The organism is Shimia sp. R10_1, assembly GCF_017744095.1.
Classification (GTDB): Bacteria; Pseudomonadota; Alphaproteobacteria; order Rhodobacterales; family Rhodobacteraceae; genus Shimia.
In genome coordinates this window covers 1-226,682 of the sequence record NZ_JAGHQX010000003.1, presented here as the reverse complement: position 1 = coordinate 226,682, position 226,682 = coordinate 1, and the positions used below count along the sequence as shown (strand labels likewise).

Annotated in this window: 211 protein-coding genes, 7 tRNA genes and 2 riboswitches (1 of these 220 running past the window's edge); of the genes, 114 read left to right on the top strand and 104 right to left on the bottom strand. The window is 57.1% G+C overall.

What is annotated here, in order from left to right:
- On the top strand, nt 1-958 hold the 3' portion of the coding sequence (locus J7413_RS07980; protein ID WP_209097541.1) for a calcium-binding protein. Its footprint begins 23 nt before the window's first position; only the last 958 of its 981 coding nucleotides appear in the window; its start codon lies off the left edge, out of view; the stop codon is at nt 956-958.
- Nucleotides 959-1,046: 88 nt separating this feature from the next.
- Here J7413_RS07980 and J7413_RS07975 read toward each other — a convergent pair whose 3' ends face one another.
- Together J7413_RS07975 and J7413_RS07970 are read right to left on the bottom strand one after the other, a co-directional pair.
- Entirely contained in the window at nt 1,047-1,325 is a 279-nt protein-coding gene (locus J7413_RS07975; protein ID WP_209097540.1) for a hypothetical protein, read from the bottom strand.
- Between the two features lie 3 nt (nt 1,326-1,328).
- On the bottom strand, nt 1,329-2,210 hold the full coding sequence (locus J7413_RS07970) for an SPFH domain-containing protein (protein ID WP_209097539.1): 882 nt from the start codon (nt 2,208-2,210) through the stop codon (nt 1,329-1,331).
- A gap of 134 nt (nt 2,211-2,344) precedes the next feature.
- On the opposite strand from J7413_RS07970, the gene tgt reads away from it, so the two are divergent.
- The 3 genes from tgt (at nt 2,345) to J7413_RS07955 (ending at nt 7,584) form a co-directional block, all read left to right on the top strand.
- On the top strand, nt 2,345-3,475 hold the full coding sequence (tgt, locus tag J7413_RS07965; RefSeq protein ID WP_209097538.1) for a tRNA guanosine(34) transglycosylase Tgt: 1,131 nt from the start codon (nt 2,345-2,347) through the stop codon (nt 3,473-3,475).
- Between the two features lie 299 nt (nt 3,476-3,774).
- Complete coding sequence (gene lon / locus J7413_RS07960) at nt 3,775-6,177, top strand: endopeptidase La (protein ID WP_209097537.1); 2,403 nt, start codon at nt 3,775-3,777, stop codon at nt 6,175-6,177.
- Nucleotides 6,178-6,354: 177 nt separating this feature from the next.
- Nucleotides 6,355-7,584, top strand: a complete 1,230-nt coding sequence (locus tag J7413_RS07955) for a hypothetical protein (RefSeq protein ID WP_209097536.1) — start codon at nt 6,355-6,357, stop codon at nt 7,582-7,584.
- 306 nt (nt 7,585-7,890) lie between these two features.
- Here J7413_RS07955 and J7413_RS07950 read toward each other — a convergent pair whose 3' ends face one another.
- From J7413_RS07950 to phaZ, 3 genes are all read right to left on the bottom strand, one after another.
- The gene (locus tag J7413_RS07950) at nt 7,891-8,148 is read right to left on the bottom strand and encodes a hypothetical protein (protein WP_209097535.1); all 258 of its coding nucleotides are present in this window, start codon (nt 8,146-8,148) and stop codon (nt 7,891-7,893) included.
- Nucleotides 8,149-8,158: 10 nt separating this feature from the next.
- The gene (locus J7413_RS07945) at nt 8,159-11,830 is read right to left on the bottom strand and encodes a vitamin B12-dependent ribonucleotide reductase (RefSeq protein WP_209097534.1); all 3,672 of its coding nucleotides are present in this window, start codon (nt 11,828-11,830) and stop codon (nt 8,159-8,161) included.
- Nucleotides 11,831-12,430: 600 nt separating this feature from the next.
- On the bottom strand, nt 12,431-13,714 hold the full coding sequence (phaZ, locus tag J7413_RS07940) for a polyhydroxyalkanoate depolymerase (protein ID WP_209097533.1): 1,284 nt from the start codon (nt 13,712-13,714) through the stop codon (nt 12,431-12,433).
- 108 nt (nt 13,715-13,822) lie between these two features.
- Here phaZ and phaC point away from each other — a divergent pair, with 108 nt between their 5' ends.
- The 5 genes from phaC (at nt 13,823) to J7413_RS07915 (ending at nt 17,612) form a co-directional block, all read left to right on the top strand.
- Entirely contained in the window at nt 13,823-15,616 is a 1,794-nt protein-coding gene (phaC, locus tag J7413_RS07935) for a class I poly(R)-hydroxyalkanoic acid synthase (protein ID WP_209097532.1), read from the top strand.
- Between the two features lie 148 nt (nt 15,617-15,764).
- On the top strand, nt 15,765-16,211 hold the full coding sequence (locus tag J7413_RS07930) for a phasin family protein (RefSeq protein ID WP_209097531.1): 447 nt from the start codon (nt 15,765-15,767) through the stop codon (nt 16,209-16,211).
- Between the two features lie 135 nt (nt 16,212-16,346).
- Entirely contained in the window at nt 16,347-16,895 is a 549-nt protein-coding gene (phaR, locus tag J7413_RS07925; protein WP_209097530.1) for a polyhydroxyalkanoate synthesis repressor PhaR, read from the top strand.
- Nucleotides 16,896-17,044: 149 nt separating this feature from the next.
- Nucleotides 17,045-17,518 carry an HU family DNA-binding protein gene (locus tag J7413_RS20505; RefSeq protein ID WP_247743399.1) on the top strand — a complete coding sequence of 158 codons (474 nt, stop codon included), beginning with the start codon at nt 17,045-17,047 and terminating at the stop codon, nt 17,516-17,518.
- A gap of 19 nt (nt 17,519-17,537) precedes the next feature.
- A tRNA-Val gene (locus J7413_RS07915) sits at nt 17,538-17,612 on the top strand.
- A gap of 115 nt (nt 17,613-17,727) precedes the next feature.
- On the opposite strand, the gene J7413_RS07910 is transcribed toward J7413_RS07915, so the two are convergent.
- Complete coding sequence (locus J7413_RS07910; protein WP_209097529.1) at nt 17,728-18,855, bottom strand: TauD/TfdA family dioxygenase; 1,128 nt, start codon at nt 18,853-18,855, stop codon at nt 17,728-17,730.
- Nucleotides 18,856-19,341: 486 nt separating this feature from the next.
- Between J7413_RS07910 and J7413_RS07905 the strand changes: the two genes are divergently transcribed.
- Nucleotides 19,342-19,417, top strand: a tRNA-Val gene (locus J7413_RS07905).
- Nucleotides 19,418-19,608: 191 nt separating this feature from the next.
- Here the strand turns inward: J7413_RS07905 and J7413_RS07900 are convergent.
- Nucleotides 19,609-20,232 carry a transmembrane anchor protein gene (locus J7413_RS07900; protein ID WP_209097528.1) on the bottom strand — a complete coding sequence of 208 codons (624 nt, stop codon included), beginning with the start codon at nt 20,230-20,232 and terminating at the stop codon, nt 19,609-19,611.
- Nucleotides 20,233-20,254: 22 nt separating this feature from the next.
- On the bottom strand, nt 20,255-20,899 hold the full coding sequence (locus J7413_RS07895) for a HupE/UreJ family protein (RefSeq protein WP_247743419.1): 645 nt from the start codon (nt 20,897-20,899) through the stop codon (nt 20,255-20,257).
- Between the two features lie 573 nt (nt 20,900-21,472).
- Between J7413_RS07895 and J7413_RS07890 the strand changes: the two genes are divergently transcribed.
- Together J7413_RS07890 and J7413_RS07885 are read left to right on the top strand one after the other, a co-directional pair.
- Nucleotides 21,473-21,730 (top strand): metal-sensing transcriptional repressor, encoded by a 258-nt coding sequence (locus tag J7413_RS07890; RefSeq protein ID WP_209097526.1) that lies wholly within the window; start codon nt 21,473-21,475, stop codon nt 21,728-21,730.
- 7 nt (nt 21,731-21,737) lie between these two features.
- Nucleotides 21,738-23,057, top strand: a complete 1,320-nt coding sequence (locus J7413_RS07885; protein ID WP_209097525.1) for an MFS transporter — start codon at nt 21,738-21,740, stop codon at nt 23,055-23,057.
- 205 nt (nt 23,058-23,262) lie between these two features.
- Here the strand turns inward: J7413_RS07885 and J7413_RS07880 are convergent, their stop codons facing one another.
- Nucleotides 23,263-23,454, bottom strand: a complete 192-nt coding sequence (locus J7413_RS07880; protein ID WP_209097524.1) for a hypothetical protein — start codon at nt 23,452-23,454, stop codon at nt 23,263-23,265.
- A 223-nt stretch (nt 23,455-23,677) separates the two neighbouring features.
- On the opposite strand from J7413_RS07880, the gene J7413_RS07875 reads away from it, so the two are divergent.
- Both J7413_RS07875 and J7413_RS07870 read left to right on the top strand, forming a co-directional pair.
- A tRNA-Asp gene (locus J7413_RS07875) sits at nt 23,678-23,754 on the top strand.
- Nucleotides 23,755-23,820: 66 nt separating this feature from the next.
- Nucleotides 23,821-23,897: transfer RNA gene (locus tag J7413_RS07870), tRNA-Asp, on the top strand.
- 140 nt (nt 23,898-24,037) lie between these two features.
- On the opposite strand, the gene J7413_RS07865 is transcribed toward J7413_RS07870, so the two are convergent.
- Nucleotides 24,038-25,420, bottom strand: a complete 1,383-nt coding sequence (locus J7413_RS07865; protein WP_209097523.1) for a M20/M25/M40 family metallo-hydrolase — start codon at nt 25,418-25,420, stop codon at nt 24,038-24,040.
- 224 nt (nt 25,421-25,644) lie between these two features.
- On the opposite strand from J7413_RS07865, the gene hemA reads away from it, so the two are divergent.
- Nucleotides 25,645-26,868, top strand: a complete 1,224-nt coding sequence (gene hemA, locus J7413_RS07860) for a 5-aminolevulinate synthase (protein WP_209097522.1) — start codon at nt 25,645-25,647, stop codon at nt 26,866-26,868.
- 111 nt (nt 26,869-26,979) lie between these two features.
- Nucleotides 26,980-28,200, top strand: a complete 1,221-nt coding sequence (locus J7413_RS07855) for a helix-turn-helix domain-containing protein (RefSeq protein ID WP_209097521.1) — start codon at nt 26,980-26,982, stop codon at nt 28,198-28,200.
- A gap of 253 nt (nt 28,201-28,453) precedes the next feature.
- Here J7413_RS07855 and J7413_RS07850 read toward each other — a convergent pair whose 3' ends face one another.
- A complete protein-coding gene (locus tag J7413_RS07850) occupies nt 28,454-29,200 on the bottom strand; it encodes a DsbA family protein (RefSeq protein WP_209097520.1) in 747 nt (248 codons plus the stop codon).
- 14 nt (nt 29,201-29,214) lie between these two features.
- On the bottom strand, nt 29,215-30,561 hold the full coding sequence (locus J7413_RS07845; protein ID WP_209097519.1) for a M48 family metalloprotease: 1,347 nt from the start codon (nt 30,559-30,561) through the stop codon (nt 29,215-29,217).
- 41 nt (nt 30,562-30,602) lie between these two features.
- Here J7413_RS07845 and J7413_RS07840 point away from each other — a divergent pair, with 41 nt between their 5' ends.
- The 3 genes from J7413_RS07840 to J7413_RS07830 all read left to right on the top strand — a co-directional run bounded on the left by J7413_RS07840 (nt 30,603) and on the right by J7413_RS07830 (nt 33,946).
- The gene (locus tag J7413_RS07840) at nt 30,603-31,754 is read left to right on the top strand and encodes an aminotransferase class I/II-fold pyridoxal phosphate-dependent enzyme (protein WP_209097518.1); all 1,152 of its coding nucleotides are present in this window, start codon (nt 30,603-30,605) and stop codon (nt 31,752-31,754) included.
- Nucleotides 31,755-31,888: 134 nt separating this feature from the next.
- Nucleotides 31,889-33,379 (top strand): glycerol kinase GlpK, encoded by a 1,491-nt coding sequence (gene glpK, locus J7413_RS07835; RefSeq protein WP_209097517.1) that lies wholly within the window; start codon nt 31,889-31,891, stop codon nt 33,377-33,379.
- A 45-nt stretch (nt 33,380-33,424) separates the two neighbouring features.
- Nucleotides 33,425-33,946: an alkylphosphonate utilization protein gene (locus J7413_RS07830; protein ID WP_209097516.1), complete on the top strand. Its 522-nt coding sequence runs from the start codon at nt 33,425-33,427 to the stop codon at nt 33,944-33,946.
- Nucleotides 33,947-33,955: 9 nt separating this feature from the next.
- Here the strand turns inward: J7413_RS07830 and dtd are convergent, their stop codons facing one another.
- From dtd to metF, 3 genes are all read right to left on the bottom strand, one after another.
- Complete coding sequence (gene dtd, locus J7413_RS07825; RefSeq protein ID WP_209097515.1) at nt 33,956-34,390, bottom strand: D-aminoacyl-tRNA deacylase; 435 nt, start codon at nt 34,388-34,390, stop codon at nt 33,956-33,958.
- A gap of 150 nt (nt 34,391-34,540) precedes the next feature.
- Nucleotides 34,541-35,035, bottom strand: a complete 495-nt coding sequence (locus J7413_RS07820; protein WP_209097514.1) for a PaaI family thioesterase — start codon at nt 35,033-35,035, stop codon at nt 34,541-34,543.
- Nucleotides 35,036-35,104: 69 nt separating this feature from the next.
- Nucleotides 35,105-35,971, bottom strand: a complete 867-nt coding sequence (metF, locus tag J7413_RS07815) for a methylenetetrahydrofolate reductase [NAD(P)H] (RefSeq protein WP_209097513.1) — start codon at nt 35,969-35,971, stop codon at nt 35,105-35,107.
- Nucleotides 35,972-36,069: 98 nt separating this feature from the next.
- On the opposite strand from metF, the gene J7413_RS07810 reads away from it, so the two are divergent.
- Together J7413_RS07810 and J7413_RS07805 are read left to right on the top strand one after the other, a co-directional pair.
- Nucleotides 36,070-36,975: a LysR family transcriptional regulator gene (locus J7413_RS07810; RefSeq protein WP_209097723.1), complete on the top strand. Its 906-nt coding sequence runs from the start codon at nt 36,070-36,072 to the stop codon at nt 36,973-36,975.
- 166 nt (nt 36,976-37,141) lie between these two features.
- Complete coding sequence (locus J7413_RS07805) at nt 37,142-38,176, top strand: Hint domain-containing protein (protein ID WP_209097512.1); 1,035 nt, start codon at nt 37,142-37,144, stop codon at nt 38,174-38,176.
- 164 nt (nt 38,177-38,340) lie between these two features.
- On the opposite strand, the gene J7413_RS07800 is transcribed toward J7413_RS07805, so the two are convergent.
- On the bottom strand, nt 38,341-39,381 hold the full coding sequence (locus J7413_RS07800) for an NADP-dependent oxidoreductase (RefSeq protein ID WP_209097511.1): 1,041 nt from the start codon (nt 39,379-39,381) through the stop codon (nt 38,341-38,343).
- Nucleotides 39,382-39,565: 184 nt separating this feature from the next.
- On the opposite strand from J7413_RS07800, the gene J7413_RS07795 reads away from it, so the two are divergent.
- Nucleotides 39,566-40,357, top strand: a complete 792-nt coding sequence (locus J7413_RS07795) for an inositol monophosphatase family protein (protein WP_209097510.1) — start codon at nt 39,566-39,568, stop codon at nt 40,355-40,357.
- 71 nt (nt 40,358-40,428) lie between these two features.
- Here J7413_RS07795 and J7413_RS07790 read toward each other — a convergent pair whose 3' ends face one another.
- From J7413_RS07790 to putA, 3 genes are read right to left on the bottom strand one after another with little or no spacing between them, the layout of a single operon-like run.
- The gene (locus J7413_RS07790) at nt 40,429-40,809 is read right to left on the bottom strand and encodes a GFA family protein (RefSeq protein WP_209097509.1); all 381 of its coding nucleotides are present in this window, start codon (nt 40,807-40,809) and stop codon (nt 40,429-40,431) included.
- Nucleotides 40,806-41,552, bottom strand: a complete 747-nt coding sequence (locus tag J7413_RS07785) for a rhomboid family intramembrane serine protease (protein ID WP_209097508.1) — start codon at nt 41,550-41,552, stop codon at nt 40,806-40,808. The genes J7413_RS07790 and J7413_RS07785 overlap by 4 nt, the downstream gene beginning before the upstream one ends.
- Before the next feature lie 31 nt (nt 41,553-41,583).
- Nucleotides 41,584-45,009, bottom strand: a complete 3,426-nt coding sequence (gene putA / locus J7413_RS07780) for a bifunctional proline dehydrogenase/L-glutamate gamma-semialdehyde dehydrogenase PutA (protein ID WP_209097507.1) — start codon at nt 45,007-45,009, stop codon at nt 41,584-41,586.
- A 103-nt stretch (nt 45,010-45,112) separates the two neighbouring features.
- Here putA and J7413_RS07775 point away from each other — a divergent pair, with 103 nt between their 5' ends.
- The 3 genes from J7413_RS07775 to J7413_RS07765 all read left to right on the top strand — a co-directional run bounded on the left by J7413_RS07775 (nt 45,113) and on the right by J7413_RS07765 (nt 46,396).
- On the top strand, nt 45,113-45,586 hold the full coding sequence (locus tag J7413_RS07775; protein ID WP_209097506.1) for an Lrp/AsnC ligand binding domain-containing protein: 474 nt from the start codon (nt 45,113-45,115) through the stop codon (nt 45,584-45,586).
- Between the two features lie 250 nt (nt 45,587-45,836).
- Nucleotides 45,837-46,178, top strand: coding sequence for a tetratricopeptide repeat protein (locus J7413_RS20720; RefSeq protein ID WP_348538732.1), 342 nt, complete (start codon nt 45,837-45,839; stop codon nt 46,176-46,178).
- A 131-nt stretch (nt 46,179-46,309) separates the two neighbouring features.
- Nucleotides 46,310-46,396: transfer RNA gene (locus tag J7413_RS07765), tRNA-Leu, on the top strand.
- A gap of 80 nt (nt 46,397-46,476) precedes the next feature.
- Here J7413_RS07765 and J7413_RS07760 read toward each other — a convergent pair.
- From J7413_RS07760 to J7413_RS07750, 3 genes are all read right to left on the bottom strand, one after another.
- Complete coding sequence (locus tag J7413_RS07760; RefSeq protein ID WP_209097504.1) at nt 46,477-46,635, bottom strand: hypothetical protein; 159 nt, start codon at nt 46,633-46,635, stop codon at nt 46,477-46,479.
- A gap of 214 nt (nt 46,636-46,849) precedes the next feature.
- The gene (gene metG, locus J7413_RS07755) at nt 46,850-48,565 is read right to left on the bottom strand and encodes a methionine--tRNA ligase (RefSeq protein WP_209097503.1); all 1,716 of its coding nucleotides are present in this window, start codon (nt 48,563-48,565) and stop codon (nt 46,850-46,852) included.
- A gap of 182 nt (nt 48,566-48,747) precedes the next feature.
- On the bottom strand, nt 48,748-49,995 hold the full coding sequence (locus J7413_RS07750; protein ID WP_209097502.1) for an MFS transporter: 1,248 nt from the start codon (nt 49,993-49,995) through the stop codon (nt 48,748-48,750).
- A 393-nt stretch (nt 49,996-50,388) separates the two neighbouring features.
- Here J7413_RS07750 and J7413_RS07745 point away from each other — a divergent pair, with 393 nt between their 5' ends.
- Nucleotides 50,389-51,135: a hypothetical protein gene (locus J7413_RS07745; RefSeq protein ID WP_209097501.1), complete on the top strand. Its 747-nt coding sequence runs from the start codon at nt 50,389-50,391 to the stop codon at nt 51,133-51,135.
- A gap of 140 nt (nt 51,136-51,275) precedes the next feature.
- Here J7413_RS07745 and J7413_RS07740 read toward each other — a convergent pair whose 3' ends face one another.
- Entirely contained in the window at nt 51,276-52,172 is an 897-nt protein-coding gene (locus J7413_RS07740) for a hydrogen peroxide-inducible genes activator (RefSeq protein ID WP_209097500.1), read from the bottom strand.
- 110 nt (nt 52,173-52,282) lie between these two features.
- On the opposite strand from J7413_RS07740, the gene katG reads away from it, so the two are divergent.
- Nucleotides 52,283-54,466 (top strand): catalase/peroxidase HPI, encoded by a 2,184-nt coding sequence (gene katG / locus J7413_RS07735; RefSeq protein ID WP_209097499.1) that lies wholly within the window; start codon nt 52,283-52,285, stop codon nt 54,464-54,466.
- A gap of 97 nt (nt 54,467-54,563) precedes the next feature.
- Here katG and J7413_RS07730 read toward each other — a convergent pair whose 3' ends face one another.
- From J7413_RS07730 to xylF, 4 genes are all read right to left on the bottom strand, one after another.
- Nucleotides 54,564-55,490 carry an ROK family protein gene (locus tag J7413_RS07730; RefSeq protein ID WP_209097498.1) on the bottom strand — a complete coding sequence of 309 codons (927 nt, stop codon included), beginning with the start codon at nt 55,488-55,490 and terminating at the stop codon, nt 54,564-54,566.
- 51 nt (nt 55,491-55,541) lie between these two features.
- Nucleotides 55,542-56,306, bottom strand: a complete 765-nt coding sequence (locus J7413_RS07725; protein WP_209097497.1) for an ATP-binding cassette domain-containing protein — start codon at nt 56,304-56,306, stop codon at nt 55,542-55,544.
- An 11-nt stretch (nt 56,307-56,317) separates the two neighbouring features.
- Nucleotides 56,318-57,583: a sugar ABC transporter permease gene (locus tag J7413_RS07720; RefSeq protein ID WP_209097496.1), complete on the bottom strand. Its 1,266-nt coding sequence runs from the start codon at nt 57,581-57,583 to the stop codon at nt 56,318-56,320.
- Nucleotides 57,584-57,721: 138 nt separating this feature from the next.
- Nucleotides 57,722-58,735 carry a D-xylose ABC transporter substrate-binding protein gene (xylF, locus tag J7413_RS07715; RefSeq protein ID WP_209097495.1) on the bottom strand — a complete coding sequence of 338 codons (1,014 nt, stop codon included), beginning with the start codon at nt 58,733-58,735 and terminating at the stop codon, nt 57,722-57,724.
- Nucleotides 58,736-58,942: 207 nt separating this feature from the next.
- On the opposite strand from xylF, the gene J7413_RS07710 reads away from it, so the two are divergent.
- Complete coding sequence (locus tag J7413_RS07710) at nt 58,943-60,136, top strand: ROK family transcriptional regulator (protein WP_209097494.1); 1,194 nt, start codon at nt 58,943-58,945, stop codon at nt 60,134-60,136.
- A complete protein-coding gene (locus J7413_RS07705; RefSeq protein ID WP_209097493.1) occupies nt 60,126-61,667 on the top strand; it encodes a CRTAC1 family protein in 1,542 nt (513 codons plus the stop codon). Before J7413_RS07710 ends, J7413_RS07705 begins: the two co-directional genes overlap by 11 nt.
- Before the next feature lie 6 nt (nt 61,668-61,673).
- Here the strand turns inward: J7413_RS07705 and J7413_RS07700 are convergent, their stop codons facing one another.
- From J7413_RS07700 to xylB, 3 genes are all read right to left on the bottom strand, one after another.
- Entirely contained in the window at nt 61,674-62,975 is a 1,302-nt protein-coding gene (locus tag J7413_RS07700) for a cytochrome c peroxidase (RefSeq protein ID WP_209097492.1), read from the bottom strand.
- 81 nt (nt 62,976-63,056) lie between these two features.
- Complete coding sequence (gene xylA / locus J7413_RS07695) at nt 63,057-64,361, bottom strand: xylose isomerase (RefSeq protein WP_209097491.1); 1,305 nt, start codon at nt 64,359-64,361, stop codon at nt 63,057-63,059.
- A complete protein-coding gene (xylB, locus tag J7413_RS07690) occupies nt 64,358-65,812 on the bottom strand; it encodes a xylulokinase (RefSeq protein ID WP_209097490.1) in 1,455 nt (484 codons plus the stop codon). Before xylB ends, xylA begins: the two co-directional genes overlap by 4 nt.
- A gap of 275 nt (nt 65,813-66,087) precedes the next feature.
- Between xylB and J7413_RS07685 the strand changes: the two genes are divergently transcribed.
- The 3 genes from J7413_RS07685 (at nt 66,088) to J7413_RS07675 (ending at nt 69,733) form a co-directional block, all read left to right on the top strand.
- The gene (locus tag J7413_RS07685) at nt 66,088-68,538 is read left to right on the top strand and encodes a heavy metal translocating P-type ATPase (protein WP_209097489.1); all 2,451 of its coding nucleotides are present in this window, start codon (nt 66,088-66,090) and stop codon (nt 68,536-68,538) included.
- Entirely contained in the window at nt 68,535-68,921 is a 387-nt protein-coding gene (gene cueR, locus J7413_RS07680; RefSeq protein WP_209097488.1) for a Cu(I)-responsive transcriptional regulator, read from the top strand. The genes J7413_RS07685 and cueR overlap by 4 nt, the downstream gene beginning before the upstream one ends.
- A gap of 98 nt (nt 68,922-69,019) precedes the next feature.
- The gene (locus tag J7413_RS07675; RefSeq protein ID WP_209097487.1) at nt 69,020-69,733 is read left to right on the top strand and encodes a divalent cation transporter; all 714 of its coding nucleotides are present in this window, start codon (nt 69,020-69,022) and stop codon (nt 69,731-69,733) included.
- Nucleotides 69,734-69,782: 49 nt separating this feature from the next.
- Here the strand turns inward: J7413_RS07675 and J7413_RS07670 are convergent, their stop codons facing one another.
- A complete protein-coding gene (locus tag J7413_RS07670; protein ID WP_209097486.1) occupies nt 69,783-71,348 on the bottom strand; it encodes a 2-isopropylmalate synthase in 1,566 nt (521 codons plus the stop codon).
- Nucleotides 71,349-71,872: 524 nt separating this feature from the next.
- Between J7413_RS07670 and J7413_RS07665 the strand changes: the two genes are divergently transcribed.
- Complete coding sequence (locus tag J7413_RS07665; RefSeq protein ID WP_209097722.1) at nt 71,873-72,535, top strand: SDR family NAD(P)-dependent oxidoreductase; 663 nt, start codon at nt 71,873-71,875, stop codon at nt 72,533-72,535.
- 71 nt (nt 72,536-72,606) lie between these two features.
- Here the strand turns inward: J7413_RS07665 and J7413_RS07660 are convergent, their stop codons facing one another.
- Complete coding sequence (locus J7413_RS07660) at nt 72,607-74,001, bottom strand: 2-isopropylmalate synthase (protein WP_209097485.1); 1,395 nt, start codon at nt 73,999-74,001, stop codon at nt 72,607-72,609.
- Nucleotides 74,002-74,222: 221 nt separating this feature from the next.
- On the opposite strand from J7413_RS07660, the gene J7413_RS07655 reads away from it, so the two are divergent.
- Together J7413_RS07655 and J7413_RS07650 are read left to right on the top strand one after the other, a co-directional pair.
- Complete coding sequence (locus J7413_RS07655) at nt 74,223-75,881, top strand: NAD+ synthase (protein WP_209097484.1); 1,659 nt, start codon at nt 74,223-74,225, stop codon at nt 75,879-75,881.
- A 40-nt stretch (nt 75,882-75,921) separates the two neighbouring features.
- Complete coding sequence (locus J7413_RS07650) at nt 75,922-76,269, top strand: RidA family protein (RefSeq protein WP_209097483.1); 348 nt, start codon at nt 75,922-75,924, stop codon at nt 76,267-76,269.
- 91 nt (nt 76,270-76,360) lie between these two features.
- Here the strand turns inward: J7413_RS07650 and gltX are convergent, their stop codons facing one another.
- Nucleotides 76,361-77,686, bottom strand: coding sequence for a glutamate--tRNA ligase (gene gltX, locus J7413_RS07645; protein WP_209097482.1), 1,326 nt, complete (start codon nt 77,684-77,686; stop codon nt 76,361-76,363).
- 227 nt (nt 77,687-77,913) lie between these two features.
- On the opposite strand from gltX, the gene J7413_RS07640 reads away from it, so the two are divergent.
- Nucleotides 77,914-78,846, top strand: a complete 933-nt coding sequence (locus J7413_RS07640; RefSeq protein ID WP_209097481.1) for an MBL fold metallo-hydrolase — start codon at nt 77,914-77,916, stop codon at nt 78,844-78,846.
- A 56-nt stretch (nt 78,847-78,902) separates the two neighbouring features.
- Here the strand turns inward: J7413_RS07640 and J7413_RS07635 are convergent, their stop codons facing one another.
- A complete protein-coding gene (locus J7413_RS07635) occupies nt 78,903-79,466 on the bottom strand; it encodes a gamma-glutamylcyclotransferase family protein (RefSeq protein ID WP_209097480.1) in 564 nt (187 codons plus the stop codon).
- 106 nt (nt 79,467-79,572) lie between these two features.
- Here J7413_RS07635 and J7413_RS07630 point away from each other — a divergent pair, with 106 nt between their 5' ends.
- From J7413_RS07630 to gcvP, 4 genes are all read left to right on the top strand, one after another.
- Nucleotides 79,573-80,001 carry an Rrf2 family transcriptional regulator gene (locus tag J7413_RS07630; protein ID WP_209097479.1) on the top strand — a complete coding sequence of 143 codons (429 nt, stop codon included), beginning with the start codon at nt 79,573-79,575 and terminating at the stop codon, nt 79,999-80,001.
- 115 nt (nt 80,002-80,116) lie between these two features.
- A riboswitch (glycine riboswitch) is annotated at nt 80,117-80,204 on the top strand.
- Nucleotide 80,205: 1 nt separating this feature from the next.
- Nucleotides 80,206-80,284, top strand: a riboswitch (glycine riboswitch).
- An 85-nt stretch (nt 80,285-80,369) separates the two neighbouring features.
- On the top strand, nt 80,370-81,506 hold the full coding sequence (gcvT, locus tag J7413_RS07625; protein WP_209097478.1) for a glycine cleavage system aminomethyltransferase GcvT: 1,137 nt from the start codon (nt 80,370-80,372) through the stop codon (nt 81,504-81,506).
- Nucleotides 81,507-81,524: 18 nt separating this feature from the next.
- A complete protein-coding gene (gcvH, locus tag J7413_RS07620) occupies nt 81,525-81,884 on the top strand; it encodes a glycine cleavage system protein GcvH (protein ID WP_209097477.1) in 360 nt (119 codons plus the stop codon).
- A 172-nt stretch (nt 81,885-82,056) separates the two neighbouring features.
- Nucleotides 82,057-84,906, top strand: coding sequence for an aminomethyl-transferring glycine dehydrogenase (gcvP, locus tag J7413_RS07615; protein WP_209097721.1), 2,850 nt, complete (start codon nt 82,057-82,059; stop codon nt 84,904-84,906).
- Nucleotides 84,907-84,996: 90 nt separating this feature from the next.
- Here gcvP and J7413_RS07610 read toward each other — a convergent pair whose 3' ends face one another.
- Nucleotides 84,997-87,522, bottom strand: coding sequence for an FtsX-like permease family protein (locus J7413_RS07610; protein ID WP_209097476.1), 2,526 nt, complete (start codon nt 87,520-87,522; stop codon nt 84,997-84,999).
- Complete coding sequence (locus J7413_RS07605) at nt 87,519-88,226, bottom strand: ABC transporter ATP-binding protein (protein WP_209097475.1); 708 nt, start codon at nt 88,224-88,226, stop codon at nt 87,519-87,521. The genes J7413_RS07610 and J7413_RS07605 overlap by 4 nt, the downstream gene beginning before the upstream one ends.
- A gap of 15 nt (nt 88,227-88,241) precedes the next feature.
- Here J7413_RS07605 and J7413_RS07600 point away from each other — a divergent pair, with 15 nt between their 5' ends.
- Complete coding sequence (locus J7413_RS07600; RefSeq protein WP_348538731.1) at nt 88,242-88,907, top strand: arylesterase; 666 nt, start codon at nt 88,242-88,244, stop codon at nt 88,905-88,907.
- 83 nt (nt 88,908-88,990) lie between these two features.
- On the opposite strand, the gene xth is transcribed toward J7413_RS07600, so the two are convergent.
- A complete protein-coding gene (gene xth, locus J7413_RS07595; RefSeq protein WP_209097474.1) occupies nt 88,991-89,770 on the bottom strand; it encodes an exodeoxyribonuclease III in 780 nt (259 codons plus the stop codon).
- Nucleotides 89,771-89,953: 183 nt separating this feature from the next.
- Between xth and J7413_RS07590 the strand changes: the two genes are divergently transcribed.
- The gene (locus J7413_RS07590; protein ID WP_209097473.1) at nt 89,954-90,853 is read left to right on the top strand and encodes a DMT family transporter; all 900 of its coding nucleotides are present in this window, start codon (nt 89,954-89,956) and stop codon (nt 90,851-90,853) included.
- Nucleotides 90,854-90,884: 31 nt separating this feature from the next.
- On the opposite strand, the gene J7413_RS07585 is transcribed toward J7413_RS07590, so the two are convergent.
- Nucleotides 90,885-91,208: an iron-sulfur cluster assembly accessory protein gene (locus J7413_RS07585; RefSeq protein WP_209097472.1), complete on the bottom strand. Its 324-nt coding sequence runs from the start codon at nt 91,206-91,208 to the stop codon at nt 90,885-90,887.
- A 93-nt stretch (nt 91,209-91,301) separates the two neighbouring features.
- Between J7413_RS07585 and J7413_RS07580 the strand changes: the two genes are divergently transcribed.
- The 7 genes from J7413_RS07580 to J7413_RS07550 all read left to right on the top strand — a co-directional run bounded on the left by J7413_RS07580 (nt 91,302) and on the right by J7413_RS07550 (nt 98,164).
- Nucleotides 91,302-92,441: a deoxyguanosinetriphosphate triphosphohydrolase gene (locus J7413_RS07580; protein ID WP_209097471.1), complete on the top strand. Its 1,140-nt coding sequence runs from the start codon at nt 91,302-91,304 to the stop codon at nt 92,439-92,441.
- A 74-nt stretch (nt 92,442-92,515) separates the two neighbouring features.
- Entirely contained in the window at nt 92,516-94,261 is a 1,746-nt protein-coding gene (gene argS / locus J7413_RS07575; protein WP_209097470.1) for an arginine--tRNA ligase, read from the top strand.
- 91 nt (nt 94,262-94,352) lie between these two features.
- The gene (locus tag J7413_RS07570; RefSeq protein WP_209097469.1) at nt 94,353-95,369 is read left to right on the top strand and encodes an SPOR domain-containing protein; all 1,017 of its coding nucleotides are present in this window, start codon (nt 94,353-94,355) and stop codon (nt 95,367-95,369) included.
- Nucleotides 95,366-96,349 (top strand): beta-N-acetylhexosaminidase, encoded by a 984-nt coding sequence (gene nagZ / locus J7413_RS07565; protein WP_209097468.1) that lies wholly within the window; start codon nt 95,366-95,368, stop codon nt 96,347-96,349. The genes J7413_RS07570 and nagZ overlap by 4 nt, the downstream gene beginning before the upstream one ends.
- A gap of 12 nt (nt 96,350-96,361) precedes the next feature.
- Complete coding sequence (locus J7413_RS07560) at nt 96,362-97,174, top strand: ScpA family protein (protein WP_209097467.1); 813 nt, start codon at nt 96,362-96,364, stop codon at nt 97,172-97,174.
- On the top strand, nt 97,167-97,853 hold the full coding sequence (scpB, locus tag J7413_RS07555; protein ID WP_247743397.1) for an SMC-Scp complex subunit ScpB: 687 nt from the start codon (nt 97,167-97,169) through the stop codon (nt 97,851-97,853). Before J7413_RS07560 ends, scpB begins: the two co-directional genes overlap by 8 nt.
- A gap of 86 nt (nt 97,854-97,939) precedes the next feature.
- Nucleotides 97,940-98,164 carry a hypothetical protein gene (locus J7413_RS07550; RefSeq protein WP_209097465.1) on the top strand — a complete coding sequence of 75 codons (225 nt, stop codon included), beginning with the start codon at nt 97,940-97,942 and terminating at the stop codon, nt 98,162-98,164.
- Between the two features lie 31 nt (nt 98,165-98,195).
- On the opposite strand, the gene J7413_RS07545 is transcribed toward J7413_RS07550, so the two are convergent.
- From J7413_RS07545 to J7413_RS07510, 8 genes are all read right to left on the bottom strand, one after another.
- Nucleotides 98,196-99,272: a 2'-deoxycytidine 5'-triphosphate deaminase gene (locus J7413_RS07545; protein WP_209097464.1), complete on the bottom strand. Its 1,077-nt coding sequence runs from the start codon at nt 99,270-99,272 to the stop codon at nt 98,196-98,198.
- A 58-nt stretch (nt 99,273-99,330) separates the two neighbouring features.
- Nucleotides 99,331-99,407 (bottom strand) — tRNA-Pro (locus J7413_RS07540).
- Nucleotides 99,408-99,480: 73 nt separating this feature from the next.
- Nucleotides 99,481-100,809 carry a MerR family transcriptional regulator gene (locus J7413_RS20500; RefSeq protein WP_247743396.1) on the bottom strand — a complete coding sequence of 443 codons (1,329 nt, stop codon included), beginning with the start codon at nt 100,807-100,809 and terminating at the stop codon, nt 99,481-99,483.
- 14 nt (nt 100,810-100,823) lie between these two features.
- Nucleotides 100,824-101,126, bottom strand: a complete 303-nt coding sequence (gene ihfA / locus J7413_RS07530; protein WP_209097463.1) for an integration host factor subunit alpha — start codon at nt 101,124-101,126, stop codon at nt 100,824-100,826.
- Between the two features lie 120 nt (nt 101,127-101,246).
- The gene (locus J7413_RS07525; protein ID WP_209097462.1) at nt 101,247-102,221 is read right to left on the bottom strand and encodes a beta-ketoacyl-ACP synthase III; all 975 of its coding nucleotides are present in this window, start codon (nt 102,219-102,221) and stop codon (nt 101,247-101,249) included.
- Between the two features lie 23 nt (nt 102,222-102,244).
- Nucleotides 102,245-103,333 carry a phosphate acyltransferase PlsX gene (gene plsX, locus J7413_RS07520; protein ID WP_209097461.1) on the bottom strand — a complete coding sequence of 363 codons (1,089 nt, stop codon included), beginning with the start codon at nt 103,331-103,333 and terminating at the stop codon, nt 102,245-102,247.
- 20 nt (nt 103,334-103,353) lie between these two features.
- Complete coding sequence (gene rpmF / locus J7413_RS07515) at nt 103,354-103,560, bottom strand: 50S ribosomal protein L32 (RefSeq protein WP_209097460.1); 207 nt, start codon at nt 103,558-103,560, stop codon at nt 103,354-103,356.
- Between the two features lie 138 nt (nt 103,561-103,698).
- Nucleotides 103,699-104,259: a DUF177 domain-containing protein gene (locus tag J7413_RS07510; protein ID WP_209097459.1), complete on the bottom strand. Its 561-nt coding sequence runs from the start codon at nt 104,257-104,259 to the stop codon at nt 103,699-103,701.
- A 110-nt stretch (nt 104,260-104,369) separates the two neighbouring features.
- On the opposite strand from J7413_RS07510, the gene bamE reads away from it, so the two are divergent.
- The 5 genes from bamE to J7413_RS07485 all read left to right on the top strand — a co-directional run bounded on the left by bamE (nt 104,370) and on the right by J7413_RS07485 (nt 109,727).
- Nucleotides 104,370-104,843: an outer membrane protein assembly factor BamE gene (gene bamE, locus J7413_RS07505; protein WP_209097458.1), complete on the top strand. Its 474-nt coding sequence runs from the start codon at nt 104,370-104,372 to the stop codon at nt 104,841-104,843.
- A gap of 97 nt (nt 104,844-104,940) precedes the next feature.
- Nucleotides 104,941-105,669: a GNAT family N-acetyltransferase gene (locus J7413_RS07500; protein ID WP_209097457.1), complete on the top strand. Its 729-nt coding sequence runs from the start codon at nt 104,941-104,943 to the stop codon at nt 105,667-105,669.
- A gap of 60 nt (nt 105,670-105,729) precedes the next feature.
- Nucleotides 105,730-107,541, top strand: a complete 1,812-nt coding sequence (locus J7413_RS07495) for an ATP-binding cassette domain-containing protein (protein ID WP_209097456.1) — start codon at nt 105,730-105,732, stop codon at nt 107,539-107,541.
- 186 nt (nt 107,542-107,727) lie between these two features.
- Complete coding sequence (locus tag J7413_RS07490) at nt 107,728-109,032, top strand: AAA family ATPase (protein WP_209097455.1); 1,305 nt, start codon at nt 107,728-107,730, stop codon at nt 109,030-109,032.
- Entirely contained in the window at nt 109,029-109,727 is a 699-nt protein-coding gene (locus J7413_RS07485) for an HNH endonuclease (protein ID WP_209097454.1), read from the top strand. The genes J7413_RS07490 and J7413_RS07485 overlap by 4 nt, the downstream gene beginning before the upstream one ends.
- Nucleotides 109,728-109,793: 66 nt before the next feature.
- Here the strand turns inward: J7413_RS07485 and J7413_RS07480 are convergent, their stop codons facing one another.
- Nucleotides 109,794-110,810, bottom strand: coding sequence for a ribose-phosphate pyrophosphokinase (locus J7413_RS07480; RefSeq protein WP_209097453.1), 1,017 nt, complete (start codon nt 110,808-110,810; stop codon nt 109,794-109,796).
- Nucleotides 110,811-110,917: 107 nt separating this feature from the next.
- Here J7413_RS07480 and J7413_RS07475 point away from each other — a divergent pair, with 107 nt between their 5' ends.
- Both J7413_RS07475 and J7413_RS07470 read left to right on the top strand, forming a co-directional pair.
- A complete protein-coding gene (locus J7413_RS07475; protein ID WP_209097452.1) occupies nt 110,918-111,517 on the top strand; it encodes a 2-hydroxychromene-2-carboxylate isomerase in 600 nt (199 codons plus the stop codon).
- Nucleotides 111,518-111,520: 3 nt separating this feature from the next.
- On the top strand, nt 111,521-112,333 hold the full coding sequence (locus tag J7413_RS07470) for an alpha/beta fold hydrolase (RefSeq protein ID WP_209097451.1): 813 nt from the start codon (nt 111,521-111,523) through the stop codon (nt 112,331-112,333).
- A gap of 73 nt (nt 112,334-112,406) precedes the next feature.
- Here J7413_RS07470 and J7413_RS07465 read toward each other — a convergent pair whose 3' ends face one another.
- The gene (locus tag J7413_RS07465) at nt 112,407-112,889 is read right to left on the bottom strand and encodes an ester cyclase (RefSeq protein WP_209097450.1); all 483 of its coding nucleotides are present in this window, start codon (nt 112,887-112,889) and stop codon (nt 112,407-112,409) included.
- Between the two features lie 85 nt (nt 112,890-112,974).
- On the opposite strand from J7413_RS07465, the gene J7413_RS07460 reads away from it, so the two are divergent.
- Nucleotides 112,975-113,334, top strand: a complete 360-nt coding sequence (locus tag J7413_RS07460; protein WP_209097449.1) for a helix-turn-helix domain-containing protein — start codon at nt 112,975-112,977, stop codon at nt 113,332-113,334.
- A 32-nt stretch (nt 113,335-113,366) separates the two neighbouring features.
- Here J7413_RS07460 and J7413_RS07455 read toward each other — a convergent pair whose 3' ends face one another.
- The 10 genes from J7413_RS07455 to J7413_RS07415 all read right to left on the bottom strand — a co-directional run bounded on the left by J7413_RS07455 (nt 113,367) and on the right by J7413_RS07415 (nt 120,118).
- Nucleotides 113,367-113,999, bottom strand: coding sequence for a Fic family protein (locus J7413_RS07455; protein ID WP_209097448.1), 633 nt, complete (start codon nt 113,997-113,999; stop codon nt 113,367-113,369).
- Complete coding sequence (locus J7413_RS07450) at nt 113,992-114,321, bottom strand: hypothetical protein (protein WP_209097447.1); 330 nt, start codon at nt 114,319-114,321, stop codon at nt 113,992-113,994. The genes J7413_RS07455 and J7413_RS07450 overlap by 8 nt, the downstream gene beginning before the upstream one ends.
- 157 nt (nt 114,322-114,478) lie before the next feature.
- A complete protein-coding gene (locus J7413_RS07445) occupies nt 114,479-115,111 on the bottom strand; it encodes an RNA ligase family protein (RefSeq protein WP_247743395.1) in 633 nt (210 codons plus the stop codon).
- A gap of 67 nt (nt 115,112-115,178) precedes the next feature.
- On the bottom strand, nt 115,179-115,304 hold the full coding sequence (locus tag J7413_RS20495; protein ID WP_348538734.1) for a DUF6500 family protein: 126 nt from the start codon (nt 115,302-115,304) through the stop codon (nt 115,179-115,181).
- 54 nt (nt 115,305-115,358) lie between these two features.
- The gene (locus J7413_RS07440; protein WP_209097446.1) at nt 115,359-116,411 is read right to left on the bottom strand and encodes a beta-eliminating lyase-related protein; all 1,053 of its coding nucleotides are present in this window, start codon (nt 116,409-116,411) and stop codon (nt 115,359-115,361) included.
- A complete protein-coding gene (locus J7413_RS07435; protein ID WP_209097445.1) occupies nt 116,411-116,887 on the bottom strand; it encodes a YcgN family cysteine cluster protein in 477 nt (158 codons plus the stop codon). The genes J7413_RS07440 and J7413_RS07435 overlap by 1 nt, the downstream gene beginning before the upstream one ends.
- Nucleotides 116,884-117,816 (bottom strand): bifunctional riboflavin kinase/FAD synthetase, encoded by a 933-nt coding sequence (locus J7413_RS07430; RefSeq protein WP_209097444.1) that lies wholly within the window; start codon nt 117,814-117,816, stop codon nt 116,884-116,886. The genes J7413_RS07435 and J7413_RS07430 overlap by 4 nt, the downstream gene beginning before the upstream one ends.
- Before the next feature lie 162 nt (nt 117,817-117,978).
- On the bottom strand, nt 117,979-118,422 hold the full coding sequence (locus tag J7413_RS07425) for a MaoC family dehydratase (RefSeq protein ID WP_209097443.1): 444 nt from the start codon (nt 118,420-118,422) through the stop codon (nt 117,979-117,981).
- Between the two features lie 110 nt (nt 118,423-118,532).
- Nucleotides 118,533-119,408 (bottom strand): TIGR01459 family HAD-type hydrolase, encoded by an 876-nt coding sequence (locus J7413_RS07420; protein ID WP_209097442.1) that lies wholly within the window; start codon nt 119,406-119,408, stop codon nt 118,533-118,535.
- 80 nt (nt 119,409-119,488) lie between these two features.
- Complete coding sequence (locus J7413_RS07415) at nt 119,489-120,118, bottom strand: hypothetical protein (RefSeq protein ID WP_209097441.1); 630 nt, start codon at nt 120,116-120,118, stop codon at nt 119,489-119,491.
- A gap of 166 nt (nt 120,119-120,284) precedes the next feature.
- Between J7413_RS07415 and J7413_RS07410 the strand changes: the two genes are divergently transcribed.
- Nucleotides 120,285-121,229, top strand: coding sequence for a heparin lyase I family protein (locus J7413_RS07410; RefSeq protein WP_209097440.1), 945 nt, complete (start codon nt 120,285-120,287; stop codon nt 121,227-121,229).
- A gap of 16 nt (nt 121,230-121,245) precedes the next feature.
- Here the strand turns inward: J7413_RS07410 and J7413_RS07405 are convergent, their stop codons facing one another.
- Together J7413_RS07405 and J7413_RS07400 are read right to left on the bottom strand one after the other, a co-directional pair.
- Nucleotides 121,246-122,001 carry an SDR family oxidoreductase gene (locus J7413_RS07405; protein ID WP_209097439.1) on the bottom strand — a complete coding sequence of 252 codons (756 nt, stop codon included), beginning with the start codon at nt 121,999-122,001 and terminating at the stop codon, nt 121,246-121,248.
- Nucleotides 122,002-122,179: 178 nt separating this feature from the next.
- Complete coding sequence (locus J7413_RS07400) at nt 122,180-124,150, bottom strand: TonB-dependent receptor (RefSeq protein ID WP_209097438.1); 1,971 nt, start codon at nt 124,148-124,150, stop codon at nt 122,180-122,182.
- Between the two features lie 221 nt (nt 124,151-124,371).
- Here J7413_RS07400 and J7413_RS20655 point away from each other — a divergent pair, with 221 nt between their 5' ends.
- Nucleotides 124,372-125,268 (top strand): helix-turn-helix transcriptional regulator, encoded by an 897-nt coding sequence (locus J7413_RS20655; protein ID WP_209097437.1) that lies wholly within the window; start codon nt 124,372-124,374, stop codon nt 125,266-125,268.
- Between the two features lie 65 nt (nt 125,269-125,333).
- Here J7413_RS20655 and tyrS read toward each other — a convergent pair whose 3' ends face one another.
- The gene (gene tyrS / locus J7413_RS07390; protein ID WP_209097436.1) at nt 125,334-126,587 is read right to left on the bottom strand and encodes a tyrosine--tRNA ligase; all 1,254 of its coding nucleotides are present in this window, start codon (nt 126,585-126,587) and stop codon (nt 125,334-125,336) included.
- Between the two features lie 188 nt (nt 126,588-126,775).
- Here tyrS and J7413_RS07385 point away from each other — a divergent pair, with 188 nt between their 5' ends.
- Both J7413_RS07385 and J7413_RS07380 read left to right on the top strand, forming a co-directional pair.
- The gene (locus tag J7413_RS07385) at nt 126,776-128,557 is read left to right on the top strand and encodes an alpha/beta fold hydrolase (RefSeq protein WP_209097435.1); all 1,782 of its coding nucleotides are present in this window, start codon (nt 126,776-126,778) and stop codon (nt 128,555-128,557) included.
- A 622-nt stretch (nt 128,558-129,179) separates the two neighbouring features.
- On the top strand, nt 129,180-130,289 hold the full coding sequence (locus J7413_RS07380; RefSeq protein ID WP_209097434.1) for an anhydro-N-acetylmuramic acid kinase: 1,110 nt from the start codon (nt 129,180-129,182) through the stop codon (nt 130,287-130,289).
- Between the two features lie 6 nt (nt 130,290-130,295).
- Here the strand turns inward: J7413_RS07380 and J7413_RS07375 are convergent, their stop codons facing one another.
- From J7413_RS07375 to J7413_RS07355, 5 genes are all read right to left on the bottom strand, one after another.
- Nucleotides 130,296-131,204, bottom strand: a complete 909-nt coding sequence (locus J7413_RS07375; RefSeq protein WP_209097433.1) for a fatty acid desaturase — start codon at nt 131,202-131,204, stop codon at nt 130,296-130,298.
- Nucleotides 131,201-131,626, bottom strand: a complete 426-nt coding sequence (locus tag J7413_RS07370; protein WP_209097432.1) for a cupin domain-containing protein — start codon at nt 131,624-131,626, stop codon at nt 131,201-131,203. The genes J7413_RS07375 and J7413_RS07370 overlap by 4 nt, the downstream gene beginning before the upstream one ends.
- A gap of 131 nt (nt 131,627-131,757) precedes the next feature.
- The gene (gene eno / locus J7413_RS07365) at nt 131,758-133,032 is read right to left on the bottom strand and encodes a phosphopyruvate hydratase (protein WP_209097431.1); all 1,275 of its coding nucleotides are present in this window, start codon (nt 133,030-133,032) and stop codon (nt 131,758-131,760) included.
- A 152-nt stretch (nt 133,033-133,184) separates the two neighbouring features.
- Nucleotides 133,185-134,072, bottom strand: a complete 888-nt coding sequence (locus tag J7413_RS07360; protein WP_209097430.1) for a DMT family transporter — start codon at nt 134,070-134,072, stop codon at nt 133,185-133,187.
- Between the two features lie 136 nt (nt 134,073-134,208).
- Nucleotides 134,209-135,513: an HlyC/CorC family transporter gene (locus J7413_RS07355; RefSeq protein ID WP_209097429.1), complete on the bottom strand. Its 1,305-nt coding sequence runs from the start codon at nt 135,511-135,513 to the stop codon at nt 134,209-134,211.
- A 182-nt stretch (nt 135,514-135,695) separates the two neighbouring features.
- Between J7413_RS07355 and J7413_RS07350 the strand changes: the two genes are divergently transcribed.
- A complete protein-coding gene (locus J7413_RS07350; protein WP_209097428.1) occupies nt 135,696-136,529 on the top strand; it encodes a metallophosphoesterase family protein in 834 nt (277 codons plus the stop codon).
- Here J7413_RS07350 and J7413_RS07345 read toward each other — a convergent pair.
- From J7413_RS07345 to J7413_RS07335, 3 genes are read right to left on the bottom strand one after another with little or no spacing between them, the layout of a single operon-like run.
- Nucleotides 136,445-137,443, bottom strand: a complete 999-nt coding sequence (locus J7413_RS07345; protein ID WP_209097427.1) for a site-specific tyrosine recombinase XerD — start codon at nt 137,441-137,443, stop codon at nt 136,445-136,447. The two genes, J7413_RS07350 and J7413_RS07345, sit on opposite strands and share 85 nt — an antisense overlap.
- A 4-nt stretch (nt 137,444-137,447) precedes the next feature.
- Nucleotides 137,448-138,995, bottom strand: a complete 1,548-nt coding sequence (locus J7413_RS07340) for a hypothetical protein (RefSeq protein WP_247743393.1) — start codon at nt 138,993-138,995, stop codon at nt 137,448-137,450.
- Entirely contained in the window at nt 138,992-139,198 is a 207-nt protein-coding gene (locus tag J7413_RS07335) for a hypothetical protein (protein ID WP_209097736.1), read from the bottom strand. The genes J7413_RS07340 and J7413_RS07335 overlap by 4 nt, the downstream gene beginning before the upstream one ends.
- 65 nt (nt 139,199-139,263) lie before the next feature.
- Between J7413_RS07335 and J7413_RS07330 the strand changes: the two genes are divergently transcribed.
- Nucleotides 139,264-139,815: a shikimate kinase gene (locus J7413_RS07330; RefSeq protein WP_209097426.1), complete on the top strand. Its 552-nt coding sequence runs from the start codon at nt 139,264-139,266 to the stop codon at nt 139,813-139,815.
- Nucleotides 139,815-140,927 (top strand): 3-dehydroquinate synthase, encoded by a 1,113-nt coding sequence (gene aroB, locus J7413_RS07325; protein ID WP_209097425.1) that lies wholly within the window; start codon nt 139,815-139,817, stop codon nt 140,925-140,927. Before J7413_RS07330 ends, aroB begins: the two co-directional genes overlap by 1 nt.
- A 47-nt stretch (nt 140,928-140,974) precedes the next feature.
- Here the strand turns inward: aroB and J7413_RS07320 are convergent, their stop codons facing one another.
- The 4 genes from J7413_RS07320 to J7413_RS07305 form a co-directional block, all read right to left on the bottom strand.
- On the bottom strand, nt 140,975-142,471 hold the full coding sequence (locus J7413_RS07320; RefSeq protein ID WP_348538733.1) for a fasciclin domain-containing protein: 1,497 nt from the start codon (nt 142,469-142,471) through the stop codon (nt 140,975-140,977).
- A gap of 270 nt (nt 142,472-142,741) precedes the next feature.
- A complete protein-coding gene (gene pepT, locus J7413_RS07315) occupies nt 142,742-143,983 on the bottom strand; it encodes a peptidase T (RefSeq protein WP_209097423.1) in 1,242 nt (413 codons plus the stop codon).
- 154 nt (nt 143,984-144,137) lie between these two features.
- Nucleotides 144,138-145,688 carry a peptidoglycan-binding domain-containing protein gene (locus J7413_RS07310; protein ID WP_247743392.1) on the bottom strand — a complete coding sequence of 517 codons (1,551 nt, stop codon included), beginning with the start codon at nt 145,686-145,688 and terminating at the stop codon, nt 144,138-144,140.
- Nucleotides 145,689-146,017: 329 nt separating this feature from the next.
- On the bottom strand, nt 146,018-146,536 hold the full coding sequence (locus J7413_RS07305) for a single-stranded DNA-binding protein (protein WP_209097421.1): 519 nt from the start codon (nt 146,534-146,536) through the stop codon (nt 146,018-146,020).
- A 215-nt stretch (nt 146,537-146,751) separates the two neighbouring features.
- On the opposite strand from J7413_RS07305, the gene J7413_RS07300 reads away from it, so the two are divergent.
- On the top strand, nt 146,752-147,345 hold the full coding sequence (locus tag J7413_RS07300; RefSeq protein WP_209097420.1) for a lytic transglycosylase domain-containing protein: 594 nt from the start codon (nt 146,752-146,754) through the stop codon (nt 147,343-147,345).
- Between the two features lie 3 nt (nt 147,346-147,348).
- Here the strand turns inward: J7413_RS07300 and J7413_RS07295 are convergent, their stop codons facing one another.
- Together J7413_RS07295 and miaA are read right to left on the bottom strand one after the other, a co-directional pair.
- Nucleotides 147,349-148,134, bottom strand: coding sequence for a helix-turn-helix domain-containing protein (locus J7413_RS07295; RefSeq protein ID WP_209097419.1), 786 nt, complete (start codon nt 148,132-148,134; stop codon nt 147,349-147,351).
- 237 nt (nt 148,135-148,371) lie between these two features.
- Nucleotides 148,372-149,256, bottom strand: a complete 885-nt coding sequence (gene miaA, locus J7413_RS07290; protein WP_247743391.1) for a tRNA (adenosine(37)-N6)-dimethylallyltransferase MiaA — start codon at nt 149,254-149,256, stop codon at nt 148,372-148,374.
- Between the two features lie 117 nt (nt 149,257-149,373).
- Between miaA and pyrH the strand changes: the two genes are divergently transcribed.
- Complete coding sequence (gene pyrH, locus J7413_RS07285; protein ID WP_247743390.1) at nt 149,374-150,108, top strand: UMP kinase; 735 nt, start codon at nt 149,374-149,376, stop codon at nt 150,106-150,108.
- A gap of 99 nt (nt 150,109-150,207) precedes the next feature.
- On the opposite strand, the gene J7413_RS07280 is transcribed toward pyrH, so the two are convergent.
- Nucleotides 150,208-151,029: a formate/nitrite transporter family protein gene (locus tag J7413_RS07280; protein WP_209097416.1), complete on the bottom strand. Its 822-nt coding sequence runs from the start codon at nt 151,027-151,029 to the stop codon at nt 150,208-150,210.
- A gap of 240 nt (nt 151,030-151,269) precedes the next feature.
- On the opposite strand from J7413_RS07280, the gene frr reads away from it, so the two are divergent.
- The 11 genes from frr (at nt 151,270) to J7413_RS07225 (ending at nt 162,323) form a co-directional block, all read left to right on the top strand.
- Nucleotides 151,270-151,836, top strand: coding sequence for a ribosome recycling factor (frr, locus tag J7413_RS07275; RefSeq protein ID WP_209097415.1), 567 nt, complete (start codon nt 151,270-151,272; stop codon nt 151,834-151,836).
- A 4-nt stretch (nt 151,837-151,840) separates the two neighbouring features.
- Nucleotides 151,841-152,575 carry an isoprenyl transferase gene (locus J7413_RS07270; RefSeq protein ID WP_209097414.1) on the top strand — a complete coding sequence of 245 codons (735 nt, stop codon included), beginning with the start codon at nt 151,841-151,843 and terminating at the stop codon, nt 152,573-152,575.
- Nucleotides 152,572-153,354 (top strand): phosphatidate cytidylyltransferase, encoded by a 783-nt coding sequence (locus J7413_RS07265; protein ID WP_348538730.1) that lies wholly within the window; start codon nt 152,572-152,574, stop codon nt 153,352-153,354. The genes J7413_RS07270 and J7413_RS07265 overlap by 4 nt, the downstream gene beginning before the upstream one ends.
- A gap of 232 nt (nt 153,355-153,586) precedes the next feature.
- Entirely contained in the window at nt 153,587-154,933 is a 1,347-nt protein-coding gene (rseP, locus tag J7413_RS07260; protein ID WP_209097413.1) for an RIP metalloprotease RseP, read from the top strand.
- Nucleotides 154,934-155,411: 478 nt separating this feature from the next.
- Nucleotides 155,412-157,781, top strand: a complete 2,370-nt coding sequence (gene bamA, locus J7413_RS07255; protein WP_247743389.1) for an outer membrane protein assembly factor BamA — start codon at nt 155,412-155,414, stop codon at nt 157,779-157,781.
- Between the two features lie 6 nt (nt 157,782-157,787).
- Nucleotides 157,788-158,381: an OmpH family outer membrane protein gene (locus J7413_RS07250; protein ID WP_209097412.1), complete on the top strand. Its 594-nt coding sequence runs from the start codon at nt 157,788-157,790 to the stop codon at nt 158,379-158,381.
- Nucleotides 158,382-158,498: 117 nt separating this feature from the next.
- A complete protein-coding gene (gene fabZ, locus J7413_RS07245) occupies nt 158,499-158,963 on the top strand; it encodes a 3-hydroxyacyl-ACP dehydratase FabZ (protein WP_209097411.1) in 465 nt (154 codons plus the stop codon).
- A 5-nt stretch (nt 158,964-158,968) separates the two neighbouring features.
- Entirely contained in the window at nt 158,969-159,766 is a 798-nt protein-coding gene (gene lpxA / locus J7413_RS07240) for an acyl-ACP--UDP-N-acetylglucosamine O-acyltransferase (protein ID WP_209097410.1), read from the top strand.
- 24 nt (nt 159,767-159,790) lie between these two features.
- Nucleotides 159,791-160,591, top strand: coding sequence for a UDP-2,3-diacylglucosamine diphosphatase LpxI (gene lpxI / locus J7413_RS07235; RefSeq protein WP_209097409.1), 801 nt, complete (start codon nt 159,791-159,793; stop codon nt 160,589-160,591).
- Nucleotides 160,591-161,748, top strand: coding sequence for a lipid-A-disaccharide synthase (lpxB, locus tag J7413_RS07230; RefSeq protein ID WP_209097408.1), 1,158 nt, complete (start codon nt 160,591-160,593; stop codon nt 161,746-161,748). The genes lpxI and lpxB overlap by 1 nt, the downstream gene beginning before the upstream one ends.
- Nucleotides 161,745-162,323: a cadmium resistance transporter gene (locus tag J7413_RS07225; RefSeq protein ID WP_209097407.1), complete on the top strand. Its 579-nt coding sequence runs from the start codon at nt 161,745-161,747 to the stop codon at nt 162,321-162,323. The genes lpxB and J7413_RS07225 overlap by 4 nt, the downstream gene beginning before the upstream one ends.
- On the opposite strand, the gene mnmA is transcribed toward J7413_RS07225, so the two are convergent.
- Nucleotides 162,320-163,465 carry a tRNA 2-thiouridine(34) synthase MnmA gene (mnmA, locus tag J7413_RS07220; protein ID WP_209097406.1) on the bottom strand — a complete coding sequence of 382 codons (1,146 nt, stop codon included), beginning with the start codon at nt 163,463-163,465 and terminating at the stop codon, nt 162,320-162,322. The genes J7413_RS07225 and mnmA overlap by 4 nt on opposite strands.
- A gap of 124 nt (nt 163,466-163,589) precedes the next feature.
- Here mnmA and J7413_RS07215 point away from each other — a divergent pair, with 124 nt between their 5' ends.
- From J7413_RS07215 to J7413_RS20650, 5 genes are all read left to right on the top strand, one after another.
- A complete protein-coding gene (locus tag J7413_RS07215; RefSeq protein ID WP_209097405.1) occupies nt 163,590-163,868 on the top strand; it encodes a DUF1153 domain-containing protein in 279 nt (92 codons plus the stop codon).
- A 100-nt stretch (nt 163,869-163,968) separates the two neighbouring features.
- Nucleotides 163,969-164,685 (top strand): response regulator transcription factor CtrA, encoded by a 717-nt coding sequence (locus tag J7413_RS07210; RefSeq protein ID WP_209097404.1) that lies wholly within the window; start codon nt 163,969-163,971, stop codon nt 164,683-164,685.
- A gap of 106 nt (nt 164,686-164,791) precedes the next feature.
- Nucleotides 164,792-167,038, top strand: coding sequence for an NAD-dependent DNA ligase LigA (gene ligA / locus J7413_RS07205; RefSeq protein WP_247743413.1), 2,247 nt, complete (start codon nt 164,792-164,794; stop codon nt 167,036-167,038).
- Nucleotides 167,035-169,125 carry an ATP-dependent DNA helicase RecG gene (recG, locus tag J7413_RS07200; RefSeq protein ID WP_209097402.1) on the top strand — a complete coding sequence of 697 codons (2,091 nt, stop codon included), beginning with the start codon at nt 167,035-167,037 and terminating at the stop codon, nt 169,123-169,125. The genes ligA and recG overlap by 4 nt, the downstream gene beginning before the upstream one ends.
- 107 nt (nt 169,126-169,232) lie before the next feature.
- Nucleotides 169,233-169,355: a hypothetical protein gene (locus J7413_RS20650; protein ID WP_271308124.1), complete on the top strand. Its 123-nt coding sequence runs from the start codon at nt 169,233-169,235 to the stop codon at nt 169,353-169,355.
- Between the two features lie 299 nt (nt 169,356-169,654).
- Here the strand turns inward: J7413_RS20650 and J7413_RS07195 are convergent, their stop codons facing one another.
- Complete coding sequence (locus tag J7413_RS07195; protein WP_209097401.1) at nt 169,655-170,107, bottom strand: iron-sulfur cluster assembly scaffold protein; 453 nt, start codon at nt 170,105-170,107, stop codon at nt 169,655-169,657.
- Nucleotides 170,108-170,174: 67 nt separating this feature from the next.
- On the opposite strand from J7413_RS07195, the gene hisI reads away from it, so the two are divergent.
- Entirely contained in the window at nt 170,175-170,537 is a 363-nt protein-coding gene (gene hisI / locus J7413_RS07190; protein ID WP_209097400.1) for a phosphoribosyl-AMP cyclohydrolase, read from the top strand.
- On the opposite strand, the gene gluQRS is transcribed toward hisI, so the two are convergent.
- The 3 genes from gluQRS to J7413_RS07175 are packed head-to-tail and all read right to left on the bottom strand — an operon-like array spanning nt 170,534 to nt 173,617.
- On the bottom strand, nt 170,534-171,376 hold the full coding sequence (gene gluQRS, locus J7413_RS07185; RefSeq protein WP_209097399.1) for a tRNA glutamyl-Q(34) synthetase GluQRS: 843 nt from the start codon (nt 171,374-171,376) through the stop codon (nt 170,534-170,536). The two genes, hisI and gluQRS, sit on opposite strands and share 4 nt — an antisense overlap.
- 48 nt (nt 171,377-171,424) lie before the next feature.
- Nucleotides 171,425-172,780, bottom strand: a complete 1,356-nt coding sequence (trmFO, locus tag J7413_RS07180; protein WP_209097398.1) for a methylenetetrahydrofolate--tRNA-(uracil(54)-C(5))-methyltransferase (FADH(2)-oxidizing) TrmFO — start codon at nt 172,778-172,780, stop codon at nt 171,425-171,427.
- Between the two features lie 51 nt (nt 172,781-172,831).
- Nucleotides 172,832-173,617, bottom strand: a complete 786-nt coding sequence (locus J7413_RS07175; RefSeq protein WP_209097397.1) for an enoyl-CoA hydratase — start codon at nt 173,615-173,617, stop codon at nt 172,832-172,834.
- Nucleotides 173,618-173,673: 56 nt separating this feature from the next.
- On the opposite strand from J7413_RS07175, the gene J7413_RS07170 reads away from it, so the two are divergent.
- Complete coding sequence (locus J7413_RS07170; RefSeq protein WP_209097396.1) at nt 173,674-174,105, top strand: PaaI family thioesterase; 432 nt, start codon at nt 173,674-173,676, stop codon at nt 174,103-174,105.
- Between the two features lie 51 nt (nt 174,106-174,156).
- Here J7413_RS07170 and J7413_RS07165 read toward each other — a convergent pair whose 3' ends face one another.
- On the bottom strand, nt 174,157-174,387 hold the full coding sequence (locus J7413_RS07165) for a DUF1127 domain-containing protein (protein ID WP_247743388.1): 231 nt from the start codon (nt 174,385-174,387) through the stop codon (nt 174,157-174,159).
- Nucleotides 174,388-174,476: 89 nt separating this feature from the next.
- On the opposite strand from J7413_RS07165, the gene J7413_RS07160 reads away from it, so the two are divergent.
- The 3 genes from J7413_RS07160 (at nt 174,477) to rpsI (ending at nt 176,987) form a co-directional block, all read left to right on the top strand.
- Nucleotides 174,477-175,868, top strand: coding sequence for a PLP-dependent aminotransferase family protein (locus J7413_RS07160; RefSeq protein WP_209097395.1), 1,392 nt, complete (start codon nt 174,477-174,479; stop codon nt 175,866-175,868).
- Nucleotides 175,869-176,036: 168 nt separating this feature from the next.
- The gene (gene rplM / locus J7413_RS07155) at nt 176,037-176,498 is read left to right on the top strand and encodes a 50S ribosomal protein L13 (protein ID WP_209097394.1); all 462 of its coding nucleotides are present in this window, start codon (nt 176,037-176,039) and stop codon (nt 176,496-176,498) included.
- A 3-nt stretch (nt 176,499-176,501) separates the two neighbouring features.
- Entirely contained in the window at nt 176,502-176,987 is a 486-nt protein-coding gene (gene rpsI, locus J7413_RS07150) for a 30S ribosomal protein S9 (RefSeq protein WP_058240297.1), read from the top strand.
- Between the two features lie 144 nt (nt 176,988-177,131).
- Here rpsI and J7413_RS07145 read toward each other — a convergent pair whose 3' ends face one another.
- The 8 genes from J7413_RS07145 to secG form a co-directional block, all read right to left on the bottom strand.
- Complete coding sequence (locus J7413_RS07145) at nt 177,132-177,617, bottom strand: pseudoazurin (protein WP_209097393.1); 486 nt, start codon at nt 177,615-177,617, stop codon at nt 177,132-177,134.
- Nucleotides 177,618-177,903: 286 nt separating this feature from the next.
- Entirely contained in the window at nt 177,904-179,079 is a 1,176-nt protein-coding gene (locus J7413_RS07140) for an alpha/beta hydrolase (protein WP_209097392.1), read from the bottom strand.
- Between the two features lie 80 nt (nt 179,080-179,159).
- Entirely contained in the window at nt 179,160-179,777 is a 618-nt protein-coding gene (locus J7413_RS07135) for a TetR/AcrR family transcriptional regulator (RefSeq protein WP_209097391.1), read from the bottom strand.
- Nucleotides 179,770-180,639, bottom strand: coding sequence for a polyphosphate kinase 2 (gene ppk2, locus J7413_RS07130; RefSeq protein ID WP_209097390.1), 870 nt, complete (start codon nt 180,637-180,639; stop codon nt 179,770-179,772). Before ppk2 ends, J7413_RS07135 begins: the two co-directional genes overlap by 8 nt.
- An 84-nt stretch (nt 180,640-180,723) precedes the next feature.
- On the bottom strand, nt 180,724-181,668 hold the full coding sequence (metA, locus tag J7413_RS07125) for a homoserine O-succinyltransferase (RefSeq protein WP_209097389.1): 945 nt from the start codon (nt 181,666-181,668) through the stop codon (nt 180,724-180,726).
- A 40-nt stretch (nt 181,669-181,708) separates the two neighbouring features.
- Nucleotides 181,709-182,578, bottom strand: coding sequence for an ATPase (locus J7413_RS07120; RefSeq protein ID WP_209097388.1), 870 nt, complete (start codon nt 182,576-182,578; stop codon nt 181,709-181,711).
- A 253-nt stretch (nt 182,579-182,831) separates the two neighbouring features.
- The gene (locus J7413_RS07115; RefSeq protein ID WP_209097387.1) at nt 182,832-184,475 is read right to left on the bottom strand and encodes a CTP synthase; all 1,644 of its coding nucleotides are present in this window, start codon (nt 184,473-184,475) and stop codon (nt 182,832-182,834) included.
- A gap of 240 nt (nt 184,476-184,715) precedes the next feature.
- A complete protein-coding gene (secG, locus tag J7413_RS07110) occupies nt 184,716-185,078 on the bottom strand; it encodes a preprotein translocase subunit SecG (protein ID WP_209097386.1) in 363 nt (120 codons plus the stop codon).
- Nucleotides 185,079-185,263: 185 nt separating this feature from the next.
- Between secG and nthA the strand changes: the two genes are divergently transcribed.
- From nthA to J7413_RS07075, 7 genes are all read left to right on the top strand, one after another.
- Entirely contained in the window at nt 185,264-185,881 is a 618-nt protein-coding gene (gene nthA, locus J7413_RS07105; RefSeq protein ID WP_209097385.1) for a nitrile hydratase subunit alpha, read from the top strand.
- Nucleotides 185,878-186,555 carry a nitrile hydratase subunit beta gene (gene nthB, locus J7413_RS07100; protein ID WP_209097384.1) on the top strand — a complete coding sequence of 226 codons (678 nt, stop codon included), beginning with the start codon at nt 185,878-185,880 and terminating at the stop codon, nt 186,553-186,555. Before nthA ends, nthB begins: the two co-directional genes overlap by 4 nt.
- Nucleotides 186,552-186,893: a nitrile hydratase accessory protein gene (locus J7413_RS07095; protein WP_209097383.1), complete on the top strand. Its 342-nt coding sequence runs from the start codon at nt 186,552-186,554 to the stop codon at nt 186,891-186,893. The genes nthB and J7413_RS07095 overlap by 4 nt, the downstream gene beginning before the upstream one ends.
- A 124-nt stretch (nt 186,894-187,017) precedes the next feature.
- Nucleotides 187,018-188,331: an adenylosuccinate synthase gene (locus tag J7413_RS07090; protein WP_209097382.1), complete on the top strand. Its 1,314-nt coding sequence runs from the start codon at nt 187,018-187,020 to the stop codon at nt 188,329-188,331.
- A 44-nt stretch (nt 188,332-188,375) separates the two neighbouring features.
- Nucleotides 188,376-188,621, top strand: a complete 246-nt coding sequence (locus J7413_RS07085; RefSeq protein ID WP_209097381.1) for a DUF2842 domain-containing protein — start codon at nt 188,376-188,378, stop codon at nt 188,619-188,621.
- A gap of 141 nt (nt 188,622-188,762) precedes the next feature.
- Nucleotides 188,763-189,230, top strand: coding sequence for a DCC1-like thiol-disulfide oxidoreductase family protein (locus tag J7413_RS07080; protein ID WP_209097380.1), 468 nt, complete (start codon nt 188,763-188,765; stop codon nt 189,228-189,230).
- Complete coding sequence (locus J7413_RS07075) at nt 189,227-189,775, top strand: DUF4166 domain-containing protein (protein ID WP_209097379.1); 549 nt, start codon at nt 189,227-189,229, stop codon at nt 189,773-189,775. The genes J7413_RS07080 and J7413_RS07075 overlap by 4 nt, the downstream gene beginning before the upstream one ends.
- A gap of 45 nt (nt 189,776-189,820) precedes the next feature.
- Here the strand turns inward: J7413_RS07075 and J7413_RS07070 are convergent, their stop codons facing one another.
- Nucleotides 189,821-192,190 carry a hypothetical protein gene (locus J7413_RS07070; RefSeq protein ID WP_209097378.1) on the bottom strand — a complete coding sequence of 790 codons (2,370 nt, stop codon included), beginning with the start codon at nt 192,188-192,190 and terminating at the stop codon, nt 189,821-189,823.
- 141 nt (nt 192,191-192,331) lie between these two features.
- On the opposite strand from J7413_RS07070, the gene J7413_RS07065 reads away from it, so the two are divergent.
- Nucleotides 192,332-193,012: a thiamine diphosphokinase gene (locus J7413_RS07065; RefSeq protein ID WP_209097377.1), complete on the top strand. Its 681-nt coding sequence runs from the start codon at nt 192,332-192,334 to the stop codon at nt 193,010-193,012.
- Here the strand turns inward: J7413_RS07065 and J7413_RS07060 are convergent.
- The 7 genes from J7413_RS07060 to J7413_RS07030 all read right to left on the bottom strand — a co-directional run bounded on the left by J7413_RS07060 (nt 192,969) and on the right by J7413_RS07030 (nt 201,629).
- A complete protein-coding gene (locus tag J7413_RS07060) occupies nt 192,969-193,880 on the bottom strand; it encodes a DMT family transporter (RefSeq protein ID WP_209097376.1) in 912 nt (303 codons plus the stop codon). The two genes, J7413_RS07065 and J7413_RS07060, sit on opposite strands and share 44 nt — an antisense overlap.
- 505 nt (nt 193,881-194,385) lie before the next feature.
- On the bottom strand, nt 194,386-196,332 hold the full coding sequence (acs, locus tag J7413_RS07055; protein WP_209097375.1) for an acetate--CoA ligase: 1,947 nt from the start codon (nt 196,330-196,332) through the stop codon (nt 194,386-194,388).
- Between the two features lie 93 nt (nt 196,333-196,425).
- Nucleotides 196,426-197,181 (bottom strand): ABC transporter ATP-binding protein, encoded by a 756-nt coding sequence (locus J7413_RS07050; RefSeq protein ID WP_209097374.1) that lies wholly within the window; start codon nt 197,179-197,181, stop codon nt 196,426-196,428.
- Nucleotides 197,182-197,195: 14 nt separating this feature from the next.
- The gene (locus J7413_RS07045; RefSeq protein WP_209097373.1) at nt 197,196-197,951 is read right to left on the bottom strand and encodes an ABC transporter ATP-binding protein; all 756 of its coding nucleotides are present in this window, start codon (nt 197,949-197,951) and stop codon (nt 197,196-197,198) included.
- 12 nt (nt 197,952-197,963) lie between these two features.
- A complete protein-coding gene (locus J7413_RS07040; protein WP_209097372.1) occupies nt 197,964-199,163 on the bottom strand; it encodes a branched-chain amino acid ABC transporter permease in 1,200 nt (399 codons plus the stop codon).
- A 3-nt stretch (nt 199,164-199,166) separates the two neighbouring features.
- Complete coding sequence (locus J7413_RS07035) at nt 199,167-200,198, bottom strand: branched-chain amino acid ABC transporter permease (protein ID WP_209097371.1); 1,032 nt, start codon at nt 200,196-200,198, stop codon at nt 199,167-199,169.
- 78 nt (nt 200,199-200,276) lie between these two features.
- The gene (locus J7413_RS07030) at nt 200,277-201,629 is read right to left on the bottom strand and encodes a substrate-binding protein (RefSeq protein ID WP_209097370.1); all 1,353 of its coding nucleotides are present in this window, start codon (nt 201,627-201,629) and stop codon (nt 200,277-200,279) included.
- Between the two features lie 228 nt (nt 201,630-201,857).
- On the opposite strand from J7413_RS07030, the gene J7413_RS07025 reads away from it, so the two are divergent.
- The 5 genes from J7413_RS07025 to J7413_RS07005 all read left to right on the top strand — a co-directional run bounded on the left by J7413_RS07025 (nt 201,858) and on the right by J7413_RS07005 (nt 208,091).
- Nucleotides 201,858-203,159: a helix-turn-helix transcriptional regulator gene (locus J7413_RS07025; RefSeq protein WP_209097369.1), complete on the top strand. Its 1,302-nt coding sequence runs from the start codon at nt 201,858-201,860 to the stop codon at nt 203,157-203,159.
- 81 nt (nt 203,160-203,240) lie between these two features.
- Nucleotides 203,241-203,609 carry a response regulator gene (locus tag J7413_RS07020; RefSeq protein ID WP_209097368.1) on the top strand — a complete coding sequence of 123 codons (369 nt, stop codon included), beginning with the start codon at nt 203,241-203,243 and terminating at the stop codon, nt 203,607-203,609.
- A gap of 52 nt (nt 203,610-203,661) precedes the next feature.
- Nucleotides 203,662-203,934 carry a hypothetical protein gene (locus tag J7413_RS07015; protein ID WP_209097367.1) on the top strand — a complete coding sequence of 91 codons (273 nt, stop codon included), beginning with the start codon at nt 203,662-203,664 and terminating at the stop codon, nt 203,932-203,934.
- On the top strand, nt 203,934-206,624 hold the full coding sequence (locus J7413_RS07010) for an ATP-binding protein (protein WP_209097366.1): 2,691 nt from the start codon (nt 203,934-203,936) through the stop codon (nt 206,622-206,624). Before J7413_RS07015 ends, J7413_RS07010 begins: the two co-directional genes overlap by 1 nt.
- Before the next feature lie 96 nt (nt 206,625-206,720).
- The gene (locus J7413_RS07005; RefSeq protein ID WP_209097365.1) at nt 206,721-208,091 is read left to right on the top strand and encodes a FliM/FliN family flagellar motor C-terminal domain-containing protein; all 1,371 of its coding nucleotides are present in this window, start codon (nt 206,721-206,723) and stop codon (nt 208,089-208,091) included.
- Between the two features lie 57 nt (nt 208,092-208,148).
- Here the strand turns inward: J7413_RS07005 and J7413_RS07000 are convergent, their stop codons facing one another.
- The 4 genes from J7413_RS07000 to J7413_RS06985 are packed head-to-tail and all read right to left on the bottom strand — an operon-like array spanning nt 208,149 to nt 210,353.
- The gene (locus J7413_RS07000; RefSeq protein ID WP_209097364.1) at nt 208,149-208,577 is read right to left on the bottom strand and encodes a TIGR01244 family sulfur transferase; all 429 of its coding nucleotides are present in this window, start codon (nt 208,575-208,577) and stop codon (nt 208,149-208,151) included.
- 9 nt (nt 208,578-208,586) lie between these two features.
- On the bottom strand, nt 208,587-209,021 hold the full coding sequence (locus J7413_RS06995) for a DUF6691 family protein (RefSeq protein WP_209097363.1): 435 nt from the start codon (nt 209,019-209,021) through the stop codon (nt 208,587-208,589).
- Nucleotides 209,021-209,458 carry a YeeE/YedE thiosulfate transporter family protein gene (locus tag J7413_RS06990; protein WP_209097362.1) on the bottom strand — a complete coding sequence of 146 codons (438 nt, stop codon included), beginning with the start codon at nt 209,456-209,458 and terminating at the stop codon, nt 209,021-209,023. The genes J7413_RS06995 and J7413_RS06990 overlap by 1 nt, the downstream gene beginning before the upstream one ends.
- Before the next feature lie 31 nt (nt 209,459-209,489).
- The gene (locus J7413_RS06985; protein ID WP_209097361.1) at nt 209,490-210,353 is read right to left on the bottom strand and encodes an MBL fold metallo-hydrolase; all 864 of its coding nucleotides are present in this window, start codon (nt 210,351-210,353) and stop codon (nt 209,490-209,492) included.
- 177 nt (nt 210,354-210,530) lie between these two features.
- Between J7413_RS06985 and J7413_RS06980 the strand changes: the two genes are divergently transcribed.
- Nucleotides 210,531-212,612 (top strand): enoyl-CoA hydratase-related protein, encoded by a 2,082-nt coding sequence (locus J7413_RS06980; protein ID WP_209097360.1) that lies wholly within the window; start codon nt 210,531-210,533, stop codon nt 212,610-212,612.
- Here J7413_RS06980 and J7413_RS06975 read toward each other — a convergent pair.
- Nucleotides 212,609-212,824, bottom strand: a complete 216-nt coding sequence (locus J7413_RS06975; protein ID WP_209063101.1) for a hypothetical protein — start codon at nt 212,822-212,824, stop codon at nt 212,609-212,611. The two genes, J7413_RS06980 and J7413_RS06975, sit on opposite strands and share 4 nt — an antisense overlap.
- 282 nt (nt 212,825-213,106) lie before the next feature.
- Here J7413_RS06975 and J7413_RS06970 point away from each other — a divergent pair, with 282 nt between their 5' ends.
- Nucleotides 213,107-213,370, top strand: coding sequence for a DUF2312 domain-containing protein (locus J7413_RS06970; protein ID WP_209063099.1), 264 nt, complete (start codon nt 213,107-213,109; stop codon nt 213,368-213,370).
- A gap of 84 nt (nt 213,371-213,454) precedes the next feature.
- Here J7413_RS06970 and J7413_RS06965 read toward each other — a convergent pair whose 3' ends face one another.
- Complete coding sequence (locus tag J7413_RS06965; protein WP_209097735.1) at nt 213,455-214,330, bottom strand: hypothetical protein; 876 nt, start codon at nt 214,328-214,330, stop codon at nt 213,455-213,457.
- Nucleotides 214,331-214,470: 140 nt separating this feature from the next.
- On the opposite strand from J7413_RS06965, the gene J7413_RS06960 reads away from it, so the two are divergent.
- From J7413_RS06960 to J7413_RS06910, 12 genes are all read left to right on the top strand, one after another.
- A complete protein-coding gene (locus tag J7413_RS06960; protein WP_247743409.1) occupies nt 214,471-216,123 on the top strand; it encodes an iron ABC transporter permease in 1,653 nt (550 codons plus the stop codon).
- Nucleotides 216,124-216,171: 48 nt separating this feature from the next.
- Nucleotides 216,172-216,247, top strand: a tRNA-Thr gene (locus J7413_RS06955).
- Between the two features lie 102 nt (nt 216,248-216,349).
- Nucleotides 216,350-217,660, top strand: a complete 1,311-nt coding sequence (locus J7413_RS06950; RefSeq protein WP_209097358.1) for a tyrosine-type recombinase/integrase — start codon at nt 216,350-216,352, stop codon at nt 217,658-217,660.
- Nucleotides 217,657-217,911, top strand: a complete 255-nt coding sequence (locus J7413_RS06945) for a hypothetical protein (protein ID WP_209097357.1) — start codon at nt 217,657-217,659, stop codon at nt 217,909-217,911. Before J7413_RS06950 ends, J7413_RS06945 begins: the two co-directional genes overlap by 4 nt.
- A 146-nt stretch (nt 217,912-218,057) precedes the next feature.
- Nucleotides 218,058-219,164 carry a DUF262 domain-containing protein gene (locus tag J7413_RS06940; RefSeq protein ID WP_209097356.1) on the top strand — a complete coding sequence of 369 codons (1,107 nt, stop codon included), beginning with the start codon at nt 218,058-218,060 and terminating at the stop codon, nt 219,162-219,164.
- Between the two features lie 9 nt (nt 219,165-219,173).
- Nucleotides 219,174-219,818 carry an MAE_28990/MAE_18760 family HEPN-like nuclease gene (locus J7413_RS06935; protein WP_247743387.1) on the top strand — a complete coding sequence of 215 codons (645 nt, stop codon included), beginning with the start codon at nt 219,174-219,176 and terminating at the stop codon, nt 219,816-219,818.
- 889 nt (nt 219,819-220,707) lie between these two features.
- Entirely contained in the window at nt 220,708-221,298 is a 591-nt protein-coding gene (locus tag J7413_RS06930; protein WP_209097355.1) for a DUF3102 domain-containing protein, read from the top strand.
- Between the two features lie 1,726 nt (nt 221,299-223,024).
- A complete protein-coding gene (locus J7413_RS06925) occupies nt 223,025-223,246 on the top strand; it encodes a hypothetical protein (RefSeq protein ID WP_209097354.1) in 222 nt (73 codons plus the stop codon).
- Nucleotides 223,247-223,279: 33 nt separating this feature from the next.
- A complete protein-coding gene (gene rnhA, locus J7413_RS06920) occupies nt 223,280-223,735 on the top strand; it encodes a ribonuclease HI (protein WP_209097353.1) in 456 nt (151 codons plus the stop codon).
- Between the two features lie 466 nt (nt 223,736-224,201).
- Complete coding sequence (locus J7413_RS20485; RefSeq protein WP_247743386.1) at nt 224,202-224,672, top strand: Arm DNA-binding domain-containing protein; 471 nt, start codon at nt 224,202-224,204, stop codon at nt 224,670-224,672.
- A 30-nt stretch (nt 224,673-224,702) separates the two neighbouring features.
- Nucleotides 224,703-225,392 (top strand): site-specific integrase, encoded by a 690-nt coding sequence (locus tag J7413_RS20480; protein ID WP_247743385.1) that lies wholly within the window; start codon nt 224,703-224,705, stop codon nt 225,390-225,392.
- A gap of 429 nt (nt 225,393-225,821) precedes the next feature.
- On the top strand, nt 225,822-226,676 hold the full coding sequence (locus tag J7413_RS06910) for a hypothetical protein (RefSeq protein WP_209097352.1): 855 nt from the start codon (nt 225,822-225,824) through the stop codon (nt 226,674-226,676).
- Nucleotides 226,677-226,682 lie beyond the last annotated feature (6 nt).

Sequence of the window (226,682 nt, the reverse complement as noted above, 5' to 3'; positions counted from 1 at the left end):
TTTTGCCAAGAAATTTTATTTCAAGTCTTGGAAAATCAAACAAAATAACGATGACGACAATTGCTACGAATGCGAAGATGGTTCTCCTGCGGAATTGAAAGCCGCTTTTATTGAGGCATCAAACGCATTTCTGGACGATGTGAATTGGTGCAATTTTTACTACAAAAAGCACCAGTTCCTGAAAGAGATTGAGCAGAAGTTCTGCGTCGGACCAGCATTCGAGGATGAAGCGACCAAAGAAGCATTTCTTCAGGAGGTCAAAGACTGTCTGTCGTCAAAATGGTACGTGCTGTGCAACAAAGACGAGTTGCGTGACATGTTGACAGAGAAATTCTGCGATATTGTCGACAACGGTGTCGATCCAACGCTTGATCCTTGCCCGATGGGCCCACCGCCCAACGGCACCGATGTGATCAGTGGGTTGATTACCAATGACGACATCGAAGTGGCTGAAGGCTTTGCTGCCACCATCGCGGGCAACGAAGGCAATGACACCATCGAAGGCGGGGACTACGCAGACTTCATTCTCGGAAACACCGATGAGGATCTGATCTTTGGTGGATGCGGCAACGACACCTTATTTGGTGGCACTGAAAGTGACCGCGTCTTTGGTGATGAGGGCAATGATTCCATAAACGGCGACATCGGGGACGATATTGTCGACGGCGGCATTGGGGATGACATCATTCAGGGTGGCACCGGCAGCGACGAGATGTTTGGCGACGAAGGGGCTGACGCCTTTGTCTTCACCGCCAGATCGCAAGCCGACGCTGCGCTCGATCAGATCATGGACTTTGAAGAGGGCATCGATACCATCAATTTCCGTGGCATCAGCTCTGGTCAGGTGAGCGTTGCACAAAATGGCGCTGACTGCCAAATTCTGATCGACGGCGCTTTGGAAATTATAGTGCTGCAATCCACAGCAGCCTCCGTTGACAGCGCTTTCGTTTTTGAGTGATTGACCGACCGGACCCAAAAATTCTGGACCAAAAAAGGGGCCCTCGGAACGGGGGCCCCTTTTTTATTATCTGCCTTGAAAGCGTTGATTAAGGGTCGTTGATGTCAGTATCAAAGGTTTTCACCTGACCTTTGGGCAGAGCGAACACACGCCTTAGGATCAACCATGCAGCCAGGCTGAGCGCAGCAAAAATCAACAGCAGCATCGGCACCGACAACAGCTTGAGCGGGCCGATCAAAGCAAGGCCGACCACTGCAGCAGCAATTGCAAATCCCAGAAAGACAAAGCCCGGCGCCAACACTTCCAAAATTGCGAGCACAAGCGCAGCTGCAAGCCAGATCCACCATGTCGTCATCAGGTCGGGCATGCTTTATCCTTTCAACAGCTTGAAAGCGTCGCCAAAGGCTTCAATCGCCGCCGCTGGCAAAACGATGGTCTGTTTGCCTTCTCCGTTGCCGAGCGCATTGAGCGATTCCACCTGTTTCAGGGCCACCTGATACTGCGCTGCCTCGATACCATTGTCCTTGATCGCCTGAGCGACAACGCCGGTGGCATAGGCTTCGGCTTCCGCTTCAATCCGGCGTGCTTTGGCGGATTGCTCTGCGGCGTAAAGCTCCGCATCCGCCTGCAGCTCAACAGCGCGCTTTTGCCCCTCAGCTTCTGTCACCTGCGCACGGCGCGCGCGTTCGGCGTTCAGCTGTTGCAGCATGGCATCCCGTGTGGCCTGGTCGAGGTTTACATCGAGGATTTCCGCGCGCGTGACCTCAATCCCCCAGTCATCCACCGCGGTCTCAACGCTGCTTTGGATAGAAGCAATCAGATTGGCACGGTTGGATTGCACTTCGTCCAGATCCATTTTGCCGATCTCGGCGCGCACAATACCGGCCACCGTTGTGGCAATGGCCCCGTCTACATCGCGGATCCGGTAAACCGTCTTTTCTGGTTCCAGAATGCGGTAAAACACCGAGGTATCGATCTGCACCAGCACGTTGTCTTTGGTGATGGCGTCTTGGGTTGCGTTGGGCAGCTGGCGTTCCAGAATGGAGATCTGGTGGCGAACCACGTCCAGAAATGGCACGATAAAGTTGATCCCTGGCCCAAGCACCGAATGCAGGCGGCCAAAGCGTTCGACCACGTGTTTTTCCGACTGCGGCACGATGCGCACGCCTTTCAGAACGACGATGATCAGGAAAATCGCGCCTAGTATCAGGACGATGTTTTGGGAAAGTAAGCTTAGTACCAGCTCTTCCATTGGGTCTATGTTCTCCAAAAAATGCTTGGGTTTCTATGGTTTAGAATATGGGAACTGCAGGGTGTTTTACAACCCAAACACAAGCGCGTAAGGAGGGGGAGAATGCGCGAAATGTTCCCCAATGAAGGTGTGTGATGACAGAGAAAGTCTCGTTCTCGCTTAAGGCTACAGATGGCAAAGCCCGCACAGGTGTGATCGACACGCCGCGTGGTGAAATCCGCACCCCTGCGTTTATGCCTGTGGGCACCGCCGCAACGGTGAAAGCCATGATGCCTGAAAGTGTGCGCGCCACTGGGGCGGATATTTTGCTGGGCAACACCTATCATTTGATGCTGCGCCCCACGGCAGAGCGGATTGACCGTCTCGGAGGTCTGCACAAATTCATGAACTGGGAGCGCCCCATTCTCACTGACAGTGGCGGTTTTCAGGTGATGAGCCTCGCCGGTCTGCGCAAGCTGACGGAGAAGGGGGTCACGTTCAAAAGCCACATCGATGGCTCCAAACACGCGCTGACCCCTGAGCGCTCGATGGAGATTCAGAAACTTTTGGGCAGTGACATTGTGATGTGTTTTGACGAATGCCCAGCTTTGCCGGCGGATCGGGACCGGATTGCTGAAAGTATGCGGCTGTCCATGCGCTGGGCGCAGCGCTCACGCGACGCATTTGGCGATCGGCCGGGCCATGCGCTGTTTGGAATCCAGCAGGGCGGGCTGGAGCAGGACTTCCGCGAAGAGAGTGCTGAAGCCCTTAAAGAGATCGGCTTTGACGGATATGCCGTTGGCGGTCTTGCAGTGGGCGAAGGGCAGGAGGCGATGTTTGGCTGTCTGGACTATGCCCCGGATATGTTGCCGGTGGACAAGCCGCGCTACCTGATGGGCGTGGGCAAACCGGACGACATCGTCGGCGCGGTGAAGCGCGGCATCGACATGATGGATTGCGTGCTGCCGTCCCGCTCTGGCCGCACGGGGCAGGTGTTTACCCGTCACGGCGTGGTGAACATCAAAAACGCGCGTCACGCCGATGATCCGCGCCCACTGGATGAAAACTGCAGCTGCCCTGCCTGCAGCAACTATTCCCGCGCCTACCTGCATCACGTGTTCCGTAGCAACGAGATGATCTCAGGCATGCTGCTGACATGGCACAATCTACATTATTTCCAAGACATCATGCAGGGCATGCGCGATGCCATTGCAGCAGGTACTTTTGCGGCTTGGGAAGCGGCTTTCCATGCCGGGCGCGCGCAAGGTGACATTGAGCCTTTGTAAGCCCAGAAAATGCAAACCGATTGAGCCCTCGCAACCTGCGGGGGCTTTTTGGTTGGGCTTGGCGCTGCTTTGGTAGGAATGTCTATAACTCCCCCCAAAAACCCCGCGAAAAAACGCCTGTAGGGCGCCTTTCCGCCTTGTTCCTCACCTTCTGTAAAGGCATTGTGTGCTCCAACGAACAAAAAGCTGTTGAAAGCAGGGGGCACGCCCCCCAAATCAATAAGCCGAGGAAACGGAAAGTGGCCGGGTGGCTGCCTCATGGAGGGGCCAGTGTCGCTTTGCTAGAACAAGGAATACTTATGCAAGATCCTCTCAACACATCCTACCCCGTTCTGCCGTTGCGCGACATCGTGGTTTTCCCACATATGATCGTGCCGCTGTTCGTGGGCCGGGACAAATCGGTTCGCGCGCTCGAAGAGGTGATGGCCGATAACAAGCAAATTCTGCTCTCCAGTCAGATTGACCCTGCAGAAGACGATCCCAACATCGACGGTATTTATCGCACAGGTGTGCTGGCCAATGTGCTGCAGCTACTGAAGCTCCCCGACGGCACCGTTAAGGTGTTGGTCGAAGGCCAGAGCCGCGTGACAATCACCGACTTCTTGGAAAACGAGGACTTCTTTGAAGCCACCGCTGAGCCACTTGAAGAGCTGCCCGGCGACGCCGCCACCATCGAAGCGCTGCTGCGCTCTGTTGGCGATGAGTTTGAGCGCTATGCCAAGGTTAAAAAGAACATCCCCGAAGAGGCGCTCAGCGCGGTTGAAGAAGCCGCTGAGCCCGCGCGTCTGGCTGATCTTGTGGCGGGGCACCTCGGCATTGAAGTGTCTGAAAAGCAGGAGCTTCTCGAAACCCTGTCTGTGAGCGAACGTCTGGAGAAGGTCTATGGCCTGATGCAGGGCGAGATGAGCGTTCTACAGGTCGAGAAAAAGATCAAAACTCGCGTCAAATCTCAGATGGAGAAGACCCAGCGCGAGTACTATCTGAATGAGCAGATGAAGGCCATTCAGAAGGAGCTGGGCGACGGCGAAGAGGGCGAAGGCGAAATTGCCGAGCTTGAAGAGAAGATCTCCAAAACCAAGCTCTCCAAAGAGGCCAAAGAAAAAGCCGACGCAGAACTCAAGAAGCTCAAGAACATGAGCCCGATGAGCGCCGAGGCCACCGTGGTGCGCAACTATCTGGATTGGATGCTCTCCATTCCATGGAACAAGCGTGGCCGCGTGAAGAAAGATCTCAAGGGCGCGCAAACCGTGCTGGACAAGGATCACTATGGTCTTGAGAAAGTGAAAGAGCGCATTGTCGAGTATCTCGCAGTGCAACAGCGCTCTTCTAAGCTCAAAGGCCCGATCCTCTGCCTTGTTGGCCCTCCAGGTGTGGGTAAAACCTCGCTGGGCAAATCCGTTGCGAAAGCGACGGGTCGCGAGTTCATCCGCATCAGCCTTGGCGGCGTGCGCGATGAAAGCGAGATCCGTGGCCACCGCCGGACTTACATCGGCTCCATGCCGGGCAAGATCATTCAGGCGCTGAAGAAAGCGAAAACCACCAACCCGCTGATCCTGCTCGATGAAATCGACAAGATGGGGCAGGATTTCCGTGGCGATCCGGCCTCTGCGATGCTCGAAGTGCTCGATCCAGAGCAGAACGGCACCTTTGTGGATCACTACCTTGAGGTGGAATACGATCTCTCTAACGTGATGTTCCTGACCACGGCGAACTCCTACAACATGCCGGGCCCGCTTCTGGACCGGATGGAGATTATTTCGCTGGCCGGTTACACCGAGGACGAAAAGCGTGAGATCGCGCGTCAGCACCTGATCGACAAACAGATCAAGAACCACGGCCTGAAAAAGGGCGAGTTCGAAGTCTCTGATGAGGCGCTGCAAGAGGTGATACGCACCTATACCCGCGAAGCGGGCGTGCGGAACCTTGAGCGTGAGCTGGCGAAACTGGCGCGGAAATCCGTTACCAAAATTGTCAAAGGCGAAGAGGAGACCGTTTCGGTCACCGCTGAAAACCTTGATGACTTCTTGGGTGTAAAGAAATACCGCTACGGTCTGGCCGAAGAAGAGCATCAGGTGGGCGTTGTCACCGGTCTGGCCTGGACCAGCGTCGGCGGGGATCTGCTGCACATCGAAGGTCTGAAACTGCCCGGTAAGGGCCGGATGAAAACCACCGGTAAGCTCGGCGATGTGATGAAAGAGTCCATCGATGCAGCAAGCTCTTATGTGCGGTCCATCAGCCCGCAGATTGGTGTGAAGCCAACGGTCTTTGACAAGATCGACATCCACGTGCACGTGCCAGATGGCGCCACGCCCAAGGATGGCCCCTCTGCGGGTCTCGCCATGGTCACTTCGATTGTGTCTGTGCTGACCGGCATCCCTGTGCGCAAAGATATCGCCATGACCGGCGAGGTCTCTCTGCGCGGCAACGCGATGCCGATTGGTGGCCTCAAAGAGAAGCTGCTGGCGGCGCTGCGTGGCGGCATCAAGACGGTGCTCATCCCACAGGAGAACGAGAAAGATCTGGCCGATATTCCTGACAACGTGAAAGACGGTCTGGAAATCATCGCAGTCAAACACGTCTCCGAAGTGCTGAAGCTCGCGCTAACGGAAGAGCCCGAAGCCATTGAGTGGGACGAAGCGGCAGAAGAAGCTGCCGCCGCAGCCCTCAAGAAAGAAGAGGCCGCAAGCGCCCGCGCGCATTAAGCGACCGCAATAGATATTTGAAGGCGCGTCAGGAAACTGGCGCGCCTTTTTGTTGGTCAACTACATTCAATTTTAGGAAAAAACCGAACGATTTTAACAGGGTGTCGGGGGGCTTTGGCCATCCTTCATTAATCATATTCCGGCATCTCAAAGGGGCATTTTACATCAGGAGCCAGAATGGAACCTCAAACACGACTCGGCCTTGCACGGCTGACGAAGATGGCCTTTGACGGAATCGATTTGATGCCGCTGCGGGCAGAGCTGCTCTCCAAGTCCGAGCAGAGCGAAGACACCGATGGCATTTTTATGGACCTTTCGGTGATTGACCAACTCCACGGCAATCAGGAAGAGGGCCTCAAGTGGCAGGCCAAGGCGCTTGAAGGCCACCGCATGTTCTCCATCAACCGCCGTGAAACCGCACAGCCTAAGCTTCTGGTGTTTGCTGAACCCAGCCATGTGGGCGGCAACACGCCCATCGAATTCTTGCTGGAAACCTCCGATTTTGAGATCATCACCTACTATCCAGATCTCACACCCGGCGCACAGAATGTGCTGCCAGAGCATGATGTTGCCTTCTGCGCAGTTCCGACTGATTCCGAGATTGCACAGCCGTTCTTTGAAACTGTGCGCGCTCTGACCGCGCAAAGCGGTGTTCCCACCTTCAATCTGCCTGATGGTGCTGTTGATCTGGATCGCGATGTGCTGGCGCAGATCTTCCCTTTTGTGCGTGGCTTGCGCTTCCCCAAAACCACACGGATCACGCGTGATGCACTGATTTCCGCGCTGGTTGCGGGCGGTGAAGAGGCGGCGCTGTCAGAGGTCGGAGGATACCCGTACATCATTCGCCCGGTTGGTTCTCACGCAGGGCTAGGCCTTGAGAAAGTCGACGACCGCGACGCTCTGGTGGATTATCTGTTGCGCCAGCCATCGCAGGATTTCTTTGTGTCTGAATATGTGGACTATGCGACCGCTACCGATGGTCAGTTCCGTAAGTACCGGATCGTTTTCGTGAACGGCAAAGCTTTCCCCTGCCACATGGCAATCGCCGATCAATGGGATGTGTGGTATCTCAACGCCCACATGGATCAGCATCCTGAAAAGCGTGCAGAAGAAGCCGCGTGGATGGAAGGTTTCGATGCCGATTTTGCACATCGCCACGCCCATGCGTTTGAGGCGCTGACCACCGGGATCGGGCTCAACTACTTTGGCATCGATTGCGCCGAAGACACCGACGGAAATCTGGTGGTGTTTGAGGCCGACAACGCTCTGATCGTGCACGACATGGATTCAGATGCGATTTTCCCGTACAAAAGCAAACACATGCATCGGATCTTCGAGAATTTCGAAGCCATGCTTGCCAAGACGTCCGACATGACTGGTGCAGGGGCAGGGGCCTCAGCACACTGACGAGACCGAAAGCTGAGACACACAGCGCGTCACATTTGTGGCGCGCTTTTTCATGTGCGATGTGCATGTTGCCTGAAGAGCGGCCACGCCGCGCAAAAAAATTGGGGGGCGCGAGGCCCCCCAGTTTCGCCATTCAGGCTCACTCTATGTACCGCTCGATGTTTTTTGCCTGCGGCCTGAATGTCGTCGGAACGAGCGCACCCGCTCCGGGTCTCTCCTCTGTCACCAGACAGCGACAGCGGGGTATTTCGTCGGGGGCAGTGGCCCCCTACCCAGGTCCCCCCGGGATCTCCTTATGCGCCCTGTTTAGGCGCGACGTTGGCTCGCGGCGTACAGCAGCTGTTCCGCGTAACCTGTGTCCGTATCTTGCTGCGACGCGGCGGCTTCGCCACCAAGCAGCTTCTGCTTTGCGCCTTTGCGCACCTCTTTGGCCCATGCGCGCCGAACGGAAATCCGCCCAACCACGGCAATTTCTTCCGTCATCGGTTTTTCAGCCGGGGTGATCTCTCGAACCTGGGCCGTTGCGTCTTCGGATCGAAGGCTTCTGCGCTTCGGTGTCGTCACGGTATTCTCCTTAGCTGCAGCCGCTTGTCGCGCCGCAGGTGTTGCATTTCATGCAGGTGCCGTTGCGCACCAATGTGTAGTTGCCACAGTCGCCGCAGGGGTCGCCCTCATAGCCCTGCATCTTGGCTTTGGATCTTGCGTCCATTGTCAGTGTCGCTACAGAGCCAGAGGCAGGCGCGCTGGATGCCACGTCAGACAGGCCAGCACCAGTGGTTTCCGGTATAAGGGCGTTCAACTTTTGGATAGGGTCCCCCAGGTCTGGCGAGACCCCGCCACCGCCATTCAAAACCACAAGTTCTTGCGGCAAACGTTTGCGCAGATACCCTGTCGAGGAAATCTGTTTGAGCACTTCAAGCGAGCGGTTCGCCGCGCTTTCGCTCAGTTCGGAAACATTGGAAACGCCTTCTTCCTCACCACGGCCCATGTCATCAAAGCTGGTGCCTTCTGGTTTGATATGCGCGAGGTCTGTGCGGTCAAGGTAGGACACAGCCAGCTCACGGAAGATATAATCCAGAATGGAGGTGGCGTTTTTGATGCTGTCATTGCCTTGCACCATGCCCGCAGGCTCAAATTTGGTGAAGGTAAAGGCATCCACAAACTCTTCCAGCGGCACGCCATATTGCAGGCCAACGGACACAGCGATGGCGAAGTTGTTCATCATCGCACGGAAGCCAGCACCTTCTTTGTGCATGTCGATGAAAATCTCACCCAACGCACCGTCCGCATATTCCCCGGTGCGCAGATAGACTTTATGGCCACCCACCACGGCTTTCTGCGTATAGCCCTTGCGGCGCTCAGGCATCTTTTCGCGGCCACGTGCCACTTCTTTGATGACGATTTTCTCGACAATCTTCTCCGCCAGAACCTGTGCCTTTGCAGGCAGAGAGCCTGTTTCCAGAACCTCTGCGGCATCATCATCGTCTTCCACCAGCGCTGCCGCCAGTGGTTGGGACAATTTAGAGCCGTCACGATATAGCGCATTGGCTTTGATGCCGAGCGACCAAGATAGCTCATAGGCCTTCTGACAGTCCTCAATGGTGGCGTCATTGGGCATGTTGATCGTCTTGGAGATCGCGCCGGAAATGAAGCTCTGCGCCGCCGCCATCATGGTGATGTGGCTGTCCACCGACAGGTAGCGCTTGCCCTTCTTGCCGCAGGGATTGGCACAGTCAAAGATCGCGTAATGCTCTTCCTTGAGGTGTGGCGCCCCTTCCAGCGTCATGGTGCCACACACGTGATCGTTGGCCGCCTCAACATCGGCTTTGCTAAAGCCGAGATGCGCCAGCAGCTCAAAGGACGGATCGTTCAATTTCTCCGAAGAGATACCCAGCACATTTGTGCAGAACTCTTCACCCAGGGTCCACTGGTTGAACACAAAGCGGATGTCAAAAGCAGAGCCCAGAGCCGCCTCGATCTTGTTGATCTCATTGGCGGTGAAACCATGCCCGATCAGCGTGGTATGGTTTATGCCCGGCGCATTGCCAATCGTGCCGTGCCCAACCGCATAAGACACGATCTCTTCGATCTGCGCCGAAGAATAGCCCAGCTTTTCCAGCGCCGCCGGCACAGAGCGGTTGATGATCTTGAAGTAACCACCACCCGCGAGCTTTTTGAACTTCACCAGCGCAAAGTCAGGCTCAATTCCGGTGGTGTCGCAATCCATCACCAGCCCAATGGTGCCGGTGGGGGCAATCACAGAGGTCTGCGCGTTGCGATAGCCGAATTTTTCCCCCAGCGTGATCGCCTCGTCCCAGCTCGATTGTGCCAGCGCGACCAGCACTTGGTCTGGGCAGTGCGCCACATCCAGCGCCACAGGTTTCACCGCAAGCCCTTCATAACCTTCGGTTTTGCCATAAGCCGCGCGGCGGTGATTGCGCATCACCCGCAGCATGTGTTGGCTGTTGCGCGCATAGCCGTCAAAGGCGCCCAGCTCACCTGCCATCTCCGCAGAGGTGGCATAGGCCACACCGGTCATCAGCGCCGTCAGCGCGCCGGTCAGCGCTCGGCCTTCGTCACTGTCATAGCTCAGGCCCATGTTCATCAACAGACCGCCGATATTGGCATAGCCAAGGCCCAGCGTGCGGAAATCATAGCTCAGCTGCGCAATTTCCTTGGAAGGGAACTGCGCCATGGTCACAGAGATTTCCAGCGTCACCGTCCACAGGCGGGTGGCATGCATATAGTCCTCTGCCTGAAACTTACCGTCCTTCAGGAAAGTTAGTAGATTCATGGAGGCCAGATTGCAGGCGGTGTCGTCCAGGAACATATATTCAGAGCAGGGGTTGGAGCCGCGAATCTCACCATCTTCTGGGCAGGTGTGCCAGGCGTTCACAGTGTCATGATACTGGATGCCGGGATCGGCACAGGCCCACGCGGCGTGGCCCACATCTTCCCACAGCTTGCGCGCTTTGATGGTTTTGGCAACGGCCCCGTCGGTGCGGCGGATCAGCTCCCAGTCCTCATCGTTCTCAACCGCCTTCAGGAAGGCGTCGGTCACACGGATCGAGTTGTTGGAGTTCTGACCAGCGACCGAGGCATAGGCCTCCGAATCCCAGTCGGTGTCATAGGTTGGGAACTCAATGCTGGCATAGCCCTGCTTGGCATAATCCAACACGCGCTTGATGTACGTCTCCGGGATCATAACGCTTTTCGCGTCACGGATCGCCGCCTTCAGACCTGCGTTGACCTTGCTGTCATAGGCATCAGCCTCCGCGCCATCCCAGGCTTGGATCGCCGCAAAGATCGCGTTGAGCTTCTGCTCATGCATCTTGGAGCCGGCCACGATAGAGGCAACCTTCTGCTCCTCTTTGACCTTCCAGTTGATGTATTCTTCAATATCCGGGTGATCCGCATCCACGATCACCATTTTGGCAGCACGCCGGGTGGTGCCACCAGATTTGATGGCTCCGGCCGCACGATCACCGATTTTCAGGAAACCCATCAGGCCCGACGACTTGCCGCCGCCAGAGAGGGATTCGCCATCTGCGCGCAGCGAAGAAAAGTTGGTGCCGGTGCCAGAGCCGTATTTGAACAGCCGCGCCTCGCGTACCCACAGATCCATAATGCCGCCGTCACCCACCAGATCGTCGGCCACGGACTGAATGAAACAAGCATGTGGTTGCGGATGCTCATAAGCCGATTTGGATTTGGTCAGCTTGCCGCTTTTGTGGTCCACGTAGTAATGGCCCTGGCTTGGCCCATCGATGCCGTAGGCCCAGTGAATACCAGTGTTGAACCACTGCGGAGAGTTTGGCGCGGCGCGCTGGGTGGCCAGCATATAGCGCATTTCATCGTAATAGGCGCGGGCGTCATCTTCTGAGGTGAAGTAGCCGCCTTTCCAGCCCCAATAGGTCCAGGTACCCGCCAGACGGTCAAACACTTGCTTGGCGCTGGTTTCGCCGCCAAGTTGCACGTCTTCATTGGCAGGCACAGAGCGCCACAGAAACTCAGGCACATCCTTCTCACGCACCTTGCGCAGCTTGGTAGGCACGCCGGCTTTGCGGAAATATTTCTGGGCAATCACATCAGAGGCAACTTGAGACCAGCTGGCCGGAACTTCGATGTTCTCAAGTCGGAACACGATGGTGCCGTCAGGGTTACGGATTTCCGATTCGGTGGTCACAAAGTCGAGGTCCGCATATGCGTCCTGTCCGGTCTTGGTGAAGCGCCGTTGAATCTTCATGCCTGCCTCGTTCCCAGTTCCCAAATATCCGCCGCACCCGTCCTGAGTGCGCGCTGCCTGTGCGCCATAAAAACAAACCCTTCAGCCCTCGCAGAGGGTGGCTTCAATCAGGCACAGAGAGAGTGTTCGCACCGCCACACTAAATGTGGTGCCGCTAAAGTTGCCGAAATTGGCATTGATCCCGTCTTGTCCCTGCTGCCATGAGCGCCACTATATCTAGTGTGTTTCTTTGGCTGCTCCCACAAACTGGCGTAAGATAAGGCGATCGGTCAACGACTTTATTTACAAAAAAGTAGGATTTTATCGGTTGACCAAATCGCTGCCACAGGCCGTTTTTACACGTCCTGCGATTCCTCCACAGAAGGTTAATAAGACCTTAACGCAAGGGGGGCTGCTCTAAGATCTTGATAATTCTGCACGAAATTGTGAGTGCGACGTGATCGTCTTGGTTTATGCGCTATATGTAGCGTTGGGCCGTGCAGGGCCGGGCATATTTTGCGTTTTGCTGCGTGCTGCGGCGAGAGGGGTAGTTCTTAACTTAACAAAACAATAAAAGCCACCCGGGGGCGGCTTTCTTGGTCAATAAAGCGGCGCTTTAACTTAGGCTGCCGAGTTGGTGTTGGCCGGTTTGCGCGCAGCTGTCCGCTTGGGGGCGGCTGCATTGGCATCAATGAAGTCGAGAACAAGAGGGCGGATATTGTTGCGCCAGCTTTTGCCCGCAAAGATGCCATAGTGCCCGGCGCCCGGCTCAACATGGCTTGCTTTCTTGCTGTCTGGCAGACCGGTGCACAAATCCAGTGCGGCGACACATTGCCCTGGCGCGGTGATATCGTCCTTCGCACCCTCAACAGTTTTGATGGCAACGGTGGTGATTTTGCCGATATCGACCGTACGTCCGTTCACGACAAACTGATTCTTGGCGATCTCGTTGTTTTTGAAGATTCGCTCCACAGTTGTGAGATAAAACTCTGCGGTCATATCCATCACCGCAAGATACTCATCATAGAACCGGTTGTGAGAATCGTGGTCAGACGCCTCACCGCGCGTCACGCGCAAGATCTGATCGGAAAAGGCTTTGGAGTGGCGCTCTGCGTTCATCGACATGAAGGATTGAAGCTGCAGGAGGCCCGGATACACCATGCGCCCAACGCCCGGATATTTGAAGCCAACCCGCTGGATCATGGTTTCCTTCAGCTGCTCCATGGTCACGCGATGGCCAAAGTCGGTCACCTCGGTCGCGGCGGCTTCCGTATCAATCGGGCCGCCAATCAAAGTCAGGGAGCGGGGCTGCGCCTCCGGATCTTCTTCCGCCAGATAGGCTGTCGCCGCCAGGGTCAGCGGCGCTGGTTGGCACACGGCCACCACATGGGTGTCCGCACCGAGGTGCTTCATAAAATCGACAAGATAAAGCGTGTAGTCTTCAACATCGAATTTCCCCTCGCTCACAGGGATATCGCGCGCGTTATGCCAATCCGTGATGTAGACTTCGCAATCCGCAATCAGGCTTTTAACGGTGGAGCGCAACAGGGTCGCATAGTGCCCCGACATCGGCGCAACCAACAGAACTTTACGTTTCATGGGTTTGCGGCCGGACACCTCAAAATGGATCAGATCCCCAAACGGGCGCTCGATCAGCGTGTTCACATTGACAAGATGGTCCTTGCCATCCTCACAGGTAAAATTGTGAATGCCCCAGTCCGGTTTCACCACCATCCTCTGAAAGGTGCGCTCCGTCACCTGACCCCAGGCCGCCATCCATTGCAGGGCCGGGTTCGGGATCATTGCCATCGTTGGATAAGACGCCATCGCCGAAGCCGTCGCCCCCAACCATTGGTTGGTGTTGCGCATGGTCTCCATAAAGTCATACGTGGCCATGTACCGCATGTGTGTGTTCCTTACCTTGGGGTATCCAGAAAAGTGTTTCCCCATTAGTATTACAGGGGCGGATATCATTATGCTGCGTAGCAGCAAGGTTAAGGCGAATGTATTAATATGACAACAAATGAGATCGAAACGGGCGAAAAATTGGATCGTCTGAATGCCAACCTCGCAAAAGTCGAGGCGTTGTCGCTAAAGCTCGCAGAGGTCATGGCGCGTCATAAGCCCCTGAGAAATGAGCTAAATGCACCTGAGCCTGAGGTCTTTGTGAATGCTGCCACTGCCTATTGGCAGGGCATGATGGAAAACCCCGGGAAAATCCTCGAAAACCAGCTCGATCTGTGGAGTAAGTCGGTCAAAAGCTTCGTGGATGCGCAGAATTTGATCTTAAAGGGCCAGTTTGCTGCACCGCAGGACGATACGCCAACCGACCGTCGATTCTCCCATCATTTTTGGCAGGATCATCCGTACTTCAACATGCTCAAACAGCAGTACATGCGCAACGCGGAGGCCATCAAAATTGCGGTCTCCGAGCTTGAGGGGTTGTCCGCCAAGGACAAACAGCGGATCGACTATTTCTCGCGCCAGATCATCGATATGATGTCGCCTACAAATTTTCTGGGCACCAACCCGGAAGCGTTGGAGCGTGCCGTTGAAACAGAGGGGCAGAGCCTCGTTGATGGTCTGGAAAACCTGATTGCGGATCTGGACGCCAACAATGGCGAACTTCTGGTAAAGCTCGCGGATGAAAGCGCCTTTGAGATTGGCGGCAACATCGCCACGGCGCCGGGCAAGGTGGTCTATCGCAACCGTCTTTTCGAACTTCTGCAGTTTTCCCCCACCACTGATACCGTTTACGAAGTGCCGCTGGTGATTTTTCCGCCGTGGATCAATAAATACTACATTCTCGATCTGAAAGAGCAAAACAGCCTGATCCGGTGGGCGGTGGCGCAGGGCTACACGGTCTTTGTGGTCAGTTGGGTCAACCCGGATCGCAGCTTGGCGGATGTGGGGCTGGATGACTACATCGAGGAAGGCTTTCTGGAGGCAATCGCACAGATTAAAGAGATCTCCGGGCAGCCACAGATCAATGCCGTTGGATACTGCATTGCGGGCACCACCCTGCATTTGACGCTCTCGCTTATGAAAAAACGCGGCGATGACTCACTGAAGTCTGCCACGTTCTTCACGACCCTGACGGACTTTGGCGAGCAGGGCGAATTCACCCCGTTTCTGCAAAACGATTTTATCGACGGTATTGATGAGGAGGTCGCAGAAGAGGGGATCCTGCGCTCTTTTATCATGCAGCGCACCTTCAGCTTCCTGCGCTCCAATGATCTGATCTACACGCCCGCCATCAAAAGCTATATGATGGGAGAGGCGCCTCCGGCCTTTGATCTGCTGTATTGGAACGGCGACGGCTCGGGCCTGCCGGGCAAAATGGCGCACCAATATTTGCGCGACCTGTGCCAATCTAACAAATTTGTGGGTGAGGGCCTCCAGATGTGCGGAGAAACCCTGAAGATTTCAGATGTGGATATTCCCACCTGCTCAGTCACATGTGAAACGGACCACATTGCGCGGTGGAAAGATTGTTATTGCGGCTATCAACAGACCAAAAGCCGCTCAAAGACCTTCATCGTTTCGCAGTCCGGTCATATCGCTGGCATCGTGAACCCGCCCAGCAAAAAGAAATATGGCCACTACACCAACACCAAGCTCAGCTTATCTGCCGATGAGTGGATGGAGCAGGCGACGTTTCATGAGGGGTCGTGGTGGCCGCGTTGGGATGCATGGTTGTCCAAAAAATCAGGCAAGCACATCGAAGCGCGCATGCCCGGTACAGCGTCGCATCCGGCTCTTGGCGACGCACCCGGTGACTACGTGCGCAAAAAAGCGCTGAAATAAAGGCGGTTTGGCAGGTTTTTGCTGCAATGCAGCAGAAAAAACTTGAAATGCTGCATTGCAGCATGCATATTGCTTCCAGAGACTAGACGCACAGCCCACATTCCCTGCTTTCTTACTCGGGCTGTTATTCAATTAAGGAACTGGAACAATGGCCAAAGCAGCACAGGATGTAACTGCAATGTTCAAAGACGTGATGGGCTCTTTCCCTGTCGACACCACAGCTTTTGAAGACGCGTTCAAAAATTCTGCAGCGCTCAATGAAAAGCTGACCGCAGTTGCGCTGGGCGCCGCTGAGAAATCTTCTGAGATTTCTTCCAAGTGGACCAAAGACACCCTGTCCAAACTGGGTGACATGTCTAAAGCCAAAGAAGAGCCAGCTGATTACGCCAAGGCGCTGACTGATTTTGCCTCCGCTCAGGCAGAAGTTGCAGCCGAGAACATGGCGGCTTTTGCCGAAGTGGCAAAAAAAGTTCAGATGGAAACCGTTGAGTTGTTGATGTCTGCGGGCAAGGACGCCACCGAAGAGGCGACTGCAGCTGTCAAAAAAGCCACCTCTGAGGTGACTGCCGCTGCGAAAAAAGCGGCAGCAAAATAAAAACTAAGCAAATTTCGCGCCCCTCCTCCTCCCCGAGGCGCGGTTTGCAAGGGCAGGCTTCAGGCCTGCCCTTTCTTTTTGTTTTGCACTCGCATAGGCTTTTTCTGCACTGCAAAGAAAAATGGGGAGATGGACGTGGGCGAGGACAAGAAACCACTGCTGATCAAACGGTACGCCAGCCGGCGGCTCTACAACACCGAGACCAGCGATTATGTGACATTGGAAGACATCGCCGGTTTCATCCGATCTGGGCGTGAGGTTCAGATTGTCGATCTCAAAAGCGGGGACGACCTGACGCGTCAGTACTTGCTGCAAATCATTGCGGAGCATGAAAGCCGCGGCGAAAACGTACTGCCTTTGAATGTGCTGAATGATTTGGTGCGGGCCTACACCACTCAGGCCACCTCGATGGTGCCGCAATTCTTGCAAACCTCCTTTGACATGCTGCGCGAGGGCCAGGAAAAAGTCATGGAAAGCATGGGGGGCGGCATGAAGATGCCGGGCCTGGAGGCGATGCAGGCGCAGCAAGAAGCCTTCATGAAGGCCATGACCGGCGGCATGGGATGGCCGAGCGGGCCAGCGCAGAGCGCAGATGACACGCGCGAAAGCGCCGAGGGCGAAGAACTCGATGACATCAAGAAACAGCTGGCGGAGCTTCAGGAAAAACTTTCCAAGCTCAAATAAGCGGATCAGCTCCGGTGCCGCAGTCACCGAATCTTTGTGCGCACAGCTTGGGTTGTGCGCATATATTGCGTCTGATTTGCGAATTTTCTGTTGTTTTTGTCATTGATTCGCTACGCTCAAGGCGTCGAGCAGACCAATGAGGAGCCAGTATGGCCAAAGCCACAACAGGAAAAACCAGCCGCAAACCGACCACTGCGCGGGCGAAAACAACCAAAACCAGAGCGCGCGCCACAACCACGCGCAAATCCAGTGCAAGCCTGAAGGACGCAAGCGTTTCTGACGCGGCAAAGACGGCCGAAACCACGTCCCCTACGCCATCCGACACCACAGAAGCGCTCCCAGTCTTGCGCAAGCGAGAGCTGATCGAGGCGGTTGTGATGCGCTCGGGTGTGAAAAAGCGCGATGTAAAGCCAGCTGTGGAGGCCGCACTCGCGATTCTCGGGGAAACGCTTGCCGCGGGGCAGGGGCTCAACCTGCCTGAACTTGGCAAACTCAAGATCCAGAACAGCAAGTCGGTTGATGATGTGCAGGTGGTAAACCTGCGTTTGCGCCGTAAGTTGGCAAGCACAGCGGCACACGATCAAGAAAGCGAAAAAGAGGGGCTTGCAGAGCCTGCTGAGTGAGGATAGAAGCCGCGCTACCGGGTGATTAGCTCAGTGGTAGAGCGCTTCGTTCACATCGAAGATGTCAGGAGTTCAAATCTCTTATCACCCACCATTTACCTCCGTTTCTTGCGCAAGAATCACTTGAAGTTCGTCGCGTAATTACCTGACTTATCACTAAAAATGGCGCTTCTTAAAGCGCCATTTTGTCTTTTTCCGCTGTGCGTGTCTCAGCGCGCCAAAATGCGCAAACGGCTTTCAAACTCACCGCGATCCACATAGCACCCATGCAGGTGTCGCCGCCCCGTATTGGGATCAAACGCAGAGCGCCCATGCAACACACGGCGGTTGTCAAACACAACCATTTCGCCCGCTTTCAGTTTCAGATCTAAGACGTATTTGGGATCACGCGTCATCGCCATAAACATCTGATAGGCACGGTAATAGCGCGCCATCTGCTCCGGGGCGATGTCCAGAAAATCCGCCAGATGCGCATTGAAGCAAATCTCAATCACGTCACCGTTGTCATCGCAGGTGATCACGCGTTTGCGGGCACGAATGTCGGTGGTTTCATCATGAAACCGGAAGGGGATTGAGATGTCACACAAGGCCGCAAACGCATCCGGATCCATAGTCTTCAGATCTTCGGCCACTGCATAGCCATCACAGAACAGCGATTCTCCACCCTCTGCCTCATTGGCGAGACAGTGCAAAAACTGAAAGCCCGGGGGCAGTTCCTGATTTGTCAGATCGGTGTGCAGCGGCAAGGCCACCGGCGTGTAGGCCAGGTTGTTGGGATTCGGTTTTGATTTCACCTCAAACGTCACCCCAAAATTGGTTTCGCGCAGAAAACCAATCCGTTTTGCCACATCCATTCCGGCCTCAGTGCTGTCCGCCAGCCCCTCAATGATGCTCAGGCCATACTGGCGTGTCGCAACCAGCCAATCCTGCAGCGCGGCATCTTCTTGCATGACAGGCCCCGCAAGGGCGCGTGGGATGCCCGCTGCGGACAGATTGCTGCGCCAGGAGATAAAGCCCGTGTCCGCGGCATCGGCCGCACGCTGGCCGGGGCGATGCGCACGCAGCCAGGCCAGATCATACAGGCTATCGCCTTGTTCATCTGCCCAGCTGACTTTGAGATGGGATTCAATCTGTTCGGCGGACTCCGCTTTGATGTCGAGCGCAATCGCCGTGAGATCGGTCAGGCGTTCCTGCGTTTGCGGGTGGAAGCCGGCCGGATCATTCTCGCGCAACCAGATAAAAGGGAAATCGCCAACGGTGTCTTGGTCCCAGGTGAGGCGCACAAGGGTATCTGCCAGTTCAATCTGAACCGGCGCACTTGGAGTCTGAACAGTCATAATGACCTCTTTTTACTGAGTTATGTAAGTATTGAGCTCAGGCAAAAGAGGGCGGAGGCCACCAGTCATATGCCTTTTTGTACGGATGGCCCGGTCTGCGGCCCAGAAGGGCTGGAAAATCGACAGGAGAGTACATGTGTGGCTTGAGTGGCTTCATTAGGGTCTCATCTCTCCCTGACTAAGCCCGCGATTTGGAAACGGTCAAACACAAATGCGACCTGACAAGCGACATGGCTCAGATTCTTTTTCTCTCTCACACCCCCATGCATGGATTTTTTGCAAAGCGGGTGGCGCACAGTCTGTTGTTCAGGTGAATCGCACCTAATTGCGCTTCAAACCGCAGGTTTCATAGATGAGGAGGTGTTGTGGTTTGGGGCGAGGCAGACACTGATTTGACCGGAATTTTTAGAGAAAATCATTTCGGGGCAAAAAAGTTCAAAAATGGGGTTGCATGCCCCCGCAGTATTCTCTAAATCCGCCCTCACCGGGTCGTTAGCTCAGTTGGTAGAGCGCTTCGTTTACACCGAAGATGTCGGGAGTTCGAGCCTCTCACGACCCACCATTCTTCCTTAGAATTGCTCGATTGCTCTACCGTAACTGAACTCAGTTTGAGTTAGGTGCTGCGTCTTTTCCGAGGGTTGAACTCGCAAAACAACCAAAAGGTTTGAAACTTACCGTCAGTGCGGGCGTGGTGCTCCGGTGGCTGTGTGCAAGGCCGCCATGCAAGTTCATAAAGCACAGCGGCCAAGCCATTTAACTCGCGTCTTTGAAGGCCTTGTATTCGCCACGCACTTGCACTGTTATCGTTACGGCTTGTTTGTCGCGATTGCGCCAGAACCAACCATGAGCACCATCAAACTCCGCAAGGATTGTGCCTTCTGATCCGGTTGAGCCGCGCCCTTTTTCGTACGTGACAGATTGACCGGAGCCGTGACCGTGCAAATCAAAGTTTACGCGGCCTCCATCTACAATCATGCGGAATTGTGCGGATTGGCCTTGGGTCATCTCCAGCTTCCATTCTGCGGAAGCGCCGGGCTCTAGAGTAAAGGTCACTTCGTCACGCCAGACCACCGCTTCCTGAGCGTAGGCGGTGCTTACAAAAATGCCGAGAATGTCGTTGAGAAGGTTCGACTGATCGTTGTCGCTGGCGTCGCGTTGTCGATCTTCTTCGGCTTCAGTGGCGAGCTGCGATTTGATCTCGCCCATCTCAGCGAGTCCCAGAAGCCGCCCCACGCGCGTCGGGTCTATCCCGTACTCTGCGGGAAGAACGACAGTGATAAGGATCACCAAAGCGGACGCTGCCGCGATGAATGTAGATGTCAAAAGTTGGGCAGTTGTGGGTAGTTCTTCGAGAGTTGGTTTGTTGGAATTGAACATATACTTGTCTCCTAGTCGCGTTTCAGGCGACGAAAAATCCGGTAATCTGGTAGCCCGCAAGGATGAAGCCAAGCATCATCATGACCACATTTGCGGTGTAGGCTTGTTGCAGGAAGGTTGGCGATCTGCGCCAGTAACCCATGACAATGAGGATCGCTGAGAGTGCCAAGACTTGGCCGATCTCTACGCCGACATTGAATGCTAGCAGGTTGGGCAGCAGCCCCTCGGAGGCGATGTCGTAGTCTAGGATTTTTGTGGCCAGCCCTGTGCCGTGGAACAGACCAAAGATCAGGGTTGCAGCCTTTGTGTTGGGCTGCACCCCAAACCAACGTTGGTAGGCACCAAGATTGTCGAGTGCTTTGTAGACCACGGACAATCCGATAATGGCATCAACGACATAGGCATTTACGCTCCAGCCGAACCAGACGCCCGCAAGCATGGTGGCGGAATGGCCGAAGGCGAAGATGCTGACATAAATGCCGACATCTTTCCTACGGTAGAGGAAGAAAACGACGCCGAGCAGGAACAGTATATGATCATATCCTGTGACCATGTGCTTTGCGCCCAGGTAGGTAAAGGGGATGAGATTTACGCCCCAGATTTCTTGAATGTAGCCCGCGTCGCCTTCGGTGACGTTATGGGCAGCGGCGGTAGATGCATACAGCATCAGCGCAGCACACAATGGTAGGGGGGCGGCCGCGCGGAAGGTGCGCAGGCAGCGCCCACCGGTTTTGGTGGATTGCATTGATATCTCCATGGATGTCCTGAAATTTGTGTCCAAAGACCCTTGTTGGGCCGGGTCAGGTCCGAGGAGGGCGCTCCAGGAGATAGAATGGCGTTGACCAAAGGATTCGCTGCGCTCTGTATCGCGCCGCTTCAGCTTTTAGCGTCCAGTTTTCAGCACGCTGGGGAAGTATGAGCGCCTGTGTGTGATCATGATCTGCGGCATCGTGGCTGTGGCCATGTAGGGCCCACATCGCATCGTCCTGAAAGTCATGTGAGTGACCGTGGCTCTCCATCATTTCAGCGTGATGTTGCAAGGCATCCATGATCTTGGGGAGGTGAGCTGAACTGGGGCTCGCGGCCCAAACCGCGATCGCAATACATACCACCGCCAAAAGCAAAGTGCTTGTGAGGCGTTTGAAAGGCAGTGCTCGTATTTTAGCGGTCGTGGGTTGCGTCATCTTTTGAGGCAGTATGTTGTCTTGCTCTATCCTCCGGGGGAGGTTAAGGATGCTTTATGTCAAAACCACATGTCCACGCAAGTCATCCTAAGATCGCCACTCGGCTGAAACGCGCTGAGGGGCATTTGCGATCTGTGATTTCCATGATTGAAGAAGGCCGCCCTTGCGTCGATGTTGCGCAACAATTGCAGGCCGTGGAGAGTGCGATCCGAAATGCAAAGCAAACTCTGATCCACGATCATATGGATCATTGCATAGACACTGAAAACACCGGCGATCGTGCGGAACTCAAAGCCATCGCTCGCTACCTGTGAGGCCAATATGTTTGAAGTGCTGACGGATAAAACCTATCGCCACCTGTTCTTGGCACAGCTTGTTGCGCTGTTGGGCACTGGGCTTGCGACCGTCGCAATGGGCTTGTTGGCCTTTGATCTCGCAGGTGAAAGTGCCGCGTTGGTGCTGGGCACAGTGTTCACCATCAAGATGGTGGCCTATGTCGGCATTGGCCCGATTGCCGGAGCGTTTGCGGATCGTGTGAATCGCCGGGCTCTGCTTGTGACGCTGGATGTGGTGCGGGGGAGTGCCGCGCTGTGTCTGCCTTTCGTGACAGAGGTCTGGCAGCTCTATGTGCTGATATTCCTTTTGCAGTCCGCATCCGCCGCCTTTACCCCGACATTTCAGGCCACCATTCCAGATGTGTTGCCTGACGAGGCGCGTTACACCCGGGCTTTGTCGCTGTCGCGGCTGGCCTATGATCTTGAAAACATCATCAGCCCTACGCTTGCGGCGCTTTTGCTCGTGGTTCTGAGCTATGACGCGCTGTTCCTTGGCACGGTGGTTGGGTTTGGTGCCTCTGCTCTGTTGCTTGTCTCTGTCGCGTTGCCAAGTCCCAAGGCCGTAGAAGCGCGCGGTGTGTATGATCGTACGACGCGGGGCATTCGCATTTATCTTGCCACGCCGCGTTTGCGTGGTCTGTTGGGGCTCAGCCTCGCAGCCTCAAGCGCAGGCGCGATGGTTCTGGTGAATTCTGTTGCGCTTGTGCGCGGCGATTTGGGCATGTCTGAGAGCGCGCTGGCGTGGACCGTCTTTGGCTTTGGCTTGGGCAGCATGATTGTCGCCTTCACTCTGCCGCGTCTTTTGGATCGCGTGTCGGATCGCTCCGTAATGTTGGCGGGCGGCCTGATCATGGTTGGTGCCCTTTTGGCCATCGCTTTGGTGGTCGTGGTGCGCGGATTGTCTTGGCCGCTGTTGTTTGGCACGTGGCTGTTGATCGGTTTGGGGTATTCTGCGGTGCTCACACCCTCAGGCAGGCTTCTGACCCGGTCATCACATCCCGAGGACCGCCCTGCGGTGTTTGCGGCGCAGTTCGCGCTGTCACATGCCTGTTGGCTGGTCGCGTATCCATTGTCGGGCTGGCTCATGACGGCATTCGGCGCGGTTGCAGCCTTTGTTGTTCTGGCGCTGGTTGCTGCGCTGGGGATCATTGCCGCGCTGCGGGCCTGGCCCTCAGATGAGCCTGAGACGGTCGAACACACGCATGAGAATCTGCCGCTGGATCATCCACACCTGCAGGGCCATCGCAGCCATGCCCATCCGCTGATCATCGATGACGCCCATCCCAAGTGGGCGCAGCGATTCTGATCGTGGAAATTTGGGGTCGGCTTTGGCGGGTCCACTTGTGCTTTCAGTACAAGCATTGTTGCAGCCCATTTTGAGGGCATCACCTGGGTGATCTATTTGACCTATGGCTAGAAGTGCCCGAGCAGGCGTGTTCCGACAAATCAACGGCACAAAAAAAGCGGCCCATGGGGCCGCTTCAATGGTCTCATACGCAAAGGCGTCTGGCTTAGCCAGCAACGATTGGGGCGCAGAGCAGGGCGCCGGTCTCGGTGCTTTGCAGCTCGTAGCCGCCTGGGCAGCTTGCGTCGCCCGCTTTGTCAAAGGTTGGCTGTACATTGATCGGTGCCGGCTCTTCTTGTTGACCACAAGCGGCGAGAGTCAGACCAGCGATGCAAAGGGCAGCGTAAATCGGTTTCATTCTGATTTTCCTTCAAAAGAATTTTGATTGAGTGAGTCCACCTAATCACAAAAACGTGTGCAGGCAAAGCTTACTCAGCGCTGTGCTTAGCCTAAAAATAACGGCTTGGCAGGGGCTTGTGAAATTTCTTCGATTTTCGTGCGGATATCCGCTTGACGCGCCTGAGCGCTCGGCATAAACCCCACCACACGCTGAGGGGCACACGCCAAACAGCGAGCAGCGAGCGGTTGTAGCTCAGTTGGTTAGAGTACCGGCCTGTCACGCCGGGGGTCGCGGGTTCGAGCCCCGTCAACCGCGCCACCGCTGCTAGTCCAGACCTTGGGCGCCTTCGGGCAAAGGGTCATGCCGAAAGGCGAAGATATATGCGCGGTTGTAGCTCAGTTGGTTAGAGTACCGGCCTGTCACGCCGGGGGTCGCGGGTTCGAGCCCCGTCAACCGCGCCACTTCTTCCTCCCCTCAAAAGTTGGTCGATTTGGTCTTTTCAAAGCGCGCATTATCTGCGCCTTTTTGTACCGCCTCTGCTTTGTCACAGAAAAAACGCGCCCGAAGGCGCGTTTCTGATTCTCATCATGATTCGATAGCCTTAGCGGGTCAGAGCCTCGAGGATTCGTGCCCAGGAACGCGTACCTTTGTGAAAGCTCTCCACATCATATTTCTCGTTGGGGGAGTGGATCTGGTCATCGTCGCGGCCAAAGCCGATCAGCATCGAATCCATATCCAGAATCTCTTTGAAATAGCCCGCAATCGGGATCGAGCCGCCACAGCCCACATAGGCGGCCGGGCGGGGCCATTCGTCGCTCAGCGCCGCACGCGCCTTTTCGAAGGCGGGGTCTTCGATCGACATTTGCGACGCACCAGAGCCCTTTTCGGTGCGGTACTCCACGGTGAAACCCTCCGGCAGGTTGCGTTCCAGATAGCTGCGGAACGCCGCGCGGATCTTGTCTGGATCCTGCTGCCCAACCAGTCGGAAAGAGACCTTGGCAGAGGCTTGCGAGGGCAGCACGGTTTTGAAACCATCACCCGTATAGCCGCCCCAGATGCCGTTCACATCACAGGTCGGGCGCGACCAGATCTGTTCCAGCGGTGTGCGGTCCTGTTCCCCTGCTGGCGCTTTCAGTCCCACATCGCCCAAATAGGTGGCATGATCAAAATTCAATCCCTGCCATTGGGCGCGAATGTCATCGGGCAACTCGGGCACGTCATCATAAAACCCTTCCAGGGTCACAGCGCCGGTGTCATCATGCAGCCCTGCGAGGATTTTGTTCAGCACCCGGATCGGGTTCATCGCAATGCCGCCATACATGCCCGAATGCAGATCGCGCGACGGCCCCGTGATGGTGAAATCTTCGCCCAGCAGCCCGCGCAGCATCGTGGTGATCGCGGGCACCGCGCTTTCAAACAGCCCGGTGTCACAGATCAAAGCAATGTCACAGCTAAGCTCCTCGGCATTCTCTTGCAGAAAGGGCACAAGGCTCGGCGACCCTGATTCTTCTTCGCCTTCAAACAGAAAAGTGATCTTGCAGGGCAGGGCGCCATGCTCGGCAATCCAGGCGCGGCATGCCTCTACAAATGTCATCAGCTGGCCCTTGTCATCAGAGGCCCCGCGGGCGCGAATGACTTGGCCAGCATCGGTGTCTTCCAGCGCGGGATCAAACGGGTCGCGATCCCACAGCTCCAGCGGGTCCACCGGCTGCACGTCGTAGTGACCATAAAATAGAATGTGTGGGCTGTCTTCGCTGGGGCCATCGACATGACCAACAACCATGGGGTGCCCCGTGGTTGGGCGTTTTTCTGCTTTGATGCCAAGGCCTTGCAGATCTTTGACCAGCCAATCCGCTGCCGCGTCCACATCCGCATTAAAGGCAGGATCGGTCGAGATGGATTTGATGCGCAGCAGATCAAACAAACGGTCAATCGCCGCAGGCATCTGCGCGTCGATGCGGGCGAGAACAGGATCAAGAGACATAGGAATTCCTTTTCGTTGCACCGCAAAGCGGTGAGATGCGCAAACCGTATCACTGCAATCTCAGCTGTCCAATGGCCCCCGTTTACGCTTTGATCGACATCAAGGTGCTACACTTTGTCAGTCTGCTACCCATTGCCCAAGCGGCTGTTGAGGTTTAGAACAGCTCTAATATTCAGTCATGACCCCAGCAGGTGGAGACATGGCCGGGGAGAAGGAAAGCCACTGTGGATTACACTGCAAAGCTAGATGACGCTCTGAATCGACTGCATGATGAAGGCCGCTATCGCACGTTCATTGATATCGAACGTCAGCAAGGACATTTTCCACACGCAACCTGGACCCGCCCAGATGGCACACAGCGCCCGATCACCGTCTGGTGTGGCAATGACTATCTCGGCATGGGCCAGCATCCTGTCGTGCTTGCAGCAATGCACGAGGCGGTGGATGCCACTGGTGCCGGTTCCGGCGGCACGCGCAACATTTCCGGCACCACAGTGTACCACAAACGCCTTGAGGCAGAGCTTGCGGATCTGCATGGCAAGGACGCTGCGCTGCTGTTCACCAGCGCCTACATCGCAAATGATGCAACTTTAAGCACTTTGCCAAAGTTGTTTCCGGGTCTGATCATCTACTCTGACGAGCTCAACCACGCCTCCATGATCGAGGGCGTGCGCCGCAATGGCGGGGCCAAACGCATCTTCAAGCACAATGATGTGGCGCATCTGCGCAGTCTGCTAGAAGCGGATGACCCCGCAGCGCCTAAGTTGATCGCCTTTGAATCTGTCTACTCTATGGATGGTGATTTTGGACCGATCGAAGAGATCTGCGATCTGGCAGATGAATTTGGCGCGCTGACCTACATTGATGAGGTGCACGCAGTCGGCATGTATGGCCCGCGCGGCGGCGGTGTGACAGAGCGTGACAACCTCGCGCATCGCATCGACATCATCAATGGCACCTTGGCCAAAGCCTATGGTGTGATGGGCGGCTATATCGCGGCATCCGAAAAAATGTGCGATGCGATAAGGTCTTATGCGCCGGGTTTCATCTTCACAACCTCCCTGCCGCCGGCGGTCGCCGCAGGTGCCGCTGCTTCTGTTGCGCATCTGAAAACCGATCAGGCTCTGCGGGAGCGTCACCAGACACAGGCCAAGATTCTCAAACTGCGCCTGAAAGGGCTGGGCTTGCCGATCATTGATCATGGCACCCACATCGTGCCCGTGATTGTTGGCAATCCGGTACACACCAAGGTGCTGTCTGATCACCTGCTCGAAGACTACGGGATCTATGTGCAGCCGATCAATTTCCCAACCGTGCCACGTGGCACAGAGCGTCTGCGTTTCACACCGTCGCCGGTCCATGGCCCCAAAGAGATCGACGCGCTTGTCCATGCTCTGGACGCACTTTGGAGCCACTGTGCGCTGAATCGCGCCGAACTCGCGGGTTAACCGATAGATAACGTTCTCAATGCTACCATATATGGTATAGTGATCCTTAATAAGGGGATCAGCTCGAATCAGGGGAAGAACGAGCTGACGTTGTTAAACGAGGCATGAGGGATGATCGGGCGCAAATCCAAGCGCGATACCGAAGAGGTATTAGAAGGCCCAATGGGCTACGATGACTTTGCTGTAAGTCTCGGTGATATGATGCGCGGCGAGCGGGCCACAATGGGCAAGTCGCTGCTGGATGTTCAAAGGGAACTCCGCATTCGCGCCAGCTATGTGGCAGCCATCGAAAATTGTGACCCCTCGGCTTTCGAAACCCCTGGATTCATTGCCGGATACGTGCGCTCTTATGCGCGCTACCTCGGCTTGGATCCCGAGCAGGCGTTTGATACCTTCTGTGCCGAAAGTGGCTTTAGCACGGCGCATGGCATGTCCGCCGAAGCGTCAGGCGCCCGCAAGGTGGAAAAGGTTCTGCCCTCCGCCTCAAGCGATCCATTCTCTTCTGCCAATGCACCGTTTACCCCTATTCAGGAATCACTGCTGTCGCGGATTGAGCCGCGCGCCATTGGCTCTTCTTTGGTCCTGTTGGCTCTGATTGCCGGGCTTGGCTATGGGGGCTGGTCGGTGCTCAATGAAATTCAGCGCGTCGCGCTTGCCCCTGTGGAGCAAACGCCTGTTGTGCTGAGTGATTTGGACCCTCTGGACAGTGTCGTACCCAACGCACCAACATCGGAGGCGTCTGACGCCCTTCAGACGGCCGAGGTGGGCGCAGGCGTGTTTGCCCCAGCAGAAGTGCTGGACCGTCTCTATCGTCCGCAGGCACTCGATGTCCCTGTGCTGGTCGCGCGTGATGCGCCGATTTCCCAACTCAACCCAGACAACGTTGGCGTCTTCACGCCAGAGATCCCTGCGGTGATTGCCGCGGTTGTCCCTGAAGAAGAGCGCCCGATTCCGATCGTTGTTGAGGATGCGCCGCCAGAAATCGTCGTGATGGCCGTGCGCCCGGCTTGGGTGCGTGTGCGCAGCGCAGATGGCTCTATACTGTTTGAAAAAATCCTGAACGCCGGGGAAGAATACGTGCTCCCCGCTACCGAAGAGGCGCCGATCCTGCGCGCGGGCATGAGTGGTTCGGTTTACTTCAAACTCAACGGTGAGTTCTACGGACCGGCAGGCGAGGGCACCAGTGTTGCCCGCGACCTGCCTCTCGCTATGGACACGCTCAAAGAAGACTTTTCAGTCGCCGATCTGAATGGCGATCCAGAGCTTGCACGCATTGTTGCGTTGGCCGAAGCAGCCACAGACGCCGTGCCAGAGGTGGCCGAGGCAGAGTGATCTCGGTCTTTCTCGACTTGTCTAAGCTCTGACCAGATACATGTCGCAAACCGACCAGAGCGCTGCCCATTCGGCGGCGCTTTTTTCTATGCCGGTCTCAACAATAAAAAGCAGCGCCGAGGCGCTGCTTTGGAGTTTAGAACAGTTTGCGCTTTGAACGAGCTCAGCGGTTCGCCGTTCGGATTATTTCATGAGAGGCGACGCCGGCGAGACCGCGCGATTTTCCGAGAGGAAGGGGCTGTTCGTGTGTGAATCAGCCGCGCTTGCCTTCCACAATCGCCCGCATCGCATCCAGCGGCAGATAGCCGCGCAGCATTTCATCTTGCAGCACAAAGGAGGGTGTGCCGGTGATCTGCATGTCCCGCGCCAGCAGGCGGGTTGTGACGATCTCTTGCGTCACCTCATCGCTGTTCATGTGCTCAAGCAACGGCGCGGCATCAAACCCAAGCCCTTTCGACAAACGTTTGAGGGAGCGTTCGGTCACATCCCCGCGCATTTTGATCAACGCGTCATGGGCCTGTTTGTAGGACTCATCCCCCAGCTTTTGTTTGACCGCGATGGCAAAACGAGAGCTCAGTTCAGAGGCTTCACCAAGGATCGGGTACTCTTTCACGATAAAGCGGATGTTGCCGTCACTCTTGATCAGTTCGGCAACCTCGTCATGGGCTTTGCGGCAATAGCCGCAGCGGTAGTCGATGAATTCAACCAGCGTTATGTCACCCTCTGGGTTGCCGCCCACCCAACTGTAGCCATCCTCAAACAGCCGCTCCGTGTTTGCCGCAACCAGCGCCAGATCATCTTGCTCTTTGTTTTGCGCCTCACGCTCCTGCAGGATCGCGACCGCTTCCATGATCACCTCTGGGTTCTCCAGCAGGTAGTTGCGGATTTCATCACGGAACGCACCGCGCTCCGCGTCTGACATGCTGTCGATGTCAAATGCCATTGCAGAGGTTGCGCTCAGGCCAAGGGCAAGGGCGGTGGGGGCGAATAGGCGTTTCATGCGGGAACTCTCCATCACTTTTTCTTATTGGCACGCTTGGCGGCAGACACGATGTCTTGCGCGCGGCGTGCCGCACTTGAGCCGCGGGGCAGGCGGGTCAGGGCGCGTTGGGCATGTATGTCGGCATCTTTGAGCCGGTTGGCAAGGGCATAGCGTTCCGCCGTCGCCAGAGAGGCCAGTCCGGGCTGACCATTCTGCGCATAGGCAGAGCCCAGATCCCGCAACAGCTTGCCATTGCGAAAATCACGGGAACGGGCGTTTTCCAGGTGTTTCAGAGCTTCTTTGGGGCGATTGACGGTCAAAAGCGCCCGGCCCAGCCCGCCAAGGATCAGCGGGTTGCGCGGCGCAAGCTGCGCGGCTTTGCGATAAGCGTTCACGGCATTTTGAAACTGGCGGCTCTCCAAGAGGATCTGCCCCTTGAGCTCATAATAAAACGCATCGTTGGGGCGCGCGGCAATCGCCTTGTTGATATGGGCAATCGCTTGCGACGTGTTCTGCTGGCGGTGATAGGCCACCGCAAGGCGCATCTGCCGCACATCCTCAGAGCGGCTGTCGCCCGCGCGCTGCAATGTCCATTTGGTCGGGCGCAAAAACGCCGTCAGCTTTGAACGCGCGCGGTCATACCAATACTCCATTTCCGGCTGCGGACGGCTTTTGCCGGTATAAGCCGCCACAAAGCGCTCCATGGCGCGCACGCGGTCCCGCGACAGCGGGTGGGAGCGCATATAAGGGTCCTGACGGGACACATTCAACAGATCCTGCCCCTCAAAGATTTTGTGCACATCCACAGCGCCGGCAGGATCGATGCCAGCGGAGGCCATGTAACGCACAGCGGACTGGTCGGCAGAGGCTTCTTCGGCCCGTGTATGGGCGAGAAATTGCCGAAGGGCTGCGCTTTGCGTGCCCAGTGCCACACCCGCTGCCACATCTCCGCGCCCAGAGGCGGCGGCAGCGGCCAGCGCCAGCGCCAGACCAAGGCCAGCGGTAGAGCGCGCCGAATCAAGATTGGCCTGCCGACGGGTCAGATGCCCATTGGCAATATGGGCCGCCTCATGGGCAATCACCGCCTGTAACATCTCAGGCGTGTCCATTTGCATTATCATGCCCGTGTGAATAAAAATATGTTGTGGATCAACCACAAAGGCATTGAGGCTTTTGTCGTTCACCAAGAGGATTTGCACGTTATTTCCAAGGCCCGCAGCACTCAGAATGGGCGCCGCCATCTTGCGCAGGGCGTGCTCTATGTCCGGGTCCCGGATCAGCGATGCAGCCTGCGCCAGCGGGGTTGTGATAATAAGCGTCAGCAGCGTCACGAGGGCGACGGCATGGGAACGCAAAGCGGTGATTGACGACGCCGTCATTTCGCGGTGAAACCTCATGAGCGACAATAGGGAACAAATTGATGCGGAACTCAAGACGTGGGGCAGTGGATCCCTTCATTGTGATGGATGTGATGGAGGCGGCGCGCCAGGCCGAAGAGGCAGGCCGCCACATCATTCATATGGAGGTGGGCCAACCCGGCACCGCCGCCCCCGCAGCTGCGCGAGATGCTTTGGCCAAACAGATGGATCAGGGGGCGCTTGGCTACACGGTGGCGCTCGGCATCCCAGAGCTGCGGGCGCGCATCGCACAGCTGTATGGCGATTGGTACAATGTGGATCTTGATCCCGGTCGCGTGATTGTCACGCCGGGCTCTTCTGGAGCCTTTTTGCTCGCCTTTTCTGCGCTGTTTGATGCGGGCGAACGTGTCGCCATCGGCGCGCCGGGTTACCCCAGCTATCGCCAGATCCTCAAAGCGCTGAGTCTTGAGCCGCTCGATATCCAGACCGCACCGCAAAACCGCCTGCAACCGGTGCCCGATGATCTGCGCGCCATGAATTTTGAGGGGCTGATGGTGGCCTCGCCTGCCAATCCCACCGGCACTATGCTGAATACCAGTGCCATGGGCGCGCTCATTGATCTCTGTCGCGAAAAAGACGCGGCCTTCATCAGCGATGAAATCTACCACGGCATCGAATATGAGGCCAAAGCCGTCACAGCGCTGGAACTTACCGATGACTGTTATGTCATCAATTCCTTCTCCAAGTACTTCAGCATGACCGGCTGGCGTGTCGGCTGGATGGTGGTGCCTGACGATCATGTGCGCAAGGTCGAGCGGCTGGCGCAAAACATGTTCATCTGTGCCCCGCACGCAAGCCAGGTCGCGGCGCTGGCGGCGATGGATTGCCATGATGAGCTGGAAGCCAATATGGCCGTCTACCGCGCCAATCGCACCATGATGATCGACGGTCTGCCCAAAGCGGGGTTTGCCAAATTTGCCCCACCGGATGGGGCCTTCTACGTCTATGTTGATGTCAGTGACTTCACCAATGACAGCCGCGCCTTTGCACAGGAAATTCTAGAGGACGTAGGCGTCGCGGTGACCCCGGGTCTTGATTTTGATCCAGTGCGCGGCCATCAGACCCTGCGCTTTTCCTATGCGCGCAGCACCGCTGACATCGCCGAAGGTCTGGAGCGTCTCGCGCGGTTCATGCGCGCGCGTGGCCATCTCTGAGGCCGGGCAAAACATGCGGCGCGGCGCCATCTACGAAAAAAATAGTAGATTGAGGGGCCGCGCCCTATCTTCCTGATTGCGGTAACACAATTGGCGTCCTAATGTGCGCGCCAACAACCGTCAGGGAGGCCGTCATGACACACATTCTCGCCATTGATCAGGGCACCACATCCAGCCGCGCGATCGTCTTTGACGGCGACATCCGCCCCGGTGCCAGCGCGCAGGTCGAATTCACCCAGCATTTCCCACAATCTGGCTGGGTGGAGCATGATCCTTCGGATATCTGGAACACTACCATCAGCACCTGCAAAGAGGCGCTCACGTCCGCAGGCATCAGCGCCGCAGATGTGGCCGCCATCGGCATCACCAACCAGCGCGAAACCACGCTCGTTTGGAACAAACACACGGGCGAGGCGGTCTATAACGCCATCGTCTGGCAGGACCGCCGCACGGCCGCCATTTGTGACGAACTGAAAGCCTCAGGCCACGCCGATCTGGTGCAGCGCTCCACTGGCCTGCTGCTCGATCCCTATTTCTCCGGCACCAAGATCAAATGGATCTTGGACACGGTCGAAGGCGCGCGCGCGGCTGCAGAGGCGGGCGATCTGCTCTTTGGCACGGTGGACAGCTACCTGATCTGGAAGCTCACCGGCGGCAAGGTCCATGCGACAGACGCCACCAACGCCGCCCGCACCCTGATCTATGACATCCACCAGGGGGTATGGAGCGCGGAGATTTGCGAGATCCTCGGCATCCCCATGTCCATGCTGCCAGAGGTCAAAGACTGCGCCGCTGATTTTGGGGAAACCGATGCCGAGATCTTTGGCGCGCCCATCCCGATCCGTGGCGTGGCAGGTGATCAACAGGCCGCCACCATCGGACAAGCCTGTTTTGAACCGGGCATGCTCAAATCGACCTATGGCACCGGCTGCTTTGCCCTGCTGAACACCGGCGACACACCGGTAACCTCGCAAAACCGCCTGCTCACCACCGTCGCCTATCAGCTTGATGGCAAGCCCACCTACGCGCTGGAAGGCGCGATCTTCATTGCTGGTGCGGTGGTGCAATGGCTGCGCGACGGCCTTGGCATCATCGAGGATGCCGCCGCCACCTCCGGTCTGGCTGAGGCGGCTGATCCGGGGCAGGAGCTCATCATGGTGCCCGCCTTCACCGGCCTTGGCGCGCCATATTGGAGCCCACAGGCCCGCGGCGCGGTCTTTGGTCTCACCCGTGGCTCCGGTCCGGCGGAATTTTCCCGCGCGGCGTTGGAAAGTGTTGGTTTTCAAACCCGCGACCTGCTCGAAGCGATGCAGGCGGATTTTGACTTCTCAGGCGACACGGTGCTGCGCGTCGATGGCGGCATGACCGCCTCTGACTGGACCATGCAGTTCCTCTCTGACGTGCTGGGTGCGCCGGTCGACCGTCCCGTGGTGGCCGAAAGCACCGCCAAAGGCGTGGCCTGGCTCGCGGGCATGCAGGTCGGCGTTTACCCCGATATGGCAGGCTTTGCCGCCACTTGGGAGAAAGAGCGCGAGTTCACCCCGGCCAAAGATCAGGATTGGCGCGACAGCCGTTACAAAGGCTGGAAGAAGGCGATTGACGCCACGCTGTCTATGACAGAGTAAGCATGGCGCGCGGCTTGCGCGCACCATCACGTCAGGAGGCCCCAAATGTCAGAAACCTGTGTGCTCTGCGGAGCCTCCGAAACGCTTGCGCCGATTGCGGTGGCGCCTGAAGACACCACCGTCTCCCTGTGCGCGACCTGCGCAGAGGGTGTCGCCAAAGGCCCCAAAGACGCGCCCCACTGGCAATGCCTGCATGATGCAATCTGGAGCGAGACCCCTGCGGTGCAGGTCACCGCATGGCGTCTGCTCAATGGCCTGACAGAGGCCCCATGGGCGCGCGACCTGCTAGACATAGCCTATCTCGCCCCAGAGGTTCAGGCTTGGGCAGAGGCCGGTCTTGCCGCAGAGGACACGGTCACCCACCGCGACAGCAACGGCACAGTCCTGGCCGCCGGAGACACGGTGGTGCTGATCAAAGACTTGCCAGTCAAAGGCGCAGGCTTCACCGCCAAACGCGGCACCGCCGTGCGCAATATTTCACTGGTGCCTGACAACGCCGAGCACATCGAAGGCCGCGTCGAAAGCCAGCGCATCGTGATCCTCACGAAATTTGTGAAAAAGAGCTGACGCGCGGCTCTAAATCTCCATCGGAATGGTCACCGGCCCGTCATTGATCAGCGAGACCTTCATATCCGCGCCAAACTGTCCGGTCTCAACCGGCACATAGGCCGCAAGTTCCTTGGCAAAGAGTTCATACAGCCGCTTGCCCTCCTCAGGCACGGCGGCTGTGGAAAACCCAGGCCGGTTGCCGCTGCGGGTGTCGGCCGACAGGGTGAACTGGCTCACCACCAACGCGCTGCCGCCAATATCCACCACCGATTTGTTCATCTTGCCGGCCTCATCCTGAAAAATCCGGCATTTCGCCACTTTGCCTGCGAGCTTGACCACCTGCGCCTCGGTGTCGCCGTCCATCGCACAGACCAGCACCATCACGCCTGCGCCACAGGCCCCGATGACTTCGCCATCCACACGTACCTGCGCCTCGCTCACCCGCTGTATCACTGCCCGCATCTTTTGCTCCTTTGTGGCCCTAGTGTTTCCCCGCGCAAAATGCGCCAGAGGGCAGGGCGCTGCAAGCCGCGCGTCTCATTCTCAAAATATCCCGGGTGAAGTCCCAACTTGCTTGGGACGAGGGCAGCGCCCTCCTTGGCGACGCCGAGGTTAGCGCTTCGGTCCCGCCATCACGATACAGGTGGTGGAGCCGGTGGCATACAGTTTGCCATCTTCAATGCCGCGGATCTCGCCATTGGCAATCCCGGTGGAGCGCCCGGCATGCTGCACCTTGCCCACCGCACGCACCTTCATGCCAACCGGTATCGAGCGCAGAATGTTGATCTTATATTCGAGCGTTGTGTAGATCTGCCCCATCGCCAGCGTGCTCTGCACCGCACAGGCCATGCAGCTGTCCAGCACCGTGCCATACCAGCCGCCATGCACCGTGCGGATCGGGTTCAGCACGCCAAACTCCGGCGTACCTTCAAAGGTCACACTGCCGTGTTCCGCATGTGTCGGAAGAAAGCCCATGGTTGCGCCAATCGGCGCACCGGGCAGTGTGCCATCTATGATCGCCTGCATGAACTCCAAGCCGCTCATCGACAGGATGGTGTCAAAATCCGCCAGCTCGTCCATGGATTGGGCATAGTGGTGTTTGGGCATGGGGCTCTCCTCTGTCCTTCATGGAGAGAGCCTCAAGCCCAATGCTCGCGCAAGAGGCCAAGCCGCCTGTTACGCAACGTTTTGCAGCTTCACGTCGGGCACGACCCCCAGCGCATGACACACATCCCGGGTCAGCTCCGGCCGGTTCAGCGTGTAAAAATGCAGCGCCTCCACACCTTCGTCCATCAGCTCAGAACACATCTCGGTACACACCGCCGTCGCCAGCAAATCCTCGCGGTCATCGCGCACCGCCTTCTCAAACGCATTGGCCAGCCATGCAGGCACCGATGTGCCACAACGCGCGGCAAATTTCTGCACGCCTTTCCAGTTTTCAATGGGCAGCACACCGGGCAGGATCGGCGCGTCAATACCGGCCTTCACACAGGCATCGCGGAACCGCAGAAATGTCTCGCTTTCGAAAAAGAACTGGGTGATCGCCTCATTGGCCCCCGCATCAATCTTGCGCTTAAGCCATTCCACATTGGCGGCCATATCGGCGGCCTCCGGGTGGCTCTCAGGATAGGCGCCCACACGGATGGTGAACTTGCCAGTCGCCGCCAGCGCTTCAATCAGCTCAATGGAGGAAGCAAACCCTTCCGGATGAGGCGCAAAGCCTGCGCTGCCTTTGGCGGGATCGCCCCGTAGTGCCACAATCTCGCGCACACCGGCGGTGGCGAACTCTTCGGCAATGCGCAGGGTCTCTGCCTTTGAGGTATCCACACAGGTCAGATGCGCCGCCACATTCAGACCAGAGGATTTGTGCAATGTCGCCACCGCCTCCCGCGTCAGATCCCGCGTGGTGCCACCGGCGCCATAGGTGACTGACACAAACCGCGGATCCAGCGGTGCCAGTGTTTGCACTGTGTCCCAAAGCCGAAAGGAGGCTTCCAACGACTGCGGCGGAAAGAATTCAAATGAAACTTGAGGCGTGGTCATAACGAGCGTCCTGTATCTTGTGGTTGTCCTCATGTCTCATGCGTGCCATCATTAAGCAAATTCATAATTCTCAAGAAAGTCATGAGCCCAACATGAAGATGCACATCGAGTTCCGCCACCTGCGCACTGTGCGTGCCATCCATGAATGTGGTGGCTTGGCCCGTGCGGCAGATCAGCTCAACATCACGCAATCGGCATTGTCCCATCAGATCAAAGGACTCGAAGAACAGGCCGGGGTCGAGTTGTTTGTGCGCCGTTCCAAACCGATGAAACTTTCCGCTGCGGGCCTGCGCCTGTTGCGTCTTGCCAATCAGGTCTTGCCAGAAGTCGAAAAGCTTGAGGCTGAGTTCAACGGCTTGCGCGATGGCAGCTCAGGCCGCTTGCATATCGCCATCGAATGCCACGCCTGTTTTGAGTGGCTGTTCCCGGTGCTGGAACAGTTCCGCAAGAACTGGCCTGACGTGGATGTGGACATCCGTCCGGGGCTTGCCTTTGATGCAATGCCCGCTTTGCAGAAAGAAGAGGTGGATCTGGTGGTGAGCTCAGATCCCGAAAACCTGCCCGGCGTGTCTTTCAGTCATCTCTTTGATTATGCGCCGGTTTTTGTGGCGTCGTCGCAGCATCCATTGGCGCAGAAACCTTTCGTTGAGGCGACGGACTTTCGTGGCGAGACTCTGATCACTTATCCTGTGGAGCGCACGCGACTTGATGTGTTCTCCCAGCTGCTCATCCCTGCCAAGGTCGAGCCCGCCGCCGTTCGCCAGGCAGAACTCACCGCCGTGATCCTGCTACTTGTGGCCTCCAATCGCGGCGTGTCGGTGCTGCCGGATTGGGTGGTGCGGGAGGTAAAATATTCCTCAGATTATGTCACGCGCCCGCTGACAGAACATGGCCTAACGCGCCAGTTGTTCGCGGCAACGCGAGATGAAGATCTGGCCAAGCCTTATATGCAGGATCTGATCCAGATGGCGGGCAAAGAGGCCCGCAGGCTTCAAGAAACTTAAATATATCTTGAGAATTCACGTTTAGTTTCTGCTTTCAGAATCCCTTGTGGTCATGCAAGGGAAACGATCACGTGTCACTTAACTTTGGGATGGGATCCAAAAGATCAGAGGATGACGGCTTCTCTTGTCGCTCCATTGGTCTCGGCTTGGGTCTCTGTTGTTAGAAATGCCGAGAACATTCAATGCCATTTCGCTTGGCCAGTTTGCAGAGATTGACCCGACTGAGGGAAACAGCGTTGCAGAAAACGCCTCCGAACTCGTTGGGCTGAATTTTGGTGGTCCGGGAAATCCTCTGGTGGATGATTTTGTCGAGATCTCTCCAACCGGTGGCGTGGGCTCTGTCTATGAAATGGACAACATGCAGGGCGATCGCTTTCGTGTTGATGGGGGAACGTCTCAAAAATTCGACGCGGCTGCGGTTTATAACGCCACGGTCACTTTTGCGAATGGCACCACAGGCACGTTTTCCGCCGTGCTCTTTCAGGATGTGAATGGCAACACCTACCTCGCCCCGGAGATCAACGACAATGCCGATCAGGCGTTGTTGGAAACCGGACCAATCCAATCGGTTTCGCTCGACAGCCTGTTGGCCAACAATGCGCTAGGCCTTGCCGCAGATCGACAGAGATGGGATTTTGTGACCTGTTTCGCCGCAGGTACAAATATCATCACCCAACATGGTGAGCGCGCGGTGGAGAGCCTCGTTGCAGGGGATATGGTTCTGACACTGGATCACGGGTTTCAACCTGTGCGCTGGATCGGTCAACGCACTGTGCAGGCCAAGGGCAATCTAGCACCCGTTCGGTTTGCACCGGGTGCGCTGGGCAATGAGGCCCCATTGTTGGTGTCCCCGCATCACCGGATGATGCTGAGAGGCTGGCGCGTGGAAATGCACTTTGGCGAAGCAGAGGCTCTGGTGCCAGCGATCAGCCTGGTGAACGGCAGCAGCATCCGCCAAATTGAGGGTGACGATGTCACCTATGTGCACCTGATGTTTGATTGCCATGAAATTGTATATGGCGGTGGCGTACCCAGCGAGAGCTTCATGCCCGGCGCAGAGGGGCTGAACTCGATGGAGCAGGCCGTACAAGAAGAGATTTTCACCATCTTCCCTGAATTGCGCGATAAGGGGCTCCAGTCTTATGGTCCCGAAGCCCGGCCAGTGTTGCGCGTGCAAGAAGGACGCATGCTGGTTGCCTAGGGCAAGGTGTGCAACGCGCGCAGCCTTAAGATGCGCGAGGGGGTGAAATTGCACCTCCGCAATACCGTTGGGATACCGACGCAATACCGATGCTAAAAACAGGCGGCTTTCAGCGTTAACCAAATGCCGCCTTGCGCAACAGCCACACTGTGCGCTGGTAAGTTTCAGATCAGCTTCACGATCTGTTTTCCCTTGTTGCCGCCGGTCAGCATCGCGCGGAAGGCGGCTGGGGCATTTTCCAGACCTTCGGCAATGTCTTCCTGATAGGCAATCTTGCCCGCCGCCAATTGTGGGCCAACCTCGCGGAGGAACTCACCGTATTTGTCAAAGTGGTTTGAGATGATAAAACCATTCACAGACAAATAGTTAACCAGGATTGTGCGCCAGATGCGAGGCCCGGTAAGCGCTTCCATCGCGGCATCAGCCCCAAGGCCACCTGCATTGTACCAGGCGATCATGCCGCACACAGGAATGCGCCCAAACTGGTTCATCATGGGCAGAACCGCGTCCAGAACCTTGCCGCCCACATTTTCAAAATAGATGTCAATGCCATCCGGGCAATGCGCTTTGAGGGCCTTTCGTAGATCACTGGCGGTGTCATAGGCACGGTGATCGACGCAGGCATCAAAGCCGTAAGTCTCTGTTGCTGTTTGACATTTTTCCGCACCACCCGCGATGCCGACCACCCGCAGCCCATGCAGTTTGGCGATTTGGCCCACCATAGATCCCACCGGTCCCGTGGCCGCCGCAACAACCAGTGTTTCACCCGCTTTTGGGCGTCCATGTTCCATCAGGCCAAACCAGCCTGTGAACCCGGGCATGCCCATCACGCCAAGCGCAGTGGTGATCGGTGCAAGATCTGGGTTAAGCTTTTGTATATCCTCACCTTTTGCCTTGCCATGACTTGCCCAGCCAAACATGCCAAAGGCAAAATCACCCACACTGAAGTTAGGGTGGTTTGACGCGATGACTTCGCCCACCGCACCACCTTCCATGGTGCCCCCAATCGGCACAGGCGCAGCATAGGATTTTGCGTCATCCATCCGCCCACGCATGTAGGGATCAAGCGACATATAGTGGCTGCGCACCAGCACTTCACCGTCGTCAATCTCGGGCAAATCCACTGTTTCTAAACGAAAATTTTCATCTTGTGGCGCGCCAGTCGGGCGGCTGGCCAGCACCATGCGTTGCATCTGTTCGGTCATCTGGGGTGTCCTCCAAAGCTCTGCGGTCAGCTTGCGCCCAGTGCCACGGTCTTGCAAGCCGTGGCCCCAAGCAGACAACTTTCGTGACGCGGCGTTTCAAAAGGGGCTGCTATGCATCCATTGGCCCTTGGCAAAAAGGGTTTGGACGCGTATACGCCCGCTCTGAGCCAAAAGGAGCCGTGCCATGCCGGGCAGCGCAAATCTGAACATCATGATGAAGGCCGCTCGCAAAGCGGGGCGGTCACTGGTCAAAGACTTCCGTGAGGTTGAAAACCTTCAGGTGTCGATGAAAGGGGCAGGGGACTTTGTCAGCCGCGCTGACATCGCTGCCGAAAATATCCTGAAAGAAGAATTGCTTGGCGCGCGTCCAACCTATGGCTGGCTGGCTGAAGAGGGCGGCGAGATTGAGGGCAAAGACCCGACCCGTCGCTGGATTGTTGACCCGCTGGACGGCACCACCAACTTCCTGCACGGCCTGCCACACTGGGCGGTGTCCATCGCTTTGGAACACAAGGGTGAGATCGTTGCGGGCGTGGTGTTTGATGCCGCCAAGGACGAAATGTTTTACGCCGAGCGCGGCGAAGGTGCATGGTTGAATGACAGCCTGCGCCTGCGTGTTTCTGGCCGTCACCGCATGATCGAGTCGATTTTTGCCACTGGCCTGCCATTTGGCGGCCGCGCCGATCTGCCTGAAACGCTTCAGGATTTGGCCCGTTTGCTGCCTGCCACAGCTGGCGTGCGTCGCTTCGGTGCTGCGTCTCTGGATCTCGCCTACGTGGCCGCTGGTCGCTATGAAGGCTACTGGGAGCGTGGCCTGCAGCCATGGGACGTCGCCGCAGGTTTGCTGATCGCGAAAGAGGCCGGTGCGCTTGTTGAGCCCGTGAACCCAGACGGCAACATGGTGGAAGACGGCGAGGCGATTGTGGCCAACGAACCGATCTTTTCTCAGTTCGCGAAAGTCATTCGCAAAGGCTGAACCGCGCAACGTACGCTGCCCTAACGCAGCTCATAGGCGATTGTGAAAGTATTGAACCTGGCCCGATTGGGTCAGGTTTTTTCGTTTTCGTCCGTTTCCAGCGCGAAACTCACGCCATCTACCCACTCAAAGGGGGCGTAGTCAGCAGGGTTCACACCTTCAAGCGCACCGATGTTGACGCCATAAACCTTGGGATTGCTGCGCCGACGATGGTGCGTGTAAATCCCACAATGGCGGCAAAAGTAATGTTGCGCGGTTTGCGTGCCCCATGTGTAGAGGTTGAGGCTCTCTTCGCCTTTGACAACGGTGAGATCTTCCACCGCCACATCCACGTTGGGCGCGGCACGACGGCGGCAAAAGGAACAATCACAAGAGCGCGCTTCGCTCAGATCTTGCGCCAGCGTAACGTGTATTTCGACTGCCCCGCAGTGGCAGCTCAGTTTGTGGCTCATCTGCGCCTCCTGACCCGTGGAACGGATGATTGGCTGAGGCGATAACGGGCCTCAGGATGTGGTGGGTGGCCATGCGTGCGTCTCCAGAAACCGCTTCCTCCAAGACGCAGCCAGACAGGTATCGCAAAAACCGCGCCAATCACAAAACCCCCGGCATGTGCCCAATGGGCGACGCCGCCAGTCTCCGGGTCGCTTAGAACGCCGTTGAACACCTGAAGGCCGAACCAGAAACATAGCATCACCCAGGCCGGAATGGTGATGATACGGAAAATGATGATGAGTATAAGCAGTATGTCTACGCGCGCTTTGGGGAAAAGCAGCAGGTAGCCGCCCATGACCCCGGCAATGGCCCCTGAGGCGCCAACCATCGGGATGATGCTGTCGGGGTCTGCAGCGATCTGCGCAAAGCCCGCACCGAGTCCTGATATAATGTAGAAAATCAGGAATCCCAGATGACCCATTTCATCTTCAAGATTGTCGCCAAAAATCCAAAGAAACAGCATATTGCCAAACAAGTGCATCCAGCCCCCATGCAAAAACATGGAGCTGAAGAGCCCGTGCAGGCGTTGCCCTTCCACGATCGCGGCAGGGATCAGCGCCCAGTCACTAAAAAACTGGGCGAGGCGGTAGTCGTCTCCCATAATGGGCTGATAACTCAGAAAAGTCCCGATGTTGAGGATGAGAAGCCCATAGACAACATAGGGTGTGCGGCCTGACGGATTGTGATCGCGTATTGGAAACATTCCGCCAAGCTGCTGTTATTTTGGGGGGAGGTCAACTGCCCCCGCTCAAAAGTGCCGCGTTACCGCCTGCTGCTGTGGTGTCTACACAAACATGCCGTTCTCCCAGAACCCGTGCCGCATCCGGTTGACCTGTGATCAAGGGAACGATCGGCCCATCGCGTTGTGCCAAAGCCTGCTCCATTGCGCGGCCAGTCTCTGTATCGCCCCACCAGAGCACCCCGGAAAAACCCGTAAGCGCAGTCAATGCCTCGGGTGCCAGTTGACCAGACGCTGCGACTGCACGCCCACCCAGGCGTGTGACCTTTTGAGCCTGCTCTTCCGCAGCCTGTGAGCTTGGCCCAAGGCACAGAACAGGGGCCTTTGCATACGTGGTCAAGCGATTGGATTCGCCCGTGGGGCCCGGCAGAGATGTCGTGACCGCTGAAGCTTGGGCCTGTTCTACGCTCGCTTGGTCCAGTTGCGCCTGAACATGATCGCTTGCCAGATGTGTTTCCCAAGCTTCTCCAGTTTGGCTGATTGGTTTTGCAAACCGCGACAGATAGTGGGGGCCACCCGCCTTGGGGCCAGTGCCTGACAGACCTTCACCGCCAAAGGGTTGGGAACCCACAATCGCGCCGATCTGGTTGCGGTTCACGTAAATATTGCCCGCTTTGATGCGATCAGAGACATGTTGAACGCGGTCGTCGATCCGCGTTTGCAGACCGAAAGTAAGGCCATACCCCGTTGCATTGATGGCATCGATGACCTGATCGAGCTCGTTGGCCTTAAAGGTGGCGACATGCAGAACTGGCCCGAAAATCTCGCGTGTCAGGTCGGAAATGCCCGTCACTTTGATCAAAGTCGGTGCAATGAACGTCCCGGTTTGAGGTGTGGCCAATTGATAGAGCACGCGGTTTTCGGATTGCGCCAATGCAATGTGATCCGCGATGGTTTTATGTGCTGCGGCGTCGATGACAGGGCCACTGTCTGTTGAAAGATTCCAAGGATCTCCGAGCGAAAGCTCTTTCATCGCACCTTTGAGCATTTCGAGCAAATTATCAGCAATGTCTTCCTGCACATAGAGGCAGCGCAAGGCAGAGCAACGCTGGCCTGCGGATTGGAAGGCGCTTTCGACAATCGCGGTCACAGCTTGCTCAGGCAGGGCCGTTGAATCCACTATCATGGCGTTCAAGCCGCCGGTTTCCGCGATCAAAGGGGCACCGGGGGTAAGGTGATCTGCCATGGTTTTGCGTATGCGCAATGCGGTTGCCGTCGAGCCTGTGAAAGCCACACCATTGATCCGCGAGTCTGAGGTCAGCGCTGCGCCTACCGTCGCGCCAGCACCCGGCAGCAGTTGCAGTGCACTGCGTGGAACTCCGGCCTCATGCAGCAGTTTGACCGCTTCAAAGGCGATCAGAGGGGTCTGATCGGCAGGTTTCGCCAGCACAGCATTGCCTGCAGCCAGCGCCGCAGCGATCTGACCTGTGAAGATTGCCAGTGGGAAGTTCCATGGAGAAATACAGGTAAAGAGACCTGCGGCAGGTGTGTCCGGCGCGTTGGCACCGTAGTAGCGCAGGAAGTCGACGGCTTCACGCAGCTCCGCAACCGCGTCCTTTGGTGTTTTGCCAGCCTCGCGCGCAAGCAATGCGAAAAGGAGGCCGAAGTTTTCTTCATAGAGGTTTGCAGCGCGGGCCAAGACCGCTCCGCGCTCTGCTGGGGCTGCGTTCCAGGCGTTTGCGTTGCTAATTGCGGTTTGTACGTCCTCAGCGCTTGCTGTGGCGACGGTGCCTGGGCTGTCCGTTGGAAGCGTCGGGTTCTCTACTTCGGTTGCCGCCTCTGGTGAGGTTGCGCCGTCAATCAGCGGGGTGGCGTGCCATGTGGCTTTGCGGAATGGGTCGCGCGCCGCATCAACGGCGTAAAGTGTCGGCAAGTCCGTGAGGTCGAATCCCTTGGAGTTCGTGCGTTCAGGTGCAAAGAGCGCAGGCCCCGAAACAAGGGTTTGTGCCGGTGTAAGTGCTGCGCTGAAGGGATCGCTGGCAACTTCCTCCGCAGGCACTTCCTCATCCACAATCTGGTTCACAAAGGAGCTGTTCGCACCGTTTTCCAACAGCCTGCGTACAAGATAAGCCAGCAGATCTCGGTGTGCACCAACCGGGGCATATATGCGGCAGCGCGTGCCTTCCCCCTTCAGCACCAAATCATGCAGGGCGTCACCCATTCCGTGCAAACGCTGGAATTCAAACGCGGTTTTGTCAGTCGCCATGTGAAGAATGGCAGCAACAGTATGTGCATTGTGGGTCGCAAACTGCGGATAGATGTAATCCGTCATCTCCAACAGTTTGCGTGCATTCGCAATATAGGAGACATCGGTTGCCGCTTTGTTGGTGAAGACCGGGAAGCTTTCGAGGCCCTCAACCTGCGCGCGCTTGATCTCTGTGTCCCAATACGCCCCCTTGACCAGGCGCACCATGATTTTGCGATCACATTGTTTTGCCAGTTCATAGAGGTAGTCGAGCGTGACACCCGCGCGCTTTCCATAGGCTTGGACAACAACCCCAAATCCATCCCAGCCAGCAAGAGCGGGCTCGGCTAAGACCGTACTGATGACATCCATGGACAGGGACAGACGGTCTGCCTCTTCCGCATCGATGTTCAGGCCCATGCCAGCGGATTTCGCAAGCAATGCAAGGGAGCGCAGTCGCGGAACCAACTCCTCCATCACGCGATCAGACTGGGCGACTTCATAGCGAGGATGTAGTGCCGAGAGTTTCACGGAGATGCCGGGGTTTTGTCGGATGTCATCATGGGTGCAGGCGGTCGCGATTGCTGAAATCGCTCTTGAATACGCCAGATGATACCGCATGGCGTCGGCATCGGTTTTGGCCGCCTCTCCGAGCATGTCATAAGAGTAGGTATACCCTTTGGATTCCATTTGTGCTGCGCGGTCCATTGCAGCGGTGATTGTCTCCCCCAAGACAAACTGGCGCCCCATTTCTTTCATCGCTCGACCAACAGCGGTGCGGATAACGGGTTCGCCCAGACGCTTAACCGCGCCACGCAAGGTGCCAACCAAGCCCTTGTTGCTGTCATCCATGACCTTGCCAGTCAGCAGCAGCGCCCAGGTTGACGCATTGACCAGGGGAGATGTGGATTGACCAAGGTGCTTGCCCCAGTCAGAGGGGGCGACCTTGTCTTCAATCAGTGCGTCAATGGTTTCGGCATCAGGAACGCGCAGCAGTGCTTCTGCAAGACACATAAGCGCCACGCCTTCGTCGGTTGAAAGACCATACTCGGCAAGGAACACTTCCATCAAACCCGGGCTGGTTTCGTTGCGGATCTTGGTAACGAGTTCGGCGCCACTGGCACAGATCGCGCTTCGGTCTGCTTCAGAAAGAGCGGCCTGTTTGACAAGGTCAGCAACCAGTGTGGCCTCGTTCCGATAGGTTGTTGTGTCGATCAAAATGCGCGTTTTGGTCATGGTGCCTCCTGTATTTGGGCTAGAATAGCGCAGTTGAAGCAGTCATAATCACCGAAGCTTTCCATTTGGATTGCCACATTGACTGCTTGAGAGGCAATTTTCTATGCAAGATGATCATGTTGATCTGGATCGATTTGATCGCGCGATTCTTGAGCTTCTGTCGAGAGATGGACGGATTTCCATCACGGATTTGGCGCGTGAGATCGGTCTGTCCAAAAGTCCAACTCAAGCAAGATTGCGGAGATTGGAACGGGAAGGGGTCATAACTGGTTATCGCGCTTTGCTTGATCCAATTCGCCTGGGTTTGGATCACGTCGCCTTTGTTGAGGTGAAACTGTCAGAGACACGAGAAAGAGCCCTGCAAGCGTTCAATGAGGCGGTGGCAGAAATACCTGAAATCGAGCAGGCGCATATGATTGCCAGTCATTTCGACTATCTTTTGAAAGTTCGCACGTCGAGCATGTCCGCCTATCGACGGGTGCTGGGGGAGAAAATTTCTGCGCTCCCGCATGTTGCCAGCACATCAACCTATGTTGCCATGCAGGCAGTCAAAGAAACCGGCCTCGCAGAGATGTGACTTGGCGATTTGGGGGCGACCGTGCCAGCCTTTCCGCATGTTGAGATATGTTGTTGCGCTTTGCCTGTGTGCTCCTGCGGTTGCAGAGGAGTGCCCGGCAGCCCCAGATCATTCAGATGCTCTGAACGCCTTGATTGAACGTGTTCAAAAGGCCCCGGATCAAGCATCTGCACAGGTGCTATCCGGGGAGATGTGGCAATTTTGGACTGATGCGCCCGATGAAACGGCGCAAGAAATTTTGAACAGGGGCATGCGCAAGCGGGAGTCGTGGGATCTGCTCGGTGCGCGGTCTGATTTTGACGCGTTGATTGCCTACTGCCCGCATTATGCTGAAGGCTATAATCAACGTGCCTTCGTGAATTTTTTGAGCCAGAATTTCGAAGCCGCTTTGCCAGATCTGAAGCGCGCGCTTGACCTGTCTCCGCGCCATGTCGCTGCGCAGTCAGGGCTCGCTTTGACCTTGATAGGTTTGGGGAGAGACGCCGAAGCCCAAGATGCGCTTGCCATTGCTTTGGAACTCAATCCTTGGCTTCCTGAACGGTCCTTGTATCGGGCGCCGGGGCTTTCGGACAAACCCGGTGAGGATCTGTAGCCGAATTGCATGTCAGAGATTTGCTTGCTGAGATGCTTGCTCGAAAACTTTGCAATTTGGGAGGAAATGCCTCTTCACACCAGCGAACAACACGCTATTGTCGCGCCGCTGACGCATTGTTCGTGTCATGTGCCCGCGTGGTGGAATGGTAGACACAGGAGACTTAAAATCTCTAGGCCGTATAGGCCGTGCCGGTTCGAGTCCGGCCGCGGGTACCACTTCAAATCATTGATGTACTTCAAATTTTGAGAGCCATGAGGCGTCTCATTGGTTCTTTGAAGGGCGATTTACGATCAGATCAGTCGATCCTTTTCTCTCGTCTCATGGCCAACGCAGCGACGAACAGACATAAGGCTGCGCCAGCCACAGCACTGATACACAGCATCATTATGGATGCTGTAATCACGGGCGGCACAATATCGATGGTGCGCCAGATCACATTTAGGATGGCTTCCATAGGTCGTCTCCTTTTTGTGTGGTCAGGCCCTATAGTGGCGGTCGGCCTGCGCTTTTGTCTATAGAAATGATCATTTGGGTGCGGGGGGCAGCGCTTTGTCTGATGAGCAGGCGTACGAGAAATTGCCGTCCTGCGGTTGAAAACAAACGGTCAAAAAAACAGGCCGCGCCAGTTTGTGCTCCGGTGCGGCCTGTTTGAGATTGTTAGAAATGGTTTAGCTTTCGCGTTTGCCTGCGAATTTTTCCTGCCACTCTTCGCGTTCTTCATCAGAGACTTTGCGGAAGGTGACATCTGGCACAGTAAAGGCGTGGCCCGGCGCGAGGGTTTCCAGCGCTGCGGATACGTCTTCGGGCCAGCTGGTGTCCTCAGTCCGCATAGCGGCCATCAGTTGCGCCGACGCATCTGGAATAAAGGGCGCAGAAACAACAGCGTAGAGGCGGATCAGGTTCAGAGCGAGGCGAATTTGGGCCGCGGCTTTCTCGGGATCTTCCTTGAAGGTGGACCAAGGTGCTGCAGTCTGCAGATACTCGTTGCCCGCAACCCAGATGGCGCGCAGTTCCTGAGCGGATTTGCGCACTTCCATGTCTGTCATGTGGCCTTCGTAGGCGCGCAGACGGGTTGTGAGTTCGTTAATCAATGCGGTCTCGGTTTCGCCGAATGCGCCTCCCGCGGGGATTTCTTCGCCGAACTTGGAGCGGCAGAATTTGGTGACGCGGCTCACAAAGTTGCCCAGCACGTCAGCAAGGTCTTTGTTCACCGACTGCTGGAAGTTTTCCCAAGTGAACTCGCTGTCAGAGCTTTCTGGAGCATGGCTCAGCAGCCACCAGCGCCAGTAGTCGGACGGCAGGATTTCAAGTGCCTGATCCATGAAAACACCACGGCCACGCGAGGTGGAGAACTGGCCACCGTCATAGTTCAAGTAGTTGAAAGACTTGATGTAATCCACGGCTTTCCACGGCTCTTCGGAACCGAGAATGGTGGCGGGGAAAGAGAGCGTGTGGAACGGTACGTTGTCCTTGCCCATGAACTGGGTGTATGTCACATCCTCAGCGCCTTTGTCAGTGCGCCACCAGCGTTCCCAGTCTTCGCCTTTTCCTGCATCGACCCACTCCTGGGCGCAGGCGATGTATTCGATGGGGGCGTCAAACCAGACGTAGAAGACTTTGCCTTCCATGCCGGGCCAATTTTCGCCGCCTTTCTTAACGGGCACGCCCCAGTCGAGATCGCGGGTGATGCCGCGGTCTTGGAGGCCGTCACCGTCGTTCAGCCACTTGTTGGCAATCGAGGTGGTCAGCACTGGCCAATCGGTCTTGCTGTCGATCCAAGCCTGCAGTTTGTCACGCATCTGGGACTGACACAGGAACAGGTGTTTGGTTTCGCGCTCTTCCAGATCGGTGGAGCCGGAGATGGTGGAATACGGGTTGATCAGATCGGTTGGGTCGAGCTGTTTTGTGCAGTTGTCACATTGATCGCCGCGTGCGCTTTCAAAGCCGCAGTTGGGGCAGGTTCCCTCGATGTAGCGGTCTGGCAGGAAGCGCCCGTCTGCGTTGGAATAGACCATCTTTTCAGTGACTTCGCGAATCAATCCCATATCGGCAAGGCGGCCTGCGAAGTGCTGGGTTAGGGCGTGGTTCTGCGGGCTTGAGGAGCGTCCGTAGTGGTCAAAACTCAGGCGGAACCCTTCGGCGATTTTGGATTGCACCTCATGCATTTCGGCGCAGTAATCCGCGACGTCTTTGCCTGCTTTGGCAGCGGCGAGTTCAGCCGGGGTGCCGTGTTCATCCGTGGCGCAAAGGAACAGAACTTCGTGGCCGCGCGCGCGCATGTAGCGGGCAAACAGATCGGCGGGCAGCTGGCTGCCGACGAGGTTGCCGAGGTGTTTGATGCCGTTGATATACGGCAAGGCCGAGGTGATCAGATGGCGCGCCATGTGGGTGTCCCTTAACTGTTTCGTTCCCCATTAGCCCAAAGCCTAAGGCAGTTCCACAGTGGAATTATACGCTGCATTGAGCAGCGGGGTGGGGGTGGAAATTAACCATGAGATTTCACGTCGGTATTGCGTCTGTATCGCGACGGTATTGCGTAGGTGCAGTGTCGGGCACCCCTTGGGTGTTAACCTTTCGGGTTTTTGTCCTGATTTGTGGCTTCACGTTGGCCCTTGGTGATGCGGCCAACTGTGAAAGAGGTGCGTGGCGCATAGACGTAACGGGTGCGCGATTGCATGGTTGGGCGCGCAAGCATCCGGGCAAGACCGAAGACAATCAGCAGCGCATGTCCGGCGGCAATCATGATGAACAGTGCCGCTGGGCCGAAACGCTCGATGAGGCCGGAGGCAAAGAGCGGGGTGCCAATTGCACCAACAGCGAAAAAGAACATAAGCGCCGCAGAGAGCTCGACCCGTTCTTCAGAGGTGGCAAAGTCGTTCGCGTGGGCGGCGGCAACGGAGTAGATCGGGAAAGATGTGAAGCCGAAGAAGCCCGCGTTCAGCATCACCATGGCAGTGCTGCCGCCGCCGAGTGTCACGGTTGTGGCGCAGCTGAGAACAGCGGCGGCGGAGAGCCAGATCAACACCCAGCGGCGATCAAATTTGTCTGCGAGCCAGCCCACGGGATATTGCGCGATGGCTCCGCCCAGAACAAAGGCGGCAAGGAACCACGCAATCTGGCTGACCTGCAGGCCCACTTCGGTGCCGTAGACCGGGCCGACCATGCGGAACGACGCAGAGCTGAGGGCGGCGACAATCACGCCAGCCACAGCAAGTGGGGAGCGTTGATAGGCGAGCTTGGGGCGCAGACGCGGGGCGTTGGGGGTTTTGGGTTGGGGCGAGGTTGTGAGCGTGATGGGCAGCAGCGCAAGACAACAGATCAGGGCAAGCAGATTGTAGGAGACATAAGAGGCCGGCTCCAGCACGCTGATCACCAGCTGCGCGGCGAGGGAGGCGACCATATCGACCACGCGGTAGGTGCCCATCGCGCGCCCGCGGGTTTCATTTGTGACTTTGGATTGCAGCCAAGCCTCGACCACGGTGAAACAGCCCGCGACGCAGAGGCCCGAGGCGATGCGCATCACCGCCCATGCGATGGGATCGACAATCACGAAGTGGCCCAGCAGGCCAATTGCCCCTAGGGCTGTGAAAGTGGCGAAGGCACGCGAATGCCCGACGCTGCCCATAAGGCGGGGGGACCACCAGCAGCCTATAAAAAAACCAAGGAAGTGAGCGGAGCCAAGCAGGCCGATCTGTTCGGTTGTGAAGCCAAGCGCAATGCCCGAGAGCGCATCAAGCGGCCCCACGCCGCCAGAGCTGAGTTGCAGCAGGATGACAGAGAGAAAGAGGGCCGAGAAGGTGATGATCATGCGCATGATCGCACCATGGCGGAGTGGGCTGGGAAATCTAGGGGAAAGTTGGGGGGGCGTGCACGCTTATCGAGCATGTCATTGGTTTTCATGTTTGGCCGTTTTGCAGCATTCACTCTACGTAATTTCTCCTTAAAGTCCAATGTACGGCCGTGAAACATAGACAACAAAGTCTGGCTCAAGTGGGAGCTCAATCATGTCGCAGATGATAAGATCACACGCCTCGACGAACTATTGCTTTGTCGTTAGCTTGTACGAGAAGGGGATCAACCTTCGCACCAGTCATTAGACTGGTTTCAATGGACCTGCGCGGCTCATTTATCAGAGTAGCCACCAAGAGTGACCCAGCTCAAGAACTAGAAAGATCGTGGAGCACTAATTTCAAAATAGGAGGTAGACATGAATCGATTTGTTACATGCATAATTGCAACGGTAATTTCCATATTTTGCAGTAAAGCTTATGCTTTAGATTGCACCCCTTTGGAGCCGACACCTCCTGAGGATCAGAGCATACAGATAACAGGTACGATAGATGCAGAAGTTTCTGGTATTCTTGGCAAATTGACTGGAGCGGGAGCTGATTTAGAGGGCGCTTACAGTGAAATTTCCAAAAATGTATTATCTGAGTTCCCCAATGCTGACAAACTGTTCATGTGGTCAAAGCTAGTATATTTACGATGCGAGTTCATAAAAAATTCTGGCGAAACAGATGAGGTTAAAGACAGGCAGCTAGAAAAGCTAGAAGACAGATTTTTCTCCGGACCGCCTGAAGAAGCAAGTTTACTACCTTGCGGGCCAAGGGATGGAAATTGCTTCAAAGACTGGATTACGCAAGCTCAAAAACTATTGAACGTAAGAAGCGAAGCGGACAAAAACTATTGCAATACCATCTCTGATGACCAAAAGAGATCATCTTGTATGTTCACAGCCGAGATATCAAACGGAAATAGACTAACGGCTTGCAATAGCAGTAGAGCCCTTATCAATGCACTATTTGATCCACAAGACTGCCTCAAAAATAGTATAATTGAGGGACCAGAGTGCGACCACCGAAAAAAGATACTTCAAACAAATGCTAAGAATGCTCTAAGGTCTTGTGATCCAAATTTGGCAGAGCGCTTTATTAAGGCTGGATTTGGCACATAAATGCATGAGAGGCGATCACGTTTGGTCCGTTCGTCGTTTGTGACACTTCCTATTTGCAGCTCCGAGAAATAGACAGTCCCTCGCTACAAAGTATCCGGTAAATTGAGTTCAAAGCTTTCAAAAACTCACCACAAAAATTGCTACTCCCGCCGTGCAGCACTGGTCTGCACCGTGTAGCCGATCTTCTGCAACTGCGGCCCCAATGGGCTGCTTTTGCGCCAGATGAGGCCGATTTTGCGGGCGGGTTCTCTGTCTTTGAACCTCGACACTGTGACCTCCGCAGTCGGCGTTTCAACCGGCACGGCCATTTCCGGGATCAGGGTGACGCCGAGACCCGCGCCGACCATTTGCACAAGCGTGGAGAGCGAAGAGCCGTCGAGCCCCTCATGCGGGCGGGCGGTGGGCATGCCGCAGAACGACAGGGCCTGATCGCGGAAGCAGTGGCCCTCTTCCAGAAGCAGGAGGCGCTCCCGCTCCAGATGTTCAGGGGCGGGGGCGGGTGCGTCTTCTTCGGACTTCGGACGGACCAGCACGAAGTTTTCTGACAAAAGCGGCATTTCCTCAAATGTCGGTTCTGAGACGGGAAGGGCAACGATGGCGGCGTCGATGCGGCCATGGCGGAGCTCCTCAATCAGGTTGGCCGTCATGGTTTCGCGCACATGCAGCTCCAGATCTGGGAAGTCCACGCGCAGCTGACGCAAGAAACGGGGCAGCAGATAGGGGGCGATGGTCGGGATCACGCCAAGCCGCAGCCGCCCGGCACCCCCCGATTGCGCGATACGCGCCATTTCGCCAATTTCCTCCACCCCGCGCAGGATGTCTCGGACGCGGCTGGCCATGTCTTCGCCAAAGGCGGTGAGGCGGATTTGGCGGGCGGTGCGTTCAAACAGAGGCACGCCTAGGCTCTCCTCTAACTCTTTGATCTGAACAGACAAGGCAGGTTGCGATATGGCGCAGGCTTCTGCGGCGCGGCCAAAGTGACGGTGTTGGGCGAGGGCTTCGAAATAGCGAAGCTGGCGGAGGGTGAAGTTTATCATAGGATTTGATTATCAAAGCGATTGGAAAATGCAACTTCTCCTAATTGATTTTCTGCGTTTAGAATAATTCCAGAGAATCGAAACACCCATCTACCCGACAGGAGGACGATATGGACGGAGACATGAAAGCAGGCGGATGCCCTGTGATGCACGGGGCTGTCAAAAACGAGGATCGCGGAAATCGCGACTGGTGGCCCAATCAGCTGAACCTGCGTATCTTGCATCAGAACTCTGCCAAGTCTGACCCAATGGGCGCGGATTTTGACTATGCAGAGGAATTTGCGAAGCTGGATTACAAGGCGCTGAAGGAAGATCTTTATGCGCTGATGACGGACAGTCAGGAGTGGTGGCCTGCGGACTACGGGCATTATGGCGGCTTGTTCATTCGCATGGCGTGGCACTCTGCCGGGACCTATCGGACGGCGGATGGCCGTGGTGGTGGGGGCACCGGGCAGCAACGGTTTGCGCCGCTGAACAGCTGGCCTGACAACGGCAACCTCGATAAGGCGCGGCGCCTGCTGTGGCCGATCAAGCAGAAATACGGCAACCAGATCAGCTGGGCGGATCTGTACATCCTTGCTGGCAATGCGGCGATTGAAAGCATGGGGGGCAAGACCTTTGGCTTCGCCGGTGGTCGCCCCGATGTCTGGGAACCGGAAGAGGATGTGTACTGGGGCGCAGAGACCGAGTGGCTCGCGGATTCCAAAGCCGAAAACTCCCGCTACTCTGGCGAGCGTGATCTGGAGAACCCACTCGCGGCTGTGCAGATGGGGCTGATCTATGTGAACCCGGAAGGCCCAGATGGGCAGCCTGATGTGCTCGCCTCCGGGCGTGACATTCGCGAAACCTTTGCGCGGATGGCAATGAATGATGAGGAAACCGTTGCGTTGGTGGCCGGTGGTCACACCTTTGGGAAAGCACATGGCGCAGGCAATCCGGAGCTGGTCGGCCCAGAGCCGGAAGCGGCCCCGATCGAGGCGATGGGGTTTGGCTGGATCAACCAGCACGGCACCGGCCATGGGGACGACACCACCACCTCTGGCATTGAGGGCGCGTGGACGGCGAATCCGACCAAATGGGACAATGGTTTCTTTGATCTGCTGTTTGGCTATGAGTGGAACCTGACCAAGAGCCCGGCGGGTGCGTGGATTTGGGAGCCGATTGATGTCAAAGAAGAAGACATGGCTCCTGCGGCACATGATCCGAGCAAGAAAGTGAAGACGATGATGACCACCGCCGACATGGCGATGCGTCTGGATCCGATCTATGGCCCGATCTCCAAACGGTTCCATGAGAACCCGGAAGAGTTCCAGGATGCCTTTGCCCGCGCCTGGTTCAAACTGACCCACCGCGATATGGGCCCTCGCGTGCGCTATCTGGGCGAAGAGGTGCCAAGCGAAGAGTTGATCTGGCAGGATCCGATCCCAGCCTCTGATACGGATCTGACTGAAGAGGACGTGGCCGCATTGAAAGCCGCTGTGATCGGCTCTGGCCTGTCGGTGAGCGATCTGGTGAAGACCGCCTGGGCCTCTGCCTCCACCTTCCGTGGCAGTGACATGCGTGGCGGAGCCAACGGTGCCCGTGTGCGTCTTGCGCCGCAGAAAGACTGGGATGCGAACGAGCCAGCCGAGCTGGATCGTGTGCTGAGCAAGCTGGAAGAGGTGAAAGCCGCCTTTGGCAAGCCTGTGAGCACAGCGGATTTGATCGTGATTGCAGGCGCTGCAGCGATCGAGAAAGCGGCGCTGGATGCGGGCCATGATGTGTCTGTCCCAGTGACGCTGGGCCGTGGGGATGCCACCCAAGAGCAGACCGACGTTGAAAGCGTGGGCATGCTTGAGCCGCAGGCCGATGGCTTCCGCAACTACCAGAAGGCGCAGTACACCGTTTCCCCAGAAGAGCTGTTGCTGGACAAGGCGCATCTGTTGACCCTGACCGCGCCGGAAATGACCGCGCTTGTGGGGGGGCTGCGTGTGCTTGGGGCCAATCACGGCGGCACGGCACATGGCGTGTTCACGGATCGTGTTGGACAGCTGACCAATGACTTCTTCGTCAATTTGCTCGACATGGGCACAGCGTGGTCAGACGCAGGTGACGGTGTCTATGAAGGCAAAGAGCGCGCCAGCGGCGATGTGAAATGGACCGCAACCCGTGTGGATCTGGTGTTTGGCTCCAACTCGCAACTGCGCGCGTTGGCGGAGGTCTATGGCCAGAGCGACGGAGAGGCCAAATTGGTCAAAGACTTCGTCGCCGCCTGGAGCAAGGTCATGGACGCGGATCGCTTTGATCTGAAATGATCTGAGAGGATCGAAAAAGAGAAAGGCGCGACGAAGGTCGCGCCTTTTTTGGTTGGTTCCCACCGACGCTTTAAGGCAGGCCTCGGGCAGTCTTTTCTTAGCGGGTGGTCTGGAGCAAATGCTGCAAGCAGCCCTGCAGGGCGGCGGCGTCGTCGGTGATGACGCTGAGTGGGATGGTTGCGGGGGCCACGATGCCGGGGGCTTCGGCTTGCAGAGTTTCGACAAACAGCGGCAGGGCGCGGCTGCCGAGCACGCCTCGGGCGGCGCTGCCGGCGAAGACGATGCCGTCGCGGGGCAGGTACTGGTGGATCAAGGCACGCGTGAGATAGGCCAATGCCTTGGTGAAGAGCTCAACCGTCGCGGTTGCGGCAGGGTCGTTTGCCTCATAAGCCGCTATGATGCTGCCACCGTCCAGCTTTGCGCCGCTGAGCAGGTGGTGCAGGCGTTCGAGGCCGGGGCCGCAGAAGATGTCTTCGACAGTTTGGAGTGGGGCGGCGTCTGCGCCGAGGGCGTCGTGCATCAGTTGGCCGATGCTGTGGGGCACTTCGGCATGGCCAAGCTCGGCCTCAATCACCAGCGTGTCGCCGTGGCGGGTCTGTTTGGTGAGGCTCACGTTGAAGCCGGTGCCAAGACCAGCCACCAGCGATTGGCCATTGGTCGGGGCGACTCGGGTGCCAAAGATATGTTCTGGCGTGATGCGGGGCAGGGCGTAGCCTAGCGCGGCGAGATCGTTGATCAGCTCTGCATGCGCGGCACCGGATTGAACGCCAAAGCCTGCGGCAGAGAGGGCCCAATCGCGGTTGGTCAGGCGGCCTTCACCGGCTTGCACGGGGCCTGCGATGGCGATGCAGATGCCATCGAGGTGGCCGGTTTTTTGCGCCGCGAGGTAATGGGCCAGCACGGCGTCAAAGCTGTCAAAATCGTCATTGCGGGCGCGCAGTATCGTTTCCTCATGCACGCCTTCCGGTCCAGCCAGAGCCAGACGGGTGTTGGTGCCTCCGATATCGCCGACAAGGTAGGTCATGCGCCCGCAACTTTCTTGGTTCATGGATTTTGGTTTATTTAGCGAATTTAATCAGCCCTGAACAGGCACGCCTTCGGGGCGTTTGCCCAGAATGATCATGCCCAGAAGATCGTCATCGGTGACATCTTTGACATCCACGGTGCCGACAAGCTGACCATTTTTCATCACCGACGCCCTGTCACAGAGCTCCATGACATCGTGGATGTCGTGGCTGATCAGGAAGATGCCGATGCCTTCGGCCTTGAGCTGCTGGATGAGCTCAGAAACCATCTGGGTTTCATGGGGGCCAAGGGCGGCGGTGGGTTCGTCCATGATCAGGATCTTGGCGTCAAAATAGACCGCGCGGGCGATGGCCACCGACTGGCGCTGCCCCCCTGACAGGGCAGAGACAGGCTCGGCGAACTTCTTGAAGTTCGGGTTGAGCTTGCCCATGATCTTGCGGGTTTCGGCCTCCATCGCGTCGTCGTCCACGGTGCCAAAAGCTGTGGTCAGTTCGCGCCCCAGAAAGAGGTTGGAGGCGGCATCGAGATTGTCGGCCAGCGCAAGGGTCTGGTAGATGGTTTCGATGTTGTATTTGCGCGCATCACGCGGGTTGTGGATCTCGGCTTTTTCACCGTTGATGTAGATCTCGCCGCCGTCCGCCTGATAAGCGCCCGACAGGATCTTGATCAGGGTGGATTTTCCTGCGCCGTTGTGGCCGAGCAGGCCAACAACTTCACCGGGTTTGAGATCGACTGAGACGTGATCCACCGCTTTGATCCCGCCAAAGGAGATGTGGATGTCACGCATTTCCACGAGAGGGGTTTGCTTGTCCATAGCAGAGCTCCTTATGCGCCGGTCCGGCGGCGGTAGACGATGTCGACATAGACGGCGAAGACCAGAACGATGCCCACAACGATGTTTTGCAGCGGGGCGTCAACGCCTACAGAGGCCATGCCCGATTGTAGCGATTGCATGATCAATGCGCCAATCACTGCACCGTAGATCGTGCCCGCGCCACCGGCCAGAGCGGTGCCGCCAATCACGGCGGCTGCGATCACGCGTAGCTCATCAAGGGTGCCGAGGCCCACGTCCACTGCGTTCAGGCGGGCTGAAGCGATGATGGAGGCGATGCCGGTCAGTGCGCCCATGAGCGCAAAGATCTTTACGGTCAGCAGGCGGGTGTTGATGCCGGACAACTCCGCCGCTTCGGGATTGCCACCGGTGGCGTAGATATAGCGGCCAAAGCGGGTTCTGGTGGCGACAATGGTCATCGCTATGGCGACGGCGAGTAGGATTACCACCGGAATGGCGACGCCGTGGTTCCAGACCATGCCATCCGTATACTCAATGCCCTGTGCCTTTGTGATGCGTTTCATGGCCCCTTTGGGAATAGGGTAGCTGTTCATGATCCAGACAAAGCACATGATGCCGGTCACGGCGATGGCCATCAGAATGCCCTCAGCCCAAGCAGGTTTTACCGTGAAGCCATGGCTCGCTTTGTTGCGGCGGCTCATGACCATCAGTGTCACAGCCGCGGCAGCTGCGATAAGGCCAAATATCAGGCTCATGGTTTCACCGAGCGTGCCCTCTGCGCCGCCGCCAAGAAGGCGGAACGTTGGATCAAGCGGCGCTTGCGTTTGGCCCTGTGTCACCCACCACATGGCGCCGCGATAGACCAGGAAGCCGCCCAGCGTGACGATGAAGGCTGGGACGGTCAGGTAGCCGATGATCCAGCCTTGGAATGCGCCGAGGATGGCCCCCATCAGAATGGCCGCAAAGACGGCGATGATCCAGATGGACCAGTGGCCAAGGCCAAACACTTCGGGCAGCCATTTGACTTGAAGGGCGGCCACGGTCATGCCGATGAAGCCGAGCATGGAGCCTACCGAGAGGTCGATGTGGCGCGTGACGATGACAAACACCATGCCTGTTGCCATGACGGCCACAGAGGCAGTTTGCACCGAGACGTTGAAAAAGTTGCGTGGTGACAGGAAACGGCCTTCGGTGAAGATGCCGAATACAACCCAGATGACCACAAGCGCGCCGATCATGCCAAGCAGGCGGGCGTCCAGCCCGAGCTTGTTGATCAAGTTTTTAGCGTGGTTTTGCATTTTGCGTTACCTCTTCGGTCGCAGCAGTCAGGTGCACAGATGGCCTGTGCGGACCATACCGCAGCAGCAAAGTTTATTGCGTTTTGGTGGGGGAGTGTTGGGGGCTCCTCCGGGGGACCGGAGGAGCAAGTCTTAAGCTTAGTTACATGCCGCGTTGGAAGAGCCCGCGCAGAGCACGTCTTTGGCAATCCAGCCCGCGTCCAGAACAACGTTGAGGTTGTCGGCGGTGACAGGCACTGGCGCGAGGAACATGGAGTTCAGTGTTGTGCCCGCAGGGGAGGTCCACTCAGAGGCGCCATCAACTGCTTCACCTTTGGCGAGGCTGACAGCGATTTCACCAGCGGCCGCCCCAAGCGCACGTGCGTCTTTCCATACGGAAACAGTTTGTGTGCCGATTGCTACGCGGTTGAGAGCGGCGTGGTCGCCGTCCTGGCCGGACACTGGGATGCCTTCCATGCCCTGAGCGGTCAGTGCGGCCACAACGCCACCGGCGGTGCCGTCGTTGGAGGCGACAACCGCGTCCACTTTGTTGTCTGCGGAGGTCAGGATCTGTTCCATGTTGCGCTGTGCATTGGCTGGCACCCAACCATCGGTGTAGGCTTCGCCGACGATTTTGATGTCGCCCGCGTCAATCGCAGCCTGCAGCACTTCCTGCTGGCCGCCACGCAGGAAGTCTGCGTTTGGATCGGTTGGGGAGCCCTTGATCATCACGTAGTTGCCTTTTGGCATGGCCTCCAGAACGGCACGCGCCTGCATGCGGCCCACTTCGACGTTGTCAAAGGTCAGGTAGAACGCACGTGCGTCTTCGATCAGACGGTCGTAAGCGATCACTGGAATGTCTTCGTCGGCGGCAGCTTGCACAGCTGGGCCTACGGCGGAAGCGTCTTGCGCGAGGATGATCAGTGCGTTCGCACCCTGCGCGATCAGGCTTTCAACATCAGAGAGCTGTTTGGCAGAGGAGCTTTGCGCATCAGCGGAAATGTATTTTGCGCCAGCCGCGTCCAGAGCGCCTTTGATTGCCGCTTCGTCTGTTTTCCAGCGTTCTTCCTGGAAGTTGGACCAGCTCACGCCGATCACCAGATCTTCGGCAAAGGCGGCTGTGCTCATAAAGGCGCCGGCGACAATTGCCGCCGCGGATGAAAATAGTTTCATGGTTTCCTCCCAATGGTTTTCCCCGGCGACGGACCAAAGTGAATCGATTTGGCCGGGTTGACCTATTGTTAGCGAAATAAATTTGTAAATCAAATTAAATCAGATAAACTTGCGAAGCGTCACCGAACATCGGCATGGTGATGTGCCAGTCAGCGCTGCATTGGTTATGAGAATGTCGCGCAGGGCACGCTTGAGGGAGGTTTGCAAATGTCTGTCAATCAAAGAGAAATTGGGCGACGGATCTTGCTGGGCGAGATTCGCAGGCACCAGCGTATTCCGCGCATCAACCTGAGCGAGATCACAGGCATAAGTCGTGCGACAGTCACGACAATCACCGCTGAGTTGTTACGCGAGGGGCTGATCGAAGAGGTTGCCAGCGAATCTGCTGACAAGGATGCACGGCGCGGTCGCCCGAAGGTGGATCTGAAAATTCGAGGGGCAGCGCGCCTTGTGGCAGGGGCGAAAATTTCAAACCGCACCATTTCTCTGGTGCTTCTGGATTTTGAGGGCAACCATCTGGCGGATCACGAAGCCGAACTGGCGCATGGGGTTTTCGCCGCTGAGGATCTTGCGCAAGAGCTTGCGGTTCTGGTGGAGGCGCTCGCCCAGAAAATCGGTCGAGCCCTCAAGGATGTTGCCGCTCTTGGGCTCGGCATTGCGGGGATTGTGGATGCCCCGCGCGGCTTTGTGCATTGGTCGCCCTCACTTGCCGCGCGCAATGTTGAATTTGGGACAGTGCTAGAGGCCGCGCTTGGGATCCCTGCGTTCTTGGACAACGACGCCAATTTGGTGGCTATGGCTGAAAAAAGCTTTGGTCTTGGGCAGGGGCACAGCGACTTCATCGTGGTTACGATTGAGAGTGGTGTTGGTATGGGCATCGTGATCAACGATGAGATTTATCGGGGCACACGTGGGTGTGGTGCGGAGTTTGGCCATACCAAAGTCCAGCTTGAAGGGGCGTTGTGTCGCTGTGGGCAGCGGGGCTGTCTGGAGGCGTATGTTGCTGACTATGCGTTGATGCGTGAGGCGATGATTGCCACCGGCGAAATGGCGGAGCGGCAGGTGGGGGATATTCTTTCAGCGGCCAAAGAGGGCGATGAGGTCTCTGCCTCGATCGTGGAGCGCGCTGGGCGCATGTTTGCCATGGGGCTGGCCAATCTGGTGAACATCTTTGACCCGGAATTGATCATTCTTGCGGGCGAACAGATGCAATCCAGTCATCTTTATGCGGAAGAGGTGATTGATGCGATGCGCAAGTTGATTGTGCAGATCGATAAAGCGCCGCCGGAAGTGGTGATTCACAAGTGGGGCAACTTGATGTGGGCGCGAGGGGCTGCGGCCTATGCACTTGAAAATGTTTCTGAAAGCGCTTTGCAGGGGATGACGGATCATGTGGCATAAACTGTTGAGCAGCGCAGCAATGGTGGCCGCAAGCGGGGCTGTCGCAGAGGTGCGCTTTGCGCCGGTAGAGGTCGCGTCCCACGTTTACGATGGCGGCTGGGAGTTCTTTGTCGGCGGCGGCGTGGCGGCATTTGACTGTGACGGGGACGGGTTGTCAGAGCTGGTCGCGGCTGGAGGTGCGAATCCACCGGTCTTGTTGCGCAATCAAAGTGCGCTCGGCGGTGCCGTTGTGTTGGAAGAGCAGACTCCGGCGGCATTACAGATCACTGGCACAACCGGGTTTTACGCGCTCGATATCGATGGCGACGGCTGGCAGGATCTGGTGGCGTTGCGTGTGGGGGAGAATAAGATCTTCAAAGGCGGGCCCGCGTGCAGCTTTGCCGCGATGGATCTGCCTGGCTTTGACGGGGGCGACGCCTGGACCACGGCGTTTTCCGCCACATGGGAAGGTGACAACGCGTTGCCGACCCTGGCTTTTGGCAATTACGTAGATCGGGAAGATCCAGCGGGGCCGTTTGAGGCCTGCGATGCCAATGATTTGTTTCGCCCAACAGACGAAGGGTACGCTCATCGTTCTTTGGAGCCAGGGTTTTGCCCGCTGTCGATCCTGTTCTCAGACTGGGGCCGCAAGGGGCGGGCTGATCTGCGCATGAGCAATGATCGCCACTATTATGTGCGCGGCGGTTCAGAGCAGCTTTGGGCCATGGAATCGGAGCCACGACTATATGGCGAGGCTGACGGCTGGGCGACACATATGTTGTGGGGCATGGGCATTGCGGAGCGTGATCTGGATTTTGATGGTGTGAATGAGGTGTTTCTCTCCTCAATGGGCGATCAGCGGTTGATGAAACGCGTCGATCCGGCGCTGCCGACCTTTGAAGATGTGCCCTATGAATTGGGCACCTCTGCGCATCGGCCCTATACCGGGGGGGATGGGCGGCCCTCGACGGGATGGCACATCAGCTTTGGCGATGTGACCAATGATGGTCTGGATGATGTGTTTATTGCCAAGGGCAATGTGCAGCAGATGCCCGGCGCGGCGATGGATGATCCCAACAACCTGTTGGTGCAATTGCCGGATGGCCGTTTTGACGAGCAGGGCGACGTGGCTGGGATCGCCACTTTGGCGCGTAGCCGTGGTGCGGCGCTGGTGGATCTGAATGGTGATGGATTGCTGGACTTGGCCGTGGTCAATCGGCGCGCACCGCTGGAAGTGTATCAGAACGTCAGTGAGGCGGCGGGTAGCTGGGTGTCTGTGAGTTTACAAAATGACGGGCCAAACCGGGATGCAGTGGGCGCGGTGATTGAAGTGCAAGCGGGCGCACGCACCTATACGCGTGAAATCACGGTTGGCGGCGGCCATGCCGGGGGCGTGGCTGGCGCGGCGCATTTTGGGTTGGGGGACGCTGAGACCGTTAAGGTGCGGGTGATCTGGCCGGATGCAACGGAAGGCGCATGGCATGAGGTGCCGACAAACGGACACTGGCAGATCAAGCGTGGTTCTGGTGTGGTCGCTTGGCCGAAGAGTTGAGTGATATCAGTTGTCTAGGGGGAGACCTGAAGGCACGGACCTTGGCACGCCAAGCCGCCCTTTGATGGCATCGTAATCTGTCAGGCTTTCCAGAAATGCGATGATCTGGCGGACCTCTGTGTTGGTGAGCGACACCGGGGGCAGATCGCTGGCCTGAGCGATCCGATTTACTTCAGGTTCATCGTTCATCAAATTGAAATCATTTAAAAAATCCCCATCAGATAGAGTGGCTGACGCGAGTGAATACGCTGACAGGGATCTCTCTGGCGTCAGGTGATGGCGCACAATGGCTTCAAGACTTGTGAAGGCACCGTTGTGTCCGTAGGGGGCGGTCTGGGTGATGTTGCGCAGTGATGGGGTGCGGAAGCGGTAGAAATCTTCGGCCGCGCCGGTCACGCGGCCGCGGCCAACATCGCGGTTGTGGCGTTCAAACCGTGCTGCTTTGCCGGGGCCGATTTGGGGCAGAGCAATGGCGTGGAAGTCGTGATCGGTTTGGAATTGGCCGGTGTGGCAAGTACTGCATTGCGCTTTGCCGTAGAACAGCTCCATGCCCTCGGAAGCATCGGCATTGAGTGGGGTGCCGTCACGCAAGTAGGCGTCAAAGGCGGAGGCATCCGCGCGCCACTCAAAGGCGATGAAGGCCGCCATTGCATTGGCTATGTGGTGAAATTTGATGGGCTCAGCGCCGATGACCTCGTCAAAGGCTATTCTGTAAGCTGGTATGGCTTCGACCCGTTTGGCCAAGATGTCCCACGCACCGCCGGGGCCGGTGAGCTGGCCGAGGCGAACGGCTTGGGACACATCGTTTTCGGAGTAATGCCCGGCCATTTCATCGCCTGAGAGCACGGGAAACATCGCCTGTGCTGCCAGGGCATTGTCAAAGCCCATTTCCATCTCTGCGCCGAGCGGGGTGCGGATGCCAGAGGGGCGTGATGGATCGTCCTCTAGGCGTCCATCATGGAAGAAGACGGTGAATTCAGTTGCGCCGAGGTTCCAGAGCGCAGGCGCGTTGCGGGGAATGCGCTGTTCAGGTGGATTTTCAGGATCGATTTTACGGTTCAGGCCAAGGCCAATTGCGCCATCGCCAAGGCCCAAAGACAGGCCATCAGATGTGCCCAGATCCGGGTGGTGGCAGGAAGCACAGGAGACGGATTTGTTGCCTGACAGGATGGGATCATAGAAGAGCAACTGGCCAAGTTTGACCTCTGCCATGTCCTGTTCCGGGAAAATCGCATCCGCCTTGGGCAGCGGTGAGGCAACTGCCAAAGCAGGCCAGAGAGCGACGGAGCAGAACAGGAGATGGCGCATGGCTACCCTTCCTTGAATTGTTGCCCTCACACTTTGGGTGAAGTGCTGGGGGCGCTATTTAAGCGTATGTAAAACAGTATCTTACACGAACCTATTCACGTAGTTTTCGAGAATTTCCTGACGGCCGGATTTTGGCGATGGGTTGATTTTCCCGCTCATGACATCTGCAAAGGTGCTGTCCAGATCCCCGGCCAGCATGGCTTTGGCCTCTGTGCTGTCCCAGCCTGCGTAGCGTTCGCTAAGGGCCTGATCCAAGCCGCCATCCTCGATCATCGCTGCGGCGGCTTTGAGGCCTCGGGCGCAGATGTCCATGCCGCCCACATGGGCTGCGATGAGATCCTCTGCGTCCAGTGACTGGCGGCGGAGCTTGGCGTCAAAGTTGGTGCCGCCAGTGGTGAAGCCGCCCGCTTTCAGAATGTGATAGTAGGACAGGGCCACTTCTGGCACGTTGTTTGGGAATTGGTCGGTGTCCCAGCCGGATTGATAGTCGTTGCGGTTCATGTCGATAGAGCCAAGCACGCCGAGGGCAGCAGCGGTGGCAATCTCATGGTCAAAGCTGTGACCGGCAAGGATGGCGTGGCCCTGCTCCAGGTTCAGTTTTACTTCGTTTTCGAGGCCGTATTTCTGCAGGAAACCATAGCAGGTGGCGGCGTCAAAATCATACTGGTGCTTAGACGGCTCCTGCGGTTTGGGTTCCACCAGAATGGCGCCTTCGAAGCCGATCTTGTGCTTGTAGTCCACCACCATGTTGAGGAAGCGGCCCATGTGATCAAGCTCGCGGCCCATGTCGGTGTTGAGTAGGGTTTCATAGCCTTCGCGGCCGCCCCAGAGCACGTAGTTTTCGCCGCCCAGACGTTTGGTGGCGTCCATGCAGGTTTTCACGGTGGCCGCCGAATAGGCAAACACCTCTGGATCCGGGTTGGTCGATGCGCCGGACATCCAGCGGCGGTGGCTGAACATATTGGCGGTGCCCCAGAGCAGTTTGATGGCGCGCGTACTCATCTTTTCTTCAAAGTAATCAATGATCTCTTCGAAATTCTTCAGGCTTTCGGCAAAGCTGTCACCTTCGGGGCGCACGTCTGCGTCGTGCCAGCAGAAGTAGGGCTGGCCGAGGATGTCAAACATTTCAAAGGCGGCATCGGCTTTGACTTTGGCCATATCCATGCGGGTTTGCGGATGCCAGGGGCGCTCAAAGGTCTGGCCGCCAAATGGGTCGCCGCCTTCCCATGCAAAGGAGTGCCAGTAGGCCACGGCAAAACGCAGATGGTCTTCCATACGTTTGCCCAGAACAACCTCATCAGGATTGTAGTGGTGAAAGGCCATTGGGTTGGTGCTGTCGGCGCCTTCAAACTGGATGGGGGCGATGTTTTTGAAAAAGTCGGTCATTGTGTCAGGGCCTTTATGCCGGGGTAAGTTTTGACGAAGGCGGCGTAGGCTGCCTCGTAGGCGTCGCGCAGCTCGGTGCGCGGGGCGATCGTTTTGGCGATCGCGGGTTTGGTCATGATGTCTTTGGGGGATGCATCTGTTGCGGCACAGATAGCGAGGCGCGCCGCACCAAGCGCGGCTCCAAACTCTCCTGCGGCCGGCAGAGAGATTGGCAGGTTCAACAAGGTCGCGATGAGCTCGACCCAATAGGGCGATTGCGCGCCGCCACCAATGGCAATCAGGCCATCGAGCTGCGCGCCGGTGGATTTGAGTGCCTCAAAATTGTCGCGCAGTGCGAAGGCCACGCCTTCGAGCACCGCTTGGGTGAGGGCTTCGGGGCCAGAATTAATGTCGATGTTGAGGAAGCCGCCGCGAATTTCGGCGTCATTGTGCGGTGTGCGTTCGCCGGACAGATAAGGCAAAAATCGGATTTGTCCGGGGCCTGTGATGCTGTCGCCCAAGGCTTTGGTGAGGTCAGCGGGGCTTTGATTTAGGTTGCGGGCGAGCCAGTTGAGGCTGTCGGTGGCGGCCAGGATCACACCCATCTGATACCAGCGCCCGGGAATGGCGTGGCAGAAGGTGTGGACAGCGCTTTCAGGCTTGGGCGCATAAGCGTCGCGTCCGGTGAGCAACACGCCAGAGGTGCCAAGAGAGACGAAGCCGTCGCCTTCGTTCAGCGCGCCAATGCCGCAAGCGGCGGCGGCGTTGTCTCCGGCACCTGCGGCGACAATCACGCCTTTGGGCAGGCCAAGCTCTGAGGCGATATCGTCGCGCACCGTGCCGATGGCTTCAGACCCTTCAAAGAGCTTTGGCATTTGATCGACGCGCATGCCGGAGGCGTCAAGCAAGGTGTCTGACCAGTCCCGCGCGCCAACGTCGAGCCAGCTGGTGCCTGCACTGTCAGACATGTCAGAGGCATAGATACCTGTAAGCCAGAAGTTCAGATAATCCTTGGGCAGCAAGACTTTGGCGGTCTTGGCGAAGGTCTCTGGCGCGTTTTCTGCCACCCATGCCACTTTCGGTGCGGTGAAGCCGGGGAAGACGATGTTGCCCGAGAGCGTCCGTACCTGTGCCGTGGTATCAAGCTGTGCGGCCTGAGAAACGGAGCGGGTGTCATTCCACATCATGCAGGGGCGCAGGGGGGTGCCGTTTTCATCCAGCAGGTTTGCGCCGTGCATGTGGCCAGAGACGCCTATGCCTTTGACCGCTGCAACTTCAGCAGGAAAGTCTGTGGCCAGTTGGGTGAAGACGTCTTTGGTGGCGCGGATCCAATCAGATTGGGTCTGTTCGCTCCAGCCTGCGTGGGGACGAGAGGTGTCATAATGGGCCTCGCGTGCTGCGATCACGGTTTGGCGCGCATCAATCAAAAGCGCACGTAAACCAGACGTGCCCAGATCCAATCCCACAAACATGGGTGTCCTCCCTAAGTCTCCTATACTTAATTTTTGCGTCAAATTAAATTGGAGATCAAATAGAAAGTGGCTTGGGCCCACAGAATTCTTTTGAGGAAGCTTGGCAAAATGTGCGAATTTCCTGCGCTTGTTGATCAATATCAATGCGTTGAGCGGAGGTGCGGGACAATTTTTGAGCCATGGCAGGGGGCCACAACGCGCCCTTGACCTTCCATTCACTGGAACCTTTATATCTTTTAGCGGCGCATATTGCCGACTCAGACAAAGACAGATCCATGCAGACATTGACCTTTTACCTTGACGGCCTGAGCTGTGCCGGATGCGTTTCGCGTGCTGAAAAGGCGCTGACGAAAGCGGAGGGCGTGGAAACCGCAGAGATCAACCTCGCGAATGAGAGTGCGCGGGTTGTGGTGCGGGATGGGGGCACAGAGGCCGTGTTGGGCGCACTGAAAGATGCTGGATACCCGGCGCGGGTGCGTTCGGTCACCTATGCGATGGCTGGAATGAGTTGTGCGGGCTGCGTGCGAAAGGCGGAAGCGGCGCTGGCCGGAGCGCCGGGCGTGGTGGCTGCAAACGTGAATTTTGCCACTGAAACTGCGACGGTACAGTATCTCGATGGTGCGGCAAGTCCGGGAGAGATTGCGGCGCGCAGCACCAAGGCTGGCTATCCAGCACGTGTGCAGGAGGACGACTCCCCAGAGAGTGACGCGAAGGTCGATGAAGCGGCCAAGCTGAAGCGCGATGTCTGTATCGCGGCCGCCTTGGCGTTGCCGGTGTTTGTGACAGAGATGGGGGGCCATCTGATCCCGGCGTTGCATCACTGGTTGATGGCCCATGTTGGGATGCAGACGCTTTATGTGATGCAGTTTGTCCTGACATCTGCCTTGCTGGCAGGACCTGGACGACAATTTTATGCAAAAGGGTTTCCGGCGCTGTTCAAAGGGGCGCCTGAGATGAATTCGCTCGTCGCCTTGGGCACAAGTGCGGCCTATCTGTTTTCCGTTGTCTCCACTTTTGCGCCGGGTTGGCTGCCAGTTGGCGCCGCGCATGTTTACTATGAAGCGGCGGCGGTGATTGTTGTGTTGATCCTGACAGGGCGGTGGATGGAAGCGCGTGCCAAAGGGCGTACCGGGGCGGCGATACGGCAATTGATCGGGCTACAGCCCCGTGTTGCCCGGGTTGAACGGAAAGGTGCGGTGCAGGAGGTTTCGATTGATGCCGTTGCGGTGGGCGATGTGGTCCACCTGCGCCCCGGAGAGCGGGTGGCCGTGGATGGACGTGTGATCGATGGGCAGTCCTATATCGATGAGAGCATGTTGACGGGGGAGCCTGTGCCCGTGGCCAAAGGTGCTGGAGAGGCTGTGATCGGCGGCACGATCAACGGGCAGGGTGCGCTGCGCTATGAGGCCGAGAAGGTTGGGCGCGAGACAATGCTCGCGCAGATCGTGGCCATGGTGCGCGATGCGCAGGGCGCAAAACTGCCCATTCAGGCGCGCGTGGACCGGGTGACGGCAGTGTTTGTGCCTGTGGTCATGGTCGTTGCGGCACTCACATTTTTGATCTGGATGCTGGTGGGGCCTGCTCCGGCCTTTGGCCCTGCGCTGGTGGCGGCTGTTGCGGTGCTGATCATTGCCTGCCCCTGTGCGATGGGGCTGGCGACGCCGACGTCGATCATGGTGGGCACAGGCCGCGCCGCGCAGCTTGGGGTGTTGTTTCGCAAAGGCGATGCCCTGCAGAGCCTGCGCGACTGCAAGGTGGTGGCCTTTGATAAGACCGGCACGCTGACGATGGGCCAACCTGAGCTGACCGATGTGGCGCTGGCGCAAGGTTTTGACGAGGCTGAGGTGCTAACACTGGTTGTAGGGGCAGAGGCCCGTTCAGAGCATCCACTGGCGCGGGCGCTTGTGCGTGGAGCAGAGGCGCGCGCGCTGGATGTGCCACATGTCGAGCATTTTGAAGCGCAGGTTGGCATGGGGATTTCGGCGGAAGTCTCTGGCCGTCGTGTGCTGGTGGGCGCGGCGCGCTTTATGGCACAGGAGGCGGTGTCTTTCGCGACGTTTGAGGCGCAGATGGATGCCCTTGCAGAAGCAGGAAAAACACCGATTTGTGTTGCGATCGACGGGCAAGCGGCTGCGGTTCTTGCGGTGTCTGATCCTGTGAAGCCGGGCTCAGAAGCGGCTGTTCGCGTGTTGCACGAGATGGGCCTTAAGGTGGCAATGATCAGCGGAGATGCGCGGGGCACAGCCGAAGCGCTGGCTGCTCGGTTGGGGATTGACCATGTGGCGGCTGAGGTGTTGCCGGATGGCAAAGTCGCAGCGCTCCAAGAGCTGCGCGCAGCTTTTGGCAACGTCGCCTTTGTGGGCGATGGGATCAACGATGCCCCAGCGCTGGCCAGCGCTGACGTTGGGCTGGCGATTGGTACGGGCACGGATGTGGCGATGGAAGCGGCCGATGTGGTGCTGATGTCTGGCGATCTTGCTGGGGTGATCAACGCCTTTGAGGTGAGCCACAGGGTGATCCGCAACATTGGCCAGAACCTGTTCTGGGCCTTCGGCTATAACGTGGCGCTGATCCCGGTGGCGGCGGGTGTGTTGGTGCCCTTTGGCGGACCGGCGCTGTCGCCGATGCTAGGGGCGGGGGCGATGGCGCTTTCGAGCGTGTTTGTGCTGTCAAATGCGCTGCGCTTGCGCCGTGTGACGCCGGTTTTGAGGGAGGCACGCGCATGAATATTGGTGAGGTGGCAAAACGATCCGGTCTGCCAGCGAAGACGATCCGCTATTACGAGGATATTGGCTTTGTGACACCCGCGCGGGGAGAGAATGGCTATCGCAGCTTTGCGGAGACGGACCTGCATAAACTGACATTCTTGGGCCGTGCGCGGGGACTTGGTTTTTCTATTGAAGACTGTCGGACGCTCCTGGCGCTATATGAGGATCAGGGGCGGGCCAGTGCCGATGTGAAGCGGGTTGCTGAGCGCAACCTTGCGGATATTGATGCAAAAATCGCGGATTTGCAGGCCATGCGAGCGACGCTTAGTCATTTGGTTGCGAGCTGCGCTGGCGATGCGCGGCCGGATTGCCCGATATTGGAAGATCTTGGAAAAGGGTGAGCGTTCGCTTGGCGGCTTGGCCGTAACATGCTGCGATTGCTTGAGAGTTTGACCAGATTGCGGTTTTCACCTCGCCGATTGCAAGGTAGTTTCCACCTATGGTTGCGATTCATTATGCTTTATTGTTGTCACTCTTCGCAGGGCTGGCAATTCCACTTGGCGGGCTTTTGGCCCGTTTCGAACACATTTCCAACACCGTTGTTGAGGCACGTTTTGTAAAAGCCGTCACGGCATTTGGCGGCGGCGCTTTGCTGTCGGCGATTGCGCTTGTGCTTGTGCCGGAGGGCGCAGAAGTTCTGCCGGTTGGGCTTGCCGTCGGGTTACTGCTGGGAGGCGGTGTCTGCTTTGCCTTGGTGGATGCTGCGCTGGCGCGTGCTGGGGGCAGCGGGGCGCTTGTTTTGGCAATGATGTTGGACTTTTTGCCAGAAGCTATGGCGCTGGGTGCGCTGTTGGTCACAGAAGCTGCGACAGCCAAACTGTTGGCTGCAATGATGTTTCTGCAGAACTTGCCAGAAGGTTTCGCCGCCTTTCGAGAGATTTGGACCCGGGGAAAACTCTCTGCAACTCAGGTCATGTTGGCGTTTTTGTTTCTGGCTGCGCTTGGGCCAATTTGCGCGGGCCTCGGCTTGCTATTGCTCTCCGATCAGCCAGAGACGCTTGGTGCGATCATGATGTTTGCCGCGGGAGGCATTCTGTACCTGATTTTTCAGGATGTCGCGCCAGAAGCGCATGAGACTGGGGCTTATGCACCAGCCTTAGGTGCCGTTGCCGGATTTGCGCTTGGCATGGCTGGCAACATGGTGATCGGCTGAACAAAAAGAGCCGCCCGAAGGCGGCTCTGCTCTCGCTTCTGGCTGAGGCTTAGGCGAGGTCTTTGTAAGACACTTCTTTCGTATCCACACCTTCTCCTACTTTGTCACGGCGCACCAGAAGACGGTTGAGCGCGTGGATGTAGGCTTTGGCGGAGGCCACCACAGTGTCGGTGTTGGCGGACTGACCCGTGGCGATCACGCCATCTTCTTCAAGACGTACGGAGACAGTGGCCTGCGCATCGGTGCCTTCGGTCACGGCGCTCACCTGATAGAGTTGCAGGCGGGCGGTATTTGGGTGGATTTCGCGGATCGCTTTGAATGTTGCATCGACCGGGCCGTCGCCTTCAGAGGTGGCGGTTACATCTTCGCCGTCGACTTCCATCTCCACGGTCGCCTCCGCCGGGCCACCTGTGCCGCAGACCACTTTCATGGACACGAGTTGCAGGCGGTCATCTTCGTCCTCACCGCTGCCTGCGCGCACAAGGGCGACGATGTCATCGTCAAACACCTCTTTCTTGCGGTCGGCCAGCTCTTTGAAACGCACAAAGATGTCTTTGAGCTGGTTGTCACCGACTTCAAAGCCGAGCTGTTCCAGCTTGTCACGCAGTGCGGCGCGGCCGGAGTGTTTGCCGAGTGGCAGGGAGGTGCCGGAGAGTCCCACATCCTCCGGGCGCATGATTTCAAAGGTCTCTTTGTTCTTCAGCATGCCATCCTGGTGGATGCCGCTTTCATGCGCGAAGGCGTTTTTGCCGACGATGGCCTTGTTGAACTGCACCGGGAAGCCGGACACGGTGGCCACGCGGCGGGAGATGTTCATCAGTTTAGTTGTGTCGATGCCGGTGGTCCAAGGCATGATGTCGTTGCGCACTTTGAGTGCCATCACAACTTCTTCGAGCGCCGTGTTGCCCGCGCGCTCGCCCAGACCGTTGATGGTGCATTCGATCTGGCGCGCGCCACCGGCCACGGCGGCCAGCGAGTTGGCTGTCGCCATGCCAAGGTCGTTGTGGCAGTGGGTGGCAAAGATCACATCATCTGCACCGGGCACGGTTTCGATCAGCTTTTTGATCAGATCCGCGCTTTCCATTGGGGCGGTGTAGCCCACGGTGTCTGGGATGTTGATTGTGGTTGCGCCAGCTTTGATCGCGATTTCGATCACGCGGCAGAGGTAATCCCACTCGGTGCGGGTGGCGTCCATTGGGGACCACTGCACGTTTTCACAGAGGTTGCGGGCGTGGCTGACCGTTTCGTGAATTTTGTCGGCCATCTCATCCATGGTGAGGTTGGGAATGGCGCGGTGCAGAGGGGAGGTGCCGATAAACGTATGGATGCGGTTTTTCTCTGCGTGTTTCACCGCCTCCCAGCAGCGATCGATGTCTGCGATATTGGCGCGGGCCAGACCGCAGATACGGGAGTTTTTGGCACGTGTGGCGATTTCGGACACAGCGGCAAAATCCCCCTCAGATGCGATCGGGAAACCAGCTTCGATGATGTCGACGCCCATGTCATCGAGCATTTCTGCGATTTCGAGCTTTTCGTCGTGGGTCATGGTCGCGCCCGGGCTTTGCTCGCCGTCGCGCAGGGTGGTGTCAAAAATAACAACGCGGTTGTCAGACATGGGTATTGTTCCTGTTTAGATATGCGGTTGGCAGACGGCGACTGGGGTGCTGTCTGCAAAATTGTGGTTGCCTGAGGCGATGCCGGCGTCGGACTGGCGCGTTTTTGAAAACGCGATCCGGTGTTTTGATGCTTTGACGTCGAGCATGGAGAGTTCCTAGAGACCTGTCAGTGTCGGGTTGCCTTGGGGCGGTTCAGACTTTCAGCGCGGACTGTTCTCCTCTGAGCACGCGCGCCGACAGGGTCACGCTCAGAGGCGGACTAGGAGTAGGTCGAGGCCACGCGCAAACGGCGCCGGAAGGCGTGCGGATGATGCGATATGGGCCAAACGTGTCATGACGCAGAGTTATACATGGGTGTTGGCAAATGAAAAGACCAAAAGTGGGTGCGTTTTGTGTGTTTGGTTTTGTGTGACGTGCATCGGGTTTTGCGGCTTTGCAGCAGTGCTGAGTCATGCCGATTGTTTTGATCTAAATGGAGCCAAGGCGCGTGGTGGCGCGTATGACTTTAAAAATAGGGAGGTGAATCATGCGCGCTTTGGTGATTGGGGACAGTGGCGGCATTGGGGCAGCGGTTGCAACTGCGCTGGGCGCGCGTGGGGTTGCAGTGACAGGGCTTTCGCGCAGCAGAGATGGGTTTGACATCACCGATCCTGTTTCAGTCGAAGCGACACTGGCGGCGCTCGAGGGGCCATTTGACCTCATCTTTGTGGCCAGCGGGGCATTGGTCGTGACGCAAGAAGGGCCGGAAAAATCTCTGCGAGAGGTTTCTGCGGAAGAGATGGCGGCGCAGTTTGCGGTGAACACGATTGGGCCAGCGCTGGTGTTGCGGCATGCCGCCAAGCTTTTGCCGCGCAAAGAGCGGGGTGTGTTTGCGGCACTTTCAGCGCGGGTTGGCTCCATTGGCGACAATCGGGCAGGGGGCTGGTATTCCTACCGCGCGTCCAAGGCCGCGCTCAATCAAGTGATCCATACTGGGGCGATTGAGCTGGCACGCAGCCACAACCAGTCGATCTGTGTGGCACTGCATCCGGGGACGGTGGAGACTGCTTTTACCGCAAACTATCCGGCCCACAAAAAGCACAGTGCCGAGAAGGCCGCCGAGAGGTTGCTTGGTGTTTTGGAGGAGCTGACACCTGCAGAAAGCGGCGGTTTCTATGATTATGCAGGTGTGCCGGTGCCTTGGTGATTTGCTGAGCAATGTGACCATAAAAAAGCCGCGCCAAGAGCGCGGCTTTCTGACAGGGCTTACAAAACAAATTAGCCGTCGTTTTCTGGCAGAGACCCGTTGTTCCAGTTGCCGCTGCGCTCTTCGCCGGAGGCGTAGCGCATGGTGCCTTCGCCCTGACGTTTGCCAGCTTTGAACGTGCCTTCGTAGATGTCGCCATTGGCGTAGGTGGCCACACCGATGCCGTTGATTTCGCCAGCCTGCCATTCACCGGCGTATTTGAAACCATCAGGCATGACGATCTCACCGCTGCCTTCGCGCTGGCCATTGGCAAATTCACCTGTGTAGACAGTGCCGTCGGCATAGGTGGCGGTGCCAGTGCCATGACGCTGACCATTGCGCCATTCGCCCTCATAGCGGTAGCCATCGGCATAGGTCATAACCCCGCGCCCATGGTTGCGTGCGCTTCGGAATTCGCCCTCATATACAAGGCCGTTGGCATAGGTGGCTTTGCCGGTGCCATCAATCACACCCGCGCGCCAATCGCCCTCGTAGGTTGAGCCATCCGTATAGGTGATTTTGCCCTGACCGTTGGCAAGGTCATCCTGAAACTGTCCGACATAGACGGATCCATCGGGGTAGGTGACTTGACCGTTGCCCGCTATGCGGCCCTCTTGCCAGGCGCCTGTGTAGATGTAGCCATCGGTGCCTTTGAACGTGCCCTGACCATGGCGCTGGTCGGATGCGAAATCGCCCTCATAGGTGTCGCCATTGGCGTAGGTCACAGTGCCTTTGCCCTGGCGCTGGCCACCCACGAGCTGGCCGACGTAGACGTCGCCATTGGGTTGGGTCAAAGTGCCATCGCCTTCGATCTGACCTGCAACCCATGTGCCCTGATAGATCAGCCCGCCGGGCATGGTGAGGCGGCCTTGGCCGGCGCGTTCGCCCGCCTTGATTTCACCATCGTAAATGGTGCCATCATTGTAGGTGATTTTGCCAAGTCCCTCTTTGATGCCATTGAGCCAGTCGCCTTCATAGCGGTAGCCCTCTGGGCTGATCATCACCCCTTTGCCGTGGTGATTGGCATTCTGGAATTCGCCTTCGTAGCGCACGCCATTGGCATAGCTTGCGACACCGGTGCCGGTGATTTTGCCATCTGCCCACTCGCCCTCGTAGGTGCCACCGTCGGTGAAGGTGATTTTGCCGATACCGTGTGGTTTGCCTTTTTCAAAGGCGCCTTCATAGACCGAGCCATTGGGGAACCGGGCGATGCCTTGCCCGCGAATTTCCCCTTCGCTCCACTCGCCTTCATATTCATAGCCATTGGGCAAGCGATAGCTGCCGGTGCCATGCTGTAAGCCCCCTTTGAAGGTGCCTTCGTAGACGCCTCCGTCATCGTATTGTTTGGTCAGAACCTGGCTGTCCTGTGCAAAGGCAGGTGCCCCGGCGAGCAGGATGGCTAAAGTAAGTGCCTGAGTTCCGCGCATAATTTTGGCCTCGAATTTCCCCATGGTGGCGCTCGTTTGTGCGAGACGCTTTAACCAGATTTTAGGACATGGGCGTCGGCGGGGCAAACTGTTTTGCGCATCAGAAACAGGCGAGGCGTGCAAATGCGCGGAGAAGGCCGATAAATTGCGGTGCTTTGCGCTTTTCCTTGGCGCTGTGTCTGCTACATCTCTGCCAAGAGCTGCGGTATAGGAGACCACCAATGACCGATACTTTCCGTTTGACGTTGGCACAGGCCAATCCGGTCATGGGGGATTTGTCCGGTAATGCGGACAAGGTGCGTGCGGTTTGGCAGGAGGCGAAAGCGGCGGGTGCCGATATGGTGGCTTTTCCTGAAATGTTCATTGTGGGCTATAACGCGCAGGATCTGATCCTGAAGCCTGCGTTACAGGCGTCGGCCTTGGCCGAGATCGAGCAGCTTGCCAAAGATTGTGCGGATGGGCCGGTTGTGGCTGTGGGTGGCCCGCTGAAAGAAGGTGAAGCGCTTTATAACGCCTATTTCATCCTACGTGGCGGCAAAATTGCCCATATTCAGCGCAAGCACAACCTGCCGAATTACACCGTGTTTGATGAAGAGCGTCTGTTCGACCATGGCCCTATGGGTGGGCCTTACAATGTGAACGGGGTCCGGGTGGGTTCGCCTGTGTGTGAGGACGCTTGGTTTGCCGATGTGCCGGAAACTCTGGAGGAGACCGGGGCGGAGTTTTTGGTGGTGCCCAATGGCTCACCTTACTACCGCGACAAGTTTGATCGCCGGATGAGCCATATGGTGGCGCGGGTGATCGAGACGGGGCTGCCGCTGGTCTATCTCAACATGGTTGGCGGGCAGGACGATCAGGTGTTTGATGGCGGCTCCTTTGTGTTGAACCCGGGTGGGCAGCTTGCGGTGCAGCTGCCGGTGTTTGACGAAGTTGTGGCGCATGTGGATTTTGAGCGTACAAGCGCGGGTTGGCGCTGCAAAGATGGCCCTAAAGCGGTGCTGCCTGCGGGCGAGGAGCAGGATTATCGCGTCTGTGTTGAGGCCCTGCGTGACTACATGGGCAAGAGTGGATTTTCCAAGGTTCTGCTGGGCTTGTCTGGTGGCATTGACAGTGCGCTTGTGGCGACGATTGCGGTGGATGCGCTGGGCGCGGAGAATGTGCGCTGTGTGATGCTGCCAAGTGAGTACACGTCGCAGGGTTCGCTGGATGACGCCAAAGACATCGCGGAACGGCTCGGCGTGCGCTATGACTATGTGCCTATTGTGGAAGGGCGGGACGCGATCACCAACACGCTGGCGCCGCTGTTTGAAGGGCTGGAGACCGGGCTTGCTGAAGAGAACATCCAGAGCCGCCTGCGCGGGCTGTTGTTGATGGCCATGTCCAACAAGTTTGGCGAGATGCTTTTGACCACGGGCAACAAGTCTGAGGTCGCGGTGGGTTATGCCACGATTTATGGCGATATGGCGGGCGGCTATAACCCGATCAAAGACATGTATAAAACGCGGGTGTTTGAAACCTCGCGCTGGCGCAACGACGTGCATCGAGACTGGATGATGGGGTCGGAAGGCGAGGTGATCCCGCCTGCAATCATCGACAAGCCGCCCTCAGCGGAGCTGCGCCCGGATCAGAAAGATGAGGACAGCCTGCCGCCGTATGATGTGCTGGATGCGATCCTTTATATGCTGGTGGATGAGGACAAATCCGTCGCGGAGTGTGTGGCCGCGGGCTATGATCGGGAGACGGTCAAGCGTGTGGAACATCTGGTTTACATCAGCGAGTACAAACGCTTTCAGTCCGCCCCCGGTGCGCGGTTGAGCCGGAAAGCCTTCTGGCTGGATCGGCGCTACCCGATTGTGAATCGCTTCCGCGATCCGAGCTGAGTGACATCCCCAAAGTAAAAGAACGACAAAGGCTTACACAATGATAGAGCGCATCCACACCGGCACCCGTATGTCAAAAATTGTGATCCACAATCAGGTTGCCTACCTGTGTGGTCAGGTTGGTGCAGGTGACACGGTGGCCGAACAAACCCGTGACTGCCTGTCGCGCGTGGACGCGCTTCTGGAAGAGGCGGGCTCTGATCGCGAACATATCCTGCAGGCGATTGTCTGGCTGTCTGATATGAGTGATTTTGCGGAAATGAACGCGGTTTGGGACGCTTGGGTGCCTGAAGGTCATGCCCCGGCGCGGGCCTGTGGCGAAGCCAAACTGGCGCGGGATGTGCTGAAGGTTGAGGTGATTGTGACGGCTGCGGTGAAAGACAGCTGACCGGCAAAGGTTGCTCAGAGGCAGTTGCCTCAATTCGCTCAGTTTCCGGCGCGCCTCACTCTAGAGGCGCGCCGTTTTGTTTTTGACTAGATCAGCCGCGTGCTTTGATGACTTGCAAGAGCGGCATCACGGCGGACATGTCCGGGCCGTGGCTTTGGCCGGTGAGGGCTTTGCGCAGCGGCATGAAGAGACCGCGGCCTTTGCGGCCGGTGGCCTCTTTCACGGCGGCTGTCCATGTGCCCCAAGTGCTGTCGTCAAATGGGCCTTCGGGCAACAATGTCATGGCTTCTTTGATGAAGTCCTGATCTTCCTCGTCAATCGCTGGTTCTGCGCCATTGGCAAAAAGATCCCACCACGGCGCAAGGTCTTTGCGGGTGGTGATGTTTTCACGGGTCACATTCCAGAACCGCTCAGCCAGATCGGCAGGCACGCCAGCGGCGGCGATGTCATCGGCCATCTCAGAAAGTGGCTTTTCGTGCAGCACTTTGCCGGTGAGCGGGTAGAGATCCTGTTCGTCAAATTTGGTGGGCGCTGCGCCAAATTTATTGACGTCAAAACCTTCTGCGATCTCTTCAATCGAGCTGCGCAGCTCCACCGGATCGGAGCTGCCAAGGCGTGCCATAAGGCTCAGAAGCGCCATCGGTTCCACACCGGCTTCGCGCAGATCGCGCAGAGCCAGAGTGCCAAGGCGCTTGGACAGCGCTTCGCCCTGTGGGCCGGTCAGCAGGGAGTGGTGGGCAAAGTTTGGCACACCGCCGCCAAGTGCTTCGATGATCTGGATCTGGGTCGCGGTGTTGGTCACGTGGTCGGAGCCACGCACAACGTCGGTGATGCCAAAGTCGATATCATCACAGACAGAGGCCAGCGTGTAGAGGAATTGACCATCGGCGCGGATCAGTACGGGATCAGACACGGAGGCTGCGTCAATAGAGCGGTCGCCCAGAATACCGTCTGTCCATTCGATGCGCGCATGATCAAGTTTAAAGCGCCAGTGGCCGGTGCCACGCTCTGCGCGAAGGGCGGCTTTGTCGTCGTCAGACAGGGCCAGTGCGGCGCGGTCATACACCGGCGGTTTGCCCATGTTGAGCTGTTTCTTGCGCTTCAGGTCGAGCTCGGTTGGTGTTTCAAAGCATTCATAGAACCGGCCCATGTCGCGCAGCTGCTGCGCGGCGTCCTCGTAACGCTCAAGGCGTGTGGACTGGCGCTCCATCCGATCCCAGGTCAGGCCAAGCCATTCCAGATCTTCTTGGATCGCATCCACATACTCCTGTTTGGAACGTTCTGGATCGGTGTCATCTATGCGCAGAATAAAGGTGCCGCCGGATTTGCGGGCGATCAGATAGTTCATCAGCGCGGTGCGCAGGTTGCCAACGTGGATATGGCCTGTCGGCGAAGGGGCAAAACGGGTGGTCGTCATGGGAATCTCCTGTTGCTGCCTCCCTTCCCACATGAAGGCCATTTTGTCCAGAAATCCGGCAGAGGATGCCCAAGAACGGCGGCTGAGCCCTGTTTGATTAAGCGTTTCGTAGGATTCTGGCGTCTTCTCGCGCCTCAAGGGACCGTGAATTGCAATCCAAATGCGGAAATCTATCGTAGCCCCAGCAATACTAAAAAGATCAGTAATTTCTTCAGGAGGATTGGACCATGACTAAAACTTCCAAAATGTCACGTCGGAGCGTGTTGGCTGGGGCGGCGGCTGCGCCTTTGGCGGCGGGCTTGTTGCCAAACTCAGCGTCTGCCAAGGCGGAGATGATGGGCGTGGGGGCGACACGCTTTAACCGAATGAAGCTGGGACAATTTGAAGTGACCACGCTTCTGGTTGGGACGCGTACTGTGGAAGGTCCGCAAAACATCTTTGGCATGAATGTCAGTGCAGATGAATTTGCCAAAGCCTCTGAAGCGGCCAATATTCCGACCAATGCAGCGCAGTTTTTCTTTACTCCTACGATTGTGAACACCGGCGAGGAGCTGGTTTTGTTTGATGCGGGATTGAGCCCGGAGGCGATCACGGCAGCGTTGGCAGCGGCAGGGTATACACCCGATCAGGTGGACAAGCTTGTCATCACGCACATGCATGGGGATCACATTGGTGGCGTTGCAGGTGAGAGTGGTGTCACCTTTGCCAATGCGCAGCACCTGACGGGGCGGGTGGAGTTTGACGCTTGGGCGAAAACTGATGGCAACAAAGCCTTTGAAGGCAAGGTGCGTCCCAATGCAGAGCGTTTTGACATGATTGAAGATGGTGCCTCAGTCGCAAGTGGCATCACTGCGGTCGGCACCTTTGGGCATACCCCAGGCCATATGGCCTACATGATTGAAAGCGACGGCAAACAACTGATGCTTTGCGCCGATTTCGCCAACCACTATGTCTGGTCGCTGTCTTATCCTGATTGGGAAGTGAAGTTTGACATGGACAAAGCTGCCGCCGCAGCGACGCGTCGTAAGGTGCTTGATATGCTGGCTGCAGATAAGGTGCCCTTTGTTGGCTATCACATGCCTTGGCCTGCGGTTGGCTATGTTGAAAGTCATGACGGTGGCTACAAATACGCGCCCGCCAGCTATCAACTGATGCTTTGACCCGAAGAAAAACCGGTTTGAAAAGGCGACCCACGGGTCGCCTTTTTCTTTGCTATTTAGGGGATGACCTTTGCACCAACGCTGTGCAGATGTGCGTCCACAAGAGCCGTTTCCGCCGCGCTGAGCTGTTGTGTGCGTGGATAGTTCGGTGCTGCGCGGTCATTTAGAATGGGCGCATCCCATCCCGATGTGGTGTCAAAAAAGCGAGAGACTCCAGCCTCGCCAAAATGGCGAAGGTATCCTTGGATGACCACATCCAGATAACTGAGCCAGATCGGGTGCCGGATGTCTGGCGCGAGACCCGTGTCTTTGGGGACCTGATAGACGGCAATGTCAACCGCAGCGGATTTGGCATGTGTGATCGACGAGGTTGCGCTGACACGGTCATAGGCAAACTCTCTCTCGTCAAGGGCTGCCCAGTCATTGTTTGGCACATGCGCAATGATGCCCTCGATTGAAGAATGAGGGTCCGGCATGGCGGTCAAAAAGGCGACGGGTCGCAGACGCGTATGGCGCCACGTGCGCCGCCAGCCCTTCAACGTTGCATGATGCAGATCTTCGTAAGTGTGCGTGCGCTCGTTTACGAGGCTGCCATAGCCAAAGAAATAAGAGGTGTTCATGGTGTGTAACGATCATGCTGTTTGATCTATGTCAATGTCGTGACGTAAACCAATTAGTAACCAGACGCTTGGGGATTTAGAGGGGCACGAATAATAGGACTTCAAGATGCGCATCACCAAACGAACCAATATTGCGATGTGTGTTTTGATGTACTGCGCAGCGAACCCAAATCGGCTTGTTACCAAGCATGAAATTGCTGCGGAGTGTAACGCTTCTGAAAATCATCTTGCGCAAGTGATCCACAAGCTTGCCTTGTTGGGGTTTCTTGAGACACAGCGTGGCCGCTCAGGCGGTGTGCGTCTTGCGCACAAGCAAGAAGATATCTGCATTGGTGAGATTTTTCGCGCGATAGAAGGTCCTTTTCCGGTTGAGGAGTGCTGTGCGGGCACGGAGGTTGGCTGTGATCGTGCCGCGACGGAGCGTTTGCAAGATATTTTGAGAGAGGCGGCAGAAGCCTTTTATACGCGTTTGGATCAGGTCACATTGGCGGCGTTGATGGATGCGACAGATATCAGCGCGCTTTCTCCTTCATAAAGAAGATCACTTAGGTTTGTGAATTTCGAGCCCCCGAAATAAGCCTTGCTTATGTCGTGATAAGAGATCTCGATATAGTGGCTTGTCACCTCTGCCTCTGCATACTACGGTGCACGCAAGTGAATCGGGAGAACTGGAGAAATCCGGTGCCGAAGGAGCAACCGCCCCGGAAACTCTCAGGCCAAAGGGACCGACTCATTTTTGAAACAACACTCTGGAGAGTGGCGTCTGGTGCGCCCGCCGAAGGGATAACGATCTCAGGCTGAAGGACAGAGGGGGCATCGCACGCGCAAGATCTATGCGCGGATATGGGATGCCGGATGTGACCATCAACATGGATACGCCCGGAAAGAGGAAGGGCGAAGCCTATGGGAGAGACGGTCGCAGACCTGAAGCGCACACCGCTATATGATCTGCACATTGATCTGGGTGCCAAAATGGTTGGGTTCGCGGGCTATGACATGCCTGTGCAATACCCAATGGGTGTGATGAAAGAGCACCTGCACACACGCGCACAAGCGGGCCTTTTTGATGTGAGCCATATGGGGCAGGTGGTGCTGAAAGCGGAAAGCTACGCTGCCGCTGCTGAGGCTTTTGAAACACTGGTGCCCGTTGACGTGCTGGGCCTTGGCGAAGGCCGCCAGCGGTATGGGTTTTTTACCAATGAAGCGGGTGGGATCGAAGACGATCTGATGTTTGCCAATCGCGGAGATCATCTGTTTGTGGTGGTGAATGCTGCCTGCAAAGAGGCTGACATCGCGCGGATGACGCAGGCGCTGGCGCCAGCGGTTTCGGTAACTGAAATCACGGATCGTGCCTTGGTTGCGCTACAGGGGCCTGCTGCTGAGGCGGCACTGTCCCGCCTTAACCCAACCGTGGCCGGGATGGCCTTTATGGATTTTGCCGAAGTCGAGCTTGATGGTGTGGCCTGTTGGGTCAGCCGTTCTGGCTACACTGGTGAAGATGGTTATGAAATTTCCATTCCGGCAGAGGCGGCTGATGCGCTGTGTCGTAAGCTTTTGGAGATGGAAGAGGTTGCCCCGATCGGATTGGGCGCGCGCGACAGTCTGCGTCTTGAGGGCGGGCTGTGCCTCTATGGCAATGACATTGATGCAGAAACCTCGCCTATCGAAGCAGCGCTGACCTGGGCAATCCAGAAAGTGCGGCGTGCAGATGGTGCACGGGCGGGCGGCTTCCCCGGCGCAGATCGGATATTTGGCGATCTGGCGGAGGGTGTGGCACGCAAGCGTGTTGGGCTGGCCCCGCAAGGGCGCGCACCGATGCGTGCCGGCACACCTCTTTTTGCGCAAGCAGAAGGCGGTGATCCAATTGGGGAAGTCACCTCTGGCGGCTTTGGTCCCACCCTGAATGGCCCGGTCGCAATGGGATATGTCGGCAGCGCACAGGCGGCGGCTGGCACAGAAATCTTTGGTGAAGTGCGTGGAAAGCGCATGCCGGTGACAGTGGCGAAGATGCCGTTGGTGCCCGCCAATTTCAAACGTTGAGCAACAGGAGAGCAAGCAATGAAATTCACAGAAGAGCACGAATGGCTGCGCGCAGAAGGCGACCTGATCGTGGTGGGGATCACAGAGCACGCCAGCGAGCAGCTGGGCGATGTTGTGTTTGTGGAACTGCCAGAGGCGGGCACGGAAGTCACCAAAGACGAAGAAGTCTGCGTGATTGAGTCCGTGAAGGCGGCCAGCGACATTCTGGCGCCTTTGGACGGGGAAATCGTTGAAGTGAATGAGCCGCTTGTGGATGAGCCGGGCAAGGTCAATGACGACCCTATGGAAGGCGCTTGGTTCTTCAAGATCAAACCGTCCGACCTGTCTCAGATGGACGACTACATGGACGAAGCCACCTACAAGGACTTCATTGGGTAACCGCATCCGGAGATGTGCCCTGCGGCCGTTTCCAGATTTGGCACAGGTTTCCTTTGTGCCGCGACCCAAGACAGCGACGTAAAAACCTTGATTGGCTCAGCGGTGACCGTTGAGCCAGCTGATGACTTTTATCTTCGCGCACCTGTTGCTGCGGATTGTTGAGGAGATGAAGATGACCTTCAAACCCACAGAGTACTTGCCCTACGATTTTGCCAATCGCCGCCACATTGGCCCGTCTCCGGAAGAGATGAACGAGATGCTGGAGGTGATTGGCGCAGACAGTCTGGAGGCGCTGATTGATGATACGATGCCAGAGAGCATCCGTCAGAAACAGCCGCTGGACTTTGGCCGCCCTATGTCGGAGCGGGAAGTGCTGCGTCATATGCGCGAAACAGCAGACAAGAACAAAGTGCTGACCAGCCTGATCGGGCAGGGTTATTACGGCACCGTCACGCCGCCAGCGATCCAGCGCAACATTCTGGAAAACCCTGCCTGGTACACAGCTTATACGCCTTATCAGCCCGAAATCTCGCAAGGTCGTCTTGAGGCGCTGCTGAACTATCAGACGATGGTGAGCGACCTCACGGGTCTTGAAGTGGCCAATGCCTCTTTGCTGGATGAATCCACGGCGTGTGCCGAAGCGATGACCATGGCGCAGCGGGTGTCGAAATCCAAAGCCAAGGCTTTCTTTGTCGATGAAAACTGCCATCCGCAGAATATCGCCGTGATGCAGACCCGCGCGGCACCGCTGGACATCGAACTCATCATTGGCAATCCGGATGATCTGGATGCTGAAAAGGTCTTTGGCGCTATTTTTCAGTATCCGGGCACGCATGGTCATGTGCGCGACTTCACCAAAGAGATTGATGCTTTGCATGCCACCAAAGCGATTGGTGTGGTTGTTGCGGATCCGCTGGCGCTGACGCTGCTGAAAGAGCCGGGCGCCATGGGCGCAGATATCGCCGTGGGCAGCACGCAGCGCTTTGGTGTGCCAATTGGCTACGGTGGTCCGCACGCCGCCTACATGAGCTGTAAGGACGCTTACAAACGTGCAATGCCGGGCCGGATCATTGGGGTGTCGATTGACAGCCATGGCAACCGGGCCTACCGCCTGTCGCTGCAAACCCGTGAACAGCACATTCGTCGTGAAAAGGCCAACTCCAACGTTTGCACAGCTCAGGCGCTGCTGGCGGTGATGGCGTCGATGTATGCGGTGTTCCATGGCCCAAAGGGGCTGAAGGCGATTGCCCAACGCGTGCATCGCAAGACCGTGCGTCTTGTAAAAGGGCTGGAAGCTGCAGGTTTCACTGTGGAGCAGGCCTCCTTTTTTGACACGGTGACCGTGGACGTTGGGCTTTTGCAGCGCGGTGTGTTGCAGCATGCGGTGCAGGAAGGCATCAACCTGCGCAAAGTGGGCAAGACCAAGGTTGGCATTTCGGTGGATGAAACCACGGATCCCCATACAATCGAAGCGGTTTGGCGTGCCTTTGGTATCGTGCAGGCGGATGAGGATTACACACCTGAGTATCGCTTGCCGGAAGCACAGTTGCGCACATCGGGCTATCTGGATCATCCGATTTTCCACATGAACCGTGCGGAAACCGAGATGATGCGCTACATGCGGCGTTTGGCGGATCGCGATCTGGCACTGGATCGTGCGATGATTCCTCTCGGCTCCTGTACGATGAAGCTGAATGCAGCGGTGGAAATGATGCCAGTGAGTTGGCCCGAATTTTCGCAAATGCACCCGTTTGTGCCCAAAGATCAGGCGCAGGGTTACACCCATATGATCGAAGATTTGAATGACCGTCTGTGCCAGATCACTGGGTATGACGCGATTTCCATGCAACCGAACTCTGGCGCGCAGGGCGAATACGCGGGTCTTTTGACCATTGCGGCCTATCACCGGTCCCGTGGGGAGGCGCACCGCAATGTCTGTCTGATCCCGATGAGCGCGCATGGGACCAACCCAGCCTCTGCCCAGATGGTTGGCTGGAAAGTGGTTCCGGTGAAGTCGGCGGAGAACGGCGATATTGACGTGGCAGACTTCCGCGAAAAGGCGGAGAAACACGCCGAAAACCTTGCGGGCTGCATGATCACTTACCCATCCACCCATGGTGTGTTTGAAGACACGGTGCATGAGGTCTGTGGCATCACCCATGAGTTTGGCGGGCAGGTCTATATCGACGGGGCCAACCTCAATGCGATGGTGGGTCTGTCCCGTCCGGGCGACATTGGTGGGGATGTGAGCCACCTGAACCTGCACAAGACCTTCTGCATTCCGCACGGTGGCGGCGGCCCCGGCATGGGCCCAATTGGCGTGAAAGCGCATCTGGCTCCACATCTGCCCGGCCACCCTGACACCGGTGGCGCAGAGGGGCCTGTCTCTGCTGCGCCGTTTGGGTCTCCGTCGATCCTGCCCATCAGCTGGGCTTATGTTTTGATGATGGCGGGTGAGGGGCTGACGCAGGCAACGCGTGTTGCGATCCTGAACGGCAACTACATCGCCAAGCGGCTCGAGGGCGCGTTTGACGTGCTCTACAAAGGTCCAACCGGCCGTGTGGCGCATGAATGTATCATCGACACCCGCCCGTTTGCGGACAGCGTTGGCATCACTGTGGATGATATTGCCAAACGTCTGATTGACGCAGGCTTCCATGCGCCAACCATGAGCTGGCCTGTGGCGGGCACGTTGATGATTGAGCCCACGGAATCTGAAAACAAAGCGGAGATTGATCGTTTCTGTGATGCGATGCTCGCCATTCGTGAAGAGATCCGTGACATCGAAGAAGGTCGTATGGATGCGGAGAACAACCCGCTGAAGAATGCGCCGCACACGATGGAAGATCTGGTGAAAGACTGGGATCGCCCCTACAGCCGTGAGCAGGGGTGCTTCCCGCCCGGTGCGTTCCGTGTGGACAAATACTGGCCGCCAGTGAACCGGGTGGACAACGCTTATGGAGACCGCAATCTGGTTTGCACCTGTCCGCCCATGGATGATTATGCAGAGGCTGCGGAGTAGGGGCGTTGCCCCCGCCCCCTCTTTAAGGGGGCTCCCCCAGGATATTTTAGGCAAGAGGAAAAGCCGGGTGTTGTGCCCGGCTTTTCTGCGTCAGTCGCGTGCCCGTAGGATGCGGGCAGGCCGTGTGGCCAGTGAGGGCCAGGCAAAGACCAGCCCGGCCAGCAGGTTGGCAATGATGCCCGCGGTGAGGATCGAGAGTGCGTTGGGCCAGATCACGATGAAGTCGCTTTCCATCACAAACCGCATCACGGCCCAGCCGCCGAGCAGACCTACGGCGAGAGCAACGGCACCTGCCGCGCCGCCAAGCAGTGCGGCGCGCCATGCGAAGCTTTTGAGGATCTGACTGCGAGTCGCCCCAAGGGTCTTGAGCACCGCCGCCTCATAGGTGCGTGCAGACTGACCTGCCGCCGCGGCCCCAAAGATAACCAGCAAACCTGTCAGCAAAATTGTGGAGGCTCCATAGGTGGTCGCGTTGGCCAGTTGGGCCACAAGGTCCGAGACTTGTTGCGCGGCATCGCGCACGTGGATCGCCGTGATATTGGGATAGGTTTCAGACACGTCTTTGAGCAATGTTGCTTCGCTCTCGGCATCCGCATAGACGGTGGCGATGAAGCTGTGCGGTGCGCCGGCAAGGGCGGCTTCGTTCATGATGATGACAAAGCCCATGCCCGCGTTGGAGAAATCCACTTCGCGGAAACTGGTCACCGTGCCGGTGATATCTCGACCGAGGATATTGATGGTCATACTGTCGCCGAGTGACAGACCCATTTCTTCGGCTTCTTCATCGGCAAAGCTTATCTGGGGCGTGCCTGCATGGGCGGGATCCCACCACGTGCCAGCGGTGAGTTTGGTGCCCGTTGGCATGTCGCTGGCATAGCTCACGCCACGGTCGCCGCGAATAACCCAGTGATCGCCCGCCACGTCTTTGGCTGGTTGGTCATTGATGCGGGTGATCACGCCGCGCAGCATAGGGGCATTTTCGACTTCGTGAATCGACGGGGTGTTGGCCCATTCGGTTTCCAGAAGCGGCATCTGATCGCGCTGAATGTCCACAAAGAAGAAAGACGGCGCCACATCGGGCAGATCACTGGCAATTGCGTTGCGCAGGTTGCCGTCCACTTGCCCAACGGTTGCCAGCACGCTGAGGCCAAGCCCAAGGGACAAGACAACGGGTGTTGTGGCCTCTGAGGCGCGGCCGACGGATTGCAGCGCCCAGCGGACTTGCGGGGATTGGCGCATGCGCAGGGAGAGGCGGTTGAGCAGGGCTCGTAGGCCTGCTGACGCTGCTGTCAGGGCAAGCATGGCAACGGCCACGCCGCCAGCGAACCAGATTGTGAGGCGTGTTGAGCCAGAAAGCCAGCTGGCCAGTGCGATCAGCAGGGCTATGAGGGCGGCAACGGTGAGGATGTAGCGGGCCGCAGGCCAGTGGCGGGTCTGCCCAAGCTGGTCGCGGAACAACGCGCTTGGGCGGACGTTTTCCACGCGTGCCAAAGGCCAGAGCGTGAAAATGGCCGCTGCAAGGGTACCGTAGAGCGCGGCTTCGATCAGCGGCAGCGGGTAGAGGGCAAAATTGGCCGGAAAAGGGAGAACCGCCGCAATCAGAGGGGCGAGCACGATGGGCAGCAGAGCACCAAGCAGCAGGCCAATGGTGATGCCGATGAGGGCCACAAAACCGATCTGCAAAAAGTAGCTGAGAAAGATCGTGCGGCGCTCTGCTCCAAGGCTGCGCAAGGTGGCGATGGTTTCGGTTTTTCGCGCAAGATAGGCGCGGATTGCCGTGGAGATCCCCACGCCGCCTACTGCGAGGCCCGCAAGGCCGACAAGGATCAAGAAAGCACCGAAACGCTCGACAAAACGCGTGATGCCCGGCGCGCCGTTGCGGCTGTCCCGCCAACGCAGGCCGGTGGTTTCAAAAGCCGCGCGGGCATCTGCTTCGAGCGCGGCGAGATCCACTTGGTCAGGCAGGTTTAGCCGGTAGTGTGACGTGAAAAGCGTGCCGGGCGCGAGCAGGCCGCTTTCTGATAGGGCGCTCGTGTAGACAAGCGCGCGGGGGGCGAAGGAGAAGCCATCACCCGTGTCCGGCTCACGCTCGAGGCGGGCCATATAGACAAAGCGCTGTGACCCCAGTTGGAAGGTGTCTCCGGGGGAGAGCGCGAGCCGATCGGCCAGTAGGCCATGCAATACAGCGCCGGGGAGGTTGTCTTGGCCCTTCAGCGCGTCCTCAAGCGAGATGTCTGGGGACAATGCGACCGCACCAACCAACGGATAGGCGGTGTCGACAGATTTGACTTGTGCCAAGGCGCGTTCGGTCCCGCCTTCGCGTGGTACGACCACCATGGAGCGGAAATCAATGATTTCAGAGGTGGCTGTGGTGTTGGCGGCCATCCAAGCGCGCTCTTCCTCGGTGGCGCGGCGGTAGGTGAAACTCATCTCCGCATCCCCGCCCAAGAGGGTCGCACCCTCTGTGCTGAGACCGGTCTGGATGGCGCTGCGGACAGAGCCGATGGCGGCAATGGTGGCGACGCCAAGGATCAGGCAAGCGAGGAACACGGTGAAGCCGCGCAGGCCGCCCCGGATTTCCCGACGTGCGATGCGCGTTGCGGCTGACAGGCTCATGCGCGGGCCTCTGTCGCGACGGAGGTCAGATGTGTTTCATTGTCCAGTTGTCCGTCACGCAAACGCACGACGCGCTCACAACGCGCGGCGAGGCTGTTTGAGTGCGTGACCATGATCAGTGTGGTGTCGCGTTTGGCATGCAGATCAAAGAGCAGATCCATAATGGTTTCACCGGTTGCCTGATCAAGGTTCCCGGTTGGCTCATCAGCAAGCAAGAGGCGTGGTGACGGTGCACAGGCGCGGGCGAGCGCCACGCGTTGCTGCTCACCTCCTGACATCTGGCTTGGATAGTGATCTCCACGGTGGGCAAGGCCAACGGCCTCAAGCTCCGCGCGGGCGCGTTCTTGCGCATCGCTCCGCCCTGCGAGTTCAAGAGGGGTGGCGACGTTTTCCAGTGCTGTCATCGTGGGGATCAAATGGAAGTTTTGGAACACCACGCCCATGTTTTCACGGCGGAAGCGTGCGAGCGCATCTTCATCCATGGCGGAGAGATCGCGTTCCAGCGCCATAATTTGACCGGATGTGGCGCGCTCGAGCCCGCCCATAAGCATGAGGAGCGAAGATTTCCCTGAGCCTGAGGGGCCAACAAGCGCCAGTGTTTCTCCTGCGGCCACATCAAGAGAGATACCGTGCAGAATTTCTATCCGTCCGGCATTGCTATCCAGCGCTAAAGTCGCATCTTTAAGGGAGAGTATGGATGACATGTCGGAGGCCGCCTGTTGAAAGTTTATTCTTCCCTATATGGGGCTGTGTCGCTGTCGGGCAAGGCATTGGCATTCAGCATTTTAGGCGTCTCAGCGGCAAACGCAGAGACGGTCGTGATTGCCGCATTGGGAGACAGCTTGACCCATGGGTACGGCGTGGCGCAGGGCGCAGGGTTTGTGCCGCAGCTTGAAGCCTGGCTGGTCGCGCAAGGTCATGATGTAAAACTGCAGAACGCAGGCGTGTCTGGTGACACCACGCAGGGTGGCTTGTCGCGCGTTGGGTGGACTTTGGGGCCGGACGTCGATGCGATGATTGTGTCACTGGGGGGCAATGATGCGCTGCGCGGGATCGATCCGGCAGTGAGTAAGGCCAATCTGGCAGGGATCGTCGAAGCTGGGCAGGCCGCAGACGTAGATGTGATGCTGATCGGGGTGCAAGCGCCAATGAATTTTGGCGCGGACTACAAGCAGGATTTTGACAATCTGTATGAGGCGTTGGCCGCAGACTACAATGTGACGCTTGCGCCTGACTTTTTCGCAGCGATCCGAGATTTGCCCGAGGATCAACTCCGCGCGCTTATGCAGCCAGATGGGATACATCCCAACGCGGAAGGGGTGGCGCAGATCGTGCCTGTCTTGGGGGCCTATGTTGTTGAGATGCTCGAGCAGATGCAGGAATAAGTCGTGCTTGCCTGAGCGATCATTGGCAAATGATTGTATATCGCGGCTGGTGCGCCTTGCGACGCACCGGCTCGCCAAGGGTTTCAGGCTGCGAGATCAATCCAAACTGGCACATGATCCGAGGGCTTGGAGCGGCCGCGCTCTTCTTTGTCGATTTGGCAATCCTGCAAGAGGTCCGCGCATTGCGGGCTGAGCAGGAAGTGGTCGATGCGAATGCCGTTGTTGCGGTTCCATGCACCCGCTTGATAATCCCAGAAGGAATACATGCCAGAGGCTGTATTGCATGCACGGAATGCTTCTGTCAGGCCGAGGTTTACAAGGCGACGGTAGGCAGCGCGGCTTTCGGGGCGTGCGAGGGCGTCTTCCTGCCAGTCCTCGGGTTTGGCGGCGTCTTCATCTTGTGGGATGATGTTGTAGTCGCCCGCCATGAGGAAAGGCTCTTCCGTCGCGAGGAGCTCTTCGGCACGGGATTGCAGACGCTCCATCCAAGCGAGTTTGTAGTCGTACTTAGGGCCCGGCGTTGGGTTGCCATTGGGCAGGTAGAGACCGCAGATGCGGATCGGCGTTTCGCCCATCACCGTCGCTTCGATGTAGCGCGCCTGTTCGTCGCTGTCGTCTCCGGGTAGGCCGCGGGTGACATCTTCGAGCGGGAGTTTGGACAGGATGGCAACCCCGTTGAAGCTCTTCTGACCATGGGTTTCGACCTGATAGCCGCGCTCTTCAAAGATCTCGCGCGGGAAGGCTTCATCGACGGATTTGATTTCCTGCAAGATCGCCACATCGGGCTGCGCCTCGTCCAGCCAGCGGGGCAGGGTTTCGATGCGCGCCTTGATGCCATTGATGTTGAATGTGGCGATTTTCATGGGCTGTCCTTTGTTCGCTATGGCGATCCGGATGTGTCGCGCTATCTACCCACGCTGAGTGGAGCACAGCAAGCGCGAAAATGGACATCGTCACATGCACATGTTATGAGTGATTTAGTTTTTGATAAATCATCTTATGGTGTTTTTCATTTTATGTTGATGTGATCTGTCTGGATTTTAGCTTTGGATCGTATAAGTTTACTTGGGGGCGCAGCGGTTTTTGCTTATTCGATTGCGATTACCGGCGCGGACTCACTCACCAAGCTCATCGCGCAAGAATATCCACCCGCACAGTTTTTTGCTTTGGCTGGATTTCTTGTCGCTGGTTTCAGTGTGGTGTCAGCTTGGTGCTGCTGCAAGCCTGGGGAGAGTGTCGCCCAAAAATTGTCTACGCGTCAGCCTAGGCTCATGGCTCTGCGAAGCGCGCTAGGTTTCGTGGCTTCCGTTTCGTTCTATTTCGGATTTCGTTTGTTGCCGTTAGCCGAGATGTTTTTGTTTATCGGTTTGATGCCGCTGCTGGTGGCACTGCTGTCCGGTCCATTGCTGAAAGAGCCTGTACAGCCTTTTGTTTGGATCGCGTTGGTTGTGGGAAGTCTTGGGGTGACCTGCCTGTTTTTTCAGCACAATACTATGCTGGGCGTCGGTCACGTTTCTGCGATTTTAGGATGTGGGCTGGGAGCGGTTTCTTTGGTGGTTGCGCGGCGCATGACCAGAGAAGATCGTGGCTGTCTCGCGCAGGTGTTTTGGCCCAACCTTGCAGTAGGCTGTGGCATGTTGGTCGTGCTGCCTTTTGGATTTTTGCCCATGCCAATTGGCGATATCATTTGGGTGTGTGCATATGGTGCTGCAGTTTTCTGCGCACGTGTTTTATGCGTTGCGGCGCTGACGCTGCTTCCAGTTTTCGTTGTTACACCACTTATGAACATTCAGTTTATATGGGCATTGATCATTGGCGCTGTGGTTTTTGGCGATCCGATCACAGGGCAAGTTTTGCTTGGCGGGGTCCTCATTGTCGCCAGTGGGCTTGTGCTGATGTGGGATATTACCCCTGAATACAGAGAGCGCTACCTGTCTGCACAGTAGAGTCCACTGCCACCCTATGGATTCCAGCCGCTTACATCGAGAAGCTGGTGCCGCAGCCGCAGGAGCTGGTGGCGTTGGGATTGTTGATCACAAATCGTGCGCCGATCAGCTCTTCGGAGAAATCAATCACCGCATCGGCCAGAAACGGCAGGGAGACGCTGTCTACCAGAACTTTTTCGCCGCTCCCTTCTAAAACAAGGTCGTCCTCCTTGGGGGTGTCCAGCTTGATTTCATACTGAAAACCAGAACATCCGCCGCCTTCAACAGCCACGCGCAGGGCCTGGCCCTGATCGGCGGCGCCAATCTCTGCGAGTCTTTCGAAGGCTCTTTCTGTCACTTTCGGCGGCAACTGCATGATTTTTTGTCCTATTCGCACGATTTGCCCGGTTCAAAGCGGGCGTAAAACCCAATATAGAAAAGCGAAGGACAGGCTACAAGGACCACGCACATGTATGCGCCCTATGCCTCAGATCCGGCACGTGCGCGGGGACGGCGCATTCCGGAGGAGGAGAGCAGCTTTCGGTCGTGTTTTCAACGGGACCGGGACAGGATCATTCACGCAAGCGCCTTCCGGCGGCTTAAGCACAAGACCCAAGTTTTTGTGGAGCACGAGGGCGACTATTTCCGCACGCGACTGACTCATTCTATTGAGGTGGCGCAGGTGGCGCGCACGATTGCCGGCGCATTGGGGCTCAATCAAGAGATCACCGAGGCCATTGCACTGGCGCATGATCTTGGTCACACGCCTTTTGGACATACGGGTGAAGATGCGCTTGATGCACTGATGCGGCCCTATGGCGGCTTTGACCACAATGCGCAGGCTGTGCGGATCGTAACTTCGCTTGAGCGCCATTATGCAGAATTCGATGGGTTGAACCTGACGTGGGAAACCCTTGAAGGCATTGCCAAGCACAATGGTCCCGTTGTGGGGGATCTGCCTTATGCGCTGGCGGACTACAACGCGCTGCATGATCTGGAGCTGCACACCCATGCAAGTGCCGAGGCGCAGGTCGCGGCGTTGGCGGATGATGTAGCCTACAACAATCATGATCTGCATGATGGCCTGCGCGCTGGGCTTTTCACCGAAGAAGAAATCTGCACTCTGCCGATTGTCGGGGATGCTTTTGCGGATGTGGATAAGACTTATCCGGGGCTGGAGGCCATCCGGCGGCGGCATGAGGCGCTGCGCCGCGTGTTTGGGGTGATGGTCAGTGATGTGATCGCGACCTCACGTGCGGCTTTGGAAGAGGTCGGTGCGCAGTCTGTGGAAGAGCTGCGTGCCTGCGGGCGGCCTGTGGTGCAGTTCTCCGCAGAACTGTGGGCTGATCTCAAAAAGATCCGCGCCTTTCTGTTCAGCCGGATGTATCGTGCGCCTTCGGTGGTGAAGATGCGCGAGGAGGTGACGGTTGTGGTCGAAGAGCTGTTCCCGCTGTATCTTAAGCAGCCAGAGCTGTTGCCCACCCGCTGGCATGAGGACTTGCGACGATGTGGGGATGAGACCGCTGTGGCGCGTATGGTTTCGGACTACATTTCCGGTATGACGGATCGCTACGCACTCCAGCAACATGCGCGCCTTATGGGCAAGTGACGTTGACGTGGCAGACTGTGGTGATAAACCACGCAGCAATCTGCCAAGACCAAAGACATGTATAGGACGGTCTGATGAACCTGTTTTCCGAAATCCGCGCGCTGGTGATTGACGCGCTGGAAGCGATGCAAGCCGAGGGCGCACTGCCCGAAGGGCTCGACTTTAAAAACGTAGCTGTAGAGCCGCCACGCGACGCGCTGCATGGTGATATGGCAACCAATGCTGCCATGGTTCTAGCCAAACCAGCCAAGATGAAGCCGCGCGACATTGCGGAAGTGCTGGCTGGCAAGTTGGCAGAGGATGCGCGTGTTGATGTGGCCGAGGTGGCTGGCCCCGGCTTTTTGAACCTGCGCCTTGCGCCTGTGCTCTGGCAGAATGTTGTTAAAGCCGCGCTTGAAGGTGGCACTGACTTTGGCCGCTCCACCATGGGCGCGGGCAAGAAGGTCAACGTAGAGTATGTCTCTGCGAACCCAACCGGCCCTCTGCACGTGGGACACACCCGGGGTGCAGTGTTTGGTGATGCGCTGGCGAGCCTTCTGGATTTTGTTGGCTATGACGTGACCCGCGAATACTACATCAACGATGGTGGCGCGCAGGTCGATGTGCTCGCACGGTCTGTGTACCTGCGCTACCAGGAAGCGCACGGGCAAGAGGTGGCGTTTGAGGATGGCACTTATCCCGGTGACTACCTGATCCCGGTTGGCGAAGCGCTGAAAGAGAAGGTGGGTGACGCCTACCTCAACAAAGGCGAAGACGTTTGGCTTACTGAAATTCGTGAGTATGCCACAGAAGCCATGATGGATTTGATCCGCGCTGATCTTAAGGCGCTGGGCGTGACCATGGACAAGTTTTACTCCGAAAAGTCGCTGTATGGCACAGGCCGGATCGAGAGCGCATTGGCGGAGCTTGAGGGCAAAGGCCTGATCTACGAAGGTGTGCTCGAGCCACCAAAAGGCAAAAAGCCTGAAGACTGGGAGCCGCGCGAGCAAACCCTGTTCCGTTCCACCGATCATGGCGATGATGTCGACCGCCCAGTGAAGAAATCTGACGGCAGCTGGACCTATTTTGCGCCTGATATCGCCTATCACTATGATAAGGTCACCCGTGGCTTTGACGCGCTGATTGATGTTTTTGGTGCGGACCATGGCGGCTATGTCAAACGCATGAAGGCGGCGGTTTCTGCGCTGTCTGACGGACAGGTGCCGCTCGATATTAAGCTTACCCAGCTTGTGAAGCTCTTCAAAAACGGCGAGCCCTTCAAGATGTCGAAGCGGGCGGGGACATTCATCACCCTGCGTGACGTTGTTGATCAGGTGGGGCCAGATGTGACCCGCTTTGTGATGCTGACCCGCAAGAACGATGCGCCGCTGGATTTTGACTTTGATAAGGTGCTGGAGCAATCCAAGGACAATCCGGTGTTCTATGTGCAATATGCGCATGCGCGGGTGTGCTCGGTTCTAAAGAATGCAGCCTCAGCAGGTATCACAGCAGACGATGCCACTTTGGCTGGCGCTGATCTGAGCAAACTCGGCCATGAGGCGGAGATTGGTGTGGCCAAGAAGATCGCCGAATGGCCACGTTTGGTTGAGATTGCGGGGCGCACAAATGAGCCGCACCGCATCGCATTCTACCTGTACGAATTGGCGGGTGAGCTGCATGCGCTCTACTACAAAGGCAATGAGGACACCTCTTTGCGCTTTGTTCAGGAGGGCGAAGTGGCCACAAGCCAAGCAAAAATTGCGCTCGCACGTGCCGTGGCCGTTGTTATTTCCGCCGGTCTTGGTATTCTTGGCGTAACTCCGGCGCAAGAGATGCGCTAAAGCTGCACGTTCGTCGGGGTTGAGGACAAGGCAAGACGACCCCGGCGACACCGTATCGGATACGAGACCGCACGCGGGCAGTGAGGCGAACATGGCAGAACTTCCAATGGGTGCGCATGGCGTGCCCAAGGGCGACTCCCCGAATGCGGCCCTTTTGGTCAACCGTGCTGGTATGCTGATGTCGGTGGCATTGGTGGTCGGTGCGGGCGTCTGGGGTTACCAGATTCTTTCGCGTGATGTGAGTGGTGTGCCGGTCGTGCGGGCCTTGGAAGGCCCTATGCGTGTGCAACCCGAAGACCCCGGTGGGCGGCAGGCTGGACATCAGGGGCTTATGGTCAATGAGGTTGCCGCTGACGGCGGGGCAGCTGCCCCTGCGGATCAGGTGATTGTCGCGCCGCCCCCCATCGCGTTGACAGAGCGTGATCGAGTTGCGCCGCCAGCCACATCAGTCACTGCGCCTGCGGCCGAGCAAAAACCAGCTCAGGTGCCTTCCCAAATCGAAACCGATAGTTTGACCCTCGCCGCAGCTGGCCCCATCGTGGCACCTGTTCCGCTGGATGTGAGCAAACCGCTTTCCGTCACAGAATTGGCAGAACAGCTTGCCGCAGGTGCGACTCCTTTGAGTGGCGCAGAGGTCACAGACATCAATCCTACGGAAGTGTCGCTGACAGTGACAGAGGCGGCTCCAGAGTCAGAAGTGGTGGAGACGCCTGAGATTCAAGGCGGCATCAAACGATCTTTGCGCCCAGTGTTGCGTCCCGCTGGTTTGTCAGCATCGCCTCGGCAGCAACAGATTGCAGCTATTGATGCTGCGGTTGGGAGTGTTCTGAAGTCTATTGACCCATCAGAAATTCCAGCCGGCACGCGGCTTGTGCAGCTTGGCGCTTATGAAACCGCAGAGATTGCCAGTGCGGAGTGGGCGCGGCTGCAAAGCCGGTTTGAACCATACCTCGGTGATAAGACCCGCGTGATTCAAAAAGCCAGCAGTGGCGGCAGAGTGTTTTACCGTCTGCGTGCAATGGGTTTTGACAACGTGAGTGACGCGCGGCGTCTGTGCTCTGCTCTGAAGGCTGAGAATGCAGATTGCATCCCGGTGACAACCCGTTGAGCCGGTTTGGAGCTGTCATTTCCGGCTGTGAGGGTCTGCGTGTAACTGCAGAAGAAAAGGCGCTTTTTCGGGACACGAAGCCCTTTGGTTTCATTCTGTTTGCCCGCAATATCGAGAGCGCTGATCAGGTGCGCGCGCTTTGTGATGATCTGCGAGATTGTGTGGCGCATGATGCGCCGATCACCATTGATCAGGAAGGCGGGCGTGTGCAACGCCTGCGTGCGCCTTTGGCGACAGAATGGCTGCCACCCTTGGATCAAGTTACACAGGCTGGCGTACATGCAGCACGTGCAATGTATGTGCGGTATCGCATGATTGCGCATGAGTTGCGCAGCCTTGGGATCGACAGTGACTGCGCTCCGATGTTGGATGTTGCACGTCCCGAGACACACAAGTTTCTGAAGAATCGCTGCTATAGTGATGACAGTCAGGCGGTGGCTGAGATTGGCCGCGCAGTGGCCAATGGGCTGATGGATGGCGGCGTGCTACCGATTGTGAAACACATGCCGGGCCATGGGCGCGCGTTTGTTGACAGCCATTTGGATTTGCCTCGGGTGACTGTTGACAGAACTGAGCTGGAGACGGATTTTGCGCCGTTCCGAGCGCTCAACGATCTGCCGATGGGGATGACGGCACATATTGTGTTTGATGCAATCCACGATGCGCCTGCGACAACCTCAGCCACAGTGATGCAGATGATCCGTGAGGACATCGGTTTTGGTGGTCTGATCATGACGGATGACATCGGAATGGAGGCGCTCAGCGGTACGGTTGCGGAGCGGTCTCGTGCGTCTTTGGCGGCTGGATGTGATGCTGTTTTGCACTGTAATGGCACATTTGCGGATCGTCAGGCCGTGGCCGCAGCCAGCGGAGAGATGACGGATGCGGCCCAAGCACGGGCTGAGGCGGTTTTGCAGGTGACCCGCACGCCACAACCGGTTGACATTGAAGCGCTTGCCGAGGAACTTAAAGCGTTCTGAGCGGGCAAGACGATGGCCGAAACTGACATTGATGATGCAGGTCCTGAAGACGCAGGAGAGATGACCGTTGCCGAACGCATGGCGGCGGAAGCTCTGATTGTGGATGTGGACGGGTTTGAGGGACCGCTCGACCTTTTGCTGACCTTGTCACGTACCCAGAAGGTAGATCTGCGCAAGATTTCGATTCTGGAGCTTGCACAGCAGTATCTGGATTTTGTGGAGCGGGCCAAGCGGTTGCGGCTGGAACTTGCAGCGGACTATCTGGTGATGGCAGCTTGGCTGGCCTTTCTAAAATCGCGGCTGTTGTTGCCCCCTGATCCGACAGAGGAAGGTCCGTCCGGCGAGGAATTGGCGGCGCATCTGGCGTTTCAGCTTGAGCGCCTTCAGGCGATGCGGGATGCCGCCGCCAAACTGATGGCGCGTGACCGACTGGGGCGTGATTTCTTTGCACGCGGAATCCCGGAGAGCGTCGAGCGGGTGCGCAAGGTGACGTTTACCGCCACGCTTTTGGATCTTATGCAGGGATACGCGCGGCTAAAGACCCGAGACGAGTTCCGACCATTTGTGATGGACCGAGAGTCCGTCTTTACAATGGAAGAGGCTTTGGAGCGGATGCGCGGGTTGATTGGCTTTGCCGGTGCGTGGACGGATATTTTGAGTTATTTGCCCACCGGTTGGGAAAATGACCCCAAGAAGCGACGTTCGGCCACTGCGGCGACCTTTGCGGCCTCTTTGGAATTGGCCAAAGAAGGAAAGGTGTTCATTCGGCAAAGCGACACCTTTGCGCCGATTGAGTTGCGCAGGAGAGATGGCCGGGATGAGTGAGACTGAAGAACATACCGCGGCGCAAAATGACGCGGCTGCGCAGGGTGAGAGCCTGTTTGAAGCGCCGCCAATTGCAGAACAGGAGCGTATGTGTGAGGCGATTTTGTTTGCCAGCGCAGAACCTGTGAGCGTGAAAGAAATGAATGACCGGATGCCGCATGGCTGTGATGCGGCAGAAGCGCTTGTGCATCTGCGCAAGCGCTATGAGGGGCGGGGTGTTCAAGTCGTGAAGGTTGGTGATGCCTGGGCGATGCGCACGGCGTCAGACCTGAGTTTTCTTATGCAAAAAGAGACAGTCGAAACGCGCAAGCTGTCACGTGCGGCGATCGAAACGCTGGCGATCATTGCTTATCACCAACCTGTCACCCGTGCTGAAATCGAAGAAATCAGAGGTGTGAGTGTCAGCCGTGGAACGGTGGACCAACTCCTTGAGATGGAATGGATCCGTTTTGGACGTCGCAAGATGACACCGGGACGTCCGGTGACCTTTGTGGTCACGCAGGCGTTCCTGGACCACTTCGGTCTCTCAAGCGCACGAGATTTGCCAGGGTTGAAAGAGCTGCGTGCCGCTGGGCTTTTGGAAAATCGCCCGCCGCCGGGCACCTTACCGTTGGGTGTGTCGGATAGTGATGACGAAGAGGAAGCCACGACAGGGCAGTCGGAGTTGTTTGAGGACTAACACAATTCCGCCAACTGGTTTTGAGGGTCTTAAATTCGGCTTATTTTTCGCCTATGTTGGGCGCGAGGCAGCAGGGAGCGTGTAACATGAACGCAAACCAACTTATCAATATGGTCGTGCGACAGGTTGTTCGACGGCTTGTGAACGGCGGCATCAACGCCGGGTTTAAAGCCATGTCCAATTCGCAGGGCAAGGCAAAGAACAATGCGTCTGCTGGTGGCAATGACGGGCAGGGGGCTCAGGTCAATCCTCAGGGTGCAAAACAAGCGAAACAAGCCATGCGCGCGATGCGCAAAATCAACAAATTCTGATCATCCGAGGGCAGCGACTGCGGCGGCCTATTTAGGCCGCTTTAAAGTGCTTGCTGAGTTTCAGACCTTGCCCTTGATAGTTGGAGGCAATCCCTGCGCCATAGAGTTGGCTGGGCACGTCTGCCATACGCTCGTATACCAAACGTCCAACAACCTGACCATGTTCGAGCACGAACGGGGCTTCATGACAGCGGACTTCCAGAACGCCGCGTGATCCTGTCCCTCCGGCCTCGGCATGGCCAAAGCCAGGGTCAAAGAACCCTGCGTAGTGTACGCGAAACTCTCCCACCATTGCCAAGAACGGCGCCATTTCCGCGGCATAAGCGGGCGGGATGTGCACGGCTTCGCGACTCACCAGAATGTAGAATGCGCCCGGATCAAGGATGATCTTCCCATCAGAGCTGTGCAGCTCTTCCCAATATTCCGCTGGGTCATAGTGACCGATGTTTTCAAGATCGATCACACCCGTGTGGGGCTTGGCGCGGTAACCCACCAAAGTGCCCTCTGCAGGCTTCAGGTCCACGGAAAAGCCAAGACCATCATCAATCACTGCTTCGCCATCGACCAGAGGGCTTCGGCCGTGCAACGTTCTTAGGTCGGCATCAGACAATAGGCTTTGGCCGGCGCGAAACCGAATCTGATTGAGCCGCATTCCTGGACGCACAAGAACCGAGAAACTGCGCGGGCAGATTTCTGCATAGAGCGGTCCGGCATAGCCAGCCGCAATGCGATCAAATTCGGTGCCACCGTCGGTGATTGTGCGTGTGAGCAGATCCAATCGGCCAGTCGAACTCTTGGCGTTGGCCACTGCTTGCACATTGCCTGGCAGTGCCAGTGTTTCCATGAGAGGCACGACATACACGCAGCCCTTTTCCAAGACCGCGCCTTCGGTGAGATCAATGCGATGCATCTCAAACTCGTTAAGCCGCTCCGCAACGGTGCGTTCTTGCCCCGCAAGGAAAGAAGCGCGCACGCGATAAGCAACATGGCCTAGACGCAAGTCGAGTGATGCGGGTTGGACCTGGCCTTCGACAACCGGTTCTGACACGCGAATTTCGCCGTTTGTCAGCATGGTTTCAATGGTTTGGCTGGGCAATACGCCGGTCATTGTGGTCCTCCCGGAAATACAAAACGCCCGGGCCTTGCGGCACACGGGCGTTTGTGAATGGTCGGGCTAGCAGGACTCGAACCTGCGACCTTCCGTCCCCCAGACGGACGCGCTACCAGGCTGCGCCATAGCCCGACGATGGGCTGTTCATAACGGAATTGAGGGCGGGAGCAAGTCAAAAATCGCACCTTTTCTCGCCCTCTCCCGATTAACTTGCCCGCGCCTGCAATGCTTCCAGTTTTGCAAGAAGTTCAGCTGCACGAGACTGGTTCTGCGGCGCGATATGCACGGTCTGAGTGAACACGCGCAAAAACGCATCTTTGCTGTCTTCTTCTTCAGACATCTTGGCAGGGCCAGGGACCGCTGTTTTGGCGGTGGGGGGCGATGCAGGTGCCGATGGTGTGGCGGTTTCTTCAGGCGCGGTTTGTGCAGGGGCGCCAGACACGCCGCTGCTTGGCTTCAAAACCTCCTGAGTGGGCGCTTCGGCACTTTGGCTCAGTGTCTGTTCTGAGTTTGGTGCAGCATTTTCAAACCCAGACTGTAGAGATGCAACGGATCCTCCAGACGAGCGCAATGCGTCAGCCGGATCATTGGGGTGGTCAGTCGGGGTTGTGGGTGCTTCTTCTTGAGAGACGGGGGCTCCAGTCAACAAGCTTGGAGCGGCGTCCTCTGACTTTTCAGTCAGCGTTGCAGCGGCAGGCAGGGCTTCTGCCTGTTCTGACGCTGGCTGCGCGTCCAGTGGTTCCTGCTCTTGTGGTTCCTGCTCTTGAAGTGCGTCAAACAGATCGCCCGTGGGCGCGTTGTCTTGCTGCCGTGCAACGTCCTCATGAACGGGCTCGCTGCTTTCTGAGACTGTGACTGCTTCGGTTTCGGGCGCCACATGAGGCTGCGCGTCTGAGCTCGAAACATTGCGGAAGAGTGGTGTACTGCCCTGACTATCCGCCGCAAAGTCTGCTTTTGCCGGTTCTTCAGTGGGTTGTTCATCGGCTGACGGAGAGAGGTCGTGTTGCGACTCGATCGGGGGCTGCTGCTCATCCTGTGGCGCATCATCCGCTTTCGACTCATCAGACGCAACTGCGGCTTCAGTTTGCGCAAAGCTTTCTGAGTCGTCTTCTGCATCTGGAGATGCATCTTCTGTCCCAGCAAGCGCCAGAGGTTGCTCCATTTCGCCCGAGGCCTCGGATACATCTGCCTGGGGCTCTGCCGACTCGCGTTGAACCGCGTCTTCGATATCTGCGCCTTTGGCGTCTGGCGCGTCTTGGTCCACCGGTTGGGAGAGCGACGAGACGTGCTTCACGCCCATCTCGCGCAGCAATTTTTGCGCATCTTTGATCGGCATGCCGTCTTCGTGCAGCAGTTTCTTGATGCCGCCGAGCAGCTCCATATCCTGCGGACGATAGTACCGGCGTCCACCAGCGCGTTTCACCGGCTTTACCTGAGAGAACTTGCTTTCCCAGAATCTAAGAACATGGGTCTGCACACCCAGCCAATCCGCCACTTCGCTGATTGTGCGAAAGGCCTCCCGGGATTTCGCCATGGGACGTTACTCTCTTATTTTTTGTTGCCCGCCGCGACGCGGTCTTTCATCAGGTGAGATGGTCGGAACGTGAGCACGCGGCGTGGGTTGATAGGCACTTCTTCGCCGGTTTTTGGGTTACGGCCAACACGCGCCGCTTTTTCACGTACGCTGAATGTGCCAAAAGACGAGATTTTGACTTGCTCGCCACGCACCAAGGCATCTGACATGTGCGCGAGCACACTCTCGACGAGTTGCGAGGAATCATTTCGGGAAAGGCCCACTTCACGAAATACGGCTTCGCTCAGGTCCATCCGGGTCAATGTCTTGCCAGTCATAAGTCCCCCCTTTTTCTAAATCTCTCAAAACCATAGAGGTATGGGATTTTATAAGTCAATGACTTGGGCTGTGCCAGCCCCGTTTAACTTTGATACGCAACAAAGGTTTACGCGGTATTTCTACCAGCGCAGTGCTACGGATCCCCAAGCCAAACCGCCACCGATTGCTTCCGTGACAATGAGGTCGCCTGACTTGATTTTGCCTTCGGCCACGCCGACCGATAGCGCCAGCGGTATCGAGGCCGCAGATGTGTTGCCGTGGTCCTGTACTGTCACAATCACGCGATCCATCGGGATGCCAAGTTTCTTGGCTGTGCCTTGAATGATGCGAATATTGGCCTGATGTGGCACAATCCATGCAACATCGTCGTGTCCTACGCCAATTTTATCGAGCGCGTTTTGGGCTGTAAAAGTCAGCTTTTCCACGGCCTGGCGGAAGAGTGCATTGCCCTGCATGCGCAGTTTGCCTGCCTCTCCAGACGTGGAGACACCGCCATCCACATAAAGCATATCCCGGTACTGACCGTCTGAGTTGAGATCTGCGCTGAGAATACCGCGGTCAGAGGCCTCACCAGTGCCGTCTTGGGCTTCAAGGATAAGTGCACCTGCGCCATCGCCAAACAGCACGCAAGTCGCGCGGTCAGTCCAATCCATGATCCGGCTGAAGGTTTCCGCGCCAATCACCATCACGCGTTTCGCCTGACCAGAAACGATCAGAGCATTGGCATTGGTGAGGGCAAAGACAAAACCAGCGCACACAGCCTGAACGTCAAATGCAAAGCCGCGCGTCATGCCGATTTTTTGCTGCACCATGGTGGCGACTGAAGGAAAGGTGAGATCAGGGGTCGATGTTGCCACTACAATGGCATCAAGATCGTTGGCTTCAAGCCCAGCACTCTTCAGTGCGGCTTTTGCCGCGAGGCTGCCCAAATCAGACGTTGTCTGATCGTCAGCTGCAAAATGGCGACGCTCAATGCCCGAGCGCGTGCGAATCCATTCATCTGACGTATCAAGGGTTTTTTCAAACTCAGCGTTTGGAACGACCCGTTCCGGTAAGTAGTGGCCTACACCCAGAACCACGGCGCGCGTTGTCATTTTTGTGCCTTGCTAAGTTATTTTTAGTCGCTTGAGTTCTCGGCATCTTGCGGCAGGGAAACAGCAGATGCAACCCGCGCAGCAAGCTTTTCGGAAAAGCCAGACTGCGCCAGCTTAAATGCGAGCTTCACCGCTGAAGACACCCCTGTTGCGTCAGATGAGCCATGAGACTTTACCACGGTGCCATTGAGGCCAAGAAATACGCCGCCGTTCACACGACGTGGATCGATGCGTTTGTTGAGGCGGTTTAGAGATGTATAGGCCATGAGCGCCGCGAGGCGCGACAGGGGCGAGTATTTAAATGCTTCGCGCAGCAAAGACCCGATCAGGCCTGCGGTGCCTTCGCCGGTTTTCAAGGCCACGTTGCCAGTGAATCCGTCGGTCACGATCACGTCTGCCTTATCTGCGGGCAGGTCGTTTCCTTCGACGAAACCGACAAATTCATAGTTCGCGATCTCGGCGTTTCTGGCGATAAGATCATGAGCCAATTTCAGCTCATTCCGGCCTTTGTGTTCTTCGGTGCCAACATTCAGCAGCCCGACACGAGGGCGCTGCAGTTCCATACCGTTGCGTGCATAGGAGGCGCCCATCAATGCGTACTGCAAAAGATCATGCTCATCTGCGCTGATGTCTGCGCCGGCGTCCAGCATGATATTGAAGCCTTGCGGGGCACGCGAGGGCCAGAGCACCGCAATTGCGGGACGGTCTACTCCGAGGATCTTGCGCAGGCGCACCACAGACAACATCATCAGCGCACCGGTGTTGCCGCAGCTCACCACGGCGTCTGCCTCGCCAGCGCGTACTGATTCGATTGCCGACCACATCGAAGTGCTCTTGCCGCGACGGATCACGTCGCGTGGCTTATCTTCCATCGCGACAGTGCCTGACACATCGCGAATCTCTACACGTCCTTCCAGGTTACGTTTGCGCGCAACCAGTGGGCTCAACTCCGCTTCGGGACCGTGAAGAATAAATGCAATGTCGGGATTTTTGTTCGCAGAAAGCGAAATGCCGGCAACTACTGCTGCCGGCCCGCGATCGCCACCCATGGCGTCGACAGAGATCACCGTGCGCCCGCTGAAGGGGTTTGCTGATGTAGTCAAACCGGCCATAGGGGCGCAGATCCTGTTGTTTATGCTGCGTCTTCGTCCAGATCGACGTCGTCAGCCATCGCGATGACTTCGCGATCTGCATAGTGGCCACAGGAAGGGCACACATGGTGTGGGCGCTTCAGCTCACCGCAATCTGGGCATTCGTTAGGATTCGCTGCAACCAGGGCGTCGTGTGCACGGCGGTTGTTGCGGCGCGATTTAGATACTTTGTTCTGCTGGACAGCCATGTCGCAACCTTTGATTTACTGGGGCAAGTTGCCCGATTTCCTGAGCGTTGTGAGCGTCTACGCAATATGCGCGGCTGAGTCCAACGCTAAATTCGAATGAGCGCGCGAAAATACTGCGATTTTCCCACAACGCAAGCCCTATTCGTCGTCTTTTGGTGTCAACTGATCGCGCAGGGCGGCCAGCCCGGCAAACGGACGCGCGTCTTCGTCTGTCATGGCCTTTTTGCCGGCTTCGGTAAAGACCGCTTCTTTCAGTGCAGCGCCTTCAGAGCGCGGAAATAGCGGAACGTTAAGCGCCAAAGCTTCCTGCATCACAGCAAATACATCTATCGTCGCCCCCAAAGGTTCCGCATCGTCGTCCTCAGGCATCTCGATTTCTTCCTCGTCAGCCGCAAGCTCCGGCATTTTTGCAAGGAAACGACGCTCTACCACTTCATCAATTCGTGAGGTGACCGGTTCCAAAGTGACAACGCATGGCTGAATGACGGTTGCGCCAAGATCTGCGATCAGCTCCCAATCGCTCTTGCCGAAGGCGTGCAACTCCCCTTTGAAGGAGAGCTTCTTTAATCCTGTTAGGTCGAGCTCTTTGGCAATGGCTTCAAGTGTTTGCGCGTCTGGACGCAGCTCAAAAACCGTTGGGCGGTTTTGCGGGAGATCTGCCACGCGAAACGCGGTGGGGGTGGGCACTGTGTGTGACATGGTTTCTGACTTTGGTCTGGAGTGGGCCAGCGCGCTTACTTTCTTGAACAGCGCGCATTCCTTCTATAAGCGAGATAAAAGGCAAGTCGGGCCAACACAAGAGGACAAACATGAAGACGCGCAAGACGATGATCAAAGTCACGGTCATGGGGGCGTTGGTGTTGGCGCTGGCCTCATGTGCGACCCGATACAGAAATCATGGCTATGTGCCTTCTGCAGAAGAGCTGGCGTCGATCACCCTGGGTGTCGATACACGAGACACCATTGCAGACACGTTCGGCCCACCGTCCGCATCTGGCGTGTTAAATGACAGCGGGTATCTTTATGTGCGCAGTCGAGTGAAACACTTCGGTCCACGGAGACCCGAGGTGGTTGATCGCCAAATCGTCGCGATTGGTTTTGATAACAACGGGATCGCGCGCAACATTGAGCAGTTTGCCCTAGAAGACGGTCAGGTGATTCCTCTGGCGCGCCGTATCACCGACAACAATATCGAGTCTGGCGGTCTGCTGCGTCAATTGGGGCGCAACCTTGGCAACTTCTCGCCGATTGGCGCACCGGCACCAGGCAGCGGCGATTTCTGATTCAGGCGAGCAGCGTGTGCCTATGTCGGGTGTCATTTTCTCGTCATTCCTGTTTTGCTAGGGTCGGGGTGTCGACGAATTGACCTTAGGCGATGCGATGCTGAACTATGGCCATTACTGTGTCCGGAATGCTGTTTCAGCCAAAGACCTTGAGGCCGCTCAGCGCTTGCGGAGTCTCGCGTTTTTGGGGCACGCGGATGGCCGGGATCGTGATGATTTTGATGCACGTTGTACGCACTATCTTATCGAAGAGATGACAAGCGGCCGTTTGGTCTGCGTCTTCAGAATGTTACCTCTGAACGAGGGCCGTGACATTGCCGATTGTTACGCCGCTCAGTTTTATGAGCTCAGCGCTCTTGAGGCGTATCCGGGCCGTATGGTTGAAATGGGCCGGTTCTGTATGCACCCGGACGTGCATGATCCTGATGTGCTGCGCGCCGCATGGGCGGCGATGACGCGCTTTGTCGATGAAAACAAAGTGGATCTGCTGTTTGGATGTGCCTCTTTCGCTGGTACCGACACACGCGCCTATCTTGATAGTTTCGCGATGCTGCGTGACCGGCACCTTGCCCCTAAATGCTGGTTGCCAAAAGTCAAAGCACCGAGCGTTTTTCGGTTTGCTTCTAAATTGGCCCGTCGTCCGAACCTAAGGGATGCTCAACGTCACATGCCCCCCATGCTGCGCAGCTACCTTATGATGGGGGGATGGGTCAGTGATCATGCGGTTGTTGATAAAAAAATGAATACATTGCACGTGTTTACAGGTGTTGAGATCCGTTCCATTCCCCCAGCCAGAAAGCGCTTGCTTCGTGCGCTGGCTGGATAAGTGCTTGTCTCTAGACCGAGAGGTTGACGGGATTAGATTTGCGGGCTAGGCGCTTTCGCTATGGCACGTATACCTCTTTTGCAGATGAACGATATCTCGCTGACCTTTGGTGGAGATCCGGTTTTTGATCAGTTGAGCCTTGTGGTGCAGCCCGGTGATCGGGTCGCCTTGGTGGGGCGTAATGGATCAGGCAAATCCACCCTCATGAAGGTGATGGCGGGATTGGTTGAAGCGGATCGCGGGGAGATCGTTGTGCCGCCGGGCATCAGCGTGGGATACATGGAGCAAGACCCTGACATGAAAGGGTTTGCGACGCTTGGCGACTTTGCCTCAGCCAGCCTTGAGACCGGTGAAATGTATAAGGTTGAGCGGGCTGGTGAAGGGCTTAAGTTTGATCCCGCGCGCGCGGTTGAGACCGCCTCTGGCGGGGAACGGCGGCGGGCGGCTTTGGCGCGGCTGATGGCGGAAGCGCCGGAGTTGATGTTGCTTGATGAGCCGACCAACCACCTTGATATTGAGGCGATTGCCTGGCTTGAAGCTGAGCTGAAAGCGACCCGTGCAGGCTATGTTTTGATCAGCCACGACCGTGCTTTCTTGCGTGCACTTACACGTGCAACCCTTTGGATTGACAGGGGAATGGTGCGTCGTCAGGAGAAGGGATTTGAGGCGTTTGAAGCCTGGCGGGACAAGGTCTGGGAAGAAGAAGACATCCAGCGCCACAAGATGGATCGCAAGATCAAAGCCGAGGCGCGTTGGGCGGTGGAAGGCATCAGTGCCCGGCGCAAACGCAATCAGGGCCGTGTGCGGGCGCTGAAGGATCTGCGGGCGGAGCGGGCTTCTATGATCTCGCGGCAGGGTTCTGCGGCGATGGAACTTTCTGCGGCTCCTAAATCTGGCAAAAAGGTTATTGATGCCAAAGGGTTGTCGAAGGGTTTTGAGGCAAAGGCTATTGTCTCGGATTTCTCTCTGACGGTGCAGCGGGGCGATCGGGTGGCCTTTGTCGGCCCCAATGGTGTGGGCAAAACGACCCTGATTAAGATGCTGATGGGAGAGCTGGAGCCGGACTCTGGAACGGTCACGCTGGGCACCAATCTGCTGCCTGCGGTGTTTGATCAGGCGCGTGCAAAACTTGACCCGGAAATGACCCTTTGGGACAGCCTGACAGGCGATCCGGAGATGCGGGTTTCGGGCAAGGCGGATCAGGTGATGGTGCGCGGCAACCCCAAGCATGTCGTTGGATACCTTAAAGAATTTCTGTTTGATGATCGCCAGGCCAGAGCGCCGGTGCGGTCTCTCTCCGGTGGCGAGAAGGCGCGGTTGCTGCTCGCAAAACTGATGGCCAAGGAGAGCAATCTTCTGGTCATGGACGAGCCGACAAACGACCTTGATGTGGAGACGCTGGACCTGCTGCAGGAGCTGCTGGATGACTATGACGGCACCGTGCTGTTGGTGAGCCACGACCGCGATTTTCTGGACCGTGTGGCGACCACCACCATCGCCATGGAAGGCAATGGTCGCGCGGTGACTTACGCCGGGGGGTGGTCCGATTACCGTGCACAGCGGCAAGAGGATATGCCCAAAAAGGCCGAAAAAACAAAATCTAAGGCGGAGAAGGTAAAGCAAGAAAAGGCACCCGCTGCGGGACTGAGCTTTACCGAAAAACACCGACTTGAGGCGCTGCCGGGGATCATGGAAAGACTGGAAGCCGAGATCGCAAAGCTTGAAGAATTCATGGCAGATCCGGAGCTTTTCACCAAAGAACCGGTGAAATTCCAGAAGGCGACAGAGGCGCTGGTGGAGCGCCAAACAGCGCTGGCTGAGGCCGAGGAAGAGTGGCTGACGCTAGAGGAAAAGGCCGAACGCAACACCTGAATCGCACGTCGGTATCGCGTCTGTATTGCGTCGGTATCGCGGAGGTCTGCATTTTTTGAATATGTTGCGTCGGGACGGTGGGGTAGGGAGTTGGTGAAGGTTGCCTCGATTTTATTCGAATGATAGCTCTGGCTGCGTACGAAATTTTGGGACTGTGCAGTTCTTCGAATTCAGGGACGCAATAGAATGCAGATCGACCGACTTATCCTGAAAAACTTTCGAGGGTTTGCGAATTTTGATCAACCGTTAAATTCTCGGTTGACTCTGATCGTGGGCAAGAACGGCACTGGTAAGACAAGCATACTTGATGCACTTTCCGTTGCTTTCGGTTCTTTCCTTCTGGGCATTCCCGTTGCGGATGCCCGTCACCTTCACAAGAGGGAAGCACACGAGTTTGAAAGGGATTTCGGTGGAAAGCCTGATTTTACAAAAGCGTTCCCTATACGGGTCGAGGCAGAGGGGCGGTTACCTGATCCTTTGACCGGTGATTATCACAAGCTGAGTTGGGCACGAGAACTTGGGAGCATCCGTGGCCGCACTACTACTAAGGAAGCCAGAGATTTATCATCAATCTCCGAAAAAGCTTATCAGTCTGTAGTTGCAGGAGATGATCCTGATTTGCCGCTACTGTCTTACTATGGCGCTAACCGACTCTGGGAGTTGTTTTATCTGAGAAAAAGAAAACACCGCCCTTCTCGTTTTGATGCTTACCGAAATAGTCACGAACCAAGTGTTTCTTCAGAAGACCTGTTGGACTGGTTGAGGAGAATGCGTTTGGGTGAGTTTGAAACGGGGGAGTCTTCTCCTTCGCTTGCGGCTTGGCGAGGGGCAGTCGAAGCTTGTTTTGAGGCGAATGTAAAAGTTGGATACTCTCCATCCCGCGAAAGACTTGAGGTCGAGTTCGTGGACGAGCGTCGAACTGTGGCATACGAAAATCTATCACATGGTCAACGGAATATCCTTTCTATGGTGGGGGATATTGCATTTAAGGCTATTATCTTGAACCCGCATCTTGGAGCCGAAGCGGTAAGATCCGCGCGTGGTATAATACTAATAGACGAGATCGATCTGCATCTACACCCAACGTGGCAGAAAAAGATTGTTCCGGCTCTGCTTGAGGCATTTCCCGAGATGCAATTTGTCGTATCAAGTCATTCGCCATTTGTTATCCAGTCGATATCGGAAGGCGTTATGCTGGACCTTGATGAGATGGAGTTTGATGATCGTGTCTATAGCATGCCGATTGTTGATATCATAACTGATGTTCAGGGGGTTGAAGAAAGAGATCGGTCGATGGGCTACGTAAACAAAAGAGAAAGCGCTGGCGCTTACCTTTCAAAAGTAGCTCGTTTAGCTGAGTGCCATGATCCAGATGAACGAGAAGCACTTGAAGAGGAACTTGATGCCATGGAGCGAGGGTTCCAAGATCCTGCGCTCGAAGCCATGATGAAAATGGAGCGCATAAGTAGTGTCAAGCAGGGGAAAGAATGAGGCCAATCGCGAAAGGGGCAGCACCTCATATCCAATATAGACCATACGCAAAAGCTCTAGATGACCTAGTCGCGAGGATTGGCCCCTACTGTAGTTACTGCGAACAACCAGTTCGTCACGCTCCAGAAATAGAGCATGTGCAGCCAAAGTCTAAGGTTCCTAGTTTACAGTTTTCTTGGAACAATTTTTTGCTTAGTTGCAAGAGTTGTAATAGTAACAAAGGCGCATCTGCTGTAGTTCTCAGTGAGACGGCTTTTCCTGATTTAGACAATACCTTTCTTGGCTTAGCGTATTGTTCTGGAGGTTTTGTTACGATCTCTCCAAATCTATCTCCAGAGCAAGTTACTTTGATGAATAACTTGGTTTCTCTGGTAAAACTGTTGCGACATCCAAGCGGTAAAGAGCGCCCTAGCGCCCGTGACAAACGCGCAGATCATCGCTCTGATACTTGGGACATTGCGCAAGTTCAATTGGGTCACTATGAGAGATTTCTTGGAAAGGCAGAGGTATTATCGCTTTTGGAAGAACAGATCGTGATAATCGCGTCTGAAAAGGGATTTTTCTCAGTTTGGATGACAGTATTTGCCGATCATCCACAGATGTGTAACCGGTTTATTAGTGAATTTAGTGGCACCGCAAGAAATTGTTTCGATGGTGATGGGAAACCTGTGCCACGATCAAATGGTAAGATCTGACTTTTAAGCAAGAAAGCCCCGACGCATCCGCCGGGGCTTTCTCTATTCTAACGCTTTCGCCTCAGATCAGGCCTTGAACAGACCCTCATAGGCGGGCTCCAGAGTCTCGGTCTCAAAGAGTGAGCTGACGGAGGTGCCTGCAGCGGTGTTCATGATCGCTTGGGCAAACATCGGGGCGGTTGGCACGATGCGGATGTTGCTGGCGCCTTTCACGGCCTCGGTTGGGGCGATGCTGTCGGTGATCACGAGGGACTTCATCACGGAGTTGGTGATGCGCTCAATCGCTGGGCCGGAGAGCACGCCGTGGGAGATGTAGCTGTGCACCTCGGTGGCGCCATGTTCCAGCAGCACTTCGGCGGCTTTGCAGAGCGTGCCTGCGGTGTCGCAGATGTCATCGACGATGATACATTTCTTGCCTTCGACGTTGCCGATCACGGTCATCTCGGCGACTTCGCCGGGCTTTTCGCGGCGCTTGTCGACGATGGCGAGCGGGGCGTTGATGCGCTTGGCGAGCTCACGCGCGCGGGCCACACCACCCACGTCAGGGGAGATCACCATGACGTCAGAGAGGGTGTCTTTGAACTGGGCTTTGATATCCAGCGCAAAGATCGGGGAGGCGTAGAGGTTGTCCACCGGGATGTCGAAGAAGCCCTGAATCTGTGCGGCGTGCAGATCCATGGTGAGGATGCGCTCGATGCCAGCCTCAACCATCATATTGGCGACCAGTTTTGCGGTGATCGGGGTGCGGGCCTTGGTGCGGCGGTCCTGACGGGCGTAGCCGAAATACGGGATCACAGCGGTGATGCGGCTGGCCGAGGAGCGGCGCAGGGCGTCGGCCATGATCAGCAGCTCCATCAGGTTGTCGTTGGCTGGATTGGACGTGGACTGGATGATGAACATGTCCTCGCCGCGCACGTTGTCGTAGACTTCAACGAAGATTTCCGCATCGTTGAAGCGCTCGACACGCGCATTGACCAGCTCTGTGGAGACACCACGGTGCATGGACATGCGCCGCGCGATGGCGGTGGCCAATGGCTTATTGGCATTGCCTGTGATCAGTTTGGGTTCAAGAATGGTGGCCATAGCGCGGAGGTCCCTAGGTGGCTTTGGTGACAGATTCGTGACATTGCACTCCGCTTAACATGGCCCTAACGTCTCGCAAAGCGATGCAGATGGATAGTGAGGCGCAAATGACCACAATCACGTATTATTTCTCGACAATTTCTCCCTATACCTATCTGGCGGGCACGCGACTTGAGGAAGTGGCGGCCAAACATGGGGCGGAGATTGTCTATAAGCCGCTCGATATCATGGGGCTGTTCAGCCGCACGGGGGGCACCGCGCCCAAGGATCGGCATGTGAGCCGTCAGGAGTATCGCGCGCAGGAGTTGGTGCGGCAGGCCAAGAAACTGGGCATGGCGTTCAATCTGAAACCGGCGCATTGGCCCACCAATATGGCACCGTCCTCTTATGCGTTCATTGCGGCGCAGAACGCCGGTGGGGGCGATCTGGGCGCTTTGGCGCATGGGTTCACCCGCGCGTGCTGGGCCGAAGAAAAAGACATCGCGCAGGATGATGTGATCCGCGACTGCCTGAGTGCGGCGGGATTTGATCCGGCGCTGGCCGACAGCGGGTTGCTGGTGGGCGCGGAAACCTATGCGCGCAATCTGGAGGAAGCGGTGGAAGCCGGGGCCTTTGGCGCGCCGTTTTACAACACCGACGATGGGGCGCGGTTCTGGGGGCAGGATCGGTTGGAAGATCTGGATCTGCATCTGGCGGGCAAGTTGTAAGCGATGGCACTGGACGACAAAACGCAGGCTGCTGGGCACGGCATTCACTGGCGTGTTCTGGGGGAGGGGCCGCGCCGAGCGCTGGCGCTGCATTGCAACCTTGGGCATTCGGGTGCGTTTCGCGGTATTGCGGCGGCGCTGAATGACCTGCTGACCCTTGAGGCACCGGATATGCCGGGGCATGGGCGTAGCGTGCCTTATCGCGCGGATGTGCCCACCGGGCAGTGGATGCTGGATGCCATTCTTGATCAGATCACCGAACCTGTGGATGTGATTGGCCACAGCTATGGCGGGCTCTTGGGGTTGCGGCTGGCGCTGTTGCGGCCTGATCTGGTGCGCTCGCTGTCGCTCTATGAGCCGGTGACCATGCTGGGGGCGCAGGAGAAGGCTCCTGAGGAGGTTGCGAAGAACCACGCGCATATGGAGCGGGTCTTTGCTCACTATGAAGCGGGAGATTCAGAGAGCTCGGTCCAGCTGTTTGTCGAAGAATGGGGAGATGGGCGCCCCTGGTCGGCTTTGCCTGCAGAGATGCGGGCGCAGTTTGTAGCATTGATGCCGTTTGTCATCGCCAGTCAGCAGGATGTTCTGCATGATCTGGGAGATATCATGCCGCGTTTGGGGCAGATTGAGGTGCCTGTTGTGGTGATGGATGGGGCGTTGTCGCCTGCCATCATGAAGCCGGCTTGTGATTACGTGGCTGCGCAGGTGCAGAACGGGCGGCGGGTGACCGTGGCCGGGGCTGGACATATGGGCGCGATTTCCCATGCAGCAGCGGTCGCTGCTGAGGTGCGCAAGACGGTAGAGGCCGCTGGCTGATACATTGGTCCGGTTCAAAAGAAACCCCCGCAGTGCCAGCGCGCTGCGGGTGTTTTTGTTTGGTGGGCGTGGCTCAGTGATCCAATGCGCCGATCTGTGCCAGAACTGCGATCCAGTCTTCGAGGTGATAGGTGTGGGTGACCATGCCCTCGTCGTTGAAATGGTGCACGTCGATTGCTTTGGCGGTGAAGGGTTTGCCGGTTGCCGCGTGGCCCATGAATTCGCCGGAATGGGTGCCGGAGAAGGTGGAGCGCGCCACGATCACATTGCCTTCTTCGATCAGCTCTTCGACTTTCCATTCAAAATCAGAGAAAGACGCGGCGACCAGAGGGATGAAGTCTTTCAGACCCTGACGGCCTGCGCCCTGACCTGGGTTGGCGTCATAGGTGACCCAATCTTCGATCAGCACTTTGTCCAGGGCGTCCAGATCGCCTTCGGAAAAGGCGGCGTAGAAGTTCATCAGGTTTTTCTTGTTGTCAGACATGTCGTCAGCTCCTGCAGTTGTGGAAAAGAGCGCCAGCGCGAGTGCGGCGATGAATGAGGACAGCAGTTTCATGAGGTGATTCCCGAGTTTGTTGCTTGCTGCACTTAGGTATCAATTGTATACCAACGCGCAAGAACGCACTTTTAGGAGCTTAGGTATGGTCAGAGTAACTGTGCTGGAGAAGAAGGATGCAGAGAATTGTCCGATCCGGGATGTTCTGGACCGGGTGGGCGACAAGTGGTCGATCCTGATTTTTTGTGTTCTGGAAGACGGAGACAAACGGTTTAACGAGATCAAGCGCTTGCTGGGTGACATCACGCAGCGGGTATTGACGAGCACATTGCGTAAATTGGAAGCAGAAGGGTATCTGACACGTGAAGTGTTCCCGACGTCGCCACCAAAAGTAAGCTATGGGCTGACTGAGCGGGGGCGGACTTTGCTGAAGCTGATGTTGCCGGTGATTGAATGGGCGAGCAGCGCGCATGCGGACATTAAGGCGGATCGCGCGCAGGCTTAGTCCTGAACAGGGAGGCGTTTGCTTCGAGCGGTTCAGGAAATCGCGTTCAGATACATGCGGCGGAAGACTTCGGCAGTTGGGGCCCAGTCGCCAGTCATGGCGGCGTTGCATGCAGCGCCATAGCCGTCATCTGGGCGTGGTCTCAGTCTGACAAAGGGCGGCAGACCATAGCGCATGGCAATGAAGCCGCTCCAGATCCGCGCGGTGCGCCCGTTGCCGTTTGCAAAGGGATGAATGCGCACCCATTCGGCATGCACCCAAGCGCAGAGCTCGATCACCGCGTTGAGCAGATCGGCGGTGGCGGGCGCGTCGCCCTGAGGAATGATCGCATCCAGAGCTGCGGTTGCGCTTTGGACGCGCTCTTCAAAACGGGCCAGCTCTTCGGCCACCAGAAAGGCTAGGGTGCCGCGATGGACACCAATGCCAACCTCACAATGTTCCAGCCCAGGTTCCCCTCGAAAGCGCCCGGTGATAGTGTCCGCTGTGACCGAAAGTTGCGACAGAACGTCAGCGGGAACGGTGAGGTCTTTCAGTGTTGTGGCATGCCATTCCTGCGCCATCCGCAGGGTTGGCCGTTCGCGCGCGAAAGCCGCGTCACGCGACGCACGATAGGCAGATTTGAGGTTTTGTGTCAGTTGGTCGCTGTCAGCGTCCCAATCAGGCACCGAGCAGCCCACGCACAAGCGATGTGGCCTCTTGCGGCTCTTCGGTCAGGATCTCTCCTTGGGCCGGATCTTCCTTGGTAGACAATTCCGCAGAAACCACAGCGTCGATCGCTTGCTCAAAATTCGGATCAGCGGCGCGGTATTGGCGCAGTTGTGCCAGCGAGGCTTCTAGCTCCGCTTCCAAGGCGTGAGATTCCTTTGCGACAAACTGATCCAGCGCCTGCACAATGAGCTTGTTGACGGTCATCTTGCGCAGCTCTGCCAGTTTGGCGAGATGAGACTTGAGAGTTGGATCAACACGCAAAGACATTTGAACAGACATGGGAGTGCTCCTATTAGAAGTGAATTCAAAATAGGGTTTTGATGTCATTTTGTCAATGTGGGGGTGATTTGATCCCTCTTCATAAGACATTCAAGAGCAGCGCCAAGGGGGGCGCATGAGCTATTTAGGAACATATAGACGTACAATTCGAAAAAGGTCAGCTTTTCAAGCGGTTTGGAACCATCTCAGCTTTGGTCCAGTGAATTTCACTTTGGACGTGCCCCGCCCTGACATATTTGCCCATGTTTGTTGGCATTTGGCTTTCTAGAAATGCGCTGGCTGTACGAACCACAAACCCTTCTTGTGTTTCCTGATCCAAATTTTGCGCAACCACTTCAAAAAGACCGTCGGAAAATGGACCGCGATAAAGCGTTTTAACAGGGTCGATACCCAAGTCCGAGAACCGGCTCAGCGTGTCGCTCCAGCTTTGGATTTCGTTGTCAATAATGAGCGCAAACCCCAGAAAGTAGGATGATAATTCCGTGTAGGCGATAGAGTGCTTCGCATACAGGTTCTCGCCAACGATGCGTTCGTTTGGTGCCAATTGGAATGAGATCCCTGCGGCAAAAGCTTGCAACCAATCGCGCGAAGGATGGTACTTGCTGTCAGGACTACGGGCATGAGTACCCCCGCTATGAATGGTGGTGTTTTCGCCATCCATCTTTTCGGTGATCACGAGATCTGAGACCTTCAGGCGCTCTAGCGACGACATGATTTTGTCATCACTGGTGGAGCCAGGCGAATTGGGTAGATGGTAGGTGCGGCCGTACTTTCTCATAAGTTGCAACATACCAAATCACATGATCTGATGCGACTGCCTTTATATCTCTGGTTCCTATCGTTTGATTTGATGCTCACTAAGCGCCAGACAGGATCAGATCGCGCACTTTTACGGCTTGCTCGAAGGAATCGAGTTCGTGTGTTTTGATCCACCAATTGGCGGCCTTCATCACAAGGTCCGGGTCGTCGTTTTTCTTTGTGATTTTCGCATTGCAGATGGTGACCGCCTATTGGCGCAGAGTGTCTCGTAAGTGCGGTTAACCCGCTGCCAGATCCAGGAATTTGTGGATCTGATCCTGTTCAATTGACCAGTCACACACCAGTCGTGCGGGGAGCAATTCAGTGTCATCCGCGCCGTCCAGCTCTGCGCCCCAGAGGTGGTAGCTGGCGCCTGCGGCGAAGAGGCGTTTGTGGGTGGCGCGGGGCAGGGAAGCAAAGATCATGTTGGCCTGCGGTGGGTGCATGAATTCCACACCGTCGATCTGGCGCAAACCACCGGCGAGATGCGCTGCACTGGCATTGGCTTTGGTGGCGGCGGTGATCCAGGCGTCATCTTTCAGATAACCGAGCATTTGGGCGGAGAGATAGCGGTGTTTGGAGAAGAGGTGCCCGCCGCGTTTGCGGCGCAGCTCAAATTCGCGGGCGTGTTTGGGATCAAAGAAGATCACGGCCTCCACACCCATACAGCCGTTTTTGGTGCCGCCAAAGCTGACCGCGTCGACGCCTGCTTTCCATGTCATTTCTGCGGGTGAACAGCCGAGAGCGACCATGGCGTTGGCAAAACGCGCGCCATCCAGATGGACAGGGCAGTCAAAGGATTTGGCCACATCACAGAGCGCTGTGAGTTCGGCCAATGTGTAAACAGTGCCGCGTTCGGTCACCTGGGTGATGGAGACCGGGCCGCGCTGAGGGCCATGCACGCCACGATTGCCTTCGCCCGCGATGGCGGTGCGCAGGCTGTCAGGGGTCATCTTGTCCTCACCTTTGGCGCTGGCCATGGTGAGTTTGGCGCCACCGGTGTAAAATTCGGGCGCGTTGCACTCATCCTCGTGGATATGCGCCACATGGGAGCAGAAGATGGTTTCCCAAGGATTTGAAAGGGTTGCCAGTGCGAGTGCGTTGGCTGTGGTGCCTGTAGCGACCAGATAGACAGCAGCCTCTGGTGCCTCAAATATCTCGCGCAGCTTTGCTGTGACCTCCGCCATTTCCGCATCTGCGCCGTAGCCCATGGCGTAGCCTTCGTTGGCAGCAGACAGCGCGGTGAGGACTTCGGGGAGGGCAGGGCCAGAGTTGTCAGAGGCAAAAAACATCAGAGCGGTTCCTCGATAATGTGGTCTTCCCACTGCTCGAGCGGGGTGTCAAATTCTGAAACGGTGCGGTGGCGCATGGAGACCCCAGCCTCATGCACGGAGCTTTGGCGGCCCGAAATCAGCGGGTGCCAGTCATAGAGCGGTTTGCCTTCCCAGAGCAGGCGATAGGCGCAGGTTTGCGGCAGCCAGTAGGCATGGTCGTCAATATTTTCTGGCGTCATGACGATGCATTCGGGCACAAACTGGTGGCGAATGTCGTATTGGCTGCAGAGCCCGGTGTCATCATCGAGCAGGCGGCAGGCAACGCAGGTGAGGGCGACTTCGCCAGTGTCTTCATCCTCAAGCTTGTTGAGGCAGCATTTTCCGCAGCCATCACAGAGCGCTTCCCACTCGGTTTTGTTGAGCTTGGTGAGCGGCTTTTTTTCCCAGAAACGTTTGGCGAGCCCGTGGCGTGCTATGGCGTCTTTGTTGCTCATAAGGCTGATAGGATCTCGCGGGCCTGATCGCAGTCTTTGCTCATTTGCGCAATCAGTGCCTCAAGACCGTCAAATTTCAACTCTGGACGCAGGTACTCTACCAGACCGACAGAGAGGGTGTGGCCATAGAGATCGCCTGAGAAATCAAACAGGAAGGTTTCGATGTTGGCTTTGTTTTCGCCAAACATCGGGCGGGTGCCAATGGAGGAGGCGCCAAAGTAGCTGCCTTGGTGTGGGCCATCGAGCACATCTACCAGTACCGCATAGACGCCGTATTTGGGCTGGTGCAGCCCGTCGATGGACATATTGGCTGTTGGATACCCGAGCTCTCGGCCGCGTTGTTCGCCGCCGATCACGGGCCCGTCGATGCGGTGCCAGTGGCCGAGCATGGCGGCTGCATCACGGGGGCGCCCGTCTGTGAGCGCAGCGCGGATGGACGTAGAGGAGACCTGACCGTCGCCGCCCTGCACAAGCGGTGCAATGGTAACGCCAAAGCCCATTTCCTTGCCAAAAGCGACCAGATCTTCCGCGGTGCCTTTGCGCCCCTGACCGAAGCAGAAATCTGCGCCAACCACCACGTGTTTGAGGCCCAGACCATCAGCGATCACGTCGCGGGCGAAAGCTTCCGGCGTGAGGCTGGACAGGGCCGCGTTAAACGGCAGCTCATAAAGACGGTCCACGCCCAGTTTTTCCAGTCGATGTGCGCGTGTTTCAGCGGAGGTCAGCCTGAAGGTAGGAGCGTGCGGTGCGAAGTATTCGCGGGGATGCGGCTCAAAGGTCATAATGCCGAGCGGTGCATCCGGCGCAGCTTTGCGTGCGAGGTCGATCACGGATTGATGGCCCAGGTGCACACCGTCAAAATTGCCGATCGCGACGCTGGCGCCGCGATGCTCTGAGGTGACGAATTGATAGTCGCGAATAATCTGCATGGCGCAGGGTTAGCTTTTGCGCGGGCGGGGTGCAAGAGAGGAGGTGCCATGGTTGCGGCACGTCAGCAAAAAGCACAGTTCCTATGTCGCGATGTCAGCCGCCTCTGGTCGCGATCAACAGTCCGTTTGGCATACGGGACAGTCAGTTCTGCCATCGCGTCTTCAATCGAGTTTGCGCGAAGGCGCAAGCACGGTGGCCTCTCCTGCCAGAACTTTTTTGCCATCTACTGTGCATTTGCAATCGAGCCGCACGCGGCGTTTGGACAAGTCGATATCTGTGACCGTGACCGTGGCCACCACTGTGTCATCTGGGCGCACAGGTGCGAGGAACTTCAAAGACTGGCCCATGTAGATGGTGCCATGACCGGGGAGCTGTTCACCAATCACCGCCGAAATGAGCCCTGCGGTCAGCATGCCGTGTGCGATGCGGCCACCAAACATGGTGTCTTTGGCGTAGTCCTCATCCAGATGGACGGGGTTGTGATCTGTGGAGACTGCGGCGAACATCTCGATGTCCTGATCGGATACGGTTTTGCGCACATAGCGCGACATGCCGATTTCCAGATCTTCGATAAAAATGGTGCCACGGGGCAGGTTGTCCAACATGAGGCCTCCACACAGGTTTTAGATTTTCGGCTGCGAAGTAATTTAATGGCAGCAAATCTTGATGATTTGGAACTTTATTACTTCGCAGCTGCAGAAAATCAAGGATTTTATCAGCGCAGTTTGCCGATTGCATACTGTGGACTGACTTGTTCGGCCTCAAGATACGCTTTTAGGGCATCAGGTTCTGGCTGATGGGTGGTTTGCGTTTCTTTTTCCGCCAAGCCGCCAGTGATGAAGAGCGAATCGATATTTTCACCCATGCCACCTGCGATGTCGGTGTGTGGACCATCTCCAATTGCCAGGATGTCGCTGTCTGCGATCGAGACTCCCAGCGCTGCGAGGCGGCGGCGGGCAAGATCGTAGATCGGCGGATGAGGCTTGCCAAAATAGAGGCTTTCGCCGCCCATGTCGGTGTAAAGTTTTGCCAGCGCGCCGGCGCACCATTCCCGGATTTCACCCCGATCCACCACGATGTCTGGGTTGGCGCAGAGCAGCTTCATGCCTTTTTGTTTTGCAAACAGGAAGTCGGGGCGATTGATCTCAACCTCTGCCATCGGATCAAAGGGCCCGCAGCAGACAATGCCCTCGGCCTCAGCCAGCGGCACGCGTTGGATGGTGACTGGGTTCTCAAGGATTTCAAGTGGTTGGAAGAAACCCTCGTCACGTGCGGGCTCTCCCATGAAATAGACCTTTTCGCCCACGGCACCCTGAAACATCGCAGAGCGCGCACTGTCGCCGGAGGTGGCAATTGTGTCATACGCATCCGCTGGTACGCCAAAATCGCCGAGCTGTTCCGCCACACCGGCGCGGGGTTTGGGGGAGTTGGTGACCAGTACCACAATGCCGCCTTTGGCGCGGTAGGCTTGCAGCGCGGCGACAGCCTCAGGATAGGCGGTGACGCCATTGTGGACACAGCCCCAGAGATCGACAAAGAGAGCTTTGTAGCGGTCGGAAATCTCTGCAAGGGAAGTGATGATTTGGGTCATTGTGCTGTCCTGATCGTCTGTTTGGCCAAGGTATGGCAAATGCACATGCAGAGGGCCAGCGATTCCGCGTTGCGGCGAGATCAGCGCAGGTTTGCCGGCAGACGGAGACTGGGGCGGAAGCCGCCGAGCAGCGCAGTGATGCTCGGCGCAGGGGTGAGCACGGTGACGCGGCCTTGTGGGCGTTTGATCGGGGCAGCGTACCCTTCTGGGGTAAAGGGCAACGCCATGTCACCAATCAGCAGGGCAGGTTGGTCGCAGAGCAGGACAAAGGTCGCGTCTGGGAGATTCTGGGCGTCCATCTGGGCACGGTTTTGCTCAAACTTGCGCGGGATGGCACGGGCCGCGTGCAGGTGTTTGTCAAACGCGGGCGCGGAGCCTGTGTGACCGGCGGCAGCGAGATAGGCTTTGTGATCGGCACGGCGGCATTCGGCACAGGGACGGTGACCTGCGGCGAGGGCGACCGCCTCGTCATGAAAGAACAGTTCTGTATAGCGGTTGGGGGCCATGAGGGTGCGGCGGCGGCCTTTGAAAGAGAGCACACAACAGACCCATGCTTTGTGCTGCCAGCGACGATGGGTGAGGGCACCGTGGCTGTGCGCGCTTGTGGCATGCAAGATGCCGCGGTTGCCCATGAGGCTGCCGCGCGCGGGATGGCGCAGAATGTCTCCGGTGGGTTGAACGCGGTTTTGGCGGGGGGATGTGGTGGTCATCGTACGCTCCTCTTTGATCTGAGCATAGCAGCGCCTGTGGCGAATGCGCCCCCCACGAAGTGTCTAGAAGCGATGGTTGCATCGAAATGGATGATGCATCTTTAAGCATGTATCTGTAATGTCTAGAGATATTGTATGGGTTTGGAAAACTAAGAAGATTTGAGAAATGAAGACTTTTTACACAACGACAGCCGCGTTGCGCGCAGTGACTTTTGCGGCCAGTTTGGTTCTTACTGGGGTGCCGGTTTCGGCGGCAGATGTGGGTAAGCCGATCTTGCGACTGACGCGTATTGAAAGCGAAGTGGGGGTAGGGCGTGCCTATGGTTTCAAACGGGTGCGGGACAATGTGCGTTATGGGCGTAAAGCGCAGCGGTTTGAGATCCGGCACGGGGATTGCGGTGGTAACAAATATTGGGACGATTGCACCAACGATCGCCAGAGAATTGAGCGCAAGGAAGACCCCAAGGACCGCATACAGCGGGTGGGATCAAAGGTCTGGTATGGTTGGTCGATGTATTTGGATCCAAATTACCCTGACCTTGGAAAAACCAATGCTGCGTTTGGTCAGGTGAAAATGCGCAACTGGCGTTCACCACTTTGGATGATCAAGTTGAAGAGCGGTCGGCTTAACTTGAACATACAATCGGCCGAAAACTGCTTTCTCGCCCCTTTGTCACAGTTGCGTGGGCGCTGGACGGATTTTGTGTTGTACGCCGACTATTCCCAACGCCCCACCGGGCCGAGCCTGATCCTGTATTTGAATGGTGAGAAGGTCTGCACCTACAACAAGCCTATGGTTACGCCAGCCATGGCTCAGGTTGAAAACGGGCAACTCAACGTCAAATACGGGATTTACAACAGTTATGTCAGCCGCTGGCTGGATCTTAACAAAACCAAGACGGTTGCGCCGCTTGCGCTGGATGATCGTTTTGATTTGTCAGATGGCACGCGTGGGAAATCCGGGAGCCCCGCAGCGGAGCCCTTTGCCTATGATTGGGGCGTGAAGCTGCCGACGCAGGTCGTGTATTACGATGAGATGCGCTATGGCACCCGGCGGGATCAGGTGGATGTGCGCATGATTGAAGCGCGTGGGGGCAAGCCGGCGGATTGACCCGCCCCAAAAGGCATTACTGCATTCTGAGGGCGCCGTCGATGCGGATGACTTCGCCGTTGAGGTAGCCGTTTTCCACGATGAAACCAGCAAGGCGGGCGTATTCAGACGGGTCGCCCAGACGTTTGGGGCAGGTGACATCGGCAGCGAGCTGATCCTGCACCTCTTGGGGCAGGCCCTGCAGCATGGGGGTGAGGAAGATGCCCGGCGCGATCGCCATGACGCGGATGCCGGAGCGGGCGAGATCGCGCGCCATTGGCAGAGACAGGCCAACAATGCCGCCTTTGGAGGCGGCGTATGCGGCCTGGCCGCGCTGGCCGTCCATGGCGGCAATGGAGGCGGTGTTGATGATCACGCCGCGCGCGCCATCGGCTTCTGCTTCGTTTTCCGCAATCACCTCAGCGGCCAGTCGGGCGACGTTAAAAGAGCCGACAAGGTTGATGTCGATGGTTTGTTGAAAGGTGCTGAGCGGGTGGGGGCCTTTTTTGCCAATGGTGGCGGCGGCCGGTGCGATGCCCGCGCAGTTTACCGCAGCGGTGATGGTGCCCATGGCCGCTTTGGCGGCTGCGATGGCGGCAGCCACGCTGGCTTCGTCCGTGACATCGGTTTTATGAAAGGATCCGCCAAGTTCGGCGGCGATTTCCTGACCGCGCGCTTCGTTGAGATCAAACAGGGCCACTTTGGCACCATTGGCGGCAAAATGGCGAGCGGTGGCCTCTCCAAGGCCGGAAGCGCCACCAGTGATTACGGCGCAGGTTTGATCGAGTTTCATGGGCGGGCTCCTCCAGACCGTAAATGAACGTGTGTTCAAATAAACTGCTTATGGCGGATGTGTCCAGTGTTAAGCAGGGCGCTGTGCAGCCTTTTGCGCAGCGGGCAAAATGTGCGCCCAACTAGAAAAGGCCCGCGCGGGTGGCGGGCCTTTCGGTTGGCAGTCAAAGATGGCTGGATCAGAACCGCATTGTGGCGGTCAGCGCAATGGTGCGGCCCGGCTCGTTCATTGGGATCGCGCGACCTGTCGTGTTGCCCGCAGAGTCATTTGCGCGTGCCACATAGGTTTCATCTAAGAGGTTGCGCAGATCCAGGCGGATGCGCAGGTTGTCCAGGGATGGCGGGACATATTCGGCATAGGCGTTCCAGACCGAATAGGAGTCCATGTTGGCTTTGCTATACTCTGGTGCGATTTCGGCTGTGCCGCCGATGGTCCAGCCATGTCCAGGTTGCCATGCGGATTCCAGCGCGACGATGCTGCCCAGTGGGCGGCCTAGGTAGTAAGCGGTGGAGCTGATGGTATCGCCGTTTTCTGTGACATCTGCGAAGGTGTAGTTCAGCCGTGCAAATCCGCTGTCCCAGAAGTATGCGAGCGAGCCGTCAAAACCCTGCGTTTCAACATCTGTGGTTGCGCCACGCGCGCCGCCGCGGGGCAAGACCGCCGCAAGATCATTAATCTCTGTGTAAAACAGCGCGCCGCTTGCAACCCATGGGCCATTGTCAAAGCGCAGTCCAAGACGGGCGCTGTTGCTGCGCGAGCTGTCAAAGCCATCATAGGTCCATGGGGTAAAGAAGTTGATGATCGTGGCTTCGCCCAGAGCATAGCCGCCAAAAGTTGAGGCCACACCCGCGTTTAAGGACCAGTTGTCAGACAGGATGTAGTCAATCGCGGCGTTGGCGCTGAGACCTGTTTCGGAAAATTCAGAGCCGTCTGCGCCTGTGAAGTCCTGATAGTCGATGCGGCCGCCGTAGGACACGGAGAGCCGGTCAGAGAGATCCTGACGGGCCTGAGCAAAGAGGCCAATGTTGCGGGTGTCTTCTTTGCCACCAAAGGCAAATGTGGGAACGCCGCTGTCTGTGCGGCCTTCGGCTTTCTCATCAAAGAAATCGATCCCGGCGTCTACGGTGCCATTTGACAGGGCAAAGGTGTTTTTGAAGGTGCCGCTGAAACTGGTGTTCTGACCCCAGCCGCTGCCGGCTTCGATTTCTTGCTCGTTGTAAGCAATTTGGAAGAACGGATCGAACCAGCCCTGCGGATCATCCTGCGTATACGTCAGGCTGTAGGAGGTACGGCGCGCCAATGCGTCGATGATCATGTTTGGGCCGCTGGTCAGACCGCTGAAGTCAGGACGGGTGAACACAAACGGGCCCGGACCCCGCTGCGCAGCACGTGCGCCGGTGTCGCGGGTTTCTGAGGCAGAGAACGCCACGCGGTGACCGGTTTCTGAGGTGTAGGAGAATTTGGCGAGATAGTCGCTGATGTCCGGTTCTGTGCCTTCAATGGTTGTGCCGGAGCCGTCTTTGTAATCGCTCCCGTTTTGCTGTGCGCCGTGAAGAACGTAGTCAAATCCACCAGACTGACCGTAAAGCGTCAGAGCCGAGCGCAGTCCAAACCCATTGTCGCCGCCGCCCAGAGTGACTTTGCCGCCAAAACTGTCGCCTGCCTCAAGCAAGTCGGCTGCGTCTTTGGTGGTGTAAGCAATGGAGCCGCCCAGGCCGCCGGGTCCTTCATCGGCAGGGGCCAGACCAGAGGAAATCTCCACAGCTTTCAGGAGGCCGGGGTCAATCAGCACATTGCCGGTATGGTGGAAGGCCGATTTGTTTTGCCGCGCACCGTCGATTGTCACGCTGAGCAGACTTTCTTCGATGCCGTTTACAAAGACCTTTTTGGCGATCGCTGCACCGCCGCTGACGCTGATTGCAGATTCGCCATCAAAAACATCGCTGATGGACGCAGGGTTGCGCCGTTCGATGTCCTCTTCGGATACCTCGTGGTTGCCCAACACTGACTGCGCATCATCGGATTCGATGCGAATGTCTTCAAGTTCAAACAATTCGCCTGTGTCTTGTGCCGAGGCTGCACCCGCCAGAAGCGGGGTGCACAGCGCCGTGGATGCCAAAAGACTCAGACGCACCAAAGGATGGGCCATGATTTGTCCCCTCATTTTATTGACTATTATTGTCAGGTAACTAGAGTGCTGAGTGAACTTTCGCCAGATGGCCATCTTTGTGGTCTGTTCACAAACCTTTGCGAACTGACCAGAATGTGCTGTCGAGCTCTATACCTCACAAAGGGTTTGCTTAGAGCTCGCATATGTCACACGCCTCACTTCAGTCTCTCAGATGCGCTTCGAACGATGAGCGCCTTGAATTGTTTCATCAAAAGGACAGCCCCAGCGACCGGATCTTTGACGGGTCGGTGACGGCTGTAGAGTTCCGCGAAGGATTTGGCCTGCATACGTTGAACGCGCGTGCGCGCCGGCCTTTTGAAATGTCCACCGTGCGCAAGCCTGGGGCGGTTCTCTTGTGTTTTCTGGAAGGAACAACTGAGGCGTGGCTGGATGGGCGCCCCATGAAGGTGGGACGGCGCAAGGGGGCCCCTGTGAAGTTTGCGTTTTCTTCGATTGATGAGCCCATGCGGTTTGAACGCCGTAGTAAGCCGGATGAATATGTACGCAAGATCAGCGTGATGCTGTCGCATGATTGGTTGGAGGCCTATGGGATTTCGGTGCCAGACAGCTCTGCCGAAGCACGATTGAGTGGTCAGGTCATAGAGTGGGCTGCGGACCATCAGGATCTGGCTCTGCTGGAAGACTTGGCCTCACATGTCAATTTCGCGGATCCATTCGCCAAGCTGGATGCAGAGGCGAGCGTGTTGAAGCTGCTGTCGTCCAGTTTCAAGAAAATGGGGGGGCATCAGAACGAAGCAGCGCTGACCTCTCGCGAACAGGCGCAATTGGCGCGGTTTACCGAGCTTGCGCTGCTGCCTGGGCCGATGCCGAGATTGACGGAACTGGCACGGGGAAGCGGCTTGAGCGCCTCGTCTCTGCGCAGATTGATCCAAAAAGAGCACGGCTGTGCGCCGTTGCATTTCGCCAAAAAACTCCGTCTGACGATAGCGCGCGACAAGATTTCAAATGGTCAGATGTCCGTGGCCGAGGCCGCCGAATTTTCTGGGTTCCGTTCTGCTGAGAACTTTGCGACCGCCTTTTCGCGCGCGTTTGGCGCGCCGCCTTCGCATTTTAGGCGCGCGACACACACTTTTTGAAGCGCCTTCATAAGAAAGGCCCGCAGGAAGTGCGGGCCTTTAACGTCTAGAAAATTACTGTTTCCTTAGCCGTCGAGCTGCACCAAGGCGTGGCGCTTTTTGCCGGCTGACAGTTTGATTGGAGCGGCCAACGCGGCTGCGTCGATCATCAACCCGGCGTCTGTCAGAGGGGCGTCATCAAGCTTCGCGCCGTTTTCTTTGATCAGGCGCTTGGCGTCTTTGCCGGATTTTGCGAGGCCGGATTTCACGATCAGCTGCACGATGGAGATGCCGTCGCCGAGGTCCTCGGAGGTGAGGGTCACGGTGGGAAGATCATCGCCAACGCCGCCCTTTTCGAAAACTTCGCGTGCGGTGGCTTCGGCTGTAGCGGCGGCCTCTGCGCCGTGGCACAGGGTGGTCACCGCATTGGCGAGAATAATTTTCGCCTCATTGATTTCGCTGCCCGTCAGCGCGCCGAGACGGTTGCACTCCTCCACCGGCATTTCGGTGTAGAGCTTGAGGAAGCGACCGACGTCAGCATCGGTGGTGTTGCGCCAGAACTGCCAGAACTCATAAGGGCTGCGCATATCCGCATTGAGCCAGATCGCGCCATCGGCGGTTTTGCCCATTTTCTTGCCATCAGAGGTGGTCAGCAGCGGCGAGGTGAGACCAAACAGGCCGCCCTCATCCACACGGCGGGTGAGGTCGATGCCGTTGACGATGTTGCCCCATTGATCGGAGCCGCCAAACTGCACCAGACAGCCGTAGCGGCGGTTGAGCTCCAGGAAGTCATAGGCCTGCAGGATCATGTAGTTGAATTCGAGGAAGGACAGGGATTGTTCCCGATCCAGGCGTGATTTCACGCTCTCAAAGGACAACATGCGGTTCACCGAGAAGTGGCGGCCGATGTCGCGCAGGAATTCGAGGTAGTTCAGATCGTCGAGCCATTCGGCATTGTTGAGCATCAGCGCATCTGTGTCTCCATCGCCGTAGTCGAGGTATTTGGCGAAGACTTTTTTGATGCCGGCGATGTTGTCGTCGATCTGGGCATTGTTGAGCAGCGGGCGCTCATCAGCGCGGAAGGACGGATCGCCCACCTTGGTGGTGCCCCCGCCCATCAGAGTGATTGGCTTGTGGCCGGTTTTCTGCAACCAGCGCAGCATCATGATCTGGATGAGCGAGCCGACGTGCAAGGATTTTGCCGTGGCATCAAAGCCGATATAGCCGGGAACCACGCCGGCACAGAGAGCTTTGTCAAAGCCTTCATAATCTGTGCAATCGGCCACAAAGCCGCGCTCAAGCATCACGGTGAGGAAATCCGATTTGGGCTGGTAGGTCATACGTCCACTCATCTGTTCAAGGTTTGCCCCCTCCTAGCACCTTGGGCGCGAAGTTGTAAGCGCTCTTTATAGGTGGCAGATGGGCTTTGGCGCAGCGATTTTGACTCAATGGTCAGGATTGTCCGACTGTAGCGCCCTTTTGATTTTCGGTATGAAAACACATTGATTTTGTTTTGTTGTTGGGATGCATGGTTCGAGATTTCGATCAATTGACCCATTTGGTTTATGAAGCGGCTTTGGACAACTCTTTGTGGCCGGAGCTTGTACTTGAGCTGACTGAAATTCTTCAGCCGGCATTGGATGAGGACGCGCTGATCGCGGATGCCGATGGGCCAAAGGCGCACAAGAGCGGTGCAACACTGCCCACAACAGATGCTTCTGCATTGGAGCATCTTTCGCAGCATGTGCGGCGGGCGTTTCAGATTTCAGAGCGCATTGTTGGTCTGCAAGAGCAACAAAGCAACCTGTCTTCGGTCTTGAACAGTTTCTCTTTCGGTATTGCACTGCTGGATGAAGAAGGGGGTGTTTTGCTCTCCAATCATGCAATGCAGGATGTGTTGCCGCTTACGCCACTGATGGCACAGGAACACTTGCTGCTCCCTATGGAAGGCGGGGCGCCGCAGGGGCTGGCACAGGCGTTGCGCTGTGTGCGCAAAACCGGCCAGGCCAGTGCCTTTCACACAGGTCGTGGGCAGGCAGCCAATGTGGTGTTGCTGCCCAGAGAGGACGCCGCCCGGATTGGGTTTCCACCGCATGCCGCCAATGTCATATTGGCTTCAGATGGGTGTAACGCGGCCGGGATTGCGTTTTTTGCCCAGTCTCACGGCTTGACCCGACGGGAGGCCGAGGTCCTGCGCCACATTGGCTTGCCCGGCGATCTGCGTGAGATTGCGGTGCAAATGGGCGTTTCTTACGAGACTGCACGGACCTATCTGAAGAGAATCTATGAGAAAACCAACACGGGCAGTCGCAGTGAGCTGGCGGCAGTCCTGGCAGGTTCCCCATTAAAAGTGGTGCGAGAGGCGATGCCTCAGGACAGGCGCGCATCACAGGTGCGCCGCAGCATCATTTTGGCAGATGGGCGCAAACTTGAGTACTTTCGTCTGGGAGCAGAAGACGCCAAACCTGTTTTGGTGTTTGACGCGCTGGCGGGGGTGACAATTGATGTGCTGGGATTTCCAGACCGCTGTCATGCCATATTGGAGCGGCTGAACGTGCAGGTGATTTGCCCCTGTCGCCCCGGCAGTTTCTTGTCTGATCCTGCGCCAATGGAAAGTCTGCGGGATTTTGCTGACGACGTGGCTGCGTTGTTGGATCAACTGGGATTGGCAAGAGTGGGGGCGATGTCTGTGTCCTATGGCAACGGCTCTGCCTTGGCGATTGCCCATGAGTTAAAAGGCCGCGTGACCAAACTTGTGATGTCTTCAGCGTGCTATCCGAACTATCGACATGAAAACTGGCGTGAGTTGGATCAGTTTTATCATATGTCGGCCATCTTGGGGCGGTACTGGCCATCCATGCTGCGTCAAATCATTCCTTTCCTTGTGCGTTCGATTTTGCAGAATGCGGATCGCTATTTCGACCGATATTGCAAACGCGCAAAAAGCGTTGATGACATTCGATTGTTGTCCCATCCAGTGATCCGCAAACGCACAGCGGACATGCTGGCTTTGCGCACGGCTGCGGGTATGCGGGGTATGGTGGAGGAAAACGTTCTGAATGTGCAGGGGTGGGATTTCGATGTGGCGACCATTGAGGTGCCCGTCGAGATTTTTCAGGGCCCGGATGACAATGTTGCACCCTTGAAAGGGGCGCAGGCGCTTTGCGCAGAGTTGCCTAATGCGCAGCTTACGGTATTGGCGGGCAGAGGGCATTATCATCATATTGAAAACTGGCCCTGGCTGATTGCCCGTGCGGCTGGTGCTGAGCTGGATGTCGGTGCGACTATTTACGAGATTCCAGACCTTTAGGCGGTTTGTCCCCAATTGGGGATAGGGGGGAAAGCTGGGGTCATTTAAGCACTGTATCAGTGAAGAAAGAGCACCATATTTTAGAAGGTGTGTTTTGTTGTGTTAGAGTTCATTTTTTATGTTTTACATGCTTTCCCTGTTTCGATCTTCACCGTCTTCGGCGCATTGGGATTTTTACTCTATTTGACCAATTATATTTTGATCTCATTCCACATGATCAGCAGTCAGAACATCAGGTTTTTGCCCTCATTATTTTTGAGGCGATGCTTGTGTTGTTTGGGCTTTGGCTCGGTTTCAATCTTGGGTCGTTTCCGTTTCAAGTGTTCTGGATCTGCGTTGGTTTTGCGGCCATTGGGGGCAGGATGAAGCTGAATTCAAACTATCAAAACGGAGGCAACTAATTCCCTCTGTCTGTGTCTTTCGGGATCCCCAACTTGCCCGAACCGACAGAGTGCCAGATGTTTTGTTTCCACGCCTTGGTGATTGGCCTGAGACAGGTGCCCGTGCTCTGCCTTTCATCAAGGCGTGTTTTTTTTGTTGTGGCGTGGTGGGGCGCTGATCCTTTATGAGTTGGCCAAACCGGCGCATAAGCCGGGCGCTGAGGTGAGCGGAAGGATCAGGCATGGCGAAAGGTCAGGGAGCTGACGCGGTTCAGGTGGCGCTGGGCGCCATGTCCGGCACGTCTTTGGATGGGGTTGATGCCGCTGTGGTGGAAACCGACGGCGTCACAATTCATAGCTTTGGACCCAGTGAGTATCGGGCCTATTCTGCAGATGAACAGGCTGTGTTGACCAAGGCGCTGGGCCATTGGGGCGGCGTTGAAGCGACGGCAGCTGCCAAGGTCATTGAGGCGGCACATGCAGAGGTTCTGGGCCGGTTTGAAGAGATTGATCTGATTGGCTTTCACGGTCAGACGCTTGCGCATGAGCCACGGGGCCGTGGCACGTGCCAGGTGGGCGACGGGCAGGCGCTGTCTGAGGCGCTGGGTGTGCCTGTGGTCTGGGATTTCCGCAGTGCTGACGTGGAGTTGGGGGGAGAAGGCGCACCGCTTGCGCCGTTTTTTCATTTTGCCTGTGCCAAGTGGTTTGGCGCCTGTGAGCCGGTGGCGTTTTTGAACCTGGGCGGTGTTGGCAACATCACATGGGTGGATCCGCGCAAAGAGGGGCCAGAGGCAGAGGGGGCTTTGCTAGCGTTTGACACCGGGCCGGCAAATGCGCCGCTGAATGATTTGCTGCGTGCACGGCGTGGATTGGCGTTTGACGAAGGCGGGAAGATTGCCGCGCAGGGCACCGTGGCCACGGGCGCGCTGGAGTTGTTTTTGCAAGAGGCCTACTTCTCGCGTATGCCGCCCAAGTCTCTGGACCGGAATGACTTTCCGGAAATGATGGATCTGGTGCGCGAGCTGTCTGATGCAGATGCGGCGGCCACGATGACAGCCATGTGTGCCGCCAGTGTCGTGCAGGGGATGGTACATTGTCCGGTGCCGCCAAGCCGCGTGTTGGTGACCGGAGGCGGGCGGCACAATCCGGTGCTGATGGAGATGCTGCGTGTGTCGCTGGACTGTCCGGTGGTGCCCGTGGAGGATGTGGGACTGGATGGCGACATGCTGGAGGCGCAGGCCTTTGCCTATCTGGCGGTGCGTGTGGCGCGCGGCCTTCCGACCTCTGCGCCAAGTACAACGGGTGTGATGGCGATGGTGGGCGGCGGCACGGTGAGTGTGCCGCAGGGGTGAGCCCGTCTACCGCCCGGACGTCAGGCCAGATTGGTATTCGCTATGAAAGGCCGCGTAGCCACCTGACGTGCTCTGCAGATGCACCTTTAGATCTTCATGCAGTGCTGGGAGTTGGTGGAAAGGCACGTTTGGGAAGGCGTGATGCTCTGCGTGATAGGGCATGTTCCAGGCCATAAAACGCACCAGACGATTGGTGTGAGTGGTACGGGAGTTTTCCAGCATATTTGCCACTGGCGGGCAGCGGCCGTGCTCTGCCAAAAGATAGGCGCGCAGGAAAGGCTGGCCAATCAGGCTGGGCATAATCCAGATCCAGAAAATGAGTGGCGAGACCAGTAGGCTGGCAAAGACAAGGAAGTAGAGCGCGAGTAGAATGCGGGCCTCGCTGCGCATGGCGGCGTGTTTGCGGGCTGGCAGATAGGGGGCGTCAAGCGTGCCAAAGGCGTTCTGAAGAAGCGTTTTTACCGCTGCTTGCCAGTAGCTTAGGCCGGAGAGATAAAGCAGATAACTGCGCCATGTGTCCGGGCGGGGGCCGCCCGCCAGCTCCGGGTCGCGCTGGGGATCATTGGTGAATTTGTGATGTGCCATGTGAAAGGCGCGAAACCATGTGAAAGGCAGTATCAGCGGCAGAGCGCAGGCGTGGCCCACCGCACGGTTGATCCAGCGGGTGGCAAACGGCGTGTCGTGGGTGCATTCGTGGCTGAGCGTGAAGAGAAACACCAAGAGCACGCCGAGCGGCAGGAGCATCAGCGGCCAGAGCGGGGCGCGCAGGCCGACCCAGAGGGCACAGAGGACAAGCGCGCCGAGATAGAGCGCGAGGTGACGCAGGCCTGCGGCGTCAGAGCGGGTTTGCAGCACGCTGCGGCGGTCCGGCGTAAGGCGCGCAAGGGCCTCCTTGTGGCTCAGCGGTACGCTCATCGCGGGATGTCAAAGCCGGGGGCCGCGAGCTCAAAGCCTTCGAATTGGAAAGCGGGGGAGACCGTGCAGCCGACAAGGGTCCAGTCGCCCGTGCTGCGTGCGGCCTGCCAGTGATGGGGTGGCACGATGTGCTGTGGCAGCTGGCCTGCAGCGAGATCCGGGCCGAGGGTCAGATCTTGCGCCGGGCCAGCGCCAGTTTCCGAGAGCGACAGGATCAGCGGCGCGCCCGCGTAATAGTGCCAGATTTCGGCGGCATCGACGCGGTGCCAATGTGAGACCTCACCTGCCTTCAGCAGGAAATAGATCGCTGTGCCAGCGGGGCGTGTGCCCTCTGGAGCGTCGGCGATCCATGTCTGGCGGTAGTGGCCGCCCTCTGGGTGCGGGGCGAGGTTGAGCTGGGCGATGATTTGATCGGCGGTCATTTGGGTAAGTCCAATTTCTTTTGGCTCCATAGGGCCATATGCAGCGCAAAGCGCAAGAAAAAAGGCGGCTCATGGAGCCGCCTTTCATCACCGATTTCGATGGCGGTGCGCAGTGAATGCGCACCCTACGGTTATTTCAAGATCGAACGGCCTGCGTATTCGGCGGTTTCGCCCAGCGCTTCTTCGATGCGGATCAACTGGTTGTATTTCGCCAGACGGTCAGAGCGGGACAGGGAGCCGGTTTTGATCTGGCCGCAGTTGGTGGCCACGGCGAGGTCGGCGATGGTGGCGTCTTCGGTTTCGCCAGAACGGTGGGACATCACGTTTGTGTAGCGCGCGCGGTGGGCCATATCGACAGCCTTCAGCGTTTCGGTCAGGGAGCCGATCTGGTTCACTTTCACCAGCATGGAGTTGGCCACGCCTTGCGCAATGCCGTCTGCCAGACGGGTTGGGTTGGTCACAAATAGATCGTCACCCACCAGCTGCACCTTGTCACCGATCATGTCGGTCAGCAGTTTCCAGCCTTCCCAGTCGTCTTCGTCCATACCGTCTTCGATGGAGATGATGGGGTAGTCGTTGCAGAGGTCTGCGAGGTATTGCGCGTTTTCTGCAGATGTCAGGGATTTGCCTTCGCCGACCATCTCGTATTTGCCGTCTTTGTAATACTCAGAAGAGGCGCAATCGAGGGCGAGGTAGATGTCTTCGCCCAGTTTGTAGCCGGCTTTTTCAACGGAGGTTTTGATGAAGTCCAGCGCGACGCGGGTGCTTTCCAGTGCTGGAGCAAAGCCGCCCTCGTCGCCGATGCCGGTGTTGTAGCCTGCTGCAGACAGTTCTTTTTTCAGGGTGTGGAACACTTCAGCGCCCATGCGGATGGCTTCGCGGATATTGGCCGCAGAGACAGGCATGATCATGAATTCCTGAATGTCGATCGGGTTGTCGGCGTGCTCGCCGCCGTTGATGATGTTCATCATTGGAACCGGCAGTACGCGCGCGGAGGTGCCGCCCACATAGCGGAAGAGGGGTTGTGCGGTGTGATCTGCGGCGGCTTTGGCGGCTGCGAGTGACACGCCGAGGATGGCGTTGGCGCCAAGGCGGCCCTTGTTTGGGGTGCCGTCGAGTTCGATCATTGCGGTGTCAATGGCGACCTGCTCAGTCACGTCCATGCCCACCAGAGCTTCGGCGATTTCACCGTTCACGGCGTTGACCGCCTCAAGCACGCCTTTGCCCATGTAGCGGGATTTGTCGCCATCACGCTTTTCAACTGCTTCATGTGCGCCGGTGGAAGCGCCTGATGGGACAGCGGCGCGGCCCATGGTGCCGTCTTCGAGGATCACGTCGACTTCGACGGTGGGGTTGCCGCGGCTGTCGAGAATTTCACGGGCGAAGATATCAATGATGGTGCTCATCTTGGGGGTCCCTGCACTGGTCAATTGTTGAGGCAGCTATAGCAGGGCAGGCCCAAAAGTAAACGGCATTTGGTAGCGCTAACGGTGGTTTTTCTTGAGGTTAGGGCTAACAGTTAGGCCGCGTTGCTTTTTGAGCGCTTTCCTAAAGGCGATCAAGCGCTTTGGGCTGTGCGGTGGGTTTGGGCGAGCCGCTGTTCGCGCAAGAAGGTGAAGAGACCCGACCCAATGATCAGGCTTGCCCCAAGCAGCGTGAGCATGTCGGGGCGCTCTGAAAACACCAGCATACCGATCAGGATGGAAAACAGCAGGCGAGAGTAGCGGAAGGGCGCAACAACGGATGCTTCGCCAATGCGCAGGGCGGTAACGACGCCCCAATAGCCCGCCGCGCCAAAAACAACGGCACCTGCAAACATTAAGAGATGCGAGTGGCTGAGAGCTTCATAAGTGCTGGTGTTTAGCATTTGCAGCAACATCCCAGCAGGGATCAGCGATGCAAAACTCTGGAAAGAAACCACGAAGGACGAGACAGAGGCATCAATTCTGCGGGTGATTAAATCGCGGACAGCAACGGCCAGCACAGCGCCCAGCACCAATAGGGCGTTGGGATCAAAGCCAGCAGTGCCGGGGCGGATGATCAGCATCACGCCGAAGAAACCAACAAGGATCGCAGTGAGGCGCCGCCAGCCGACGGCCTCGCCAAGGAAAAGTGCTGCGCCAAGTGTGATCACCAGCGGCAGGGTTTGGAACACCGCGGCCACAGTAGAGAGATCAACCCGCGCAAGGGCTGTGGCAAAGAGCACAGCGCCAAGGGCCTCGGACAGCGTGCGCAACATCATGATGGGCGACCAGGCCGCTGGTGCAAAAATCCGATCACGGCGCGCGATAGCGAGGATTGCAAAAACGCTGCCAGATCCGATCCCCAGCGACATCAAGATTTGGCCGACAGGCAGGCTGGCCGAAAGCGCCTTGATGAACATGTCCTCAAGCGTGAAGCCAAGCATGGCTGCAATGATGATGAGAATGCCGTGTACGTTGTGCATGGGGGAGCCTGTGCCGCGCGAGTGTCCTGGCAGCAGTGGCGTGTCGGCGAGTTGTCGGCAAGTCAGAACGCGACACAGGCCCATTCATTTTGATGATACGGCATATCACGCAATGGGCCTGTGGGAAGGGCAGCGCCTAGAGTGGACGGATTTTCAGGCCGGTAATGCGGTTGGCCTCGCGGCCTGTGACCTCAAAGCGGAAGCCATGGAAGGAGAACACCTGTCCGACCGTTGGGATCATCTGCGCCTCATGGATCACCAGACCAGCAACGGTGTTGGCCTCATCATCTGGCAGGTTCCAATCGGTTGCCCGGTTGAGATCACGGATGGTCATGGCCCCTTCAATTAGGAACTGACCATCTTCGGACTTGCTGATCTGATGGTCGCCATCTTCGTCAAATTCGTCGGTGATTTCGCCGACGATCTCCTCAAGGATGTCCTCAAGCGTGATCAGGCCCTGAAGCGAGCCGTATTCGTCCACGACAAGCGCGAAGTGCGCGTGGCGGCGCAAAAATTCGCGCATCTGATCGTCCAACGCAGTGGTTTCGGGTACGAAATAGGGCTCTTTGGCAACCTCATCCAAGACAATGTCAGTCATGCGTTCTGGTGACGTGTCTGCCTCGCGCACCCGGCGATACATTGCGCGGAACAGGTCTTTGGCGTGGACCACACCAATGATGTTTTCCGGCTCATCCTTGAACACAGGCAGGCGGGTGTGGTTGCTTTCCAGACACTGATTGAGAATGTCAGCGGGGCTGTCATCTGCGTTGATCATTTCGATGCCTGAGCGGTGGAGCATGATCTCTTCGACGGTGCGGTCAGATAGGTCGAGCGCACCGAGGATGCGGTCGCGGTCTTCTTTTTCCACGATTCCTTCGGAGTGGCCGAGCTGAATGGCGCCAGCGATTTCTTCGCGCACGGCGAGAATTTGGCTGTCCGGGTCCGTTTCCACGCCAAAAAGGCGCAGCACGGCGCGCACCAGCATGCGCACGGCAGATACCACCGGTGAGAATACGGTGACAATCAAGCTGATCGGGCCTGCCACGGTGGAGGCGGCGTCTTCGGGCCGGGTGATGGCGTAGGTTTTGGGCAGCACTTCGGCAAAGATCAGAACCAGCAGCGTCATGACCAAGGTGGCCATGGCCACGCCACCTTCGCCAAAAGCGCGTGTGAAAAGCGCGGTTGCGAGCGAGGTTGCGAGGATATTCACGAGGTTGTTGCCCAGAAGGACAGAGCCGATAAGGCGCTCGCTGTCCTCTGTCACCGCTAGGGCGCGTTGCGCACCGCGGCTGCCTTTGTCGGCCTGCGTACGCAGCTTGCCGCGCGAGGCGGCTGTGAGCGCGGTTTCAGAGCCCGAAAAGAAGCCTGAGAGCATGAGCAAAAATAAAATCACCCCAGCGGTGATCCAAAATGCGGTGTCGATAGACGTTGCGGGCTCCATAAGATCCTCATTTGACGTGTCAAATTTGTTATGGGTGCAGGGGGAAGTCGGATCAAGGGGGCGTAGGCTTGAAAGAGGTGGCATGATGCCTGCAAATCCGCGTTTCGTTGTCGGATTTGTGATTGGGGGACTGAGGCCCTATTGGATAGAGCTGGATCAAAGATCACTTAGGGGCGCAAAAGATGCAGGACTTGGGGAGGCTTGAAGGCCCGGTTTTGGTGTTTGGTGGGCCGTATTCGAATTTGCAGGCAACTCAGGCGGTTCTGCAAGAGGCCCGTGCGCAGGGTATCGCGGGGCACAATCTGATATGCACAGGAGATGTGGTTGCCTATTGCGGGCAGCCAGCAGAAACCGTGGCCGTTGTGCGGGAGAGCGGCGCAATTGTGGTTGCTGGGAACTGTGAGATTCAGTTGGCCAGTGGCGCAGTGGATTGCGGGTGTGGATTTGAGGAAGGTACCATTTGTGATCTGCTTTCCGCGGGGTGGTATGGCTATGCCGCTCAGCAAGTGGACGAAGCTGCGCGAGCCTGGATGGGGGGACTGCCCGACATCGTTTGTTTCGAATTGGCTGGCCAGCGAGTGGCGGTGATACATGGCGGCGTCACGGATGTGGCGCGGTTTTTGTGGGAGACGTCACCGGAGGCCGCATTTGCTGAAGAAATTGCGGCGCTCACAGACAAAGTTGGTGCCGTGGATGTGGTGTTGGCGGGGCATTGTGGTATCCCCTTTGAGCGCCAGATCGGCGCTGTGCGCTGGATCAATGCTGGCGTGATTGGCATGCCGCCACATGATGGCGGGCAGGCCACGCGATACGCCGTGTTTGATGGAAAAACGGTGACGTTTCATACGTTGTGTTATGATACGGCGCAGGCGTTTCAGAAGATGCAGAAAGCGGGGCTGACACAAGGCTACCATGACGGACTCGTGAGCGGTTATTGGCCTTCGGAGGACGTTTTGCCTGAGGACTTGCGGGTGCCACTCTCTGTGCGGCTTTCATCTTCGCGCGCCAGCGGGTGATGGGTTGTCACCAACTCATGCAAACGTTCATCCAGCACGTGGGTGTAAATTTCGGTGGTCGAGAGATCGGCGTGTCCCAGAAGCGTTTGGATCACACGCAGGTCTGCGCCATTGGCCAGCAGATGGGTGGCAAACGCATGGCGCAGAGTGTGGGGCGTAACCTTCACGGGTGGCACGCCTGCGGTGATCGCGAGATCTTTGATTAGCGTGTGAAACCAATTGCGAGTGATGTGACCCAGCGCACCACGGGACGGGAAGAGAAAGAGAGAGGCTGGCTTGCCTTTGGTCTGTTTGTCCTCTTCTGCACGGTCGCGCACGGAGAGCCACGCAGAGAGCGCCTCGCGCGCGGGTGGGGACAGCGGAACCATGCGTTCTTTATCGCCTTTGCCGCGCACCAGAAGCATCTGTGGATTGCCGCGGGCGGCCGCGACAGGGAGGCTTACGAGTTCTGTCACGCGCATGCCGGTGGCATAGAGCAATTCCATCAGGCAGGTGTTGCGCAGGCGATCCTGCGGATTGCGGCCTGTTTCACGGGCGGCTTTGAGTAGGGCATCGACCTCTGTGACTTCGAGCGTTTTGGGCAGGCGCTTGGATCTTCCTGGGCCGCGGATTTGAATGGCGGGGTTGCTGTCTCGCCAGCCTTCTTCAAAGGCAAACCGAAAGAGCTGTTTGAGTGCAGAGAGGCGGCGTGCGCGCGTGGATTGGGCCAATCCTTCTGCATCACAAAAGAGCAAATAGTCTTCGATCTGGGTCTGAGTTGCGGTTTCAAATGAGATGGAGCGACGCTTGGCCCATTCAACAAAGCTCGTGAGGTCGCGCAAATAGGCGGCGAGCGTGTTGGGGGAGGCGCCAAGCTCAGCGGCTTGCGCGTCCAGAAACGTTTCGATCCATAGGTTTTGTGTGCTGGGTGCCATCGCCTCAGCCTCGCGTGTCCAGCAATGCAATTTGGAGTGCAGCGCGGCGCGCGGTGTCTTCCAGGCCAACAGCGCGCAATGTGGCGAGCGCATCGGTCAGCGCGCCGAGATTGCCCGCAGCACCATCATCCATCAGTGACATGGCCGTGAGGATGCCTTCGCCCAATTGGCCGCGTGCAAGCATGGTTGAAATATCCTGAGGCACCCCGGCGCCGTGGAATGCATCAGAAATCGCGCGGTGGACAGGATCGGTGGTGACCCGGGGTGGTGCACCAAGCGCAAGACCTGCGAGAAAGTCGCGTGGGCCGCTGCGGGCGGCCTTCTCATAGTCCGAAGACAGGAGGGCGATGTCGCGCGCCAGACGTGCGGTCACACCCTGCAGGGGCAGCTTCAACAAGGCTGGCCCATAGATGCGTGCAAAGGGCACTTCGAGGTGGACCTGCTGCATCGCGGCCCATGCTGCAGGAAGAGTGTCTGCAACTTTGGCTGTGTCATTTGCTGCGATCGCGGCGTCCAAGGCCTGCAGGGCGGCCACGCGATCCCAGATCATACCTGAGGCAGCGGGTTTGCGCTCTGAGTAGATGCCAAGCAGACGGTTTTCATGCAGTGCAGAGGTGCGTGCCAGTCGTTCGGAGGCTTCAAGCTGGGCCTTCCATCCGGCGGTATCACGCAGATCGGCATGGGCATAGGCGCGGGGCAGGCCAGTGGTAGACTGGGTCTCGCCGATGGCTTCGTAGAGGCGGAACTTGAGTGGCGTGACAGGGCCCGCAGCCACAAGCAGTGGCTCTCCCTCAAAGAGATCCGGATCAAGAAAACGCAGCAGCAAAGCATCCATTTCCTCTGAGATTAGGCCAAGTGCCTTTGCCGTATCGAGGGTCAGCGCGGCGGCTCGCCAATCCCCGGAACGTGCGGTGCAGAAGATGCGGGCAGCGTAATCAGGTGCCAGATGCGGCGCTTGCATGAGCGCGTCGCAGGCGCGTTGCTCTTCTCCCATGAGAAGGGTGACATCAAACCAGCGCGCAAAGAGCGCGGGTGTGTCAGGACCTGCACGTTCCAGAAGCGCGCCAGCCTGTTCGAGTGCGCCCATTTCGATCAGTTTGTCGATGCGGGCAATCAACAGTTCATTGGCCACGCCTGCGTTGCGCGGTGCGTCCGCCTCCGCCAAGAGCAGCGTGTAGAGCAGCGCCTGCATGGCAGGGAGCACATCTGGGCGCTGCGCACGCACCAGTGTGCTGAGGTCTGTGGCCTGAGAGGCAGACCAGAGCGATGCGGGCAGGCCGGTTACTGAGGAAGGCAGCAGGCCCGCAGCGTCATGGCCGTTGTCGTCCAGCGAGGAAATCGCAATGTCGGGGGTGCTGAGGCCTTCGGAAACGGGGGGCTCTTCCGGCGGCAGGCCGATGTCGAGCGTGACAGTTGGTGTGGGGTTCAGCCACTCAATGGCAGACAGCGGGGATTCAGCTGAGGTGGCTGGGTCTGCATTCTGAGCAAAGCCCGGCGCAGCAGCGAGGCTGAACAGAACGGGCCATGTGCCCAGACCGCTAAGACGGCTCATTCTTCGCCTTGCAGCTCTACAGGAATGCGGATTTCAGTTTGTTTTGCGGAAAAATCAGCCCCAAAAATTGGGCCAACATAGGCATATACCACCAATGCGATTGCCGCCAAAACCAACAGAGCCACTAAGGCCCGAAAGACTTTGCCCATGAATCCCCTCAAATTCCTGCCCGTTTTTTTCAACTTATAACTGGCCTTTTGCACAAGATCACGTCATTCAATGCCAAAATCTTAATTTTGAGCAAGGCTTGGCCGATTGTGGGCGTTTCATGGGCTATGAACTGAAGAAAACCGTTGTGCTGGTGGGCATGATGGGCGCAGGAAAAACCGCTGTTGGACGCGCTTTGGCGGCCAAACTTGATGTTCCGTTTATCGATTCAGATGCCGAAATCGAGAAGGCGGCCAACATGAGCATTGCAGAGATTTTCAGCCGGGATGGCGAGGCGTTTTTCCGACAGAAAGAAAGTCAGGTGATCGGGCGACTTCTGGAAGAAGAACGTTGCATCCTGTCAACCGGGGGGGGGGCCTACCTGGCAGAGGCCAACCGGGCTGTGATTTCCGAGCGCGGCGTTGCGGTGTGGCTGAACGCGGATGTGGAGCTGTTGTGGTCGCGTGTGAAACACAAGGATACAAGACCCTTGTTGCGGACAGACAATCCACGAAAAACTCTTGAAGAGATTTATGCGGCGCGGGTGCCGCTTTATAGCCGCGCCGATCTGCCGGTGTTGGCAGAGGCGGGATTGAGCATTGACGAGATGGCGGAGCGGGTGGCAGAGGCGTTGATCCATCAACGCCCGGATGTACTGGAAGGGGCAAGCTGATGATGGAAACGGTACATGTGGGCCTTGAGGGGCGCGAATACGATATTCACATTGGTCCCGGACTGTTGGCGCAGGCGGGGGCATTGATCGGACCTATGCTGGCGCGCAAGCAAGTCTGTGTTGTCACAGATGAAAACGTGGCTGCGCTGCATCTGGACACCTTGCGGTCTGGGTTGGAAAGTGCCGGGGTCACCATGGAAGCGTTGGTGTTGCCTGCGGGCGAAAGCACCAAGGGCTGGGCGCATCTGGAGCAAACCGTGGAATGGCTGCTGGCGCAACGCGTAGAGCGGCGTGATCTGGTGGTTGCGCTCGGCGGCGGTGTGATTGGGGATCTGACCGGTTTTGCCGCAGCCATATTGCGCCGGGGCGTGGGGTTTGTTCAGATCCCAACCAGCCTTCTGGCGCAGGTGGACAGCTCTGTTGGTGGCAAAACCGGCATCAACAGCCCCTTGGGCAAGAACCTCGTTGGCGCATTTCATCAGCCAAAGATGGTGCTGGCGGATATTGATGTTTTGGCTGCATTGCCTGCGCGTGATTTCCTCGCAGGCTATGGTGAGGTGGTCAAATATGGTCTGCTGGGCGATGCCAAGTTTTTTGACTGGCTTGAAACCAATGGTCCGAAGCTGGCAGAGGGTGATGTGGCGGCGCGGATTGCGGCGGTGAAACGCTCTTGTGAGATGAAAGCCGAAATTGTGATGCGCGATGAGACTGAACAGGGGGATCGCGCGCTATTGAACCTTGGGCATACCTTCTGTCATGCGCTTGAAGCGGCAACGGGCTATGGTGATCGTCTGCTGCATGGCGAAGGTGTGGCTGTGGGCTGTGCGCTGGCGTTTGAGTTGAGCGCGCGGCTGGGCCTCTGTGCGCAGGAAGATCCAAGCCGGGTGCGACAGCATCTGCGTGACATGGGCATGAAAGTGGATCTGAAAGACATTGCAGGCGATTTACCGGATGCCGATGCGCTGCTTGACTTGATGGGGCAGGATAAAAAGGTCGTGGATGGCCAGTTGCGCTTTATCCTCGCGCGCGGGATTGGCGCGGCCTTTGTGACTGCGGATGTACCGCGAGACGTGGTGCGCGAGTTGCTCGCGCAAGAGCTGGCGGCGCGCTAAATCATTGGAGAGGGTGAGCCGATGTTTCGGCTCACCGTGTTGGGGCGTCAGACAAAGACAAAGTCGCTTTCATCCAGATGGCGTCCGTTGAGGGTAATGGAGCCTTCGTCACCTTCGATGGTCGCAATGTGCCCGCGGAAAGAGGTGTTTTCCATCACCTCAGCATAATCGGCGAATTCTGCAGCATCTAGCAGGATCGTGTCATGGCGCCCAAAGTCGCCGATTGTGTCATTTCCGCTGAGTTCGGAGAAGTCAAACGCATCTGCGCCCCAGTTTCCATATAGGCGATCATCGCCTTCTCCGCCGATCAGCGTGTCATGACCACTGCCGCCACGTAGGACATCGTTGCCTTCTCCGCCATCGAGCGTGTCGTTTCCACGCCCACCTTTGAGCAGGTCATTGCCGCCATCGCCATCTATACGGTCATTTCCCCAGCCGCCGAACATACGATCGTTTCCACTGCCACCGAACTGGATGTCATCGCCCAAGCGGCCATACATGCGGTCGTTGCCAGCACCGCCGATCTGAATGTCATCTCCTGTGAACCCGCCGCTCAGATAATCATCTGTTGCGCCACCGATCTGCACATCGTCGCCAAAGCCGCCGCGATCGTGAATCGGGGATACATCCGCGATATCAATTGGCAGAAGCACCGCGTCTATCACGTGGATCTCACCGTTAGAGGCTTCGATATCTGTGAGGCCTTCGACAAAGTTGGGGTTGGCGCGACCGGGATCTGAATCGTTGAGGCTGTTGCCATCAACCACAAACCGGCCGCCCTCTAGCGCGGTTTCCACCAGGCGCGCTTCTTTAATGTCTGCAAGGGACTGGCCGCCTGCCTGCACATGGTAAAGTAGCACATCTCGCACAAGATCAATGCCAACAGCGCCTACAATCGCGCCGGGCAAATCGGCGTCTGCAAGTCCGGTTGTGTCGACGCCCAATTCTTGGGCAAGGGCGCGGAAGGCATCATCTGTGGGGGCAAAGACCGTGAAGTCATTGTTTGGATCAGTGAAGAGATCCACAAGCCCTGTTGCCACAAGGGCGCCCACAAGGGCTTCAAAGGCTGGATTGCCACCAGCAATGTCAGCAATGGTTGGTTGAGCAGTCTCTTCCATCACGTCGATTGGCAGAAGGACGCGATCGATGACGTGAATGACACCGTTTGTGGCTTTGATATCCGTGAGCCCCTCGACAAACTCAGGATCCTCGACATCTGGGTCATTGTCGTTGAGTGTGTCACCCGCCACGCCAAAGCTCGCGGCGTTCAGCAGAGTGTCTACCGAGCCGCTGTCTTGCACCTCTTGCAGGGAGCTGCTGCCAGCTTTGACGTGGTAAAACAGGATGTCTTTGAGTGTCGAGACACCGACAGCCGTCACGATTTCGACAGCGATTTCGGTTTCTGTAAGCCCATTGGTATCAATGCCGAGCGTGTCACGTGCCAGAATTTCAAAAGCTTCGTCTGTTGGGGCAAAGACCGTGAAATTGCCCGGATCCAGAAATGTTTGTTTGAGCCCGGCAGCATCAAGAGCGGCGACAAGAATGTCAAAGTTCCCATTGGCGGATGCGATTTCGGCGATGGTCTGAGTTGGTGCTGGCGGCGGGGTCGGTGCGGGATCGTGAAGATTGAAACGCTCCAGCAGGCGTTTCAGTAAGGCATCAAAAAAAACTCATTGTTCTCTCCCAGTTTTGTTCAATGGGAGGGGTACGTGAGGATGAAATTCACGGATTTTCACGAAGCTGTGAGGTGTTTTCAGCTCGGCGGAGGCCCGCCGGTCAAAACTGGCGAAGCCTCATGACGAGAGGGAGGAGCGCTAAGTGTTGCGTTGCACCAGGTTGAGAATGACGCGCGTTGCGCTGGCCATATCCTGCGCTGAAATCCATTCAAGTGGGCCGTGGATTTCCATCATACCAGTGAAGATATTGGGGCAGGGCACACCTTTTTCGGTGAGCTGAGAGCCATCTGTTCCACCGCGAATGGGGACGGATTTGGGCTCCAGCCCTTCGGCACGAATGGCATCGCGTGCCAGCTCCACTGGCGTCATATCCTGTTCAAGCCAGTAGCGCATGTTGCGGTATTGTTTGGTGATGTCACAGGAAACAGTCGCGCCTGGAAACTCTGTTGCTGCCTTTTCGCAAATGGCCTTCAGCCTATCGGCTTGGGCTTCCAATTCGTCCATTTCAAAGGCGCGCAGGATGAAGCGCAGAGTGGTTTCGGAGCTGCCACCTTCTTGGGCGTAGATATGGGTGAAGCTTTCGCGGCCTGAGGTGGTTTCGGGTGTGGTGCCGGCTTCATCCAAGGCCGCCACGATCTGTGCAGCCACATGCAGAGCGTTGGTCATCTTGTCTTTGGCATATCCGGGGTGGGCGGAGGTGCCAGTGATTGTGACCACGGCGCCGTCTGCTGAGAACGTCTCATATTCCAGAGTGCCGCGCTGTGCACCATCGAGCGTATAGGCGAAATCCACGCCGAAATCGGCCGGCAGATCCGGATGCACACCGCGTCCGATTTCCTCATCCGGTGTAAAAGCCAGGCGCACCTTGCCGTGTTTGAGGCCCGGCGTTGTCAGAAGGTGCTCTGCCATGGTCATGATGATGGCGATGCCCGCCTTGTCGTCGGCTCCCAGAAGTGTGAGACCAGAGGCCGTGATGATGTCTTCACCTTCTTTGCCTTTGAGATAAGCGGAGGTGTCAGGAGAAAGGATCAGATCAGGATTGTCTGGATAGGTGATTGGTGTGCCATCCCATGCGTGGATCACGCGGGGTTTCACACCTGTGGCGTTGAACTGTGGGGCGGTGTCCACATGGGCACAGAAGCCGATTGTAGGCGCATCAGGATCCGTTGCTGGTACCGTGGCAAGCACCGCACCGTAGGAGGTGAGTGTGACATCGGAGGCACCTATGCGCTCCAGCTCCGCCACCAGATGACGGGAGACATCCAGCTGAATTTCGGTGCTTGGTGTGCTGGTGGCATGCTCGTCGCTTTGGCTGTCGATGGCACAATAGGCGACCAAACGAGCGGTGAGTGCGCTGTCGAAATTCGGATACTCTGGCACGATATGTCCTTGGTTTGATGTCTGTTGTGCAAAACATAAGACGCTTCAATCGCGCGTGGTAGGGCGTGGGGGGGAATTTGAGCAGATTTCACAAAATGACCCCGGCGCGGTGACGCGCCGAGGCCAGTGTGCTGGGGGAGGAACCAGCAGTTTGTCAGTCACCTAACGATATGGTTGGAAGGGCTGCGGCAGGTTGGACAAGCGGTGTAGACGTGCCCGATCCTGCGGAAACAGCTGTTTGCAGTAGGGCTGTGCGTTCTGTCTGGCCTGGTGCAAACACGGGTTCTGCCCCGTTTGTGAGCGCCTCAATTGCAATTGCATACCACGCCTGTGCCTGGCCCGGATTTGGGGCAAGGCCAAAGCCATGCTGCAGATGATGGGCGATCAGTTCGCCATAGGGTTTTTGACCAATGGCGGACATGATGAGCGCAGAGCCCAGAGCGACCTGCATGTCATCGCGGCGATAGGCGGAGAACAGGCAAATCTTGGCCGTATCCTGAAGCTGCTCAAGTGACATGTTGGAGTTCAGCACAAAGCTCTGCACCTCAGACAGCAGTTGGGCAGGCGCTGCTGTGGGCAGTTTGCCAACATAGGGTGCAAGAACGGGGCCAAAGGCATCACATTGCTGATCTACCTGCGCCTGTGTTGCACCCTGAACGGATTGCATGAGCTTTTCGCCATTGGCGACAGTGTAGGTGCGCGCCAGGCAGAACTGTTCGCTCAGCACAAAATCAGGATCGGTGATTTTGGAGACAGTCGTGAAGCCGCCGTTAGAACTGGTGAGCAGCCCGACCTTGCCACAATAGCCCGCAAGTGATTTTTCCGGAGCGGCAGGCTGAGTTGTTTCAAATAGAGTGAGGCTATTGAGCCCTTGCGCAGGCTGTTCTTGAGCCACGACAGGGGTAGTGACCGGAACGGTTGGTGCGGGTGCCACCGGCGCCACAGGGGCGGCGGCGACTTCCGTGGTGGCCGACTCGTTTAAGCGACACGTGGATTGGTGGCAGGAAAAGCTTGCCGGGGTGGCCACATGGCTGAGAAAGTCGTTGCGGGTGAAGCCACTGGGGCCAGATGCAAACACCATCACCGTACAGTCTTTGGCGCCACACCAATAGGCACTGCCGGAGACCGATGTATCGAGAATATAGTCGGTTTTGCCGTCTCCGTTCAGATCAGCGAGTTGGATGAAACCGGAGCGTTGCAAGAGCTGTTCGGCGCTCGGATCAGAGCTTTGCGCCACTTCGTCGATGGCGTTTGAGACCTCAACCGGCATGCCGCCGTAGATCGTGCCAGAGGGGCCGCCGTGCACTTCGGCGTACCATGTGGTGAGCAGGCTGCGTACCCCGTGTTGATGGGTTTGCATGGCCTTCACCACCTGTGGTCCGCCGACTTGCGCGCGGTTGTAGGACGAGACAAGAAAGTCCCGCTCATAGGGGGAGAGTCGCCCTGTTGCGGGAAAGCCGACGTAGCTTTGATAGCCCATAATGGCAGACCGAGAGCGGGAGCCAAGCACACCATCCGGGGTGCCTGCCGGGAAGCCAAAATAGTTTAGCGCATTCTGGGTTTCGCGGTTTTGAGCGCGTGTCGCAGAATAATAGGCGGCGTTGGATTGCCGTTTGACTTTCTGTTGTTTCTGCTTCTGTGCGCTGGAGACAATTGCCCCGCCCACGATGGCGCCTGCAATGGCGGCCCCGAGATCGCTGGCCATTGCTGGCGCTGCGGCCGACGTTGCGAGAAATGCAGCAGCGACTGAGGATTTAATAGAATAAGAAAACACGTCCATCTCCCTGATAAATTTTTGTAATTTTGCAGAGAGATCACACTTCATTCGGCGACGTTTGAGGGAGACTGCCTCGGGGCGCGCCACCCCTATTAACCATGAACTCTCTTACACAAATGAGTGCGTATTAAAGACCAGTTTCCCTTAGTTTTAAGGGGCTGGCAAGTCAGCATTTCCAGATGTGAGCGCCTGATACAGAAAAAAGGGCCGGCGTTATGCCGACCCTTCTGATCTGATTTCGCGCTGTTTTGCGTGGCTTAGAACGGGATTTCGTCGTCCATGTCACGGCTTGGGGCGCCGCCGCCCTGATTGCCGCCGCCAAAGCCACCACCGCCGCCTTGATCATAGCCACCGCCGTAACCGCCACCTTGATCGTAGCCGCCACCGCCACCACCACCAAATCCGCCGCCGCCTTCACCACCGGAGCGACCATCCAACATGGTCAGCGTAGAGCCAAAGCCTTGGAGCACAACCTCGGTGGAGTAGCGGTCTTGGCCGGACTGATCCTGCCATTTGCGGGTTTGCAGCTGCCCTTCAATGTAAACTTTGGAGCCTTTGCGCAGGTACTGCTCTGCCACACGGACGAGACCTTCATTGAAGATTGCAACCGAGTGCCATTCGGTGCGCTCACGGCGTTCACCAGTGTTGCGGTCTTTCCAGTTTTCGGAGGTGGCAATGCGCAGGTTGCAGACCTTGCCGCCGTTTTGGAATGAACGCACTTCTGGGTCGCGGCCCAGGTTGCCAATGAGGATTACTTTGTTCACCGATCCGGCCATACGCCTATCACTCCCACGGATTCTATCAGTCGATTTGGCTCACCATACACCACCGCAAGTGCTGAATGGGAAGCAGTTTCTTGTGGAAAAGCTGGGTTTGAGGGCCACTTTGGTGCGGAGATTTTCTTTATGACGGCGCTGTGTCTGGAAAAATTGTGACGATTTGATATGTAAAAACTGGAATCATGGTGGAGCGGGCGCTGATGCGCAGGGTCATGGCACGGTATTTGGGGACGCTTGCGGGCGCGACGGTTGTGGTTGGTCTGACGATCAGCACAGCGGGTGCGCAATCTGTTTCAAGCAAGTCTCAGGCCCGGTTGTTTAAAAATCAGACACGTGTGCTGGATGGGCGGGCGTCTGAGCAGTATCGCAATTCGGTGCGACTGAAGCCCCGGCCTGTTTATACGCCCTCAAAGTGGGGCGATGGCAGTTACAACGGCAAATATAAAGGGCCGTATCTTGCAATGGCGCGTGAGGCGGCATTATTGCATGGTATCCCGGTGGATCTGTTTCTGAAGCTTGTGCAGCAGGAAAGCAATTGGAACGCCACAGCAAAATCCCACAAAGGGGCGCTTGGGCTTGCGCAATTGATGCCGGGCACAGCGAAGGCGCTGCGTGTCGATCCTCTTGATCCACGACAGAATCTTGAGGGTGGCGCGCGGTATCTGAAGCAGCAGTATCTGAAGTTTGGCAGCTGGCGGTTGGCCTTGGCGGCCTATAATGCGGGGCCGCATGCTGTTGAGAAATATGGCGGGGTGCCACCTTACAAAGAGACCCGTAACTATGTGCGGATCATTCTGGGCGGCTGACCGTCAAAGCCCGTGCGCCTGTTTGCGCAGTTTGCTGGGCGCTGCACCGAAGTGCTGCTGGCAGAAACGTGTGAAATAGGCGGCACTGCCGAAACCCATCGCATCTGCGATGCGCTTGATTGGCATGTCACTTTCTATAAGCAGACTTCGGGTGCGGTGTTGCACCATTTGAGAAAGCATCTCTGCCGCTGTGATACCAGCTGATTGACGACACACTCGGGTCAAGTGGGTCGGGGTGATCCCCAGTTCCGCCGCATACCAGGCCATTGGCTGACCTGATGTGAACTGAAGCGCCAGCAGGGCGCAAAATGCTTTGGCTAGGCGCTCTTTGGCGGGCAGGCGGGATTGCGCAGTTTCATTTGCAATGGCGCGCTTGAGCGCGATGGACAAAAGGTTTGCATGGGCGGCCAGTGCTTCGGTCATAAAGGGGCGCTGATTTTGAGTTTCTCTGCGCATGGCGTCAAACATGGACGTAAATTCAGAATGTTCCATGCCATCTTTGAAGCGGACGAGGTGGCACCCAGTTGGCAATTGTACACGTCCATCGTTTGGGATTCGCGTCTCAAACCCTTGAACATGGGGGCCCAATTCGATGGCGAACACCGCACCAGCTGGTACGAAAATAGCGTTGTGCGCCCCAAAGCCGCAGCGGCGCCCATCAAGGAGCGCGCGCCCCTGACCCCGCGTTGTCCAGTAGAGCCGGTGGTGGTCGACCACATGCAATTGCTCCAGTCGCCAGCGTTCGGTCGTGTGTGCACTTACAAGGCTTTTGACGCTTGTGTCAGCCAAGGGCTGACTGCCGCTACGCAGGGGGGCAGGTTTCGCCCTTGGTCTGACCGCAGCAGGGGGCGCAATCGGCTCTGTGCCAAAGCCGGGTTGGGTCATGAAGGACGGTATGTTGATGGTCTTCTCTTTCACAATGGCGCGACTAAACAGCGGGATAGGGGATTCGGGCAAGTTTTTGGTTAATGGCTGGTCGTTCCGGCTGTGCGCCGCCGCTTTTGCTGCGTGTCTTTTGCCTTTGTGTTAGGCTGTTGTGTCGGGCCTGTAGTGGATCCAGTCTGCCATCTTTGAGCGAAACCATGTGCGTTGCCGTTTGGCAAACTGTCGGGTCGCGATGGTGGCGCGTGCGCGCGCCTCTTTGAGACTGATTTCACCACGAAGATGGGCAATGAGTTCGGGGGCGCCAATGGCTTTTGCCGAAAGCTGTGCTGGATCGTAAGTCGCGAGGTTCGCCTCTGCCTCTTCCAGAGCGCCCTCTTGCAGCATCATATCGAACCGACGGGTAATGCGGTTGTTGAGCCAGTCTTTGTCCACATCAAACACAATGGGCAAGGTGTCTGAGAGAGGAAGGAGAGGGGGCGGCGTGTTGTCCTGCCAATCCGCCAGCGGGCGTCCGGTGGCGGTGAGCACTTCCCAGGCGCGTTGCACACGCATCGGGTTTTGGATGTCGATGCGTGCGGCGGTTTCAGAATCAAGCTCAGCCAAGAGCGCCTCGAATCCTTCGTCGGCCACACGGGCGTTGGCCGCTTCGCGTAGTTCTGGCGGTGTTGCGGGAATGTCTGCCAATCCTTTGGTGAGCGCGGTGAAGTAAAGCCCTGTGCCGCCGACAATGATCGGACGTGGCCCTTTCGCGAGGTAAGGCGCGACATCACGCAGCCAATGGCCCACGGAATATTCGGCATCTCCGGGCATATGGCCATACAGATGATGCGGCACGCGCGCTTCGTCTTCCTGCGGAGGTCGAGCGGTCAGAATACGCCAATTATCAAATACTTGAATGGCATCTGCATTGAGGATCACGCCGCCATGAGTTTCGGCAATTTCAAGAGCGAGCGCGCTTTTGCCACTGGCGGTTGGGCCGGCAATGAGAACCGGTTGATCCGGCGCAATGGGGGGCAAGTTGGACATGGGATTGCCTGACAGTTGAGAGTTTGTTCGGGAAGGAGGCAACTCTCGCATTGAACCTGCGCCCGTTTTCCGACATTTTGCCCGCAATCCTAAAACGATGCGCAGATGGAGTGCAATATGACCGACGCCGCCGGGACCGCTGAGGTGACCTTTAACCGTGTGATGTTGAAGATTTCAGGGGAGGCGTTGATGGGAGATCAGGGCTTTGGCATGCATCCCCCCACAATTGAGCGCATCGCCAAGGAAGTGAAATCTGTTCACGACATGGGTGTTGAAATCTGCATGGTGATTGGTGGCGGCAACGTGTTCCGCGGCTTGTCTGGCGCAGCTCAGGGTATGGAACGCACCACGGCGGACTACATGGGTATGCTGGCCACAGTGATGAATGCGCTTGCAATGCAGAGTGCGCTTGAGAGCCTTGGCGTGTTCACCCGCGTGATCAGTGCAATCCGTATGGATGAGGTGGCAGAGCCCTACATCCGTCGTCGCGCTGTGCGCCACCTTGAGAAAAAGCGGGTGTGTATTTTTGCGGCCGGGACCGGCAACCCTTATTTTACCACAGATACGGCAGCGACGCTGCGCGCCAATGAGATGGCCTGTGAAGCAATCTTTATGGGCAAGAACGGTGTGGACGGGATTTACGACAAAGACCCGGCAGAGCATGATGATGCGGTGCGTTTTGATGCCATCAGCTATGATGATGTGTTGACCAAACGCCTTAAGGTTATGGATGCGAGTGCGATTGCACTGGCGCGGGACAACAATCTGCCCTTGATCGTGTTCCCATTGGATGAGCCGGGTGGGTTTCGTGGTATTCTGGCGGGGCGAGGCACCTATACCAAGGTCAGCTAAGCGCCACGCTTTTCGTGGATTTCAAAGCGCAGCTGGGGATGCCCTGCTGCGCTTTTTCTTTGATGCACAAGGGGCCCGCTGTGGGCCCCTTGTGCAGATTTATTCAGCGGCAACCGCCTGTTCTTCTGCAAGGTTGCGACCGTAAGCAAGGCGATAGGCCAGCGCTACGATTCCTGCGCCCCCGATGATGTTGCCAAGTAATACTGGCACGATGTTGTGCATCAGAGCTGCAAGACTGATGTCTGCCCCGGAGAGTGCGCCTGCTGGAATCAGGTACATATTGGCGATGGAGTGTTCCAGGCCGATGGCGACAAATGCCGAAACTGGCCAGATGATCGACAGGATCATTCCAAGTGTCGAGCGCGCGGAGACCGCGAGCCAGACTGCCAAGCATACCAGCGCGTTACACAGGATCCCACGGCAGAAAGCCTCCAGAGGTGTGAGCGAGCTCTTGGCTTCCGCAATGGCTGCCGCCCGTGCGCCATGGCTGCCATCAAGCAATCCTGCGCCCTGCACCAAGGCCAGTACAGCAACACATCCCAAAGCATTGCCAATCAGTACGACAGTCCAATTGCGCATCAATGCAACAGTGCTGATGTGCCGGTCCACATAGGCCATCACAATCATCGTATTGCCGGTGAACAGCTCTGCGCCGCCAATCACAACCAGGATGAGACCCAGCGAGAAGGCGATGCCACCCATAAGTTTTAGTGCGCCGTTGATGTCGACAAAGCCTGAGGTGGTTTGGGTGTAAAAGAGTGCCCCGAAAGAGATGAAGGCACCGCCGAGAATTGATAGGGTGATCAATGGCAGAAGGGGCATCTCTGCTTTGGTCACGCCGGATAGGCGGACAAGTCGGGTGATTTCAGCGGGTTTGTGCGCATCATAACCAGCGTTTGGTGTGGGAATCATTCTGCTCATTTGTCGTGTCCTGAGGATATGCGATGTTGATTCCTTACTAAAATAATCAGAATAAATCCCGTGCGGAAACGACGCTGGATCGTCGGTTTGCGTAAGGGGTAAATTTAGATGAGCTTTCGCTATTTTGTGGTCTCCAGAGATGAGACTGAGGACTTCACCGTCTGGCTCCAGTGCTATACAAGCTTTTGACAATAGCCTATGAGCGTTACCAGCAGAACATGAGAGACTGGAAGAGCAGCAATGTCTGACCAAGAATTTGAACTTGATACCGATGACCTGATGCGCCGTATGGACGGTGCTATGGGGGCTCTGAAAACCGAATTTGCATCGCTGCGCACCGGCCGGGCGTCGGCCACGATGCTGGAGCCGGTGATGGTGGATGCCTATGGCTCCAAGACACCGATCAATCAGGTTGGTACGGTGAACGTGCCTGAGCCACGGATGGTGACTGTCAACGTCTGGGACAAATCGCTGGTGAACGCGGTTGAAAAGGCGATTATGAATTCCGGCCTTGGGATCAACCCACAGACCAACGGCACCATTGTGATGCTGCCGATTCCGGAGTTGAACGAAGAGCGTCGCACAGAGTTGGCCCGTGTGGCAGCGCAATATGCGGAGCATGCACGCGTGGCTGTCCGTAACATCCGCCGCGACGGTATGGATCAGATCAAGAAGGCCAAGAACGACGGCCTGTCCGAAGATGATCAGAAGATCTGGGAAGGTGAAGTGCAGGAGTTGACCGACAGCTACATCAAGCAGGTCGACAGTGCGCTTGAAAACAAACAGTCCGAAATCATGCAGGTATAAGCTGATGAGTGAGGACCTCCCCGCACAAAAACTGAGAACGGGCCCTCGTCACGTGGCCATTATTATGGATGGCAATGGTCGGTGGGCTCAAGCGCGGGGGCGTCCTCGACTTTTTGGGCACCATGCCGGTGCCAAACGGGTGAAAGAGATTGTGCGCGCCTGCGCACCTTTGGGTGTTGAATATCTTACGATCTTTGGGTTTTCGACCGAGAACTGGAAGCGTACGCAGGCGGAAGTGACCGGGCTGATGAGCCTGTTTCGTCAGTATATTCGCAAGGAAGCGCGTTCTTTGAAAGCTGAGGGCGTGCGTGTGCGCTTTATTGGCGACCGTCCCGGGCTAGACACAAAGTTGCAGGCTTTGATGGACGAATTGGAAGAATTGACTGCTGAAAACACAGGCGTGAATCTGACGATTGCCTTGAACTACGGCGGTCGGGATGAAGTGGCGCGTGCCACACAGCGGCTTGCGCAGGATGTTGCGGACGGCACGCTGAAGCCTGAAGATGTGAACGAAGAGACATTGCCGAAATATTTGGACACTTGTGTTCTGCCTGATCCGGATCTGGTGGTGCGCACCAGTGGTGAGGCAAGGATCTCGAACTTTCTGCTCTGGCAGTCGGCCTATGCTGAATATGAGTTTATCGACACGCTGTGGCCGGATTTTTCCAAAGAGGAATTTCGGAAGTTGGTGGAAGCCTATTCCGCCCGTGATCGCCGATTTGGAGCTGTGAGCGCGTGAGCGGCACAGGGAAGGACAGCGGCATTTGGGGGGACTTGCCTGCGCGGATGGGATCGGCGTTGGTGATGTTGTCTGTGGGCGGTGTGGCCATCTGGCAGGGCGGTGTGCTCTTTCATGAACTGGTGGTCTTGATCTGCGCTGGCATGGTCTGGGAATTGACCCGCATGCTGAATGGCGGCGACGGGCGCAGCGCGCTCGTGATGGCCATCATCGCTGGGGCAGCGCTCCTGTCGACATATGTTTTGCCTGGTTTTGCGATTGCGCCGGTTTTGGCTGCTGTCGGCTTCGTGGGGGCTGGTCAGGCGGGTAAATATCGTTTGATTTATGGCGCTTATGCGGTCGGATTGATGTTTGCCTGCTACGGCTTGATCGTGCTCCGAGATGTGCGCGGTGCCTACTGGCTGTTATGGCTTGTCTCCGTTGTCGTAGCGACAGACGTGGCTGGCTATTTCGCAGGGCGTATCATCGGTGGCCCGAAGTTCTGGCCGAAGGTGAGCCCCAAAAAGACTTGGTCTGGGACGGCTGCAGGCTGGGTCGCGGCGGCGGCAGTTGGCATGGCATTTGGCGGTACGACATTGATTGTGCTTAGCGTGATGGCGGCGTTTGCGTCTCAAATGGGAGACGCCGCGGAAAGTGCGCTGAAGCGGATGGCCGGCATTAAAGATAGTTCAAATCTCATTCCCGGTCATGGCGGTTTGCTGGATCGGTTTGACGGAATGATGGGGGGCGCCTTGTTGGTGCTGCTGCTGGGCGCTGCGTTGGGTTTGCCAGCGATCTGAGGCGCAGTCGTTTGGCGTTTGCGCCCGGGACAACCTGCCCGGCACGCATCGTTTGCGCTTGAGGTGTTAATAGGACCTGTGCCTGCTTTCTCCCCACGCTTGCCTCAAGAATGTCGAATTATGCCTTGATACGAGGGCGAAAACTGACCATCTCGCTCGCAAGAGAGCGGATGAGTTTTCTGCAAAATAATGGCTCAAAGGCCGCCAGAAGCGCCAAAAAGAGGACGTGCATTTGGATATTTCAACGCTAATCCCGAGTTTCGGCAGTGGCGCATTGACGGTGCTGTGGTTTGTTGTGGCTTTGTCGATCATCGTGGCGATCCATGAGTATGGCCACTACATCGTGGGCCGATGGAGTGGCATTGGCGCGGATGTGTTCAGCATTGGCTTTGGGCCAGTGCTGTGGTCGCGCGTTGATAAACGCGGCACACAATGGCAGATCGCTGCAATCCCGCTGGGTGGCTATGTGAAGTTCAAAGGGGACGCCAATGCCGCAAGTGGCAAAGATGGCGAGGCCATGGCTGTCATGAATGATGAAGAGCGGCGGGCCAGCATGCACGGGGCACCGCTATGGGCGCGGGCAGCCACTGTTGCGGCCGGGCCGATCTTCAATTTCATTCTTTCACTGATCATTTTTGCCGCTGTCATGATGGTGAATGGGCAGGTTGGCAGTAGGTTGATTGTCGGCGAAATGCGGGACTTGCCAAATGCACCGTACAGCTTGCAGCCCGGCGATTTGGTGCGCGAGGTAAATGGCGTTACGCTGCCCTCATTTGATGAGCCTGAGGCATTTGCGGAATTTTGGCGTGATATGGAGAAGCAGGACCCGCTGCCGTATCTCGTCAGCCGCGATGGAGAAGAGGTCGAAGTTACTGGGCCGTATCTTTATCCCCCAATGGTGTTGTCGCTTGCGCCACGTTCTGCGGCTTACAACGCAGGTCTGGAAGTGGGGGATGTATTTACCGAGATTGACGGCGCGCCTGTCGTTGCGTTTTCAGAGTTGAAAGAGGCTGTGGAAACCGGGGAAGGGCAGACGTTGCTTTTGACGGTTGCGCGAGATGGAGAGGAGCAGGAGTTTGCGCTGACTCCGCGCCGCGTGGATGAACCACAAGACGATGGTGGCTTCGTTACAAATTGGCGGATTGGCATCGGTGGCGGTTTCGCTTTTGAGCCCGCTACCGAGGCGCTGCCATTTGGCGAGGCGGTTGCGGCTGGGGCATCTCAGACTGTGCGGATCATGGAGGGGTCGCTGAGTGGGCTCTATCATATGATTACGGGAGCGATCAGCAGCTGTAACCTGTCTGGACCCGTTGGGATTGCGCAGACCTCGGCTGCGATGGCGAGCCAAGGCACACAAAGCTTCATCTGGTTCATTGCGGTCTTGTCGACGGCAATTGGTCTTCTCAACCTGTTCCCGATTCCCATGCTGGATGGCGGACATCTTGTTTTTTACGCTTACGAAGCTGTCACTGGCCGTCCGCCCGCGGATGGCGTGTTGCGGGTTTTGATGACCGCGGGCATGATGATCGTTCTGGGCATGATGCTGTTTGGACTGACCAACGATTTGTTCTGCCCATAAGCGGAAAAGCCTGTTCAATGCAGGTTTGCCGTTAACCTTTAAGGCGCGCAGATTTTTTGCGCGCCCTAATTCTGCCCCAATCAAAAGTTATTATTGTCTTTACAGATCAATACGGATCTAAGATTTGGGGCTAGATAAATGCAAACAATCACAAATGGATATCGCGCAATTGGTCTTTTGATTGATATCAATTGGGACCGTTTTGTGTATCCGTCTGCTGTTGTGGCTGGGCTAATTATTGGGGCCTATATCAGCAGTTTGATCCACTAACAGGGTAAATCACTTCTCCCGTTTGCTGCGCGCGCGGCGCGATTTCTGCGCGGAGTTACGCTATATCCAGTAGCTGTTCGTGCGGCACCTGCCATCTTTGGTGTGTTGGCAACAAGAAACAGTGGCAAGATTCCTGCTATTGCTGTTTTGACAACGTCGGGTAATCCCGGTACTCACATCGTGTACAGGGATACTTCGGAGTTTGGGAATGACCAAACAAACATGTGCTTTGGTAACAACCAAAGACCGTGACGAGGCGCAGAGCAGGCGTTTTGTGACAGGAATTTATAGCGCAGCCTTTGCTGCGGCGCTCGCGGCTATGGTCGCGATGCCGAGCGTTGGCCATGCACAGAACTATAACTTTGGCTCAATTCGCGTGGACGGAAACCAGCGGATCGAATCCTCTGCGATCACCAACTATGCCGGCCTGCAGACAGGGCAGCCTGTGACAGGTGGCCAGTTGAATGCCGCCTACCAGCGCGTTTTGGAAAGCGGACTGTTTGAGACTGTTGAGCTTGTCCCCAGTGGTAACACGCTGACCATCAAGGTCACGGAATATCCGACGATCAACCGCATCAGCTTTGAAGGCAACCAGCGCCTGAAAGACGATGCGCTTGAGGGCCTGGTTGAATCTGAGCCGCGCCGGGTACTGAACCCCACTGTGGCTGAGCGTGACGCTGCACGCATCACACAAGCCTATGCAGAGTCCGGCCGTTTGGCCGCGCGCGTCACACCGCGTATCATTCGCCGCAGCGACAACCGCGCTGATCTGGTGTTTGAGGTCTTTGAGGGCGGGATCGTAGAGATTGAGCGTATCGGGTTTGTGGGCAACCAGAACTTTGGAGACAGTCGCCTACGCCGGGTTTTGAATACAAAACAAGCCGGCCTGCTGCGGGCGTTCTTTCAGCAAGATACCTTCGTCAACGACCGTATCGAATTTGACAAACAAGTGCTGCGCGACTTCTACCTGTCCCGAGGATATGTCGATTTCCGCACGCTGAGTGTGAACGCTGAGCTCTCCCGTGAGCGAGACAGCTACTTTGTGACCTTCAATGTCGAAGAAGGGCAGCAGTTCAAATTTGGTCAGATTTCTGCCTCTTCCGATATCGAAGGTTTGGACGCGCAGGCCTATTTGGAAACTCTGCGTCTGAAACCTGGCGTGGTATACACGCCGAGCTTGGTTGAGAGCTCGATCGCGCGCATGGAGCGTTTCGCGCTGAAAGAGGGCGAAGATTTCATTCGTGTCGATCCGCGCATCACACGCAATGACCGTGATCTGACACTCGATGTGGATTTTGTCATCACACGCGGACCAAAGATTTTTGTTGAGCGGATCGATATTGAGGGCAACACAACAACCCTCGACAAAGTGATCCGCCAGCAGTTCCGTATTGTGGAAGGCGACCCCTTCAATCCGCGCGAAATTCGAGAGAGTGCCGAACGCATTCGGGCGCTTGGCTTCTTTGCAAATGCTGAGGTCAATGCACGTGAAGGCAGCAGCCCCAGTCAGGTGATTGTGGATGTTGATGTAGAAGAACAGCCCACAGGCTCGCTTTCTCTTGGTGGTACATACTCAACCAATGACGGGATTGGCCTTGCGGTCCGCTTTAGTGAGGCGAACTTCCTTGGGCGTGGACAGAACTTGAACCTGTCGTTCTCGACCTCGTCTGACATTGTAGACTATGGCTTGTCCTTCCAGGAACCTGCGTTTCTTGGGCGGGATTTGAGTGCTGGGTTTAATTTGTCGTATCGCGAGTTTGAGCCAAGTGATGCGCGTTTCAGCAACACCGTTGGTGACTTTACGCCATCGATGGGCTTCCAGCTTGGCGAGTACTCTCGTATGCAGCTGCGGTACTCGTTGATCAATTCGGATATGAGCATCGAGCAAGGCACTGATCTGAATGACACGATCATCAACCAGGAAGCTGCACGCGGTGACATCTGGAAGAGTTCGGTTGGTTATACCTACCGCTATGACACGCGTCGCTCGGGCCTTGATCCGACACGCGGTTTCTTGCTGGAATTCGGTCAGGAGTTTGGCGGCATAGGTGGGGATTACACTTATGTTGAGACGACGGGTCGCGCCGTGGCCGAAGCGTTGGTGTTGAATGAAGAAGTCACGTTGCGGGCAACCTTGCAGGGGGGCGCGCTTTACTCGCCAGACAATGACAGCCGCATTGACGACCGCTTCATCGTGACAGCCCGCAATATTCGCGGTTTTGAGCCTTATGGTATTGGTCCACGTGAACAGGGCACCAGCGGTGGCACGACGTTTGATGATGCTTTGGGCGGCAACTTTTATGCCGTCGCACGCTTTGAGGCGGAGTTCCCGCTTGGCCTGCCAGAGGAACTCGGGATTACGGGTGGTCTGTTTTATGATGTAGGCTCTTTGTGGGGGCTGGATCAGACGTCTCCCAATGTGGTCGGTGAAGATTTCTCGCTGCGCCATGTGATCGGTGCCTCCATTTTCTGGAACACGCCAATTGGGCCGCTGCGCTTTAACTTTACAAAAGCGCTGCAGAAAGAAGAGTTCGACCGAGAGCAGAACTTTGACTTCACCATCAGTGCGCAGTTTTAAGTGCTGATGCGCGGCCTGCTTGCAGGGGTTGCGATCGGGGTGGCGGGGCTCTTGGAAGCGCCCGCCACTTTTGCACAGGAGGTCGCATCGCCGGAGAGCGTCGTGCCTATCGCGGCGGTCCTGACGGTGGACAGTGAGGTGATGTATGCGCAATCCCTATTTGGGTTGCGGGTCAGCCAAGAACTCGCTGCAGAAGAAGCGGTGCTTCTGGCAGAGAACCGACGCATTCAAGCTGAACTCACCGAAGAAGAGCGGGAATTGACTGCTCAGCGCGAGGGTATGGATCCGAAAGCATTTCGCGCCATTGCCGATGCTTTTGACGCTCGTGTGGTACAGATCCGCATCGAGCAAGAGCAGAAATCGCGCAATATTGAGGTGCGCCGAAAGCGTGAAGAGGAAGAGTTTATTCGCGCGGCCAGCCCAATTTTAACCGATCTCATGCGTGAAGCAGAAGCGAGTGTAATAATGGAGCGGCGCGACACGCTGCTGGCTGATCCCTCAATTGATATTACGACCATAGCGATTCAACGTCTCAATCAGAGACTTGGCGATGGCCGCGTGCAAGGCGACAATTCGCAGGATGCCGGTCAGGACAACTGATCGCTTTTCGTGCATTTTGGCCGCGATAACGCATCGCTTCCTCGGGGCGCATGCTTGCCCCTCGCGCCGGGGATTGCTAGGGCTACAACACCAAACAAGACGCAGCAGGAGCGCAAAATGTCTCAAGAGCTTAAGAGTGCCGATATTGATCTGATCCAACGGATCATTCCTCATCGCTACCCGTTTCTGCTGGTGGACAAAGTTGTTGACATTGATGGGTACGCTTCTGCAACCGGCATCAAGAACGTCACCATGAATGAGCCGCATTTTCAGGGACATTTTCCGTCCAAGCCAATCATGCCGGGCGTGACGATTGTGGAAGCAATGGCACAAACCTCTGCTGTGATGGTGGGCGTGGCGCTTGATATGGCTGACAAAGATCTGTTGGTATATTTCATGGGCATCGACAAATGTAAGTTCCGCCGGATGGTGGTGCCCGGCGATGTGCTTGAAATGCGTGTGACCACGACACGGGGCAAGCCTGGTGGCAAGGTCTGGAAGTTTGCTGGCACAGCCACAGTTGACGGTGAAGTGGCGTGTGAAGTTGAATTCACTGCCATGATGGACCTGCCCAAGGAGTAAGTCTCATGGGAGTTTCGGACTCTGCTCAAATTCACGCCTCAGCCGTCATTGAAGCGGGCGCCAGCATCGCGGAGGGCTGCGTTGTTGGCCCGTTTTGCGTTGTGGGGCCACAGGTTGTTCTGCACAAGAATGTTGTGCTCAAAAGCCATGTGGTTGTGACTGGCAACACTGAGATTGGCGCGGAGACAGAGATCTTCAGCTTTTCGGTGATTGGTGAAGTGCCACAAGATCTGAAGTTTGATGGCGAAGCCAGCAAGCTTGTCATCGGTGAGCGCAACCGCATTCGTGAACATGTCACGATGAACACCGGCACAGAAGGCGGTGGCGGTGTGACCCTTGTCGGCAACGACGGGTTGTTTATGGCTGGCTGCCACATTGCGCATGATGCCCAAATCGGTGATCGCGTGATTGTGGTGAATTCAGCGGCTGTGGCCGGGCATTGTATCATTGAGGACGATGTCATTATCGGCGGGCTTTGCGGCATTCATCAGTGGGTACGGATCGGCCGTGGCGCGATCATTGGTGCAGTGTCCATGGTGACCAACGATGTCATTCCATATGGATTGGTGCAGGGGCCACGCGGCGAGCTGGATGGGCTTAACCTTGTAGGCTTGAAGCGGCGCGGCGTTGCGCGCGCGGATATCACCGCGCTGCGGGCTGCGTTTCAGATGCTGGCACAGGGGGAAGGCGCTTTCCTTGAGCGTGCCAAGCGTTTGGGTGAGGATTCCGACAGCGACTATGTGCAGGAAATCGTGGCTTTTGTTCTGGGGGAGACCGACCGGTCCTTCCTGACACCGCGCTAAGCCGTCTTTTCGATTGAGGCTGATATGAGCAAACTGGCGATTCTTTGTGGTGGTGGCAATCTGCCGCCAGCATTGGCAGAGGCGCATCCAGACGCCCATTGCGTGGTGTTTGACGGCGTTGCTCACGCCATGCGTGGCAACGTGCATCAGCATCGGTTCGAAGAAATGGGGGCGCTGTTTGCAGCATTGCATGAAGCAGGTGTCACGAAGTTGGTGATGGCTGGGGCCCTGGGACGTCCTGCGCTGGATCCAACCCGCTTTGATGCCGGTATGATGGCCATTGCGCCGCGCCTATTGCCTGCGCTTCAAGGGGGTGATGATGCCATTTTGCGGCTGATCATTGCGGTCTTCGAAGAGCAGGGATTTGAGGTTGTGGGCGCGCATAGCCTGTTGCCGGGTATCTGTGCTGAGGAGGGGCTGATTGCCGGCCCTGCACCCTCAGATGCCGCGCTATCAGATGCAACACGCGCGGTCTCAATTCTGGATACGCTGTCGCCACTTGACGTCGGGCAGGGCGTGGTTGTCGCGGCTGGCCTGTGCTTGGGCATTGAAACCCTGCAAGGCACCGATGCTTTGCTGCGCTTTGTGGGTGAAACACCGCAGTCGCTGCGGCGTGGAAAAGGCGTTTTTGTGAAAGCGCCCAAGCGGGGGCAGGATCTGCGTGTGGATATGCCAGCTATTGGCCCTGCGACGGTAGACGCCGCGGCAGCAGCTGGTGTTGAGGGCATTGTCGTTGACGCGGGCAAGGTGATGATCATTGACCGTGAAGAAACCCTTGCTGCGCTAGCCCGCAGCGGGCTTTTCCTGATGGGGCGCGTGCTCTGATGAAGGTATTTCTGGTCGCTGGAGAACTGTCGGGCGACCGGTTGGGCGGGGCCTTGATGGAGGGGTTACGCCAGTTGATGCCGGATGTTCAATTCGCCGGGGTGGGTGGCCCATTGATGGGCGCGCAGGGGCTTGAGAGCCTGTTTCCCATGGATGAGCTGAGCGTGATGGGTATCGCAGAGGTGCTGCCGAAGTATCGCCATCTCGTGAAACGGATGCATCAAACCGCAGCGGCAGTTGTTGATTGGCAGCCCGATGTGCTGATCACCATAGACAGCCCTGATTTTTGCCTGCGTGTGGCGCGTGAGGTGAAAGCCAAAAGCGTGATCCGTTGTGTGCATTATGTCGCTCCCTCGGTTTGGGCCTGGCGTCCCAAAAGAGCGCAGAAAATGGCCCGTTCAGTCGATCATGTGCTTGCACTGCTTCCGTTTGAGCCGCCTTACATGGAGGCGGCAGGGCTGCGCTGCGATTTTGTTGGGCATCCGGTTGTGACAGAGCCTGTGGCCAGCACAGAAGAGGTCGCGGCGTTTCGGGCGCAGCATGACATCGGAGATGCGCCGCTGTTGGTTGCTTTGCCGGGGTCGCGGCGGGGCGAAGTTGCGCGGCTGACGCCTGCCTTTGGTGAAGTGGTGGGGCTACTGAAAGCAGAAAAGCCGGATCTGCAGGTGGTGGTGCCAGCGGCGGCGCCGGTGGCAGAGGCTGTGAAAGAAGCGGTCGCGGCATGGCCACATGCCCCGATTGTGCTTGATCCCAACCAGCTGGGGCAGGCGGACGGACTTGCTCAGAAGCGCGCGGCCTTTGCAGCGGCTGATGTGGCTTTGGCCGCTTCTGGCACGGTGTCACTGGAACTGGCCGCCAGCGCGACGCCTATGGTTGTGGCCTACGACATGAGTTGGCTGAGCTGGCAGATCATGAGCCGCATGGCGTTGATAGATACAGTGACGTTGGTCAATCTGGTGTCTGAGACCCGCACCGTTGAGGAATTTTTGGGCCCTGCGTTTCTGCCCAAAGACATCGCGCCTGCGATCTTACGTGTTTTGGAAAATCCCGACGCCCAGAATGCGGCCATGAGCCTGACCATGGAGCGTCTGGGAAAAGGGCAAGAGGCACCGGGGCTGCGCGCCGCGCGGGCGGTTCTGGAAGGCCTGAAGGGATGATCGAGATTGCCACTTTAGCGGTCTCTTCTGCGGTTGCTCATGTGGCGACCAATCTGGACAATCTGATTATTCTGATTGGTTTGATTGCGACGGTTGGCCGGCGTCCTGCAATTTCCGGCTATCTTCTGGCGCAAGTCGCGGTTTTGGCAGCGGCTTTTTTTGTGGCGGAGCGTGTGGACACAGAGTTGCCGATACCTGTGGGATACCTCGGCGTAATTCCAATTGTGTTAGGCCTGTGGTCGCTGTGGCGAGGGGGAGATGACTCCTCAACAGAGACACAATCGCCAACAGTAAAACCGCAGGTGTTTGCATTGACCCTGCTGTTTTTGAGCCTGTCGTTTGACACATTTGCAGTGTTTGCGCCGCTTTTAGCGGATTCGCGCGCCGCCTTTTCCGCACCTGTACTCTTGGGGGCGGCTGTGTCAGCGATGGCGCTCGCTTTGGCTGGCGCCCTGATCGGGCAATTTGCACCTAGTCGCGTGGCGCAGGTGGCCCGATTGGAGCGGTTTGCGCCTTACGTTATGATCGCAATCGGGCTCTACGTTGTGCTGAACACCGCGACCGACGCGGTTTAGTAGCCACGCCAGATCCAGCCACCGCCAAAGATACGTGAGCTGTCGGTGTCATAGAACACACAGGCCTGACCGGGAGACACACCTTCTTCTGGGGTGAGCAATTCTACCTCAGCTGTGGTCGGACCGGTGGGACGAATAATCGCTTCGCGTGGCGGACGGGTCGAGCGCACTTTGACCGCCAGATGCCATTCAGCACGTGACTCAAACGGTTCATCCCCTAGCCAGTTGATTTCACGCACAGGCACGATGCGGGTTGAGAGCATATGCTTGGGCCCAACAACCACCTGCTTCTTGTCTACGTCCAGCTTCACCACATAGAGCGGCTCGCTCAGTCCGCCGATGCCAAGCCCTCGGCGCTGGCCAATGGTGTAGTGAATCACACCGTTGTGCGTGCCCCGCACCTTGCCTTCGTGATCCACAATCTCTCCAGCATCTGCGGCACCTGGACGTAGTTTTTCAATCACGCTGGCATAGTCGCCATTTGGCACGAAGCAGATATCCTGACTGTCAGGCTTGTCTGCCACCGACAGCCCATATTCAGCAGCTAGGGCCCGTGTTGCGTCTTTGTTGGGCAAATGACCCAGCGGGAACCGAAGGTAGTCCAGCTGCTCTGGAGTGGTCGAAAACAGGAAGTAGCTTTGATCGCGGCGGGCATCAGCCGCGGAGTGTAGCTCCGGCCCGTTGTCTCCGACTTTGCGCTGAATGTAGTGGCCCGTGGCCATGCAATCCGCATCGAGATCCTTTGCGGTTTCCAGAAGATCCTTGAACTTCACACGTTCATTGCACCGAATGCAGGGCACGGGGGTGGCGCCGCTCAGGTAGCTGTCTGCGAACTCATCAATCACCGCGTCCTGGAAAATGTTCTCATAATCCAAGACATAGTGCGGGAAGCCTTTTTCCTCTGCCACGCGGCGGGCATCGTGAATATCGATTCCCGCACAACACGCGCCTTTTTTGGCCAAAGCGGCGCCATGGTCGTATAGTTGCAAGGTCACACCCACAACATCATAGCCTTCGTCAGCCAACTGTGCGGCCACAACGGAGCTGTCGACACCGCCAGACATGGCCACGACCACACGGGTCTCAGAAGGGGGCTTCGCAAAGCCCAAGGAATTAAGGGGGGTGTCGCTGTCAAGCGCCATGGTGAGTCTCTCTTATCAGAAGTCGTCGAGAATATAGGAAAATCTTAGATACTCTCAAGGGGCGCTTTAGGGCGTCGTTAAGTCCCTTCGTCGAAAATTTTCCTCATTCGAGGAGACGGACGAAATGTTTTTGAAAAAAGTTGAAGGGCCAAGGTGCGTTACCCTGTCAGATGGGCAGGTGATGACCCGCGCGGATTTGCCGTCTGCCAACACCAAGCGGTGGGTGGCATCACGCAAGGCTGCGGTTGTGCGCGGTGTGGCCTATGGATTGATCACCAAACGCGAAGCGCTTGAAACATATAAAATAAGCGATGACGAATTCAACGAATGGGTGACCGCTGTGTCAACCCATGGTCAAGAGGCTTTGAAAGCAACTGCGATACAAAGATTTCGGCACAACTGATTTTGAATCTTAACCTTTCTAAACTGGTAACGGGTCGTTAACCTTTAATCATTAAGGTTAATGTTAACGCTGAAACCCTCCCAGTTGTAAGGAAGTCAAAATGAGAGTGCTGCTGGTCGAAGACGATCCTACTACATCCAAAAGCATCGAAATGATGCTGACACATGCCAATTTGAATGTTTATGCCACCGATCTCGGTGAAGAAGGCATCGATTTGGCGAAGTTGTATGACTACGATTTGATTCTGTTGGATCTCGGTCTGCCGGACATGCCCGGTCACGAAGTGCTGCGCCAGCTGCGCACGTCGCGCATTGATACGCCGATCCTTATCCTTTCTGGTGCCGATGACACCGAGAGCAAGCTGAAAGGCTTTGGCTATGGTGCGGATGACTACCTGACCAAACCGTTCCATCGCGAAGAACTGGTCGCGCGCATTCACGCGATTATCCGTCGTTCGAAAGGTCACAGTCAGTCTGTGATCAAAACTGGCCGTATCTCTGTGAACCTTGATGCCAAAACCGTTGAAGTCGAAGGCAAAACCGTTCACCTGACCGGCAAAGAATATCAAATGCTGGAGCTGTTGAGCCTGCGCAAGGGCACAACCCTGACCAAAGAGATGTTCCTGAACCACCTCTATGGTGGCATGGATGAGCCAGAGCTCAAAATCATCGACGTGTTTATCTGTAAGCTGCGCAAAAAACTGAGCGAAGCAACAGATGGCGATAACTATATCGAAACAGTCTGGGGCCGTGGATACGTGTTGCGCGATCCTGAGCCGGTATCGGCAACTGACGATCCGGTGGCGATGCGCGCCTGATAAGCGCCGGGATCTGCTGGACGTCACCGCGTCTCAGCCCTATCACTTGGGAGGGTATGATAGGGAGACGCACGTGGCCAAAGAGATCGCCATTGCAGAATTGACTATGGAGCAGGCGCGCGAGGAACTCGGGCGCCTTTCCGCGTTGCTGGGTCAAGCGAATCGCGACTACCACGGCGCGGACGCGCCGACGCTTTCAGATGCGGACTATGACCGTCTGAAACGTCGCAACCAAGAGATTGAGGCGCGATTCCCTGATCTGAAGCGCGCAGACAGCCCAACCGAACAGGTCGGGGCAGCGCCAGCTGAGGGATTTGGTAAAATCGCTCATGCGGTACCAATGCTCAGCCTTGGCAATGCGTTTGAAGATCAGGATGTAGAGGATTTTGTCGACCGTATCCGCAAATATCTGGGGCAGGGCACGGGTGCGCTTGCTTTCACTGCGGAACCCAAAATTGATGGCCTGAGCCTGTCATTACGTTACGAAAATGGCAAATTGGTCCACGCTGCGACACGTGGGGACGGTACTACCGGCGAAAATGTTACCGAAAACGCCAAAACCATCGCCGATATCCCACATAACATCGCGGATGCGCCGGAGGTTCTAGAGGTGCGCGGCGAAGTCTACATGAGCCACGCGGACTTTGCGGCCCTGAATGCCCGCATAGCGGCGGAAAACGAAACACGCGCCGAGGCTGGAAAACGTGCGTTGACCGTGTTTGCGAACCCGCGCAATGCGGCTGCGGGCAGTTTGCGCCAGCTGGATCCATCCGTCACACGCGCGCGCCCGTTGAAGTTCTTTGCCTACGCCTGGGGAGAGCTTTCTGAGCCGCTGGCAGACACCCAGATGGAGGCCATTAAACGGCTTCAGTCCTTTGGGTTTGTGATCAATGATCTGACCGCACTTTGCGCCAATGCCGATCAGATGATCGCGCAGTATCGCAAGATCGAAGAGGGCCGTGCGGGTCTCGGTTATGACATCGATGGCGTGGTTTACAAAGTGGACGAATTGGCCTTGCAGGCGCGTCTTGGCTTCCGCTCAACCACACCGCGTTGGGCCGTGGCGCATAAATTCCCAGCCGAACTGGCCTGGACCTGGCTTGAGGCGATCGACATTCAGGTGGGGCGCACCGGTGCTTTGAGCCCCGTGGCGCGGCTGGCGCCCGTGACCGTGGGTGGCGTGGTGGTTTCTAACGCGACGCTGCACAACGAAGACTACATCGTTGGACGGGACAGCAAAGGGGCTGAGATCCGTGGCGGTAAGGACATCCGTGAAGGTGACTGGGTGCAGGTTTACCGCGCGGGGGATGTGATCCCAAAAGTTGCGGATGTGGACCTGAGCAAGCGCAAAGGGGATGCTGCGCCTTATGCCTTCCCGAAAAGCTGTCCGGTGTGTGGCTCGCTCGCGGTGCGTGAGGAAGGCGATGCGGTGCGCTATTGCACTGGTGGGATGATTTGTGCCGCGCAAGCTATTGAAAAATTGCGTCATTTTGTGGCTCGCAAAGCCTTTGATATCGAAGGTCTGGGCGCGAAGCAGATCGAGATGTTCTTTGACGATCCGGATCTGCCGATCCGTGAACCGGCTCAGATTTTCACGTTGGAACGCCGGGATGCGGGCAATCTGAATAAGCTGAAAAACCGCAAAGGCTGGGGCGACCAGAGCGCTGCCAATCTGTTTGCGGCCATCAACGATAAGCGCAAGATCGCCTTTGCGCGGGCGCTGTTCAGCCTTGGCATTCGCCATGTTGGCGAGAGCGCAGCCAAAGATCTCGCACTGCATTTCATGACCTGGGAAAAGCTCGTGCATGCCGCTGAAGCGTCTCGGCCTGCGGCGCTGGCGCATCGTGCGGCGGATCAGGCGGAAGAGGCTGAACGGATCGCGGCGCAGCGCGAGGGGCGTCGGGCACGCGTCAAGGAAAGCCGGGATGCGGTGATCGCAGAATGCAAAGTGCCCGCTGGCGCGAAGGCGGTCTGGGCTGATCTGACCGGGATTGATGGCATTGGTGCTGCTGTGGGGCTATCTCTCACGGATGCTTTTGCCAACGCCGAAGAACGCGCCGCGATTGATCGTTTGATGGCGGAGCTTGAGATTGTGCCGCCTGAAGCACCGTCGCAGGAAAGCCCTGTGGCGGGTAAAACCGTAGTTTTCACCGGCTCGCTTGAGAAAATGACTCGTGCAGAAGCCAAAGCGCGCGCCGAAAGCTTGGGTGCGAAAGTGTCTGGCTCTGTCTCCAAGAAAACCGATCTTTTGGTTGCCGGACCAGGGGCGGGTAGCAAGGCTGCCAAGGCGCAGGAATTGGGAATTGAAACCATCGACGAGGATGGTTGGCTAGCGATGATTGAGGGCCTATGAGCGGACGGCCCGAAAGCCTGTTTCCGCTTTTTGCGGATGTGACAAAACTGGACGGTGTTGGGCCAAAAACGGCGCAGCATCTGGAACAGATTGATGTCACCAAGCCACGGGATCTGTTGTTTCAGTTGCCCTATGCCGGGATTGATCGCGCACAGAGGCTTTCTGTGACTGAGGCGGAGCTGCCGGGGGTGGTCACTGTGCAGGTCTTGGTGGGGGCGCACCGACCGCCGCGCACCAAAGGCGGGGCTTATCGCATCACGGTACAGGACGCGATGACCTCGTTTCAGATCGTGTTCTTTCATGCGCGCACGGATTATCTGCAGAAAATTTTGCCTGAGGGCGCGCGCCGCGTGGTGTCTGGCAAGGTTGAACTGTTTGATGGCGTCGCGCAGATGGTGCACCCAGAGTATGTGGTCGCGCCCAACGAGGTTGACGAAATCCCGGCGTTTGAGCCTGTTTATCCGCTGACCCATGGCGTGTCGCAGAAAACCATGGTGAAAGCGGTGCGATCTGCGCTGTCCAAAGCGCCGGATTTTGCGGAGTGGATTGATCCGTCACAGAAAGATCAGGCGAAATGGCCTTCCTGGTCTGAAGCCATGGATCTGGTGCATCATCCCAAAGAGATGGCGCAGGTCGCGCCCAATCATCCAGCTAGAGAGCGGCTGGCTTATGATGAATTTCTGGCGCATCAGATTACGCTGGCCTTGGCGCGCAGTCAGTTGCAGCGGGCCAAAGGGGTGATTTCACAGCAAACAACAGTGTTGCAGGCGAAGGTGCGCGCGGCGCTGCCCTATAAGCCAACGGGCGCGCAGGATCGGGCGATTGCGGCGATTGCACGCGACATGGCCGACGCGAGCCGTATGAACCGCTTGCTACAAGGCGATGTGGGAGCAGGCAAAACGCTGGTGGCCTTCATGGCGCTGCTGATCGCGGTAGAGGCTGGTGGGCAGGGCGTAATGATGGCCCCAACAGAGATTTTGGCCCGCCAGCATATGGCCGGCTTGAAGCCACTGGCGGAGAGCGCCGGCGTCGTGCTGGAAGTGCTGACCGGACGGGACAAAGGCAAAGAGCGCAAGGCCAAGCTTGAGGCGCTGGCATGTGGGGATATTCACATTCTGGTGGGCACCCATGCGGTGTTCCAGCAAGATGTGCATTTTCAGGACTTGCGGCTGGCCATCATTGACGAACAGCACCGCTTCGGCGTGCGTCAGCGTTTGGAGCTGGGCAAAAAGGGCGCTGGCGCGGATGTGTTGGTGATGACCGCTACCCCCATCCCGCGCAGTCTGGCTCTGGCACAATATGGCGACATGGACGTGTCCATTTTGGATGAGAAACCACCGGGGCGGCAGCCAATCACCACTGCGCTGGTATCTACCGCCCGCATGGATGAGGTGGTGGGGCACCTGCAAAAGGCCGTGTCTGAGGGCAAGCAGGCCTATTGGGTCTGTCCACTCGTCGAAGAGAGCGAACGGGTGGATTACACCGCAGCGGATGTGCGTTTCAAAGCGCTGCGGGCAGCGCTTGGAGAGGGCGTTGTTGGGCTGGTACATGGGCAAATGCCGCCTGAAGAGAAAGACGCGGCCATGGCGGCGTTTCAGGCTGGTGAAACGCAGGTGCTTGTCGCAACCACGGTGATTGAGGTTGGCGTGGATGTGCCCAATGCCACGATCATGGTGATAGAGCGTGCTGAGGCCTTTGGTCTGGCGCAGCTGCATCAGCTGCGTGGGCGGGTCGGGCGCGGCTCTCAGGCCTCGACCTGTCTGCTGATGTATCAGGCCCCACTGACTGAAAGCGGGGAGAAACGCCTGAAGGTGCTGCGCGAGAGCGAGGACGGCTTTGTCATTGCGGAAACTGATCTGCAAATGCGTGGCGCGGGGGATCTGATTGGCACGGCCCAATCCGGTTTGCCGCGGTTCCGCATTGCAGATGTGGAGAGTCAGGCGAGCCTGATGGCGGTTGCGCAAAGTGATGCCCGCAAGCTGTTGCACGATGACCCGACGCTGGAAACAGAACGTGGGCAGGCAGCGCGTGTTCTTCTTTGGCTCATGGAACAGGATCAGGCAATCCGTTTGATTTCAGTGGGTTAATCGGAAAATTCCACAAATGTTCTCTTTTGTTCTCAAAAAGTTCTTTACTCGAATCGTGGTGTGTGAGAACAAATAGGCAACAAAGTTGAGGGAGAAGGAGAGATCCAATGATGCAGCAAATCAAATCGGTGGTGCGCAACTCAGGTGACACGCTGTTGCAGGATGCTGTTGGTGGGGTCGCTCTGGTGATCATGCTGGTGCTTGCGCTGCATGTGCCCGGCTTTGTGTGAACTGTTCGATTTTTGTCTTTCTGTGCCACTGAGACGGGATGCGTCTCATCTTATTGCCTGCGGGCTTCACGCTGAGCCATCTACGCATCTGTCCCCCTTTGATGCGTTTTGACTGAAACTGCCTGTTCCAAGTCCTCTTGGGGATCTGCCTCCCCCATGTAGATGGCTCAGGTCCCACGTGAACACGTTTGGCCTCGCCGCCGCCTTCTTTGGAAGTGCGGCGGTTTTTTCCGTTGTGCGATGCAATTTAGGCTCTGGCCAGAGGCGTGATGCAGCCGCGCGTGAGGGCGTTAAGGGCCTTAAGCGCAGTTCACCTGTTCTGCGGCTTCAAAGGCTTCGGCAGTGGCTTCAAGCGCGAGCAGGATAGAGGCATGCCTGTTTTTGTAGTCTCGGGCAGGACGTAAGACTTCGAGACCGTCAAAGGGGGCGGCCGGTGTGGGTCCATCCTGCTTTAGCATCTCTTTGAGCGCATCGCGCGCGCCTTCAATTTCAACACGACTTCTGCCAATCACATTGGCCCCGACCACCGAAGCGGCAGCCTGACCAAGGGCGCAAGCTTTCACGTCCTGACCAAAGGCACTTATCACACCGTCAGTGACCGTGACATCGACGGTGACAGTGGAGCCACACAGTGGGGAGCGTTTTTTGACGGTGGCGTCTGGCTCCGGCAGGCGATCCGTGTGCGGAATGGAGGCTGCCAATTGCAGGATCTGGCCAGAGTAAAGCTTGATCAGGTCGGTTTCGCCGGACATCGCTGTTTCCTTTGCTGCGTCATTCCTAGATAGAGAGGAAAACACGGTATGCAAAGGGGACGAAGGTATGGAATTTGACCCAAATTCGCTGACCTACAACGAAGCTGGTCTGATCCCGGCAATTGCGCAGGATAGCGAGACTGGCGAAGTGCTGATGATGGCCTGGATGAATGTGGAAGCGGTCCAGAAAACGCTTGAGACCAAGCGGGTAACCTATTGGAGTCGCTCGCGTCAGTCATTTTGGATCAAAGGCGAAACTTCGGGCCATACGCAGGAGCTTGTCGATTTCCGCTATGACTGCGATCAAGACTGTATCTTGGTGTTGATCAAGCAAGTTGGCGCAGCGTGTCACACCAATCGCCGTACATGCTTTTACACGGCGGTGCGCGATGGTCAGAATGTGGAGCTGATGGCGCCGATGGCCGACTAAAGACCGACCATCGCGCGGATGTCTGCCGGGCTGGCGCCATCTGCGCGGTATTTGGCGATGGCGCGGGCGTCATCCCGTTTGGCAAGGCGCTTGCCTGTGGCGTCGCGGATCAGATCGTGGTGGTGATAGCTCGGTGTCGGCAGCTTGAGCAACGCCTGAAGAAGTGCGTGGATTGCCGTGGCCTCAAAAAGGTCAGCGCCGCGGATGATGTGGGTGACATCGGTTGCCGCGTCATCAAGGACCACCGAGAGGTGGTAGGAAGCGGCCATATTGCGGCGCGCAAGCACCACATCCCCCACGTGGGTGATCAGCCTTTGCGCAACCAGCTGATGCGTGCCTGTGTGCAGCGGACCTTGTTCTTCATAAGCGACAGGAAGGGCCAATGCGCAGGCCTTTTCCATATCAAGCCGCGTGCAAGTAGCGTCTTGCGGGGCGTGATGGGCGTGGCGGCAAGTGCCCGGATAGATCCGCCCATCCGGGCCGAACTCCGGCACACCTTCCTGTGGTGCGTTGGCGGCGGCTTCAATGTCACGCCGCGTGCAGATGCATTCGTAAGTCAGCCCCATGTCGCGCAATTGGCTCAGCGCCAGATCGTAGTCGGAAAAATGCTCAGACTGTTTGCGCACGGGTCCATCCCAAGTGATCCCAAGCCAGTGCAGATCTTCATAGATTTGCTCTTCCCACGCTGGACGGGCGCGGGACTGGTCCAGATCATCAATGCGTAGCAGAAATTTCCCACCTGCGGCGCGCGCTGTGTCATGCGCAAGCAGCGCAGAATAGGCATGGCCCAGATGTAGAGGGCCGGTGGGGGATGGCGCAAAGCGCGTGATGAATGTCACGTTGAGGAACCGCTTTTTTGGTTTTGCGCCACCCTAGGATGATGAGATTTAGGCGTCTACCGTTGCCTGCGCATCGAGCCAAGCCTGCCAGTCGGCTTTGGCGCGGTCGGTATAGGCTTTGTAGCGGTCTTTGCGGCCGCGGCGGCCCCCTTTGAGGCCATCCACCGGCTGGAACAGGCCGAAGTTCACGTTCATCGGCTGGAAGGTTTTTGCCTCCGCGCCGCCGGTGATGTGATGCACAAGCGCACCCATTGCGGTGTTCAGCGGTGCGGTTGGGAGCGGTGCGCCGAGGATTTCAGCGGCGGCAAGGCGGCCCGCGAGCAGACCCATAGCTGCGCTTTCCACATAGCCCTCAACCCCCGTGACCTGTCCGGCAAAACGAATGTTGGGGCGCGATTTCAGGCGCATCTGATCGTCCAGAAGGGTGGGCGAGTTGATGAAAGTGTTGCGGTGAATGCCACCAAGGCGTGCAAAGGAGGCGTTCTCCAGGCCGGGGATCATTTTGAACACATCGGTCTGCGCGCCGTATTTCATCTTGGTTTGGAAGCCGACGATATTATAGAGCGTTCCCAAAGCGTTATCACGGCGAAGTTGAACCACCGCATAGGGCTTATCATCCGGCTTGTGGATGTTGGTCAGCCCTACCGGTTTCATAGGGCCAAAGCGCAGGGTCTCGCGACCACGCTCGGCCATCACCTCGATCGGCAGGCAGCCGTCAAAGTAGCCAGCAGTTTCGCCTTCGTGGAATTCGGTTTTGTCTGCCGCCAGCAGCGCGTCGATGAAGGCCTCATATTGATCCTTCGTCATCGGGCAGTTGAGGTAAGCTTTGCGCTCTTCTTCGGTCTCGCCTTTGTCATAGCGTGATTGAAGCCAGGCCACATCCATGTCGATGCTCTCGGCATAGACAATCGGGGCGATGGCATCAAAGAACGCCAGACGGTCCGCGCCGGTTTCAGCCTGAATGGCCGCGCCAAGCGACGTGGAAGTCAGCGGACCGGTGGCGATGATCCAGTGGCCATCGCTGGGCAGTTCGGTGATTTCGCCGTATTCAACCGTGACATTGGGGTGCGCCATCAGCGCCTCTGTCACAGACACGGCAAATGGATCACGGTCCACCGCCAGTGCGCCACCGGCAGGCAGGCGGTGCTCATCCGCCTTGGACATGATCAAGCCGTTGGCCGCGCGCATTTCCCAATGCAGGAGCCCCACAGCGTTTTGCTCATCATCGTCAGAGCGGAAGGAGTTGGAGCAGACCATCTCCGCCAGATGCCCGGTGCGATGGGCAAAGGTTTCCACCTTTGGGCGCATTTCGTGGATCACCACCTGAACGCCCATGTTCGCCGCTTGCCACGCAGCTTCTGCACCGGCCATGCCGCCGCCAATGATATGCAATGTCTGTGTCATGGGGGCGGACATAGGCGACGGCGCGCTCTTTGGGAAGGGGTAAGGGGTGCTCTATTGCTCCCATTTGGGTGTTTCTTTGTTGAGGAATGCGTTGATCCCCGCTTCGGTTTCCTGCCAAAGCATGTTTTGCACCATCACATCGCCAGTATAGTCGTAGGCCTCAGCGAGTGGCATCTGAAGCTGCTCATAGAAAGCCTGTTTGCCAATTTTCACAGCGACACCAAGTTTGGTAGCGACGGTTTGGGCAAGCTCTTCAGTGGCAGACGCCAATTGGTCCGGTGGCACAACACGATTGACCAGCCCGAGGGTTTCAGCGCGTGTGGCGTCTATAAACTGGCCAGTGGTGAGCATTTCAAAGGCTTGTTTGCGCGGAATATTGCGGCTGAGCGCTACCATGGGGGTGGAGCAAAACAGGCCGATGTTGACGCCGTTGACGCCAAAGCGTGTGCCTTCGGCCGCCACCGCCATATCGCAGCTTGCCACAAGCTGGCAGCCTGCGGCGGTGGCAATGCCGTGAACTTGGGCGATGACTGGTTGAGGCAGGCGTTGGATGGTCTGCATCATTGTGGCGCAGCGGGTGAAGAGGTCTTTGAAATAGGCTTTGCCGCCATCATGTGATTGTCGCCCGGCGGTCATTTGCTTTAGATCGTGACCGGCGCAAAAGGCTTTGCCGCTGCCGGCAAGAACAACCGCACGGATGCTGCGGTCTTCTGCCAGCACCTCAAACTGATCCTGCAATGCGGCGAGCATTTCATCAGACAGAGCGTTGAGTCGGCTTGGTGCATTCATCCTTAAATGCGCCACCGCGTTTGTGTCGTGACGTTCCAGAATTGTCATCTTGCCCTCCCTGACGTTTGCGGCAACGGTAACGCCAGAGGGCAGGGAGGAAAAGCATGCAAGCTGTGATGAATGCAGAAGAAATGACGGAGTTTTTGAAAGAAGTGTTCCCGCAGGTCGGTGATCTCTTTCATGTTGAGCATTTGGATGGGGTGCATACCGTGATGCGGATGCGCATCACAGAAGAGAATTTGCGCCCGGGTGGCACGGTGTCTGGTCCGTCGATGTTCACGCTAGCAGATGTGGCAGCCTATGTGGCGACCATGGCGCGGATCGGGCGCGAGGCGTTGACCGTGACCACAAGTTGTTCGCTCGATTTTATGCGCAAACCTGCCGCTGGCAAGGATCTGCTTGCGAAAGCCGAATTGTTGAAACTGGGAAAAACGATGTCGGTGACACATGTCCTTTTGTTCTCAGAGGGCGAGGACGAACCGGTCGCACGCGCCAATATGACCTACGCCATACCTCCAAAGAAAATGACAACATAAAAAAAGGCCGGGATAAACCCGGCCCAGGGGGGAAGAGGCAACTGACAGAAGTCAGATTTGCCACATCTTTTTCTCAACTTCCGCGCAGGCGTCACTAAGCGACAAGCCGATGTCTTTGAGCTGCGCTTCGTCGAGTTTGGAGAGGGCACGACGGGTGCGTGCGCGCTGATCCCATGCGGTGACCACAGCAGCGAAAGACAGCGCGAGGCGTGCGGCAACAGGAAGTTGCGCATTGGCGGCGTGGCTGGTCAGGCTTTCGAGGTGTGTTGTGGTCATTGTCATGGTCATCTCCAATATTGTATTGATACAATCCTTAAATTTGTTACACTGCCTGTCTAGCTTTCGGGTGATACAATGGCGAGGAAAACATTGTGACTGGTACAATATGGCCGCCTAATTTTGAGAATTGTACCGATCCGAAGTATCTCGTCTTGATACAATCTCTTCGTTGTGCCGTTCATGGCGGTCAATTGCCTGTCGGGGAAAAGCTTCCCACGGTGCGGGATCTCGCTTGGGATCTGGGCATCACGCCGGGCACCGTTGCGCGCGCCTACAAGCTTGCTGTGGAAGAGGGGCTGTTGGAAACCACCGTGGGGCGCGGCACCTTTGTGGCTGAGGGGCGCAATGTACCGGTCACGGGCCCGGATCCTTTGGTGACGGACAGTCAGAGCGGCGATATTGATCTGCGGGCTGTACGCGTGCCGGATGTCGGGCAGGACGGGGCCATTCGCGCGGCTATGGCGCAGACCCTGAAAGATGGATCGCGCTATTTGCTCTGCCCTGATTCAACAACAGATAAGGTCGCGCGCGCAGCTGTCGTGCAGTGGATCGGACAGGACATCGCAGGCCGTATTTCAGCGGATGACGTGGTGCTGACCCTTGGCGCGCAGAGCGCTTCCATGATTGCCTTGCAAACCTGCTTGCATGGGGCGTCCCCCGTAGTGCTGACCGAAGAGATCACCTTTCCGGGCGTACGCCATGCCTGTCGCCTGCTGCGCGCCGAGGTGATTGGCATTGGCCTCGACCAACACGGCATTCGCCCAGATCGGCTGGAGGAGGCATTGCGGCGGCATGGGGGGCAGGTATTGATGACCTCTGCCCAAGCGCACAGCCCAACCGCCATTCACACGCCGCTGCAGCGTCGCCAAGAGATCGCGGCGTTGGCGCGTCGGTACAATGTCCAGATTGTTGAGGACGATTGTTATGCAATTTCCCCAACCGATGTGCCGTCTTATCGTGTCCTTTGCCCAGATCGCACTTGGTATCTTGGCTCGCTGACCAAAGCGGTCTCTTCTGCCTTGCGCTTCGGCTTCCTTGTGCCGCCGGAAGGGCGAGCGCAGCAGGCGCGGCATGTGGCGCAATCCAATTTCTATGGCGTGCCGCAACCGATGTTGGACATCTGCGCAGAGCTGATCCTGAACGGGCAGGCGGAGGGCATCAAGTGGCGCGTCCTTGCTGCGATTGATGAGCGTGTGCGTGTGGCTGTGAACATTTTGGGCAGCTGGAACATTCGCTGGCGACCGGATGTGCCGTTTATTTGGCTGCGTTTGCCCCAAGGCTGGCGCGGGTCCACGTTTGTGCGGGCGTGTGATGCAGAAGGCATCCGGATCAAATCTGCGGATGAATACGCCTTGCCGGATGGGCATGCGCCAAACGCCGTTCGAATTGCCCTTGCACCGGAATTGCCGGTCAGCGAATTGCAGGCCGCATTGGAAACGGTCTCGCGATTGCTGTCAAAACCGCCTCTTTTGAACGAAAATTGATGGGGTAAAATAATACCTATTTTTTAAGTTATTGTTTTTGTGTGTTTATTTCGGTTTTCCACCGCTTGACGTGACGCGCGGCTGCTTTATAACCCGCCCATCAATTACTGGAGAGACCGGCATGCCGGGATTCCCGGGCAACCTGTCAACCAATTTGGAAGACCTAATATGAAAACCTTCTCTGCTACTCCGGCAGACATCGAGAAGAAATGGATCATCATCGACGCCGAAGGCGTGGTGCTGGGCCGTCTTGCTTCGATCGTCGCCATGCGCCTGCGCGGCAAGCACAAGGCGTCCTTCACCCCGCACATGGACATGGGTGACAATGTCATCGTGATCAACGCGGACAAAATCCAGCTGACCGGTAAGAAGCGTTCTGACAAGAACTACTACTGGCACACTGGCCACCCAGGCGGCATCAAATCCCGCACTGCAGGTCAGATCCTGGAAGGCGAGCACCCAGAGCGCCTGGTGACCAAAGCCGTTCAGCGCATGCTGCCTGGCAACCGCCTGTCCCGCAAGCAGATGACCAACCTGCGTGTATACGCCGGTGCTGAGCATCCGCATGAAGCACAGGCCCCTGAAGTGCTGGACGTGAAGTCCATGAACAGCAAGAACACCCGGAGCTAATCAATGGCTGATCAAATCAACTCGCTTGAAGAGCTGAACGCCGTAGCCGGTGAAGAAGCTGTTGTAGAAGTTGCGGCTCCTCGTGAGCCAGTGCGCGACGAACTGGGCCGCTCCTATGCGACCGGTAAACGTAAAGACGCTGTTGCCCGCGTTTGGATCAAGCCAGGTTCTGGCAAGGTCATCGTGAACGGCAAAGACCAGGACAAGTACTTTGCGCGTCCGGTTCTTCAGCTGATCCTGCGCCAGCCTTTCCAGGTTGCCGGCGTAGAAGGTGAATTCGACGTCTATGCCACCGTGAAAGGTGGCGGTCTGACCGGTCAGGCCGGTGCGGTGAAGCACGGTATTTCTAAAGCTCTGCAGCTTTATGAACCCTCCCTGCGCGCACCTCTGAAAGCCGCTGGCTTCCTGACCCGCGACAGCCGCGTTGTGGAACGTAAGAAATACGGTAAGCGCAAAGCGCGTCGTTCGTTCCAGTTCTCCAAGCGTTAATCGCTGGACAACATACCAAAAGAAAGGGCCCGCAGATTTGCGGGCCCTTTTGCGTTTGGTGCATCTCAATGAAAGTCGCCGGCAGTGGCCTGTCTTAAAAGCAAAAGGGGCGCCATCGACGCCCCTTCTGATTGCTCGTTGAGCTTAGGCTTGTGCGAGACCTTCCGCGTCAACTTGCTCCCAGATTTGATCCCAAACCTTCTGCATGCGGCTCTTATGTTTAACGGATTTGGCCGCCTCATAATTGTCGAGTATGCCGTCGCCTTGCACGATAATCAGACCCACCATGCCCATGGCCGTGTGTGGAGTGCATTTATACCCGTAAAAACCGGGCACGGTCAGTGTGACTTCAAAATCCTTGCTGATTTTGCTTTTCCACTCTTCGGCCCCGTCAGGGAGCATGCCGGCGACGGATTGAGTGTTGTGCCCCTTGTCAACCGATACAAAGCGCACTGTGTCGCCGGGCTGAACCACTTGAATGAGTGGCTTAAAGATCATGCGGCGCTTTTTGTCGTCTGGATCTTTGTTGAGCATTTGAATGTCTACGGTGGATTGCGCAATAGAAGGGCGCGCGACCAAGAGCGCAGCGCCCGCAAGCATCAACTGGCGGCGATTGGTTTGAATAGTCATCTCAGCTTTCTCGTGTAACTGGCCGGCGCCGAAAGGCGAGAGGCCTGTTTCTTGGCGCTAGGAGCGTTTTCGCTCTCCTATGGCTGATAATGACCTATGGGCAGCCGAAAGGAGGATCAATCTGAAACGGGTCGCGACGTTGGGGCAGATTGTCCCATCGGTTCCGCGACTCAGGAGGGATGCTCAGCGTGCGGGGTGCCAAAGCCGGGCCGTTTACTTTGCGTTGCGCCTGATTGCTCGGCGTATCAGCTTGTGACGACGGAGAACACTGACTCGATCATTCCCGTCATTGCAGCTGTGTGAGCTGTTGCGGATAGTCGTCTGGAAACTGCCAGGCTGCCTCTCCTTTGAGGCGCTCAAGGCCACGTGCAGCGGGTGGTTTACCTGTCAATAAGGTTAGAAAAATATCGCTGCTTGCCCATGGGGAGGAGCGAAAATACCAATGTCCATTGCCAAGAGCGGCGCCCTCTGCGTTGGTGACATTGATGAGAGATAATTTGTCGATTGCGGCGAGTTTGGCGACATTGTCACGTGTCTCTTCAGTGACTTCTGAAAACTGGCCCAAACGGTTTTCACCAAAAAGCAGACGGGACATGGCCAAGGCGCTGTCACTGGCTGACATGTAAATCGACAGTTGATCGACACTGTTCAGCAGCCCATCAGCAATCGCTTCGGTAAAGTAATGGCGATCCAGATCACTGCCAATCAGTATGACTTGCCCAAGCCTAGCCCGACTTTCTCCGGTTTTGGACATGAGCGCGATTTGATAAACGGTTTCAAAGGTCAGCCGGGATCCCGCGCTGTAGCCAATCAGGTGGACACGCTGCACATCGGTTTCTGAGGAGAGGTATTCGATCAGGCCGCGCAGGTTGCGGCGTGTGGCTTGAGCTGTTTCCAGATCTCGTAAGTAGGCAAACCGATTTGGGGTGGCGGGCCAGTTGTAGCTTATAAAAGCGCCGCGATACCCTAAGAAATGCTGTAGTTCTTTTGAGGCCAGCGTCGGATAGGCAAAATCCACATTGTAGCCGTGAATGTAGATATAGGCGTCGCGGCTGCCAGAGCGGACCAGTTGCTGGTTGATTTCTCGACGAAATGTCGCGCTGTTTTGTGCCAGGACGTCAGCGGACGCCGGATTGGCGAGCGGATTTGGCGTGTTGACTTTAAGGGGGCCGATTTCATCGACACTTCGAACCGAAAGAGTGCGGTCAAGGTCGCGCTCAGCACTGGTGGTGAGCGTGCGCAGCTCTTGAAGCGTTTGCACTGGTGGGTCCATCGCCACAACAGCAGTGCCCACTCTCAGCGGGCCGCCGCGCCGGTTGGCATAAAATTCGGCCCTGTCTTCGGGGGTAGCAGGTGCGCGGTCGGTTGCGTAAAAGAGTGTGGACTGTTGTTCCAGTTCCTGCCCGCTGCGGTCACCGATAGGTTCAAATGCCCCCGAAGTGTATGCCACAGGAGATGGCATCAGTTTGATTTCATTATATAGTTTTTCACCGCAAGCAGTGAGCAGAGTGGCTACTGAAGCTGTGATGAAAACAAATCTGATCATGAATCCGGTGTGATTAATCCAAGTCCCCGCAGGTAAACACCGATACCGCTTTCCAGCAAATCCTCTGGGGCAAAGGGGCTTTGAGTACCGGGCGAGTTTCGTGCATAGAGTTCAACAACACCGTGGCTCATGGCCCAGACATGGGCGGAGAACATGCTGGCAGGCGGGCGTTTTTCCGGGGGGATGTGCTTGGAAAGCTCGGCGGCAGCTTGCTCCATCACACCACGTGCGCGTGCAGCAACGGCAGCCAATTCCGGCGTGCGGTTCACGGAGATGCCGCTCTCAAACATGGCGATGTAATGGCCGGGATATTTGCGCGCAAAGGCGAGGTAGGCCCGGCCGGTTGCCTCAAAAGAGGCCAGTGCAGACGGCTGCCCTTTGTCAAAGGCGTATTGCATAAGATCGGCGAAGATCTCATAGCCTTGGCGTGCTGCCTCCGCGATCAGGTCTTCGCGTCCTTCAAAATGTCGGTAAACCGCTGCAGGCGTCACGCCAGCGGTCTTGGCAGCCTCAGACAGGGTGAAGCCGGTGGGGCCCTTTGCCTCAATCAAGCTCAAGGCTGCCTCAACCAGTGCCTGACGCAGGTTGCCGTGATGGTATCCGCGTTTAGGCATCCCAGATATCCGGTCCACCGCAGACAGAAGTGTCAATCTCACCAATGGCTTGCGGATCTTTTCTGTCATACGGCAGCGCGTGAAGAACCGTGCGGATGGCGCTCAGACGCGCACGGCGCTTGTCATCAGAGCGGATCACCGTCCAGGGGGCGTGGGCGCTGTGACAGCTGGTGAGCGTTTCTGCGATTGCGGTTGTGTAAGCATCCCACCGTTTGAGGCCTTCCACATCTATCCAGCTGAGTTTCCATTGCTTTAGCGGATCTCGTTCCCGGTCGAGAAATCGGCGCAGTTGCTCGGCACGCCCGACGTTGAGCCAGAACTTGAAAAGATAGACACCATCATCCACCAGCGCCTGTTCAAAGCCGGGGGCCTGGTTGAAGAACCGCGCGCGATCGACATCGTCCGCAAAGCCGAAAACCTTCTCCACCACACCGCGATTGTACCAGCTGCGATCAAAGAAGGCGATCTCGCCGCCGGAGGGCAAGTGGTTGATATAACGCTGAAAATACCACTGAGATTGTTCGGCCTCTGTGGGTTTGGAAAGCGCCACGACACGTGCGCCACGTGGGTTCAGGTTTTCGCGGAAGCGTTTGATTGTGCCGCCTTTTCCAGCGGCATCCCGTCCCTCAAAGACCATCGCGACGCGCGCTCCACTTTCACGCACCCAATGCTGCATTTTGACAAGCTCGATCTGCAAAGCCTCAAGGTCGGCTTCGTAGATCTTGCGACTCAGGCGTTCGGAATGCGGGTAGCTTTCGCTCAGGATGTCATTCTTGTCTGCCGCTTCGATGGCCTCACGTATTGGCTTTGGCGCCTCGTCTTTGAAATACGCGCTGATGGCACCGTCAAATGGCAAGTCCATGAAACATCTCCGTTTTCCCTAATATGGGACGCCTTGTGCGGGAGTGCAATCTCCCGCGCTGATGGAGGTTAGAGGTGCCTGCGCTTAGCCGCGCAGGTCGGTGATCTCTTGACCGATACGGGTCATGTCAAATGGTGTGGTGTGATAAAGCTCTGAAATCCAGTTGCCATAGAGAAGATGCGCGTGGCTGCGCCAGCGGTTCTGCGGCGGGTTGGCCGGATTGTCGTCCGGGTAGTAGTTTGTCGGCACATTGATTGGCGTGCCTTCCGCAACGTCGCGGTCATACTCTTGCTTCAACGTGTCACTATCATATTCGAAGTGGTTGAAAATAAAGAGATCTCGGCTTTCAGGAGCTTCCACGAGGCAAGGGCCGACATCGGCGCTGTAGAGCAGGGTGTTCAGCTCTGGACGGGCGTCGATTTCATCCTTACGGATTTCTGTCCAGCGGCTGACCGGGATCACGCAATCATCTGAAAAGCCGCGCAAGAATGGCGACGCATGCGCCAGATTCTGGTGACGGAAACAGCCAAAGGCTTTGTGATCCAGAGCATGTTTTTTGACGCCGTGGAAATAGTTGATCATCGCCATGCCACCCCAGCAGACGCCAAAGGTGGAGTGCACATGGGTGCGGGTCCAGTCAAAGACCTCGCAGAGTTCCTCCCAATAGGTGACCTCTTCAAACGGCAGATGCTCAATCGGTGCGCCGGTGATGATCAGCCCGTCGAACTTTTCTCCGCTCGCCTTAACCTCCTGAAAGGGCCGGTAAAATTCGGCCATGTGAGAGGCGGCTGTGTTGCGGGTTTTGTGCTCGCTCATGCGGATGAGCGAGAGTTCGATCTGCAGCGGATTGGCCCCAATCAGGCGGGCGAATTGGTTTTCGGTCTGTATTTTCTTGGGCATCAGGTTCAGAAGCCCGATGCGCATTGGGCGAATGTCCTGACGGGCTGCCTGATCTTCGGCCATGACCATGACGCCTTCGTGCTTGAGCACGTCAAAGGCGGGGAGGTCGGCTGGGATCTTGATAGGCATGTCAGTCTCGCAAGTCTAAAAATTACAGGAACGCCGATTCTTAAGCGGCGCGGGCTTGGTCCTCAAGGGCTGCGGCGATCACATCATTGAAATCATCCGCTGTGGCAACGGTTGCAACGCTTTCAGGCGTGACAGTGATGCCCCATTTTGCCATGGCCGCATAGCGGGGCTGGCGGTGGGCAAGCGCACGCGCATAAGTCCAGCGCACAAAGGCGTCAGGATCAACGCTGCTTTCTGTCTGGCCAGTTTCGCCGAGATAATCACTCCAGGCAGAAAGGAGGAATTCCGGCTGGTAATACATAGGCTTAGGGTCGCGATCAAAGCGCTTTACCAGTGCTTCGGAATGGGCTTCTGTGCCTTTGAGCCAGACCATCAAAGTGTTCTCGGACAGCGCCGTCAGGACCGGATCATTGACATCTTCGGGATCAACCACTTCGCAGATCGAACCGCCTGTGTCGCAGACAAAGTGGTCATAGCCATAGAGGTCATGCGCACGGTCGATAAACAGTTTTGTATCCATCAATGCGGCAATCTCTGCGGTGCGATGTTGCTCTTGCCGCGCCATGTAGTCGGCAAACGGCAAGCCGCCCTGATCGGGGTTGCCGGGTTTACCGAGATAGGTGGAGAGCGGCGCGAGATTGTTGAAGGTGATGTTGGAGCCGATGTAGATCGAATCCGTCATCAACAGCTCGCGTAGAAAAGGAACTTTCATCGCTTCACGCTTGGCGTTGTCAGCAATGTGTTCGCCCATGTAGCGGGTGCCGATGCGGTAGTCGACTGAGTAGTGGAACCAGTCGCCGTTGCCACGCAGGGCGTTGGAAATATGTGTTTTTCCCAAACCAGACATGCCAAAGAGCAGCACTTTTTTCTGTGCCGCGTCACGCCAGTCTTGCGCTGATTTGTAGATCATGGCCGGGTCCCTTTTGTCTTGCGTCCACGGTGGTACTGCGCGGGGGCGGGGCGGTCAAATGCAATCGCGCAACGGGGGGCGTTAACCGGGAACACACGTGTCGGTATTGCGTCTGTATCGCGACGGTATTGCGTAGGTGCAAATTTCGCCCCGCGCAAACCCTTACCGGATCGGGCGTTGCGCGGTTTGAGCGCCTCAAAACAAAAAAGGGCACGACCTGCGCCATGCCCTTTGTTCAAATTTTATGTGCCACTCAGACCAGTCGAGAGTTGTCTTTGGCGGCGCGCACGAAATCGCGGAAAAGGGGGTGGGGGTCAAACGGCTTGGATTTCAGCTCCGGGTGGAACTGAACGCCGATGAACCATGGGTGATCTTCCCATTCCACGATTTCTGGCAGACGGCCGTCTGGGCTCATGCCGGAGAAACGCAGACCGCACTCTTCGAGCTGTTCGCGGTATTTGATGTCGACCTCATAGCGGTGACGGTGGCGTTCTTCGATGGCTTGCGTGCCATAGACCTCGGCCACTTTGGAGCCTTCGGTGAGGGCCGCGTCATAGGCGCCAAGGCGCATGGTGCCGCCTTTGTCGTCTGTCGCTTTGCGCGTGACTTTGGCGTTGCCCTGTACCCACTCCTTGAGGTGATAAACCACCGGCTCAAAGCGTTTGCCGCCAGCCTCGTGATCAAATTCCTCAGAGCCAGCTGCGTCGATGCCGGCCTTGTTGCGGGCCGCTTCGATCACGGCCATCTGCATGCCAAGGCAGATGCCGAGGTAGGGGATCTTGTGCTCGCGGGCAAATTGCGCCGCTTTGATTTTGCCTTCGGTGCCGCGCTCGCCAAAACCGCCGGGTACCAGAATGGCGTCATAGCCTTCCAGATGTGGCGCGGCGTCGCCTTTGTCAAAGACCTCGGCGTCAACCCAGCTGACCTTCACTTTCACACGGTTGGCCATGCCGCCGTGGGTGAGCGCTTCTTTGATCGACTTATAGGCGTCTTCGAGCTGGGTGTATTTGCCAACGATGGCCACATTCACCTGACCGTCGGTGTTGTGCAGACGGTCGTTCACGTCTTCCCAGACAGAGAGATCAGGACGTGGGGCAGGAGCGATGCCGAAAGCATCCAGAACCGCCTGATCCAGACCTTCACGATGGTAGGCCAGCGGGGCCTCATAGATGGATTTCAGATCATAGGCGGGCACAACGGCCTCTTTGCGCACGTTACAGAACAGGGCAATCTTGCCGCGCTCTTTTTCCGGGATCGGCTGCTCTGAGCGGCAGACCAGAATGTCGGGTGCGATGCCGATGGATTGCAGCTCTTTTACGGAGTGCTGGGTGGGCTTGGTCTTCAGCTCGCCAGAGGCTGCCAGATAAGGCAGCAGCGTAAGATGCATAAAGATCGCATCGCCACGAGGCTTGTCGTGGGCAAACTGACGGATGGCTTCAAAGAAGGGCAGACCTTCGATGTCGCCCACGGTGCCGCCGATTTCACAGAGCATGAAGTCAACTTCGTCGTCGCCCACATGCAGGAAGTCTTTGATCTCGTTGGTGACGTGGGGCACCACCTGAATGGTTTTGCCCAGATAGTCGCCGCGGCGCTCTTTCTCCAGAACGTTGGAGTAGATCCGGCCAGAGGAGACGGAATCGGTCATGCGGGCTGGCACGCCGGTGAAGCGCTCATAGTGGCCGAGGTCCAGATCGGTTTCCGCACCATCGTCGGTCACAAAGACCTCACCGTGTTCAAACGGGGACATGGTGCCCGGATCGACGTTCAGATAGGGGTCGAGCTTGCGCAGGCGGACTGTGTAGCCACGCGCCTGCAGCAGCGCGCCCAGTGCGGCTGATGCCAGGCCTTTGCCCAGCGATGAAACAACCCCACCCGTAATGAAAATGTAGCGAGCCATGCCTCTGGCGTCTCCCGTGATTGTCGATGTAGCAGCGCCCAAGCCGAGGCGATTCACACCGCCAAATGACCCAGCATCACGGGACTTAAGTCATATAGGATTCGCAGCAAGAAAGCAACCGGACCGCAAGATGCTGTTGCGGTCGGCCGTAGTGCCTCAAGCTATGGTGGTGCCCCGAGGGGCAAAAATAGAAGTGGCCCCCAAATGAGGGCCACATACACCGGCCATACTGGCCAGAAATTAGTCGGCGCGCGGCACCAGTGGGGCGTTGTCACCCTCAGATGGTGGCAGCAGCGAGTCGCCTGCGCCAGGCAGCACCGGTGCGGTTTCTTCGGCCGCAGGAGCCTGTGTGCCAAGGCGATCAAACACGGAGCTCGACGCGGAATTGTTGGCTGCGATCACAGTGAGCGCGATCGACGTACAGATGAATGCGCCCGCCAGGATCCAGGTGACGCGAGTCAGCGCAGTTGCTGCTGCGCGGCCGGAAACGGCACCGCCGCCGCCGCCCATGCCAAGGCCACCGCCCTCGGAACGCTGCATCAGAACGACGCCAATCAGCGCCAGAGCAAGAAGAAGGTGGATGATGAGGACAACGTTTTCCATTGGGACCTGTAAAGCGAGCGTTCGGATTTGTTAGCGGGGTATGTAGGCAAGTTTGGCGCGGGGGGCAAGGTGGTTTCGCGTGGCTCTTGTGCGATCCCTTTGTTGAGGCGCGGTTTCAAGGCAAAATAGCACCCTATCCATGACGTGACTGGACAGGTTAAGGCGCGGATGGCAGGCTCCGGCCTATGCCACATGATCACGCTGACCACCCGCATTCACATTTGCCGTCTGACCCTGCTTTGCGGGTGAAGGCGCTGGAAACTCTGTTGACGGACAAAGGCTTGGTAGATCCAGCCGCTTTGGATGAGATCATTGATCTTTATCAGAACAAGATTGGCCCGCAGAACGGTGCACAAGTTGTGGCCAAGATGTGGGCGGACCCGGATTTTCATGCGCAGATGATGGCTGATCCGATGCCGACGTTGCGTGATATGGGGCTCTATGGGCGTCAGGGCGAGCATATGGTGTTTGTTGAGAACACGGATGAGACCCACAATATGGTCGTGTGTACGCTCTGCAGCTGCTATCCGTGGCCGCTGCTTGGCATTCCGCCCGGGTGGTACAAATCCGATGCGTACCGGGCGCGGGCGGTGCGCGAGCCGCGCAACGTGCTGGCCGAGTTTGGCGTAAGTTTGCCGGAGGGGCAGAAAGTGCGGGTTTGGGACAGCACGGCAGAGGTGCGCTATCTGGTGGTGCCGCAGCGGCCCGCCGGCACCGAGGGCTTGAGCGAAGATGAACTGGCAGCTCTGATCACGCGGGACAGTATGATTGGCACCGCATTGGCAAAGGCGCCAGAAGCATGAGCCGGGTACATGACATGGGGGGGCGTCTGGGCACGGGGCCTGTGGACCCAACGGATGGCTATGAGTTTGCGGAGGCCAAGGATTGGCACAAACGGGCGCTCGCATTGAATGTGGCCTGCGGCTTTCTGGGGCAGTGGAACATTGATGCCTCCCGCCATGCACGCGAGCTGCTGAGCCCTCAGGACTACACGCGGTATTCTTATTATGAGAAATGGATGGGCGGGCTTGCCGATCTGATGGTGGCGCGCGGTGTGCTGACGGAAGCAGAGCTGGCGAGCGGTCAGGCGGATGGCGTGTCGCCTGTGGCGGAGCGTGCGGCGAAGCCCGGCGCGGTTACCGGCGCGCTGATGAATGGCAGCCCCTATACACGTGACGCTGCTGCGCCGCAGTTTGCGGTGGGCGCAAAGGTGCAGACACGGCGGCCTGCGCGCAATGTGATGGTGCAGGGCGGACACACACGCCTGCCAACCTATGCCAGCGGGGCCAAAGGCGAGGTGGTCTTGCAGCATGGCGCACATGTGTTTCCTGACAGCAACGCGCATTTTCAGGGAGAGGCGGCGGAGCCGCTTTATGCGGTGCGATTTTCGGCGCAAGAGCTGTGGGGCGAAGAGGCCGATCCGCGCGATGAGGTCGTGCTGGATTTGTGGGAAAGCTATCTGGAGCCCGCAGAATGACATGGTGTGGCGGCAGGCCGGAGCCTGCGTTTGAAGCGCCTTGGCATGCACAGCTTTTTGCGATCACCGTTGCGCTGAATGAGGCGGGGCATTTTGACTGGCCGGATTGGGCGGAGCGCTTTGGGGCCACGTTAAAAGCACACGGGTTGGTCAAAGAATTGGATGGCGGGGAAGACTACTTCAATGCCTGGCTGGAGACGCTGGAAGGGTTCTTGCAGGATCTGGGCGTGGCAGAAGCCGCGGTTTTGCGAGAGCTGAAAGAGGGCTGGACACGGGCCTATCTGAACACGCCCCATGGCGCACCGGTACATCTGGCGGCGGGGGAGGTCGCTCGCTGAGGCCAGATGCGCGTTCTGTCAGAGAAATTGCGGCAGTTGTACGCTTTGGCGCAGTTTGCGGTTTCGCACCTCAATCAACATCGCTACAAGGGCGCGGGTTTGAACTCTCTGCAAAGGACCGGATATGGCCAATGTTGTTGTTGTAGGCGCTCAGTGGGGCGATGAGGGAAAAGGCAAGATCGTTGACTGGCTCAGCGAACGTGCCGATGTCATCGCACGTTTCCAAGGGGGACATAACGCTGGCCACACTCTGGTGATCGACGGGAAAGTCTACAAGCTGCACGCGCTGCCATCTGGCGTTGTGCGCGGTGGTAAGCTGTCGGTGATTGGCAACGGTGTGGTGCTGGACCCGTGGCATCTGATCACTGAGATCGGCCAAGTGCGCCAGCAGGGCGTGGAAATTTCGCCAGAAACGCTGATGATCGCGGAAAACACCCCGCTGATCATGCCATTCCACGGCGAGCTGGACCGGGCCCGCGAAGAGGCGGCCTCCAAAGGCACAAAAATTGGCACCACCGGGCGTGGCATTGGCCCAGCTTATGAAGACAAAGTGGGCCGCCGTGCGATCCGTGTGGCTGATCTGGCGGACGAAGCGACGCTGGAAGCCCGCGTGGACCGTGCGTTGCAGCACCATGATCCGTTGCGCAAAGGTCTGGGCGTGGAGCCGATTGACCGGGATGCGCTGATTGCACAGCTCAAAGACATCGCCAAAGATATTCTGCCTTATGCGGCGCCTGTCTGGAAAGTGCTGAACGAGAAGCGCAAAGCGGGCAAGCGTATCCTGTTTGAAGGGGCGCAGGGCGCGCTTTTGGACATTGATTTCGGCACTTATCCGTTTGTGACCTCCTCCAATGTGATCGCGGGCCAAGCGGCCACCGGCGTGGGCATTGGTCCGGGCTCCATCGACTATGTGCTGGGCATTGTGAAAGCCTACACCACCCGCGTGGGCGAAGGCCCGTTCCCAACCGAGCTTTTGAAAGAAGACGGCACACCGGATGCGGATGGTGAGCGCCTTGGCACCCGTGGCCATGAATTTGGCACCACCACCGGCCGTCAGCGTCGTTGTGGCTGGTTTGATGCGGCTCTGGTGCGCCAGACCTGTGCGACTTCTGGCATCAAAGGCATCTGCCTGACCAAGCTGGACGTGCTGGACGGCTTTGAAACGCTGAAAATCTGCGTCGGCTATGAGCTGGATGGTGAAACGTTGGACTATCTGCCCACGGCGGCAGATCAGCAGGCGCGCTGTAAGCCGATCTATGAAGAGATCGACGGTTGGAGCGAGAGCACCGAAGGCGCGCGCAGCTGGAACGATCTGCCCGCCAATGCGATCAAATACGTGAAGCGCGTGGAAGAGCTGATTGAGTGCCCGGTGGCACTTTTGTCCACCAGCCCAGAGCGTGAAGACACCATTCTGGTGACCGATCCGTTTGCGGACTGAACACGTAAACCAAAATGAGTTTGGCGTAAAAAGGAGAGGATGACATGGCCCTAAGCTACAAGGCACGACGTTGCATGGCGCTTCTGGTTTTGGTGGTGGGGCTGCCCGTCTATATCCTCGTGGCCTCTGTTCTGGCCACAACGATTTCGCCAAACTCTTTCCTTGGCACTTTGGCGCTTTATGTCGGGTTGGGGCTTGTTTGGGTGTTTCCGTTCAAATCGGTGTTCAAAGGCATCGGTCAGGCGGACCCGGATGCGGAAAAGCCCCGGTTTGACGACGACCCGCGGTAAGCAGTTTGCGACAGGATATTAGAGTGGCGGCGGCACGATGGTGTCGCCGTTTTTCGTTGTGCAGTTTAGGGTTGTGCAGCTTGGGGTTGTGTATCTGGTGCTGGTCTGCGAGGCTGGGTATGGACAAGACAGAGACTGGCCATGGCGCAGCTTCCCGAACGAGCCCCGTATTCCTATCGTGATGATCCTGCAATTGCGGATTTTGACGACAGTGGACCTGTGGCTGTGATGGATGGCGACTGTGCGCTGTGCAGCTTTGGCGCGCGGATGATTGCGCGGTTCGACCGTGCGGCGCGGTTTCGTATCTGTCCGGGCCAGACCGAACTTGGGACCGCTTTGCTTGCCCATTTTGACCTGAAACCAGAGGATCCGGAAAGCTGGTTGCTGATCATTGACGGCCGCGCCTACAGTTCATTGGATGCGATGATCCGGGCAGGGGCGGAAGTCGGCGGCATTGGGCATGTGCTGCGCCCGCTCCGGATTTTGCCGCGCCCGGTGCAGGACTGGATCTATCGCCGGATCGCGCGCAACCGCTATGCGCTGTTTGGCCGAACAGACATGTGTGCCCTGCCGGATCAGCGGCTTAAAGCGAGGCTTTTGTTGAAGTGACGTCCCTTCATTTTGAGCGTGCATTTGGCCATATGTGGTCATCATTACCCATAGAGATCAAAGAATTACATCGCGTTACTGATGTGTCTCACTTCAACGGTGAGGCGAAGATTTCGCGGGGGCGCAGTTTGCCTGCGCGGCTGACGGCGTGGTTTTTTGGGTTTCCAAAAGCGGCGGAGGCCTGTCCAGTCACGGTGACCAAAACGCGGGAAGCGGAGGGGGAGCTTTGGGTGCGGGTCTTTGGTGCGCAGCGGTTTCAGTCCCGTTGCGCCCCCGCGCCAGAACCTGGGCGGTTCCGGGAACGCTTTGGCGCATTTTTGTTTGAGGTCGACCTAGAGGTGGTTGATGGTGAGGTGTCCATGCCGCTGCGCCGGGGCTGGGTTTGCGGTGTTCCCTTGCCGCGTTGGACGTTGCCCAAGAGTGAAACGCGCGAGTTCGTGGCCGAAGGGCGCTTTCATTTTGACGTGTCGTTGCGCATGCCATTTGGGGACGCGCTGATTGTGCGCTACCAAGGGTATCTGGAGCCAGTCTCCCAAACGCAATAAAAAACCCGGCCAAGGGCCGGGTCTCTGTCGTGATCTGAGAAGGTCTTAGCCTGCTTCGCGGTCGCGTGGTTGAAAGTTGATCGCCTGCGTCGCGGTGAAGCGGCCACCGGCGAGTTTTTCGATCTTTTTCTCACGCAGAAGCTGGCCAAAGCTGCGCAGCCCTTCTTCGCGGGTGAACTGTGGAATGTTTACCTCGCGCGCCATACGCATGAGCATTGGGCGGGTGAAACGCTGCATGCCTTCCACATAAGTCAAATAGGCCGCTGCGGCCTCTACGCTTTCGGGGAGCTGTGTGGCACCAACGGATTTGGCATAGTCCGTAAACCCACTCAGCGTGGCGTTGCCAGAGCTGACGGGCGCGGCCGCCCGTGCCGCTTCGTCGCGGTCAAACTGGTCTGCGGAGATACGACGTGGGCGCACCGGAATGCGGCGCGGGGCGCGTTTGGTTGGGGCGGCTTCTGTGCCCGAGCTATCTGCAGATGCGGGAGCACCATCCACCCGCTGTGCGGCCACCAGCTTGAGCGGAGAGGCCGCAGGCTGGGTCGCGTCTGCCATGTCTGATGCGGGACTTACGGCGCTTGCCAGATCGCTGCGATAGGCAGAGGTATCATCGGCGTCGCTGGCGGCAGATTTGTTGCGTTTTTCTGCGCGGGTGGCAGCCACAGCTGCGCGCAGATGGGCGATCGCGCTGCGGCGGCCTTTGCCCGCAGGCTCCTGCATTTCGCTGTCAGCTTTGGCCATAAGGCGGCTCAGATCTGCTTCGGTCTGCACGGCGCGTTCGGGGGCGGGGGCCGCCGCTTGCGTGGGCGCTTCGGTGGGATCTTCGGCAAAAAGGTTTTCAGCGTCCTCCGCCAGATCCGCGTCATCCGCGCTCTCTGTGGGTTCTGCGTCGGCCTGTTTCAGTTCTGCTTCGACCTGCGCAAGCTCAGACAGGAGCTCAGCCTCATCTTCTGGCGTCAGGCTGGAGGCTGGCGCATCTTGTGGATCCGCGTCGTCCTCCACGGGTTCTGCTTCCAGCAAACCGGCGGCCACGGCTTCTTCGAAATCCGCTTTCTTCATGCGCACGACGCGGGCGCGCAGTGGCGCAGTGTCTTCTGTGGTTGCCGTGCTTTCGGCAGCGTCGGCGGTGTATTCTTCGCCGTCTGCAAGCAAGTCCGCCTCTGAGGCGATCATATTTGCGACCGCTTCTTCGGTTTGAGCGGTGTCACCCGCTTCAGCGTCAGCTGTTGGGGAGATCTCTTCCTCTGAGGGTGCGGCGACATCTGCTTCGTCAAAGATGTTGCGCTCTGACGCCTGATCTTCGGCTTCAGCTGGGTCCGCCGCGGTGACTTCCTCCATCTCTGCCGGGGCCTCGGCGGAGCGAGAAACGACAGCGCGGATGCGCTCAAGCTTGGCTGCGATAGAATTCTCTTCGTAGGCCGTGCTGTCCTCTTCTTCTTCCGCATCCCAATCTGAGAGTTCGGTGGCGGGTTCGGCAAAGGGGTCGCTGCTGTCTTCAACCACGTTTTCCAGAACCAACGGCGCATCGTCGCTCGCGGTATCTGTGGCGGGTGTGTCTGCGGTCTCTTCTGCCTGCTCTTCAGAATGGTCCTGAAGCTCTTCGGCGCTGTCTTCCGCTTCTGCTGTGTCCTGATCTTCGGCAGAGACGGTGAGGGCTTCTTCTTCAGGCGCCTCTTCTACGGTGTCTTCTGCTGTGGTGTCTTCTGCTGTCTCTGCGATCTCTTCGGCAACGGCCTCTTCAACTGCGGTGTCTGACAGTTCTTCCTCAGCGTGCTCGTCGGCGGAGACAACAGCGGCGATTGCACCCAGATCAATCGGGGTGTCGTCGGACACGTTTTCGATGGCGTCTTCGATGTAGAGGTCATCTTCTGCGGGCGCGGTGTCCAGCGTGTCGTTGGCGATGGCAGAAAGCACGCTGTCGGTCACACTTGGGGTGATTGCGGCGGGAGCCACATCTTCGGCCAGGGTTTGCTGCGCGGTCGCTTGAGTAGATGCGTCTGCCTGTGGGGCGGTGGTCAGTGGCGGCTGCGGCGCAGGGGCTGATGCAACCTCTGGTGTTGTTGGGGCTGCCGCTGGCGCATCGTTTTGGGCCACAGGTGGTGCGACAGGCGCAGCAGCTGGAGCAGCAGCGGACGCTGGCGTGGCAACGGTGGGCTGCGGCGCATTGGTGCTCAGGACAATGGTGCCCTGATCCATGCGTGCGCTCACACGGCGTGCAATTTCCTTTTCCGCAATACGGGCCAGCATTTCTGCATCCGGAGTGGGGGGCTCGGCACCAAAATACCGATCATCCGCCGCCAGATCGCGGAAGTACTCAGCGATGGCTTTCATTGTGTCAAACGACTCCTCAAACCCTTCCAGGGTGCAGGAGAACGTCCCGTATGAAACCGTGAGTACTTTGTTATTCGTAACCATCTTTGCGGGTCCTTTGCACTACTCAGCAACCAAACTATCACTCAAGGAACGTCGAAACGTGAACGAATCTGTGAAACTTAGAGTATGATTTTGGGGCGAAAATGTGTCCGACTACGTGGGGATAGGGGAGACGACCACAATATGTGCCAAATTGTCCAAAAATTAGAGCCATTAACTTTGGCGGGTGCAGGGGTTCTGGCATCAGAAGACCTGTCTGCGGCTTTGGAGATTGGGCCAACACTGATCGCAGCGGATGGTGGCGCGGCGCATTGCATCGCCGCCGGGCATCTGCCGGACCTTGTGATCGGTGACATGGATTCGCTTGCTGAAAACATAAGAGAATCGATATCGCCAGAACGGTTAATTTTTGTTGCAGAACAAGACAGCACCGATTTTGACAAAGCTTTGCGACACATTTTGGCACCAGTTGTGCTGGCGGTGGGCTTTACCGGGGCGCGCGTGGATCACGAGCTGGCCTGTTACAATGCGCTGGCGCGCCATGCGGATCGCCGCTGTGTTATCATTGGCGAAAGCGATGTGGTCTGCCTGCTGCCGCCCAAACTGGCCTTACCAGTCCCAGCGGGCACGCGCGTGTCGCTGTTTCCCATGGGTGTGGTGCAGGGGCGCTCTGAAGGGCTGAAATGGCCGATTGATGACATCACCTTTGCGCCGGATGGCATGGTGGGCACCTCCAATGAGGCCACGGGGCCTGTGCAACTTGAGGTGGACGCGCCAGGCATGTTGTTGATCCTGCCCAAGGCGCATCTGGGGCTGTTGATCAGCCAGCTTCTGGCGACGCCCGCAGGATGGCCCGCTCTCTGAAAATCACATAAAGCCCGGCGCCCATGGTGATGCAGATGCCCAAAGAGGCCAGCGCATTGGGCCAGTCGCCAAAGATCAGCCAGCCGACCAGCGCGGCAAAGGGAATTTCGACATATTGGATGGAGGCGAGCGTCGTGGAGGGGGCATAGCGCAGCGACCACGACATAAAGAGATGGCCGACGGTGCCAAGCAGACCGATCAGCAACAGCAACCACCAAATGTGGCCTGTAGGGCGGACAAAAGAGAGCTCCGCGATGCCGAGCTGATGGCCGATCAGCAAGACTGGTAGCAGGATCACGGTGGCAATCACCCCATTGCTGGCCTGTAGCACGATGGGGTCGACCTCTTTGACGATCTGGCGCGTGACCAGCATGAACAGCGCAAACACCACCGCGACCCCCAGCGGCAGCAGCGCAGGCGCGCCAACCTCGGCAAAGCTGGGCTGGATCACCAGAAGCGTGCCGATAAAGCCAATAACGCAGGCCATAAGGCGGCGCAGGCCCACTTCTTCACCCAGTACATATTTGCCCAGCAGAAGCATGATGAAGGGCATGACAAAGGCAATCGCCACCGCATCCGCCAGCGGCAGATAGCGCAAAGCAGTGAACATGAAGCCGATGCCCGCAATGTGCAAAAGCGTGCGCCAGACCACCAAGCCAAACAGGCGGCGCGGTATGTGCCAGGGACGGCGGGTGGCCGCCACGAGGGCCAGCAGGATCGCCCCCTGCATGGAAAACCGCATCAGAATGAGCATGCCCAGCGGCAGAACCGTAGAGAGAAGCTTTGCGGTGGCGTCCCCAAGCGGGGCGAGCACACAGAATCCAAGCATCAACAGGATGCCGAGGAGGGGGCGATCAGCATGAGACATTGGGGCAGGTTAGGGGCGAGTGAACGGTTGTTCAACTGGTTTGGATGGGAGTTTTTAGGGGCGAAAGGCAGACGTAGAAGAGGCCTTAGTGGCAAAACTTCGGATAGAAAGGCCGATGCGCGGAGAAAACTTCTGTTTCAATGCTCGTTGAAACAGATTGAGAAAGCAATGCAGAGCTAACTTAGCGGGAGCTGTGAACCATACGATAACCAAAAATAAAAATTCCGAAGCCGCATACCACCATTGGCACCAGCGGATCTACAGTCTCAGCAAGAATCTTCGGGACGACAAAAAACAGCCCCATTGAAGCGACGCAGAGAATGAAGTTGGCAAAGGGAGATGAAAGAGTTTTCCGCATCGATGGTGTTCTCTCTGTTTAGCACTGTTTTTTGCGTTTCAGCGCGGTGTGCTGCAATTTCCCTCCGAAAAAAAACGGGCTGACGCGAGGGCCAGCCCGACAGGGAGTGACCCGCGCGATGAGGTGCACGCGCGGGATCGGGAAGGTCTATCGGTTCATGCGGTTTTCGATGAGGTCGTCGACCACGCCGGGGTCTGCCAGCGTGGAGGTGTCTCCCAGCGCGCCGTAGTCGTTTTCGGCGATCTTGCGCAGGATGCGGCGCATGATTTTGCCGGAGCGGGTTTTGGGCAGGCCGGGCGCCCACTGGATCAGATCAGGCGAGGCAATCGGGCCGATTTCCGTGCGCACCCAGTTGCGCAGCTCGGTGCGCAATTCATCTGATGGCGCGCGGTCGTTCATCAGGGTGACGTAGCAGTAGATGCCCTGGCCCTTGATGTCATGGGGGTAGCCGACCACAGCGGCCTCAGCCACGGCGGCATGGGCCACCAGCGCGCTTTCGACCTCGGCGGTGCCCATGCGGTGGCCGGAGACATTGATCACATCATCCACGCGGCCGGTGATCCAATAGTCGCCATCCGCGTCGCGGCGGCAGCCGTCACCGGCAAAGTAATAGCCTTTGTAATCGGCGAAATAGGTCTTCTCAAAACGCGCGTGATCGCCCCAGACGGTGCGCATTTGTGAGGGCCAGCTGTCGGCAATGGCCAGCACGCCTTCCACGCCATTGCCTTCGATTTCCTCGCCAGACTGCGGATCGAGCACCACCGGCTTCACGCCAAAGAACGGCTTCATCGCAGCACCCGGTTTGGTGGCGTGCGCGCCGGGCAGGGGGGTCATCATGTGGCCGCCGGTCTCGGTCTGCCACCAGGTGTCCACAATCGGGCAATTGCCTTTGCCAACCACGTCATTGTACCAGGTCCAGGCTTCCGGGTTGATCGGCTCCCCCACGGTGCCAAGGATTCGCAGGGAGGAGAGATCACATTTCTCCACATATTCATTGCCTTGCCCCATCAGCGCGCGCAGCGCGGTGGGCGCGGTGTAGAACTGGTTCACCCGGTGCTTTTCGCAGACCTGCCAGAAACGGGAGGCATCTGGATAAGTTGGCACGCCTTCAAACATCAGCGTGGTCGCGCCATTGGCCAGCGGGCCATAAACGATATAGCTGTGGCCGGTGACCCAGCCCACATCCGCCGTGCACCAGAAGATGTCGCCGTCTTTGTAGTCAAAGGTGTATTCATGGGTCATCGACGCGTAGACCAGATAGCCGCCGGTGCTGTGTACCACGCCCTTGGGCTGGCCGGTGGAGCCGGATGTGTAAAGAATGAACAGCGGGTCTTCGGCGCTCATCTCCGCAGGTTTGCAGTAGTCGCCCACCTCCAGCGCCATTTCGTTGTAGTCGTAATCGCGCCCGTCAATCCATGTGGTCTGCTCGCCGGTGCGCTTGACCACCAGACATTTCACAGTGTCTTTGGTGTGCAGGAGCGCCGCATCGGTGTTGGATTTGAGCGCGGTCTTGCGGCCGCCACGTGGGGCGTAATCGGCGGTGATCACCACTTTGGCGTCACAGCCGTTGATGCGCGCCGCCAGCGCGTCTGGGCTGAAACCTGCAAACACAATCGAGTGGATCGCGCCGATGCGGGCACAGGCCAGCATGGCATAGGCGGCCTCGGGGATCATCGGCAGATAGATCACCACGCGGTCGCCTTTGCGCACGCCCATGCTTTCCAGCACATTGGCCATGCGGCAGACGCGGCGGTGCAGATCGGCATAGGTGATCGACTGGGCCGGCTCTTTGGGATCATCCGGTTCAAAGATGATCGCCGCCTGATTGCCGCGGGTTTCCAGATGGCGGTCAATACAGTTGGCGGCCACGTTGAGCGTGCCATCCTCAAACCATTTGATGTCGATGTTGCCCGGCGCAAAAGAGGTGTTTTTCACCTTGGTGTAGGGCTTGATCCAGTCAATCCGCTGCCCGTGCTCCCGCCAGAACCCCTCAGGGTCAGACATCGACGCCGCATACATCGCGTCATACTTCTCTGCGGTGATCGTGGCGTTTGCCGCCATCTCTTCCGATGGCGCGTAGGTTTTGTCAGACATGGTTTCCCCCCGAAAAGTCAAATTTGAGGCGAGGTTAGGGGGATGGGCCGCGAGGTCAAGCCCAGCTGTGTGTCCTCCCCCTAACTTGTTGAATCAAATCGCGAGGTATTCGGCGCGCAGCTCTTCGTTGCCAAGCACCTCGGCGGCGGCACCATCAAACACCACGGAGCCTGTATCCAGGATCACAGCGCGGTCGGCGAGCTCGAGTGCGCGCACGGCGTTTTGTTCCACGATGATGGTCGTGATGCCCTGTTCCTTGATGATGCGCAGGGTTTTTTCGATTTCATCCACGATCACCGGGGCGAGGCCCTCATAAGGCTCATCCAGAAGGAGGACCTTGAGGTCGCGGGCCAGGGCGCGGGCGATGGCGAGCATTTGCTGTTCACCACCAGACAGCGTGACGCCTTCCTGCTTGCGGCGCTCACCCAGACGCGGGAAGAGCTCATAAAGACGCTCAATCGACCAGCCGATGGGCGGCGCGATTTGGGCGAGCTGGATGTTTTCTTCCACGGTCAGGCCGGGGATGATGGAGCGATCTTCTGGCACCAGACCGATGCCTGCGCCGGCGGCCTCATAGGATTTCATTAGGTGCAGCGGCTGGTGATCCAGCCAGATCTCGCCGTGTGTGACCTGAGGGTCGTTCATGCGAGCGATGGACCGCAGGGTCGAGGTTTTGCCTGCGCCGTTGCGGCCCAGCAGGGCGAGGATTTCACCCTCATGCACATTGAAGCTGATGTTTTGGACGATGTAGCTCTCGCCGTAGTAGCTCTCCATGTTCCAGACGGAGAGATAGGCGGGGGCGGTTTCGGCCAGATTGTGGCCTTTGGAGAAATCGGGTTTGACGTTCATGTTTTCTGTCCCCCTTAAGCGGTTTCACCAAGATACGCTTCGCGCACCTTCGGATGGCCTTTGATGTTTTCCGGATCGTCCTCCACCAGCGGTGTGCCCTGAGCCAGAACGGTGATGCGCTGCGCCAGTGAGAACACCACATGCATGTCGTGTTCGATGATGGCGATTGTGATGTCGCGCTCGTCCGAGATCTGTTTCAACAGGTCGATGGTGTTGTTTGTATCCGCGCGTGCCATGCCGGCGGTGGGTTCATCCAGCAGCAACAGGCGCGGCTCTTGTGCCAGACACATGCCGATCTCAAGGCGGCGTTTGTCCCCGCGCGACATGGAGGCTGCGTGCATGTGACGCTTGTCGGCCATGTTCATGTCATCAAGCATGCTTTCCGCACGCTCAACCACATCTTTTTCGCTGAACATATTGGCAATGGCTTGCAGTGAAAACGCCCCGTCCCGTTTGGCAAAGCAGGGGATCATCATGTTTTCCATTACGGTGAGTTCGCCAAAGATTTCTGGCGTCTGGAACACGCGGGAGATGCCCATCTGATTGATCTCATGCGGCGTGCGGCCCAGAACGGACTGGCCGTCAAACATGACAGAGCCCGTATCTGGAATGAGCTTGCCCACGAGGCAGTTCAGCAGGGTGGATTTCCCGGCCCCGTTGGGGCCGATAATCGCATGCACGCTGTTTTCCTTAACGGAAAGGTTCACATCAGACAGCGCCTGAAGGCCACCAAACCGCTTTCCTACGTCTTTGACTTCGAGAATTCCCATCTGTCCGTCTCCTTATTCTGCGGGTTCTGTGGAGGCCTTGGGGCCATCTTCATCGGAGGTTTTTTTGCGGCTCAGGGCGCGGGCGATGCGTTGACCACCCTCAACCAGACCACCGGGCAGATAGATCACGACCAGCATGAAGATGATGCCAAGTGTCAGGTGCCAGCCTTTGCCGATGAAGGGGTAGATGATCGTGATCACGAAGTCCTCAAGACCATCGGGCAGGAAGGCAAACCATTGATGCAAAACGTCCTTGTTGATCTTGGACAGGATGTTTTCCATGTATTTGATGGCACCTGCGCCCAGAACCGGGCCGATCAGCGTACCCACACCGCCGAGGATGGTCATCAGAACCACTTCGCCAGAGGCTGTCCAGAACATGCGCTCCGGGCCGACCTGTGTGTCCATCGCCACCAGAAGGCCGCCTGCGAGGCCAGCATACATGCCAGAGATCACAAAGGCTGCCAATGTGTGTGGGCGCGGGTTCAGACCGGTGTAGGACATACGGGTCTGATTGGATTTGATGGCGCGCAGCATCATGCCGAAAGGCGAGCGGAAGATGCGGATGGCGAGGTAAAAGCTGGCCAGCATGGCGATGGCAGCAATGTAGTAGCCCGCATTGAAGGTGAAGAGCCAGTCGCCCACATTGAGCTCAAAGCTTGCGCGCATGTCCATGCCAAACAGGTTGGCACGGCCAATCTCGCCCTCTTCCAGATTGGAGAGCAGGGGGCGGTCTGTGGATTTGATCTGCAGGCCGGTTTCGCCGCCGGTGATCGGTGTCAGCACCGAATAAGCCAGCGCATAAGACATCTGTGCAAAGGCGAGCGTCAGGATCGAGAAGTAGATGCCGGAGCGGCGCAGGGTGATGAACCCCACAGCAACAGCAAAGATGCCTGATACGATGATGCCCATGAAAATGGCTGGGATCACATTGAGCGACACCAGTTTCATCATCCAGATCGCGCCATAAGAGCCCACACCCAGGAAGGCGGCGTGACCAAAACTGAGGTAGCCGGTCAGGCCAAAGAGGATGTTAAAGCCGATGGCAAAGATGCCGAAGATGACAAAGCGCTGCATCAGATCTGGGTAGCCCGCATTGAACTGCGCCATGGCGGAGCTTTCCGGGAAGGGGTTGAGGATGAAGGGTGCCAGCAATGTCAGCCCGGCAACCACCAGCAGGAGCTGGAAATCTTTCTTTTCGAGACCGAGCATTGGTTATTCCTCCATGACGCCCTTGCGGCCCATAAGGCCCCGTGGACGGGTCAGCAAAATGATGATGGCAACGAGGTAGATGATGATCTGGTTGAGACCCGGAAGGATCGCCAGAACCTCGCGCATGGAGGCAAAGCTCTCAAGAATACCCAGCAGGAAGCCTGCGAGCACAGCGCCGGGCAGGCTGCCCATGCCGCCGACAACCACAACCACGAAGCTCAGGACCAGAAAGTCCATGCCCATGTGGTAGTTGGGCGAGTTGATGGGGGTGTACATGACCCCGGCAAGCCCCGCGACCGCAGCGGCCAGACCAAACATGATGGTGAAGCGACGGTCGATGTTGATGCCCAGCAGGCCCACGGTTTCACGATCGGCCATGCCGGCGCGGACAACCATGCCAAAAGTGGTGAATTGCAGGAAGGCAAACACGGCACCGATGATGAGCGCGGCAAAGACAAAGTAGATGATGCGCCAGTAGGGGTAGATGATCAGGTTGGGATCAAACCCAAGCGCTGCACCAAAATCAAACGACCCGGTAAAGGCCTGTGGGGCCGGGGTCGGGATTGGGTTTGCGCCGTAGAAATACTTGATCACTTCCTGCAACACGATCGCCAGACCAAAGGTCACGAGGATCTGATCCGCATGAGGGCGGGTGTAGAAGTGTTTGATCAGGCCGCGCTCCATAATGAAGCCGACCGCCATCATCACCGGAATGGCAAAGAGGATCGACAGCGGGACAGCCCAGTCAATGATGGCATCACCTGTCGCAACGCCGAAAATATCATGTACGTAAGGCACTTCGACCTTGGCCGGGTTGCCCAGAAAGTCGGTTTTTGTTTCGTCGATGATGGTGTGAGAGAGTGTCAGAATGCGGCTGAGGGTGACAGCGCAGAAGGCGCCGATCATGAACAACGCCCCATGCGCGAAGTTCACCACCCCAAGGGTGCCAAAGATCAAGGTCAGGCCGAGAGCGATCAGCGCATAGGCTGAGCCCTTATCAAGGCCATTCAGAATTTGAAGGATGATTGCTTCCATCGGTCCGTCCCTATGTTGTCCGGAGAGGCCGGTTAGGCGTGAAGGGGGCGGGCATGTGGCTGCCCGCCCGAAACGCGCTTATGCGCCGTTGTTGCAGGTGCCCAGAGAGGCTTCTGCGCCACCCATCTGTGGGTGATCAGGCTGGTACATGACCTGCTCAACCGGGGTGACTTCAACGATTTCCAGAAGGTCGAACTCGGAGCTTGGGTTCTCTTTACCCTTCACAACCAGCACGTCTTTGAAGCACTGGTGATCGGCGCCGCGATAGAGCGTCTTGCCGTTGCCCAGACCATCAAACTCATAGTCTTCCAGAGCCTCAGCCACCGCACATGGGGCAAAGGAGCCGGCACGCTCACAGGCATCTGCATAAAGCAGGGTCTGCACATAGGTGGTGTGCGCCGCCTGAGAGGGTGGGAAGCCGTATTTGGTGCCGAAGGATTTCACGAAGGCTTTTGAACCCTCATCGGTCAGCGACCAGTGCCAGTTGGTGGAGCCAAAGATGCCTTTCACGTTGGCACCTGCACCCTTCGCCATCAGGCGAGAGTAAAGCGGAACGATGATCTGGAAGTCTTTGCCGTTCACCTGTTTGTCACGCAGACCAAACTGAACCGCGTTGGTCAGCGAGTTCACCATGTTGCCGCCGTAGTGGTTCAGAACCAATGTGTCGGCACCAGACTGCAGAACCGGCGCAATATAGGAGGAGAAGTCGGTCTGTGTGAGCGGGGTCTTCACCGCGGCAACGGTTTCCCAGCCCATGGCCTCTGTGGAGGCTTTCACCGCCTCTTCTGTGGTGTAGCCCCAGTTGTAGTCGGCTGTCAGGTGATAGGCCTTGCGGTCTTTGCCGTAGGCGCCTGCCAGAACGGGCGCCAGCGCGGCACCGGACATGTAGGAGTTAAAGAAGTGGCGGAAGCCATTGGCTTTGCGGTCTTTACCCGTGGTGTCGTTGGAGTGGGTCAGACCCGCCATAAAGATCACGCCAGCTTCTTGGCAGAGCGCTTGCACAGCCACAGCCACACCGGAGGACGAGCCGCCTGTGATCATGATGGCGCCGTCTTTTTCGATCATCGACTTGGCAGAGGCGCGCGCCGCATCAGATTTGGTTTGGGTGTCGCCGGTGACGAACTCAACCTTTTTGCCGAGGATGCCGTTGCCTTGCAGCGCCTTGGAGCTGAAGGTGTTCATCATGCCGCCGTCGCCGCCGCCATTGAGGTGCTCAACCGCCAGCTGATAGGCGCGCAGCTCGTCTGCGCCTTCATCCGCATAGGGACCTGTCTGTGGCACGTTGAAGCCCAAAGTCACGGTGCTGCCGGTTGGCTCGTTGGTGTAGGCGTGCGCGGATTGCGCCGTGAAGATGGTTGGCAGCGCCAGACCTGCGCCGGTGACAGCGCTCGTTTTAAGCAAGCCACGACGTGTAAAGTTGCTTTTGGACATATAATCCTCCCGTTTTGTAAAGTGCGACAGGGGCTCCTCTTCCCCGGACGTCGCGTGCACAGTTGTGCAGATTTATTATCGGAGGCGCGCCGAAAATTTCGCAACAACTGCTTTTCTTGAAACAATTTTTTTGTAAAGTAATTCGCACTGCTTCGCAGCAATTTGTAAATTACTTATTCTGCGACGCAGAAGGTCGTTGTTTTTGAAGCGAAACGTTGGGAGGACGTGATGCCACAAAGCGGACTGGCTGGGAGCCGTATACGAGAGCGGCGTCTGGTTGCAAAGGTGCGTCAGGCTGATCTGGCCGAACGCGTGGGAATTTCTGCGAGCTATCTCAACCTGATCGAGCACAATCGGCGCCGGATCGGGGGCAAGCTGCTCAATGATATTGCCAAGGCGCTGGGCGTGGAGGCTTCGCTGCTCAGCGAAGGGGCTGAGGCGACATTGCTGGCCAACCTGCGAGAGGCGGCGGCGGATGCGCAGGCGGTTGCGCCTGAAGTGGCGCGCAGCGATGAGTTTGCCGGCCGATTTCCGGGATTTGCGGCGCTGATCGCAGAGCAGCACAGGCGCCTGCGCAGTTTGGAGCACACCGCGGCGACTTTGACTGACCGGCTGACGCATGACCCGCATTTGGCGACCTCAGTACATGAAATGCTGAGCATGGTGACCGCGATCCGATCCACCGCTGGCATTCTTGCGGACACAAAGGAGCTTGAGCCAGAATGGCGCAATCGCTTTCACCGCAACCTGAATGAAGACAGTCAACGGCTGGCCGAAGGGGCGGAACAGTTGGTGGCCTATCTGGATGATGCCGGGGATGCGCGCGCCGGCATGACGCTGCCGCTGGAGGAAGTGGAGGCAATGTTGCAGGCGCATGCTTTTCAGTTTGATGCGCTGGGCGAGGCCTCGCTTGAGGCATTGCAAACTTTTGTGGCCAACCAGCCGCATCTGACAACTGAGGCGGCGCGGGATATGGCGCTGACCGTGGTGCGCCAGTTGCGCGCGGATGCACGGGCGTTGCCAATCGAGATGATGGCGCGCGTGCTGCAGGACGGGCCAGTTGCGCCGGAACGGATCGCTGGGGACACCGGCGCGCCGCTCAGCGCGGTGTTGCGGCGCCTTGCTGCGGTGTCGGACAGCCTGTTGGCGCAGCCATTTGGACTGGTGATGTGTGATGCGGCGGGCACGTTGATGTTGCGCAAGCCTGTGGAGGGGTTTGCTGTTCCGCGGTTTTCCGGCGCTTGTCCGAAATGGCCCTTGTTTCAGGCCCTGTCGCGCCCGATGCAGCCTTTGCGCCAGCGTCTGACGATGACGGGGCGAGAAGCGCGGGACTATGACTGCTATGCCGTGTCCGAGCCGATTGGGCAGATGCAGGTCAATCTCGCGCCGCTGTATCATTCCTATATGTTGATCATTCCGATAGATGTTGCAGATGACTCCGGCGCCCCGGTGGGATCAAGCTGCCGTGTTTGCCCGCTGGATCAATGTGATGGCCGTCGCGAACCCTCACTTCTGGCGGCGCGCGCATGATCGAAGAATTCCTCTTGGCTTTTGCCAAGGCGCCGCTAAAAATGGACCACCGTTTGTGGACTTTCGGGGAGGGGAGGCTACATGGGCAAAAATGTACTAGTCATCGAAGATGAGCCCAACATCATCGAAGCAATCAGCTTTATTCTGTCGCGTGACGGCTGGTCTGTCGCGACTCATTCCAATGGTCATGATGCTGTTGGTGTGGTGACAGAGGCGTTGCCCGATGTTGTGATTCTCGATGTGATGCTGCCAGGCAAGAGCGGCTATGACATTCTGCGCGAATTGCGCGACGCAGAGGAAACACGCAAGATACCGGTGTTGATGCTGACCGCGAAAGGCCAGGTGAAAGACCGAGAAATGGCGGAGCGCGCAGGGGCAAGCCGGTTTATGACCAAGCCATTTTCCAATGCTGAGGTGTTGGACGCGGTGCGCGAGTTGGTGGTCAGCTGAGCGATGACAGGGTGACAAGGTGGGGCGCAGGGTGTGATGAGTGGCATGGGTGATGAGTGATCGACCCAATATTCCGTTTCTGGAGCGCCAGAGCTATCGGCGGCGGCGGCTGATTGACACCATTCGTATGGTGCCGGTTGTCGGCGCCGTGCTGTGGTCTGTGCCATTGCTGTGGCCGACGCCGGAAGAGGGCGCAGGCAGCGTCGCCACTTCAGATGCGATCATCTATATCTTTCTGGTGTGGCTGGGGCTGGTGGTGTTTGGCGGCTGGTTTGCCTTCATGATGAAGCGCAGCGATGCGCAGGAGGAAGGCAGGGGCCGCTGATGGGGGCGCTCAATATCCTTGTGGGCGTCTGCCTGATCTATGTTGCCTTTCTGTTTCTGGTGGCATTCGCGGCGGAGCGCGCGGCGATCAATGGCAAAGGCGGATGGCTGCGCAGCCCTCTGATCTACACGTTGTCGCTGTCTATTTATTGCACCGCCTGGACGTTTTATGGCGCGGTTGGCTATGCGGCACGCTCAGGACTTGAGTATCTGACCATTTATATCGGGCCGTCGCTGGTGATGATTGGCTGGTGGTGGCTGTTGCGAAAACTGGTGCGCATCGGGCGCACGCAGCGCATCACATCCATTGCGGATTTGATCTCTTCACGTTACGGAAAATCTAATTCTCTTGCTGTGGGCGTAACAATTTTGGCGGTTATTGGAACAACACCGTATATCGCGTTGCAACTGCAATCAGTCACTGTGAGTTTTGGCGTTTTTTCAGATGCTTATGGGGCGGAGCTCACCGAAGAAACGCACGGAAATAACGCGCTTTTGGTGGCCTTTGGCTTGGCGCTTTTTACCATTATATTTGGCACGCGCAATCTGGACGCAAATGAGCGCCACCACGGGGTGGTCATGGCAATTGCGGTGGAGGCGATTGTCAAACTGTTCGCTCTTTTGGCAGTGGGGGCCTTTGTTGTCTGGGGGGTCGCTGGTGGCATGAGCGACATTTTTGCTCGAATTGACGCAAGCGAAATCGGCACCTGGCAAATGCGTGGCGATCGCTGGGCCACGCTGATTTTTCTCTCTGCTGCTGCGTTTCTGTGTCTGCCGCGCATGTTTCAGGTCATGGTCGTTGAGAACGAAGATGAGGATCATCTGCGCACTGCGAGCTGGGCGTTTCCATTTTACCTGATGGTGATGAGCCTGTTTGTGGTGCCGATTGCGGTGGTCGGGCTGGACATGATGCCACCGGGCACCAACCCTGATTTCTTTGTGCTGACGTTACCTCTGGCCACCGGCAATGATGGGCTGGCGATGCTGTCGTTCCTTGGTGGGTTTTCCAGCGCGACCTCCATGGTGATTGTGGCGGCGCTGGCGCTGTCGACCATGGTGTCCAACCATATTGTGATGCCGATCTGGTTGAGCACGCAAAGTGGCGGGGCAACGGTATCTGGCGATGTGCGCCACGTGGTTTTGCTGTCGCGCCGGATCTCCATCGCGGCGGTGGTGTTTCTGGGCTATCTCTATTTCCGCCTGTCTGGTGGGGGGGCAGCGCTGGCCTCGATTGGTTTGATTTCCTTTGCCGGGGTGGCGCAATTTCTGCCGGTTTTGATTGGCGGGATCTTCTGGCGAGGCGCGACACGCACAGGGGCGTTTGTGGGGCTGAGCGTTGGCTTTCTGATCTGGGCCTACACGCTGTTGCTGCCCAGTTTCGGGACCGGCACTTTGATTGGCGAGGCGGTTTTGAGCGAGGGGCCGTTTGGTCTTGGATGGCTGCGCCCGGAAGCGTTTTTTGGCATTACGGGGATGGACCCGCTGGTGCATGCGATTTTCTGGTCGATGCTGCTCAACACGTTGAGCTTTTTCATTGCCTCGCTGGTTGGGTTTCCTTCGCCGCTGGAGCGGTTGCAGGGGGCGCAATTTGTCAATGTGTTTGAGCACAGCCGCACGCCGCAAAGCTGGAGCGGGAGCCTTGCGCAGAGCGAGGATCTGATGGTGATGGCGCAGCGCATTATTGGCGCGCGTGAAGCGCAGCGCCTGTTTGAGCGTGAGGCACGTCGTCAAGGGGTGAGCGGGCTGGTGCCAGAGCCGTCGCCTGATTTCCTGCAGGTGCTGGAGCGCGAGCTGGCGGGATCGGTCGGGGCAGCAACGGCGCATGCGATGATTGGACAAATCGTGGGCGGCGCGTCCGTCTCGGTAGAAGATCTGATGGCTGTGGCGGATGAAACCGCGCAGATGATGGAGTATTCCTCCCGGCTTGAGGCGAAATCTGAGGAGCAGGCACGCACCGCACGACAGTTGCGGCAGGCCAATGAGAAGCTCACGCAGATTTCTGAGCAGAAGGATGCCTTCCTCAGCCAAGTCAGCCATGAGTTGCGCACGCCGATGACCTCGATCCGCGCCTTTTCAGAGATTTTGCGCGACAGTGATCGCCTGAGTGCCAAGGAAAAAGTGCGCTATAGTTCGATCATTCACGATGAGGCCATCCGTTTGACGCGCCTGCTGGACGATCTGCTGGATCTGAGTGTGCTTGAAAATGGGCAGGTGAGCCTGAACGAGCAGAGCGGCATACTGGGAGATGTGCTGGATCATTCCCTGTCCAGCGCATTGACGGGCAATCAGGATGTGGAACTTAGGGTGATGCGCGACCGGTTGTCAGAGCAGATGACCCTCACCACGGATCTTGATCGGCTGAGTCAGGTTTTCATCAATCTCATTGGAAACGCACAGAAATATTGCGATGCTGAAAAGCCCGAGTTGCAGATTTCCGCGCGCCATGAGCAAGGCCATTTGATTGTGGATTTCATCGACAATGGCAGCGGGATTTCCAAGTCCGATCAGGCTTTGATCTTTGAAAAATTTGCCCGCACCGGGGTGCAAAAGGTCAGCGGCGCGGGGCTCGGGTTGGCGATTTGCCGAGAGATCATGACCCGCCTTGGGGGCTCGATTGACTATCTGCCGGGGCAGGGTGGCGCCGCGTTTCGGGTGATCTTGCCGCTGTCGGCGGCGCTGGCGGCGCAATAAGCAGATTTTGAATGATTTTTGGCTGGGTTTTAGCGGCTTTGTAGAGGGGCTGTTAACCTTATTGGGGCAAATCTGCCGTGGAACGGATCCACAATTATGGCAGTGACGAACATGGCCGAGAGCAAAGGCAGCTCCATACTTCGACGCAAGGCAACAGACGGCAGCACCGAGCAGAAAGCGCGTGCGATGTCGCCCACCAAGGCGATGCGCCTTGGGATGGCCAAAGCGGCTGAGCAGGGGCTTGATCTGGCGCTTGATGTGACCAAGGTGAGCCATAGCACTTTGCCCCACCGCGCCTTGCAGGAAATTCTGGACGAAGAGAGCCTGCTGGCAATCCTTGAGGGTCAGAATGGCGAACCCGGTGCTCTGGCGATGGACATGCAGGTGCTGGCAGGTCTAGTTGAGTTTCAGACACTTGGGCAGGTGATCCCACGGCCTGTTGTGGATCGTGTGCCGACGCGTGTGGATGCGGCGCTGATCACCCCGTTGATGGAAGATGCGCTGATGCGTTTTGTGCGCAATCTCGGCGAGGAAGGTGTGCCGCCCAAGTGGCTGCAGCACTACAAGTTTGGCGCCATGGCCGCGGACCGGCGCACGCTGTCTTTGGGGATGACCGCACAAGACTATCATATGTTTGTCATGGACATCACGTTGGAACATGGCAAGAAATCGGGCACCATGGCCTGGATTTTCCCAGACATTGAAGTGCTGGTCGAAAACGAAGGCGAAGACACTGAAACCAGCGCCGAGAAGTTCCAGAAGAGCATCAAACAAGCCACCACAACGCTGAATGCGGTGATTGGTAAGGTCACCATGCCGATTGCGCAGATCCAATCCCTTAAAGTGGGCGAAATGTTGGTGCTGCCGGAAGACCCGATCAAATCCGCCAAGCTTGAAGCGTTGGACGGCGAAGTGATTGCGGACGCGCGCATTGGTCAGCTGGAAGGCATGCGGGCAGTGTGTGTGCCGGGGCTCGCAGCCGCGGTCGCAGGTGCAACGGGTTTGGCGGCGACCCCGGATATGGGCGGCATGGATATGCCTGATATGGGAGGCATGCCCGATATGGGTGGTGGCCTGCCAGACGTGGCGGGGGCCTTGCCAGACGTGGCGGGGGCCTTGCCAGATATGAGTGGCGGCCTGCCTGATATGGGTGGAGATCTGCCCGCGATGGGCGGCATGCCGGACCTTGATGGCGGCGGCTTGCCTGATCTTGGTAGGGATCTGCCTGATCTTGGCGGTGGCTTGCCCGATCTGGATGGAGGCGGTTTGCCCGACCTCGGCGGGGATATGCCTGACTCTGGTGGAGACCTTCCTGCGCTTGAACCGATGGGCGATCTTGGCATCGGTCTGGATGACGGCGGTGAAGACTTCAGCGATCTGGATGATCTGGATGATCTGATCCAGCTTGGGGCCGACGATATTGGTGACCCGATGGCGCTGGCCGATATGGATCTGACCGGAAGCTGATGACAGGCCCAATAAAAAAGCCCCGCAGTGTCGAGGCTTTTGTTTTATGTCAGGGGCTTATGTGTCGCTTTTCATGCTGTCGAGGTGGGGCTTTAGGCCGCTTATATCATAGCCGCCCTGCGCCGCTGCGTTGACAATTTCGTCGGAGTCCATGTCGCCTGCGTGTGCCAAGGCCCAGCAGATTGTAGACCGAGTGCCGGATCGGCAATAGGCCAGTACCTTGCCCTCACACGCTGCGAGGCTGTCGCGTTGCAGGGCCTGACGGTCTGCTGTCATGGTTTCCATGGTCAGCGGGTTCACCACATATTTCAGTCCTGCCGCTTCCGCCGCAATGCGCATGGTTTCGCTGTGCTGATCGGGGCCCACTTCGCCATCTGGTCGATTGTTGATGACAAGCCCAAATCCAGCCTCGGCCAGGGCGGTGAAATCGTCTGCGTCAATCTGTGGCGCAGCGAAGAAGCGGTCGGTGATCTGACGAATATCCATGCAGATTGCTTACTCGGCAGGAACCGCTCTGTCTAGCTGTGTGCGCACGGCTGGAGCGATTGCCATGCCTGCCAGCATGGCCGCAAAAAACGCCCAATGTGGCCATCCGCCGTAGCTGAGCGATGCAATGGCGGGTCCTGGGCACAAACCGGCCAGTCCCCAGCCCACACCAAAGAGAAGCGATCCGAGCACAAGGTTGCGCCCAATTTTTGGCTCTGCGGGTTTGGGGAAGCTTGCGCCGACAAGCGGCTTGCGCCCGTCTGCGATTCGCCAGGCGATGGCCATCGGAACGATCGCGCCCCCCATCACGAAGGCCAGCGTTGGATCCCATGTGCCAAACACATCAAGCCAACCTTGAACTTTGGCTGTGTCTGTCATGCCAGACAGAAAGAGCCCTGTGCCAAACAGGCCACCTGCGAGGAATGCAAAAAAGAGACGGGGCATCAGATCACTCCCAAAAGATGACGGAAGAGGGCGACGGTTAAGCCGCCTGCGAGGATGTAAAACACCGTGGCGACGATGCCGCGCAACGACAGGCGCGATATGCCACAGACCCCGTGGCCTGAGGTGCAGCCATTTGCCATGCGCGTGCCAATGCCCACGCAGAGGCCGGCGGCGATCAAAATCGGCAGGTTGGTGGTCGCATGGGTGTCGACCGCGTCCGTTGCTGGCAGCAGCAGAAGTGGCAGGGCAAAAACACCCAACAAAAAGGCGACGCGTTCGCCCCAGTTGCTGCGGCCGGAGCCGTCAATCAGGCCGCCCAAAATACCGCTCGCCCCCATGATACGGCCATTGGCGAGCAGGAAAACCGCGCCACCCGTGCCAATGAGAAAGCCACCAGTCAGCCCCCAGAGCCAATCGGAGGGGAGAGTCTCAAACATGTGAAATCCTTTATTAACAGCAGCTTGAAAGTTAAAGCTTGTTTATGGGAACCTTAAGGAACACCGCGCCGTCATCATCCGGTTCGGGCATATTGCCAGCGCGCATGTTCACTTGCAGGGACGGAATGATGAGTTTCGGCATCGACAGGGTGGCATCACGAGCATCACGCATGGCAACAAAGCTTTCCTGATCTGCCTCGGCACCAACATGAATGTTCTTGGCCTTTTGTTCACCGACTGTGGTTTCCCAGGCAAATTCATCCCGCCCCGGTGCTTTGTAGTCGTGGCCCACAAAGATGCGGGTTTCGTCTGGCAGGGACAGAATTTTCTGAATGGAGGAGAACAGCTCTGCTGAGGAGCCGCCGGGGAAGTCGCAGCGGGCGGTGCCAAAGTCGGGCATGAACAGCGTGTCGCCCACAAAAGCCGCATCGCCAATCACATAGGTCATGCAGGCCGGCGTGTGGCCTGGCGTGTGCAGCACATCGCAGCGCATTTGACCCACCATGAAACTGTCGCCGTCAGAAAACAGCTGATCAAATTGCGAGCCGTCGCGCTGAAACTCGGTGCCTTCGTTGAAGATCTTGCCAAAGGTATCCTGCACCAGCGTGATGTTTTTGCCGATGCCGATTTTTCCGCCAAGCTTTTCCTGCAGGTAGGGGGCGGCAGACAGGTGATCGGCGTGGACATGGCTTTCCAGGATCCATTCCACTTTCAGGCCATTTGCGGTGACATGGGCAATGATGGCGTCGGCAGATTTCGTGTCCGTGCGACCGGCGGCGTGGTCAAAATCCAGTACGCTATCAATGATTGCACAGGCTGTGCCTTGCGCATCTTTTGCCACAAAGGAAATCGTATTTGTGGCCTCATCAAAAAAGGCTGTGACGTCTGGCTTCATCAAAATTCCTCCATAGGCTGCACATATAATAAAATCTGCATATGTTTCAAGGGGTGGTTTGCCCGTTGCTGTGCGTTCATGCCCGTGTGGCCGCGAACTCAGGCTTGCGCAGGAGAGGCAGGCCGCTAAACTCTGAAAACACAAAGACTTGCACAATAGAGTTGTCAGGGTTGAGGCATGACGCAGTTGTTAGACTACCGTATCGAGGGAGGGGTTGCGATCCTTTCTCTGCAAAAGCCGCCCGCAGAGCTGCGCGGCGCGCCCGTGCGTCTCGCCGTGCAGGAAGCGCTCCTGCGTGCCTTGGACGATCAAATGGTTGGCGCGATTGCCTTGATTGGGGCGGCAGGTGATTTTGCAGGGGGGAGCGACTATGCCGAAATTGGCGCCCCCAAGAACCCGCTGCGGCTTGCTGATCTGTGCAACGCAGTGGAGGCTGCGTCTAAGCCCGTGGTGATTGGTTTGTCCGGCGCTGTTGTGGGAGGGGGGCTGGAGTTTGCACTGGCCTGTCATTATCGCGTGGCGGACAGGGGCACACAATTTGCCATGCCAGAGGTTGCGCTGGGGGTGATTCCCGGTGCTGGTGCGACGCAACGCGCGCCCCGTCTCATGGGCGCGGATGCGGCGCTGAAACTCTTGCTGGCAGGGGCTGTTTTGTCCCCCGATGCGCCAGAAATGACGGCCGTGGTGGATGATATCGCTGATGGCGAGGTGGACGAGGCGGCAGTGCTGTTTGCATTGACCTGTATCGCGACGTTCAAACCGGCCCGACCGACGCGGGATGTGACCAAGGGGATCAGCGATTTTGCCGGGCATCAGGCCACGATTGATGCCTGGCGTAAGCGGTTGCCCGCACAGGGGCAGGATGCTGCGCATGCGATTGTGGAATGTGTGCGTGTGGCGCCACTCCTGCCAATTGATGTGGGGCTGGACTTTGAGAGAGATCGTTTTGAGGAATTGTTGAACGGGCCGCAGCGAAAAGCGTTGCAGCATGTGGCGTTGGCGGAGCGGAAAGATGTGCGGCTGTCGGCTGCGGCAGGGGTGCCTGCGCGGGCCGTGCGCAGGCTCGGTGTGATCGTGGGGCGTGACCGTCTGGGGGCCGAACTTGCGCTGGCTGGGTTGCGCGCAGGGTTTGAGGTGATGTTGGTCGCCCAGCTGCCGGTGGCACTTGAGCTGGCCTACAAGCGGATAGACGCAGTGCTGAACCGCCAGCTGGAGCGCGGCCAGATTTCGCCTGATCAGTCAGACAAGATGCGCGCGGCGCTGTCGATTCGTAAGGATCTGGTGGCGCTGCGTGCCGTTGAAATGGTGATTGATGCGGTGGGGCTTGGCCGCGAGGTATCCCGCCAACTGGTAACGCAGCTGGATGGCATTGTGGAGGACGGCACCCTGATTGTCGTTCATGATCCAGAGGCGCCGCTTGAGATTTTGGCGCAAGCCACGGAAAGCCCGGAAGATCTGTTGGGGCTTTATGTGCCCAATCTGTATCTGCGCACGTCAGGGGCAGAGGTCGCTGTGGGGACGCACACCTCCACGGTTGCGATCGCCACCTGTTTTGATGTTCTGACCAGAATGGGGCTCTTCCCCGTGCAAGCTGCGGCACAAGTGGGCTTGATCGGCCAGACGGTCATGGGAGCCTGTGTGGCGGCCGGGGAAGATCTGTTGCGTATGGGGGGCGACCCCTACGAGATTGACCGCATTCTACAGCGCTGGGGCATAGCGCGTGGGCCGTTTCAGGTGGCGGATGCGTTGGGGTTGAACGCCCCAGGATTGCGGGCGGCTGGGGCCAGCCTGTCGGCCACATTGTATGACAGCGGGCGCGAAGGGCGCGATATGCGGAAGGGATGGTATCTCTATTCCGCAGAACACCCGCTGGGGGCGGAGGATGCGCACACGCAGGACCTTTTGACAGCGGCCTTGGCGGAGGACAGCCGCCCCATGCCCAAGACCGGACGCAAGGAAGCAGATGTGATACGCACCTGTCTGGCGGCCATGGCCAATGCCGGTGCGCAGCTGTTGCGCCGCGGGGTCGTGAAAGCCCCAGCTGAGATCGACGTTGCTATGATCCACGGGTTTGGCTTCCCGCGTTGGCGGGGCGGGCCAATGATGGCAAGCGACCAGATGGGATTGATCCCATTGCGCACGCAGTTGCGGGTTTTGGCCGAAGGGGGGCAGGCGCAGTGGCAGCCTGAGCCTATATTTGATGAGTTGATAAGAGAGGCGCGCGGATTTGACAGTTTGAATGCGCCGACAGGTGGTTAAGAGAAAGAAATCCCAACCATCACCACCATAAGGCCGATGACGGACAGAAACAGCGCCCCCATGTTGAGCGGCACAACTTTCTGAACGGCTGCGCGCAGCTCTTCGTCAGAGAGGCCAGCGCGTTTGGCCTTGGCGACTTTCACGATGGAGAGCATGAGGCCCAGCAGACCAATCAGCGACAAGAGGGCGCCGCCCCAGATCATCCATTGCATGTGGTGTTCCTTCAATTGCGAGGCCGGGCCGTTGGGGCCGCGTCAGCCGTGAAAAGCGCCTAGCGGATTGTGGGGCAGGGATCAAGCATGGGCGCGCCTGGTGCGACAAACCGGGGCAGAGGCCCCACGTTGCGAGAGAATTGGCCGATGCGCGCGGAGTGCCTCTTGCATGGCAGCGCGCTTTACGGTCTATACGGGCCTTATTAATTGGCGTCTGAGCAGGCGTCGTGGGTGTTGCGGGATGTCCCGAACACGCGCATCAGGCAAGACAAGAGGTCACTTATGAGCGAAGGCACATCGTCAGACTCCCAATACAGCGTCACCGGTCAGGAGCTGAAGCAATTCATCGAGCGCGTGGAGCGTTTGGAAGAAGAAAAGAAAGAAGTGTCTGAGCAGATCAAAGAGGTCTTTGCTGAGATGAAAGGCCGTGGATTTGATGTGAAGGCGATCCGCACAATACTGCGCGAGCGCAAGCAGGATCCAAACGACATTGCCGAGCAAGAGGCAGTGATCGACATGTACAAAGCGGCGCTTGGCATGGGATAACCTGCGCAGTCGCAGAGTTCACACGGATTGGAACGGCTCCTTTGGGGGCCGTTTTGTTTTTTGAGGTGTCAGGGTTTTGAAATGTCAGGGGTGAAGCAAGGTCACACCGGGAATGCGCCCGATGTGAAAGACGTCTTCGTCGTAAGCATCTGACATGTCTTCAACCATGTCTGACGTCCAGCCGGGCAGGTCGAGCTCTTCTTCGATTTCGTCTTCAATGGCAAATTTATCAAGGAAGGCTGCATATATCCGGCGTTTCTGAATTTCCGTTACTCCAGGATTGTCCGCCATGAATTTGGTCAGGCGTGTGAAACCTTCCTCGCTCATGATATCGTGCAGCAGATCCATTCCGCCTGACATCGGCGTGTTGGGATCAAGACCGGCCATTTCGCGCAGCACTTCTTCCCAGATCAGCGGCGTGTCTTCATTGCACCACACGGTGATCGGCATATGCGGGACCGCTTCACGCATGCGCAAAATCAGCTCCGACCAGCGCAGCAGCATCGGATCACAATTGTCGGTGATCTCCTCAACGCTGTGGCGCGGTGCGGCGCGCACCAGTGCCGGCACAAAGGTCGCCGGGTTGCGAATAGAGAGAAAGATCTCGACCTCTTCTCCGTAAAACAGCTTCGACAAGCCGCACATGCGATCAGTTGCATTTGGAAAGAAGGTGTTGTTGCGAATAACGCGTCGGGGCACGCCGAAGAAATTGTCGTTTGACATCACAAGGCGCTCGGGAGTGGACGTCCCGATCATGCCAGAGAGCAGGGCCCCCTTGTGGTCTGTGGCCAGAACTTCGTTTGCCATATTGGAAAGTGTGTCGCGCAACTGGCGCCGATAGCTGCTTGGCCGCGGCAATGCGATGCCATGGCGTGCAAGCAACGCCTCGTCCTGAGAAAGGCTGCGAAGCAGTTTTCCCTCATCGGTGTAGTGTGCGCCTGCGTGTAGGACAATCTGCATGTTCTTTTCGTTTTTGGATTGTGCTTGCGCTAAGTATAGCTTCGATTCTGGACAGTGAAACCAGATTCAGGCAACAGAAAGGCCTTACAAAGGAAAACACCGTGAAAACTACCGCTTCCTCGACCCAGGCTGGCGCCGAATTGACTGCTTCTGACGCTGGCGGAGCCTTGCGGCGCTTGCCATGGCTGGATGCCTGGTCTGTTGGGGCGCTGATCATTGCTGCCCTTGTGCTGGCACCTATTCTGGCTGTGGTCTGGATTGCTTTTCACCCGGTGGAAAACATCTGGCCACATATGATGTCGACCACATTGCCGCGCTATATGCGCAATACCTTGATTCTGATGGTGTCTGTCGGGACGCTGGCGGCAACGATGGGGGCCACGACGGCCTGGCTTGTCTCTCGCTATCGGTTTTTGGGCGCGCGCTGGATCGAATGGGCGCTGTTGCTGCCGCTCGCGATCCCGGCCTATGTCGGCGCTTATGCACTGGTCGATTTCCTTGAATATGCCGGGCCTGTGCAAACCGGCCTGCGCACGCTGTTTGGCTGGCAGACCAGCCGGGATTATTGGTTCCCTGAAATCAGGTCGATGGGGGCTGCGGTTCTGGTGCTGTCGGCGGCGCTGTTTCCTTATGTGTACATCTTGGCGCGCGCCGCGTTTCGCGAGCAATCCGGGGCAGGCGAAGAAGTCGCACGTTCATTGGGGGCAGGTGCCTTTGCCCGGTTCTGGCGGATCGGCCTGCCGCTGGCGCGCCCAGCGATCGCAGCAGGCACGGCCATTGTGATGATGGAAACGGTGAATGATTTTGGCACGGTGGATTATTTTGCGGTGCAGACCCTGACCACAGGCATTTTTAGCGTCTGGCTGGAAAGCAACAACGCAGGCGGTGCTGCGCAGCTTTCCAGTGTGGTGCTGATGCTGGTGATTGTCTTGGTCACGATGGAAAAGGTGAGCCGCCGGAAAGTGCAGTTCTTTAATCTGAGCACCCGTCAGCGTGCGCCAGAGCGCACGCATCTGCGTGGTTTGCCCAGTGCCCTGGCCTTTGCCTTTTGTTTGTTGCCCTTTGCGCTGGGCTTTGTGCTGCCGTTTTCGGTGATTGCCCATCAAGCGATTGGCAATCTGGACCGCTGGCAGGATCCTGCGCTGTTGACGGCGCTGCTCAATACGCTGCGCGTGGGTGGAATCGCAGCTGCGCTGACAGTAACTGCAGGGGTCTTTATGGTATATGGTGTGCGCCTGTCTGGCCGCAGCCTGCCGCGTCTTTTGCTGCCCATCACGACGATTGGTTACGCCGCACCGGGGGCGGTGCTGGGGGTTGGCATTCTGCTGCCTCTGGCTGCGATGGATCACACACTTGCAGATTTCATCGAGGCGTTGACCGGCAGCCCGACCGGGCTTGTGCTGACGGGCACGTCGTTTGCCCTGATTCTGGCCTATTGTGTGCGATTCTTTGCGATTGCGCAGGGGGCCGCAGATGGGGCGATGGGGCGAGTCGCGCCAAGTCTGCCCCTCGCGGCACGCTCATTGGGCCGCAGTCGGGCGCAAGTGCTTTGGGAAATTTATCTGCCATTGGTGCGTGCCTCGATCGGTTCTGCGCTGCTTTTGGTGTTTGTCGATTGCGTGAAAGAGCTGCCCGCGACCATGCTGTTGCGGCCATTTAACTTTGATACATTGGCCACACGGGTGCATGAACAAGCCAGTTTGGAGAACCTCGGCGACGCCAGCCCGGGCGCAATTTTGATCGTCTTGGTCGGACTTGTCGCGGTTGGATTGCTTGCGCGTGCAAATAGATAAAAAAACCTCTTGCAGCCCCCGCGCCAAACCCTTAGACGAAGCTCCAGTGCCCCTATAGCTCAGCTGGTAGAGCAACTGATTTGTAATCAGTAGGTCCGCGGTTCGAGTCCGTGTGGGGGCACCATCACCTTCAGGAAAATCGTTCGTACCCCCCTTTAAACAAGGGCTTATTCCATCTTTTGCCGTGTTGTGCAGCACACTTTGGCACACACACGGAGCACACAAGATGGCTTTGACGATGAAGATTCGGCACGTGGACACGCTGGCAAATGGCGTGCTGCGGTTTCGCCGTAGGTTCCCCAAAGAAGTCGCTGAGAATCTCGGTCAGGGGTTCCTTCAGGTTCACATTCGGAATCGTGAAGGCATCGCCTTTCAGAGCGAGTATCAGGCGATTATGGCGGAGTTTGATCGGATAGTCTCAGACACGCGTGGAAAGCTAGGCGAGCGTGACCCAAGGCCTCTGATGACTCGCTGGCATGAAGCCTTAATGACGGCCAATGATCTCGTTCGCGCGCCTGTAGCGGCTTCACGTGAGGAAGATACTGCCTCCTTGGTCGATGGAGCAAAGATCTTCCCTCAACAGCCGCTCAATGTCCCATCAGTTGCCGATAACGCGCCCTCTTTGAGTGAAGCCGTTGAGAAGTACCGTACAGTGAAACGCATGAGTAAGAATGACAGTATCCGGCTTGATCGCACTGCGTCTCGTCTCGCCGAAGCCATTGGAGATTTGGGCAAGATCAAACTTACGGAGCTTCGACGTGAACATGGGCAACGCTTCCTTGACCACCTTCTTTCTCGCAAGACCAAAGCAGGCAAGCCAATGGCTGTTGGGAGCGTAGAGAAGGAGATCACAATCGCCCGCGCTATGGTCAACCGTGCGGCGCTTGAAATGGACGTCGAAGGTTTTCGAAATCCGTTTGAGAAACTGGAACTTCCGAAACATCAAGTCGCGGCTGTTGATGCCAAGTTGCCTTTGAGTGACGACCACGTGGCTTTCGTTAAGGGGAGCCTTCAGGAGGCCGATAGCGAAGATTTGCGGCGAGCGTGGACCATCCTTGCAGGGACCGGAGCAAGACTTGGCGAGATTGCAGGGCTTACTCTGGCTGACATTGATCTGGTTGCACATACGCCGTGCATTCATATCCGACCCAACAGCGTTAGGGGGCTTAAAACGACCTCTTCGGTGCGCTCTGTACCTTTGGTCGGTGAAGCACTCGGTGCCGCTCAAGGGCTGGTAAGTCTTTCTGATGGGAAGAAGACCACTGCGGTTTTCCCACGATATGCGAAGGAGAGGGGAGCCGACAAAATGAGCGCCGCGTTGATGAAGCATTTGAGGAAGACGACGAAGGACAAAAGGTTCTCAGTTCATGGCCTTCGCCACGCGCTTCAAGACAGGCTAAGGCTCGCAGGGGCACCCTCAGAGGTCTATCGGGGTATCTTAGGGCACAGTCAAACGGGTATCGCAGAGAGCACCTACGGCAGCGCTCAGGCGCGGATGAAGGTGGCCGCAGAGTGGATGGTCAAGGCTGGTGTTTGAGTACAATCCCCAAGAAGTACCTCGGGGACTACCGCACAAATGACCGTCAGACACCTTATGGTCTACGTCACAGGGTTGCCGCCAAGCTGAGATCAGCGGGGGCTGAGCAGATCGTCATTGACCGTGTGTTGGGCCACGCAATCGAAGACGTTGGCGCTGCGACTTATGGTGGTGTTGAGGATAGGCTTGAGGTGGACCGTAAGTGGCTGAAGAAGGCACTATTTCCTCTCGACACTGAGTTGCGCGGCTGACTTTGCCTCGCTGCAATAGCGGGTTTGTCTCCGCGGTTCGCTACAATAGGTTGAAATTCTGTAGTTCCTCTGTTTTTTGTTCCGTCTAGTAGTCAAAACATGAGCTCCTGTGTTTGGAGCTTTTAGAAGAAAGGACGGCGAATCTCATGACTTTGATCACCGAAGTGGAAAAGGCGCGCCAAGAAGTCGTTACCGATGGTTATGAGATGTCGCTGGGAGAAGTGATAAACCTTTATAAGGACGAAGAGCTAAAAATTGACCCAGCCTTTCAACGACTATTTCGCTGGGATGATCAGAGAAAGACTCGATTTATAGAGTCACTTTTGCTAGGCATCCCTGTTCCTCCTATCTTTGTTTATCAGGATGCAGATGGAGTGTGGGAGCTTATCGACGGCTTACAACGCATCTCAACTGTTTTGCAGCTTACGGGCGATTTGACCGGCGCACGCGCCACCGAATTGGGGCCATTGATTCTGAACGGTACACGGTTTTTGCCTAGTCTAAATGGGAAGCGTTGGAAACCTTCAAGTCCAGACACTGATGACGGGTTGGGGAGCAAACTTCAAATCGAGATCAAGAGATCACGGCTACGCGTCGAAATTTTGAAGGCGGAAAGCGCTGGAACAGCAAAATATGAACTCTTTCAGCGTTTGAATACAGGTGGTGCAAGCTTGTCCGAACAAGAGGTTCGCAACAGTATTGCCGTCTCAATTAACCCCGGATTTTATGAGTGGCTCATCCAGCTTTCTAAACATCCCTCTTTTGTCACAACCACACGCCAGACCGATTCTGCGCTGGAAAAAGAGGCTGGAACTGAATTGGTATTGAGGCTTGTTGCCTTCCGTCATGTACCATACGAAAGCGGGTTGGACGTACATGAATACTTAGATACTGCGTTATTTAAATTGGCTTCGTCTAAGACGCTGAATATGAAACAAGAGGGTAAGGCGTTCGAGAAGACATTCGACTATCTCGATGATGCTCTGGGTGCCGACGCGTTTCGTAAATGGAATGGCAAGAAATTCACCAGAAGTTTCCTGATGTCCCTGTTTGAGGTTGTAGCAACCGGTGTCTCCAGGAATTTGGATGATTTAGAAGCGATGGAATCTGAGGACCGAAATTTGTTTTTGCAGGAAAAAACAAAAGAGCTTTGGAACAATGAGACATTCAATAACAATTCTGGTGCAGGCGTCCGCGGTACGACACGTCTGTCAAATCTGTTGCCAATCGCAGCCACACTCATGAAGCCGTGAGGAACACTTATGGCGAGTGTTCGGACGCTTGACGAGATGCAGTCTGCGCTAGACCACGATATGGCTTGGCGCATTAAGGAAATAGCCGTTTTCAAAGGAGGTGCAGGAGAGAACGGGTCAAAGCGAAAACCCTTTATTCGCGCCGGTGTCGCTTTACTATATGCGCATTGGGAGGGCTTTGTAAAAAAATCTTCTGAAATCTATCTGGAGTACGTCGAAAGTAGATCGCTCAAATATAAAGAATTGAAAACCTGTTTTGTGGTCTTCGGCATGAAAGGGAAGCTTGATACCTTAGTCGAAAGCCGTAAATCATCGGCGAATGTCGAGGCTATGGACTTTGTTTTCTCGCATCTCGATGAAACGGCCAAACTCCCAATTCATGCTGCGATCAACACAGGGTCAAATCTAACTTCCAAAGTTTTTTCCAATATTGCTACCTCGTTGGACATCGACACAGCATTTTATGAGACGAAGTATAATCTGATTGATTCGAGTTTGGTCGCGCGACGCAACAAGATTGCACATGGCGAGTTCTTGGACATTGAAGGGCGGGAGTTCAATGCGCTTGTCGAGGAAATAACGGGACTAATGCGACAGTACAAAACTGACATCGAAAATGCTGCATCCCAAACATTGTACATGAGATCTGAATAGTGTCGTTGCGTTTTGGAGTCTGGGCTAGTTAAGAGAACTTCAACTTTCGTGGCTTCGATCTCCATAGCGTCGAAATTGAAGGGGAGCCGTGGTTTGCAGCAGCGGACGCTTATGCTGCCCTAAATCTCAAGAACGTAACCAAGGCCGACTCTAGATTAACTTCAAGTGAAGCTAGCCGCAAAAAGCTCTCAACAGCCAAGCGTGCACGACCGAATAATGTGGTCAACGAGAAGGCCCTGCTAGTTAAGAAAGAGGTTAGCGCGTCAGGTGCGCTAAGTTCACTCTAACCTTCAAACTTCGGAAGTTAGAGCACGGAATCTGTCTAGCGTGGCACGATCACGTCCAAACAAACTGATCTCAAAGCGAGGCTTGTAAGAATGTATCCTGCGCGCCCAACGAAAGAACCCGAAAGCCAAAGAGTTCCAAGATTGGGTCTTCAGTACGGTCCTGCCTTCCATCCGCAAGGACGGTGGCTACGTTGAGAACGAAGAGAAAGTTGCGACAGGCAAGATCGTTAAGTCCGCGCGGGTCATCCCAACCAAGGGGGAGATCATAAACTCCGCCGTGAACGTATATGACCGGGCCAAAGCTAATTGGATTAACTTAGGGCCGAACCTCGGGCACGCTGTGAACTGGTCTATGAGTCGAGCCTATACAAATTCGTATTGGTCACCTCAGGCGAAAAGAGTGAAGACTACCAAAGATTTTTTTTGTGTTTGCGCCAGATAGGGTGTCTGGCGGCGTGACAACAACTTCAGACCCTTAGATACGGTTTGCGTCACTACATGTCACCAGCCCCAAACATTCATCTTTTTCGTTCAAAATTAGATGCTTGACCGATGAATTTAAGCTTTCTACGTGCCCTTGACGACAACCACAAGGGGCACCCATGAACCACACCGCAGCAGCCTTCGAGACAACTCAAGACTTCCCTCAATGCGCCCCTAACGTGGCTCTTACGGAGACCGCGCGGCTTGCCGTGTCGGTCAACTCCAAGCACCGCGAAGTGCAGCGCCTAGGGCGCACCGCTAAGGAAATCGCTGCGGAGATCGGTGAAGAACTGATCAAGGTGAAAGCCGAACTAAAGCATGGCGAGTTTATCCCATGGATTGCGGAACACTGCATGTTCACGCGAAAGCGGGGGCATGAGTACATGAAGGTAGCCGAGGCGAAATGTAACTCGCGAGTGACATTTGACCGCTGCGACAGCATCCGCGAGGTTCTGGCGCTAGGGAAGACCCCCAAGGAACCACCCCAACAAACCCGTCCAGCCACCCTTGACGACCTCCGTAAGGTGGAGCGTTTGCGTGCCCTGAGGGATGACCCTGCGGCCTCTGAGGGTGAGCGGGAGAACGCTAAGGCGAAGCTTGAAGAGATCGAGAAAGTGGAACCTGAGAGTTCTCTTTTCGCTCATATCGGGGCCAGTGAGTTGAACTCATGTGGCTTGTGTCACGAACACACAGAAGGCAAACGACCATGACTACAGTACATGCTGAATACGGCGTTGTCACAGACCCTAAGTCACGGGAGTTTGTTCGATGGGTCCAGTACGAAGATGAAGCGATGCCTTTCTTCTCCGTGCGAGACTGCTTTCAATACATGGGAATAAAGCGCCTCGATATTCCCAAAGGGCCAAGCATCAAAGCGAGAGTCCGAGGAGCGGAGATGTGCAGGTTCTGGCGGGACAACTACGCGCATAGTGGCACCGAGGCCTATTTGGGCATCCAAGCCAACGATGTTCGGTTCCTAACGGATGTGCTGCGTCCAGAGCAGGCATTGAGTGTTGTGGGAGGAGTCGAGCGGCTTTGTTACTTCCTACTCAGGAACGGCCCGCTCTTGCTCATGGATACCACTTTTGTTTCACCGCAAAAATTTGACAGCCAGAGATATAGAGAGAGGTTTGCGCGTTCCCCCCGTAGCCCCCATCGTTGCTGTCATTGTATGCAGCCTTTGCCTTCACGGCCCTCTCGGCACTCCCCACAACATAGATAGCAACGACCCGAGGGAGACCTGAATGTGTGCTGTTTGTGTGTGCCGTTTGTGCCTTTGTGTTGTCCTGCCCGCCGACGAAAGACCCAAAGCCCCTTGTTTGATTGGCCTCACGGTCTCTTCGATTGGTTCCCTTGTACGGCACCGAACCGAGCTACGCGAATACGATAGACCAATGCGATACAGCGCTAACGGCTGCACTACCCACAGCATAGATGTAATAGAAACGAACAGCGAGGATATCTACCACGTCACCCGTAATTTGACCTCCAAACGACCGCTTGCGCGCATCTAAGTGTGGCTTGACGGGGAACATTTGATTTAGCGCTCAAAGCGCGAGATGCGAACCAATCGGAGGAGCGGAGACCCTCGGCAGATACTACGTGAAATTCGACGCATCTATGCAGAGGGGTGGATCTATAGATACCGTCGCAATTAGCAGATCGGAGTGAACATTACTCCTTGGCGAATGAGCCTCAAGCATAAGATGCTTGCCTGTCACACCGTATTGTCGGTCACGAAGAAGAGGAGCGGGCGAAATTCGAAGGCTTTGGCCACCGCGATCTGAAATCCGCCCTCCGCATATGTAATATACACCCTAGGGTGCTTCGGCTTCGCCTGCGCAAGCAATAGAACATCCACTATGCTAGATTTTAGGTCCTCCGAGCTTCGCCGTTAGACCCTTGGAATGACTGCTAACGAGCGACCCCAATTTCTGCTTCGCAGTCATGACCAAACAGATGAGTTGACCTTGGAGAGCATTCTAAGTGCTCACAATCTCCTCGGGTCTCCAAGGACGGAGCCACATGTGAACGCTGACTTCATATGGGTATCTGATTGAGACCCTGTGTAGGCCAGTACAGCATCAGGCGGCTTTCACATGAACCTTAGTTGAGTGGTCTGTCTGGCGACGAAAACCGACCTCACACTCACGTCACCACCACAATCACTGAAAGGAATTCGCCATACTCGACGCAGTCGATCCAATAATCATGTCTGAAATAGAAAGTTCACAGTGCCCCGGATGCGGTGCCTCATTCACGCCCAAGAGGTCCAATCAAGCTTATTGCTCAAGACTATGCCAACGCAAAGCCTCAAGAAATTCAGCTCGGGGAAACCGTAGTGCTGAAAACAAGCAACGCTCTTGGAAGCACTATGAGCGTGCGGCACGGCTCACGGAGATGATCTACTCAGTACCACCTCATGAGCGTCTTGGAATGATGCAGCACATCCTCTCCTTCATTCCCCATGATGCGGGCCTCAGAAACATCCTGACGGACCCTGAGCTTCACATGAAGCCCCCAAAAGCAGACAGCCGCAAGAACGTTACGAAGGCCGCAGACGCATACACGAAGAAGTTCTTTGGCCTCTCGATCAGGCGATACATCAACGCCGTTCGAACGGGACAGAAACCACAATGTGTCGAGCTAGAGAGCTAAGACACTGCCTCAAACACAAGAGAAAGATACGATATGACAAATGTCGAAATTACCATTCACACAGACGGTTGCTGCTCTGGCAATCCCGGTAAAGGGGGCTTCGCTGCCGTGGTCCGCCGCTACGAAGACGACACCGAGGTCAAGAAGCGGGTCGTGTGTGGCGACTCGCCTGATACCACTAACAACCGAATGGAGTTAGCCGCTGCTATCGCTGGATTACGTCAGATAAAGCGCGATGAAAAATCCAAAATAACGGTCTTTTCAGATAGCCAATATGTGGTCCTTGGAATGAACGAAAGGTTGGCCAACTGGCAGGCTAATGGCTGGCTGACTTCAAACAGACAACCGGTAAAGAACCGTCGGCAATGGGAGGAACTTCTTTCCGTCTCCGAGGGCTTACCGGTCCAATGGCGATGGGTTCGTGGTCACAATGGCGACTTCCGTAATGAGGAAGCCGATAAGTTGGCGAGGCAGGCGGCTGCCAGATAGAAATTTTGCTAGAAAGGCCCCAACACTTATCGTCGTGCTGGCGGCTACCTAGTATGTGACACTCGCTGAGTTTCCGGTTGTCTTCCAGCTATAGTGTGCTGGTGTAAGGAGAAAAATGGATACATTTTTTGAACATTCAGCCTTCACTAACCGCAGCACTTGACCACGAGTAGCGAAGCACACTAAACCTATCTTGCACAGCATACATAGTGGTCTTCTGCCGAAGGCAACCTATAGGTAACCGGTTGTTTTTCCTGATGGTTGTCCAGTAAGGGGGCGTTCGATTGTCCGTGTGGGGGCACCACTTAATCTTCCAATTGCGTCCGATCTAGTCTGATAGTAGCCTGTATTTGCAGGTTTTTTATATTGGTCTTGTTCCATGTTGTCCTGCCACGTCCAGCCAAGTCTGCCTCAATCGGGGGTATCTCTGGGGGTACGTGCCGTGTAGCAATTTGGAAGATACCCCATGACTGTTTTGAGCGATGCGAAGATTCGGGCACTCAAGCCTAAAGCCAAACCCTTCAAGCGCGCGGACTTCGATGGGCTGTATCTTTTGGTGAATCCGAGCGGCAGCAAGCTATGGCGCTTCAAGTATCGGCTTCACGGTAAAGAAAAACTGCTCGCGCTGGGCAAATATCCAGATGTGATTTTGGCGCAAGCGCGTATGCGTCGGGATGAAGCGAGAAGTTTTGTGGCGAGCGGTGTCGATCCGTCAGCGCAGCGCAAAGAGCAGCAAATCAATGAAGCTGCCGTGCAAAAAGATACCTTTGCGCTGTTGGCGGGCGAACTATTGGATAAGAAGCGCAAGGAGGGGCGTGCTGAAGCGACACTTGTGAAGACGGAATGGTTCCACAGGTTGCTCAACGCCGACATAGGGCACATGCCCATTAGCCGGATCACGGCACAAGACATCCTTGTGCCGCTGCGCAAAGTCTAGAAGAAAGGCAATCACGAGAGCGCCAAACGTATGCGCTCCGCAGCTGGGGCCGTTTTTCGCTATGCCATTGCGCTGGGCAAAGTTGATAATGATCCAACCTTTGGGCTCAAGGATGCTCTGATTCAGCATAAGGTCACGCATAGGGCCGCGATCACCGATCCTATAGAAGTCGGTGCTCTGATGCGTGCTATTGATGACTTCTCCGGGCAAAGGGCGACAAGGTTTGCTTTGCAGCTCCTCTCGATCACCGCCGTACGCCCCGGCGAGTTGCGGCTTGCCAGTTGGGACGAGTTCGATGAAGCAGGGGCTACTTGGACCATTCCGTCGGAACGCACCAAGATGCGTCGAGAGCATGTTGTTCCGCTGCCGCACCAGGCGCTGGGCATTTTGGCCCAGCTCAGGGAGCTGACAGGTTGGGGAAAGCTTGTGTTTCCCTCTATACGTTCGGCGCAACGGTCGATGAGTGACAATACACTCAATGCAGCTTTGCGTCGGATGGGGTATGGTAAAGAAGAAATGACCGCGCATGGGTTTAGGGCTGTTTTTTCAACGTTGGCGAATGAATCCGGGCTTTGGCATCCTGATGCCATCGAACGCGCCTTGGCGCATGTCGAGAAAAATGAAATTCGCCGAGCCTATGCACGAGGCCAGCATTGGGAGGAGCGCGTCAAGCTTGCCGAGTGGTGGGCCGACAAACTTGATGACCTAAGACAGGACTAAAGCCTAAATGAAAGACGCGGCCTCTATTTCCGCCGAACCAACAGAAACGTTGATGCAAGCTTGGATCTATCAGGCTTCATGGACCACGAGAGACGCGCTCCTCTTGGCGGAGGGCAATCACCGGATGCCGCAGATGCTGAGGAGCACATCGCACCGATCGCCGCGCTGCTAGAAAGGACAACAAGCGACGGAATACGATCAGCGGCACCAATAGATTGGCTCTGGTGGGGTGAGAAAAACGGTGTGCCCTTCCACAGCGATTGGTGGCTGGCAATCACGCCGCAAGGGCCCATCGGATTTGATGGTCAGCACTTTGCCCTGCTGCGCGAAGAGATGCTGTCAGATGCCTATCTTCAGCGCGAACGGCACTTGATCACCAAATGGGCGCGTAGGCCTTATTGGACACCCCGTGAAGCGATAGATCTATCCTTGAACTTTGATCCTTTCACCACCGATAGCTGGCGCGGGCAAGAGCCCGAATTTGGCAATACAATTCGGGAACGGGATGACCGATTTCGGATGCTGGGGCGTGCGGTTGAAGTAGGCGACATTTCTGAGAAGGCTGCTCCAAAGGACTATGTGCTCTGGCTGGACAAATGCGGCTACATCATCTCAGAGGCATGGCGTCGAGCTGTCGGGTTTGAGAGGAAGGTCTTTGGGGGCATGGAGCAGGATCAATTGTCCTCCCTTCAGGAAGAGAATGCGCGGCTAAGGCGAGATTTGGAAGAACGAGCGACACAGGCGACAGCGCAAGGCGACGTACAACGACGGCTTGCAGCGCTTGGCGACGAAAATGAAAATCTACAGCGACAGGTCGAAGCGCTGTCTGTTGTCTCAACCGATGATAAAAATGAAGAAGCCAATCAGATTAAGAAACTGCAACGCCGCATAAGGCAACTCACAGAAGGTCCCGCAAACCCGAGCGAAAAGAGTGCTTTAACGAGAAAAGTGATTTGCTTGGAGAAAATCCTGATAGGAGCGGTATGCGATGCCTATAACTTTGACCTGCGTGCCACGCGATCGGATACTGCGAAACAAATCGCGGCCAAAACAGTCGAACTTAACTGTGATGTAGCTGAATCTACGATTCTAAATTACATTAGGGAGAGCGCGAATACTCACGTCGATCCTGATGTATGGGGCCAAATGTACCCAAGAAAATATGGACCTGTCACGTTTTTGTGCCGCCCCAAGAGCTCTTTTAGGCCACTTTTCTCTCGAAAGCGACGGGGCTTTTCCAACCCAATGCTGAGTGCCGTCGGCGCGGATTGTAGAAACCGTTGATGTATT

What these genes read in the sequence shown, in the direction of transcription:
- miaA (WP_247743391.1), bottom strand. Translation starts at nt 149,256, where the DNA reads ATGTCCAACTTGCCCCCCATTGCGCCGGATCAACCGGTTCTCATTGCC.
- J7413_RS07135 (WP_209097391.1), bottom strand. Translation starts at nt 179,777, where the DNA reads ATGCCTAAACGCGGATACCATCACGGCAACCTGCGTCAGGCACTGGTT.
- J7413_RS07840 (WP_209097518.1), top strand. Translation starts at nt 30,603, where the DNA reads ATGCGGAACTCAAGACGTGGGGCAGTGGATCCCTTCATTGTGATGGAT.
- J7413_RS07970 (WP_209097539.1), bottom strand. Translation starts at nt 2,210, where the DNA reads ATGGAAGAGCTGGTACTAAGCTTACTTTCCCAAAACATCGTCCTGATA.
- J7413_RS07435 (WP_209097445.1), bottom strand. Translation starts at nt 116,887, where the DNA reads ATGAGCAACAAAGACGCCATAGCACGCCACGGGCTCGCCAAACGTTTC.
- J7413_RS07225 (WP_209097407.1), top strand. Translation starts at nt 161,745, where the DNA reads ATGATCGAGATTGCCACTTTAGCGGTCTCTTCTGCGGTTGCTCATGTG.
- scpB (WP_247743397.1), top strand. Translation starts at nt 97,167, where the DNA reads ATGAGTGAGACTGAAGAACATACCGCGGCGCAAAATGACGCGGCTGCG.
- J7413_RS07805 (WP_209097512.1), top strand. Translation starts at nt 37,142, where the DNA reads ATGCCGAGAACATTCAATGCCATTTCGCTTGGCCAGTTTGCAGAGATT.
- J7413_RS07745 (WP_209097501.1), top strand. Translation starts at nt 50,389, where the DNA reads ATGAATCGATTTGTTACATGCATAATTGCAACGGTAATTTCCATATTT.
- tgt (WP_209097538.1), top strand. Translation starts at nt 2,345, where the DNA reads ATGACAGAGAAAGTCTCGTTCTCGCTTAAGGCTACAGATGGCAAAGCC.
- J7413_RS06950 (WP_209097358.1), top strand. Translation starts at nt 216,350, where the DNA reads ATGGCTTTGACGATGAAGATTCGGCACGTGGACACGCTGGCAAATGGC.
- J7413_RS07635 (WP_209097480.1), bottom strand. Translation starts at nt 79,466, where the DNA reads ATGAACACCTCTTATTTCTTTGGCTATGGCAGCCTCGTAAACGAGCGC.
- J7413_RS07910 (WP_209097529.1), bottom strand. Translation starts at nt 18,855, where the DNA reads ATGACTGTTCAGACTCCAAGTGCGCCGGTTCAGATTGAACTGGCAGAT.
- J7413_RS07810 (WP_209097723.1), top strand. Translation starts at nt 36,070, where the DNA reads ATGCACATCGAGTTCCGCCACCTGCGCACTGTGCGTGCCATCCATGAA.
- J7413_RS07000 (WP_209097364.1), bottom strand. Translation starts at nt 208,577, where the DNA reads ATGGATATTCGTCAGATCACCGACCGCTTCTTCGCTGCGCCACAGATT.
- J7413_RS07655 (WP_209097484.1), top strand. Translation starts at nt 74,223, where the DNA reads ATGACCGATACTTTCCGTTTGACGTTGGCACAGGCCAATCCGGTCATG.
- J7413_RS20500 (WP_247743396.1), bottom strand. Translation starts at nt 100,809, where the DNA reads ATGGCGAAATCCCGGGAGGCCTTTCGCACAATCAGCGAAGTGGCGGAT.
- J7413_RS07740 (WP_209097500.1), bottom strand. Translation starts at nt 52,172, where the DNA reads ATGATAAACTTCACCCTCCGCCAGCTTCGCTATTTCGAAGCCCTCGCC.
- J7413_RS07405 (WP_209097439.1), bottom strand. Translation starts at nt 122,001, where the DNA reads ATGAAACTCGATCAAACCTGCGCCGTAATCACTGGTGGCGCTTCCGGC.
- J7413_RS07845 (WP_209097519.1), bottom strand. Translation starts at nt 30,561, where the DNA reads ATGACGGCGTCGTCAATCACCGCTTTGCGTTCCCATGCCGTCGCCCTC.
- nthA (WP_209097385.1), top strand. Translation starts at nt 185,264, where the DNA reads ATGCCACATGATCACGCTGACCACCCGCATTCACATTTGCCGTCTGAC.
- J7413_RS07370 (WP_209097432.1), bottom strand. Translation starts at nt 131,626, where the DNA reads ATGACCGCCGATCAAATCATCGCCCAGCTCAACCTCGCCCCGCACCCA.
- J7413_RS07355 (WP_209097429.1), bottom strand. Translation starts at nt 135,513, where the DNA reads ATGGAGCCCGCAACGTCTATCGACACCGCATTTTGGATCACCGCTGGG.
- J7413_RS07700 (WP_209097492.1), bottom strand. Translation starts at nt 62,975, where the DNA reads ATGCGCCATCTCCTGTTCTGCTCCGTCGCTCTCTGGCCTGCTTTGGCA.
- xylB (WP_209097490.1), bottom strand. Translation starts at nt 65,812, where the DNA reads ATGTTTGTGGGATTGGATCTGGGCACGTCTGGTTTACGTGCGCTTTTG.
- J7413_RS07380 (WP_209097434.1), top strand. Translation starts at nt 129,180, where the DNA reads ATGGCGAAAGGTCAGGGAGCTGACGCGGTTCAGGTGGCGCTGGGCGCC.
- ligA (WP_247743413.1), top strand. Translation starts at nt 164,792, where the DNA reads ATGGAGCAGGCGCGCGAGGAACTCGGGCGCCTTTCCGCGTTGCTGGGT.
- tyrS (WP_209097436.1), bottom strand. Translation starts at nt 126,587, where the DNA reads ATGACCTACCAGCCCAAATCGGATTTCCTCACCGTGATGCTTGAGCGC.
- J7413_RS07525 (WP_209097462.1), bottom strand. Translation starts at nt 102,221, where the DNA reads ATGACAACGCGCGCCGTGGTTCTGGGTGTAGGCCACTACTTACCGGAA.
- trmFO (WP_209097398.1), bottom strand. Translation starts at nt 172,780, where the DNA reads ATGACACAGACATTGCATATCATTGGCGGCGGCATGGCCGGTGCAGAA.
- xylF (WP_209097495.1), bottom strand. Translation starts at nt 58,735, where the DNA reads ATGAAACTATTTTCATCCGCGGCGGCAATTGTCGCCGGCGCCTTTATG.
- J7413_RS07560 (WP_209097467.1), top strand. Translation starts at nt 96,362, where the DNA reads ATGGCCGAAACTGACATTGATGATGCAGGTCCTGAAGACGCAGGAGAG.
- J7413_RS07175 (WP_209097397.1), bottom strand. Translation starts at nt 173,617, where the DNA reads ATGACAATTCTGGAACGTCACGACACAAACGCGGTGGCGCATTTAAGG.
- J7413_RS07485 (WP_209097454.1), top strand. Translation starts at nt 109,029, where the DNA reads ATGAGGCCAATCGCGAAAGGGGCAGCACCTCATATCCAATATAGACCA.
- J7413_RS07310 (WP_247743392.1), bottom strand. Translation starts at nt 145,688, where the DNA reads ATGGCCAGCGATCTCGGGGCCGCCATTGCAGGCGCCATCGTGGGCGGG.
- J7413_RS07650 (WP_209097483.1), top strand. Translation starts at nt 75,922, where the DNA reads ATGATAGAGCGCATCCACACCGGCACCCGTATGTCAAAAATTGTGATC.
- J7413_RS07490 (WP_209097455.1), top strand. Translation starts at nt 107,728, where the DNA reads ATGCAGATCGACCGACTTATCCTGAAAAACTTTCGAGGGTTTGCGAAT.
- J7413_RS07880 (WP_209097524.1), bottom strand. Translation starts at nt 23,454, where the DNA reads ATGAAACCGATTTACGCTGCCCTTTGCATCGCTGGTCTGACTCTCGCC.
- J7413_RS07430 (WP_209097444.1), bottom strand. Translation starts at nt 117,816, where the DNA reads ATGCAGATTATTCGCGACTATCAATTCGTCACCTCAGAGCATCGCGGC.
- J7413_RS20485 (WP_247743386.1), top strand. Translation starts at nt 224,202, where the DNA reads ATGACTGTTTTGAGCGATGCGAAGATTCGGGCACTCAAGCCTAAAGCC.
- J7413_RS07775 (WP_209097506.1), top strand. Translation starts at nt 45,113, where the DNA reads ATGCAAGATGATCATGTTGATCTGGATCGATTTGATCGCGCGATTCTT.
- J7413_RS07750 (WP_209097502.1), bottom strand. Translation starts at nt 49,995, where the DNA reads ATGCGCATGATCATCACCTTCTCGGCCCTCTTTCTCTCTGTCATCCTG.
- dtd (WP_209097515.1), bottom strand. Translation starts at nt 34,390, where the DNA reads ATGCGGGCAGTGATACAGCGGGTGAGCGAGGCGCAGGTACGTGTGGAT.
- J7413_RS07785 (WP_209097508.1), bottom strand. Translation starts at nt 41,552, where the DNA reads ATGTTTCCAATACGCGATCACAATCCGTCAGGCCGCACACCCTATGTT.
- J7413_RS07025 (WP_209097369.1), top strand. Translation starts at nt 201,858, where the DNA reads ATGCCACAAAGCGGACTGGCTGGGAGCCGTATACGAGAGCGGCGTCTG.
- J7413_RS07050 (WP_209097374.1), bottom strand. Translation starts at nt 197,181, where the DNA reads ATGAACGTCAAACCCGATTTCTCCAAAGGCCACAATCTGGCCGAAACC.
- J7413_RS07570 (WP_209097469.1), top strand. Translation starts at nt 94,353, where the DNA reads ATGGCAGAACTTCCAATGGGTGCGCATGGCGTGCCCAAGGGCGACTCC.
- J7413_RS07060 (WP_209097376.1), bottom strand. Translation starts at nt 193,880, where the DNA reads ATGTCTCATGCTGATCGCCCCCTCCTCGGCATCCTGTTGATGCTTGGA.
- J7413_RS07300 (WP_209097420.1), top strand. Translation starts at nt 146,752, where the DNA reads ATGGCACGGTATTTGGGGACGCTTGCGGGCGCGACGGTTGTGGTTGGT.
- hisI (WP_209097400.1), top strand. Translation starts at nt 170,175, where the DNA reads ATGGAATTTGACCCAAATTCGCTGACCTACAACGAAGCTGGTCTGATC.
- J7413_RS07345 (WP_209097427.1), bottom strand. Translation starts at nt 137,443, where the DNA reads ATGGCACCCAGCACACAAAACCTATGGATCGAAACGTTTCTGGACGCG.
- nthB (WP_209097384.1), top strand. Translation starts at nt 185,878, where the DNA reads ATGAGCCGGGTACATGACATGGGGGGGCGTCTGGGCACGGGGCCTGTG.
- J7413_RS07030 (WP_209097370.1), bottom strand. Translation starts at nt 201,629, where the DNA reads ATGTCCAAAAGCAACTTTACACGTCGTGGCTTGCTTAAAACGAGCGCT.
- bamA (WP_247743389.1), top strand. Translation starts at nt 155,412, where the DNA reads ATGACCAAACAAACATGTGCTTTGGTAACAACCAAAGACCGTGACGAG.
- J7413_RS07420 (WP_209097442.1), bottom strand. Translation starts at nt 119,408, where the DNA reads ATGACCCAAATCATCACTTCCCTTGCAGAGATTTCCGACCGCTACAAA.
- J7413_RS06985 (WP_209097361.1), bottom strand. Translation starts at nt 210,353, where the DNA reads ATGAAGCCAGACGTCACAGCCTTTTTTGATGAGGCCACAAATACGATT.
- J7413_RS06975 (WP_209063101.1), bottom strand. Translation starts at nt 212,824, where the DNA reads ATGCAATGGATGATCTGGGGCGGCGCCCTCTTGTCGCTGATTGGTCTG.
- J7413_RS07640 (WP_209097481.1), top strand. Translation starts at nt 77,914, where the DNA reads ATGACTAAAACTTCCAAAATGTCACGTCGGAGCGTGTTGGCTGGGGCG.
- metA (WP_209097389.1), bottom strand. Translation starts at nt 181,668, where the DNA reads ATGCCTATCAAGATCCCAGCCGACCTCCCCGCCTTTGACGTGCTCAAG.
- lpxB (WP_209097408.1), top strand. Translation starts at nt 160,591, where the DNA reads ATGAAGGTATTTCTGGTCGCTGGAGAACTGTCGGGCGACCGGTTGGGC.
- J7413_RS07400 (WP_209097438.1), bottom strand. Translation starts at nt 124,150, where the DNA reads ATGGCCCATCCTTTGGTGCGTCTGAGTCTTTTGGCATCCACGGCGCTG.
- J7413_RS07630 (WP_209097479.1), top strand. Translation starts at nt 79,573, where the DNA reads ATGCGCATCACCAAACGAACCAATATTGCGATGTGTGTTTTGATGTAC.
- J7413_RS07585 (WP_209097472.1), bottom strand. Translation starts at nt 91,208, where the DNA reads ATGCAGTTGCCGCCGAAAGTGACAGAAAGAGCCTTCGAAAGACTCGCA.
- J7413_RS07865 (WP_209097523.1), bottom strand. Translation starts at nt 25,420, where the DNA reads ATGTCTCTTGATCCTGTTCTCGCCCGCATCGACGCGCAGATGCCTGCG.
- J7413_RS06980 (WP_209097360.1), top strand. Translation starts at nt 210,531, where the DNA reads ATGACGCAGTTGTTAGACTACCGTATCGAGGGAGGGGTTGCGATCCTT.
- J7413_RS07900 (WP_209097528.1), bottom strand. Translation starts at nt 20,232, where the DNA reads ATGTTCAATTCCAACAAACCAACTCTCGAAGAACTACCCACAACTGCC.
- J7413_RS07360 (WP_209097430.1), bottom strand. Translation starts at nt 134,072, where the DNA reads ATGCACAACGTACACGGCATTCTCATCATCATTGCAGCCATGCTTGGC.
- J7413_RS07140 (WP_209097392.1), bottom strand. Translation starts at nt 179,079, where the DNA reads ATGCCATCTCCTGTGGCATACACTTCGGGGGCATTTGAACCTATCGGT.
- J7413_RS06965 (WP_209097735.1), bottom strand. Translation starts at nt 214,330, where the DNA reads ATGCAGATTGTCCTACACGCAGGCGCACACTACACCGATGAGGGAAAA.
- J7413_RS07010 (WP_209097366.1), top strand. Translation starts at nt 203,934, where the DNA reads ATGGGGGCGCTCAATATCCTTGTGGGCGTCTGCCTGATCTATGTTGCC.
- J7413_RS07500 (WP_209097457.1), top strand. Translation starts at nt 104,941, where the DNA reads ATGCTGAACTATGGCCATTACTGTGTCCGGAATGCTGTTTCAGCCAAA.
- J7413_RS07660 (WP_209097485.1), bottom strand. Translation starts at nt 74,001, where the DNA reads ATGCGCGGAACTCAGGCACTTACTTTAGCCATCCTGCTCGCCGGGGCA.
- J7413_RS06990 (WP_209097362.1), bottom strand. Translation starts at nt 209,458, where the DNA reads ATGTTTGAGACTCTCCCCTCCGATTGGCTCTGGGGGCTGACTGGTGGC.
- J7413_RS07065 (WP_209097377.1), top strand. Translation starts at nt 192,332, where the DNA reads ATGTGCCAAATTGTCCAAAAATTAGAGCCATTAACTTTGGCGGGTGCA.
- J7413_RS07040 (WP_209097372.1), bottom strand. Translation starts at nt 199,163, where the DNA reads ATGCTCGGTCTCGAAAAGAAAGATTTCCAGCTCCTGCTGGTGGTTGCC.
- J7413_RS07470 (WP_209097451.1), top strand. Translation starts at nt 111,521, where the DNA reads ATGGCACTGGACGACAAAACGCAGGCTGCTGGGCACGGCATTCACTGG.
- J7413_RS07550 (WP_209097465.1), top strand. Translation starts at nt 97,940, where the DNA reads ATGAACGCAAACCAACTTATCAATATGGTCGTGCGACAGGTTGTTCGA.
- J7413_RS20720 (WP_348538732.1), top strand. Translation starts at nt 45,837, where the DNA reads ATGCGCAAGCGGGAGTCGTGGGATCTGCTCGGTGCGCGGTCTGATTTT.
- eno (WP_209097431.1), bottom strand. Translation starts at nt 133,032, where the DNA reads ATGAGCACCATCATTGATATCTTCGCCCGTGAAATTCTCGACAGCCGC.
- J7413_RS07145 (WP_209097393.1), bottom strand. Translation starts at nt 177,617, where the DNA reads ATGACTATTCAAACCAATCGCCGCCAGTTGATGCTTGCGGGCGCTGCG.
- J7413_RS07705 (WP_209097493.1), top strand. Translation starts at nt 60,126, where the DNA reads ATGTGGCATAAACTGTTGAGCAGCGCAGCAATGGTGGCCGCAAGCGGG.
- J7413_RS07465 (WP_209097450.1), bottom strand. Translation starts at nt 112,889, where the DNA reads ATGAAACTGCTGTCCTCATTCATCGCCGCACTCGCGCTGGCGCTCTTT.
- J7413_RS20480 (WP_247743385.1), top strand. Translation starts at nt 224,703, where the DNA reads ATGCGCTCCGCAGCTGGGGCCGTTTTTCGCTATGCCATTGCGCTGGGC.
- J7413_RS07425 (WP_209097443.1), bottom strand. Translation starts at nt 118,422, where the DNA reads ATGTTGGACAACCTGCCCCGTGGCACCATTTTTATCGAAGATCTGGAA.
- J7413_RS07410 (WP_209097440.1), top strand. Translation starts at nt 120,285, where the DNA reads ATGAAGACTTTTTACACAACGACAGCCGCGTTGCGCGCAGTGACTTTT.
- fabZ (WP_209097411.1), top strand. Translation starts at nt 158,499, where the DNA reads ATGTCTCAAGAGCTTAAGAGTGCCGATATTGATCTGATCCAACGGATC.
- metF (WP_209097513.1), bottom strand. Translation starts at nt 35,971, where the DNA reads ATGACCACGCCTCAAGTTTCATTTGAATTCTTTCCGCCGCAGTCGTTG.
- gltX (WP_209097482.1), bottom strand. Translation starts at nt 77,686, where the DNA reads ATGACGACCACCCGTTTTGCCCCTTCGCCGACAGGCCATATCCACGTT.
- J7413_RS06940 (WP_209097356.1), top strand. Translation starts at nt 218,058, where the DNA reads ATGACTTTGATCACCGAAGTGGAAAAGGCGCGCCAAGAAGTCGTTACC.
- J7413_RS06925 (WP_209097354.1), top strand. Translation starts at nt 223,025, where the DNA reads ATGATGCAGCACATCCTCTCCTTCATTCCCCATGATGCGGGCCTCAGA.
- rnhA (WP_209097353.1), top strand. Translation starts at nt 223,280, where the DNA reads ATGACAAATGTCGAAATTACCATTCACACAGACGGTTGCTGCTCTGGC.
- J7413_RS07085 (WP_209097381.1), top strand. Translation starts at nt 188,376, where the DNA reads ATGGCCCTAAGCTACAAGGCACGACGTTGCATGGCGCTTCTGGTTTTG.
- J7413_RS20505 (WP_247743399.1), top strand. Translation starts at nt 17,045, where the DNA reads ATGGCCAAAGCCACAACAGGAAAAACCAGCCGCAAACCGACCACTGCG.
- J7413_RS07415 (WP_209097441.1), bottom strand. Translation starts at nt 120,118, where the DNA reads ATGACCACCACATCCCCCCGCCAAAACCGCGTTCAACCCACCGGAGAC.
- J7413_RS06995 (WP_209097363.1), bottom strand. Translation starts at nt 209,021, where the DNA reads ATGCCCCGTCTCTTTTTTGCATTCCTCGCAGGTGGCCTGTTTGGCACA.
- phaC (WP_209097532.1), top strand. Translation starts at nt 13,823, where the DNA reads ATGACAACAAATGAGATCGAAACGGGCGAAAAATTGGATCGTCTGAAT.
- J7413_RS07170 (WP_209097396.1), top strand. Translation starts at nt 173,674, where the DNA reads ATGCAAGCTGTGATGAATGCAGAAGAAATGACGGAGTTTTTGAAAGAA.
- acs (WP_209097375.1), bottom strand. Translation starts at nt 196,332, where the DNA reads ATGTCTGACAAAACCTACGCGCCATCGGAAGAGATGGCGGCAAACGCC.
- plsX (WP_209097461.1), bottom strand. Translation starts at nt 103,333, where the DNA reads ATGGCCGGTTTGACTACATCAGCAAACCCCTTCAGCGGGCGCACGGTG.
- xylA (WP_209097491.1), bottom strand. Translation starts at nt 64,361, where the DNA reads ATGACCGACTTTTTCAAAAACATCGCCCCCATCCAGTTTGAAGGCGCC.
- J7413_RS07330 (WP_209097426.1), top strand. Translation starts at nt 139,264, where the DNA reads ATGGGCTATGAACTGAAGAAAACCGTTGTGCTGGTGGGCATGATGGGC.
- glpK (WP_209097517.1), top strand. Translation starts at nt 31,889, where the DNA reads ATGACACACATTCTCGCCATTGATCAGGGCACCACATCCAGCCGCGCG.
- katG (WP_209097499.1), top strand. Translation starts at nt 52,283, where the DNA reads ATGGACGGAGACATGAAAGCAGGCGGATGCCCTGTGATGCACGGGGCT.
- J7413_RS07045 (WP_209097373.1), bottom strand. Translation starts at nt 197,951, where the DNA reads ATGGGAATTCTCGAAGTCAAAGACGTAGGAAAGCGGTTTGGTGGCCTT.
- ppk2 (WP_209097390.1), bottom strand. Translation starts at nt 180,639, where the DNA reads ATGGACTTGCCATTTGACGGTGCCATCAGCGCGTATTTCAAAGACGAG.
- J7413_RS07090 (WP_209097382.1), top strand. Translation starts at nt 187,018, where the DNA reads ATGGCCAATGTTGTTGTTGTAGGCGCTCAGTGGGGCGATGAGGGAAAA.
- phaZ (WP_209097533.1), bottom strand. Translation starts at nt 13,714, where the DNA reads ATGCGGTACATGGCCACGTATGACTTTATGGAGACCATGCGCAACACC.
- secG (WP_209097386.1), bottom strand. Translation starts at nt 185,078, where the DNA reads ATGGAAAACGTTGTCCTCATCATCCACCTTCTTCTTGCTCTGGCGCTG.
- J7413_RS07120 (WP_209097388.1), bottom strand. Translation starts at nt 182,578, where the DNA reads ATGATCTACAAATCAGCGCAAGACTGGCGTGACGCGGCACAGAAAAAA.
- rplM (WP_209097394.1), top strand. Translation starts at nt 176,037, where the DNA reads ATGAAAACCTTCTCTGCTACTCCGGCAGACATCGAGAAGAAATGGATC.
- J7413_RS07440 (WP_209097446.1), bottom strand. Translation starts at nt 116,411, where the DNA reads ATGTTTTTTGCCTCTGACAACTCTGGCCCTGCCCTCCCCGAAGTCCTC.
- rpsI (WP_058240297.1), top strand. Translation starts at nt 176,502, where the DNA reads ATGGCTGATCAAATCAACTCGCTTGAAGAGCTGAACGCCGTAGCCGGT.
- putA (WP_209097507.1), bottom strand. Translation starts at nt 45,009, where the DNA reads ATGACCAAAACGCGCATTTTGATCGACACAACAACCTATCGGAACGAG.
- rpmF (WP_209097460.1), bottom strand. Translation starts at nt 103,560, where the DNA reads ATGGCTGTCCAGCAGAACAAAGTATCTAAATCGCGCCGCAACAACCGC.
- J7413_RS07760 (WP_209097504.1), bottom strand. Translation starts at nt 46,635, where the DNA reads ATGGAAGCCATCCTAAATGTGATCTGGCGCACCATCGATATTGTGCCG.
- J7413_RS07975 (WP_209097540.1), bottom strand. Translation starts at nt 1,325, where the DNA reads ATGCCCGACCTGATGACGACATGGTGGATCTGGCTTGCAGCTGCGCTT.
- J7413_RS07725 (WP_209097497.1), bottom strand. Translation starts at nt 56,306, where the DNA reads ATGGACAAGCAAACCCCTCTCGTGGAAATGCGTGACATCCACATCTCC.
- J7413_RS07005 (WP_209097365.1), top strand. Translation starts at nt 206,721, where the DNA reads ATGGCAGTGACGAACATGGCCGAGAGCAAAGGCAGCTCCATACTTCGA.
- J7413_RS07890 (WP_209097526.1), top strand. Translation starts at nt 21,473, where the DNA reads ATGTCAAAACCACATGTCCACGCAAGTCATCCTAAGATCGCCACTCGG.
- J7413_RS07280 (WP_209097416.1), bottom strand. Translation starts at nt 151,029, where the DNA reads ATGAGCAGAATGATTCCCACACCAAACGCTGGTTATGATGCGCACAAA.
- J7413_RS07885 (WP_209097525.1), top strand. Translation starts at nt 21,738, where the DNA reads ATGTTTGAAGTGCTGACGGATAAAACCTATCGCCACCTGTTCTTGGCA.
- J7413_RS07830 (WP_209097516.1), top strand. Translation starts at nt 33,425, where the DNA reads ATGTCAGAAACCTGTGTGCTCTGCGGAGCCTCCGAAACGCTTGCGCCG.
- lon (WP_209097537.1), top strand. Translation starts at nt 3,775, where the DNA reads ATGCAAGATCCTCTCAACACATCCTACCCCGTTCTGCCGTTGCGCGAC.
- metG (WP_209097503.1), bottom strand. Translation starts at nt 48,565, where the DNA reads ATGGCGCGCCATCTGATCACCTCGGCCTTGCCGTATATCAACGGCATC.
- J7413_RS07955 (WP_209097536.1), top strand. Translation starts at nt 6,355, where the DNA reads ATGGAACCTCAAACACGACTCGGCCTTGCACGGCTGACGAAGATGGCC.
- J7413_RS07675 (WP_209097487.1), top strand. Translation starts at nt 69,020, where the DNA reads ATGGTTGCGATTCATTATGCTTTATTGTTGTCACTCTTCGCAGGGCTG.
- J7413_RS07070 (WP_209097378.1), bottom strand. Translation starts at nt 192,190, where the DNA reads ATGGTTACGAATAACAAAGTACTCACGGTTTCATACGGGACGTTCTCC.
- gcvT (WP_209097478.1), top strand. Translation starts at nt 80,370, where the DNA reads ATGGGAGAGACGGTCGCAGACCTGAAGCGCACACCGCTATATGATCTG.
- lpxI (WP_209097409.1), top strand. Translation starts at nt 159,791, where the DNA reads ATGAGCAAACTGGCGATTCTTTGTGGTGGTGGCAATCTGCCGCCAGCA.
- J7413_RS07850 (WP_209097520.1), bottom strand. Translation starts at nt 29,200, where the DNA reads ATGAAACGCCTATTCGCCCCCACCGCCCTTGCCCTTGGCCTGAGCGCA.
- J7413_RS07195 (WP_209097401.1), bottom strand. Translation starts at nt 170,107, where the DNA reads ATGTCCGGCGAAACCGACCTGATCAAGCTTTACTCTGGCCAGATCCTG.
- J7413_RS07035 (WP_209097371.1), bottom strand. Translation starts at nt 200,198, where the DNA reads ATGGAAGCAATCATCCTTCAAATTCTGAATGGCCTTGATAAGGGCTCA.
- J7413_RS07685 (WP_209097489.1), top strand. Translation starts at nt 66,088, where the DNA reads ATGCAGACATTGACCTTTTACCTTGACGGCCTGAGCTGTGCCGGATGC.
- J7413_RS07115 (WP_209097387.1), bottom strand. Translation starts at nt 184,475, where the DNA reads ATGGCTCGCTACATTTTCATTACGGGTGGGGTTGTTTCATCGCTGGGC.
- J7413_RS07610 (WP_209097476.1), bottom strand. Translation starts at nt 87,522, where the DNA reads ATGAGCCTGTCAGCCGCAACGCGCATCGCACGTCGGGAAATCCGGGGC.
- J7413_RS07015 (WP_209097367.1), top strand. Translation starts at nt 203,662, where the DNA reads ATGAGTGATCGACCCAATATTCCGTTTCTGGAGCGCCAGAGCTATCGG.
- J7413_RS07545 (WP_209097464.1), bottom strand. Translation starts at nt 99,272, where the DNA reads ATGACCGGCGTATTGCCCAGCCAAACCATTGAAACCATGCTGACAAAC.
- J7413_RS07495 (WP_209097456.1), top strand. Translation starts at nt 105,730, where the DNA reads ATGGCACGTATACCTCTTTTGCAGATGAACGATATCTCGCTGACCTTT.
- J7413_RS07510 (WP_209097459.1), bottom strand. Translation starts at nt 104,259, where the DNA reads ATGTCACACACAGTGCCCACCCCCACCGCGTTTCGCGTGGCAGATCTC.
- J7413_RS07480 (WP_209097453.1), bottom strand. Translation starts at nt 110,810, where the DNA reads ATGGCCACCATTCTTGAACCCAAACTGATCACAGGCAATGCCAATAAG.
- J7413_RS07215 (WP_209097405.1), top strand. Translation starts at nt 163,590, where the DNA reads ATGTTTTTGAAAAAAGTTGAAGGGCCAAGGTGCGTTACCCTGTCAGAT.
- J7413_RS07475 (WP_209097452.1), top strand. Translation starts at nt 110,918, where the DNA reads ATGACCACAATCACGTATTATTTCTCGACAATTTCTCCCTATACCTAT.
- J7413_RS07820 (WP_209097514.1), bottom strand. Translation starts at nt 35,035, where the DNA reads ATGCCCAAACACCACTATGCCCAATCCATGGACGAGCTGGCGGATTTT.
- J7413_RS07020 (WP_209097368.1), top strand. Translation starts at nt 203,241, where the DNA reads ATGGGCAAAAATGTACTAGTCATCGAAGATGAGCCCAACATCATCGAA.
- J7413_RS07605 (WP_209097475.1), bottom strand. Translation starts at nt 88,226, where the DNA reads ATGTCATCCATACTCTCCCTTAAAGATGCGACTTTAGCGCTGGATAGC.
- J7413_RS07270 (WP_209097414.1), top strand. Translation starts at nt 151,841, where the DNA reads ATGAGTGAGGACCTCCCCGCACAAAAACTGAGAACGGGCCCTCGTCAC.
- J7413_RS07305 (WP_209097421.1), bottom strand. Translation starts at nt 146,536, where the DNA reads ATGGCCGGATCGGTGAACAAAGTAATCCTCATTGGCAACCTGGGCCGC.
- J7413_RS07720 (WP_209097496.1), bottom strand. Translation starts at nt 57,583, where the DNA reads ATGCAAAACCACGCTAAAAACTTGATCAACAAGCTCGGGCTGGACGCC.
- xth (WP_209097474.1), bottom strand. Translation starts at nt 89,770, where the DNA reads ATGAAAATCGCCACATTCAACATCAATGGCATCAAGGCGCGCATCGAA.
- J7413_RS06970 (WP_209063099.1), top strand. Translation starts at nt 213,107, where the DNA reads ATGAGCGAAGGCACATCGTCAGACTCCCAATACAGCGTCACCGGTCAG.
- J7413_RS07210 (WP_209097404.1), top strand. Translation starts at nt 163,969, where the DNA reads ATGAGAGTGCTGCTGGTCGAAGACGATCCTACTACATCCAAAAGCATC.
- J7413_RS07795 (WP_209097510.1), top strand. Translation starts at nt 39,566, where the DNA reads ATGCCGGGCAGCGCAAATCTGAACATCATGATGAAGGCCGCTCGCAAA.
- J7413_RS07250 (WP_209097412.1), top strand. Translation starts at nt 157,788, where the DNA reads ATGCGCGGCCTGCTTGCAGGGGTTGCGATCGGGGTGGCGGGGCTCTTG.
- J7413_RS07945 (WP_209097534.1), bottom strand. Translation starts at nt 11,830, where the DNA reads ATGAAGATTCAACGGCGCTTCACCAAGACCGGACAGGACGCATATGCG.
- argS (WP_209097470.1), top strand. Translation starts at nt 92,516, where the DNA reads ATGAACCTGTTTTCCGAAATCCGCGCGCTGGTGATTGACGCGCTGGAA.
- J7413_RS07095 (WP_209097383.1), top strand. Translation starts at nt 186,552, where the DNA reads ATGACATGGTGTGGCGGCAGGCCGGAGCCTGCGTTTGAAGCGCCTTGG.
- J7413_RS07895 (WP_247743419.1), bottom strand. Translation starts at nt 20,899, where the DNA reads ATGCTGTATGCATCTACCGCCGCTGCCCATAACGTCACCGAAGGCGAC.
- J7413_RS07580 (WP_209097471.1), top strand. Translation starts at nt 91,302, where the DNA reads ATGTATGCGCCCTATGCCTCAGATCCGGCACGTGCGCGGGGACGGCGC.
- J7413_RS07855 (WP_209097521.1), top strand. Translation starts at nt 26,980, where the DNA reads ATGATCGGGCGCAAATCCAAGCGCGATACCGAAGAGGTATTAGAAGGC.
- lpxA (WP_209097410.1), top strand. Translation starts at nt 158,969, where the DNA reads ATGGGAGTTTCGGACTCTGCTCAAATTCACGCCTCAGCCGTCATTGAA.
- bamE (WP_209097458.1), top strand. Translation starts at nt 104,370, where the DNA reads ATGAAGACGCGCAAGACGATGATCAAAGTCACGGTCATGGGGGCGTTG.
- pyrH (WP_247743390.1), top strand. Translation starts at nt 149,374, where the DNA reads ATGACCGACGCCGCCGGGACCGCTGAGGTGACCTTTAACCGTGTGATG.
- gcvP (WP_209097721.1), top strand. Translation starts at nt 82,057, where the DNA reads ATGACCTTCAAACCCACAGAGTACTTGCCCTACGATTTTGCCAATCGC.
- J7413_RS07460 (WP_209097449.1), top strand. Translation starts at nt 112,975, where the DNA reads ATGGTCAGAGTAACTGTGCTGGAGAAGAAGGATGCAGAGAATTGTCCG.
- J7413_RS07445 (WP_247743395.1), bottom strand. Translation starts at nt 115,111, where the DNA reads ATGTTGCAACTTATGAGAAAGTACGGCCGCACCTACCATCTACCCAAT.
- cueR (WP_209097488.1), top strand. Translation starts at nt 68,535, where the DNA reads ATGAATATTGGTGAGGTGGCAAAACGATCCGGTCTGCCAGCGAAGACG.
- J7413_RS06930 (WP_209097355.1), top strand. Translation starts at nt 220,708, where the DNA reads ATGAACCACACCGCAGCAGCCTTCGAGACAACTCAAGACTTCCCTCAA.
- J7413_RS07165 (WP_247743388.1), bottom strand. Translation starts at nt 174,387, where the DNA reads ATGACAATGACCACAACACACCTCGAAAGCCTGACCAGCCACGCCGCC.
- J7413_RS07790 (WP_209097509.1), bottom strand. Translation starts at nt 40,809, where the DNA reads ATGAGCCACAAACTGAGCTGCCACTGCGGGGCAGTCGAAATACACGTT.
- ihfA (WP_209097463.1), bottom strand. Translation starts at nt 101,126, where the DNA reads ATGACTGGCAAGACATTGACCCGGATGGACCTGAGCGAAGCCGTATTT.
- J7413_RS07670 (WP_209097486.1), bottom strand. Translation starts at nt 71,348, where the DNA reads ATGTCTGACAACCGCGTTGTTATTTTTGACACCACCCTGCGCGACGGC.
- mnmA (WP_209097406.1), bottom strand. Translation starts at nt 163,465, where the DNA reads ATGGCGCTTGACAGCGACACCCCCCTTAATTCCTTGGGCTTTGCGAAG.
- J7413_RS06935 (WP_247743387.1), top strand. Translation starts at nt 219,174, where the DNA reads ATGGCGAGTGTTCGGACGCTTGACGAGATGCAGTCTGCGCTAGACCAC.
- recG (WP_209097402.1), top strand. Translation starts at nt 167,035, where the DNA reads ATGAGCGGACGGCCCGAAAGCCTGTTTCCGCTTTTTGCGGATGTGACA.
- J7413_RS07385 (WP_209097435.1), top strand. Translation starts at nt 126,776, where the DNA reads ATGGTTCGAGATTTCGATCAATTGACCCATTTGGTTTATGAAGCGGCT.
- aroB (WP_209097425.1), top strand. Translation starts at nt 139,815, where the DNA reads ATGATGGAAACGGTACATGTGGGCCTTGAGGGGCGCGAATACGATATT.
- J7413_RS07450 (WP_209097447.1), bottom strand. Translation starts at nt 114,321, where the DNA reads ATGTCTGTTCAAATGTCTTTGCGTGTTGATCCAACTCTCAAGTCTCAT.
- J7413_RS07350 (WP_209097428.1), top strand. Translation starts at nt 135,696, where the DNA reads ATGCAGGACTTGGGGAGGCTTGAAGGCCCGGTTTTGGTGTTTGGTGGG.
- frr (WP_209097415.1), top strand. Translation starts at nt 151,270, where the DNA reads ATGTCTGACCAAGAATTTGAACTTGATACCGATGACCTGATGCGCCGT.
- J7413_RS07080 (WP_209097380.1), top strand. Translation starts at nt 188,763, where the DNA reads ATGGCGCAGCTTCCCGAACGAGCCCCGTATTCCTATCGTGATGATCCT.
- J7413_RS07710 (WP_209097494.1), top strand. Translation starts at nt 58,943, where the DNA reads ATGTCTGTCAATCAAAGAGAAATTGGGCGACGGATCTTGCTGGGCGAG.
- gcvH (WP_209097477.1), top strand. Translation starts at nt 81,525, where the DNA reads ATGAAATTCACAGAAGAGCACGAATGGCTGCGCGCAGAAGGCGACCTG.
- J7413_RS07930 (WP_209097531.1), top strand. Translation starts at nt 15,765, where the DNA reads ATGGCCAAAGCAGCACAGGATGTAACTGCAATGTTCAAAGACGTGATG.
- J7413_RS07340 (WP_247743393.1), bottom strand. Translation starts at nt 138,995, where the DNA reads ATGAGCCGTCTTAGCGGTCTGGGCACATGGCCCGTTCTGTTCAGCCTC.
- J7413_RS20650 (WP_271308124.1), top strand. Translation starts at nt 169,233, where the DNA reads ATGATGCAGCAAATCAAATCGGTGGTGCGCAACTCAGGTGACACGCTG.
- J7413_RS07375 (WP_209097433.1), bottom strand. Translation starts at nt 131,204, where the DNA reads ATGAGCGTACCGCTGAGCCACAAGGAGGCCCTTGCGCGCCTTACGCCG.
- J7413_RS07800 (WP_209097511.1), bottom strand. Translation starts at nt 39,381, where the DNA reads ATGACCGAACAGATGCAACGCATGGTGCTGGCCAGCCGCCCGACTGGC.
- J7413_RS07730 (WP_209097498.1), bottom strand. Translation starts at nt 55,490, where the DNA reads ATGACCTACCTTGTCGGCGATATCGGAGGCACCAACACCCGTCTGGCT.